Consider the following 230686-nt stretch of genomic DNA (forward strand, 5'->3'; position numbering starts at 1 on the left):
ACTGCTCGGTTAATCAACTCTTCCCAAAACCGCTGCAAGGGCTTTACATTGGTGCTTGCAGCGCGTTGAAGGGTCTGGTCAAAAAATCAGCGCTTCCCTAATCGCTGGTGATTTTTTAAACTGCTCAGTCCGCTCGCCCAACCGGGCAGCGCGCATATTGCATTCGCTCCGAGGAATACCATGGCCCGCGTAACCGTTGAAGACTGCCTAGAACACGTGGAAAACCGCTTTGAGCTGGTCATGCTCTCTACCAAGCGTGCCCGTCAACTGGCCACCGGCGGCAAAGAGCCACTGGTCCAGTGGGAAAACGACAAGCCGACCGTTGTCGCCCTGCGTGAAATCGCAGAAGGCCTGATGAGCTACGAGTTCATCGCCGAGCAGGAAATCGTCCACGAAGACCCGGTCTTCGCTGCGTTCGAGGACGAGTCCAACGAGGCCGTCTAAGCCTATGCCTGGTCGACGTAGCACGGCGCGGGAACACAGCCTACGGCAGGAGTCATCATGCCGAGCATAGACGCCCTCGCCGATCGCTTATCGACCTACCTCGGCAACGACCAGGTCAACCTGGTCCGCCGAGCGTATTTCTACGCCGAACAAGCCCATGACGGTCAGCGCCGTCGCAGCGGCGAGGCGTACGTCACGCATCCTCTTGCAGTGGCGAATATTCTTGCCGACATGCACATGGACCATCAGAGCCTGATGGCTGCGATGCTGCATGACGTGATCGAAGACACCGGTATCGCCAAAGAAGCGCTGCAAGCGCAGTTCGGTGAAACCGTGGCCGAACTGGTCGACGGGGTCAGCAAACTGACCCAGATGAACTTCGAGACCAAGGCCGAGGCCCAGGCCGAAAACTTCCAGAAGATGGCCATGGCCATGGCGCGCGACATTCGCGTGATCCTGGTCAAACTCGCCGACCGCCTGCACAACATGCGCACGCTGGAAGTGCTGTCCGGGGAAAAACGCCGCCGGATCGCCAAGGAAACCCTCGAAATCTACGCGCCCATCGCCAACCGGCTGGGCATGCACGCGATTCGTATCGAATTCGAAGACCTCGGCTTCAAGGCGATGCACCCGATGCGTTCGGCGCGGATCTACCAGGCGGTCAAGCGCGCCCGGGGCAACCGCAAGGAAATCGTCAACAAGATCGAAGAGTCCCTCGGCCATTGCCTCGCGATCGACGGCATCCAGGGCGAAGTCAGCGGTCGTCAGAAACACCTCTACGGCATCTACAAGAAAATGCGCGGCAAGCGTCGGGCCTTCAACGAGATCATGGACGTCTATGCGTTCCGGATCATCGTCGACAAGGTCGATACCTGCTACCGCGTGCTGGGTGCTGTGCATAATTTGTACAAACCGTTGCCGGGGCGCTTCAAGGATTACATCGCGATCCCCAAGGCCAACGGCTATCAGTCGCTGCACACCACGCTGTTCGGCATGCACGGCGTGCCGATCGAGATCCAGATCCGCACCCGCGAAATGGAAGAGATGGCCAATAACGGCATTGCCGCCCACTGGCTGTACAAATCCAGCGGGGACGAGCAGCCGAAAGGCACTCACGCCCGCGCCCGCCAGTGGGTCAAAGGCGTGCTGGAAATGCAGCAACGTGCCGGCAACTCGCTGGAATTCATCGAGAGCGTGAAGATCGACCTGTTCCCGGACGAGGTCTACGTGTTCACGCCCAAAGGCCGGATCATGGAGCTGCCCAAAGGCTCCACGGCGGTCGACTTCGCCTACGCGGTGCACACCGACGTCGGCAACAGCTGCATCGCCTGCCGGATCAACCGCCGACTCGCACCGCTGTCCGAACCGCTGCAAAGCGGCTCCACGGTCGAGATCGTCAGCGCCCCTGGCGCGCGGCCGAACCCGGCGTGGCTCAACTTCGTGGTCACCGGCAAGGCCCGTACGCACATCCGCCATGCACTGAAACTGCAGCGCCGCTCCGAATCCATCAGCCTTGGCGAACGCCTGCTGAACAAAGTGCTCAACGGTTTCGACAGCTCGCTGGAGAAGATCCCGGCCGAGCGCGTCAAGGCGATGCTCAGCGAATACCGGCTGGAATTGATCGAAGACCTGCTCGAAGACATTGGCCTGGGCAACCGCATGGCCTATGTCGTGGCGCGCCGTCTGCTCGGCGAAGGCGAACAGCTGCCAAGCCCGGAAGGCCCGCTGGCGATTCGTGGTACCGAAGGTCTGGTCCTGAGCTATGCCAAGTGCTGCACACCGATCCCCGGCGACCCGATTGTCGGGCACCTGTCGGCGGGCAAAGGCATGGTCGTGCACCTGGACAACTGCCGCAACATCAGCGAAATCCGGCACAACCCGGAAAAATGCATCCAGCTCTCGTGGGCCAAGGATGTCACCGGCGAATTCAACGTCGAGCTGCGCGTCGAGCTGGAGCACCAGCGCGGCCTGATCGCCCTGCTGGCCAGCAGCGTCAACGCGGCCGACGGCAATATCGAGAAAATCAGCATGGACGAGCGCGATGGCCGCATCAGCGTCGTCCAGCTGGTGGTCAGCGTCCACGACCGTGTGCACCTGGCCCGCGTGATCAAGAAACTGCGCGCCCTGACCGGGGTCATCCGCATCACCCGCATGCGTGCCTAATTCACACCTAACAAGGAGTCATACATGACCAAGACCGTTATCACCAGCGACAAGGCCCCAGCCGCCATCGGTACCTACTCTCAGGCGATCAAGGCCGGCAACACTGTCTACATGTCGGGTCAGATCCCCCTGGACCCAAAGACCATGGAACTGGTTGAAGGCTTCGAAGCCCAGACCGTCCAGGTGTTCGAGAACCTCAAAGCCGTGGCTGAAGCCGCTGGCGGTTCGTTCAAGGACATCGTCAAGCTGAACATCTTCCTCACCGACCTGAGCCACTTCGCCAAGGTCAACGAGATCATGGGCAAGTACTTCGATCAGCCGTACCCGGCTCGCGCCGCCATCGGCGTTGCTGCCCTGCCGAAAGGTTCGCAAGTCGAAATGGATGCCATCCTGGTCATCGAGTAATGCATACGGCGCAGCCTTCAAACGCTGCGCCGACTGCTCTGCGGTAAAGAAAAGGTTTTGAAAGGATTCCACCATGCGCAAAGCGTTTGCTCTCTCGCTGCTCGCCATTTTCCTCGGCGGCTGTGCCAGCGACCCCGCCGACCGTGACATCAGCGGCACCTGGATCAACCAGGTGGCGATCGACGCTGCTGCCAAGGGCGGCCCCCTGCGCGAAGCGCTTCAGGCCTATGGCCCGAACCTGGAGTGGGACGTCAACACCAAGGCCGGTCAGGCCCGCTACACCAACGGTTTCGAGAACGTCGAAGGACGGCTGCAGGGCGAACAGTCCGGCGCCTGGAAAGTCGACTTCTATGGCAGCTCCGGCAGTGAGCTGAAACGCGATGGCGGCCGGATGAAACAAGCCGCCACCGAAAACGAACCCGACCAGTTGTTCGACCGCGCGCAAATCCCAGTGCCGGAAGGCGCACCGATTGGCGCCAGCTTCGAACGCGCACTGTATTCAGCCTACCTGGGCGGCAGCTGGAAGATTGCCAGCGGCGACGGCGAAGGCAACACCGTGCAGTTCCAGGCCGATGGCCAGGTCTCCGGCCTGCCCGGCGCCGACCGCTATGCCCTGTGCCTGGCAGGCGACTGCGCCTCGATGAACAGCGACCACGACAGCATGTGGCTGCAACTCAACGGCCAGGGCAACAACTGGATCTTTGCCCGCAAAGGCAAGGCGCTGGAGATCTTCCAGGCGGTGAACAGCGCACTGGCGGATGAAATGCCGCAGTTCACCCCGGGTGAGCGCAAGTGGTTGCTTGAGAAGCAGTAACCGCGCCTGAGAACAATATGACCCTGTGGGAGCGGGCTTGCCCGCGATGAGGCCATCAGACTCGACGCTTTAGTTGACTGCCAGGCCGCCATCGCGGGCAAGCCCGCTCCCACAGTGGTTTGTGGCGTTAGAAGGTCAGCATTTGCCTTCAAGAATCGCCGCATAACCTTCGCGATAACTCGGATACTTCGGTGTCCAGCCCAGCGCCTTCGCCCGGGCATTGCTGCAGCGCTTGCTGCCGGTGCGGCGTACGCTGGCGTCTTCCGCCCAATCGGTGACACCCAGATACTCGCGCAACCAGGCGACCACCTCGGCCAACGGTGCAGGCGCGTCGTCCACACCGATATAGATATCCTGCAATGGCTCGCCGCGATGAGCCGCCTGCAGCAGAAACGCCATCAGCCCTGCTGCGTCATCAGCGTGAATGCGATTGCCGTACAGCGGCGGCTCGACCGCCACCCGATAACCGCGACGCACCTGGGTCAACAGCCATTCACGACCCGGACCGTAAATGCCGGTCAGGCGCACGATGCTCGCCGGGATACCGCTGTTCAGCGCCACTTGCTCGGCCTCAAGCATCACGCGCCCGGAGTATCCGCTGGCGACGGTCGCTGAATGCTCGTCGACCCATTCCCCTTCCTGCTGCCCGTACACGCTGCTGCTGGAAACGAAGATCAGCCGATCAGGCGTCTGCCCGTAGTCGTCCAACCAACTCAGTACATTCTGCAAACCCTGCACGTAAGCCGCACGATAACCGGCCTCATCGTGATCGGTGGCCGCCGCGCAATACACCAGGTAATCCACCGCTCCGAACGGCCAGTTTTCCGGGCAATCTTCCTTGAACAGGTCACCGGCGACGCCGATGACGCCATCCGGCAAACGCGAAACATCACGGCGCAGACCATGCACCTCCCAGCCGGCGGCCAACAATTGCGTAGCCAGACGACTGCCGACGTCACCACAACCGGCAATCAAAACAGAAGGCGCGGACATCAAAAAACTCCTGAACGAAAGGAACAGACTAGCCCTCACAAAGGACGAACGGCTAGCAATGAAGGAAAAAAAGAAACTCTATTACTTTTGTTAACAAGAATTACTTGCAATAATGCACCCCACTTTTGTTCTCGGCCTCACGAGGCCTGGAAGAGCATTACCGTTTTTCTACCTCAGGTCCGGCCAGCATGACACGTAATCAAATCCCCGCTTCGCCAACCACACGACCTCGCGCCTTCAGCGCGGTGGCGGCCCTGCTGCTCAGCCTGATGCTGGCGCCGACCGCCGCCTTCGCTGATGCCCAGGCGCCAGCCGCCCCGGCTGCCACCGAACAACACGCACCTGCCGCCGCGCCAACCATCACCGACCCGGTGCAGGCGGTCGACGCCAGCCCGGCCGACGCGCCTGAAGTGCTCGAACCCGACAACACCTTGGGCATGGCCCACGACCTGTCGCCATGGGGCATGTACCAGAACGCCGACATCATCGTGAAAATCGTGATGATCGGCCTGGCCATCGCTTCCATCATCACCTGGACCATCTGGATCGCCAAAGGCTTCGAGCTGATGGGCGCCAAGCGTCGTCTGCGTGGTGAAATCGCTGCGCTGAAAAAAGCCGCGACCCTCAAGGAGGCCAGCGCCACTGCGGCGAAGGAAGGCACCCTCGCCAACCTGCTGGTGCACGACGCGCTCGAAGAGATGCGCCTGTCGGTCAACAGCCGCGAGAAAGAAGGCATCAAGGAACGCGTCAGCTTCCGTCTTGAGCGTCTGGTCGCAGCCTGTGGCCGCAACATGAGCAGCGGCACCGGCGTCCTCGCCACCATCGGCTCCACCGCGCCGTTCGTCGGCCTGTTCGGTACCGTATGGGGCATCATGAACAGCTTCATCGGCATCGCCAAGACCCAGACCACCAACCTTGCCGTCGTGGCGCCGGGCATCGCCGAAGCCTTGCTCGCGACCGCGCTGGGCCTGGTTGCCGCAATTCCTGCGGTAGTCATCTACAACGTGTTCGCCCGCTCCATCGCCGGCTACAAAGCGCAGGTGTCCGACGCTTCGGCGCAGGTCCTGTTGCTGGTCAGCCGCGACCTCGACCACCAGCCTGAGCGCAGCTCGCAGCCGCACATGGTCAAAGTGGGGTAATCGGCCATGGGCCTGCATTTGAAAGAAGGCGCAGACGACGATCTGGCCGAGAACCACGAAATCAACGTCACGCCGTTCATCGACGTGATGCTGGTACTGCTGATCATCTTCATGGTGGCCGCGCCGCTGGCTACGGTGGACATCAAAGTCGACCTGCCGGCCTCGACCGCCAAACCGGCGCCGCGCCCGGAGAAACCGGTGTTCCTCAGCGTAAAGGCTGATCAGCGCCTGTACATCGGTGACGACGAAGTCAACGCCGATACCCTTGGTGCCGTGCTCGACGCCAAGACCCAGGGCAAGAAAGACACCACCATCTTCTTCCAGGCCGACAAGGGCGTGGACTACGGCGACCTGATGAGCGTGATGGATAAATTGCGCTCGGCCGGTTATCTGAAGGTCGGTCTGGTGGGCCTTGAGAGCGCAGCCAAGAAATGATCACGACGCGCCATAAGCTGACGCGTTACAGCGGTAGCCTGGCCGTGGTGCTGGGCGTTCACGCGCTGGCCATTGCGCTGGCGCTGAACTGGACCGCCCGCCCGCCCATCGAACTGCCGCCGCAGGCAATGATGGTCGAGCTGGCACCGGTTCCGGCCCCGCCACCGCCTGCTCCGCCGAAAGTCGTCACACCGCCGCAGCCACCGGCTCCGGTCGAAGAGCTGCCGATTCCGAAACTGGCTGAAGCACCCAAGGCCGAGATTGCCGTACCGAAGCCGAAACCCAAGCCAAAGCCGAAACCGCAGCCGCCCAAACCGGTTGAGAAAAAACCGGAACCCGTGAAGGAAAAACCTTCCGAGGAAAAACCGGCCGACACGCAACCGACCCAGGCACCGACGGAGAAATCCGCCCAGCCGGCACCGGGCCCATCGCCAGCACAAATGGCTGCCAAGGCCAGTTGGCAAGGTACCCTGCTCGCGCACCTGGCCAAGTACAAGAAGTACCCGGCCAGCGCTCAGGCACGAGGCAAGGAAGGCTTGAACCGTCTGCGCTTCGTGGTTGATGCCGAAGGCAATGTACTGTCGTTCGAACTGGTGGGCCGCTCCGGCAACGCCGATCTGGACCGGGCCACCCTGGAAATGATCCGCCGCGCGCAACCGCTGCCCAAGCCACCGGCCGACATGCTGAACAACGGTTCGATCGAAATTGTCGCGCCGTTTGTGTACTCGCTTGAACGTCGTCGCTAAGTAGCAAGATCAAAAGATCGCAGCCTTCGGCAGCTCCTACAGGTACACATTCCCCTGTAGGACCTGCCGAAGGCTGCGATCTTTTGCTTTCAGTTCATCCATACACGGCAAACCCACATTGCCCGGTGTCGCATTCCTCACTCAGTCTGATAACGTGCGTCTATCGATTGCAGCCGTTATGCTTGGCCCGCAACTTCATGGACGCTCGCTATGACCCTCACAGAATTACGCTACATCGTTACCCTCGCCCAAGAGCAGCACTTCGGCCACGCCGCCGAGCGTTGCCACGTCAGCCAGCCGACCCTGTCGGTGGGCGTGAAAAAACTTGAAGACGAACTCGGTGTGCTGATTTTCGAGCGCAGCAAAAGCGCCGTGCGCCTGACCCCGGTCGGTGAAGGCATCGTCGCCCAGGCGCAGAAAGTCCTGGAGCAGGCGCAAGGCATCCGTGAACTGGCCCAGGCCGGCAAGAACCAGCTGACCGCACCGCTGAAAGTCGGCGCGATCTACACCGTCGGGCCGTACCTGTTCCCGCACCTGATTCCGCAACTGCACCGGGTCGCCCCGCAGATGCCGTTGTACATCGAAGAAAACTTCACCCACGTGCTGCGCGACAAGCTGCGCAACGGCGAGCTCGACGCGATCATCATCGCCCTGCCGTTCAACGAAGCCGACGTGCTGACCCTGCCGCTCTACGACGAGCCGTTCTACGTGCTGATGCCGGCCCAGCACCCATGGACGCAAAAAGAATCCATCGACCCGGGCCTGCTCAACGACAAGAGCCTGCTGCTGCTCGGCGAAGGCCACTGCTTCCGCGATCAGGTGCTTGAGGCCTGCCCGACCCTGACCAAGGGCAACGACGGCGCCAAGCACACCACGGTGGAATCCAGCTCGCTGGAAACCATCCGTCACATGGTCGCGTCCGGTCTGGGTATCTCGATCCTGCCGCTGTCGGCGGTGGACAGCCATCACTACGCCCCGGGCGTGATCGAAGTACGGCCGCTGTCGGCGCCGGTCCCATTCCGCACCGTGGCGATTGCCTGGCGCGCCAGCTTCCCGCGGCCGAAAGCCATCGAGATCCTCGCCGACTCCGTTCGCCTGTGTTCGGTGGCCAAGCCCGCCGCGCCGGTTACGGCCGGTTAAGCGAGCGTCATGACTGAGCTGTCGCAAGTGTCGGTGACGGCACTCAAGGGTGTCGGCGAAGCCATGGCCGAGAAACTGGCCAAGGTCGGCCTGGAAAACCTCCAGGACGTGCTGTTTCACCTGCCGCTGCGTTATCAGGATCGCACCCGCGTGGTGCCGATCGGCCACTTGCGACCGGGCCAGGACGCGGTGGTCGAAGGCACCGTCAGCGGTGCCGACGTGGTCATGGGCCGGCGGCGCAGCCTCGTCGTGCGCATGCAGGATGGCACCGGTGGCCTGAGCCTGCGCTTCTACCATTTCAGCAATGCGCAGAAAGAAGGCCTCAAGCGCGGCACGCGGATTCGCTGCTACGGCGAAGTGCGCCCCGGCGCCTCGGGGCTGGAAATCTACCACCCGGAATACCGCGCCATCACCGGTGACGAACCGCCGCCCGTGGATGAAACCCTGACCCCGGTCTACCCGCTCACCGAAGGCCTGACCCAACAGCGCCTGCGTCAGTTGTGCATGCAGACTCTGACGCTGCTAAAGCCGAACACTCTGCCCGACTGGTTGCCGACCGAACAGGCCCGCGACTACCAACTGGCGCCGCTGGCCGATGCGATCCGCTACCTGCACAACCCGCCCGCCGATGCTGATGTCGATGAGCTGGCACTCGGTCATCACTGGGCGCAGCATCGCCTCGCGTTCGAAGAACTGCTGACCCATCAACTGTCGCAACAACGCCTGCGCGAAAGCATGCGTTCCCTGCGCGCGCCAGCGATGCCGAAAGCGACGAAGCTGCCGCCGAAGTATCTGGCCAACCTCGGCTTCAACCCGACCGGCGCCCAGCAACGCGTGGGCAACGAAATCGCCTACGACCTCAGCCAGCACGAACCGATGCTGCGCCTGATTCAGGGCGACGTTGGCGCGGGCAAAACCGTGGTCGCCGCCCTCGCGGCGCTGCAAGCGCTGGAAGCGGGTTATCAGGTCGCGCTGATGGCGCCGACCGAGATCCTCGCCGAACAGCACTTCATCACCTTCAAGCGCTGGCTCGAACCGCTGGGCATCGACGTCGCGTGGCTGGCCGGCAAGCTTAAAGGCAAAAACCGCGTCGCCGCACTGGAACAGATCGTCAGCGGCACACCGATGGTGGTCGGCACTCACGCGTTGTTCCAGGACGAAGTGCAGTTCAAGAATCTGGCACTGGTGATCATCGACGAACAACACCGCTTCGGCGTGCAGCAACGTCTGGCGCTGCGGCAGAAAGGCGTCGGCGGGCGCATGTGCCCGCACCAACTGATCATGACCGCCACGCCGATCCCGCGCACGCTGGCGATGAGCGCCTACGCCGACCTCGACACCTCGATCCTCGACGAACTGCCGCCCGGTCGAACCCCGGTCAACACCGTGCTGGTCACCGACACCCGCCGCGTCGAAGTCATCGAACGGGTGCGCAGCGCCTGCGCCGAGGGACGTCAGGCTTATTGGGTGTGCACGCTGATCGAAGAGTCGGAAGAGCTGACCTGTCAGGCCGCCGAAACCACGTTCGAAGACCTCACCGCCGCCCTCGGCGAGCTGAAAGTCGGGCTGATCCACGGGCGCATGAAGCCTGCCGAAAAAGCCGCGGTGATGGCCGAGTTCAAGGCCGGCAACCTGCAACTGCTGGTCGCCACCACCGTGATTGAAGTCGGCGTGGACGTACCCAACGCCAGCCTGATGATCATTGAAAACCCCGAGCGCCTCGGCCTCGCGCAGTTGCACCAGTTGCGCGGTCGCGTCGGCCGGGGCAGCGCGGTCAGCCATTGCGTGCTGCTCTACCATCCGCCACTGTCGCAGATCGGCCGTCAGCGCCTGGGCATCATGCGCGAGACCAACGACGGTTTCGTCATCGCCGAAAAAGACCTCGAACTGCGCGGCCCCGGCGAAATGCTCGGCACCCGTCAGACCGGCCTGCTGCAATTCAAGGTCGCCGACCTGATGCGCGACGCCGACTTGCTGCCCGCCGTGCGCGATGCCGCGCAAGCGCTGCTGGAACGCTGGCCAACCCACGTCAGCCCATTGCTCGACCGCTGGTTGCGCCATGGGCAGCAATACGGCCAAGTGTGAGCACCGTCGCAGTTTGTGCAGGATCGTTCCGACAGAGCTGGTTATACTCCTGCCATTGTTTCAAAAACGGATACAGACCATGACTGACGCAGCTCTCGCCCCCGAACTCCCGCACGCGCCGTCTGTAATTCGGCTGCTGCTCGGCAAGCTGGGGATCGCCTACGAAGAAGTGCTCGATCACCACGGCCTCAACGCTTCGCGCAAGGTACAAGCCGTGCTGCTGGACGACGCCGTGGGCGCGCTGATGGTGCTGTTTCCGCAGAGCCAGTTGCTCGACCTCAACCGCCTCGCCGAACTCACTGGCAGGCGCCTGACCGCCGTGTCCACCGAGCGTCTGGAAAAGATGCTCGGCAAACACAGCCTGAGCCTGCTGCCGGGCCTGCCGGCACTGACCAGTTCGCCGTGCCTCTACGAAGAAAGCTTGCTGCGCGAGCCGAAGCTGCTGATCAACTCCGGCGAGCCGGGCGTGCTGCTGGAGATCACCAGCGAAGCCTTCAAGACCATGCTGACCAAGGCCAGCGCCGCCAACTTCGGCGAAGCCCTGAGCAGCATCCGCCCGAACCTCGACCGCCCGGACGATGACCGCGAGGAAATCACCCAGGCCGTGCAGGCGTTCACTGCACGCCGGATCCAGCAGCGTCTGGAAGCGACCATCGAGATTCCACCCCTGGCCGAAACCGCGCAAAAAATCATCAAGCTGCGGGTCGACCCCAACGCCACCATCGATGACATCACCGGCGTGGTCGAAACCGACCCGGCGCTGGCTGCACAAGTGGTGAGCTGGGCGGCGTCGCCGTACTACGCCTCGCCGGGCAAGATCCGTTCGGTGGAAGACGCGATCGTCCGCGTGCTCGGTTTCGATCTGGTGATCAACCTCGCCCTGGGCCTGGCCCTCGGCAAGACCCTGAGCCTGCCGAAAGACCACCCGCAACACACCACGCCGTACTGGCAGCAGTCGATCTACACCGCCGCCGTCATCGAAGGCCTGACCCGCGCCATGCCGCGCGCCCAGCGCCCGGAAGCCGGCCTGACCTATCTGGCCGGTCTGCTGCACAACTTCGGCTACCTGCTGCTGGCCCACGTGTTCCCGCCGCACTTCTCGCTGATCTGCCGCCACCTGGAGGTCAACCCGCACCTGTGCCACAGCTACATCGAGCAGCACCTGCTGGGCATCAGCCGCGAACAGATCGGCTCGTGGCTGATGCGCTACTGGGACATGCCCGATGAACTGGCCACCGCCCTGCGCTTCCAGCACGACCCAAGCTACGACGGCGCCTACGCCGAATACCCGAACCTCGTCTGCCTGGCCGTACGCCTGCTGCGCAGCCGCGGCATCGGCTCCGGCCCCGACGAAGACATCCCCGACGCCCTGCTCGAACGCGTCGGCCTGACCCGCGACAAAGCCAACGACGTGGTCAGCAAAGTGCTTGAGGCTGAAGTCCTACTGCGTGAGCTGGCTTCGCAGTTCAGCCAGGCCTGAAAACTTCGCGAGCAAGCTCGCTCCCAAAAGGTTTCGGTGACCTCCTGTGGGAGCGAGCTTGCTCGCGAAGAATCCACCTCGGTTTCCTGGATGTACTGAACCCTGTGGCGAGGGAGCTTGCTCCCGCTCGACTGCGCAGCAGTCGCAAACCAGCCAGCAGGGTGTGTCAGGCAAAACTCGGCTTTCAGGTTTTGGGGCCGCTCCGCAGCCCAGCGGGAGCAAGCTCCCTCGCCACAAAAGCTCTTCTCATCAAAACTCGGCTCAAGCCTTAGGCTTCGCCTTCCTCGGCTTCAAATACTTCATCAACCCCTGAAACCACATCACCAACGCCGGATTACCCTTGAGCTGAATCGACTTGTCCTGGATCCCCTGCATAAACGCCAGCTGCTTGTTCTTCGCCTGCATCGTGGCAAAGGCATAACCCGCATCCTTGAACGCAATCGCAAACGCCGGCTCCGCCACCACGCCAGACTTGCTGGTAACGCGCTGATTCTTCACCACGAAATGCCGCGCCACTTTCCCGTCCAGCGTCTGCAGCTGAAACACCAGATCCTTGTCACCCAACTGCTGCTGGAACGCAGGATTTGTCCGGCTGGCCTTCCCCATCAACAAACCCATCATCCACAGAAGAAAACGAAATTTCATGCGCACAGCCTCAAAAGGAAAATGAACGGCCGGGACAGTGTAAGGGATTCAGACGATAACGCCACTATCGACCGCCATTGGAAGATGATGCAACCCATTTCCCGCACGATGACCGCCAAGTCACACTTCTGCACCCACCGTCCTACACCTGTTGAAACACATCCCTGTAGGAGCTGCCGAAGGCTGCGATCTTTTGATCTTCCAGCCTGCAAACCTATGGGAAATTTCCTGCAAAGTGCCGCGATACCTATGAACTAGGCAGGTTGGCAATTCGTCGTTAGCCTTCGCTTGTCGCCGCCAAATCGGTGACCGGATGTGCAAGTCCGAAATCCGGAGCAAATTTCTTTTAACTCCAAAGGATTTACCCCGATGACCAACCCGACACCCAACACTGAGGACACCTCGCCCTACGAATCTTTCGATTCAAGAAAACTCCACGAAGCCGCCGAACGCGCCCTCGACCATCACTTCAAACCGCGCACCGAATCCCAACCCAAACGCGAAACCGGCCTCTTCAGCCTCACCCCCGGCACCGACGCCGAAGCCCTGATGGCCAACGCCTCCGAAGACCTCCTGTCCATCAGCGCCATCGCCTGCGACCTCGCCGACGACCTCCACGGCTCCCGCCGCTCGGTTGCACTGGCCCTGAGCAGAATGACGGATGGGGTGCGATTGATGGTGGAAGGGACGCTCGATCACATTGAAGTGCGGAACCTGGCGGCCAAGCCGTAGCGGGATTTGCGGATGAAAAAAGGGGACATTAAGTCCCCTTTCTGAATATTTCGGGCCTGCTATGCACCAGGCTCAGCCCCGTCACACTTCAGTTCTTTGATTTGCTCGCTCTGAATCGGAATCAAACAAACGAGACGCTTCTCTCCGAGCCCACGAAGCTCCGTCAAACTGAGCGTCACGTGCAACCCATCATCGGCAAACGCATGATCCTCAAACCCGGCATCGGCATAGTCCGTCCAAAATGCCTTGCCCTCGAAACTGCAGAACCGCTTTGAGGACAGCACTCTCCAACCGCCGTTGGGCGCCAGTATCTGGACCGTCAGGCATGGGCTGCCAAAGGTGCTGACATAACGTGCCACGACATTGCCGAAGCGCTGGGAGCCGGACAGGTACACCTTGTTGAGATCGAGCACATTACCCGGCTCATCAGCGACGATTGTGTCCAGGTAAGCCGCACGCTCCAGACTCAGTCTGGCCATGCAGTTGTTGATCGTCGTGACATGCGCTGCCACCCCTGGCTCGATTTCCGTGGCTTCAAGCGGGCATGTGGTGTCGCGTAGCTTGATCCAGGCGCGCTGGGATTCTCTGGCCATGGCGACCAGCGCCTTACCCTGCTCAGGGTCACGCCGTTGTTGAGACTCAAACCGTCCCAGCAGTTTCTTGTAGCTCGCATTGAGTTGCGAGTCGGCTTCCTTGCGGGCTGCCTCCACACACCGATCGACCTGGGCGCTCACGGTGATTTCCTTGCAGTCGTCCTCGGCCATCGCAAAAGAGGCAAACAGGCATCCAAAGGACAACGCGATAAAACGCACAAACATGTTCAATTTTTCATTCCCTGAATTGCGGATCGCTCAACTACGCGTCGAGGTATTTTCTGCGCCTTGCCGTCGGCACTCATCGCGTCGCGGTACTGGATGTAATAGCGCTGCGCTTCATCTTTGCGATCAAGGCGCCAGAGCGAGTCGGCGATGTTCAACATCAGTACTGTGCGTTTACCGACGGCCTCAACGCCGCGATACAACTTCAGCGCCAGTGCATCGTTGCCGCCCTCGGCTAAATAGAAGCCAAGATCATTAAGACCCTGAACATTTCGAGCCGGCGGATGGCAAGCCATGTACGAATCCGCCCCCATGACCAAGCTCCATTCGATCTCGCTGGCTCGATATTGCGCAGATTCAATGTTCGAGAGGGTTTTCAGTAGTGCCTGTGGGGAAGGTGTCTCCATTTTAGGTTTGAGTACTTCACCCTCGTCGGTAGTCCAGCTATTGCCCACCCATTTGCCAGCGCAGAACTGATCATCACGCTGAAGCAGCACACAACCGGTCTCCATCGAAATCACATCGCAGTGACTTCGTGACTGGAAGCTGTCTTCACCACTCCCGTCTGACAACATTCCATACATCGTTTGGTTCACGAGTAAGGTCTTCTTGTCAGGGCTAAGCCATCGAGGAAGGACTTCGACCCCGATATCGGTTCCGTAGAGCGGGAATGTTTTTCCATTCGCGGTAAAGGTCGCGCTCGCCGCTTCCACTGAGTGTTCGGGCCATACTTTTGCTTTCAAATGCAATGTCAGTGTGTGCCCGTCGACTCCAGTGACTCGCACTTCTTCTGCCGTAGCCCCATTCGCCAGCAACAGACTCGCGAGCAATAGTGCGGATCTAAGGCTGCCCATACTCGATCCTTTTAGCCGCAGGGCTTGTTTGCTGTAACTGTCTTTCAGTGATGCCATAAGCCTCTATGAGCCCTTCCCAGGACCCCTTCGAACCAAACGACCGATAACTATTGCTGTAGCTGTAATGCTCCAACCTTCCAGCGGTGGAGTAATACCCGCGCCACTCCGGGCAGGATCCACACCCGCCATAACCGCCGATGAACACCAGGCTGCCCTTGCTTCCTTTTACACAATCCATCTCCACTGCCACGTTACTCAGCATCTTCGTCTTCTTACCTTCAGACGTGAGCTGTGAAACCTTGTCGATATTGCGCCGCAACACTTTGCCGCCAATGTTGATCGTCTGATCGGAGCAGACCGGTATGAGGTGGGTTTCTGCGTCATCCACCGTCACGGATCGGCAGGACGACACCATCACCACTTCAACGCCGCCACATTGCATGACATCGCGCTGGGTGTAGGCGTCCTTGGGAGCGGCGAAAGCTGGAAACGAGAGCAACAGCGAAAGGCTGCTCGCAAGAAGACGATTCATCGACTCACTCCTCATCGATCGACGGTGATTCCACGTCGGTCATGCCAAGCAGCCGGAACTCATTGTTCACGAATTCGTAGTACCGATCCCGGTTACGGTTTTCCAGGCGATTTCCCTGGGCGTCTTCTTCGCCATCGAGCGTGACGCCGGAAATGATGATCAAGCGACTATCGGGCAAATACGTCGTGTCGAAAGTGCTGCCGTCATAGGCATTCGGAAGACCGCCAACGACATCACCGGTCTGGGCGTCCAGCACTTCGCCACAAATGGCGCCGCCGCCACAGCCGAACCTGTACAGGATGTAATGGCCGGCGAAGTTGACCTTGCCTTGCAGGGCCTTCGCCCGGATGCTGTCCATGACCGGGTTGCTTTGTTCCTGCTGCACCGGTTCATGGTTGGGGCCGCTGAAAACGGGGGTGACGGCGTAATCCTTGAAGTCGGGATCGGCGGCGAATGCCATGGAAGTGGCAGCTGATAGCAAGCTGCCGAGAACAATCGAAAATCCTTTCAAGTACTAACTCCATAACAGCAGTGGAAACCGTTGGCTTACTCGGACTGACCTTCATAACGCTGTGTCTGCGGGTTGAATTGCCACAGATGTGGCCGGGTCATGCCCTCTTCGCCCTTGTAGCGAATCCGCCCTCGCTTGTCCCTAATGTAGGAGTAGATCTCGATGTCCTTGAATTCACCGCCACCTTTAGACGGACCGTCCAGAACTTTGACCCCGGCGAAGTAATCGCCACCCGAATACTTCAAGTAACCACGGCACTGGATCAGGAAGGCGAATGTGCTGTCCATCGAAGAACCAATGCCTACGCGGGAATTGAAGATGAAGTCTTCGATACCATCGCCGTTTAGGTCGCCACGGAAGACTACGTGGCCTGGCTCGATAGAGAATTCTTTTCCATCGAGACTGGAAAGTATGTCTTCCTGATCTCCGCTGCTCTCCGGCCATTGAGATAAGAAATATTTAGAGTCAGTTTCCTGATTGCAGACATCTGCCGCCATAACGGCTATCGGCAACCAGCTCATGAATAACACCAGCAGTCGTTTCACTTCACATCCTTCGAATTCATCAATTCCAATTCACCATCCCGATACAACACTTCGCACCCGATCCACGCCAGATCCACCTGCGGCATCACCGCCGAGGGCTTGCGCAGTTCCCGCAACAACGTCGAACCATGCGACAGCCGCCCACCCATCCGCGCAATCACTGCCCGCGCTGCCTGATAGTGCGCGTGACGCCCGGGATCAAGGGTGTCTTCCAGCAAGATGTCTTCGCCAAGAATGCCCCGCACCTGCCCCGGGTAAATCATGAATCCGGTGGCTTGCTCGGCACCTTCGCGGCCGTCCTGCCAGAAGCTGCCATCGCGAGTGCGCACATCCGGATGCGGCGCAAACCAGTGCTCGCGATCCGCCAGTGGCATGGCGTGGTGCAGGCGAAAGAATATGCGCATGAGGTTGTCGCGGTACCACTCGCGCACTTGCAAGTAGTAGCCGCGCAGTCCCGGCAGGCCGGTCGAATGCGCGAGGCGGATCAGCCTGGACCATTGCGGGAATGGCTGTAGCGGCAGTTCGCTCGACGCGGGTCGCGAGGTAGCCGGATCGGTTTCCCACGGCAGTCGATGAGGACTGTTTTCCAGATTGTCGTAAGCGGTCGGCGGACGGCCCAGCCAGTCGCCGCCGCTGCTGGCCAGTGCCGTGGCGATGCACAGATTGCCTTGCACCACGAACACGTAGAACCGGGAGAACCAGTCTGCTAATTGCTGGCCATCGGCAGCTTGGGCGACCAGTTCGGCAAGCTCCCGATCGAAGCGCTGCAAGCCGTTTTCAAGGTTCAGCAAATGGCCGCGAGCCTTGCGTTGCATACGCAAAAACAGCGGCAACGAACGCAGCATCTTCAGCGGTCGCCACGGCAGATGCGGCGTCGCGCCGCCGACTTCACCGGCATAGTTGCTGGCACTGATGCCCCAGTCGGCCAACCGTGCGAGAAACAGGTCGTTGTTGATGTAGGACGCGCCGCCGAACACAGCAGTGAACGGCTCGTTGTCCTGCAACACTCGCGCATCCCAGCGCGCCATGATCGCCGGGATACTCACCGCCGCGCGGCGCTGGGCGTACTCCACCAGCACGCTCGGTTGCGGTGGCAGGATCTCGGCGATGTTCGCGGCGGTCAGGTGCCGACGCCAGCCGTAGTCGCTGATCGGCCGGTATTGCAGCAGCCAGAGTTGCGAGCCGTCCCAGGCCCATTCGACGTCGCCGGGCACGTAGTGGAACACGCGCAACACGTCTTGCAGGAAGCGCCAGAGCAGGTCTTCGGTCAAGCCGTGGGACGGCGTGAACGTGCCACTGCGCCACGCATCGCCGAGTCGCGAAAGCGTTGCTTGTGAGGGGCTGACTTGACCGTCGGCCAGCGATTCGAGATGACCCTCAACCCATTCCAGTTCTACCGAGAGATGGCGCACGAATGCGATCCCGGAAACCACCGGCGTGATGAAGCGTTGCACCACCACTTCCTCGACGCCTTCGGCCGTGAGTTCGGCGATGCGTTTCGACACATTGGCGGTCGGCTCGCGCAGATAAGTCGTGCTCAAACCGGCATTCGCCGAATCGGCCTGATCCTCGCCATAACTGGAGGAGCGCACAGCCCAAGTCACGTCGGGTTGGGCAGCGAGAAATGTTGGCAGACGCGGATCATTGCAATCGTTGAGCGTCAGCGCCGCCGGCACCGCTTGCCGCGCCAGTTCAGCCAGGCGCAAACGCCCGCCCTTGGTGTGCGCAACAAACCCGCGCTCGCCCGACTCCAGCCACTGCGCAAACTGCATGGGCGCGTCGATCCATGGGTAATGGCCCCAACCGGGTTTCAGGCTGATGGTCAGGTCTGCGCGCGCAAGAATCGCCGACCATGCGGCGGCTTGTTCGATGCCGAGCACCTTGTCCTGATCGCCCCAGACCAGCTCGACCGGATCGGTGATCCACTCCAGCAGCGGCAGCGCGGTGTCGGCACGGATCAGATCCCAGTGCGGCACAAACGCACGGCAACGCGCATAACCGGCGCCCATGCGCTGGTACTGCGCGGGCGTCCAGGTCTGGTTGGAGAACTTGCGCGCGAACAGCGTGGGCTTGTTCGACAGCAGCCAGTGAATGGACTTGCGGATCGGCAGCGGTGACATCAACGCCGGCAATCGGCGCTGCCACAAAAAGGCGCCCACCGGCGCCAACAACACACTGCGAGAAAAGTGCCCGGGCCGACGTTGCAGCGCATGCAGCACCAGCAACGCGTTGACCCCGACGGCCATGATCGCGCTGCCCTTTTGCGTCATCGCCAACAAGGTCTGCGCATAAGCCGCCAGATCCTCGCAGGGCGGCTGCGGGTTGGCGCCGAAGCCCGGCAGCTCCAGCGGCACCACGTCGTAACGCTGAAAATGCGGCAGCGCGTCATCCCACCAATCGGCGGCGCTGCCGTTGCCGGCCAGCAGGTACATCAGGGGCTTGCTCATGGGCGATCCTCAGGCCAGATCGCGCAGCGCGGCGTCAAGAGTCGGATAGCGGAACGTGTAGCCCGCCTCGCTCAAACGCTGCGGCACCACACGTTGACCGTCGAAGAACAATTGCGCCATCTCCCCCGCCAGCGCACGAACTGGCGCGGCGGGAATGTGGAACCACACCGGACGCTTGAGGACCTTGCCGGCCTGCTCGGCGAACGCTGCCTGACTGACCGTTTCCGGCGCCACCATGTTGTAGGTACCGCGCAGACTGTCGTCATCGAAAGCCCTTGCGATCACCTGAAGCACATCATCGCGATGCACCCAACTCATGATCTGCCGACCATCGCCCATGCGCCCGCCGAAGCCCAAGCGGAACGGCAGCAGCAACGGCGTCAACGCGCCGCCCGGGCCGAAGACCACGCCGAAGCGTAGCACCACCTGACGCACGCCAAACTCAGTGGTCGGTTGCGCGGCGGCTTCCCAACGCGCGCAGAGTTCGGCCATGAAACCGTCACCCTTGCTGGCGTGTTCGTCGAGGCTTTCGCTGGCATCGCGTACGCCGTAGAAACCGATGGCCGAGGCCTGGATCCACAGTGCTGGTTTGTGCTTGGTGTTCTTCAACCAGGTCATCAACGCTTCGGTGGTGCCGACTCGGCTGGCGAGCAGTTGCGCCTGACGCTTGGGACTCCAGCGTGGACCGGCGACGGGCGCGCCGGCGAGATTGATCACTACGTCGAAGGCTTCGTCGTGGCTGAGTTCGCTGAGCGAATGCACACAGCGGACGCGGCCGTTGAACAAGGTGGCGGCACTCAACGGATCACGCGTTAGAACGCTAATTGAATGACCGGCGTCGAGTAACTGGTGGACTAAAGCTTCACCTATAAACCCGGTGCCGCCGGTGATCAGCACGCGCTTGAAGGCGCCGCCGGCAAACGAGTTGGACAGGCTCGTTGTCTTTACTGCAGGAGACTTCCGGCGGTCATGGCGATACAGCCAGATCAGCGGCGGCAACAGCATCAGCAGCGCAAAACCGTCAAGCCACAGGTGCGACCAGACCTGTTGTTGCGCCGAGAGCCGCATGTCCTGCGGCGCCCATAACAGGATGCCGGCGATCAACCATCCCCACACTGCTGGAGCTTTCAAGCGATTGCCCAAGTGCACCAGAGCGAGCATGTACAGCGAATAGCTTTGCAGCGTCGCGCCGAAAAGCGCGAGCCACCAGACTTGTTGTTCGTGGCCGGCGGCAGGTACCGCATCGGCGCCCCAGAATGCGAGTTCGAGGGTGTGCAGATAGCCGTCGAGTAAACCGGAGTGACCGGCCCAAGTCAGGGTGAGGCCGGCGAGAATGTGCACGATTGCGGCGGCGTATAGCCAGAGCACTAACGCGGGGCGAAGCGAGGTCGAGGGGGCTGGCATTCCGTGTCCTGAAAGCATTCCTTGGGGGTGGGGAGTTTAAAGGAAATGCGTGGGGTTTCGGGGGTTGTCAGTAGCAGTAGCTGGGTTGGATTGGTGTGGAGGAGTTTTTCTTCAAGTGTTCCAAACCGAAACGGGCGCCATCACTACCCTTCGCGAGGGCCATTTGGTAACAGGCCATGGCTCGAGATGGATCTTTGGTACCCCATTCGCCGCTAGCGAAGGTAGATCCCAACTTGCTGATCGCGTTGGCATTGCCCATTTTTACGGCGCCCATCAGTGCTTGCTCTGCAAGCGCAGGATTTTTGCAGGGACCGTCGGATGTTAGTTCGTTGCCATCGCAGTAAAACTCGGAAAGTCCCATCGCACCGTTCGGCAAAGTCGTGGCCGCTGCTTTGAATAGTGACTCCAAAGTATCCGTTGGCACCTGCGGCGCCATGCCCGAGAGGCTCAAAATAGCGGCTTTATAACTGGCAAGTGGGTCTCCGGAGTGTGCTGCACATAACAAGTTTTCCAGCGTGGCCTCATACAACTCAACGGTGCGAGGCTGGTCTTCCGGTGCACCCAATGCTTCGAACGCCTCGGCACGCTGGAAACAGAGACTTTCTTCCTTGCTCATAGTCGGCGTACTCGCCGCGAGCAGGTCTTTCTCGCGAATAGACCAGTCTTCAACGCCTTCAAGCACCCAGCACGCCTGACGGGAAAAATTGAAGACTTTGACGTTGCTCCAGCCGGCGCGTCGATCCACAACAGTTGAGTGGCTGTCGTCGTATTCCCAAATCACAACACCCGGCGTTTTGCGAGATTCAATAGATGCCATCAACGGATAGGCCAATCCGGCGCCCTTCTCGCCCGTGGTCACAGGCTCGAAACGTCCCGGCTCGGCTTTTGGCTTTAACACCATCGACTTGACGGTAAACGCGGTGAGCCGGCGCTGTGCTTCGATATCGGCAGAAAACACTGCCAGGAAGGGTAAGAAATCCTCGGATGGGCAAGCATTACTGGCGCTGACTTTTTCGGATAACTGCGCCGACTGTGCCGGCACAATCTTGTCCAGATACGCCGAGCGCTCGCGGCTCATTCTGGCGATGCACGAGTTAACAGCGAACACATGCGCAGGCATCCCCGTCTCGATCTCGAATGCTTCCAAAGGGCAGTTCGCATCGCGTAATTTCAGCCACGCACGTTGCGACTCTTTGACCTTCGCCGCGTACTCTGCACCCAACGCCGGATCTGCTCGATAGTCAGATTCAAGTCGCGCCATCAACTGCTTGTAGCTAACGTTCAACTGCGCATCGGCAGCCTTCTTCGCCGCCTCCGAGCAGGGCACCATTTCCAGGCTTGAGGCTACATGGCTGCAGTCGTCCTGCGCATAGGCCGCTGAAACCGGCAGTAGTAGTGCGACCAACAGCGTAAAAACAAAGCGGTTCACTGTGTTCATCCTTGAGTCATTCAGGCTTTGCGCTCGGCGAGCCGGGGCCAAACCACGTTCACGCATAATAAAGAGTAGCCTGCCCTATTAAACGCAAAACATTGGCAGCCATCGCTATTTAGCGCCATTTATTTTCTTGATATAAGATTTTATCAACCCTGCATTAACATAAGGAAAATGTTGCTCCTCACCTTCTTGATATCCTTCCATCCCACTCAGATTCTTATCAAATCGGACAAGCTTATTCACAACCAATTTATTGCCCGCACTTTTTTCATACCCATAAACTTGATAAAGGGTCCCGTACGTTCTAATTCCTCTGCTCGTAATTTCCCAAGAAACCAAAACAAGCACATTTTTCTTACCCTTAACTGGATAAAAGAAAATCGACTCAATTTTTGGGTCTGACCCAGCCACATCGTATTTATCGACAAGACTTCTATTTTTTTTATTGTCGCCCCCAACAACATCCAGAACCAGAGAAACAGGAAACTCCTCGCTCGTCGTCTGCAGGAATGATAATTCACCCCCATTTACGACGTCAGTTCTAAATGGTCCTTGGATTACCGTTCCCTGAAGATAGTCTACATCTTGCGCACTGCTGGAGTTTGCCAGAAGGAAAACAAAAGCAAACATAAATACACGGAGCATAGCAGAACGACCTCTTAGTTAATGTTCATAAGTGCAGCGAGTGCTTGAAACCTACTGTTCCTGTCCGCATATCCATTTTGGCCGCCATTCACCATTTGGGGAAATTGGGGACAGACCACGTTTTTCGGATACTACTAAAAGGTGGTCTGGCCCTATTTCACTCCTTCCCGCCTACCAACGACAAACAGTCCAAACGCCGCAAAGGCAGACTCTTCACCGTCGCCAATGACATCGACTCGGAAGACCTCCTGGCCAACGCCTCCGAAGACATGTTGTCCATCAGCGCCATCGCTGCCAAATTAGCCGACGATGTCGAAGGCCCCAACCGTTCCGTAGCGTTAGCCCTTAGCCGAATTGCCGATGGCGCGCAGCTTATGGTGGAGCGTGCGCTGGATCATCTGGAGGAGTTAACTGCGGCGAGGCAGGAAGTGAAGACGTAAAGATAAGAAGGGGACGGATTCAAATAAATCCGTCCTCCGTTAAGCTATTTTTCGGTCAGTTATTCAGCTTGGCAACGCACTTCTCATAAAGCTCTGAATACTTTTTGTCGTACACCAATTCAACCGGCTCATCCAGATCAGCCGAGGCATTAAACAAGGTTTTGTCTTGCGCATAATACTTGATCCAGCCGACGATACCTTCTCCCGACGTATCATAGTGCAACTGCGCGAGCACTCTTTCTCCATTGTCATCATCAATCAGCAAGTTGATGTTTTCTTTCTTTGTATAACGAAATGGAAAATTACTGCTTCTAACCAGCTCTGTCAGATACCCATAGCAACCCGCACTGTCTGAGCGCGCATCAACAGCTTCATCGTTACCTGCAAACACCAAACTGGCGAAAGCCGAAAAAACAAAACCAAAAAACAGGTTCAAGCTGATACGTTTATATTTCATGACCTTCATTTATTCACCTTTCTCCAATGCTTCTACAAAACGAGCGCGAATCGCCTCAATGTGTTTTTTGTATACTGCTTGCACATTCGTATCGGTAGAGTGCCAGCGTGCCCACTGACCATTGTGCCGCTTGATATAGGCCGCCTTATACTCCATCCCCGCTATCACCGAAGGCAATACGACAAAAACTTTCTTCTTGTCGGTGATTTGTGCGTTGCCGCCTTGCCCGCTCATCCCTTTGTTTTCAAATGCCGACCACGTACCGGTGGGGGTGTATTCAGGATTGGCCTCAAAAATAGAACTGTCCCAACCATAGTATGGAGGTTGACCAAAAGCTTCCATACCACCGGTTCCGCAATGCGCGTATTGACCGGACTCAAAGTGGCCGGTCTCATCGCGGTACATACGCTCAATAATGACCGCCATCTCTTTACCGTATTTCTCGTAAATTACTTTGATTGCGGCCTTGCCATCTGCGACTGTAAATAATCCAGCATGAGCAACAGGACCTTTGGCCTTGAAATTACCAATGAACTCTATCGGATGAAAATGATAAATCTGACTTGGTAATGGGATTTGCATGGCACCTGCCATCTCATCCCAGAACACGAGTTTATCTATTCGCTCTTGCTCATGCTTGAGTAATTCAGGCGAGTCCTTCATCAATTTTTTCAGCCGCTCCCACTTGGGCTCACTGGATTTCGCTTGCCATTCCGTAGGATGGTAAGCAATTAGCTTCGACCACTCGCTGCGGATCTCAGGATCTCGCAAAGCGCTTTGCAATTCAGCAGACGTAACTTCGTTATCCTGAGTACCTTTTGCATCAATCTTGGCATACAGCTCCTTAAAGAAAGCGGGCATGTCACCTGGATCCAGAAACCCGTCGGCTGTGGCATTGCTCTCTTTGATGACTTTGAAGCCAAGCTTTTCCCAATCATGCTGGCAGATGATTTCTTGTTTTTCTTTTTCGATAAACCCGGTTTGCGGTTTGCCGTCACTCTGAAAAGTGGCCCGAACCCATTCCTTGCCTGCACTGTCTTTAATAATGGTGGGGCGATCAACGGGCACTAATGTATCTGCTGGTAGCCCGGGTTCCTGAGGCGTGAATACCGGTGCCTCGTCGGTACCACCTTTGGTAGCTAATAGCTGACCCTTTTTCAACTTCAGATATTTTTTGCCTTCAACCAATGCCGCAGGGTTTTTCAAATACTCTTCAAGTTTTTCATCCGAGCTGAAAATCTCGATGTGAACCTGATGTTTCTTGTTGATATTTCCTTTATCGTCCGCAGGTGTTTCGTAGAGACCTAGATAACCGATCGGCTCACCCGCCTTGATTGCTGAATTACACACCACAACACTGTCAAAAACAGTAGGAATTGTGCTTTTTCTCTTGATAACAGCACCTGACCCGACATCGTCCACACTGCACCAGAACGTCGCAGGCAAAACACCCTCGCCCTTTAGGCCTGTGCCTCCCGACGGAACGAAAGTGCATTCTGCCATGGGGTACTTTTTACCATCCACTAACAGCCATTTGATCTTGTCACTGTCAAAGCGGATTGTACTTCCGGTACACAGCACTTGATCGGGAGCTACTTGTTCTCCTGCTTTATCGCCGGATGGAGCACCTCGAACTTTCAGACCACGTGGAGCTGTAATCGTAGCCTCCACCATGCCTTTCCAGTAGCCAGGAACCTTGCGCTCGGGTGGGAGCACTGTTTTCAAGCGTTCCTTGTTTTTGCTGTTCTTAATGGGCTGACCGTCTTCTTCGATAGCGAACCAGACGACATCATCTTTCTTGAGTTCACCAATTTTGCCCTTGAGGATTTTGCCCTGAGCAAAATTGTATTTACCGTCAGCCGTCGGCTGCTCTTTTAGTACTTCAAACTCGACACCCGACGGTATGTTTTCCACGACCTTACTTTGTGGATCGTCTTTATGATGTGTTCGAGCAGGCCAGCCACCGTTAACAACGGCAACCACTCTAGGGGCTTTCTCTTCTTCTGCCGTATAAAGCTCATAGGGCAACACGTGCATGTAAAGACTAAAGAAAACCAGCTTATTGGTTTTTACCCCCTCGGACTTTTCATTCGCGGGTGATTCATACTCGTGTCGAACAAGACAAAATGAAGTGGAGTACTGCAAGCCTTTGGCCGGTTCGAAATCCGACGTCAGATAGTTCTTGTTCAAGCGATAGGCGACGACTACCCCATCGGCCATACAGCGCACAGGCTCATCCCTGATGCACTGTGGTGCACTGGCGTTAGTGATGTGGATTCCACCGTGCCAGAAATGGTTGCTTCCGAGCAAATAGTGCCCGGCTGTCTCGCCTTCCAAGGCTTTGTACAGTTCCTCTGCATCCTCAAACTGGCTGCCGCCATGCTTCCTGATCGGGTATTGGAAGCTCATTTTTTGCGTCGACGCAGCGGCAGCAGGCGTTGTGGCAGGTGTTGCCGCAGGAGCGGCCGCCGTTGCGTTATCCGGATGCGTCAGATTCGAGATATCGAACCCACGAGGGTTCACCGTCGCATGACCTTGCGCCAGGTTGGGGTGACCTTTGGTGCCGTTCCTCAAAACCTCAAAATGCAAATGGGCACCGGTTCCGATACCGGTGTTGCCACACGGACCGACCGTTCCACCCTTTGCTACCGCTGCCCCCATCGCCAAGGGCGATGCTGAGCGCATATGTGCATAAAGCGTATGCACGATTTCAGCGCCATTCGCGTGCTCTAGAACGACCACATTGCCGTAGCCATTCATGACACCTTTATAAACAACCTTTCCCGCGCCGGCTGCTGGAATGGGTGTTCCAGCGGGTGCCGCCCAGTCTTCACCCCGGTGTGGTCTGACCAACCCGCTCACCGGATGCACTCGAGTAGGGTTCCATGCACTCGTATAATGAAATGGCGCGCCTGGATTAAAATATTCCATATTGATTACTCACTGTACTCATCACAGTAGAAGACCGAACTTCCTTGTTGCTTTGGGTCGGCGATCAAAATCGGAGCATTACCTTCACTCTGATTTATTTTTAAGTCTTTGAAGCGCTCACGTAAGGCGGCTTCAACAACCACTGGACTTTCATTCAAGTAGATGGCGTGAACACTGAAAGGGCCTTTATACGGAATGGCAATCTGGCTGACCGTCAAACCATAGAATTTATCGTTCACGCAATAAAACGCTGCTTCATCAACCCGACAAGGCTCAAGTTTTTTATCAATAAAATATTGGCCACTTGGCTTGTTGGTAACCGGGTCGAGAAAAATGTTATGGATGTTGCACGTTTCAATACCGGTGAACTGCTCCTCCAGCGTCATTTGGGAGCAAGCGCTTAATACCAAGAGAGCAATAAGCAGCGGAGCCCGTTTGAATCGCTGCATTGCCTGAGATGTTCTGATGTTGAGCATTCGCTTCATCCTTACTCTGAAAACACAAAAAAAGCCTTCGGCTTAACCTTCTCAGGCGGCGCATTCAACAACGCCTGATCCATCAAACTCCCCGCCTTATCCTTATCCGCCGCCCCCGGCAGCACCGGCGGTTTAATCCCGATCCCGGTGCCGCTCCCTGGCGAGCCACCCGCATTAATCTTCACCACCGGCCCAACCACGGTCACACCACCACCATCGAGCTTGATAAAGCTCCCACCCCCAAGAATGGTCAGCTCTGTCCCCGCCTCAATAACAATCTTGTCCCCAGCTTTAAGGTGAATCTCTTTGCCCACGCTGGTGAGCTGCGCCGTACCCAGCTTCACATGCTGGTTCTGCCCAACCGTGAGGTGATCATCCAGCTTCGCTTCAACCTTGCGGTCGGAAATCGTGGTGCGGTGTTCTTCGGCTTTGAGCTCGGTGTAGGTGTTCTTCACCACGGTGTCGTGGCGTTCGTTACCGACGCGGATTTTCTGGTCGTGCTCGATGTTTTCGTCCCAGTCGCGCTGGGCGTGGATGTAGATCTGCTCCGCGCCTTTTTTGTCTTCGATGCGCAGTTCGTTGTAACCGCCGCCACCCGGGGAGCTGAGGGTTTTGAAGACGCTGCGGGTTTTATTTGCCGGCAGGGCGTACGGCACCGGGTTTTCCTTGTGGTACAGGCAGCCGGTGACGAGGGGTTGGTCGGGGTCGCCTTCGAGGAAGGTGACGAGGACTTCCATGCCGATGCGCGGAATGCTGATGGCGCCGTAGCGGTCGCCGGCCCAGGAGCTGGAGACGCGTAGCCAGCAGCTGGTTTTGTCGTCGGCCAGGCCTTCGCGGTCCCAGTGGAATTGCACTTTGATGCGGCCGTATTGGTCGCAGTGGATTTCTTCGCCTTTGGGGCCGGTGACCATGGCGGTCTGGCTGCCGAGCACGCGCGGTTTCGGGTGTTCGAGGGCCGGGCGGTAGAACACGTCCCACGGGGTGGCGAGGAAGGTGTTGCGGTAGCCCTGGTGGAAGTCGTCCTTGTTGTCGGTGGTGTCGCTGGTCACGCCTTCTTCGAGGACTTGCGGCTGTTTGCCTTCGTGGAAGATTTCGGTGAGCAGCCACAGGTCGTTCCACTCGCTGCGCGGGTGGTCGGACATGGCCATGAAGTGGCCGCTGACCAGTTTGGTCTGGTCGCCACGACCTTCGGCCTGACGGTAGTCGGCGCGGTGGCGTTCGAGGGCGCGCTGGCTGAGGAACTTGCCGCGCGCACGGTCGATGAAGCGGCCCGGGTAGTCGTAGTCTTCCAGATCCGGTTCGGTGCTTTCGCCATCCGGTTTGTACGCTGCTTCCATTTGCAGGCGCGGTTTTTCGAAGTCGTAGTCGCGGCGCGTGGTGCGGCTGGTGCGGGTTTCCAGACGCAGTTTGAAGCCTTTGATCACCGGCTCTTCGGCGACCATGCCGCTGCCCTGTATGTAGGCGGTCGGCTGGCCGAGGTCGGGGAACACCGTTTGGTCGTCGCCGAACACCAGCAGGTGGGCTTTTTCGCTGTGCTGGAAGTGGTAGTGAATACCCTCCTCTTCGCACAGGCGCTGGACGAAGTGCAGGTCGGTTTCGTCGTACTGCACGCAGTAGTCGCGATCCGGGCACGGCTGGCTCAGCTGGAAGCTGTAGGCGTTGCCCTTGATCCCGTGTTCGTCGAGGATCAGCGCGATGATTTTCGGTGCCGACATCTGCTGGTAGATACGCTGGTTGGTGCGGTGATGCAGGTATTGCAGTTGCGGCACCAGCGAGACTTTGTAGCGGGTCAGGCGCTTGCCGGCATCGCCTTGGGCGACGCGGTAGATCTGGCCGTGAATGCCCGAGCCCTGTGGATCGAATGCGAGAAACGCCTGCTTGTGCAGGAGTTTTTCCAGGTCCAGATCGGGGTTTTCGCTGACCAGTTCGAGGTCGAAACGAAACGGCTGGCTGATGCCTTCGGTGCCGGTGAACGACAGCACTTGCAGGTCGCCCACGTAGTCTTCGACCTTGAGGCTGAAGTGGGTTTCGTTAGCTGGGTTGAACATAAAGCGCTCCCTGTTCGAATGTCGTCCGTTACGCCCGAAGTCGCAACCGTTGCAGCCAGGACGAAGTGGCGCCCAAGGCGTCACGCAATTGATCGGCAGTGATGGTGCGTTCTGCCGCATTGAAGCTCAGCGCGGTTCGCAGCGCTGGCCAGCCGTGTTTCGGCAGGTTCGCCGGGGCTTGCAGCTCGCGCTCCAGGTGCTCGTCGCGGGCCTGGGTCGAGGGCAAGCGGCGGAACGGGTGTTTGCCGCTCGCCAGTTCATAGATCACGCAGGCCACGCCGTACACGTCCGCGCTGGCCGACAACGGTTGGCCCTCAAGCAGTTCGGGGGCGGCGTAGCCCGGGGTCCAGGCGTTGAAACGCTCGCGGCTGAGGTGCGGCAGGCCGGGCAACACGCCCTCGTCTGCCTGGCCGAGACCGAAGTCGAACAGGCGCAGGCCGTCTTCGCTGAGCATGACGTTGCTCGGTTTCATGTCACCGTGCAGCACGCCGCGACGGTGGGCGTAGGCCAGCGTATCGAGCAGCGGCAGCGCGATGTCGCGCGTTTCTTTCCACGGCAGGCCGAGGGGCCGCTCGCAGAGCAGTTTGTCCAAGGTCAGGCCACGCATGTATTCCATGGTGATGAAGGCCCGCTGGCAGTCGGTGTCGACTTCAAAAGTGTGTGCACGCACGACGTTGTCGTGGCGCAGGCGTCGGGTCAGGGCGAACTCGCTGTAGAGCAAGGCACTGGCGTCCGGCGATTCGGCAAATTCTTCGCTGAGGATTTTCAGCGCAATGTAAGGGTCGGGATCGCCGAACTGCTCGTGCAGCAGATCTCGCGCCCGGTAAACGGCGCCCATGCCGCCCGCCCCGAGCAGACGCTCGAGGTGGTAGCGGCCGGCGAGTACGTCCGGCAATGCACCGATGCTGGCCTTGGTCGGCGCCAGCAACGGCTCGGCGTTGTTTGCCTTGGCGAAGGCGAAGTAGGTCAGGTTGCTGGCCTGCTCTTCGCTCATCAGCAAGTCATCGACTGAGGATTCGATTTCAGTCATTGGCGGATCACCACGGCAGTCAGGTTGTCCCGGGCGGCGCCACGCAGGGCGCCGTCGAACAGACGTTCCAGCGCCACATGCGGCGCGCTGAGGCTGAGGGCGTTGCCGAGGGCATCGCTGCTCAGGCCCTGATACAAACCATCGCTGCACAGCAAAAACGCATCGCCCGGATAGACCTCGAGTTCGAGGACATCCAGGGTCAGCTGTTCGGCCGCACCGACGGCTCGGGTCAACGCCTGAGCCGCCGGGTGCGCTGCCGCCTGTTCGACGCTCATCTGTTGCTCGTCGATCAGTTGCTGCTGCAGCGAATGATCCTTGGACAGCTGATACAGCCGCTGCCCGCGCCACATGTAACAACGGCTGTCGCCGGCCCAGATGCAGGCCGCGCGGTTGCCTTCCACCAGCAGCGCCACAACGGTGCTGCCCATGATGCTGTCGTGACGCCCGGCGGTGACCGTCAACTCTTGCCCCAAGCGCCGGTTCAGCCAGTGCAGGCACTGGCGGATGGCTTTGAGGCGTTCGTCGAAGTCCTCGTGTTGCGGCAGTTCAGCCAGGCTGGCGACGATCAACTGGCTGGCGATGTCGCCACCCTGATGACCGCCCATGCCGTCCGCGACCACCCACAGCCCCTGCTGCGGATTGTCGAGGAAGGCATCTTCGTTGCGCGCCCGCACCTTGCCCGGGTCGGTTCGCGCCGCGCTGCGCCAGGGACTGGCCACCAGCATCAGAGCTGCACCGGCATACGGAAGGTGCGCAGCACGCCCATGTCGAACGGGTTCGGCGTGCGCTGGCTGGTCAGCAGGTAGTTGGCGCGCAGGCCACCCACGTCGGCTTTCAGCACCAGCACGTCGCGACCGGTCAGGTACTCGGTCTGCATCAAATCGAACAGACGGAACAGCGACCATGGGCCGGAGTTCTTCTCGATGCCGATCGGACGCCCCGCCATCTTGTCCATCACCAGGCTGGTGCGACCGTCTTCAGCATCGGTCGGCCACTTGAACGTCATCGGCAGGATCGGACCGTGGCGGTATTCCATGGTCTTGTCGCCGAACTTGAACTCGGAACGGCTGACCGCCGGGTCGAGGGTGTACGGCTCCAGCTTGAACTGAACGGTCGGCTCGGCCGGATTGATCGAGAAGAAGCTCTGACGAATGGTCAGGGCTGCTGCCATCTGGTCGAGGTACATCTTCGATACCGGCAGGCTGTGACCGTCGACGCTGCGCATCCGGTAGTTGCCCGGATCACCGCTGACGAACGGACGCATGTAGCTGTCGAAGAAGCGGTCGACGGTGCCTTGAGCGCGGAAGAACTCACGGAAGTCGCTGATCGCCACGTCGCTGGTGCTGCTGGCGCTGAACGGATAGCGCTTGCTGATGGTTTTGCCATACACGCTGTACAGCTCGTTCTGATAACGGCCGTTCAGGTATTGGTAAGCGTCGTTGAGCACCAGGCGCCACGAGTCTTCAGCCAGCACGTTGAACCACACGCTCAGCGGACGCGGCAGGCGACCCGAGGCCGCACGCAGGTTGGTCAGCGCATCACGCTGGCCGCTCATGCGGGTTTTCGCCATTTCGAACGCGGCTTGTTCCGGCGTACTGGAACGGGCCAGACCGGACAGTTGCAGTTGCAGGTCGTTGAGCGCGCTGATGGCCGGGGTCAGGTCAGCGGCCGGGCCGTTGTTGTCGTCGAGCAAACGATGCAGCGGCTCGAAGCGACGTTGCAGGGATTTCTTCGCGGTGTCCGGCAGGCTCTTCGCCACGTTCAGCGCCGAAGCCTTGTCGGCGACCGCCGAGGCCAGTTTGCCGACCTTGCCCAGTTTGCCTTTCTGCCCTGCCAGTGCATCGGCAGCATCACCGGCTTCATCCACCGGATCGGCAGCAGCCGGGAAGCGCGTGTTCTCGCGCACTTCAGTGAGCAATGCCAGCACCGGCGAGTTGGCCGACGTCAAGCCCGCCAGTTGCTCGGCGCCTTCACCGGCGTCGCTGATCGGCGGCAAGGCCACCTGGCCAACGGCCTCGCTCCAGTAGTTGGCGTAGTCGCGGAAGTACAGTTGTTCCAGCTCGACCATCAGGCGACGCAAGTCCATGTCGCTGATGCCCGCGCCTTCGCCCAGCACCCAGTTGTCACGCAGGATGTCGGTGACCAGCGCCGAACCCTGCACCGAGAAATACTGCTGATAACCCTGCTGGGTGTAGAAGCCCGGGATCACGTATTCGGTGCCGATGAACAGCGAGCCCTGCGGCCCGAGGTGTTGGCTGAAACGGTATTCCGGCAGGTTGCGCGCCTGCTCACGGAGCATGCGGTAGACCACGGTGGCCAGCGATTCGGCGCGCAGCACCTGACGTGCCTGAGTCACCAGTTGATCGTTCAGTGGGTAGATGAACGGCTGCTTCAGCAGGCGCTCAAGGTGAGTGTTCAGGCCGTTCTGCACCGCGGTGTTGCCGGTGTAGCGCTGCGACCAGTCAGTGGCGACCCAGTCCTTGAGCCACACCGCGTCACGACGGTCTTTCATGTTCAGCATCAGGTACGCACGCAGGCTGTTGAGCAGCTTGTCGCGGTCCTTCATGTTGGCGCGAATCTGCCCTTCGAGCATCGTCGCGACCCGTGGCAGCAATTGCGCTTCGAGCTCATGCTCGTAGGCTTGCCTGACCACCGGATTGACGTCTTCGCCCTGATACAGACCGCCACGCTCGTGGTACGAGACGTCGCCCTTCTTCGGGAACACCTGAGTCGCGGCATAGCTGGTGTCGAGGGTTTTCAGCACGCCCATTGCATCATCACGCGGGGTCAGCGCCGAACGCTGCTGAGTCCAGTTCTGCGCCAGCGTGCGCAGGTTTTCCAGACGCTCGTAGTTGGCCGAGAACCCACCGGCCCAGAGCATGCCGAACAGCGCCAGTGCCGCCAGTGCGCCAACGTACAACGCACGCTGGCCCCAGTGGATGCGGCTGCGCTCACGCTTGTCGAGGCCGGCCAGATCCGACTCGGGGAAAATCACTCGGCTGAACAGATGATGGATGAAGCGCGAACGGCCACTGCGCAGGGTCGGCAGCACGCCGGCACTCATGCCGAGGCTGGCGCCGATGCCGGCGGTGGTCGCGTCCATTTCCTGCGTCAGGTGCGGAGCACTGGTCAGGTAGAAACCCCGCAGCAGCGACGCACGCTGATAACGGTTGCCGGTGAACGCCATGTCGACGAACAGGCACAGGCGCTCACCGATCTGCCCCAGTTGATGCGGGAAGTCGAGGATGCGGCCACGGCGCTGGGTATCGCGCTCGGAGTGCATGCGCATGATCACCTGATTGTTCAGGCGCCGCAGCAGCTCTTCGAACTCGCCGCGCAGCACAGCCACGTCGGTACCGACCTGATCCTTGCGGAAACTGGTACCCAGCACCTGATCACTTTCTTCGCGGGTCAGTTGATCGAAGAACTCGTCGAACCCGAGCAGCTTGTCCGCCTTGCTCAGTACCAGATACACCGGCACGTCGACGTGCAGTTTCTGATAGACGTCTTGCAGACGACCGCGCACCTGGCGCGCCAGGGTGTCGATGTCCTGCTCGCTGCCACCGATCAGGGATTCCACCGGAATGGTCACCAGCACCCCGTTCAACGGACGACCGCGACGACGCTTGCGCAGCAGTTCGAGCAAGGTGGTCCAGGCACTGCCGTCGACTTCCGCGTCCGGCTGCGTGGTGTAGCGCCCGGCGGTGTCGATCAGCACACCGTGGTCGGCGAAGTACCAGTCGCAATGACGGGTGCCGAGGGTGTCGCGGGTCAGCTTGCGGTCGATCTTGTTGATCGGGAATTCCAGCCCGGAGAAGTCCAGCAGACTGGTCTTGCCGGAAGCCTGCGGACCGATCAGCAGGTACCACGGCAAGTCATTGCGCCAGCGTTCGCTGCGGCCGCGATACAGGCTCGAAGTCTTCAGGGTTTTCAGCGCGTCCTTGAAGCGCGCCTTCAACTCTTTCTGCTCTTCTTCGATCAGTTCATCACGACGGATGCGATCCTGGCCATCTTCGGTTTCTTCGACGGCTTTCTTGCGGATGCCCGCGCGCCAGCTGACGAAGACCATGGTCAGGCCCCAGATCAGGAACAGCACGGCGATGGTCAGCAGACGCGAGGTCGCGCTTTCCCAGAACTTGTAGTCATCCACCGCCAACAACGGGCCGACGAACCACACCAGCAGCGCCACGAACAGCACCAGCAGCAAGGTCCAGACCCAGGTCTGGCGCAGGAAGGCGCCGACTTTCTTGAAAAACTTTTTCATCACACGTCCCTGTTACGGCTGCGACTGCGGTTGGACCGCGGCCGGATCAAGCGGCTGATAAGGTTGCAGAACGGTGTCGCGCTGCTCGCCCAGGACCCAGGCGAAGCCCGAATACATGACCACCAGGCAGACCAACGTGAACAGCACCACCATCCACGCCGGCACGATGCGCACCAGGTTGCGGCGCTGGTCGTTGAGGCCTTCCCAGTGCGGCGACAACTCGCGCGGCACGTCGCCACGCAACTGACGGATCTGCCGGTACAGGGCGTCGCGGATGCCTTCGAGTTCGAGCATGCCACGGGCCTGCACGCGGTACTTGCCCTCGAAACCGAGGGACAGGCACAGGTACATCAGCTCAAGCATCGGCAGGTGCTTGACCGGGTTCTTCGACAGCCGATCGAGCAGCTGGAAGAACTTCTCGCCACCGAAGGTCTCGTTGTGGAAGCTGCTGAGCAGGCTCATCTGCGACCACTCGCTTTCGTTGCCCCATGGCGTGGTCACCACAGCTTCGTCGACCACGGTGCAGAGCACGTAACGCGCGGCCATCACCTGACTGCTTTCGGCGCCGTTGTGCAACGCGCGCACTTCAAACAGCTTGAGCCCGGCGGTCAGGCGCTCGTTGAGCGCGTAGAGGTCTTCGCGGGTTTCACTGTGCTTGAGGCGCACCACTTCCGAGAGCAGTTCGGACGACGCCGCCACCAGCGAATTGAGGCTGATGTTGAACGCCTCCGCCGGGCGCAGGCGCGCGGCGTAGATCATCCGTTCTTCCAGTTGCTCGAAGCGCGGCGGCGCGGCGAAGTCGGTCAGCGGACTGGCTGCCGGTCCGTGGCCCTGACGATCGAGCAGGACGGTTTTGTCGTCCTGGTTGTAATCCGTTTCCTTGATCATGTCGGTCAGTTCCTGATGGCCCAGAATTTCAGTTCAAGCTCGGCGAATTCGCCGGACACGTGGAACGCGAAGCCGCCGGAGCGCTCGAGTTGCGCCAGGTCTTCGGAACTGAGTTCGAGGATGAAGTAGGTTTTGTTCGAGTGGAACGCGATCTGCCGCGGGGCCACCGGCAACGGTTTGACCTTGATCCCCGGCAAGTGCAGGTTGACCAGTTGGCGGATGCGTTCCACCGGGCCGACCTTGAGGTGCGCCGGCAAGCGGTGGCGTAGTTCTTCGGAGTCGCAGTTGGCACTCGCCGCCAGCACGAACGATGCCGAGCCGAGCAGTTTGTGGTCGTGCAACGGCGATACGATGATCCCGTACTGACGCGCCTGCAGGATCAGTTCGATGGCGTGCTGTTCGAGCACCATCGACAGCACCTGACGAATCGCTTCCATCAGTTTGCGGAAGCTCGCGCCCTGATCGGCGTGGGAATAGCGGCTGTCCAGACGCGGGCGCTTGCTGTCGCTGGAGAAGGTCGCCAGATCGCCAAGCATGGTCAGCAGCGTGCGATACAACTCTTCCGGATGCACCTGCTCCAGACCGAGGTAGTGGCGCAGCAGCAGTTCGGTACGGTTGATCAGTTGCAGCATCATGAAGTCGCCGACTTCCGCGCCGCCGACCTTGCCGTTGGAGCGAATCCGCTCGGCAATCGTGTCGCCACGGTGGTTGAGCATGCTGATGACTTCTTTCAGGCACGACAGCAGATAGCTGGACGCGTGGGCCTGAATGTAGGTCGGCACAAAGTCCGGGTCGAGGCTGATCACGCCGTCCGGCGTGGTGTCGAGCACGTCGCAGATCTTCAGCTTCACGTAGGCCTGATCGCTCTGCTGCTCGCCGAGCAACAGTTTGAAGTCCGGGCGGCCACAGCTGACCTGGCTGGCGGAATCATCGCCGGCGTTGGAGTCGGCCACTTCGGCGTCGTACGCGGTGTACCGCGCGAGCACGTCGGACTGCTCCGGGCGGCGCGCTTCGATGTGGTTACCGGTGACCAGCGGCAGCGCCAGGTAAATCGGCGTGTTGCCGGTGTTCGGCGGCACGTCCAGCGCCAGCGGCTCGGTGTTGCCGCCGAGTTCGAACAGGCTGCCGTCCGGCAGGATCCCCGAGGCGGCACTGATCACCAGTTTGCCCATGTTGAGGAACTGCAGGTCGATCTCCAGATTGAGGAAACCCCAGGTGTAGCCACCCAGCAACTGAGTGCGGGTTTTCATCTGGTGATCGTAATAGCGATCGTTGTGCTGGAAGTGCTGCGGCCGCAGCAACATGCCTTCCTGCCAAATGACTTTATGGGTATTCATGTTCAGTCATCCGCCTTGGCGAGCGCTTCATGGGTGTTGCGGATCCCGGCCTGATCCAGGGTCAGATCGGCTTCGGTCAGCTCCAGCGGGGTGACCTGAACGGTGTAGCGCCACTTGGTTTCCGGCAGATCGCGGTACGCAGCGAGGACGCCGACGTAGCGGCTGCCCTCCTCCACGCTGAGTTTCATTTCCACGGTTTCACCCGGGCGCAGTTCGAGTTCTTCGCTGGCCACCAGATCCGGGTTGAGCGATTCCTTGGCGCGCTCGTAGAGGCTGAAGAAATCAGCGTTCTCGAAGGTCACCGGGTGCTTGAGTTCGAACAGGCGCACGACGATCGGCGAAGGACGGCCGTTGAGGTCCGGGTTGAGCTGATCGCTGCCGGTCAGCTTCAGGTTGATCTTGGTCACTTTCGAGTACGGCGACAGCGACGAGCAACCGGCGAGCAGCACCAGCACGGTGAGCGCAGTCAGCGTCTTGAAAAAAGCGGTCGAGCGGCGAGACATGCGCATCATCCTTGGTGGTCGGTGTGGAGGGTGGAGATCAGGCGGATCTGTTCTTCGTAAGCCTGGGCGAAATCACGGGCCAGCAGACGCTCGCTCCAGTCATCGTCCTGACGCAGAGCCTGGTGATACCGGCCGAACGCTCTCCAGCGTCCGCCCGAGGTGGCGATCAACGGCTTGTTGTCGCGCTCGAAACGCAGGGTCAGTTGTTCCGGCGAGAAGTGCTCCAGCGTGCCGCGCACGGCGGCGCGGCTGGCGGTGAGCAAGGCTACCTGATGCGCCTGCAGATCGCGGAACGCACGGGAGATCGCTTGCTCGGCCGGCAGGTGCCCGGGCTTGTGCGGCTGCAACAGAATCTCCAGCGCTTCGCTCGGATCGACGGCGAATTTCAGCGGGTTCTTGTTGGTGCCTTGCACGGTGGTCTGGGCCAGACGCAGTTCGTTTTTCAGCTCCGAACGGGTGCGCAGGCTCTGCTGCAAACCGCCGATGCTCTGCCGCAACAGGCGTGCGGCATTGAGTGCCAAAGCTTCGCGGGCGTCGTGATCGAGGCCTTTGACGTCAACGCCCAGCGCCGCACCGAAATGCTCCCAGAAACCCTCGCTCTGCCGCTCGACGACCTTCGGGGCCGGAGCTGGCTCGGGCTCAACCGGGGCAATCAGCTCCGGCACCATCAGGCTTTCCATGTCGATGCGCGCATAGTCGGCGCGCTGACGGGAGTCTTCGGGCTTGGCGGTCGGGGCCAACAGTTCGTCGATTTCCGAATAGACGCGCTCTTGCTGTTCGATCGCGTTCAGCGGATCAAGGTCGAGGAAGGCGTCGTCCGGGATGATGCTGCCGGCGGCACGCGGCCGGCCGACTTCGCCGTCGAAGGTCGCCGGATCGCGCACCAGCCGCGCACGAATCTCGAAGTCGCCGAGCACGTAGGTGCTGCCGTGCTCGATGCGCACCGGCTCGCCCTTGTGCAGGCGTGCGCCGCTGCCGCCGTCCTGGACGCCGTTGCTGCTGGTGTCGGTGAGGAAAAACGTGCCTTCGCGGTAACTGACAATCGCGTGGTGATTGGACAGGTGGCGCTTGCGGTCAGGAATGATCCAGTCGCAGTCCTCGCCCCGCCCGATCACGCCGCCGGCCTGTTTGAAGGTCTTCTGGCACAACTCGGTGGGCACGAACTGCTTGGTGTTCAGCATTTCGAAAACCAATTCCATGTTTGATGCTCCTTGCGGTCACTTGCCGCGATTGACCGCTTGCGGATCACCCAACGGGCGATAGTCGTTGTCGTTGAATTTGTAATTGCCGCTACAGCCGCCAAGGCCGCATAGAACGACGAGGGTCAGCAGGACAGCGTGCCAGTGACGAACAGACATCAGAGGGTCTCCAGGGGTAGACAAAGCACAAAGCGCCGACCCTTGCGGGCGGCGCTGAAATTAATTCTTTGGGTGGTCTCGAAGGCTCTGCATCGGGGCCTTGAGCCAGACCACCGAGGTGAACGCACCTCCTGTGGCCAGTGCGCAATCTGTGGCGAGGGAGCTTGCTCCCGCCGGGGTGCGCAGCAGCCCCAAAACCAGACACTGCGGTGCCTCAGGGAAACCGGGTTCAGCGGGTTACGACTGCTGCGCAGTCGAGCGGGAGCAAGCTCCCTCGCCACAGGGGAATTCGCCTTCCAATAAGTGTTCACGTCAACCATCGAAATCACCCAGGTTGATATTCAGGCGCCCGAGGCGGTACAGCAGGGTGCGGCGTGGCAGGCCCAGTTCGCGGGCGGCGAGGGTCTGGTTGCCGTCGTTCTTGCGCAGGCAGTCGAGCAACAACGTGCGTTCGACTTTTTCCAGGCGTTCGCGCAGGTTCAGGCCGCTGTGGTCTTCGGGGATCGGCTCCATGCGCAGGGAGAAATGCTCGGCCAGCAATTCGCCGCCCTCGCACAACAGCACCGCGCGTTCGACCAGTGCCTTGAGTTCGCGCACGTTGCCGGGGAAGGTGTAACCGGACAGGTGTTCCAGCGCCGCGCTCGACCAGCGCACCGGATCACGCTGCAAATACGCGCAGGTCTTCTCGGCGAAGTGCTGAGCCAGCTCGAGGATGTCGCCTTCGCGCTGACGCAGGGCCGGCAGCTCGATCGGGAACTGCGCGAGGCGGTAATACAAGTCCTCGCGGAATTTGCCTTCGCTGACCAGCGTCGACAGATCGCGGTGCGTCGCGGCGATGATGCGCACGTCGATCTTGTGCGTGTCGTTGGAACCCAGCGGACGAATCTCGCCCTCCTGCAACACCCGCAGAATCTTCGCTTGCAGCGACAGCGGCATGTCGCCGATCTCGTCGAGCAACAGCGTGCCACCGTTGGCCGCATCGAACAGACCCGCGCGGTCGCGATCGGCACCGGTGAAAGCGCCTTTGCGATAGCCGAACAGCTCGCTTTCCAGCAGGTTTTCCGGGACTGCCGCGCAGTTCTGCACGATGAACGCCTGAGAGCGGCGCGGGCCGCAATCGTGAATCGCCCGGGCCACGACTTCCTTGCCGGTGCCGGTCTCGCCACGCAGCAGCACGGTGTACGGGCTGTGCAGGACTTTGCTGATCAGCGAATGGGTCTGACGCATCGCCGCGCTTTTGCCGATCAGGCCATAGCCGTTGATGCTCGGCACACTGCGCGCCACCGTGGCCGACTCGGCCGGCGGCTGGCGCAGACGCTGCAGCAAATGCAGCTGACCAAGAACGAACGAGCCGAGCTGGCCAAGGGAATCGGCAAAACCCTGCAGGTCGACGTGACGGCGACTGGCGCACAGCAGCAGGCCTTCAACCGCTTTCTGCTGATTGACCAGTGGCACGCACAGCAGCGATTGCCAGGCACCAGCGGTGGCCGGCAAAAAGCTGGTCTCGTGCAGGCTGGCACCCAGATCGTCGAGGCAGACCACGCGGTTCTGGCACAAGGCAAACTGCAGCAGCTGCTCACCGTTGTAGTCCGCCGGCAGGCTGGTGGCAGCGCGCGGTTGCAGCGCGCCGTCGAGGCATTCGGCGTTCATCCCCAGGCAGGTGTGGGTAGCGTCGAGCAGGTACAGCTGCGTCAGTTCGCAACCGCTCAGCTCGGCCAACCCGCGCACGAAGTCACCCAGCAGCGCAGCACCGTCCGCCGCGCGCGACAGGCTGGCGAACTGCGCCAGCAAGGCTTCGGCATAGACCAGTGGCTGCGGCACTTGAGTGAACATCACACCCACCTCAGGCGAACTCGCACGTCACGCTGGCGTTGCCGTCGAGCGTGGCATGCACACGCTTGAGGCTTTCACCGGTGGCCATTGCGTCGAGCAAGCGGTCGGCCACCAGCGGCAGCACGTGCTGGTCGAGCAGATGGTCGATCAGGCGCGCGCCGCTTTCGCTTTGCGTGCAGCGCTCGGACAGGTGATCGACGAGGTTCTGGCACCAGCTGAAATCCAGCTGACGACGGTTCAGACGCTCGCCCAGACGACCGAGTTTGATCTCGATCAGCTCGCGCAGCACCGGGCCGCCGACCGGGTAGTACGGCACCACTTTCATCCGCGCCAGCAGCGCCGGTTTGAAGTGTTTGCTCAGCACCGGGCGAATCGTCTCTTCCAGCAGCTCGGCGGTCGGGCGCGCGCCGTCTTCGCAGAGGTCGCTGATCTTGTCGCTACCGAGGTTCGAAGTCATCAGGATCAGGGTGTTGCGGAAGTCGATTTCGCGACCTTCGCCGTCGTTGGCCACGCCCTTGTCGAAGATTTGGTAGAACAGGTTGAGCACGTCCGGATCAGCCTTCTCGACCTCATCGAGCAGCACCACCGAGTACGGCTTCTGCCGTACCGCTTCGGTGAGCATGCCGCCCTCGCCGTAACCGACGTAGCCCGGTGGCGCACCGATCAGACGCGAGACGGTGTGCTTCTCCTGGAATTCGGACATATTGATGGTGGTGATGAAACGGTCGCCGCCGTACAGCAGGTCAGCCAGGGCCAGTGCTGTTTCGGTCTTGCCGACGCCGCTCGGGCCAACCAGCAGGAACACGCCGACCGGTGCATCAGGTTTATTCAGGCCAGCCGCCGTGGCGCGCATCGAGCGATCCAGTGCGTGCACGGCTTGTTCCTGACCCCGGATACGCGTGCGCAGATCGGTGGCGAAACTCGCGACCTTGGCGTTGTGCTCGCGGGCCAGTTGCGCCAACGGCACGCCGGTCCAGGCGCTGATCACTTCGGCCACCAGGCGCGGGCAGACTTCGAAGCTGACCAGACGTTCTTTGACTTGAGCAGCGGTGAGGGCGCTGTGGGTCTGGTGCAGTTCGGCTTCCAGCGCTTCGACGCTCTGGCCTTCCTCGACCTCGGCGGCGATGGTTTCGATCACCGTGCCTTCGGCGTCTTCTTCAACGCTGACGGTCGGCTCGACGGCAGCTGCTTCGCGGGCCTTGGCCAGTTGCTGACGCAGTTCCAGCAGGCGCTCGGCCAGTTGTTTCTGTTCGGTCCACAGACTTTCCAGCGCGACCATTTCGCTTTCGGCTTCGTCCAGCCGCGCTTCCAGCGCATCCAGCGCTTCGTGGTCGATCAGCAGACCGGCCTCGGCATCGCGGCGCAGGGCCTGACGCTGACGGCCACCTTCGGCCAGTTCGCCACGCAGGCGCTCAAGGCTTTCCGGGGCAGCGGCGAGGCTGATGCGCACGCGGGCACACGCGGTGTCGAGCACATCGACGGCTTTGTCCGGCAGCTGCCGACCTGCCAGGTAACGCGCCGACAATTCCGCCGCCGAGACCACCGCGTCATCGCGCAGGTAGATGCCGTGGCTCTTCTCGTAGACCTGCGCCAGACCACGCAGGATGGTCACCGCTTCGCTGACGGTCGGTTCGTGCAACTGCACCGGTTGGAAACGCCGGGCCAGCGCCGGGTCCTTCTCGAAGTATTTCTTGTACTCGGCCCAGGTGGTCGCGGCGATGGTGCGCAGTTCACCGCGAGCCAGCGCCGGTTTCAGCAGGTTGGCCGCGTCGGAACCGCCGGCATTGCCGCCCGCGCCGATCAGGGTGTGGGCTTCGTCGATGAACAGGATGATCGGTTTCGGCGAGGCTTTGACCTCGTCGATCACACCTTTGAGACGACGCTCGAATTCGCCTTTGACGCTGGCGCCGGCCTGCAGCAGGCCCATGTCCAGCGACAGCAGTTCAACACCCTTGAGCACCTGCGGCACTTCACCGGCAGCGATGCGCGAGGCCAGGCCTTCGACGATGGCGGTTTTACCGACGCCGGCCTCACCCACGACGATCGGGTTGTTCTTGCGGCGACGGGCAAGGATGTCGACCATCTGCCGGATCGCGCCATCGCGGCACAGCACCGGGTCGAGTTTGCCGTCGCGCGCCTGCTGGGTCAGGTTGTGGGTGAAACGCTGCAGCAGCGATTCGCCTTGAGCGGCCGGCTTGCCGTTGGCGGCCGGTTGCTCCTGTTGCGACAGGGCAAATTCCTTCAGGCGATCGATGTTCAGTTTGGCGAGCAGCGGCTGATAACGGCTGCCGGCGTAGCGCATCGGGTTGCGCAGCAGCGCAAGGATCAGCGCGGCGTCTTCGACCTGGGTCTGGCCCAGTTCGAGGTTGGCCACCAGCAGCGCGTCTTGCAGCCACTGCACCAGTTCCGGGGCGAACACCGGGTTGCGCGAGGCGCTGTGTTCAACGCGAGATTGCAGTGCGGCGCTCAGTTCACCGGCATCGACATCCGCATCCTGCAACGCACGCGACAGCAAGCCGTGCGGACGCTCCAGCAGGCCCAGCAGCAGGTCTTCGACGAGGATCTTGCTGCCGCCACGGGCCACGCAACGTTCGGCCGAACGCTCCAGATCACGACGGGTTTCGGCGTCCAGCGCCTGGATGAGTTGTTGCAGGTCTACGTTGATCATGGCTCACGTCCTTAATGAATTTTGCTGCCCAGGGTGACCACGCCGTCTGCTTTTTCGCAGCCCAGCCAGCTGGTCCACCCCAGGCGACAGTCGTTCTTCTCACCAATGCGCAGTTCGCGGATTTCTTCCGGGCGCAGCACCAGGCGAATGTCGTAATCGAGCGGGTCACGCAAGGTGAACCGCACCAGCGCGCACAGCGGCTGGTAACCGAAACCGATCGGCAGAAATTCGTGGAATCGCTCCCAGTCGAGTTCGGTGATGTGAATGCGGAATTTGCCGCTGCGGTCGCGCACCCGCTCGCCCAGCACCAAGTCTTCACCGAGCAGGCTGTTGGCGCGACCGAGGCGGTTGCGCTGCTCGTCGAGGATTTCCACGCGGCGCTCGATGCACTGCTCGATGACCAGGTCTTCGTGCTTGAAGTAGTAACGCAGTACGGCTTCGATCAGCGCCGCCGAGTGCGCGCGCAAGCTGAGCAAACCGAGATACGGCAGCAGGCGCTTCCAGTTCAGTTCCTTGGCCTTGCGGATCTCGTCGCCACCCAGACCGATCAGCGCGAACAGCTGCGACGAAAACGGGTCGATCGCGCCGCTCTGGAAGCTGGCGCGATAGCGGTACTTGCGCCAGATCGGCAGCATCAGCCGTTGCAGGCGATGGTGGAACAGGTCGAGGAAATTGCGCGTCGGGTTGCCGTCCTCGCTGTCGCCCAGTGCTTGTTCGCCGTAGAACGCCGGCAGCGGCGAACCGGAGCCGACCAGCCCGATCAGGTTGAAGCGCATGCGCGCGCGCATCTGCCCGTGCTCTTCGAAAAACTCCACGCGATCGACGTCGCTGCGCGGAAAGCCCAGGCTCGGGTTGGCCTGAAACTCCACCTGATCGTACAGATCGTCTTCGCTCAGGTACGGGTGCGCCTCGCGCAGCCGGTCGATCACCAGCAGCACGGCCTGAAACAGCGAGTACTCGCGTATTACCTTGGTCAGCCCGCTTAAAGCAGGGGCTGCAGGCCCATACGTGGTGTCCATTGGTACACCTCTCCCTGTGTGCTTTTTACCCGCAGCTCGTGGTACGAATTGAGACTGGCGTAAAGCGCGAAAAACTCGTTAAGAACCGAGGCGAAAACGAACAGGTCGCCTTCGCCGATATACCCTTCCGGGTCGATGGTCAGTTCGGTGCGCAGACCGCGTACCGGCAAGCCACGGTGCAGCCGATCGACGTGGTGGTGCTTGATGTGCTTGAGGCCGCCGAGCAGGCGTTTGCTGACCTTCTCCGCGTGCTGGTCGTAATAGCGCGGCAGGTCGTAGGTTTCGAGAATCACCTTCAACGCGTTGACGTCGGCCAGCGACAGATAGTTGAGCGACATGTTGCTGATCAGCTTCCACAGGAAGTCACGGTTCAGCGGCGGCGCAAAGCTCGACGTGGCCGGGGTGATGTTGCGGAAACTCAAGAACTCCGGGGTCTCTTCGCAGGCCATGCAGATGTCGCCAAGCTTGAGCTTGCGCGGCAGGTTCTGGTTGGTGCAGATCAGCTCGATCGACAGGGTTTCGTGGGCTTCGGTATGGCGGATGCCGAAACTCAGGTAGGTGTCGAGGCCGTCGTGCAGCAGCGACGAACGCTGGCGGATGCTGTAATGCGGACGGCTGTTGGGCACGTCGAAACTCGGGTCATGCTCGAAGGATTCGAACGGCACGTACTCCTGATAACCGAGGCCGCCGGGCTTCCAGCCGGTGACGGTTTCCACCGAAAACACGCCGCAGTTTTCCAGATCGTATTCCGCTGGCAGCAGCAGGTATTCATCCTGTTTGCCGTCGAGGCGGATCGGCAGCGCATCGTGGGCGAACAGGTTGGCAATCGGCGTGCAGAACAGCTTCACGTTATCCAGGGTCGGCCGCATGCGCATGATCCCGCTCTTGCGGATATCGAAACGCAGCTCCAGGCCGCGCATCTGCTTGAGCGTGTCTTCCGGCAGCGCCTTGAGGATGTCCAGACCGTTGACGTCGACGAACAGGAACTTGTCCTGGAAGGCGAAGTATTCCTGCAGGTAGCGATAGCCACGGAAGGTGTTCAGCGGATACGGGATCAACGCTTCTTCTTCGGCAAAGCCCACCGGCTTGACCCGGTCACCCGGAATCTTGAACGCCATCGGCTTGCCGGCCACACCGTCGATGGGCTTGCCGGCGCCGTCGAGCGGGATCAGTTCGATGCCTTCAAGGTTGCGCAGCAGGCTCAGGTAGAGCATCTGGCTGATGTAACGTTCGCCGGCAAAGTGCAGGCGCAGTTTGCTCAGTTCCAGCTCACCGAGGTGACCGTCGGCGCTCATCTCCAGACGCAGACTCAGCAGCGAGCCGTCGCCCTTCACCGAGTAGTTCAGCGCCGCCAGATCCAGCGGCAAGACTTCAGTCGGATAGCAGGTGCGGAAGCGGCAACGCACGTCTTCGATCGGTTTGCTTTCGATCGGCGTATCGCGCTCGACCACCAGCGCCGGCCCGGAACGCTTGAGCGGATCGAACTGCAGAATGCTGAACGCCGGCAACGGGCGCATGTAGTTCGGCCACAGCAGCTGCATCAGCGAATGGCTGAGCTCCGGCAGCTCGTCGTCGAGCTTCTGCCGCAGACGCCCGGTGAGGAACGCAAAACCTTCCAGCAACCGCTCCACATCCGGATCCCGCCCGGCCTGCCCCAGGAACGGCGCCAACGCCGGACTACGCTCGGCGAAACGGCGACCGAGTTGGCGCAGTGCGGTGAGTTCGCTTTGGTAGTAGTGGTTAAAGGACACGGGTTACCTGCCTGGTAGTGGATCGCATGAAAAACATTCTTTGGAGCACGATTGTCGTTGCGGACATACAGCGTCTCCTGGCGATGCGGTTCCGGGTGTTGATGGCAGAATGAGGGATCGTCTGCGCGACGCGCACGTAGAAATTCATCGCTGTGCGGCTCCTTGTTTTTGCGGAGTGATCTCGACGCCCGTATACACATAGAGCTCTTTGCCGCCGTAGCCACCAATTGCCGCAGCGCTGAGTGGATGGCTATCCCGGGTGCCATATCGAACCCAGCCTTCTGTCCACATCTCACCATTTTCGTGACGAATTTCCACGTAATAGTTGGGCGCTTCGTGCTTGGTGATCTCGACAAAAACCCCGCCATCCTCGGCGCCAATCCACAACGCGTGGGGATTAGCGAAGAGCTTCGGTTCGGTCGAGCTTTCCATTCGCAACAGCAATGCGAAGCCGACCAGAATCGTCAGCAAACCGACCGAGCAGAGGAAAGTGGCAAGGCATTGCCACGCCCTTGATTTCATTGAGCCGTGCCCGCAAAAAAACTTCATGTCATGACCCGAGCCAACAACATCTTGTCAAGCTTGCCAGCCAGCCATATCGCCAAAATAGTTAGTCCACCCGTTAAAACGCTATAAGCGGCCGCGCGAACAGGATAAAGCGGCAACAGATAAACCAATATCAATGCAACCATTAGAAAAACAATGCTAACTTTCACCATTCGCCTTGGAATTACAGCAACAACTAAATTTACAAAAACAAACAGATAAAACACCATATACATGGCAATCCCGATGGAAGCACCACGCGAGGTCAGCCCACCAAATAAAAACTTGTACAGCGAAACACCATAGTAATTAACCACGACATAAATGACGCAGGCAAAAAAATGTACTAATAAACCCGCCGCTAGCCTCACCATCATCTTTTCCACTCTCCATACTTATCTACAGAGCCTTGTGTGATGGAGGTTCTTAACTTCTGATCGGATGTGCCGAGATAAACCGTACTGGTCACCACTTTCTCGCGATAGCCCATTCGTCCGGCAAATACTCTTACCGTTTCAGTGCGTAGTTCAAAATTTTCCGAAGCCCATAAAGCCCCACGCAGCACCATATAATTATCGTACTCATTGGTCTTGTCCTCCTTTGGAAATATAGGAAGACCATCACCATACTTCATACCGGTTTCAACGGTTTTCTTAATGGCAGCTTCCAAAGATTTGGTTTCTTCCAGATATAAACGATATGTATCGGTCGCGAACGGTATTTGCCCAACCCCGTCAGCCCAATAGGGCTCACCATCAATCATGACCATTAAAAATCCGGCACCACCCTCAGAACTATTTTTCCAATCACCGGGCATTGTCGGGGCAAAGCTAATTGACATCCGGTCAATAATTGCAAATTTGATAATTTGCGCCCAACTAAACTGTTTATAGGCGTTGTAGGCGTCTGTACCGGCAGTTTTAGACTCGGGATTCACCCAAATTTTCTTCCGGTAATTATCAGCCAACGGCTCAAACCACTGAATTGCTTCCGCATACAGTTTCTCAGCTTTCATGATCCTGAACTGAACATCTGTTGCATTCGGTTTTAGAGCAAAAAGTGGCACCCCATTTCCTCTGGTTATTAACCAGACGTGAGGCAATGGAAGCTGTTTCGGTTTTTTATCTTCACTCGGCGTAGTTTCGGCTTTGATTTTCAGTTCCGTTTTTCCATCGGAAGTCTCGAAAATGTGCGCAACGCCGTCGATGACAATAGAGGTTTCCACGCGATTACTCCGACGACACGTAGATGGTAACCATCTCGGCTTGTTTTCCAGTGGAGAAACACCCTGTGCCTCCAGCCGCCGATGAACATCCTGCTTTCTCTAAGCCACTGTCAGAAAGCATTCTGTAATTGAGGTTTGCTACTGGCTGTCCGTCCGCTGTATGGAAAGAAAAAACACGGTTGAAGACTCCAGGAATGACTAACGGCTCCGGCGGCACAAACGGCGCCGGCGAATGCGAATTACCGATAATCACCGTCCCGGAGCCGGCAGTGACCTTGTTGCCATGGGCCCCGACTGAACCTACGGTGGCGGCAGGTTTGCCATTGATCAAAACCGTGGTCGCCAGATCGCCAACCAACGCACCACCACACGCCGAGGCATCGCCTTGGCGGGCGGCCGCGAGGCCGTCGAAGAACACGTCACCGGAACCGGCGGCGATCGGGTTGGTGCCGTGGCCTGGGAGTGGGCAAGCGGTGGGGTCGGATACGCGTGCTGCGGGTTTGCCAGACATCGGGAATCTCCTTAGGTGACCTTCACTTGACCGCTGCCATCCAGGCGCGCGGAAAAACTGACCTGACGCTTGAAACCCTCGACTTCCAGCAGACCTTCGATGCTGAAGGCCAGCCGTAGCTGGTCGTGGTCACGCGGCAGGGAAATGACACGCACGTTGCTCAGGCGCGGCTCGTAGGCTTCGATGAAGTTTTCGATGGCCAGACGGGCCTGACTCAGGGAGTCGTGCAGACTCAGACGCATGTCATTGAGATCGGGCAACCCGTAGTCGGCCAGCGTTTGCACGCTGCCGGCCCGGGTGCTGAGCATTTTGGCCAGATGGGCAGCCACTGACGCCATGGCACAAGCCTCAAGGCTGTTACCCTTGCGTAGTTGCGCGTCGCCGTTGAGGCGCTCGAACAGGCTGCCGTATCCGTCCATGAGTCGCTCTTACTCTTTGTCCAGCTTGCCAACCAGCGACAGGGTGAAATCGGCACCCATGTACTTGAAGTGCGGACGCACGTTCAAGCTGACGCGGTACCAGCCCGGCTCGCCTTCAACGTCGCTGACGATCACTTGCGCAGCGCGCAGCGGACGACGGCCACGCACTTCGGCGCTCGGGTTTTCCTGGTCGGCCACGTACTGGCGGATCCACTTGTTCAGTTCCAGCTCGAGGTCGGTACGCTCTTTCCACGAACCGAGTTGCTCGCGCTGCAGCACTTTCAAGTAGTGAGCCAGGCGGTTGACGATCATCATGTACGGCAGTTGGGTGCCGAGCTTGTAGTTCAGCTCTGCCGCCTTGCCTTCTGCGCTGATGCCGAAGAACTTCGGCTTCTGCACCGAGCTGGCGGAGAAGAACGCCGCGTTGTCGGAGCCTTTGCGCATGGTCAGGGAGATGAAGCCTTCTTCGGCCAGTTCGTATTCACGGCGGTCGGAGACCAGAACCTCGGTCGGGATCTTGGTTTCGATTTCGCCCATGCTTTCGAAGTGGTGCAACGGCAGATCTTCAACCGCGCCACCGCTCTGTGGACCGATGATGTTCGGGCACCAGCGGAATTTGGCGAAGCTGTCGGTCAGCTTGGTGCCGAACGCGAACGCGGTGTTGCCCCACAGGTAGTGCTCGTGGCTGTTGGCAACGGTTTCCTTGTACACGAACGACTTGACCGGGTTCTCTTCCGGGTCGTACGGGTTGCGCAGCAGGAAACGCGGCACGGTCAGGCCAACGTAACGGGAGTCTTCCGAAGTACGGAAGCTCTGCCATTTGGCGAATTGCGGGCCTTCGAAGTGGTCTTTCAGATCTTTCAGGTCCGGCAGGCCGGTGAAGCTTTCCAGACCGAAGAATTTCGGGCCGGCCGCAGCGATGAACGGCGCGTGGGACATGCACGAAACGCTGGCCACGTACTGCATCAGTTTCACGTCCGGCGAGCTTGGGGACATGAAGTAGTTGGCGATGATCGCGCCCACCGGCTGACCACCGAACTGGCCGTATTCAGCGGTGTAGATGTGCTTGTACAGGCCCGACTGCATGACTTCCGGCGAGTCTTCGAAATCGTCCAGCAGGTCTTCTTTGGAGACGTTGAGGATTTCGATCTTGATGTTTTCGCGGAAGTTGGTGCGGTCGACCAGCAACTGCAGGCCACGCCACGACGATTCCAGTGCCTGGAAGTCCGGGTGGTGCAGGATCTCGTCCATCTGACGGCTGAGCTTGGCATCGATCTCGGCGATCATGCGGTCAACCATGGCTTTCTTGACCGGCTCACCGTTGTTCTGCGGCTTGAGCAGTTCTTCGATGAACGCCGACACGCCACGCTTGGCGATGTCGTAGGCTTCGTCGTCCGGAGTCAGACGGGTTTCGGCGATGATGCTGTCGAGAATGCTGTACTCGCCGCTTTCGGCGCTCTTCTCTTGTGCTGCGCTAGTGCTCATTGTGTTGGCTTCCTTGGCTGGAGTCTCAGGCGTCCGGGGCTGCGGCGTTCAGGCCCAGCTCACCGAGTACGCGACCGCGGGATTCGTCGTCGGCGAGCACGCCTTCGATCGCTTTACGGAACGCAGGTGCGTTACCCAGCGGGCCTTTGAGGGCCACCAGCGCATCGCGCAGTTCCATCAGTTTTTTCAGCTCAGGCACTTGCTCGACCAGGCTGGCCGGGTTGAAGTCCTTCATCGAATTGACGCGCAATTGCACAGCCAGCTCGTCGGCCTCGCCATCTTCCTGCAGACGGTTCGGCACGCTCAGCGTCAGACCCAGTTCTTGCTTGGCCAACACTTCGTCGAAGGTCATCTTGTCGATGCTGATCGGCTTGCGATCTTCGATTTTGCGATCGTCCTTGCGGTGGGTGTAGTCACCGATTGCCAGCAGCTTCAGCGGCAGTTCAATCTCTTCCTGAGCACCGCCGGTGGCGGGTTTGAAGGTGACGTTGATGCGTTCCTTGGGGGCTACCGAGCCTTCTTTGGCCATGGCTTTTCTCCTTGCGGTTGTGGCCCTGGGGCCTATTCGAGTACCACTTCGAGATCGAGGTGGCACAGCCTGCGATAAATCTCTTCCTTGCGTTCACGCACTGCATGGTTCTGCGGCAACAGCTCGCAGCAACTGTGCAGCAGGTGCAGCACTTCCAATGCAAGATCGGGCTCCCAGGCGTGCAGGCCTGAGTCCTGTAATGTCTGATCGAGGGTTTCGAGCTGGTTCTTGGCCAGTTCGTACTTCTTGGCCATGAAGCACAGCCGGGCAAGGGCGAACTGCCAGAAGAACCGCTCGCGTCCGCCGTGAGCCGATTGCAGTCCTTGCTTGAGCGTCTGCACGGCAGGCTTGAGGCCTTCCTTGCGCAGCAGCGGCAGCACTTCCTGCAGGGCCTTTTCCCAGGCGGGCTGGGTTTCGACGTCGTCGGTTTCGACCTTGCGCGGCGCGCTGGCGCTTTGCAGGTGCGGCATGACATTGCCGGCGATCCACGCCCGGGTGGACGGATCGGCAAACGGCGCGCCGTCATGGAAACGACATTCGATGATGCCGGGCAGGCGCTGAACCAAAAGCGCGAAGTGGATTTCCACTTCGCGCATTGCCATCTCGGCGTTGAGGTTCTGGAGACATTCCCAGACCATCCTCTGGCCATCGAACCAGAACGGCGCCTTCGCCAGGCTCGCCTCCAGTTCCACCAGCAGGTCGGCGTATTTGCCCTGATCGAAACGGTCCTGATACTGCTTGAGTTTGTCCACCGGCAGACCGCGCAGCACGGTGATCTGCTCGGCATTGCGCTCGGGCACCGCGTCGATCGGCAGCCAGAGCAAGGTGCGGTTCAGACGCAGGGCGCGCAGGTCGGTGGCCTTCTGCTTGAGCCACCAGGCACACAACGGACGCGCGCTTTCCTGCTGCGCGCGCAGAGCCTTGTAGGCGTCTTTTTCGTTGTCGATCGGTGCGCCGGGGGTCAGCAACTGGCTCGCGGCCTGCTTGACCTGCGCCACTGCTGCGCCCACCACACCGGGGGCCGGCTGATTGTCGGCGGCACGCTGGATCATGGTTTTAAGGCGACGCGAGAGCGGCAGCAACAGCGGCGCGTCGTCACCCAGATGTTCGGTACACGCGGCATCGAGGCCGGCCAGATGCTCGGACAACTGCCGGAACATCGGCAACTGTTCCTTGATCGCAATGTTTTCGGTGAGCACCTGCTCCAGACGCGGCACCAGCCAGCCGATAGCGGCGGCACGGGTGCGTGGTTTGAGCGGGTGAACGTCGGCCCAGTGGTTTTCCGACAGATGGTGCAGCAGACCGAGGCCGGCCAGCAGCCCGGGGAAGGATTCACGCTGGTACAACGACCAGGTCAGCCAAGCGCCAACACGTAAATCCTTGGATTGGGTACGCAGCAGATTTTCGCTGTTTTCACGGATTTTCAGCCAGTCGATCTGCCCGCTTTCGTGCATCGACGAGGCTTTCGCCAGCTCGCTTTCCAGCGCCTCGAATTCGCTCGAAAAACGAACGTCTTCGCCCGCGAAATTCTCTTTGGAAACAGAGACTTTTGCGAGTTCGAGGTAATGGGCGGAAAGTTTGCTTGAGTAGGACATCCATGGCCTTTAATTAGGATTACAGTCATGCGCCTATTGGAGTAACCGCGGCGCGGGACAGTATCGAAGAGCGGTGAAGCGACTCATCCAATTGAGATGTGCTCTTTCAAGTGGGCGCATCGTAATCACTATGATGGCCACTAGCAAGCATCTGCTTAAACAACAAGACGAAGTGTTCATTGGGCTGTGTAGGAGATCGCCCTATATGTGGCAGGGGAATCCCTGATGGCGAATTATATTGCCCGCATTTGCCCTGCTGCCTCAGAACCCTTGATCCAGAGCGGCCCGATCCAGCCTTCACGAATCGCTATGAACGTACGTCCCATTACACGGCGGCCAGCATGACAACTCTCGAAAAAAATAGAAGTAGGATTCTTCCGAAAAACCGCTGGATTTTACAAACAATTCACTGGCGACAACGCCCAACAACAAAAGTGCCATCAATTTGATGGCAATTCATTTTTTTGAAACTTTATTCATCTCGTGAATGCTGTACTTCAGTGCCAACTCAATAATTATCGAAGTGCGGTCCGATCCCACTCTCGCAACACTTCCACACCGAAAATACTCTGACAGATTCCAGGGATAATTCTTACATCGATTTATTTCCCACGTTGCCAGCTTGCTTTGGTAAGTTCTTTTCGCCCGGCAATGTCAACCAGGCCGGCTGACGGTTGAGCCACAGTCGGAAGCCTGCATCTGATTCGGCTCCTGAACCCGGAGCCGCCAAGGAGCTTTACCTCATGGAATTGAAACCTCTGTTGTTCGCCGCACTGCTGTGGCTTCCCGTCACTCACGCTACTGCGGACACCCCGCCACTTGACGGTCATTACTATCTGACCGGTGCGATGGAAATGGGCGCCGAACTGCTGCTGCGCAAGGACGGCACGTTTGATGCGAGCGTGGCTTATGGCAGTGCAGACGGGTTTGCCAAGGGTACCTGGCAGGTAGAAAACGACACCGTGACGCTGAAGAGCGAAACCAAAGCCGCGTCCAACAGCGATTTGTCCGGCCTGTTCCAGGATCTGCAACTGGCGATCGAGCCGAACTGCCTGGCCGTGGATTTCGGCAACGGCAAGGCCTGCTTCCGGCGTTAACCAGCCGATTTTCAACCACAAAAAATGGGCACCCGACCGCAATCGGTGTGCCCATTTTTTATTGCAGTTCTCCCCGCTACTCAGGGAGTTCGCCGCAATTTAAGGATTGACGCTGTCTTTCAACGACTTGCCTGGCTTGAATGCCACGGTGTTGCTGGCCTTGATTTTCACCGGTTCACCGGTTTGCGGGTTCTTGCCGGTGCGGGCGCCGCGATGGCGTTGCAGGAAGGTGCCGAAGCCCACCAGCGTGACGCTGTCCTTGCGGTGCAGAGCGCCGGTGATTTCTTCGAGGACGGCGTTGAGAACGCGGTTGGCCTGTTCTTTGGTCAGATCCGCTTTTTCAGCGATTGCAGCGGCGAGTTCTGGTTTACGCATTAGTGAAGCCCCTTTGACGGTTTTTTGTTGTTATGTCCGTGCTGTTCTCGTTGGAACAGCGCCCAAGGCGCCGCAGGCTCTACTCTGCGGCAGACGGGAGTGAGAATGGCACGCGGATACCGGCGGCGCCAGTCTCCCCGCGACCTTTGTAGGGGCAAAAGCGGGGTGATTCCGACAGAACGACCGGTATTTACGCCAGCAAGGCCGGAAGCTGTTTGTTCAGGGCGAGTTTTTCCATCACTGCCGCGCCGGTCAGCGCGTAACCAAGCAACTGACCATCGGCGCTGTGACACAGGGCCTTGATGTCGGCGCCCTGCCCTTCGACGGTCCAGACGCCTTCGCTGCCCCGAGGCGGCGGCGAAACGACCAACGGGCACACCGGGGTTTTTACCGTGATCGGCATCGCGCCGTAACTCACCGCCGTCGGATTGCCCGCCAGAGTTTGTGCCAGCGCACGCGCACAGCTCATGAGGGGCATCACGTACAACAGATTCAGCCCATCGACCTCGGCGCAGTCGCCCAGGGCATAGATATTGGCGTGGGAAGTCTTCAGGTGCCGGTCGACGACCACGCCACGGTTGACTTGCACACCGGCAGCCGCCGCCAGATCGATACGCGGACGCAGGCCGATGGCCGACACCACCACATCGCAGGCAATCACCTGACCGTCAGACAGATGCGCTTCCAGACCGTCAGCGACCTTCTGCAGGCGGGTCAGCACCGGACCGAGGTGGAAACGCGCGCCCAGGCTTTCCAGCCCGGCCTGCACAGCTGCCGCAGCGGCCGGGTGCAGCAGCATCGGCATCACCTGCTCGCACGGCGCCACCAGTTGCACCTCGTAGCCGCCGAGGATCAGGTCGTTGGCGAATTCGCAGCCGATCAGGCCGGCACCGAGCAGCAATACACGGCGCTTGCCCGCAGCAGCTGCGCGAAAGCGCGCGTAGTCTTCGAGATCGTTGATCGGGAACACCAGATCCGCACCGTCACCTTCGACCGGCACACGCACGGTTTCCGCACCCCAGGCGAGGATCAGGTCGCGGTAGTACACCGCTTCTTCGCCGATCCACAGGCGCTTGTGGCCGGCGTCGATGCCGCTGATGCGGGTGTGGGTGCGCACTTCGGCCTTCAATTGCTCGGCCATCGCGCCCGGCTCGGCCATGCTCAGGCCATCAGCGTCTTTGTTCTTGCCGAAACCGGTGGAGAGCATCGGCTTGGAGTAAGAGCGCCCGTCATCGGCGGTAATCAGCAGCAGCGGGGTTTCGCCATCGAGTTTGCGAAACTCGCGGGCCAGGTTGTAACCCGCAAGCCCGGTGCCGATGATTACGACAGGTGCGTTCATGCCTTACTCCTTGGTTTTTCTCAGTTGATTTCGATCATTTCGAAGTCCATCTTGCCGACGCCGCAGTCCGGGCACAGCCAGTCTTCCGGCACGTCCTGCCACAGGGTGCCCGGCGCGATGCCGTCATCCGGCCAACCCTCAGCTTCGTTGTAAATCAGGCCGCAGACGATGCATTGCCACTTTTTCATTCAGTTACTTCCTCAGGATTCAGGCTTTGGTCGGCGCGGACGGTCGGTGGTGGTTGCGCTGCCATCCGGCTCAGGGCGTTTTGTACTGAGGGTGCCGGGCAGATGCAAGCCTGTTCGGCGCAACGGCGACCCGGATCCATCAAATTCGCAGCACGCCATGTTAAGCTCGCCGCCTCATTTGCGGCCAATAATGACTCATTGTGCAACATTCAAATGCCTGCCCGGCCCCGCTCTGGCTGACTCAAAGCCGACTGACGCCCCTTCCCGATTCGTTGACCCTGAACTGGTTGTTCGACGAAGGCTCGCTGACCCGCCGCCTGACGCGGCTGTCGAATGACGGCTTCAGCGTCACGCCGCTGTTCGAAGGCTGGGACACCCTGCGCAGCGACGAATGCGCGGCGCTGGCGCTGGCCGAAGGCAGCGAAGGCTGGGTGCGCGAGGTTTATCTGCGCGGGCATGGCGAGGCCTGGGTGTTCGCCCGCAGCGTGGCGTCGCGCGCCGCCCTGCAAGGCGACGGCCTGCACATGGATGAACTGGGCAGCCGTTCGCTGGGCGAACTGCTGTTTTGCGACCACGCCTTCCAGCGCCGCGCCATCGAGGTCTGTCACTACCCGCAGGACTGGCTGCCGCCAGCGTGCCGCGCCCCCGAGCTGTGGGGCCGGCGCTCGCGCTTCGACCGTGGCGCCTTGAGCGTGCTGGTGGCGGAGATTTTCCTGCCGACGTTGTGGAGCGCCGCCCGCGCCCATCCGGAGAACTGCTGATGTACCAGAGCCTGCTCAAGTCCCTGAACCGCTTGAACCCGCGCGCCTGGGATTTCATTCAGCTGACGCGCATGGACAAGCCGATCGGCATTTACCTGCTGCTGTGGCCGACACTGTGGGCGCTGTGGATTGCCGGCAAGGGTTCGCCATCGCTGGCCAACATCGTGATTTTCGTCCTCGGCGTGGTGCTGACCCGCGCCGGCGGCTGCGTGATCAACGACTGGGCTGACCGCAAGGTCGATGGCCACGTCAAACGCACCGCGCAACGACCGCTGGCCAGCGGCAAGATCAGCTCGAAAGAGGCGCTGGTGTTCTTCGCGCTGCTGATGGGCGTGAGTTTCCTGCTGGTGCTGTGCACCAATGCGCCGACCATCTGGTTGTCGCTCGGCGGCCTGGCACTGGCGTTCACCTATCCGTTCATGAAGCGCTACACCTATTACCCGCAAGTGGTGCTGGGCGCAGCGTTTTCATGGGGCATGCCGATGGCATTTACCGCCGAGACCGGTGAGCTGCCGGCGGCGGCATGGCTGCTGTGGATCGCCAACCTGCTGTGGACGGTGGGTTATGACACCTATTACGCGATGACTGACCGTGACGACGATCTGAAGATCGGTGTGAAATCCACGGCGATTCTGTTCGGTGATGCCGATCGGATAATCATCCTCACCCTGCAGGCGCTGTCGCTCGGTTGCCTGTTGCTGGCAGGCTCGAAGTTCGAGCTGGGCGTGTGGTTCCATCTCGGCTTGCTGGTGGCCGCTGGCTGTTACGCGTGGGAGTTCTGGTACACCCGTGATCGCGACCGGATGCGTTGCTTCAAGGCATTTCTGCACAACCACTGGGCCGGGTTGGCGATCTTTGTCGGGATCGTGCTGGATTACGCGCTGCGCTGATTGAAAAGATCGCAGCCTGCGGCAGCTCCTACAGGGTGTACACATTCCAGTGTAGGAGCTGCCGAAGGCTGCGATCTTTTGCGCTACTTGGCCTTGGCGACGTGCCAGGCGCCGTCCATTTTGCCTTCACCGGTCATGTCACCGGCCTTCTTGTCCATCACGAACGTATACAGCGGTTTGCCTTCATAGGCCCATTGCATCTTGCCGTCATCGCGCTTGATCACCGTCCAGTCGCCCATGGACTTGTCAGCCGCCGTAGCCATCAGCGGTGGCCAGTTCGCCGCGCACTTGTCGTTGCACATGGACTTGCCCGCAGAGTCTTTGGCGAAGGTATACAGGGTCATGCCCTTGTGATCGGTAAACATGCCGTCCTTCTCCATCGCTGGCTCAGCAGCAAACGCCATGGTCGGTAAAGCAACGGCAGCAGCCAGCAGCAGGGCTTTGAAAGAAGCAGTCATTTGAGTCATGGAAACCTTCTTTTGTGGTTGTCAGGATTCGGACTTAGAGCTTAGTCCAGGATCCGGACAATCGCCGGGCGACTAAAATACTGTCACACGACTGCAATAATTCCGTTATCTAATGCGGCGCAAGACAGTTAAATGACAAGAGGATTAAGGCATGGTTGGCAGGAGCATTCTGATCGTCGACGACGAAGCGCCCATTCGCGAAATGATCGCCGTTGCGTTGGAAATGGCCGGCTATGACTGCCTCGAGGCTGAGAACTCGCAGCAGGCTCACGCCATCATCGTTGACCGCAAACCGGACCTGATCCTGCTTGACTGGATGCTGCCCGGCACCTCCGGCATCGAACTGGCCCGCCGTCTCAAGCGCGACGAGCTGACCGGGGACATCCCGATCATCATGCTCACCGCCAAGGGCGAAGAGGACAACAAGATCCAGGGTCTTGAGGTCGGCGCCGACGACTACATCACCAAACCGTTTTCCCCACGCGAACTGGTGGCCCGCCTCAAAGCTGTGCTGCGTCGCGCCGGCCCGACCGATGGCGAAGCGCCGATCGAAGTCGGCGGCCTGCTGCTCGACCCGATCAGCCACCGCGTGACCATCGACGGGCGTCCGGCCGAGATGGGCCCGACCGAATACCGTCTGCTGCAATTTTTCATGACCCACCAGGAACGCGCCTACACGCGCGGGCAGTTGCTGGATCAGGTCTGGGGCGGCAACGTCTATGTTGAAGAGCGCACCGTCGACGTGCACATCCGCCGCCTGCGCAAGGCCCTCGGCGACGCCTACGAAAATCTGGTACAAACCGTGCGCGGCACCGGCTACCGGTTTTCCACCAAGGCCTGATCCGACCGCCAGACTCGCTGACAAGGACCGTATTTTCCGTGAATCAAAACTGGCATGGCACCCTGATTCGCCACATGCTGTTGCTGGTCACAGCGTGTCTGGTGATCGGCCTGATCACCGGCTACTACGGCTGGAGCCTCGCAGCAGGCCTGGGGATTTACCTGGCCTGGACGCTCAAGCAACTGCTGCGTCTGCACGAATGGCTGCGCCTGCACCAACCCGATGAAGCACCGCCCGACGGCTACGGCCTGTGGGGCGAGGTGTTCGACAGCATCTACCACCTGCAACGCCGCGACCAACGGGTACGCGGACGCCTGCAAGCGGTGATCGACCGGGTGCAGGAGTCCACCGCCGCGCTGAAAGATGCTGTGATCATGCTCGACAGCGACGGCAACCTGGAATGGTGGAACCGCGCGGCCGAAACCCTGCTCGGCCTCAAGACTCCGCAGGACAGCGGCCAACCGGTGACTAACCTGGTACGCCATCCGCGCTTCAAGGAATACTTCGAGCAGGAAAGCTACGCCGAACCGCTGGAAATCCCTTCGCCGACCAATGATCGGGTGCGCATTCAGCTGTACCTGACGCGCTACGGCAACAACGAACACCTGATGCTGGTGCGCGACGTCACGCGCATCCATCAGCTGGAACAGATGCGCAAAGACTTCATCGCCAACGTCTCCCACGAACTGCGCACGCCGCTGACGGTGATCTGCGGCTATCTGGAAACCCTGCTCGACAACGTCGAGGAAGTGAACCCGCGCTGGAGCCGCGCGCTGCAGCAGATGCAACAACAGGGCGGGCGCATGCAGACGCTGCTCAACGACCTGCTGTTGCTGGCGAAACTGGAAGCCACCGACTACCCGTCGGACAACCAGCCGGTGCAGATCGATACCCTGCTGCAATCGATCAAGAGCGACGCCCAGCAGTTGTCCGGGCAGAAAAACCAGAAAATCACCCTCGAAGCCGACGGAAAAATTCTGCTCAAGGGCAGCGAGGCGGAACTGCGCAGTGCGTTTTCCAATCTGGTATTCAACGCGGTGAAATACACCCCGGCCGAGGGCAATATCCGCATCCGCTGGTGGGGCGACGACCAGGGCGCGCACCTGAGCGTGCAGGATTCCGGGATCGGCATCGACAGCAAACACCTGCCGCGCCTGACCGAACGCTTCTATCGCGTCGACTCCAGCCGCAACTCCAACACCGGCGGCACCGGGCTCGGTCTGGCGATCGTCAAACACGTGTTGCTGCGCCACCGCGCGCGGATGGAGATCAGCAGCGTGCCCGGTCATGGCAGCACGTTCACCTGTCATTTCGCCCCGGCTCAGGTGGCTCAGGCGCGGGCGATCAGCGCCGCCGAGTGATACCGGCCAGCACGCGCCACTAGGCAATCGCCAAGTCAGCCGCTACATTGGCTGACTTGCGTCTGCCTTTCAGGCGCGATTTTTTCTCTCTTACGAATCACACGGAACCTGCAAAACTCCATCATGGACCCTTCCCCTGGCTTGTCCCTCGCTACGATATTCGCCGATTTCGGCATGATTCTTTTCGCTCTGATCCTGGTTTTGCTCAACGGCTTCTTCGTTGCGGCGGAATTCGCCATGGTCAAACTGCGCTCGACCCGGGTCGAGGCCATCGCCGACAAGAACGGCTGGCGCGGGCACATCCTGCGCACCGTACACAGTCAGCTCGATGCGTACCTCTCGGCCTGCCAGCTCGGTATCACCCTCGCCTCCCTCGGTCTGGGCTGGGTCGGTGAGCCGGCCTTCGCGCACCTTCTCGAGCCGCTGCTGAGCGCGGTCGGCGTGCAGTCGCCGGAAGTGGTCAAAGGCATTTCGTTCTTTACCGCGTTCTTCATCATTTCCTACCTGCACATCGTGGTCGGTGAGCTGGCGCCCAAGTCGTGGGCGATCCGCAAACCCGAGCTGCTGTCGCTGTGGACGGCGGTGCCGCTGTACCTGTTCTACTGGGCGATGTACCCGGCGATCTACCTGCTCAATGCCAGCGCCAACGCGATTCTGCGCATTGCCGGCCAAGGCGAACCCGGCCCGCACCACGAACACCATTACAGCCGCGAAGAACTGAAACTGATCCTGCACTCCAGCCGTGGTCAGGACCCGAGCGACCAGGGCATGCGCGTGCTGGCCTCGGCGGTGGAAATGGGCGAGCTGGAGGTGGTCGACTGGGCCAACTCCCGCGAAGACCTGATCACCCTGGAATTCAACGCGCCGCTGAAAGAAATCCTCGCGATGTTCCGCCGCCACAAGTTCAGCCGGTATCCGGTGTACGACAGCGAACGTCAGGAGTTCGTCGGCCTGTTGCACATCAAGGACCTGCTGCTGGAACTGGCGGCGCTGGACCATATTCCGGAGTCGTTCAACCTGGCTGAACTGACCCGTCCGCTGGAGCGCGTGTCGCGGCACATGCCGCTGTCGCAGCTGCTGGAGCAGTTCCGCAAGGGCGGCTCGCACTTTGCCGTGGTTGAAGAGGCCGATGGCAACATCATCGGCTACCTGACCATGGAAGACGTGCTGGAAGTGCTGGTCGGCGACATCCAGGACGAACACCGCAAGGCCGAGCGCGGGATCCTCGCGTATCAGCCGGGCAAGCTGCTGGTGCGTGGCGACACGCCGCTGTTCAAGGTTGAACGCCTGCTCGGTATCGACCTGGACCACATCGAAGCCGAAACCCTCGCCGGGCTGGTTTACGAGACCCTCAAGCGTGTGCCGGAAGAGGAAGAAGTGCTGGAAGTCGAAGGCCTGCGGATCATCATCAAGAAGATGAAAGGGCCGAAGATTGTGCTGGCGAAGGTGTTGATGCTGGATTGATCGCGATTGCAGGACAGCTTTTGTGGCGAGGGAGCTTGCTCCCGCTCGGCTGCGCAGCAGTCGCAGAGCAGTGTGCAAGGTGTATGTGATCGAACGCGATTTCAGGGTTTTGGGGCCGCTTCGCAGCCCAGCGGGAGCAAGCTCCCTCGCCACAGTTGAGCTCCACTGGTTTTACTGTTTGCCCAACGCAAAGTTGGGCAACGCTCCCAGTGGCTGGTTGAACTGATACGGAATCGACACCAGCCCCTGCCCGGTATTGCGCTGCACCACAAAGTGCAGGTGCGGGCCGCTGCTGTTGCCGGTATTGCCGGACAGCGCCAGCGGGCTGCCAACCGTCACCCGCTGCCCCTCGCGTACGTTCACCGAACCTTGCTTGAGATGCAGGTACACACCCATCGTGCCGTCGTCGTGCAGCACCCGGACGAAATTGCCGGAGGCATCATTGCCGCGCCCGCTCTGTGAATTTTCGGTTTTCACCACCACCCCGGCCCGTGCGGCAATGATCGGTGTCCCCACCGGCATGGCGATGTCCATCGCATACCGGTTCTTCGGCCCATAGTGGCTGTATTGGCCATTGGCACCCTGACTGAGACGGAACGGCCCGCCCCGCCAGGGCAGCGGGTAGCGATAGCTCTGCGCGGCGCCTGTGGGGTCACCCAGCGAATACTGGAATTGAGGTGAATACACCAGCGGCTGACCGCGGGTAATCGCTGTCAGCAGCGCCAACCGCGTGTTGCTGCGCGCCGGCAGCACTCGGCGAATCGTCTGCGCCGGAACACCACGCACATTGCTCAGGCCGGTGAACGCCAGTGCAATCTCGACCGGCGCATACAGATCGTTGCGCACGAACACCACGTCGCTGCCCTTCTGCTTCTTGATATCGAGATACACCTGACGCTCCAGGTGCTCGACCATGCGGTCCTGAAACACGAACACCTGCGAGCCTTTGCTCGGCCGGTCGCTGTACGAGACCACGCCGTTGGCATCGGTGGATTTGTAAATGGTCATGGCCACAGTCGAGGTGGAGGCCAGGAAAAGACCACAGAAAAACAGCAGGCGCGCGAGCATGGGCAAGAGTCTGTCGAAGGAAGGCCTGGAAATGAGCCTAGCAGCTGAGACAGACCAGGCTAGTCGACAGATGTTTCAAATTGGGCAGCGCACAAAGCAAAAGATCGCAGCCTGCGGCAGCTCCTACATTGGAATGCGATCCTGTAGGAGCTGCCGCAGGCTGCGATCTTTTTCGATGCGCCGCTTACGCGCCTGGAACGAAGTGCTTCTGCGCCGTACCGCGAGCGATCAGGCGGGAGATGTAGTCGAGCTTCTGCGCGTCCTGATCGACAAAGCGGAAGGTCAATTGCAGCCATTCGCTGTCCGGCTTCGGCTCGTGGGCGACCACGGCGTGCAGGTAGCCATTGAGGCGGGCGATTTCCGCGTTGTCGCCCTGCTCCAGATCGAGCACGGCACTGTCGAGGATCTGCGGCAGCGTCTCGGTGCGTTTCACCACCAACAGCGCTTCCTTGATGCTCAGGGCCTTGATCACGCATTGCTGAGTGCCACTTGGCAGGCGCAACTGACCCTGGCCACGACCACCGGCCGGCGCTTTCGAGGCGGCCGGGGCCTGAACTGGCGGGCTGTTGAGCAAACCACGGGACGGCGCAGCAGCTGCAGCAGGCTTGGCGAACGGATTGACCGCAGCAGCGGCCGCCGGCGCGGCACCAACCACGGCAGGCTTGCCGCCGGTCAATGCACTCAGGGAATCGTTGCCGAACGCCGAGTTCATCTTGGTCGGCGCGCTGTTCATCAGGGCGTCGAGCTTGCCAACCTTGTTCAGCGCCTGCTTGACCTTGGTCAGCAGTTGCTCGTTGGTGAACGGCTTGCTGACGTAGCCGGAAACACCGGCCTGAATCGCCTGCACCACGTTCTCTTTATCGCCACGGCTGGTGACCATGATGAATGGCATCGACTTGAGATTGTCTTGCTGACGGCACCAGGTCAGCAGCTCAAGACCGGACATTTCCGGCATTTCCCAATCGCACAGGACCAGGTCGAACGCTTCTTTGGCCAGCATGGCCTGGGCCTTTTTGCCGTTGATGGCATCCTCGGTGCGGATCCCCGGAAAATAGTTACGCAGGCATTTTTTCACCAGGTCGCGAATGAACGAAGCATCGTCCACGACCAACACACTGATCTTGCTCATCCAACACCCCTATAAAAATCCCGGCAAGCATACCGCTTTGCTGATGGCACATTGCCAACAATCTTCAGTCACGCCGGGACTTTTCGTTCGCGGGTGCTGCTTTTTAATTCGATTCGCTGTTCAAGCACCATAAACAAAAACGCCCGGCCAAAGGGCCGGGCGCTTTTCTCAGGCAATCTTACTTATCGTCAGCATCGCCCGGAACATTAGCGGTTTCGCCGCTTGTGCCTTGAACTTCTTCTTTCATGCGCTTGAGGCCCAGGTGGCGCACATCGGTGCCGCGCACCAGGTAAATCACCAGCTCCGAGATGTTGCGCGCATGATCGCCGATGCGCTCCAGCGAACGCAGGACCCAGATGATGCTCAGAACCCGCGAGATAGAGCGCGGGTCTTCCATCATGTAGGTGGCCAGCTCACGCAGCGCGGTCTTGTATTCGCGGTCGATGACCTTGTCGTACTGCGCCACCGACAGGGCCAGATCGGCGTCGAAGCGGGCAAACGCGTCCAGCGCATCGCGCACCATGTTGCGCACCTGGTCGCCGATGTGACGCACTTCGACGTAACCGCGCGGCGCTTCGCCTTCTTCGCACAGCTGAATGGCGCGGCGGGCGATCTTGGTCGCTTCGTCGCCGATGCGCTCCAGGTCGATCACCGACTTGGAGATGCTGATGATCAGCCGCAGGTCGGACGCCGCCGGCTGCCGACGGGCGAGAATGCGCAGGCATTCTTCGTCGATGTTGCGTTCCATCTGATTGATCTGGTCGTCGATCTCGCGCACCTGCTGGGCCAGGCCGGAGTCGGCCTCGATCAGCGCGGTGACCGCGTCGTTGACCTGCTTCTCGACCAGTCCGCCCATGGCCAGCAGGTGGCTGCGCACTTCTTCCAGTTCAGCGTTGAACTGCGCGGAAATGTGGTGGGTAAGGCCTTCTTTACTAATCATGTTGGCGTCCTTGGAGCGTCCGGTAAGGTGCGGCGGGCCGCAGTCAATTCAGTGAGCGACAACCAGCGTCTGCTAGCCGTAACGACCGGTGATGTAGTCTTCGGTCTGCTTCTTCGCCGGATTAGTAAACAGGGTGTCGGTGTCGCCGAATTCCACCAGTTTGCCCATGTACATGAACGCCGTGTAGTCGGACACCCGCGCAGCTTGTTGCATGTTGTGGGTGACGATGACGATGGTGAACTTGGACTTCAGCTCGTAGATCAGCTCTTCGACTTTCAGGGTCGAGATCGGGTCGAGGGCCGAGCACGGTTCGTCGAGCAGCAACACTTCCGGTTCAACGGCGATGGTGCGGGCAATCACCAGACGCTGCTGCTGACCACCGGACAGGCCGAGTGCCGAGTCGTGCAGACGGTCTTTGACTTCGTCCCACAGTGCCGCGCCTTTCAATGCCCACTCGACGGCTTCGTCGAGAATGCGCTTCTTGTTGATGCCCTGAATGCGCAAACCGTAGACCACGTTTTCGTAGATGGTCTTGGGGAACGGGTTGGGCTTCTGGAACACCATGCCGACGCGGCGACGCAGTTCGGCGACGTCTTCACCCTTGCGGTAGATGTTGTTGCCGTACAGGTTGATCGCACCTTCGACACGGCAACCGTCAACCAAGTCGTTCATGCGGTTGAAGGTGCGCAGCAGCGTGGACTTGCCGCAGCCGGACGGGCCGATGAACGCGGTCACGCGCTGTTTCGGGATGTTCATGCTGACGTCGAACAGCGCCTGCTTCTCGCCGTAGAACAGGCTCAGACCCGGGACTTCGATGGCCACGGTTTCCTGCTCGAGGCTCAGGCTCTGCTTGTCGCGACCCAGGGCCGACATGTTGATGCCGTGGGTATGTGTTTCGTGCTGCATGGGAGGCTCCCTGTGCTAACAAATTCGGTTCGTTGAACCGCCGGACAACGCCAGCGGGTTACTCAAATTCTGTGTCTGTCGCGACTCCTGTGGGAGCTGGCTTGCCAGCGATGGCATCACCGCGGTGTTACTGGCAGACCGAGTCGCCTGCATCGCTGGCAAGCCAGCTCCCACAGGGTCTGTATTAACTGTCCAAAGCTTTGTATTTTTCGCGCAGGTGGTTACGAATCCACACCGCCGACAGGTTCAACGTGGCGATCACCAGCACCAGCAGCAGCGCCGTGGCGTACACCAGCGGTCGTGCCGCTTCGACGTTCGGGCTCTGGAAGCCGACGTCATAGATGTGGAAGCCCAGGTGCATGATCTTCTGGTCCAGGTGCAGGTACGGGTAGTTGCCGTCCACCGGCAGCGACGGCGCCAGTTTCACCACACCCACCAGCATCAGCGGCGCCACTTCACCGGCGGCGCGGGCCACGGCGAGGATCATGCCGGTCATCATCGCCGGGCTGGCCATTGGCAGAACGATCTTCCACAGCGTTTCGGCCTTGGTCGCGCCCAGTGCCAGCGAGCCTTCACGGACGGTGCGCGGGATACGCGCCAGACCTTCCTCGGTCGCCACGATCACCACCGGCACCGCCAGCAGCGCCAGGGTCAGCGAGGCCCAGAGCAGACCCGGAGTACCGAAGGTCGGCGCCGGCAGTGCTTCGGGGAAGAACAGACGGTCGACCGAGCCACCCAGCACGTAGACGAAGAAGCCCAGACCGAACACGCCGTAGACGATCGCCGGAACGCCGGCGAGGTTGTTTACCGCGATGCGGATGATCCGGGTCAGAGCGTTCTGCTTGGCGTATTCGCGCAGGTAGACCGCCGCCAGTACGCCGAACGGGGTCACGATCATCGCCATGATCAGGGTCATCATCACGGTGCCGAAAATCGCCGGGAAGATCCCGCCTTCGGTGTTCGCTTCACGCGGGTCGTCGGACAGGAACTCCCAGACCTTGCTGAAGTAGAAACCGATCTTGGTCAGCGTGCCCATGGCATTCGGCTGATAGGCGTGAACCACTTTGCCCAGGCTGATTTCGATCTCTTTGCCGTTGGCATCGCGGGCGGTCAGCGCGTCGCGGTTAAACTGCGCATGCAGATCGCTCAGACGGGCTTCGATGTCCTGATAACGCGCGTTCAGCTCGGCACGTTCGGCGTCCATGTCCGCTTGCGCGGTGGCGTCGAGCTTGCCGTCGAGTTCCAGTTTGCGCCCGTGCAGGCGGATGCGTTCCAGCCCTGCGTTGATCGCACCGATATCAGTCTTTTCCAGCGACTTGAGTTGCGCCGCCAGACCGTTCACACGGTTGATTCGCGCTTGCAGCTCAGGCCAGGCCGCTTCGCCCTCGGCGATCACCTTGCCGTCCTGTTTGACGTTGACCAGGTAACCGTAGAAGTTGCCCCACTCGCGACGCTCGATCGCCATCAGTTCCTGCGGCGTGGTCTGGTTGGTCAGCCACTCGCCGACCACCCAGGTGAAGTCGTTGCCGTTCAGGTCACGGTTGCCGACCTTGATCAGCTCGCGGGTCATGAATTCCGGGCCTTGATCAGGCACCGGCAGGCCGGCGCTTTTCAGGCGGGCACGCGGCACTTCTTCCTTCTGTACCACTTCGCCGATGACCAGGTGATTGGCCTGGCCCGGTACGTCGTAGCTGGCGTGGATCAGGTCCGCCGGCCAGAAGTGACCGAGACCGCGCACGGCAATCACCGCCAGCAGGCCAATGGTCATGATGACCGCGATGGACACCGCGCCACCGCTGATCCAGACGCCCGGGGCGCCGCTCTTGAACCATCCATTCAGGGAGTTCTGTTTCACAGACTTCTACCTTTCTTAAAGCGACGAGTATTTCTTGCGCAGACGCTGACGAATCAGTTCTGCCAGGGTGTTCATGACGAAGGTGAACAACAGCAGCACCAGCGCCGAGAGGAACAGCACGCGGTAGTGGCTGCCGCCGACTTCCGACTCGGGCATTTCCACCGCGACGTTGGCGGCCAGGGTGCGCAGGCCTTCGAACAGGTTCATTTCCATGACCGGAGTGTTACCGGTGGCCATCAACACGATCATGGTTTCGCCGACCGCACGGCCCATGCCGATCATAAGCGCCGAGAAGATCCCCGGGCTGGCGGTGAGGATCACCACGCGAGTCATGGTCTGCCACGGCGTGGCACCGAGCGCCAGGGAACCGAGGGTCAGGCCACGCGGCACGCTGAACACGGCGTCTTCGGCAATCGAGTAGATGTTCGGGATCACCGCAAAACCCATCGCCAGGCCGACCACCAGAGCGTTGCGCTGGTCGTAGGTGATGCCCAAGTCGTGGGAGATCCACATGCGCATGTCACCGCCGAAGAACCAGTTCTCCATGTACGGGCTCATGTACAGCGACAGCCAACCGACGAACAGGATCACCGGAATCAGCAGCGCACTTTCCCAGCCGTCCGGGACTTTCAGGCGAATCGACTCAGGCAGGCGGCTGAAGGTGAAACCGGCGACCAGAATGCCGATCGGCAGCAGCATCAACAGGCTGAAGATGCCCGGCAGATGCCCTTCGACATACGGGGCGAGGAACAGACCGGCGAAGAACCCGAGGATCACCGTCGGCATCGCTTCCATCAGTTCGATCACCGGTTTGACCTTGCGGCGCATGCCCGGGGCCATGAAGTACGCGGTGTAGATTGCCGCGGCAACCGCCAGCGGTGCCGCCAGCAGCATCGCGTAGAGCGCCGCTTTCAGGGTGCCGAAGGTCAGTGGCGACAAGCTCAGTTTCGGTTCGAAATCGGTGTTGGCAGCGGTCGATTGCCAGACGTATTTAGGCTCGTCGTAGTTCTCGTACCAGACCTTGCTCCACAACGCGCTCCACGACACTTCCGGGTGCGGGTTGTCGAGCAGCAGCGGTTGCAGCTTGCCGCCGGCCTCGACGATCACCCGGTTGGCGCGCGGCGACAGACCGAACAGACCCTGGCCCTCGGCGACCGGCTCGACCAGCAGGGTGCGGTGCGCGGTGCTGTGGAAGACGCCGAGCTTGCCGCTGGCATCGAGGGCCACGAAGCCCTTGCGACGCTCTTCGGCAGTGATTTCAACGATTGGCGCGGAGCCCATCTGGAAGGTACGGATCTGCTTCAGGCGCAGCTCGCCGTCGGTATCGCGAGCCATGAACCACTGGGCCAGGCCACCCTTGGAGTCACCGATGATCAGCGAGATGCCGCCCACCAGCTGGGTGCTCGCGGTGACTTCGGCGTCAGCGTTTTCCAGCAGTTTGTAGCGACCGTTGAGGCTCTTGTCGCGCAGGCTGAACACATCGGCCTGAGCACGCCCGTTGACCACGTACAGCCATTGCTGGCGCGGGTCGACGAAGATGTTTTTCACAGGCTCGGTCATCTGCGGCAGCTCGATACGCTTCTGCTCGTTGGTGACTTCACCGGTCATCATGTTTTCTTCGCTGGTCAGCGCCAGCACATTGAGTTGCGAACCGGTCGAGCCCACCAGCATCAGGGTCGAATCGGTAGCGTTGAGGCTGACGTGCTCCAGCGCCCCGCCGCTCTCGTTCACCGCGATCGGCGTGTTGCCGTAAGGAAACTCGATGGCCGGGGTGATGGTTTTCTTGCCATCGGGGTAGCTGACTTTATAGGTGTGACGGAACACCAGCGCCTGGCCGTTGGACAGGCCCACCGCCACCAGTGGATGACCTGGCTGATCTTCACCGATGGAAGTGACCGTTGCGCCAGCAGGCACCGGCAGATCGACGCGCTTCAATTCAGCGCCACTGTCGATGTCGAAGAACAGCGCCTGGCCCTTGTCGGAAACGCGCATCGCCACCTGATTCTGCTCTTCGAGTGAAATCATCAGCGGCTTGCCGGCGTCCTGCATCCAGGCTGGGGTAATGGCGTCTTTCGCGGTCAGGCTGGCACCGTGGAACAACGGTGCAACGACGTAGGCGAGAAAGAAGAAGATCAGGGTGATGGCTGCCAGCACCGCCAGCCCGCCAACGAGGACGTACCAGCGGGTGAAGCGATCCTTGAGCGCGCGAATGCGGCGCTTGCGTTGCAGCTCAGGCGTATTGAAATCAATGCGCTTGGGAGGGGAAGTCGTAGTCATTGGGGAATTGGCCAGATCATTCATGCGCTCACCCTAGCGATCCTGTATGACAGAAAGATGACAATGCAGTGACGCACCAAATCCACCGCCAGCGGGACTGGCAGAGGATTGAAAATTTGAGGTGTGTAAAAGGCCGGTCTGCTGGCAGATCCGGCCTTTTACCTGAGTCCGGTGGGGTTCACCCCGGACTCAGTTTGTTACTTTTTTGCGACTTCAGCGCCGCCTTCCTGCAGACCCAGGTCAGCCAGTGCTTTTGCAGCAACCTTGGCCGGCAGCGGGATGTAGCCGTCTTTCACCACCACTTCCTGACCCTGTTTGGACAGAACCAGTTTCACGAACTCGGCTTCCAGCGGGGCCAGAGGCTTGTTCGGGGCCTTGTTCACGTAAACGTAGAGGAAGCGCGACAGCGGGTACTTGCCGTTCAGGGCGTTTTCTTCGGTGTCTTCGATGAAGTCAGTGCTGCCTTTCTTCGACAGAGCAACGGTCTTCACGCTGGCAGTCTTGTAGCCGATGCCCGAGTAACCGATGCCGTTCAGCGAGGAGCTGATCGACTGCACAACCGACGCCGAACCTGGCTGTTCGTTGACGTTAGGCTTGTAGTCGCCTTTGCACAGGGCTTCTTCCTTGAAGTAGCCGTAAGTGCCGGATACCGAGTTACGACCGAACAGTTGCACTGGCTTGTTGGCCAGGTCGCCGGTCACGCCCAGGTCGCCCCAGGTTTTCACGTCGGCTTTGGCGCCGCACAGACGGGTAGACGAGAAGATCGCGTCAACCTGTTCCATGGTCAGGTGCTGGATCGGGTTGTCCTTGTGCACGAACACCGCCAGGGCGTCCACGGCCACCGGGATAGCGGTTGGCTTGTAGCCGTATTTCTGTTCGAAGGCCGCCAGTTCGGTGTCCTTCATCTTGCGGCTCATCGGGCCCAGGTTGGAGGTGCCTTCAGTCAGCGCAGGTGGCGCGGTGGCGGAGCCAGCGGCCTGAATCTGGATGTTTACGTTCGGGTATTCTTTCTTGTAGTTCTCAGCCCACAGGGTCATGAGGTTGGCCAGAGTGTCGGAACCAACGCTGGACAAGTTGCCCGATACACCGGTGACCTTGGTGTAAGCCGGAATTGCCGGGTCAACGCCAGCGGCTACCGCGTGGGCAGTCGCAACGCCAGCAGCGACAAAAGTCATTGCCGCCATCAAACGCTTCAGTTTCATGCCTTACTCCTAGCAGATAGGGTGTGTTAATTCGGGGCCAAGTATCAGCAGGCCGTGTGAACACTTTATGGCTGAAATATGACAATTGGATGAAAGGCCAGCATCCGGGGTGTCACAAAAAATGAATTCCGCAGCAGGTTGACAAATCAAATCCAAAAGATAGCCTTGTCAACCACGAGAGGAACTCATGATAAACGACCGAATTCGCCGCGCCCGCCTGCAACGAGGCCTCACCCTAGAGGGTCTGGCGGCCCAGCTTGGCGATATCACCAAACAAGCGTTAAGCAAATATGAGAAAGGGTTGAGCACTCCAAACTCTTCTCGCCTGCTGCAACTGGCCAAGGCACTTCAGGTCAGCCCCGAATATTTTTTCCGCGCGGAGGTTATTCCTCTGGCACCTCTTGAGTTTCGAAAGCTGGCCAGAATGCCCAAGTATCGCCAAGCTCAAGTTGAAGAAAAAATTCGGGAACATCTCGAGCGCTACATTTCACTTGAGCAATGTTTCGATCCAGCAGATATCCAGACCCCTGCCACCCCCGCACAGATGCTCCCGGTTTCAACCCTCGAAGAGGCCGAGCTAGCAGCCGAGAAGCTTCGCCAGTTTTGGGGAATCGGTAGCGATCCCATCGCCAATCTGACTGAGCAACTGGAAGAGCACAGCATCAAGGTTGCAATGCTGAACGGCCCAGATGATTTCGATGGCGCTTGTGCTGCTACCGGTGACGGCGAACACGTACTAATTGCTTTGAATGCTGACCGTCCAGGTGAGCGAATCAGATTTACGGCTGCTCATGAGCTCGGCCATTGGGTTATGGCGTTGCCTGGAGACATGCCGGAGAGAGACAAAGAAAACTGTTGTCACCGTTTTGCCGGCGCATTTCTCTACCCCGCCAAAAGCGTAACCGGCGATTTCGGCAGCCATCCCCGGTCCAGAGTCCATCCACGAGAGCTACTGATCGCCAAACGCCAATACGGAATATCGATGCACGCTGCGTTGAGACGACTGAAGGATCTGAAGCTACTTAGCGAAAGTGGCTACAAATCCCTCACTATTCAATTCAGTGCCAACGGCTGGCGCAAAGCAGAGCCCGAACCTATGCCGTGCAAACCGCCCCAGCGCTTTGATTCGCTGGTGTTCTGGGGATTGGCGGAAGGATTGATCACCAAGTCGCGGGCTGCTGAACTCCTGCGCAAACCAGTGAGCGCACTTGACCCCAATTTCTTGGGCTCACTGGAGAGTGCATGAGTCTGATCTATATCAGTGATACAAATATCTGGATCGACTTCAGAAATGCCGGACTGCTGGAGCAGATGTTCAGTTTGCCGTTTACGCTGTGTTGCACTGACTTCGTAATGTACGAACTCGACGACTTTTCACACGACGAACTGCTCGACCGAGGATTGATTGTCGAATCGTTCGATGAGGCAGGTGTAATAAGATTGTCGGGGCTGAGGATCGAGCACAACAACAGCTCTTTAGCCGACGTCTCCTGTTACTTACTTGCGCAGGAAACGGGCCGTCCTTTACTCACCGGAGATGGCAGGTTGCGCCGTCAGGCCCAAAGAGATGGGTTACAGGTACACGGCGCGCTATGGCTGCTCGATTTAATGGTAGAGCACCAAGTCATCGACGAAACAGAAGCTGCAAATGCTTTGGCTCACATGCTCGAACACGGTGCTCGCCTGCCGATTGGCGAGTGTGAAACAAGGCTTTCGCGCTGGCGAAAGCCCTGAGTCCTGGAACTAAATCAGCGTCCCTTCTTCCACAGCCACGCGCCAACCATGATCCCCATCCCGCACAGCACAGCCACGTAGTAGGCAGGGCCCATCGCACTCTCTTTAAGCAGCAGGCTGACCACCATCGGCGTCAGGCCACCGAAGATCGCGTACGCCACGTTGTACGAGAACGACAATCCGCTGAAGCGCACCACTGGCGGGAACGCCTTGACCATCACGTACGGCACCGCACCGATGGTGCCGACCAGCAGACCGGTCAGCGCATACAGCGGGAACAGCCAGTTCGGGTGATCGGCGAGGCTGTGATAGAAGGTCCAGGAGCTGATCAACAAGCCCAGGGAACCGAAGACAAACACCCGGCCCGCGCCCAAGCGATCGGCCAGCGCACCGGAGATAATGCAGCCGATGCTCAGAAACACGATCGCCAGGCTGTTCGATTGCAGCGACTCGGTCGGCGAGAAGTGATAGACCGTCTGCAGCACGGTCGGGGTCATCAGAATCACCACGACGATGCCGGCGGACAGCAGCCAGGTCAGCAGCATCGAGATTGCGATTGCCCCGCGATGGTCACGCAACACCGCGCGCAGTGGCACTTCTTCGGCCAGTGCCTTGCGCAGTTGCAGCTCGGCGAATACCGGAGTCTCGTGCAGCCAGCGACGCAGATACACCGAGAACAGGCCGAAGACGCCACCGAGCAGGAACGGGATCCGCCAGGCGTAATCCGCGACTTCCACCGGCGTATAAATGCTGTTGATCGCGGTGGCGACCAGCGAGCCGAGCAGGATGCCCGCCGTCAGGCCGCTGGTCAGGGTGCCGCAGGCATAGCCGATGTGCTTTTGCGGCACGTGTTCGGAAACGAAGACCCACGCCCCCGGCACCTCACCACCAATCGCCGCACCCTGGATCACCCGCATCAGCAACAGCAGGATCGGCGCCCAAAGGCCAATCTGCGCGTAGGTCGGCAACAGGCCCATGATCAGGGTCGGCACGGCCATCATGAAAATGCTCAGGGTGAACATCTTCTTGCGCCCCAGCAGGTCGCCGAAGTGCGCCATGACGATACCGCCCAGCGGCCGCGCGAGGTACCCGGCGGCGAAGATGCCGAAGGTCTGCATCAGGCGCAGCCACTCGGGCATGTCGGCCGGGAAGAACAGCTTGCCGACCACGGTGGCGAAGAACACGAAGATGATGAAGTCGTAAAACTCCAGCGCACCGCCCAGGGCCGATAGCGACAGAGTCTTGTAGTCATTGCGGGTCAGGGGGCGTGCAGGTTGCTCGGGCTGCGCGAGGCTCGAAGGCGCTGTGGTCATGGCAAGGGCTTCTCTTATAGGCGGATCTACCGCCACAACAACGCTGGCTGTGGCTTGGGCAGGTTCGGCACCATAGCAAATTGTTCGAAAAAGCACATAGAGGCGCGTATTTGCCGGTCAAAATCAGAACCCGATGGTCGTCGCGGAGTCTACCGACCGATATACTCGCAACCTTGCTCCGGTTTGTAGGGGGTTGCTGTGCGAAAACGTCGTTGGCCCGGCCTTTGAACGGGATCAGCCGGTTTCGCAGAGTTTCCCCTTTAGACGCCTATGGAAAACGTGACGAACGCAGTATGTTCGGTGCTGAATCGTTTTTCCTGAAGACGGCTACCACCAGCAATACCAACGAAGAGTCACGGGTCAGAGGCACCCCCGGCATGATAGAGCTCGAACAAGAAGATCCGATCCCGCAAGGCGACCTGGCCTTGCAAATCACCGCACTCCCGCGCGAAACCAACGGCTTTGGCGATATTTTCGGCGGCTGGCTGGTGGCGCAGATGGATCTGGCAGGCACCGCGATGGCCAGCCGCGTGGCCGGTGGTCGCGTAGCCACGGTCGCCATCGACCGCATGGCCTTTCTGGTGCCGGTCGCGGTCGGCGCGCAATTGTCCTTTTATACCCAGACCCTGGAAATCGGCCGCAGCTCGATCCAGATGATGGTCGAGGTGTGGAGCGACGACCCGCTGTCCAGCGAGTGGCGTAAAGTGACCGAAGCGGTTTTCGTCTTCGTCGCCATCGACGGCAGCGGTCGTACCCGCTCGGTGCCGCCACGCGCGCGTTAAACATCGCCGCGGTTTTGCGGTCGATAGTCGTCCCAAGTGTCTGATCGAGAGTTGCCCCATGAACACGCCCAACGTTGAAGCGGTGAAACTGGATGAACTGAACTGCTGGCGCATCCGCCACGGTCAGGCCGAAGTGCTGGTGGCCCAGCAAGGCGCGCACATCCTCAGTTACCAGATCGACGGCCAGCCGCCGATCATCTGGCTCAACGACAAGGCCGTGTTCAAGACCGGCAAGAGCATCCGCGCCGGCGTGCCGGTGTGCTGGCCCTGGTTTGGCATCTTCGAGCGCAACCCGCAAAGCGTCAAAGCGATGCGCGTCAGCGATGAACCGGCACAGGCCCACGGCTTTGTCCGGGCGATGGATTGGGAGCTGGGCGGGATCGAAGCCGAGGACCATGGGGTCAAGGTTGAATTCAGGCTGCCGTATCCCGAAGGCGGATTCCCGGGCTGGCCGCATCAGGTCGACCTGACCTTGACCCTGCACCTGAATGATCAGCTGAACATCAGCCTGACCAGCCATAACCGTGGTGCCGAAACCGTCAGCCTCAGTCAGGCGCTGCATACCTATTACGCCGTCAGCGATGTGCGCAACGTGCACGTCGACGGTGTTGAAGGACTGGATTACATCGAGACCCTGGATAACTGGAACACCCACCGCCAGCAAGGCGAACTGCGCTTTGCCGGGGAAACCGACCGCATCTACCTCGACGCTCCGCCGCAACTGAGCATCGTCGATCCGACCTGGGAACGACGTATCGTATTGAGCGCCAGCGGCTCACGCACCGCGGTGATCTGGAACCCGTGGACCGACCGCGCCGCCGCGTTCAGTGACATGGACAACGATGGCTGGCAGCGCATGCTGTGCATCGAGACGGCGAATGTGATGGATGATGTGGTCACGCTGGCCTCGGGGGCGAGCCATACGATGGGTATCAGCGTCGGCAGCAAAGCGCTGTAACCAGCACCGCAATATCAATGTGGGTGAAAGCCTTTGTGGTGAGGGGATTTATCCCCGATGGCCTGCGGAGCAGGCCCCTGCCCTTGATGCAAAGCGGGGGTCGCTTCGCAACCCATCGGGGATAAATCCCCTCGCTACAATTGTTCAGATGTCAGAGGTCGGACTCCTGCACCACCCGCACCTTATCCGCGTCCAGCGCATACGCCGCATCGGCCAGGTCGTTGCTGACCTTTTCGATCTTCAGCGTGCCGGTCACCCACAACGGCGTGTAGATGTCATCCAGCTTCAAGCCCTTCGGATAACGCACCAGCACCAGTTGATTCGGCGGCGGTGGCGGCACGTGGATGCACGCGCCCGGGTATGGCACGAGGAAGAACAGCGTGCTGCGCCCCTTGGCGTCGGATTCCAGCGGCACCGGGTAGCCACCGATGCGGATGTGTTTGTCGTTCATCGACGCCACGGTCTTGGTCGAATACATCACTGCCGGCAGGCCCTTGGCCTGTTTCATCCCGCCCTTCTCGGTGAAAGTGCCGGTGGCTTCCGGAGAGTTGTGGTCGATTTCGGGCATGGCCTCAAGGGCTTTCTGGTCCGACTTGGGCATCAGTTCCAGCCAGTCGGTTTCCGGCAGTTCGCCGGCGTGGGCCAGGCCGCTGCCCAGCAAAAGGAGAGTCAACAGAAGACGGCGCATGAAGGTGCTCGGTAAAAGATGCTCGGATAAAGGAAGGACGTTGAATCGCCGAGCATTCTAGCCCTCCCTGCCGCGTTGGCAGAGAGGACTTGGTCGCTTGGATCAGTTCTTTTTGATCAGGCCGTAGATCACCAGCAGCACGATCGCGCCGACCAGCGCACCGATGAAGCCTGCGCCCTGACCGGCCTGATAGATACCCAGGGCCTGGCCGCCGTAAGTGGCCGCCAGCGAACCGCCGATACCGAGCAGGATGGTCATGATCCAGCCCATGCTGTCATCACCCGGTTTGAGGAAGCGTGCCAGCAGGCCGACGATCAAGCCGATAAAGATGGTTCCGATAATTCCCATGGCATTTCCCTCTGACTCTGAATGGTAGATATGCCAAAGCCTAGTCAGACTTTGGCATCCTGCCATGAGAGAACGGCGGCTCCCGAAGGTTCCGCCGCTGCCACATGAAACTGTTTACTCGGCAATCAGCGCTTCAACCTTGACGATCTGTGCCTGCAGCGTCGCCATGTCGGCGCAGCGCAGGTTGGCGTGACCGACCTTGCGCCCGGCCTTGAAGGCTTTGCCGTAGTGATGCAGATGGCAATCCTCGATGGCGATGACTTTCTCTACCGGCGGCACCACGCCGATGAAGTTGAGCATCGCGCTCTCGCCGACCTTGGCGGTCGAACCCAGCGGCAGGCCGGCCACGGCGCGCAGGTGGTTTTCGAACTGGCTGCACTCGGCGCCTTCGGTGGTCCAGTGCCCGGAGTTGTGCACGCGCGGGGCGATTTCGTTGGCCTTGAGGCCGCCGTCGACTTCAAAGAACTCGAACGCCATCACGCCCACATAGTCGAGCTGCTTGAGCACGCGGCTGGAATAGTCTTCGGCCAACGCCTGCAGCGGGTGATCGGTGCTGGCGACCGACAGTTTGAGAATGCCGCTGTCGTGGGTGTTGTGCACCAGCGGGTAGAACTTGGTTTCGCCATCGCGGGCACGCACGGCGATCAGCGAGACTTCGCCGGTGAACGGCACGAAGCCTTCCAGCAGGCAGGCCACGCTGCCCAGCTCGGCGAATGTACCGACCACGTCTTCCGGCTTGCGCAGGACTTTCTGGCCCTTGCCGTCGTAACCCAGGGTGCGGGTTTTCAGCACGGCCGGCAGACCGATGGCAGCCACGGCGGCGTCCAGGTCGGCTTGCGATTGAATGTCGGCGAAGGCCGGGGTCGGGATGCCCAGGTCCTTGAACATGCTCTTCTCGAACCAGCGGTCGCGAGCGATGCGCAGGGCTTCGGCGCTCGGATAGACCGGGACGAACTGCGAGAGGAACGCCACGGTTTCCGCCGGGACGCTTTCGAACTCGAAGGTCACCAGGTCGACTTCGTCAGCCAGTTGGCGCAGGTGATCCTGATCGCCGTAATCGGCCCGCAGGTGTTCGCCCAGTGCCGCGGCGCAAGCGTCCGGCGCAGGGTCGAGGAAAGCGAAGTTCATGCCCAGCGGAGTACCCGCCAGCGCCAACATGCGACCCAACTGGCCGCCACCGATTACACCGATCTTCATCTCAACAACCTCAGGCAATACGTGGGTCTGGATTGTCCAGGACGCTGTCTGTCTGCTCGGCACGGAAGGTTTTCAGTACCGCGTGGAACTGTGGATGCTTGGCGCCAAGGATGCTCGCCGAGAGCAGCGCGGCGTTGATCGCGCCCGCTTTGCCGATGGCCAGGGTGGCGACCGGGATGCCCGCCGGCATCTGCACGATCGACAGCAGCGAATCGACGCCCGAGAGCATCGACGACTGCACCGGAACGCCCAGCACCGGCAGGTGGGTCTTGGCCGCACACATGCCAGGCAGGTGAGCGGCGCCACCGGCACCGGCGATGATCACCTCGATGCCGCGGCCCTCAGCCTCTTCGGCGTACTGGAACAGCAGATCCGGGGTGCGGTGGGCAGAAACCACCTTGACCTCGTACGGGATGCCGAGCTTTTCCAGCATATCGGCGGTGTGGCTAAGGGTGGACCAATCGGACTTGGAGCCCATGATCACGCCAACCAGTGCACTCATCGTCGCGCCTCTTCTCTCTGGGCGCCCGCAGGCGCGTCAAAAACAACAAGCCACGCAGGATTGCGTGGCTTGATTGTACGAAAAATGGCCGGACGTACCGGCCGAAGGCCGCGCAGTATACCGCAAAGAAAGCAATAAACAGCCCCCGAAACGACCATCTGTCAAATCAGCGAAAGGCCCGGTTTTATTGACTTGAAGGTCAGCGCTCCAGCATCACTCGATACCTGTGGGAGCTGGCTTGCCAGCGATGGCGTCGGATCAGTAACCACAGGCGGTGACTGACCCACCGCCATCGCTGGCAAGCCAGCTCCCACAGGGTTGTTGGGTGGGTTCAGGAAGCCTGTGCAGCGCCCCCTTCAAGCTTGCGCCACAACAACCGCACGTTGGCCTTGCGCACCAGTGCGCAGCGGTACAGGCGAATTTCCAGCGGCACGTGCCATTGCGGGCCGCCGCAGACGACGAGTTCGCCACGGGCCAGTTCGGCGCGCACGCTCAGCTGTGGCACCCAGGCGATACCGAGGCCCTCCAGGGCCATGCTCTTGAGGCTGTCGGCCATGGCGGTTTCATAGATGGTGGTGAAGCGCAGCTGACGCTGACGCAACAAACCATTCACCGAGCGCCCGAGAAACGCCCCGGCGCTGTAGGCCAGTAGCGGCACGCTGGCCTCGCCTTCCAGATCGAACAGCGGTTTACCGTCGGCATCCGCCGCGCACACCGGGAGCATTTCGGTCTGGCCCAGGTGCAGCGAGGGGAAAATTTCCGGGTCCATCTGCATCGCCGCGTCCGGATCGTAGAACGCCAGCATCAGGTCGCAGCCGCCTTCGCGCAGCGCGTGCACCGCGTCGCCGACGTTGGTCGCCACCAGCCGCGTGGCGATGTTCAGCCCTTCATTGCGCAGTTGCGCGATCCAGCGCGGGAAGAAGCCCAGCGCCAGCGAGTGCGCGGCGGCGACCTGCATCACCTCGCCCTGCCCGCCTTCCAGGTGATGCAGATGCCGCAGCACTTCGCCGAGCTGTTCGACCACGGTGCGCGCGGTCACCAGAAACAGCTGCCCGGCTGCCGTCAGTTCGATCGGCGTGCGCGAGCGGTTGACCAGCGTCAGCCCAAGCGCCGCTTCCAGGCTGCGGATTCGCCGACTGAACGCCGGCTGGGTCACGAAGCGCCGTTCGGCCGCCTGCGAGAAGCTGCGGGTGGCGGCCAGGGCACTGAAGTCCTCGAGCCATTTGCTTTCCAGATTCATCACGTCCTCCCGGACACGCACCAAAACAGGTCACACGTCTGCCGCGCACGCGGCGTCACACGGGCATTATGCCGAATGTGCATAGGGCAGTGTTTAACAGCATTGGCCCAAAAAATCCCAGAAGCCTAGCATTCGCAGCGTTCCGGCACAGACCGGGTCCATATCGAGATGATTTCTATCATGTCCTCCGCTGCATCATTCCGCACAGAAAACGACCTGCTTGGCGCCCTCGAAGTACCGGCTCAAGCGTATTACGGCATCCAGACCCTGCGAGCGGTGAACAACTTCCGTCTCTCCGGCGTTCCGATTTCGCATTACCCGAAACTGGTTGTCGGTCTGGCGATGGTCAAACAGGCCGCCGCTGACGCCAACCGTGAGTTGGGTCATCTGAGCGAAGCCAAGCACGCTGCCATCAGCGAAGCCTGTGCCCGATTGATCCGCGGTGATTTCCACGAAGAGTTCGTGGTCGACATGATTCAAGGTGGCGCCGGTACGTCCACCAACATGAACGCCAACGAAGTGATCGCCAACATTGCGCTCGAAGCAATGGGTCACCAAAAAGGCGAGTACCAGTACCTGCACCCGAACGACGACGTCAACATGGCGCAGTCGACCAACGACGCTTACCCGACCGCGATCCGTCTGGGTCTGCTGCTGGGTCACGACGCGCTGCTGGCCAGCCTCGACAGCCTGATTCAGGCATTCGCCGCCAAGGGTGAAGAATTCAACCACGTCTTGAAGATGGGTCGTACCCAGCTGCAAGACGCCGTGCCGATGACCCTGGGTCAAGAGTTCCGTGCATTCGCCACCACCATGGGCGAAGACCTGGCCCGTCTGAAGACGCTGGCCCCGGAACTGCTGACCGAAGTGAACCTGGGCGGCACCGCGATCGGCACCGGCATCAACGCCGACCCGCGCTATCAAGCGCTGGCCGTTCAGCGTCTGGCGCTGATCAGCGGTCAACCGCTGGTGCCAGCCGCCGACCTGATCGAAGCCACCTCCGACATGGGCGCCTTCGTGCTGTTCTCCGGCATGCTCAAGCGTACCGCGGTCAAGTTGTCGAAGATCTGCAACGACCTGCGCCTGCTGTCCAGCGGCCCACGCACCGGCATCAACGAGATCAACCTGCCAGCGCGTCAGCCAGGCAGCTCGATCATGCCTGGCAAGGTCAACCCGGTGATTCCGGAAGCCGTCAACCAGGTGGCCTTCCAGGTCATCGGTAACGACCTGGCGCTGACCATGGCAGCCGAAGGCGGCCAACTGCAGCTGAACGTGATGGAGCCGCTGATCGCGTTCAAGATCCTCGACTCGATCCGCCTGCTGCAACGCGCCATGGACATGCTGCGCGAGCACTGCATCGTCGGCATCACCGCCAACGAAGCCCGCTGCCGCGAACTGGTCGAGCACTCGATCGGTCTGGTCACCGCGCTGAACCCGTACATCGGCTACAAAAATGCCACCCGCATCGCCCGGATCGCCCTTGAAAGCGGCCGCGGCGTGCTGGAACTGGTGCGCGAAGAAGGTCTGCTCGACGAAGCCATGCTCGCCGACATCCTGCGCCCGGAAAACATGATTGCCCCGCGTCTGGTTCCGCTCAAAGCCTGAGCCGACGCGTTACTTGTAGCACCGCTCACCAGGTCGAGGGACTAGACACCTCTCACCTTTTGAGGGCTTGGGGATTTGTCCCCAAGCCCTTTTTTTTAACTTTCTGATCCTGAGACCCGTATGTCTGGGGACTGAAGAATGTAGAGATAAGCCCTTGTGGTGAGGGGATTCATCCCCGATGGGTCGCGAAGCGGCCCCAAAACCTGCAATCGCGGTGTAACAAGTACACCGCGTGCAATGATTTGCGACTGCTTCGCAGCCGATCGGGGATGAATCCCCTCGCCACAGGGTTTGCATCTACAGAAACGCAGTTCCCGCACAAGCCCGGCGCCGGTAACGCCGGGTGTTTCAAAGCTTCGTTTCGTCGCTTGCACCACTACCGTGCAGACGGGCGCGTCACTGATCGGTATAGTGCCGCCCCTCTTCGCGTGAGCGGTCGTCGGTAACGAGGCCATAACCCATGCGAAACCCGAACTAATAACAAACCCGCGAAATGGACCGGGACGAAACCTTCGCCTCACCTGTTGTGCCGCGCGCAAACCGGTGTAACGCGATGTTTCTGAACATCCAGCATTTGCTTACACAAAAAACAGCGAGGAAAAATCCATGCTCGAAGTCATCAACGACTTCCTCTCAGGGAAAGTACTGATCGTGCTCATTGTCGGGCTCGGTAGCTACTTCACGATTCGCTCGCGTTTCGTTCAATTGCGCCACTTCTTCCACATGTTCGCGGTGTTCCGCGACAGCCTGAAAAGCAGCGGCGGGCAACTCAGCTCGTTCCAGGCCCTGATGCTCAGCCTTGCCGGCCGTGTCGGTGCAGGCAACATCGCCGGTGTCGGCATCGCCGTGACCCTCGGCGGGCCGGGTGCGGTGTTCTGGATGTGGGTGACCGCACTGGTCGGCATGTCCAGCAGCTTCTTCGAATGCACCCTGGCGCAGGTCTACAAGCGCGCCGAAGGTGACGGTCTGTACCGTGGTGGCCCGGCCTACTACATCCAGCACGGCCTGAAACTCAAAGGCATGGCGGTGGTGTTCTCGATCCTGCTGCTGGTGACCTACGGCTTCGCCTTCATCGGTCTGCAGTCCTACACCGTGACCCACTCGCTGCAAAACGCCTTTGCCTTCGACCCAAGCCACACCGGGATCGTCCTGGCGGTGCTGCTGGCCATCACCTTCATCGGCGGCATCAAGCGCATCGCCGCGGTGTCCGACCTGCTGGTACCGGTCAAGACCCTGGCCTACATCGGCGTGACCCTGTACGTGATCGGCACTCAGATCGAACACGTACCAGCGATGCTGGAAACCATCTTCAAAAGCGCCTTCGGTCTCGACCCGGCCTTCGGCGGCCTGCTCGGCAGCGCCATCGTCATGGGCGTGAAGCGTGGCGTGTTCGCCAACGAAGCGGGCCTGGGCAGTGCGCCAAACGTCGCCGCCGTGGCCTCGGTGAAACACCCGGGTGCTCAGGGCGTGGTTCAGGCCTTCAGCGTGTTCCTCGACACCTTCGTGATCTGCACCTGCACCGCGCTGCTGATCCTGTTGTCGGGCTTCTACACCCCGGGCTTCGAAGGTGACGGCATCGTCCTGACCCAGAACTCGCTGGCCGCCGTAGTCGGTGACTGGGGCCGCATCTTCGTCAGCGTCGCGCTGTCGCTGTTCGTCTTCACCTGCATCCTCTACAACTACTACCTGGGCGAGAACAGCCTGCAGTTCCTCAGCCGCAACCGCGCCGTGCTGATGATTTTCCGCGGTCTGGTTCTGGCGCTGGTGGTCTGGGGTTCGATGCAGGACCTGTCGACCGTGTTCGCCTTCGCCGATATCACCATGACTTGCCTGGCCTTCGTCAACCTGATCGCCCTGGCCATGCTGTTCAAGGTCGGCATGCGCGTGCTGCGTGACTACGACGAGCAGCGCCGCGCCGGCATCAAGCAGCCAGTGTTCGACGCCAGCAAATTTGCCGATCTGGATCTGGACCTGAAGGCCTGGCCAGTCGACGCGCCAGCCGCGGGCAAGACCGCAGCCGAGCCACAAGGCGTGCCTGCAGCGCAACGCTGACAGGTGAATGACGGGCGCATCCCCTGCGCCCGTCGGTTACAGTTCGTAAAACTGTGGGAGCGAGCTTGCTCGCGAAAGCGGTGGATCAGTTGACATTCATGTTGCATCTGACGGCCCTTTCGCGAGCAAGCTCGCTCCCACAGGAACTCATCGTTTTCGGAGAATCCCCATGAATTCGTCGACCTTCCCCGCCGCCCAACACGTCATGGTGCTCTACACCGGTGGCACCATCGGCATGCAGGCCAGCGCCAATGGGCTGGCCCCGGCGTCCGGTTTCGAAGCCCGCATGCGCGACTATCTGCACAGCCAGCCCGAACTGGTCGTGCCGCAATGGCGTTTTCGGGAAATGTCGCCGCTGATCGACAGCGCCAACATGACCCCGACCTACTGGCAGCAACTGCGCGAAGCGGTGGTCGATGCGGTGGACGTGCAAGGCTGCGACAGCGTGCTGATCCTGCACGGCACCGACACCCTGGCCTACAGCGCTGCGGCGATGAGCTTCCAGTTGCTCGGCCTGCATGCCCGTGTGTGTTTCACCGGTTCAATGCTGCCGGCCGGCGTGACTGACAGCGATGCCTGGGAAAACCTCGGTGGCGCGCTGGTTGCTCTCGGTCAGGGTCTGGCGCCGGGCGTGCACCTGTACTTCCATGGCGAGCTGCTGGCGCCGACTCACTGCGCGAAAGTGCGCAGCTTCGGTCGGCATCCGTTCAAGCGCCTGGAGCGTCAGAACGGCGGTGTGAAAGCGCCGTCGATTCCGGCTGCGCTGAACTACAACCAGCCGAAACAACTGGCCAAGGTTGCCGTGCTGCCGCTGTTCCCCGGCATCGGCGCCGAGACGGTTGATGGCCTGCTGGCCAGCGGCATCCGGGGTCTGGTGCTGGAGTGCTACGGCAGCGGCACCGGGCCGAGCGACAATCCCGAGTTCCTCGCCAGCCTCGGTCGCGCCCGGGACAACGGTGTGGTAGTGGTCGCGGTCACGCAGTGCCATGAAGGCGGGGTCGAGCTGGATGTGTATGAAGCTGGCAGCCGTCTGCGTGGCGTCGGTGTGCTGTCCGGTGGCGGCATGACCCGCGAGGCGGCGTTCGGCAAGCTGCACGGCTTGCTCGGTGCCGGCCTGGACAACACCGAAGTGCGACGTCTGATCGAACTCGACCTGTGTGGCGAATTGCGCTGAGCCTTTTCCGGCGCCGGCGATAATCCGGCGCCCTACATATCTACCACCCATGCTGCATCGTGCCTCTCTAGCATGGAGCGACCCCGAAAGCTTGACCTCGGGATCGCCTCCATCACCAGAACGCAGGGACGCACGATGAGTTCAGCAACCACAAGCTCCACCCGGCAGACGGCCGCCGGCACCAATCCCACCGAAGCCCTGATCACTCAATTGAGTGTCGGCCCCGACTTGCGCGACGTGGCCGGCGTGCTGTTGCGCGAGCATTTGCGCAAGCTGTACCCCACGCTTGATCTGGAGCCGAGCATTACCATGATCGGCAAGCCGCAATGGTCCATCGTTGACGAACAGATCGTTGCCGGAAATCCGACCTACCAGGCCTTGACCGAAATCCTCGCCAACCAGGTCGTGCAGGGCACACCGACGCTGTGTATCGAAGGTGAACACTTTCTGACGCAACAACCGATCAGCGAGCCGGCCGTCCACCTGCCGGTACGCATCGACGAAATCGCCAGCCTGCTCAACCTGCTGGCTCCGGTCATGCTCACGGCGTTTCAGGAGCAACAACTGGCGTACTGGAACAGCGCCGACGACAGCAGCGGCCCGCGCTGGCATGCGCTGTCGGACACCCTGCGCGAGGTCTGGAACGTCGATCAGGTGCAGGGCTGGAGCGAGAGTGACTGCGCAATGGCCCGCGCGCTGTATCGCAATGCGGATCTGGCCAGCAGGAAAATCGATGATCCCTACCAGAGCAGCGCCTGCCTGATCGCCATTGACCTGGTCGATGACGGAACCGTGAAGCACTTGAACGAAGTATCGATGGCGGTGCTGATCGGCACACAGCAGGGAAAAACGGTGATCCTCGCCCACTCGCTGCTCAAGGGCTACCAGAAGTTCGACGCTCTTGATGAACTGGGCCAATCCTTGCCTGAGCATGTCAGCAACCTCCAGCCATACCAGCAACTGAAATGGCGATTACTGGAACCCTCGGGCAGCATCTTCGATTATCAGGCGTGCGCACTGGTCTCAATTCAGATCGATGTGATCGGCGCGCTGGATTTTTCTCCTGCCACACCTGCGCCACTCGACAAGCCATTGTCCACGGCCACCCCGCAAGTCGACGCAGCGGCGAAAAAGCCCGGCCCGCCATTGAGCTGGTTCCAGGATGCCCTGCCTGACTGGCTCAGCGCTGCATCACTGCCGGATCTGAACAACTATTCCCGGCACTTGAAGGATCTGGCTGCGCTGCATAGCCAGAACACTGGCAAGTCCTATCTGGATGGCATCCTGCCAATCAGCGAATACGCGCTGAGCGAAATGAACATCCTGCATGCCGAGACCCTTCGCGAGCACGCCGATGCGCAGCGTGCCGACCTGGAAACAGCCCTGGAGTCGATCCAGTTGCGGGTCAAAAGTCCGGTGATCTGGGGCACCTTTACTGTTCCGGGAAAAATCGAGACTTACAATTTCAGCGTCACCGATCTGGCCTTGCAGAATCTGATTGCAGTGCCGATAGGCAACAAGACCCTGCACTCCACCCGTGGCAAGCCATTGCCGACATGGCTAACCGTAAGCTATCTGGAAGACCTGGTAACCCGCGCGGATATCGGTACGACCTACCCGGCGCTGATCAAGAGCCAGTTGGTCGACACCACGCCAGCATCCGCCGGGCGACAGGCACTGTTCACACAGCACTTGCGCATCCAGTTGCCGCTGCTGGCCCTGCAATCGAAAATTCGCGGCAAGGCCGGTATCGACGCACGCGGTTACCGCTATGTCGTCGCGGTGCTGGACCCCGACCGCAACCATCGCATGGTCGAGGACCAGACCATCGTCATGCGGCCTCTGGCTTTCGTTCCTCAACGCAGAACAGACGGCAGCCATGACGAAGTCGCCAACATGTTCGTGATCGGTCCTGAAGACCCGAGCGCCGGACCGTGTCTGCTGTATCGACCGATGCTCGACCAGCCGTTGACCCAATACCCTTCCCCCAGCAACTTGCTGTACGCCATCCAGCAATCCGCCAGCCTGCGTGACTCGGTGCTCGCCTGGCTCCCGGACCGCGTGCGCAGCGACTACGCCAACTATGTGTTTCCAGGCACGTTGCCTTCCCCCTGGGCCGTCACCGAATTTCTGGTGGATGCGGAAAAAATGAGGGTCATGAGCGGGCCGATCAGTCTCGGTAGAAAGACCGTGGAGGGCGACCTGCCAGGCGCGCTGTTCAAAGCCAATGCGTGGGCGCTGGTCGAGCTGGCCGACCGCCAGTCGGTGTCAAATGCGGAAAGTCGCTGGGCCAGTTTCAAACGGGCCGGATGGACCCTGTTCAATGCCGTCCTGCCGTTCCTCGGACGCACGGTGGGGGTCGCGACGTGGATCTGGCAGGTGATGGAGCAACTGCAAGCCCTGAAGGAAGCCCGCGAGCAGGATGACTCTTCCGCGCAATGGTCAGCGTTCACCGAGGTGCTGCTCAATCTGGGGATGGCAATCACGTTGCACATCGCAGGTCGCTCCCGACCACGACTGGCCCATGAGGCAGCGGCAAGCGAAACACCGAAAAGCCCTGAACCCATGACCACGGAAATCACCGTGCAGCAACTGGAAAAAAGCGCTCCCCATGAAACCGCGGACCTGCAGCAGACCCTGAATATCAGCGGCGCGGCGAATCGCACGCCGGCAAGTCTGGGCACCGTGCTGACGCGCTTCAAAACCCTTCGCCCGCAACATCTGGGCAGCGCCAACACCACGCCAGGGCCCTATCGCAATCTCTACAGCTACAACAGCAAATGGTACGCCCCGGTGGGCCGTGACTGGTTCGAGGTCGCGGTGGACGAAAACGGCACCGTCATGATCATCGATCCGCAGGATCCAGCCCATACCGGCCCAGCCCTGATCGGCAATCTGCGTGGCGAATGGTTCGTCGATACCCGCCTGCGTCTGCGCGGTGGCGGCTCGACCGGCCTGACCCAGCTGGCTGACGCACAACGCCGCATCGAAGCGGAAAACCTGCGCACCCGCCTGACCGCCTTTGAAAGCCGTAAAGCGGCAGCGCAAGGCGAGCTGGAACAGGTCCGCCAGGCAATGAACGCCGCCACCGCTCAGACCGCTGCGGCCCATCGCCATCTCTTTCTCCAGTCTCTGGACAGGCAACGCGTCGCTTATGCCCAGGCGTTGAGCGATCTCAAGGCGTTGCATGTATTCTCGCCAACGGCTGACTACCAACAGAGATCCCTGGGCTACCTGAAGGCGCAGCTCGAACTGATCCATGCGGGGATTCGCGAAGCGCTGACCCTGTTCACGCCGACATTGCGCAGCGTACTCAATCATCTCGAAGGCCAGGCTGAACAGCCCCAGAACCGGCATATTGCCGAGACGCAGCAGATGCTTGAACTCAATTTGGACATGATCACGCGTCTGGAGCAGATCCAGGCACAACTGGAGCAACTCAAAGAGTTCGAGAGAGACGGCTTGCGCCTGATTCAACTGACCCGCAAGGCACTCCCGGCGTACTCGATCGACGATCTCAAGGCACTGCAAGTGACACTGGCGCGCAATGTCTGCCTGCCCGAACACTCGGTAGCGACCGCCGCGGATGCCTGGCTCAGTCTCGACCAGATTGTCGATACCGCCGACATCGCCGTTCAGGCACTGCGTGACACTCTGGAGGAGCGCAGCGTTTCCCGGCTCGATGAACGCATCGACTGCCTCAACGATCTGATCGAACAATTCAACGTACTCGACGAGCGCCTGGCGGACTTCAAGTCCGCGTACGCTGAAAGTGTGCAAGAGGCGCCGCTGGCAAATCTTCGCCAACAGCTTGAGCAATTCAACCGCAGCGCCCGCCACAACCTGGTGCTGTTGCTCGAAGAGCGCGACACGTTGCGTAGCCGCCCGGCGCCTCCCGTGCAACCGCCAAGGCCGAAAAAGAAGTTCATCCGCACCCGCTACAACGGCGTGCTGATCGGCGAGCCGCGCCTGACGGCACAGGGCCTGGAAACCGACCTGGTCGATATCAAGTCACCGCTCACGGACAAGGTCATCTCGACCTTTCATCAAAAACCCCCCGGGGTGTGGGTCGAACGTGTCAACACTGCCTTGCCGACGCCGACGCCAGCGCTCGAAACCAGTCTGAACAAGGGGCAGAACCTGCTCGACGGCCTGCCGGCGTTCACCCTGCGCATGAACGAACTCATGACCCGGGACGGGCGCTCAGCGGTCGGGATCGAGTACCTGTTTCACCAGCACGCCCTGCAACTGGAACACGTCAGCGCGGCCGTTGAACAGGCCCTGACCGACAGTAACGCCACCGACAGCAGCCAGCGCTCGGCTGCGGTGCTGAACAAGGCGCTGAGCGATGCCGTCGACAGCCTGTATCAGCAAGCCAAAACCGCGATGTCGCTGATGACCAGGGCACAATCACCCACGCCATCGGCTGTCGCCTGGCTTCAGGCCAATGACAGCATCCGAATTGCGCAAACCGTCAGGCGGCGCCGCCTCAGGGGCGGCAAGGCGCTCTACCTGGACGAATACACCATCACTGATCAGACCACCCGCAAAGTGCTGTGGTACGCGCACTTTCTGTATTCGACCTCGTGGGTGCCGGACAAAGCCTATCTTTCTGCCCGGCTGAAAACCCCGCAAGAGCAGCAACTGGGATCCGAGGCCGACAGCACTCGCGGGCTGAGCCGCGCCCAACGACTGGCCTATTACCGCAGCATGATCGGCGTGGAGCAGGCCCGGCAGCTGTTTTTCAGCGCAGGTTGAGGCACCCGACGATGACCGTGCATGACGTCTCGCCAGCGTATGGGACGTCATGCGCGGCACGCTACTTGCTGGCACTTTTGCCAAAAACCAGCGGATGCCGCCCATGCTCCACTCCCACCTCACCACGCTCAACGCCGTCTCGCTGGTGCTCAACACCTTCAAGGCCGAAGGCTTGTCGAGCGACGCGCTGCTGGCCGGCAGCGGCATCAGTGCGGCGGATCTAGCCCGTGCCGATACGCGTATCACCACCAATCAGGAAATGCAGGTCTGCGCCAACGCGGTCGCGCTCAAGCATGACATTGGCCTGGAACTGGGCCGGCGGATGCACGTTTCCTGCTACGGCATCCTCGGTTACGCCCTGCTCACCAGTGCCACCTTAGGTGACGCTTTGCGCCTGGCGATTCGCTATCCGGCGCTGCTGGGAACACTTTTCGAACTGCGCCTCGAAGACGATGGCGAGCAGGTCTGGTTCGTCGCCGCCGATTACCGCGAGAGTCCGTCAATGGCGGTGTTCAACGCGGAATTCTGCCTGGTGTCGTTGAAAGTCATCTGTGACGACCTGCTCGGGCATCCGCTGCCGTTGCTGGCGACACGCTTTGAACATGCCGCGCCGGATTATCGCGACAGCTACGCCGAACACTTCGACAGCCCGCTGCACTTCGCCGCCAAGGACAACGCCTTCGCCTTCGACCGGCGCTGGCTCGATCAACCGTTGCCATTGGCCGACAGCATCACCCATCAGGCCATGGCCGACCGCTGCCGCAAACAGAACATCGAGTTCACCGGGCGGCAGGCGTGGCTGGGGCGGATTCGTCAGCTGCTCAGTGCGCAGCTCAACGCCGCGCCGGGCCTGGAGGGGCTGGCCCAGCAGATGAAATGTTCGCCGCGCACCTTGCGCCGGCACCTGAAGGACATGGGCAGTAGTTATCAGGAGCTGCTCGACGAACTGCGCTTCGAGCGGGCCAAGCAGATGCTGTGTGAAGATCAGTTGCCGATCTACCGCATCGCCGAGACCCTGGGCTTCAGCGAGACCGCGAGTTTCCGCCATGCGTTCGTGCGCTGGAGCGGCGTGGCGCCGAGCCAGTTTCGCCCGCACTGAGAACCTCCTGTAGGAGTGAGCCTGCTCGCAATTGCCATCCAGCATTCAACATTTATATTGGCTGACAGACCGCCATCGCGAGCAGGCTCACTCCTACAAGGATTGTGTATTGCCTGCCCATGGCAGGTGCAAACCTGCGCCAGCAAGGGGCGAATTGCGGTCAGTGTTTTTGGCCATATTGATCCCCTTTTGGCCTTTCCTGCCGTTCTCCGATTAGCCGCGCGCCGCAACACTGGAGGTAACCGAATCAGCCCCCTGCGGAGAACAACAAATGCTGACAATCTACTCGGACGATCACCACCTGCACCACGGCCGCTGCGAACTCATCGACGGCCAGCTCAAGCCGTGCTTCGAGATGCCGTCGCGCGCCGACCACGTGCTGCAACGGGTACAGCACCAGAATCTCGGTCCGGTGGAAGCACCGAAGGATTTCGGCCTGGAGCCGATCGCGCGTATCCACAGCCGTGACTACCTCGACTTCTTCAAGGGTGCGTGGGCGCGCTGGACCGAATTCAACACCGACGGCGACCTGCTGCCCTACACCTGGCCCGCCCGCACGCTGCGGCAGATCAAACCGACCAGCCTGCACGGCCAGCTCGGCTACTACAGCTTCGACGGCGGCGCGCCGATCACCGCCGGCACCTGGCAAGCAGCCTACAGTGCAGCGCAAGTGGCGCTGACTGCCCAGGCGGAAATCCAGCGTGGCGCACACAGTGCGTTCGCCCTGTGCCGACCACCGGGACACCACGCCGCCAGCGACTTGATGGGCGGTTATTGCTACCTCAACAACGCCGCCATCGCCGCCCAGGCATTCCTCGATGCGGGCCACAAGAAGGTCGCGATCCTCGACGTCGATTACCACCACGGCAACGGCACCCAGTCGATTTTCTATGAGCGCAGCGACGTGCTGTTCACCTCGATCCACGGCCACCCGGAAGCCGAGTTTCCGTTCTTCCTCGGCTACGAAGATGAACGTGGCGAAGGCGCCGGTGAAGGCTTCAATTTCAACTATCCGCTAGCGGCCGGCTCCGGCTGGGGTGTGTGGAGCGCGGCACTGGAACAGGCCTGCAACGAGATCGACAGCTACGGCGCCGATATCATCGTCGTGTCGCTGGGCGTCGACACCTTCAAGGACGATCCGATCTCGCAGTTCAAACTCGACAGCCCGGATTACCTGGCCATGGGCAAACGCATCGCCGCCCTCGGCAAACCGACGCTGTTCGTCATGGAGGGTGGTTACGCGGTGGAGGAAATCGGCATCAACGCGGTAAACGTGCTCGAAGGGTTCGAACAATGAACCGACTCAAGCACTGCATTGCGCCAGCCCTGTGCGCCGCGCTGCTCAGCGTCGGCACCCACGCCGAAGAACGCACCCTGCGCGTCTACAACTGGTTCGACTACATCACGCCCAAGGCGCTGGAAGACTTCAAGGCACAGAACACCCAGACCAGACTGGTCTACGACATCTTCGACACCAACGAAGCACTGGAAGCCAAGCTGCTGACCGGCAACTCCGGCTATGACGTGGTGGTGCCGTCCAACGTGTTCCTCGCCAAGCAGATCGAGGCCGGGGTGTTTCAGCCGCTGGATCGCAGCAAGTTGCCGAACTGGAATCACCTCGATCCGAAACTGATGAAGCTGATCGAGGCTAACGATCCGGGCAACAAGTTCGCCGTGCCGTACATGTACGGCACCATCCTGATCGGCTTCAACCCGGCCAAGGTCAAGGCCGCGCTGGGCGAGAATGCGCCGGTGGACAGCTGGGACCTGATCTTCAAGGAGGAGAACATCAGCAAGCTCAAGCAGTGCGGCGTCGCCCTGCTCGACTCGCCGTCGGAGATCCTGCCGCTGGCCCTGCAACACCTGGGTCTGGATCCCAACAGCAAAAACCCGGCGGACTATGCCAAGGCGGAAGCGCTGCTGATGAAGATCCGGCCGTACATCACCTACTTCCACTCCTCCAAGTACATGGCCGACATCGCCAACGGTGACATCTGCGTCGCGGTCGGTTATTCCGGCAGTTTCTCGCAGGCGGCCAACCGCGCCAAGGAAGCGAAGAACGGTGTGGTGGTCGACATGCGTCTGCCCAAGGAAGGCGCACCGATCTGGTTCGACATGCTCGCCATTCCCAAGGGCGCGAAGAACACCGAGGACGCCTACACCTTCATCAACTACCTGCTGCAACCGGCGGTGATCGCGCCGGTCAGCGACTTCGTCGGGTATCCGAACCCGAACAAGGACGCCACGCAACGGGTCGATCCGGCGATCCGCAACAACCCCAACCTGTACCCGACCGATGCGGCGATGGGCACGCTTTACACCCTGCAACCGCTGCCGCGGGATGCCGAGCGGGCACGCACCCGGGCCTGGACCAAAATCAAGTCAGGGACTTGAGCCAACGCTGACGACAAGACCCGCCGCCGTGCGGGTCTTTTTTTGTCTGCGATATCTATCTACCACCCGAGGCCAGCAACCCAGTCCTACCTTGGCTGCATCCGGCCCTGCGCCCGCAGGCCGCCAACGTCAGACAAGGATATGGTCATGCCCGAAAGTACCGCGCCCAGCGCTGTCGACATACTCACCCAACTGGTGAGTGGCCCCTCCCTCACCGAAGTCGCTTCCAATGCCTTGAAGCCCGCCCTTACGCGGCTGTACCCGCAGCAAGCGATCGACCCGGAACGGGTCGTGGTCGGTACGCCGACCTGGGTGATCAAAAAACAACGGATCGATGTCGGCCCCTGCCAGTTCGAATCGCTGACCGATATCCTGGTCAGGCTGGCCCTGTCCGGCACGACGGTCACGCTCATCGATGGCGAACACTTCCTCACCGAACAACCCGGCGTCGAGACTGCAATCCAGCTGCCGGTGAAAATGGAAACCGTGGGTGCGCTGCTCAACGAACTCGCCCCCTTGCTGTTCAAGTCTCTGCAAGAACAACAGATCGATTACTGGAACGAAACCGTCAGCCCCGCCGTACCCCGCTGGCACCAGCTGTCACGCACCTTGCAGCAGGTATGGAATGTCAGCGCTGACAACGGCTGGGATGCGGATCAACGGGCAATGGCCCGCGCCGTGTTCAACCAGCCGGAGAAAACCCTGCGCTTGCCTGCCGACACCTACCAGACCCGCGCCTGTCTGATTGATCTGGATCTGGATGAGAGCAATCAGCGCAGCCATCTGAGCATCCTCGACACCGCCGTGCTGGTCGGCACCGTCGGTCAACGCACGCTGATCCTCAGCCACTCGATCACTCAGGGTTTTCAGCGTTTCAACAGCTTCGAGGAACTGCAAAAATCACTGCAATGGCCGGTCGAGACAGGTGTCGACGGAATCGACATCAGGTGGCGATTGTTCGAGCCGCCGGGCAACTTTTTCGATCAGCAAGCCTGCGCGATGATTGCGCTGGAAGCCCAGGCAATTGGCGATATCGATTTTTTCCGGCGACCTGCCGACGCCGTGTTTCTTCCGCGCCATGGCGCGCCCGACGATTCAGACGTTGGCGCGCAGCAAGCTCCTGCGCGGTTTACGGTTACCCAGCATTCGTTGCCGCCATGGCTCGATAACGCCGCACCCGCCGACCAGACCCGTTACAGCCGTCACTTGCTGGATCTGGTCGCCATGCAACAGCAGAACGAGGGAAGCACCTTTCAAAAAGAGCTCCCCGGCATCCAGGCCTTCACTCTGGGCAAACTGAACAGCGCCATCCGCCAGACCCCGGCGCAGAACTTCAGGTTGCAAGACGTGGAAATCACCGTCACCAGCGTGGTGGTCTGGGGTACCTTCGTTCCGCCCGAACAGGAGCAGACCCTGACCCTGTCACTGGTCGAACTGGCCTTGCAGAATCTGGCCGGCCTGCCGCTGGGCAACATTGCGGTGCGCTACCGCGAGGGGGCGAGCGCAGTACCGGCCTGGATGACCCCGACCTATCTGGAAAACCTGGTGACCACGGTCGATATCGGCAAAACCTATCCGGATGAGCTCAAAAACAGGCTGCTTGATGACCCGTCCCGGTCTTTGCGCCTGCGACAACTCTACAGCCGCCAATTGCCCCTCGAGCTGCCGCTGCTGGCGTTGCAGTACAAAATCCGCGGTCAGGCCGGGCTCGATGAGCTCGGCTATCGGTATGTCCTGGCAGCCTTGGCCAGCGCGGCGGTGGACAGGCGCGTCGACGGTCAGGACATCGTGATTCGCCCGCTGGGGTTCGTCACCGGCGGGCAGACCGACGAAGTGCTCAACATGTTCGTGATCGGCCCGCGCGACATGAGCAAGGGCCCCTGCCTGCTTTACCGGCCACTGCTCGACGCACCACTGCTGCAATTCCCGTCAACCGCGAACCTGCTGTATGCCATCCGCCATTCACGCTCGCTGCGCCAGTCGGTACTCGCCTGGCTACCGGACCGCGTGCGTTTCAATTACTCGCAATATGTCTTTCCCGGTGCGCTGCCTTCGGTATGGACGATACCGCAGCTGCTGGTCGACCCGACGTCGGCACCGGAACCGACCGCCGCCCTGACGCTGGGCAACCGAGTCATCGAGCAGGATCTGCTGGCGACCCTGTACAAGGCTAATGCCGACGCGCTGATCGCGCAGGCTGATCGCAGCGCTGTGTCCAATGCTCAAGCGCGTTGGGCCACGCTCAAACGTGGCGGCTGGGCATTGTTCAATGCCGCCCTGCCGTTTCTCGGACGCGGTGTCGGCACTGCGGCGTGGATCTGGCAGATCATGGATGACCTGCAAGAAGTCAGCGACGTTCAAGAACAACAGCAGGCTCTGGACTGGACTGCACTGACCGACCTCCTGCTGTCGCTGGGCATGGCGCTCGCCCACCGCGCGGCCACGCGCAAAAAACCGCAACGCAGTGCCTCCACGATTACCCAGCCAACCCGAGAAGTCAGCAAGCCGCCCAAGCCAGACGCCCTTCGCGTCGCGCGATTACCTGATATCGTCGGGCATGAGTTGCCGGACCATCACACGCCGGCGCTGCACACCCAGGGCGCATTGTCGGCCGGCTCTCCTTCGAGCCTGGGCCTGTTGCTCGACAGCCTCAAGATCAGCCAACCCGAGGGCCTGAGCCCGGCAGCTGCCGACGGCGCGTACCGTCACCTGCGCACGGCGGGGGAAAAATGGTACGCCGAGGTCGGCGCGCGCTGGTTCGAAGTCGCGCTCAACGACAATGACGACGTGCAGATCATCGATACCCGTCAGCAACCGCCACGCCGCGGGCCGTTGTTGATCGCCAATGCGCGGGGACAGTGGTTTGTCGATCTGCGCTTGCGCCTGCGCGGCGGAGGGCTGAAAAGTCGGCGCAAAGCGTTGCAGCAACAGAACGCCGAATCGTTACGCCAGAAAAAGCAGGAAATCGCAGCATTCGACGCCGGGTTGGCAGACAAACGCAGCCAGTTGGTCACGGTACGCCGCGCCATGCTGGAAGCCACGCCGGAAACTGCAGCAAGCGCCCGGCAGCAGTTTCTCGATACGCTCGACTCACAGGTCAAGGAATATACCGTCCACATCGATAGCCTGAAGGCCCTGAACATCCTCGAAGCGGTGCCCAACTACCGCACCGCGATGCTCGACCGGATTTCCCTGCAACTGTTCCTCATGCAGGCCTGGATCGATGAAACCTACTCGGCATTTCGCCAAAGCCTGGAAGTGACCCTGGTGCTGCTCGATGCGCCGGGCAATGAAACGGATACCGCGCGTTCGGAGCCCTTCGATAAAATGTCCGACCTGACCCGAGGGATCATCGACAAGATCGAATTCGCCCACACCCGTTTTGCCGAACTGAGCCTGCTGGGCAAAGAGGCCGTAGAGGTGACTCGCCAGTACAAGGCCCGGCTGCCAACGTTCTCGCTGGAGGACCTGAAGCTGCTGCAAATCACTCTTGGCCAGGAGCTGTGCCTCAATGAACAAGCGGGTGAGTTTCGCGAAGGCGCCCGCGTCGCGCTGGAAACCCTGATTGAAGACGCATCGCTGAACATTCAGAGCGCTCTGGATCTGAGCGCCGAACAGGGCCTGGAGCAACTCGGCGAACGCGTCGAGGCGATGAATAATCTGGTGGAACAATTCGACGTCATCGACCAGCGATTTGTCGACCTCGTCGCCGAGTATCCGCAGCACCTGAATGCCGAGCGTCTTGAAAGCGTGAAGCGCCACGTTGCCGAATTCCATCAGGACGCGATGCAACATTTGTCGACCCTGCTGCGCGAGCAGCGCCTGGTGGAACCGGTCGCCGGGCCGTCCAGGTCACCGGTCACACCGGCGCGCAAAATCATCAAGACCCGTTACAAGGGCACACTGGTCGGGCAACCCCGTCGCAGTGCCGGCGGACAGGACGGTGACCTGGTGGATGTGATCGCCCCGTTGACGGGAAAAGTGATTGCCACCTTCCACGAGAAATCCCCGGGCAACTGGGTGGAACGGGTGCCGGCCAAACCTTCGGTATCACCACGTCCCGGCCCCGACCTGCCGAAAAGCACGCAGGCTGCACAGGTGTTGCTCAATGGTCTGGCAGACTTCAGAAAACGCACTCAGGCGCACATTGCCCGGGCGCAACGCAATCCGACGGAGATCGAGGAAATTTACTACATACATGCCACGCGACTGCGCGAGGCCATGGAGAAAATCGATCAGGCCTTGACCGCCGGAAATCACACCGACGGCAAAACGTCCACGGCCAGCAGCCTGCGTCAGCAACTCGACAACGAAGCCACTGCCCTTTATGCCGAAGGTCGCGCCGCCAGAATCGACATCACCAAACAGCAGCCGCCCACTGCTGCACGGGTCCAATGGCTGTTCGCCAAAGGCGAAGTGACGATCAGTAAAACCACCGAGCGCCGCCGACTCAAAGGCCCGCGCAAGGATTATCTGCTGGAATATCCGATACTCGACCGCAAGAGCGGAAAAGCCCTGTGGTACGCCCATTTTCACTACACCAACCCGGCGGATCCGTTGCCATCCTTCACTGCCGCGCATCTGAAAACCGTTGAGCAACGGCGCCTGGGCGGCGCCTTTGTAGAGCGCGAGAATCGCAGTAACCAGGAGCTGATCGCGATCCATCGCAGCAGCATCAGCCGCTCACAGGCTGAAGCGCTGTTCTTCTCCTGATCGCCGGCGCCTCAACGCAAGCCCGCCACGCGCGGGCTTGTTTCAACCTATACATATCTACCACCCGAGGGGCTGGACCGCTCGCTACTGTCGGTTGCACACGGCAATTGCCGCACTCTCCACCTGCCCAACGGTTGCGATCCCATGAGTGAAACAATCCGCACGAACATTGCTCCCCAACTCTTGAACAAAAGCCGCCTGGTCGAACAGACCAGCGGCGGACCGGTCTTGCACGACGCCGCAGCACAACTGTTGCGCAAGGCGTTGACTACGCAGTTTCCCGATCTGCAGATCGATCCCGACACCGCCTTGCTGGCGACCCCGGTCTGGCAGGTACAGGGCGAAAGTCTGGTCAGCCATAGCTGTCGTTACGAATCGCTGACTCACATGCTGGCGCGCCTGGCGTTCACCCAGACCAAGGCCAACTGCATTGAAGGTGAGCATTTCCTGACCTTGTCATCACAGACCGACGAGCCGGTGCATTTGCCGGCCGGCATGGATGCGCTGACGACGTTGCTCAACGAAAATGCCCCAGTACTGTTCACCGGCTTCGCGCAGAGCCAACTCGATTACTGGAATCAAACCATCGAGCAGAAACCGCGCTGGCAACAACTGGCTGACACCCTGCAACAGGCGCTGAACGTACAATCGGTGAATGGCTGGGATGCGCACGAGTGCCGCCTCGCCCGCCTCGTCGCACAACACCCGGACAACACATCGCGCGCTTCGACCAGCGCCGAACTGACGAACGTGCGCGCCCGCCTGATCGATCTCGACCTGGTGTTTGATCAGGCCGAGAGCATCCAGACGCAGCACTTGATGCTGGCCGGCGCGCTGGTGCTCAGCGCAACGCTGGGCGGTCGCGAGTTGCTTGCGCTGTTCACCATCGAAGAAGGCTATGAATCGTTCGGTTCCATGGCGCAATTGGGCGCCACCCTGCCCGAGCGCATCGACATCGACTTGCGCGGTCAGGGTCTGAAATGGCGGCTCTATGAACCCGACGGGAATATTTTCGATGCCATGGTTCAGGCGCTGGTGAGCTGTCAGATCGACTCGATCGATGCCCTCGATCCGGGCAGTCGCTCGCCCCTGGCCAAATTCTTTTCACACCCGCGCGAAGGCGATACCGACTCCAGGACAGATGACGACGCGCGCATCGAGCAACTGGACAGGGCGATTCCGCAATGGCTGCTGGCAGGATCGCTGGACGACATCCAGACCTACAGCGGTTATCTGAGCGACCTGGGCAGCCTGCGTGGCGAGTCCGACAGCCAGTACTTCGAATACCGCGAGGTCCCGTTGATTCTGGACTACGCCCAGCAACAGATGCGCGCCGCCATCGTTGCCGAGCGACCCGCTGCCGACACCCTGCAACTGCGCCTCGATGATGTACGGATCACCCTGACCCAAAGCTTCGAAGCCGGCGGTCTGACCCTGCCTGATCCGACCAGCGTCAGTGTCCAGACCCTCGGCGAATTCGCCTTGCATAACACCCGTCCTTACCTCGCCACGGTCGCCTACGCCGACGGCAGCGCCACGCCGGACTGGCTGACGGTAAAACTGCTGTCACGCATGGCCAGCGCGGTCAACATTGGCGAGCGTTATCCAACGCTGATCAAGCGTACCCTGATCGACGACCCGGTGCAGGCCGGGCGCCACAGGATCCGTTACAGCCGACAGTTGCCGCAGCTGCTGCCGATGCTGGCGCTGGAGTGCAAGCTCAAGCGCAAGGGTGATGTCGACGAACAGGGTTATCGTCTGGTTCGCCAATTGATCGACTGCATCGCCGCCAAATCCCCCGCCTCCGAATGGCCGGTGCAGATCCGGCCCCTGGCCTTCGTCCCGCGCTTTCGCCTGGGCAGTACGCCGGACACGGTGGCGAACATGTACATCATCGGGCCGCGCGCCGGCGCCAGTGGCCCATGCCTGCTTTACCGACCGTTGCTTGAGCAATCGCTGCGTCAGTTCCCCTCGGAACAGAACATGCTGTACGCGTTTTACCAGGCGGGTGAATTGCGCGATTCGGTGCTGGCCTGGCTGCCCACTCCGGCATTGAGTTTCGAGTACGCCCAGTATGTGTTTTCCGCCGGGCTGCCCTCGCCATGGACGATTACCGAACTGGCGTTCGAACCCTTTCTGCACCTTGACCTGACCTCCGCCGTCGACCTGGCGAATTCGCCCCTGAGCGGCGATGTGTTTTCGCAGCTGTTCGCCAGCAACAGCCAGGCCATGGCCGACCTCGCCGATCGCCAATCGACGTCCAATGCCGAGCGGCGCTGGACGCTGTTGGCTGACAGCGGCTGGGCCATCTTCGGTGTGGCCAGCAACTTTCTCGGCGGCCCGGCGGGCACGGCTGTCTGGGTCTGGCAGACCGTCAGCCAGGTCCAGCAGGCACTGGATGCCCATGAGCGTGGCAATGCTGCGGTCGAGTGGTCTTCGATCGGCGACGTGCTGCTGACACTGGGCATCCTGCTCGCGCAGAAAGCGTCAGTACGGCGCATTCGACTCTCGGGGCCGCTCAACGAAATTCCACAGACGACTCGCACACACTATGCAGAACCCGCCAAAGCGCCACTGCTTCCCGGTAACACGCCGACTATCACGCAGGACACCGCGGCGTGGGGCGCCCGCCCGCCCGAGGCGCATCGGTCCTTGCTCGCACACTCCGCGCCAGTACGGTTTGATGCACACGCAAGTTTTGTGCAACGCCTTGACCGCTTGGAAGTCCCACGGCCGGCGCTGCCGGAAAATGCACGCGTCAATGCCGCCCACCTGTATGAGGCCTCGGGGAAACTCTATGCGCGGGTCGGAACACGCTGGTTTCAAGTCAGCGCCGAGGGCGACGAACCGGTGCTGATCGTCGATCCGCACAACGCGGGGCATTCCGGTCTGTGCATTCGTTTCGATCCCGAGACCGCTCTGTGGAACTGGGATCTCAAGCTGCGCCTGCGCGGTGGCGGCCCGACCGGAAGGATCGAGGCCCTGCGGCGTGAGCGCGCCACCCGCAAGGATGAGGCATGGGCGGCATTGCACCGGTTCATCGAACAGGAAGCCCGGCGCAAGGCCAGCCTCGACGAAGCCTTGCAACCATTGGAGAACAGCGATCCGGCGGAGCCTATGTCCGAAGCTGCCGTGATCGCGTACATCGCCAAGGCCGACGAACTGGCCAGTGCCTACGGTCAGGCTCTGCAGGATCTGGAAAAGTGGCGAGAGGCCGGTGGTGCCGGGGTGTTCTACCAGTCGCAACTGATGCGCTTCTCGGTCGAACAGCATCGCTATCTCAGCGGCTGGATGCGCATGAAGTTGCGCGAATACGCGCGCATCGTCGCGCCGCAACTGAGCACCTCGGAACCACCGGAAACCCGCTCGCGGGCGACTCAGATGCAGGCCGCACGCCAAGCCATCGCCGTCAGTGACGAGATGGTCGAGCGCCTTGCGCAGTTGCACACCTCGCTGGAAAGACTCGACCAACATACCGGCGCAACCCGCAAAGTGGCGACTGAGCTGCGCAGACTGATGCCCTCGTTCACCCGTCGCGATTTGCACGCCAATGAAATCGGCATGTCCACCGAGCTGTCGCTGAGCGACGCACCGGACAGCGTCCTCGATCCACTGCGGCAACTGATCGTTCCGGTGTTCGAGGGGGCTGCCGAGGCCGGCCATCTGCTGGTGGAGCGGCGCAACAGCCGGGCACTGGATGTCGAGCAACTGAGCGCCGTGGTCGACCGTCTGGCCGATGCCCAGCGCCGCTTGCAGGAGGTGTTGGCCAGCGCCTCCGCGCAACTTGAAGTGAACCGCTTCCAGCGGGTTCAGCAATTGGTCGAAGACTTTCACCAGTTGGCCCGCAAGCGTCTGCTGATCGCTCTGCCGGAACCGGAAGAGGTTCCCACCGCAGCCATGGCCAGGCTCGATCCGGCACCGTCGACATCGCGCGGGATCGGCAAGGTGAGCAAGTCACGGCCGCGCATCATCGAAACACCACGGGCAGCGTCCCCTGACAAACCCCAGGCGACGGAAGACATGCCGGTGATCCGCTCCGTCATCAAGCGCCCCGCCGTCGTCCCGACGCTGGACGATGCGCAGATGATCGGCAATGCGATGACCCTGGTCGCGGAACTGGACGCCTTCATCAAACGCCTGCGCACCGATGCGCAGCGGCCTTCGCGCATCCCGGCCGACATGCAGGATCTGTTCGATCAACAGGCAACCCGTTTCGATCAGGCAGCGGTAAACGTTCAGGCAATACTTGTCCGAAAAAGCGCTGAATTTCCAGTCGGCAGACTGACGACCGACTTGCGAGAAGCCGCTGCCCGCCTGCGTCGTGAAGGCATCAACGTCTACGGCAGCATGCTCACCGCGCGCAAACCCCGGGAGAGCTATCTGAAATGGCTGCACGAACACCATCTGGTGCAAATCGTCAAAGACCCGCGCGGACGCATCCGCACCCGGCAGCGCAAGGACTTCTTTCAGGAGTACCGGATCCTCGACAAGACGCGCAACGACCAACCGTTGTGGGTCGCGCACTTTCATTACGACACGCTGACCGATCCGAGCGACCGCTTCACGGCTGCTCACCTAAAGGTTGCCGATGGCTTTTTGCAGGAGCTGCCAGCGAAAGTGCGCCAGGAACTGGACAGCTTCGATGCCGTGGATAACGTGCTGCGCCGGATCACTCGTCCGGCGGTGCGGGATCTGTTCCTTCACCCACGCCATGCGGGAGCCGACGAAAGCTGACGCTCAGTCGCACCAGACGCTGCGGAGCCGTGCCAGAGCGCCCTGGATATCGACCTCCGGCACGGCGGCAAATCCCAGCACCAGACCGGCGCGCTGATCCGCCGGGGTTTGGGAGTCGGGTAGCCAATAGCTGCTCAGGCCATTGACCTCGACCCCGACACTTTCGGCTTTGGCGATCAGCTCACGCTCGCGGGCAACGTTGTCCACTGCGACCGTCAGGTGCAACCCGGCAGCCACGGCGGGCAGGCCTGCGACGCCCTCGACGTTGTCCGGCCAATGCGCCAGCAGGCAGTTGCGCCGACTCAGGGCGGCGCGCCGCATGCGCCGGATATGCCGTTGAAAATGTCCGGCCGCCATGAATTCGGCCATCACTGCCTGGGTACTGACTTCCGAATGCCGCACGTCCACCGCACGGCGCCGCGCGAAGGCTTGCACCAGTCCCGTCGGCAATACCAGATAGCCCAGACGCAACGCCGGAAAAGCGACCTTGCCGAACGTCCCGACGTAGAGCACCCGGCCCTGACGATCCAGCGCTGCCAACGGAGCCAGCGGTGCGCCGCTGTAACGATACTCGCCGTCGTAATCGTCTTCGATGATCCAGCCCTGGCTGCGCTCGGCCCAGGCCAGCAGCTCAAGCCGACGGGCGAGGCTCATGACCACGCCGGTCGGGTACTGGTGGGAAGGTGTGACATAGGCCAGGCGGCAGTCGGCAATTTGCCCCAGCGCTGTGCAATCAATGCCGTCCTGATCCACAGGTACCCCGTGCAACCGGCCGCCGGCCACCGCAAAAGCATGGCCAGCCGCGCGGTAGCCCGGATTCTCGATGCCCACCGCATCGCCCGGCTCCACCAGCAGCTGTGCACAAAGGCTGATGCCCTGCTGCGCGCCACTGGTGATCACAATTTGCTCAGCGGTGCATTGCATGCCGCGTGAGCTGCGCAAATACGCAGCGATCAATCCACGCAGGCGCTGATCTCCGGCCGGATCGCCGTAACACAATTGCTGCAGATCGGGTTTGCGCCAGAAAGCCGCGTTGAGCTTGGCCCAGACCTCGAACGGGAACAGATCGAAGGCCGGAACACCGACCCGAAATGCCTTCGGCGGACCACTGGGGGGCAACGATAAATGGTTGTTTTCCAGGCGCTGCACAGCACCGCTGTGGATAACTTTACTGGATGAAATCACAGGTAAATCCAGCCAATTTGTGGATAAGGCTGTGGGTAAGCCTGTTGAAAACCCTGTGGATACTTTTGTGGACAGTTTTTTCGTGGGCAATGCGCTTTGCGGCAATTGGGCGACGTACGTGCCGTCCCCGACCCGGCCTTCGATGAAGCCTTCGGCGTACAACTGATCGTAGGCGCGCACCACGCTGTTGCGGGAAATCGCCAACGCCGCCGCCAGATCACGGCTGGCCGGCAGCCGCGTGCCACTGGCCAGACGCCCGTCCAGCACGCGCAGACGCAGCGCCTGATAGAGCTGGCGGCTCAAACCCTGACGGCGGTCGAGTTCGATACCGGCCGGATTGAATGGCATGGACAGCGTGGGCGATTCGGGCATGACAATGGACCTATGAAATTGGTCATCAATGGCTCTTACAACAGACCAATAGCCTGCCTAGGATGCAGGCATTCGCCAAGGAAAATCTCTCCATGTACACGCCCCGCGCCTTTGCCATCGACGAACTGTCGCAACTGCACGAACTGATCCTCGCCAGCCGTCTCGCGATTCTGGTGAGTAACGGTGAAAACGGTCTGCAAGCCAGCCATGTGCCGGTGCTGCTGCACCGCGAACAAGGCCCGAACGGCACGCTGTACGGGCACTTGGCCAAAGCCAATCCGCAATGGAAAGACCTGCGCGATGGCGCTGAAGCGATGCTGATATTTGCCGGCCCCGACGCCTATGTCAGCCCGGGGTTTTACCCGAGCAAGGCCGAGCACGGCAAAGTCGTGCCGACCTGGAACTACGTCGCCGTGCACGCCTACGGTCACGCCGAAACCTTCAGCGACGGCGGGCGCCTGCTCGACATCGTCAGCACGCTGACTGATCGCCATGAAGCCGGTCGCGCGCAACCGTGGAACGTCGACGACGCGCCGGCCGACTATATCGACGGCATGCTCAAGGCCATCGTCGGTTTCGCCATCCCGATCGACCGCCTCGAAGGCAAACGCAAGCTCAGCCAGAACCGCAGCGCCGAAGACATTGCCGGCGTGCGCGAAGGCCTGACTGCCAGCCCCGACATCAATGACCAGACCCTCGCCCACTTGATGCGTTAAGGAAATCAGCATGAGTCAGATCGACATCCGCCCTGTCACCGCCGGCGACCACGCCGCCTGGCTACCTTTGTGGCAAGCCTATCTGGGCTTCTACAAAGGCGAACTGCCAGACGCAGTGACCCACAGTACCTGGCAGCGCTTCCTCGACCCGAGCGAACCGACCCACGCCGCCCTCGCCTGGGCCGATGGCAAGGCAGTGGGCATGGTGCATTTCATCTACCACCGCTCGAACTGGAGCATCGAAAACTCCTGCTACCTGCAAGACTTGCTGGTCGAGGAGCACGCGCGCGGCACTGGCGTCGGTCGCCTGCTGATCGAACACGTCTACGCCACCGCCAAGGCCGATGGTTGCTGCAAGGTGCATTGGCTGACTCACGAAACCAATGCCACCGCGATCCAGCTCTACGAGCGCATCGCCGAGCGCCCGGGATTCATCCAGTTTCGCAAAGCCATTTAAGGAACCGCGTACATGACCACTTCACTTGCCGACTGGAAAGGCGTCCCCGCCCCCACCGCGACCTTGCTCGAAGGCCGTTTCATCCGTCTGGAACGACTCGATCCGGCACGCCACGGCGACGATCTGTTCAATGCCCTCGAAGGCCCCGGCGCCGACCCGAAGCTCTGGGATTACTTGCCCTATGGGCCGTTCCCCGAGCGCAGCGTTTTCAATGACTGGCTGAACAATCATGCGGCCAGCAGCGATCCATATTTCTTCAGCGTGATCGACCGCGCCACAGGCCAGGTGCAAGGCATCCTCAGCCTGATGTCGATCGTCCCGGCGCAAGGCCGCATCGAGATCGGCCACGTGACCTTCGGCGCGTCGATGCAACGCTCGCCGAAGAGCACCGAAGCCGTTTATCTACTGGCTAAACACGCTTTCGAGCTGGGCTACCGGCGCCTGGAGTGGAAGTGCAACAACGGCAACGCCCGCTCCAAATACGCCGCCGAACGCCTGGGCTTCAGCTTCGAAGGCGTGTTCCGCCAGCACATGGTGGTCAAAGGGCAGAACCGCGATACCGCGTGGTATTCGATCCTGGATTCGGAGTGGCCGGCGATTGCGGTAGGGTTCGAGCAGTGGTTGAGCGATGCCAACCAGACGCCGACCGGGCAGGTGAAAGGTTTGGTCGAGTGCCGTTCCTGAGTCTGTAAATGCAAAAGATCGCAGCCTTCGGCAGCTCCTACAGGGGTGTAACCGACCTGTATAGGAGCTGCCGCAGGCTGCGATCTTTTGATCTTCAACCAATGTCACGGCGGATTTTTACGACACCCATCTTCATCCCGAACGGACCAAATACCGCGTTCAGCGACTTCAGCGTCTGGTTACCTTCACCATGCTCGATATGCACCAGCGTGCGGACCGAGATTTTGCACATCTTCGCGAACTGGGCTTGATGCAGCCCGGTGACTTCCACCCGCAAACGGCGAACGGCTTCGCCGATCTCCAGTGTCCCTTGAGTCAGCGCCTCCTGAATGCTTTCGATGAGCATTGTGCGCTCGGCAACCGTCATGCTCATTTCAGATCCCACTCTTTCAAACGCTGCTCCAGATTTTTCAGATGAACGCCCGGATGGTTCATAGTTCTGTCAGGCAAACCGCTGGCAGTCAGAATGTCCGGCAGCGCTGCCAGGTGTCGTGCGTCTTCGCGCAGCCGTTCGAAAAGGACGGGCGCATCAGATAGCGCCGCCATTGGCTCGTCCGGTTCGACGATATCCGCCAATGCGCGGCAAACTCCCAGCCAGTCGACGTCTCCCGCCCTCTCCAGCTCCTTGGGCCATTTGGTCGTACGGGTCACACCTTCGTCGTCCATGACCATGGGGGCCAGGTCGTAAATCGGTGCGAGGCGAAATGTATTTGCCTGACGGATAATTGCGGTGTTTCGACCATGGTTATCCGAGTTGCCGAGGATCTTGTTGATCAAGTCCCTACGCAAGTAATCAGCTACAAGATCAGGTACCTGACTTGCCTGCCCCGCTTTACGCCAGAGCCCGGCCAGCATGCGGATAACCTCCATATGATTCATCGCGCTTCCCGGTATCGTCACTTGGGCCAGGGAATAGATCGACTCGACGGCAAGACGCGACACGCATCCGTCATCCACTCTGCGATCAAAGCGCTGCATCCACAAACTCGGCTTGTTCGCCTCTTCCAGTGCCAGGCCCTCGACCGCGATCGTTTCGATACCCAGTTTCTGAAGCGCCCTGTAGTAATGAAATTCGCTTCGCAGGATGTCCTGATCAGTCAGACCTCCCCAGTTTCTGGAAAACTTCACAAACCAGTGCTGTCGGACTTCTTCGTCGCCCAATACTGCATCGGGGTACAGAAGACCGGCCTTGTTCTCGGCCAACAACAGCTTCGGTGCTTCGCCACCAGCGCCCGTAGCACCGCCAATCGCCGCACCCAGTTCGTAGGCGTATTCAAGAAAACGGTTATCGCGATGAATGACATCCTCACGCTTGAATCCGATGGGCTTACGCTCATCTACGGCCTCGGCCGACTCTTTGATTCGCATGTTGCCGATAGGAGCGGGAGTGCTACGGCCAAGCAGATATAGATCGGCATTGATATCGGCCGGCTTTTCTTGCCCCAGTCGCGCAAGCAAAAACCTCTTGGCCGCGCCTGCAGGAGCGATGTCGTGCACAAAGGATGGCGTGCCGGAGCGCCGACCTTCCCAGTCCAGAGGGTACAGCGCACTGACTGCCTGCGAAAACGGCGACCCTATGGCGTCAATATTTTCGACAAGGTATGCCGCTTCGTAACCAAAACTGCAGCGACTTTCAAAACCCTTTTCGGGATCATCGAAGCTCAGCACCATGGCGTCGTGCCATTCACTGGCCGTATATATTTGCAATGTCAGCTGGTACATGCCTTTCACCTGCATTTAAATGCATTTCTACATGGCTAGCTTTGATAGTAGATGCAATATAGTGCATTCCATCAGTCGGCAGAGAAATTAAATCTGCAACAAAATGCAGATTCAGCCGCTTCCCATGCAGCCTATCCGCAAAATAATGCAGACAGGGCTCAATACATCATTCTGTAAAAACCCTTCGCTATACAGGACGGCCCGCTTATAACAAAAGGCCGTTCACTCATGACCTTCCCGCCGCAGCGCTTGTCCCTCGCCGCCGTTTTGCTGATTACCGCTGGCACCGCCCACGGCAAAACCGTGCAGATCGACAGCGCCACCACCGCTTCGCAAACCCTTGGCGGCAGCGACACGCTGACGATTTCGGCACCGGGCAGCATCACCGGCAGCGGCAAGGCTGTGAGCCTTAAAGACCAGACCAGCGGCGCCGGTGTGGTCATCGATAACGCGGGGAAAATCGTTTCGACCGGGGGACGGGCCATCGACAGCAGTGGTGACGAAACCAAGGCGCGTAATTACACCATCTACAACCGCAGCGGCGGGCAGATTCTCGGTGCCAACGACGCGCTGCGTATCGACAGCAATTTCGTCAGCGGCAGCCTGTTGATCGACAACAGCGGCGTGATTCGCTCCACCACCGGCCAGGGTCTGGACCTCGATGCCCTGCGCAGCGACGGGGTCAGGACCACCATCATCAACCGTGCGGGCGGGCTGATTCGCGGCGATGCCAGCGACGGCATGAAGACCGGCGCCAACGCGACCATCACCAACTACGGCGAAATCTCCACCGGTGACTCGCACAACGCCGACGAGAAATTCGACGGTATCGACATCGACTCGGCCAGCGGTGTCAGCGTGACCAACTACGGAGTGATTTCCGGCGGCCGCCATGGCATCACCACCGACCTGGGGGCGACGCTGGTCAACTATGGGCAAATCACCGGGCGCAACGGTTCCGGGTTCGGCTCCGACGGCGACGGCACGGTGATCAACCACGGCACCATTACCGGCGCCTACTCTGGGCTGCAAGCGAACGGTGATGGCGATGGCGTGGACATCGACAAGATCGCTCACATCGAAAACTACGGCACCATCCAGGGCGTTGGCGCCGGGGGCGTGGACAAGGGCGGGTTCGCCAACGGCAGTGAGGGCATCGCCCTCGGCGGCGGCCATATTCTCAACGCCAATGGCGCACTGATCAGCGGCGCCAACAGCGCCATTCTGGTGGACGACGGCAGCGGCGGATCGGGGCTGGCGGCGACCACTCTGGAGAACTACGGCACCATTCAAGGCCTCGACGGCTTCGGCGTGACATTCGTCGGCGAGTTCGCCGACACCGTGATCAACGGCGGCACCATCAGTGGCAGCAACGGCCTGGCGCTCGACCTGGGCGGCGGCAATGACAGCCTGACCCTGCGCAATGGCAGCCGTTTCGTCGGCGTGGTCGATGGCGGCAGCGGTTATGACCGGGTGGTGATGGACGACGTGGCGGGCGGCAGCTTCGGTGCCAGCCGCGATTTCGAGTGGCTGGAAGTCCGGCAAGGTGCGTGGACACTCACCGGCAACGGCGATTTCAGCGACGGCGGTGCGGTGCGCAATGGCGCCACCCTGATCAATCAGGGCGGCATCGCCGGCAACCTGACGGTAGACGCCGGCGGTGTGTACGCCGGTGGCGGCTCGGTGGGCAGCCTCAACGTCAACGGTACGCTGCGTACCGACACCAGCCTCGGTCGCGCAAGCATCGTGCATGATTTGAACATGGGCAGCGGATCGACCCTTGCCTACGGCGTCAACGCCGACGGCAGCAGCGCCCCGGTGCAGGTCGGCGGCATTGCCTTTCTCAACGGTGCGACCCTGGCGGTGAATCCCGGCAGCGGCACCTATCCGTGGCAGAGCCATTACACCGTGCTGCAAGCGGCCAGCGTCAACGGCACGTTCGGCAAGGTCACCAGCGATTACGCATTCCTCACGCCTACCCTGGCCTACACCCCGACGCAGGTCGATCTGACCTACACCCGCAATGACGTAGCCTTCAGCCAATTCGCGGCAACCGGCAACGGCGGCAACGCGGCCAGCAGCCTCGCTTCAATGGGCAACAACAACGCGCTGTACAACGCCTTGCTCAACACCACCCAAAGCACCGCTGGCGCGGCGATCGAGCAACTGGCCGGCGCCAGCAATGCCAACCTGACCAGCGCCACCCTCGGCGCCAGCAGTCAAGTGGGCAACAGCATGCTTGCGGCGATGCAGCAGATGGGCGGCAGCCCGGGATTGATGGTCGGCCTCGATCAGCGCGAAACACCGGTGCTGGCGGCCAATGGCATACCGACCGAGGCGCGCAATCTGAATGATCCGAATGCGCGCGGACGCCTGTGGCTGCAAGCCATCGGCGGCTACGGCAAGCTCGACGGCGAGCATGGCAACAGTGGCCTGGAGCAACGCACCAAGGGCAGCGTGCTGGGTGCCGACTGGGCGCTGAACCCGCAATGGCGCCTCGGTGTGCTCGGTGGTTATTCGAAGACTGATCTGGACGCGACCGGTGTCGATGGCAACGTCGAGAGCTGGCACGCCGGCGTCTACGCACTGCGCCAGAGCGGCCCGTTTTCTCTGCGCCTTGGCGCGGCGTACAGCGGCCATCAGGGCGAAAGCAGACGCACCGTGGCGTTCAACGGTTTCAGTGATCGGCCCAAGGGCGATTATGACGCCGACAGCCAGCAAGCCTTCGCCGAACTCGGCTACGCCATGGGCAGCGGCCGTCTCAGCGCCGAGCCGTTCGCCAGCCTCGGCTACCAGCGCTACCACCGCGACCGTTACCAGGAAAAGGGAGGTGCCGCCGCACTGGACGTCGACAGCCAGACCCAGGACAACTTCAGCAGCACCCTCGGCCTGCGCCTGGCGCACCTGAGCAGCCTCGACAACGGCATGAGCCTGACCCCGCGCCTGGCCGCAGGCTGGAAGCACACCTACGGCGATGTCAGCAGCTCGACGCGTCAGGCATTCGTGGTCGGCGGCACGGCATTCAATGTTGATGGCAGCGCGCTGGATCGCGACAGCCTGGTACTTGAAGCAGGGCTGGATGTGGGCATTTCGGCACGACACTCCCTGGGGCTGGGCTATAGCGGCGAGATCGGCAGCAACAGCCGCAACCATGGACTGATCGGGCAGTGGCAGATGAGTTTCTGATCCTTGAACAGCCGGCGGCGTCTGGATCTGGTGTAGGAAAAGGCCCCGCGGGGTTCGAGTAAAAACACCGATCGCAGGTCTTGCGACCCTTTTCTACGGTGAAGCTCCGATGTCGCCTGCAAGGCTGCGAGAAGCAGCCGACAGCGGATTTTTTGCAGCAAAAATAGAGTGGGGTCTCCTATCCAGAGAGGCCCGACTCATGCCCGGACACTACCAGCTTCGCCCCCTCCAACTCGCCGTGGCGATTGCACTGGCAATCGGATGGAGCAACGTTTCCATCGCCCAACAACCGGAGATTCCGGTCGTCGAAACTGCAGTAGAAGCCAAGCCCAAAAAGCCGCGTAAAACAAAGCCAAAGCCGCCCGTCGAGTCGGGCGGCCTCTCCACGATTGAAGAAGTTATCAGTCCAAGTCCAGCCCAAACTGCCATCGAACCATTGGCGGGCAGCTCTTCCAGCAATGGAGAACATCGCACACCCGATCAAGGGATGCCGGTTGAGCCTTTGCATGACAGGCCTCTGGAGCATCTGGCAAACAGCACGAATGCTCAGAAACTTGCAAAAAGCCTTGAAGGAAATTCCGTTCCACCACAGCAACCGCAGCAACCGCAGCAACCGCAGCAACCGCAGCAACCGCAGCAACCGCAGCAACCGCAGCAACCGCAAGAGCCTGGGACATTGCCCCAACCAGTGCAGCCCGAAACGCCTGCCGCGCAGTCAAATATCGCCATCAGCGCCCTGCTTGACGCCAGCACACCAACGGCGAGCCTGGCACTCGAACAACTTGCCGCCGGCAGCAACGCCAACCTCGCCAAAGCCACACTGAGCAGCGCCGCTCCGGTCAGCACCAGCATGCTCTCGGCGATGCATCAGCTGGACAATCGCAAAGCTGATGGTTCCGGGCGAGTCTGGCTGCAAGCTCTGGGACATGGCGGCACGGTCGATCGTGATTACGACAGTGCCCTCAAACACTCCACCCAAGGTTTGGTCCTGGGGGCCGACTGGCAATTCGACGAACAGTGGCATGTCGGCCTGATAGGGGCGAAAGCGCAAACCCGGCTTGATGCCCAACAGTTTGACGGTGATCTCGACAGCTGGCATCTCGGCGCCTACGCGCTGCGGCAGGACGGACCGTTTGCCCTGCGCCTGGGGGCCTCGTACGGCAGTCATGACGGTAGCGGCAAACGTCGCGTTGCCTTCGAGGGTTTCAGCGACAGGCTCAAAAGCCGCTATGACGCCAGCACCCAGCAGATGTTTGCCGAAGTCGGCTACAACCTCGGTCGTGGCAACGTCAGCTTCGAACCGTTCGCCAGCGTCGGTTATCAACGCTACCAGCGTGATGGTTACACCGAGAAAGGTGGCGATGCGGCGCTCAAGGTTCAGGGGCAAACCCGGGCGAACCCGAGCAGCACCATCGGCCTACGCCTGGCGAAAACCAGTCACCTGACCAACGGCATGCAGTTGACGCCGCGCCTGAGCGCGAGCATGAAACACACCTACGGCGAGCTCGATAACGCAACGCGCCAGCAACTGGTCAAGGGTGGCAAAAGCTTCGAGGTGATCGGTGCCGGGATGGATCGCAACCTCTTTACCCTGGATGCAGGTCTGGACCTGACGCTGTCCACTCGCAACACCCTGGGCGTCGGCATCAGCGGCGACGCCGGCTCTGATAGCCGCAGCTACGGCGTGACCGGCCAGTGGCGAATGGAGTTCTGATACAACGCTCGTGTAGGAGCTGCCGCAGGCTGCGATCTTTTGACTTTGCTCTTGAAGGTCAAAAGATCGCAGCCTGCGGCAGCTCCTACAGAGGACGGTCAATTGCAGGCGAAAAAAAGGGGAGCACATGCCCCCCCGAGGTTTAAAACGTTGAATCGCGGCAGTTATCTCAGCCTTCGATCTCGATCAGGATTTCACCCGGATTCACCCGGTCGCCCTTGGCCACATGAATGGCGGTGACCTTGCCGGCAATCGCTGCCTGGACTTCGGTCTCCATCTTCATCGCTTCGGTGATCAGCACGGCCTGGCCAGCCTTGACGGTGTCGCCTTCCTTGACCAGCACATCGACGATGTTGCCCGGCATGGTGGTGCTGACGTGGCCCGGTGCCGATGCTTGTTTGCGTTTGCTGCTGCCACCGCCGACGAATTCGTTGAGCGGCTCGAACACCACTTCTTCCGGCATGCCGTCGATGGACAGGTAGAAATGACGCTTGCCTTCAGCCTTCACGCCAACACCGGTGATGTCGACGCGATAGGTTTCGCCGTGGACATCGATGACAAACTCGGTTGGCACGCCTTCGCCGCCGGCCTTCGCCACACCGCCAGCTTCAGGGATCGGCAACAGCACTTCCGGAACGAGGGTGCCGGCGGCACGCTCTTCGAGGAACTTGCGGCCGATGTCAGGGAACATGGCAAAGGTCAGTACGTCTTCTTCGGACTTGGCCAGTGCGCCGATGTCGGCACGCAGCTTGGTCATTTCCGGCTTGAGCAGATCGGCCGGACGTACGTCGATCACCTCTTCGCTGCCGATGGCCTGACGACGCAGCTTCTCGTTGATCACGCCCGGCGCCTTGCCGTAGCCGCCTTGCAGGTACAGCTTCACTTCGTTGGTGATGGTCTTGTAGCGCTCGCCGGCCAGTACGTTGAAGAACGCCTGAGTGCCGACGATCTGCGAAGTCGGGGTCACCAGCGGCGGGAAGCCGAGGTCTTCACGCACCCGCGGGATTTCCGCCAGCACTTCGCCCATGCGATTCAACGCGCCCTGCTCTTTCAACTGGTTGGCGAGGTTGGAGATCATCCCGCCCGGTACCTGGTTGACTTGCACACGGGTGTCGACGGCAGTGAATTCGCTTTCGAACTGGTGGTACTTCTTGCGCACGGCGTAGAAGTACAGACCGATTTCCTGCAGCAGCTCCAGGTTAAGACCGGTGTCGTACTCGGTGCCCTTGAGCGCAGCGACCATCGACTCGGTGCCCGGATGGCTGGTGCCCGAGGCGAAGCTGGAGATGGCGGTGTCGATGTGGTCGGCGCCGTTTTCAATGGCCTTGAGCTGGCACATGGCAGCGAGGCCAGCGGTGTCGTGAGAGTGGATGAACACCGGCAGCGACTGCTCGGCTTTCAGTGCGCGAACCAGTTCGCCGGTGGCGTACGGTGTCAGCAGACCGGCCATGTCCTTGATCGCCACCGAGTCGCAACCCATGGCTTCCATCTGCTTGGCCTGCGCCACAAACGCGTCGATGGTGTGCACCGGGCTGGTGGTATAGGCGATGGTGCCCTGAGCGTGTTTGCCGGCAGCCTTCACCGCTTCGATGGCCACGCGCAGGTTACGCACGTCGTTCATTGCGTCGAAGATGCGGAACACGTCGATGCCATTGACCGCGGCCTTGGCGACGAACGCTTTGACCACGTCATCGCTGTAATGGCGGTAGCCCAGCAGGTTCTGCCCACGCAAGAGCATTTGCAGGCGGGTGTTGGGCAGCGCGGCGCGCAGTTGACGCAGGCGCTCCCATGGGTCTTCTTTCAGAAAGCGTACGCAGGCGTCGAACGTCGCGCCGCCCCAGCACTCCAGAGACCAGTAGCCGACTTTGTCGAGCTTGTCGCAGATCGGCAGCATGTCTTCGGTGCGCATGCGGGTGGCGAGCAGCGATTGGTGAGCGTCGCGCAGGATGGTATCGGTGACAAAGATCTTCTTGGACATTGTTGTATTCCTCACAGGCCTGCGTGGGCGGCGATGGCGGCGGCGATGGCCAGGGCCAGCTCTTCGGGTTTGCGCTTGATCGAGTAGTTGGTCAGTTCAGGGTGGCTTTCAACGAAGCTGGTGTTGAACTGGCCGCTACGGAATTCCGGGTTGCGCAGGATTTCCTGGTAGTACGCGGCGGTGGTTTTCACGCCTTGCAGACGCATGTCGTCCAGCGCCCGCAGACCCCGGTCCATCGCCTCTTCCCAGGTCAACGCCCAGACCACCAGTTTCAGGCACATCGAGTCATAGAACGGCGGAATGGTGTAGCCGGTGTAGATCGCCGTGTCAGTGCGCACGCCCGGGCCGCCAGGGGCGTAGTAACGAGTGATCTTGCCGAAGCTCGGCAGGAAGTTGTTCTTCGGGTCTTCGGCGTTGATGCGGAACTGCAACGCGAAACCACGGTGCTGGATGTCTTCCTGCTTCACCGATAGCGGCAAGCCTGAGGCGATGCGGATCTGCTCGCGAACGATGTCGATCCCGGTGATTTCTTCGGTGATGGTGTGTTCCACCTGCACCCGGGTGTTCATCTCCATGAAGTACACCTCGCCCTCGGCGAGCAGGAACTCCACGGTGCCGGCGTTCTCGTAACCCACAGCCTTGGCCGCACGCACCGACAGGTCGCCGATGTAGGCGCGCTGTTCCGGGGTCAGTTGCGGGCTCGGGGCGATCTCGATCAGCTTCTGGTTGCGGCGCTGAATCGAGCAGTCACGCTCGAACAGGTGCACCACGTTGCCGAAGCTGTCACCAAGGATCTGCGCTTCGATGTGCTTGGGATTGACGATGCATTTTTCCAGGAACACTTCCGCCGAACCGAAGGCCTTGGTCGCTTCGGAGATCACCCGGGGGAAATTCTGTTCGAGTTCTTCACGACTGTTGCAGCGACGGATACCGCGACCGCCGCCACCGGAGGTGGCCTTGAGCATCACCGGATAACCGATACGGTCGCCCTCGCTCAGCGCTTCCTCGATACCCGACACGTTGCCTTCCGTGCCCGGGGTGACCGGTACACCGGCCTTGATCATGCTGCGCCGGGCTTCGGTCTTGTCGCCCATGCGGCGAATGACTTCTGCCGACGGGCCGATGAATTTGATCCCGCGTTCGGCGCAGATGTCTGCCAGCTCGGCGTTTTCCGAGAGGAAGCCGTAACCGGGGTGCAGTGCATCGCAACCGGTTTCCACCGCCAGGTTCACCAGCTTGCGCGGGTTGAGGTAACCGGCCAGTGGCTCGGCACCGATGCTGTGGGCTTCGTCCGCACGCTTCACATGCAAGGCATGGCGGTCGGCGTCGGAAAAAATCGCAACCGAGCGAATGCCCATCTCGGCGCAAGCTCGCACGATTCGTACGGCAATCTCACCACGGTTGGCGATCAGGATCTTTTTTATCACTTGGAAATTCCCTTGAGCCGGTGGCACCACGACCTGCTAGACCCAGGTCGACGCGTGACCAAATGTTTCAATCTGGTCGCGACCCCACACTAGCGCCCGCAAGGGATTAACAAAAATGAATAAAAATTGGGACAGGCATAAGCAAAGACTTATAGTTAAACCATCAGCCTGCCGTCAGAGCCTATAAGAAATGCGTAAGTCCTTGATGCGTATGACATTACGCCAGTTGCAGATTTTCAACGAAGTGTGTGATCTGCGCTCCTACAGCCGCGCCGCCGATGAAATGTCGCTCACACAACCGGCCGTCAGCCTACAGATTCGTCAGCTTGAAGAGCTGATCGGCCAGCCATTATTCGATTATGTCGGCAAAAAACTCTACATGACCGAGGCTGCCGAAGCCTTGCAGCGCGCCAGTCGGGACATTTTCGGGCGCCTGGAAAACCTCGACATGCAGCTTTCTGACATGCAGGGTTCGCTGCAGGGCCAGTTGAAACTGGCAGTGGAATCCAGCGCCAAATACTTCGTGCCGCACCTGTTCGCCGCCTTCAAGCGCCAGCACCCGGAAGTGAACTTGCAACTGACGGTGGTCAACCGCGGTCAGGTGATTCGCAGGCTTTCGGACAACCGCGATGATCTGGTGATCATGTCGATGGTGCCGCAGGACATGGGCCTGGAGTTTCTGCCGTTTCTGAACAATCCGATTGTTGCCGTAGCGCGCCCGGACCATCCGTTGGCGCACATGGGGCCGCTGCGTTTGCAGGATCTTGAACCTTACACGCTGCTGATCCGCGAACCGGGTTCGGGCACACGCCTGGCGTGCGAAGAATACTTCAAGGAAAAACGCGTGCACTTCACCCAGACCCAGGAAGTGGCCTCGGCCGAAGCCCAGCGTGAATGCGTGGTGGCGGGTCTGGGCCTGGCGCTGTTGACGCGCCACGCCCTGAACCTGGAACTGGCGACCGGCGGCCTGGTCGAGCTGCCGGTCGAAGAGTTGCCGCTGTTCCGTAGCTGGTGCCTGGTGCAGGCCAAGGCCAAACGCCTGTCACCGGTGGCGCACGCCTTCCTGGCGTTTATCCGCAGCGAGCGGGTGCAGATCAGCGCGCTGGTTGAGCGCTTCGACGGGAAGCTGCCGGTGCGGCCTGCCAGTAGTTGAGTTCGATGTCCTCGGGAAAATCGCTGATTTCGCTTTGAAGCTGACGGAGTTCGAAGCGATCTTCGATCGCGCGACGGAATTCCATGCGGCGCTGGTCTTCCTGCTGACGACGGGTTTTCGCGGCGCTGTTGCGTTCTTCGTAGGGCTGAGCCATTTCGAGTCTCCCAAGGCGAGTACGGGAGTTTCACGATAGGCGGGACGGATGACGGTTTGGCTGCGCGGGGATGACAGTGCGATGAAACTTTGCCGATTGCGTTTCATTGTGGCGAGGGAGCTTGCTCCCGCTGGACTGCGAAGCAGGCCCGGCCTTTCAGGGCCGCTGCGCGCCCCATCGGGAGCAAGCTCCCTCGCCACAAAAGCAGGCTTCAGTCATCCAGGGCTTTCACGGCCTTGGGAGACAGCCGCAAGCTGCGCAGACTGCGCTTCACGCTCTTCAGGTGATTGACCAGGCTCGGCCCACGCGCCATGGCCACGCCCATTGCCAGCACGTCGATCACCACCAGGTGCGCAATGCGCGAGGTCAGCGGTGTATAGATTTCGGTGTCTTCGTGCACATCGATCGCCAGATTGACGGTCGACAGCTCAGCCAGCGGTGTCTGGCTCGGGCACAAGGTGATCAGCGAAGCGCCGCTCTCGCGAACAAGGTTGGCGGTGATCAGCAGGTCCTTGGAGCGCCCGGACTGGGAAATGCAGATCGCCACATCGGTCGGCTTCAAGGTCACCGCCGACATCGCCTGCATGTGCGGGTCGGAATACGCCGCCGCCGTCAGCAGCAAACGGAAGAACTTGTGCTGCGCATCCGCAGCCACCGCGCCCGACGCACCAAAGCCGTAAAACTCGACACGCTGCGCCTGAGACATCAGCGTCACCGCGCGCTGCAATTCCACCGGATCGAGCTTCTCGCGAACCTCCATCAGGGTGTGCAACGTGGTGTCGAAAATCTTCAGGCTGTAGTCGGCGACCGAGTCGTCTTCGTGGATCGCGAACTGGCCGAAGCTGGCACCAGCGGCCAGGCTTTGCGCCAGCTTGAGCTTGAGATCCTGAAACCCGGAGCAGCCGATGGCCCGGCAGAAACGCACAATGGTCGGCTCGCTGATACCGACACTGTGGGCCAGATCGGCCATGGAACTGTGCATCACCGCCGCAGGGTCAAGCAGCACGTGGTCGGCGACCTTGAGCTCCGACTTGCGTAACAGGTGACGTGACTGGGCGATGTGTTGCAGCAGATTCAAGGGGCTGGACTCTTCTTATGGGCAAGGATGTAGCACGCTTGTAGTTATACTACATGAATTGGCTTTTTGCCTGCTCAATGCGTAACTCCATGTCCCCGTATCAGGCACGATGGAGTGCATGTAGCCCTTAAAGCGGATTTCCCTGTTCGCGTAAAAGCCCAGCCAGACGCTCAGCCTCCACCGGGCGGCTGATCAGGTACCCCTGAACTTCGTCGCAGCGCTCGGCACGTAAAAATTCCAGCTGTTCTTGCCGCTCGACACCTTCAGCCACCACTTTCAACGACAGCCCGTGAGCCATGGCGATGATCGCCCGGGTGATCGCCGCATCCTCACTGCCCTGCCCCAATCCGCGAATGAACGCCTGATCGATCTTCACGTAATCCACCGGAATCCGTTTGAGGTAACTCAGCGACGAATAGCCGGTGCCGAAATCGTCGATCGCCAGCTTCACCCCCAGATCGCGCAGTTGCTGGAAGGTGGCGATGATGTGTTCGACGCTGTCGAGCAACTGGCTTTCGGTGAGCTCCAGTTCGAGGTAGTGCGGCGCCAGCCCGGTTTCCTCCAGCACTTGGCGCACCAGACTGACCAGTTTGCCCTGCCGCAGTTGATGCACCGACAGATTTACCGATACCCGAATCGGCTCCAGCCCTTGCCGTTGCCATTCGCACGCCTGCCAGCAAGCCTGGCGCAGCACGAATTCGCCGATCGGCCCGATCAGCCCGGTTTCCTCGGCTAGACCGATAAAGTCCCCCGGCGGCACCCGGCCCATGGTCGGATGATCCCAGCGCACCAGCGCCTCCGCCGCATTCAGGCGCCCGGTTTGCAGGCACAGCTTCGGCTGGTAGAACACCTTGAGCTGTTTGTCTTCGATGGCTTTGCGCAGCTGGTTTTCCAGTTGCAGGCGCTCAAGGGTGCTGGCCTGCAGGCTGTCGGTGTAGAACTGGAAATTGTTGCCGCCCAGATGCTTGGCGTGTTGCATCGCCATGTTCGACTGACTGACCAGCGCAGAGATTTCCCGGGCGTTGTCCGGCAGCATGCTGATGCCCATCGAGGCGCTGACCACCAGTTCATGCCCTTCGACTGTCAGCGGCAGGCGCAGCTTGCTCGACAGCCGCGTGGCGACACGCGCCAGGCTCGACAGGTTGCCGTAGGCATCGAACAGCACCGCAAACTCATCACCGGACAGTCGGGCGATGGTGTCGGCCTCCGGCAAGGCGTTGACCAGACGTCGGGCCATTTTCTGCAACAGCTGATCCGCCACCTCGTGGCCGAGGCTGTCGTTGAGCAATTTGAAGCGATCGAGATTGATGTGCAGCAGCGCCAGACTGCGGCGCCCGCCCTGACGCACGCGCTGATGCGCTTCGTGCAGGCGTTCGCGGAACAGTGAGCGATTGGCCAGCCCGGTGAGTTCATCGTAGTGCGTCAGGAAACGCATGCGCTCTTCGGATTCGCGCCGCGCAGAAAGATCGGCGAAGAAGCCGACGATATGACTGACGTTTCCCCGACTGTCGCGCACCGCGTTGAGTTGCAGCCACTGCGGATACAGGTCGCCGTTCTTGCGGGTTTCCACCAGTTCGCCCTGCCAACTGCCGTGCTGCTCCAGCGCGTGGCGGATCGAAACGTAATGTCGCCGCGCATCACGACTGCACGGCAGTTCGACGACGTTGCGCCCGAGCATGTCTTCGATGTCATAACCGGTGACCCGGCTGAACGCCTGATTGACCGCAATCAAGGCGTAGTTCGGATCAAGAATGACGATGCCTTCGCTGGCCGCTTCGAACACCGTGGCCGCCAGTCGCTGCTGTTCTTCGAGGCTTTTGCTCACGCTGATGTCGCGCCGGGTACCGACCATGCGGATCACCTGCCCGCTATCGCTGCGCTCCACCGCGCGGCCGCGGTCTTCGATCCACACCCAATGACCGTCGCCGTGACGCACGCGGTACTCGATCTGATAGTCCTCGGTGCGGCCCTTCAGGTGCTCGATCAGCGCCTGCTTCAGCGACGGCACATCCTCGGGGTGCAGGCGCGGCTTGAGGTCGCGCAGGATCGCCGTGACGTATTCCGGCGCGAGACCGAACAGTTCCTGAATCTGCGTGTGATGGACTTCGTCGGTCTGCAGATTCCAGTCCCATAGCCCAAGCTCACTGGCCTTTAACGCCAGGGCCAGCCGGGCTTCGCTTTTGCTCAGCGCCTGATTGGCCACGTCCAGTTCACGACTGCGCTGGGCCACTCGATCTTCCAGTTCGATCTGTGCTTCACGCAATTGGCCCTCGGCACAGCGCCGCTGTTCGATCTCTCTGGCCAGCGCCTGATTGAGCTGCTCGCTGCGGTTCTGCGCTTGCTGCAGGTGTTCGATCAGGTGCTGGTTCTGAAAGCGCCGCAGCAAGCCACGATCAATCAGCCGATTGACCTGCCAGGCGACCACGCTCAGCGAACCGAGCAGAATCAGCCCGAGCCAGCCCCAACCGCGCGCCTGCTCATCACCGCCCCAGAACAGGTAGCCGATCGCCGGCAACAGGCACGGCAAGGTAAAGGACAGAAACGCCGGCAGGCTGACCGCGTAGGCAACGCTGGCCGATAACGTCGCGGCACCAATCAGGCCGAACACCCAGGCTTGCTGCATGAAGTTGTCGGCGGGCACCAGGGCGATGCCGGCACCGGCCAGGGTCAGACCGGTCATGGTCGAGCCGAGCAGGAACATGCGAAACCAGATCGGCTGGGCCTGACGGTCCGGGATCGCCGAATCGAATGCGGCAACCTGTATCACCCGTAGCGCCACCAGCGACAACAACCAGACCAGCCAGATGCTGACCACGAAATAGCGCTGCGGGCTCCAGAGCAAAGCCGCGCAGACCAGGCCATTGAGTAACATGAACATCGTCGGCAACAGCGAGCCCTGATACAGCAGGCGCGTGCGTTCGACCGCCATTTCGGTGGCGTAATGCTTGCGGATGACCCGGGGTTCCACAGAGGGGCCCGACAGGTCTGAGCTGAGGGTCTTGTGCAATGTTGTTGTTCTTATAGGAGTGAGCATGGGCCCGAAACGTGGACGGAGCATACACAAGCCGATCCCGTTGCCAAACTGCTCCAGATCATAATTTGCCGGAAACTTTCCGCCGTCCGATCACCGGCAAAACCCGCAGAGTGAGGCGGGCCGAAGCCTGTAGCCAGTGACCGACCGGTCGTCATCGGCGGCACTTTCATCGGCTAATGCAAAGCTCGGTTTGCCCGGGCCTGCGGCGCACCCTAGAATGCCCCGATGCGCGATGATCTCTCCCTTCTGCTGAACTCCCTCAACGATGCCCAACGCCAGGCCGTAGCAGCCCCCGTTGGCCGTCAGTTGGTCCTGGCCGGTGCCGGTTCCGGTAAAACCCGAGTGCTGGTGCACCGTATCGCCTGGTTGATCCAGGTCGAAAACGCCTCGCCCCACTCCATTCTGTCGGTGACCTTCACCAACAAGGCCGCTGCCGAGATGCGCCATCGCATCGAGCAGTTGCTGGGCATCAACCCGGCCGGCATGTGGGTCGGCACCTTCCACGGCCTGGCGCACCGCCTGCTGCGGGCGCACTGGCAGGAAGCGGGCTTGAGCCAGACTTTCCAGATTCTCGACAGCGACGACCAGCAACGGCTGGTCAAGCGGGTGATCCGCGAGCTGGGGCTGGACGAGCAACGCTGGCCAGCCCGTCAGGCCCAGTGGTTCATCAACGGGCAGAAAGACGAAGGTCTGCGTCCGCAACACATTCAGGCCAGCGGCGACTTGTACCTGGCGACCATGCGCGGCATTTACGAAGCTTACGAGGCGGCCTGCCAGCGCGCCGGCGTCATCGACTTCTCCGAACTGCTGCTGCGCGCCCTCGATTTGTGGCGCGATCACCCGGGCCTGCTGGCGCACTATCAGAAGCGCTTCCGCCACATCCTCGTCGACGAGTTCCAGGACACCAACGCCGTGCAGTACGCCTGGTTGCGCCTGCTCGGCAAGGGCGGCGACAGCCTGATGGTGGTCGGCGACGACGACCAGTCGATCTACGGCTGGCGCGGGGCGAAAATCGAGAACATTCATCAGTACTCCTCCGACTTCCCGGATTCGGTGACCATTCGTCTGGAGCAGAACTACCGCTCCACCGCCGGCATCCTCAAGGCGGCCAACGCCTTGATCGCCAACAACACCGGACGTCTCGGCAAAGAGCTGTGGACCGACGGCGGCGACGGTGAAGCGATCAATCTGTACGCCGCGTTCAACGAACACGACGAAGCACGCTACGTTGTCGAAACCATCGAAAGCGCGCTGAAAACCGGCCTGGCCCGTAGCGATATCGCGATTCTCTACCGCTCCAACGCCCAATCGCGCGTTCTCGAAGAAGCCTTGCTGCGCGAGCGCATCCCGTACCGCATTTATGGCGGCCAACGCTTCTTCGAGCGCGCGGAAATCAAGAACGCCATGGCCTACCTGCGCTTGCTCGAAGGCCGTGGTAACGACGCGGCGCTGGAGCGAGTGATCAACGTCCCGGCCCGTGGCATTGGCGAGAAAACCGTCGAAGCGATCCGCGACCATGCACGTCACAGCGATGTGTCGATGTGGGAAGCGATGCGCCAACTGGTCGCCAATAAAGGCCTGACCGGTCGTGCTGCCGGTGCGCTGGGTGCGTTTATCGAGCTGATCGAAAATCTCGCCGCCAAGTGCATGGAAATGCCGCTGCACCTGATGACCCAGACCGTCATCGAGCAATCGGGGCTGATCGCCTATCACGAAGCGGAAAAAGGCGAGAAAGGCCAGGCCCGGGTGGAAAACCTTGAGGAACTGGTCAGCGCCGCGCGCAACTTCGAGAACACCGAAGAAGACGAAGAGCTGACACCACTGGCGGCGTTCCTCGGCCACGCATCGCTGGAGGCCGGAGACACCCAGGCCGACGAACACGAAGACAGCATTCAGCTGATGACCCTGCACAGCGCCAAAGGCCTGGAATTCCCTTACGTGTTCCTGGTGGGCATGGAAGAAGGCCTGTTCCCGCACAAGATGAGCCTGGAAGAACCGGGGCGCCTTGAGGAAGAGCGGCGTCTGGCCTACGTCGGCATCACCCGCGCCATGCAGAATCTGGTGATGACCTATGCTGAAACCCGGCGCCTGTACGGCAGCGAAACCTACAACAAGGTCTCGCGTTTCGTACGGGAAGTGCCGAAGGGTCTGATTCAGGAAGTGCGCCTGTCGAACAGCGTCAGCCGACCGTTCGGCGGCAATCAGTCGATGAGCGGCAGCAACCTGTTCAGCGGCAGCGAGATTCCGGAAACCGGCTTCAGCCTGGGTCAGGCGGTGCGTCACTCGATCTTCGGTGACGGCGTGATCCTCAACTTCGAAGGCGCCGGCGCGCAGGCGCGGGTACAGGTGAACTTCAGCGAAGGCAGCAAGTGGCTGATGCTCGGCTACGCCAAGCTGGAAGCAATTTAACGCCTTGCTCGACTGCTTTTTGTAGGAGTGAGCCTGCTCGCGATAGCGATTTATCATTCAATATATTTATTGTCTGACACGCCCTCATCGCGAGCAGGCTCACTCCTACAAGGCTTTGTGTCGGCTCATCTTTAAGGATATTGCCATGGGCTCAGGCTTCTTCTCTTCCTGGACATTCTGGGCCCTGCTCTCGGCGACGTTCGCCGCGCTGACGGCGATCTTCGCCAAAGTCGGCATCGAAAACGTCAATTCCGACTTCGCCACCCTGCTGCGCACCATCGTGGTACTGGTCAGCCTGGCCTTGATTTTGTACGCCACGGGCCAATATCAGTCCTTGGGATCGATTTCTGCCAAGAGCTATCTGTTCCTGCTGTTGTCCGGCCTGGGAACAGGCGCGTCGTGGCTGTGCTATTTCCGCGCGCTGAAAGTCGGCCCGGCTTCGCTGGTCGCGCCGGTGGACAAGCTCAGCGTGGTACTGGTGGCGGTGCTCGGCGTGATCCTGCTGGGCGAGAAACTCGACCTGCGCCAATGGGGCGGCATCGGCCTGATCACCGCTGGTGTGGTGATGTTGGCATTGCGTCGATAAGCAAGTTTCCCGCTGAACCTATCCCTTTTTCCTACAGACAAAAGTACATGGCCTTATTGCTTCGACGGAGCTGAACCTAACCTGTCAGGCAAAAGCCCGAAACACTCTCTCGCTAGCCAGTAACACTTCAGCTGTGCAACATGGCGCGCGTGTCTCCACAAACGGGAATTCCCTTTATGAAACGTTTTCTTAGCATCGCCATGGCGTTGTGCATCGGCCTGACGATGAGCCTCGACGCCAACGCCAAGCGCTTTGGTGGTGGCAAAAGCGCCGGCGCTGCGCCGACGCACCAGACCAGCCAGATGGCTCCTTCTTCCCCAGGCATGGGCGGCGCAGCAGCGACCGCTGGTGCTGCCGGCGCTGCCGGTGCCGCGGCCAAGGCTGGCGGCGCTTCGAAATGGCTCGGCCCTCTGGCCGGTATCGCCGCCGGTGGCCTGTTGGCGTCCATGTTCATGGGCGGCGGCTTCCAGGGCATGCAGATCTTCGACATCCTGATCATGGCCGTGATCGCGTTCGTGATCTTCCGCTTCATCGCCGCTCGTCGACGCAAGCAGCAGGAGCATCTGGCTCCGGCCGGCGCGCCGATGCAGCGTGAAGTGTTCGAGCAGAAGCCTGCTGCCATGGGTTCGATCTTCGGTGGTTCGGCCGCGCCGGTTGCCGCTCGTCCGGTGATCAACGCACCGGCGTGGTTCAACGAGCAGAACTTCCTTGCCGCCGCGCGCAGCCATTTCCAGTCGCTGCAGCAGCACTGGGACGCCAACGAAATGGACAAGATCGCCGAGTTCGTGACCCCGCAAATGCTCGACTTCCTCAAGCGTGAGCGTGCGGACCTGGGCGACGGCTTCCAGTCGACCTACATCGACAACCTGCAGGTACAACTGGACGGCGTGGATGATCGTGCCGACAAGACCATCGCCACCCTGACCTTCAGCGGTGTGTCGAAGACCTCGCGTTTCGACCAGGGCGAAGTATTCAGCGAAAGCTGGAACATGGAACGTCCACAGGGCGAAAACCAGCCTTGGCTGGTGGCCGGTATCCGCCAGAACGGCTGATCCCCTGCGCGTTACGCATGTGGTAATAAAAACCCCGGCCTCGGCCGGGGTTTTCTATTTCGCAGTTGCATCTATAGCGAGCTACTGTATAAACCGGCCCATATAAACCGCGCCATTCAAGCAAGAGGATCCCGGACGTGGAAGAAATCATCGAACAACTGCGCGAAGCCAACGAACCCGTACCGGTTCCCCTGGAGTTGCCCGACGAAGACCAATTGGTGGAGATCGAAGAAGAACTCTTCATCAACATCCCGTTCGTCTTCAAAGAGTTTCTGCTGACCGTCAGTGATGTGGTTTACGGCAGCCTCGAGCCGGTGACCGTCACCGACCCGCAATCACACACTTACCTGCCGGATGTCGCGGCCAACGCCTGGGACGCTGGGGTACCGCGCGACCTGATCCCGATCTGCCAGGACGGCGACAACTACTATTGCGTTGAAGAAGACGGCACCGTGGTGCTGTGGTCCGGCGAAGAAGAGCTGATCACCGAAGAGTCCTGGGAGTCGGTGTGGCACTGGGCGCGGGACGTCTGGCTGGAAAGCTGATCCGCCAGACGCCCGGGTCGGTCAGTGCCCCGACGACTCCTTGTGATTGTCGAGGGTTTCCAGCAGGGCCACCTGCATCCGCGTGTGCACGCGGATGAACCAGCGCCAGAGCAGCGCCGCCACGGCGGCCGCGACCACGGCGACCAGCACCAGCAACTTGTTGGTCGGCAGGATACTGGCCGACAAGGCTGCCAACAGCAGGAAGATCACCAGCAGCGAGAGGATCGGGATCACTTCGGAGATCACCCGACGCACTCGCTGCGTGTGACGCCCGGCCATCTCCGGCTTCACACCCATCTCCGCCAACAGCATCGACAACGCCTTGAGCTTGCGATACGCCGCAATCAGGAACGGCAGCGACAGCAGCAGCGCCCCGCCCCAGATCAACGCCTTCTGCCAGCTTGGGTCAGCGATCCAGTCCTGCATCCACACCGACAGCCGTCCGGCGAAGAACGCGCCGCTGAAGAAGATCGCAATCACCAACGCCAGATTGACCCCGACCTGCAACAGGATCCGCCGGATCATCGCCGCCAGCATCGCGCCCTCGCCTTGCGGCTGAATGCTGCGCAGCCATTCGCCATACATGCCGAACACCCGGCCCAGACGCTTGGGCACCGCCGCCGAAAGCTTGATCGACAACGGGTCAGCCGCACGGATCAGGTACGGCGTCAGCAGCGTGGTGATCACCGACACCGCCACCGCGACGGGATAAAGGAAGTTGCTGGTGACCTGCAGTGTCATCCCGAGCGCGGCGATGATGAAGGAAAATTCGCCGATCTGTGACAGCCCCATCCCGACCCGCAGTGAGGTGCGTCCGTCATTGCCGGCGATAAACGCCCCGAGGCCGCAGGACAACATCTTGCCGAGCACCACCGCTACGGTAATTACCGCAATCGGCCATGCGTATTGCAGCAGGATCATCGGATCGAGCATCAGGCCGATGGCGACGAAGAAGATTGCACTGAACAGGTCGCGAACCGGCTCGATCAGGCGCTCGATTTTCAGCAGCTGCCGCGACTCGGCCATGATCGCGCCGATCAGGAAGGCGCCGAGCACCATGCTGTATTCGAGCTTGACCACCAGCAGGCAGAAGCCGAAACACAGGCCGAGCACGGTGATCAGCAGCATCTCGTTGCTTTCGAATTTGGCGACATAAGCCAACAGACGCGGCACCAGCAGAATGCCGACCACCAGCGCGACGATCATGAACAACGACAATTTGCCGACCGTGGAGAACACTTCGCCGGAGCTGACCGTGCCGCTGACCGCGATGCTCGACAGCAAGGCGATGATGCCGATGCCAAGGATGTCTTCGACGATCAACACGCCGAAGATCAGCTGCGCAAAGCGCTCGTTCTTCATCTTCAGGTCGTTGAGCGCCTTGACGATGATGGTGGTTGAGGAGATTGCCAGAATCGCGCCGAGGAACAGCGAGTCCATGGTGTTCCAGTCGAACCAGCGGCCGATTTCGTAGCCGATCCAGATCATCAGGACGATTTCGAGGAACGCTGCGATAAACGCCGTGGCCCCGACCTTGAACAACTTGCGCAGACTGAATTCCAGGCCGAGGCAGAACATCAGGAAGATCACCCCCAGCTCGGCGAGGGTCTTGATGGTTTCTTCGTCGTGGATCAGGCCGAACGGCGGGGTGTGCGGGCCGATGATGAAACCGGCGACGATGTAGCCGAGCACCACCGGCTGCTTGAAGCGGTGAAACAGCACCGTGACCACACCTGCGACCAACATGATCACTGCCAGGTCCTGAATAAAGCTGATGGCATGCATGGTGTGGGCTCCTTGTATGACGTGACCCGCGGTCAGACTTCAGAAAGCTCTGCGCGAGTTGGGTAAAAATCCGCTTTTCGTGTAGGAATTGCCCTTGGGCAGGGCCTTTTGCAGGTTAACACCGCGACTTCCGGCTGGAAGGCGGTGCAATATAAGGAAACAGATCGATCCCGGCGTGACGACAGCCAGCCGCCTGGCGTCCCGATAACGGTGCTTTTGAAAAAGCGGCCAGGCACCCGCAGAGGTGCGTCCAGCCATCCAGCCTTGATCCGTGAGAACGTTATGGAACCCGGAAACGCCCAACTGTCGATGACGGTATTGATGACACCCGACATGGCCAACTTCTCTGGCAATGTCCACGGCGGCACCCTGCTCAAATACCTCGACGAAGTGGCTTACGCCTGCGCGAGCCGCTATGCCGGCCGCTACGTGGTGACGCTGTCGGTGGATCAGGTGATTTTCCGCGAGCCGATCCATGTCGGCGAACTGGTGACCTTCCTCGCCTCGGTCAACTACACCGGCAACACCTCGATGGAAGTCGGCATCAAAGTGGTGACCGAGAACATCCGCGAGCGTTCGGTGCGCCACACCAACAGCTGCTTCTTCACCATGGTCGCGGTGGATGACCAGCGCAAACCGGCGGCCGTACCGCCGCTGCAACCGCAGAACAGCGAAGACAAGCGTCGTTACATGCAGGCGCAGCAGCGTCGGCAGATTCGCCAGGAGCTGGAAAAGCGTTATCAGGAGATCAAGGGCGACGCCTGAGATCAAAAGCAAAAGATCGCAGTCTGCGGCAGCTCCTACAGAGGACTAATGTTCACCCTGTAGGAGCTGCCGCAGGCTGCGATCTTTTGAACGATAACGCGATTACAGACTGATCGCGGTCGCCTCGAATTTCACCCGCGGATGCGCAATCCGGTCCTGCGCCCTGACCAGTTGCAGCTCATAGCTGGCACAAGCCTGGGTCTCCAGCAGCACTTCATGCACCGCCGCTGCGGTGAATTCGAACGCCGCCACCAGACTGTCGCCCAACAGCACTCGCGCCAGGAACAGCCCGGACGTCAGGTCGCCCACGCCCACCGGCTGGCGCGGAAACGCCAGCAACGGACGGCGCAGGTGCCAGCTTTCGTCAGCCGTCACCAACAACATCTCGAAACCATCCGCCGGTTTGCCCGGATAATCCAGGTGCTTGACCAGCACCGCTTTCGGCCCACGCGCCAGCAACGCCCGAGCCATCGCCAGGCAGTCGAACAGCGACTGCGGCTTGCGCCCGGAGAAGCTGTCCAGCTCCAGTTGGTTCGGGCACATGATGTCCGCCACCGCAGCGGCCTCCTCCAAGAGGAAATCGCTGACTTCGGCCGGCACACTGCAGCCCTTCTCCGGATGACCCATCACCGGGTCGCACAGGTACAGCGCCTTCGGATTGACCGACTTGATGCGCTCGACACCCCGCAGAATCGCCCGGCCCTGTGCCGCGCTGCCCAGATAACCGGAGAGCACCGCGTCGCAATTGCCCAGCTCACCGATGGCGGCGATGCCTTCGACCAGTTCGGGGATCTGATGCGGCGCCAGCACCTCTCCGGCCCACTGCCCGTACTGGGTGTGGTTGGAAAACTGCACGGTATTGAGCGGCCAGACATTCACCCCGACCCGCTGCATCGGAAACACAGCGGCGCTGTTGCCGGCGTGGCCGAAGACCACATGGGACTGAATGGCGAGCAGATGAGGCGTACGTTTCATTCGGGTTATTCCGTAAAACGATTGAAATTCAAGCCGCGCAGTATGCGACGAAACACAGCCTGTACGACAGACCGGCGACGCAGTTAAGCTGCGCCTATCTTTTGGAGTTTCCTGTTGATGCTGACCCTCGAAAACATCTTCGTGCTGATGCTGTTCGCCGTTGCCGGCGCCTGGCTATGGCACAACCACGGCCTGCGCGAGCGGGCGCTGGAGCGGGTCAAGCAGCATTGCATCAATGTCGGCGTCGAGTTGCTGGACGGCAACGTCGCGTTGAAGAAAATCGGTTTGCTCAAGGATGCCAGCGGTCGGCGGCGTCTGGCCCGGGTCTACAATTTCGAGTTCACCGTGACCGGCGAAACCCGGCACAACGGCACCATCACCCAGTTCGGCGCGCACAGTGCGCAAATCGAACTGGCGCCCTACCCGGCACCGTTCGACGACTCGCCGTCGGTGGTCGAAGTTACCCGTCCACGGGCCGAAGTGATCGAACTGAGCCAGTGGCGTCAGGAACACAACAAGTGGAAGCCTTGAGCTAACCCGTTTGCACCCGGCATTGCGTCAGGCCTGACTGCAAATCATCGATACTTTGCGCATCGGCAAAGATCAGTTCGATGCGCGAATCCCGGCGCCACTCACTGGGCTGCCACTCCAGCTCGGCGTTATCCAGAGCATTTGCCGAAACCCAGCCCTGCTCGCTGTGGATGACCAGTTTCGCTCGCCGCCAGCCCAGCGCCTTCAACCACAAGCTCAGGCGTTGAGTATCGAATTTCTGCTCCGGGTGCCAGCGCCAGCCGATGCTCCAGCCACCCTCCTGCGCCTGACTCAGGCAGATCGGCAATGCCGGATCGCTCCATACCGCCGCAATCGCCCCCACACCCTGCGGTACGACGAGGTTATCCACACCCGCCACCGCTTGCGCAGCCGCGCCGGGCAACGCGTGCAAAGGCAGTTGCGCCTGCTGGGTCCAGATCAGTTTCACTGACGGCAAACGCTGCACGATGGTCTGCCGCACAGCCTCGTCCAGACCTTCTGCCTTGTTCAGCAATAACAGACCAGCGCTGGCCAAGGCGTCCTGCTGAGCGGTCGGCAAGGCTTTCCCGGCGGCCAGCGCCTGGGCATCCAGCACTAACACACAGGGCTGCAGCGCCAGTACACCCAACCACGGCGCCTCGCCCAACTGCTTGAGCAACTGCGCTGGATGGCCCAGCCCGGACGGCTCGATGAACAACCGATCCGGCCGCGCCTTGCGCAGCAAACGGCCAAGGCCGATCTGAAACGGCGCGCCGTTGACGCAACACAAACAGCCTCCGGCGACTTCGCCCAGTGCGATACCATCGGCGTCGCGGGTCAGTAACGCGGCATCGAGGCCGATCTGACCGAACTCGTTGATCAGCACTGCCCAGCGCTCGCCTGCCGGTCGCTGGGCCATGAGTTGGCGAATCAGGCTGGTCTTGCCGGCGCCCAGAGGGCCGGCGATGACATGGGTAGGAATGTTCTGCAACATGGCTGGGCGTTTTCTGAAGGGGTTGGACATGCGTTGGATGGGATGGTCGTTGCTGTTGATGGTGCTGTCGAGCGAAGCATGGGCCCAGGCTTGCGTGGTGCACAGCCAGGGTGAGCGGCTCGACGTCAAGGTCTGCCAGCAGAACCGCAGCATTCCCGAGAAGCTGTTCAGCGACGGCTTCTGCCAGCCGACGCTGGCCGGGCAGAAAGTCGAGGTGCAGTACGTCGATCAATGCCCGAGCGACGCGTTCGGCGTGTGCAGCAACGCGCAAGTCGCCAATATGCCCTATCGCCAGGATATCCACTATTACGGTGTCGCCTCCGACGCAGCGTATTTGCAGCCGTACTGCGAAGGCCAGAGCCAGGGCAAGTGGCTCAAGCCGTAAGCTTCAGCCTAGCCAGTCGAGGGTCAGCAGCACCCTTCGCTCACCCGGCGCCGGTTGCGGGGAGCGATGAATCAGCCCAAAACCTTCGTTGCCGTGCCACTTCTCGCCTTTCAATAGCGCCACATCACCGCACTTGAGTTGCTGGATTTGGCTCATGCCGTGCGGCTCGGCGTTGGCCTGGCCCAATTGCTCGCGATCCATCACCCCTTCCTTGAGCCATTGGCTGCCAATCCCGGCATAGGTGGTGATCAAGCGCACCGGCACATGATCGACATGGAAACGTGGACACATGGCTTTATCCAATACCCGCAGGCGTAAGCCGATACGCCGTGCGCCCAGCAGACAGGCGAAGGCACTCACCAGCCATTGCAGGTCAGCGACGAAGCCTTCGTAGCCTTGCAGATCACGGAACCCGGCGGCCAGTCCTTGCAGATCAGGATCGGCGTCTTCATTCGGCAATTCGATGCACAGCGCTTCCGCCAAAGGCTCGTTGAGCGAGAGCAGCAACTCTGCGAAATCGGCGATGTGCAGCGGCAGTTGGCGCTGCCAGACCGCGAGATTGACGTCGTCTTCGAGGATTCGCGTCAGCGTTTCGGGCGTCGGCTCCTGATGCTGATTACGGGTACGATTCTGCTGCAATTTGAGCGCGAGCATCAGGCGGCCTCATCGTGCCAAGGGCCGAACGGGTCAGGCAGCATGCGCCAACCTTCTACGCCAACAGCTATCTCTTCGTCCGTGAGCAGGCAGGCCTCAAGTTCCGACCTGAGCTTTACGAAATTCATGTTCTGGCCTATGAAAACCAGCTCCTGACGGCAATCTCCGACATTGCGCGTCCAGTTTTCCATGATCGCTGCGGTACTTTCCTGATCCTGCGGCCATTGGCTTTTCGGTACGAAACGCCACCAGCGCCCGGCAAAACCATGACGCATCAGACCGCCGGCCTGCGACCAACTGCCTGCGTCGGTGGGTTTGCTGGCGAGCCAGAAATAGCCCTTGGAGCGCAGCAGTTTGCCGTTGGTCCACGGACGATCAATGAAGTTGAAGAAGCGCTGCGGATGAAACGGGCGACGCGCGCGGTAGGCCATCGAAGCGATACCGTATTCCGTAGTTTCCGGCACGTGTTCACCGCGCAATTCCTGTAACCAGCCTGGGGCCTGAGCGGCCTTCTCGAAATCGAAACGCCCGGTGTTGAGAATCTTCTCCAGCGGCACCTCGCCCATCACCATCGGGATGATCTCCGCCTGGGCGTTGAGGCGCTTGAGGATGGCCATCAGCTCTTCGCGCTCCTGACGACTGATGAGGTCGATCTTGCTGATCAGCAGTACGTCGGCGAACTCGATTTGTTCGATCAGCAGATCGGTGATCGAGCGTTCATCTTCATCGCCCAGTGTCTCGCCGCGGGACGCGAGGCTCTCGGCAGCCTGATAATCGAGGAGGAAATTCACGCCGTCGACTACCGTGACCAGGGTGTCGAGCCGCGCGACGTCAGCAAGGCTCTGGCCCTGCTCATCGCGGAAGGTAAACGTTTCGGCTACCGGCAGTGGTTCGGAAATGCCAGTGGATTCGATGAGCAGGTAATCGAATCGTCCTTCGCGAGCAAGTTTGCCGACTTCTTCGAGCAGGTCCTCGCGTAACGTACAGCAGATACAACCGTTGCTCATCTCAACCAGTTTTTCTTCCGCACGATTCAGGCTGACATCGCGCTGGACTTCGCTGCCATCAATATTGATCTCGCTCACATCGTTAACGATGACCGCAACACGCAAGCCTTCTCTATTACGTAGTACGTAATTCAAAAGCGTACTTTTTCCGGCGCCGAGAAATCCCGATAAAACGGTCACGGGAAGCGGAGATGACATTGGATAATCCTCATCATGTGGTGGCCGATGTGCGTTTTGGCCTGTCTTGGCGTAGCGCAGCGCGTTCTATAGCTTCAAAACAGCGATATGACAGAAGCAGACGCTTGAAATCGACGAGCTCAGGCCTAATTCAATTTAATGTTATAGTATAACAATATAAATAAGCCAGACCCGCTCTTGCCGAAACTGATAAAGCGCTGAAAGCTGCACGCAATCTGCCCATCGGGAACCGCGATGAAAACTGCTTTGAAATGCTCGCTACTGAGTCTCGCGCTGCTGTCCGGGGCCAACGCATGGGGGCAAATTCCCGCGCTCGCCCACTGCACACGCAGCGCCAATCTGCTGGCCTGCATCGATGCGCAGGGCAATGCCTACAGCGTGAACACGGTGGGCACCACGATTTATCTGCGAGGATTTGAAAAGGAAGGCAAACGCTACTGGGCGCAGACCAACAGTCGCTTCGGACAACTGACGTTCTTCACCGGGATCGCCTCTGACGGCGAAGCCTGGGTCGGCTACACCCGTCGCGTCGGCTGGACGACGATCAATCGCTTTTCCAGCTCTGGCGGCAGTAGCGCCAAATTCACCTGCAGCCGAATCACCGGCTGCTAAACCTGCGCTTTTTGCTGCTCCTGCTGCCAAGCGATGTAGCTATCTGCTGGCGGATTCTTCTGGAAGTAACGCTGCAATCCTTCAAACAGACCATCAGCCACAGCTCGCTGATGTCGTGGCGTGACTAGGCGCTGGCGGTCACGGGCGTTGGAAATGAAGCCGGTTTCCACCAGAATCGATGGCACATCCGGCGACTTCAAGACGGCAAATCCTGCCTGTTCCACGCGCTTCTGATGCAGCGTGGTAATACCCGCCAGACTGCTGAGAACGGTGCTGCCGAGTTGCAGGCTCGCGGCGATGGTGGCGCTCATCGACATGTCGAGGATCACGCCCGCGAGCATCGGATCCTTGTCTTTGAGATTGAGCAGGCTGGTCGCACCAAGCAGGTCCGCGCCGTTCTCCCGTTGCGCCATGAAGCGTGCAGTCGCTGACGTCGCCCCACCTTCGGACAGGCAATATACCGACGCTCCCGACGCCGTCAGACGCGGTGCCGCATCGGCGTGTACCGAGATAAACATGTCGGCCTTGTGCTGACGTGCGATGTCCACACGCTTGCGAAGCGGCACGAAGAAGTCGTCATTGCGCACCAGTTTGACGTCGAAGCCTTTCTCCTTTTTCAGGCGTTTGGCGAGCAACTGGGCGATGGCAAGAACCACATCTTTTTCCCGCTCACCCTTGGCGCCAACCGCGCCTGGGTCTTTCCCGCCGTGCCCGGGATCAACGACAACGATGATGTCGCGCTTGGGGTGAGCCTGATTCGAGGGTGTTTCACGTGGAACCATTGCCGGACTTGATGCCTGTTTGGCGTTTACCAGATCAAGCACCAAACGGTGTCCTTGGCCATCTTGAGGCGCCAAAAGGAAGCTGTTCAATAGCACCGGATGGTTCAGATCGAGAACGATCCGTGTATTCCCCTGACCAAAATGCCCTGAGCGAATGGCGCGAATCGCGGTATCGGCCAGCGCTAATCGACCGAAATCGCCACTCAAACTCGCCCCGGGAAGGTCGATGATCAAGCGTTCTGGAGAGCTCAGCGAAAAGGTTTTGTAGCGCACCGGACCGCTAAGATCGAAGACCAATCTCAGCTTGTCATCCGAACGCCATAGGCGCGCATTGCGAATTTGCGCAGCCGAAACGGTGAAGGGAAAAGCCAAGGCCGTGCTGGCCAGAAGTAGACTGAGCAGATGACGTCTGTGCATGTGAAAGCCTGTTCATGAAAAAGGCATCGTGATTTGAATTGTTATAATGTAACATCTAATTCAATCAACACGATGGTCCCGAACATGAATTCGCTGACACTTCCGGATATTGCGACTCAAGCCGCTCGCCAGGCATTACCGCTTGATTGGGTGGGAATGTGCGGCATTGCTCTGCCTGTTTTATTGCAAGGTCAACGTCTGGGCGCAAAAGCTGATGCAGGCGTGAGTCTCGATGATGGCGAGGCGCGCGGTATTCACATGTCGCGGCTGTATCTCGCACTGGCGACACTTGAGCGGCAGGACCTATCTCCCTCCCTGTTACGCCAGGTTCTCGAGGATTTTCTGGCCAGCCATGATGGTTTATCCAACGGCGCCTACCTGAAAATCCACTGCGAAGTGCTGCTGAAAAGGCCTGCGTTAGTCAGCCCTCTAGCCGGCTGGAAGAGCTACCCAGTGAGCATTTCTGCGAGCCTGAAAAACAAAGTGTTCCACGTGGAACTGAAAATTGAGGTGCCCTACTCCTCAACTTGCCCGTGCTCAGCAGCTTTGGCGCGGCAGTTGATTCAGCAGCAATTCATCGATGACTTCGCCAACAAGCCACTGCACCATGCCGAAGTTTTGACCTGGCTTGGATCAAGCCAAGGCATTGTCGCCACCCCGCACAGCCAACGCAGCACCGCGCATCTGCACATGCATCTCGACGAGTTCATCGACGAGCTTCCCCTGAGTGTGATCATCAATGACGCCGAAGCGGCGCTCGGCACCGCCGTGCAAACCGCCGTGAAACGTGCCGACGAGCAAGCCTTCGCGTTAGCCAATGGGCAGAACCTGATGTTCTGCGAAGACGCCGCGCGACGACTCAACCTGGCCCTGCGTCGCTCCCCCGGGGTGAGTGGATTCCACCTGCGAGTGATCCACGCCGAAAGCCTGCACGCCCACGACGCGGTCGCCGAAAGCCACTGGCATCGAGAACTCGAATGATCCGTTGCCACACCCTGAGTTGGGGCGCACCCGGCCAACCACTGACTTCGCCACTGACCCTATCGCTGGAACACGGCAGCCTCGGCGCCATCATCGGCGCCAACGGCTGCGGTAAGAGCAGCCTGTTGAAAGTCATCGCCGGATTGCAGGAGCCGTTATCGGGAAAGGTCGCACTGGGTGTTTCACGTCAGGGCGGTTTGGCGTTCCTGCCGCAACAGCAACACCTCGACCGACAGTTCCCCATCAGCCTCGAAGAGCTGGTGGCCGCGGGTTTCTGGGGCCGTCGACTGTCGACGCAACTGCGCACGCAACGACTCGTCAACGCACTGGAAAATTGGCACCTTAGCGGTCTGGAACAGCGTCCGCTGATGGCCCTCTCCGGTGGCGAGTTGCAACGCGCCCTGCTCGCCCGCTTGAGTCTGACCGACGCCCCATTGCTGCTCCTTGACGAACCCCACGCCGCACTCGATGAACTGGGCCAACAATTGCTCTGGCAACACATCCACGCCTGGCACTCCGAAGGACGGACACTGCTGGTGGTCTGCCATGACCTCGCCGCTGTCCGCCAACACATCCCGCAGACCCTGCTGATCAAAAACCGCGAATGCGTGTTCGGACCCAGTACCGAACTGATCCAGCAAACACCCGATATGCAGGTGGCCTGATGCTTACCGTCGCCCACCTCTGGCAACCGTTCAGCGAGTTCGTGTTTATGCGCCGAGCGCTGCTCGGTGGACTGGTATTGGCCTGTAGCACAGCGCCGCTCGGTGTGTTCCTGATCCTGCGGCGCATGAGCCTGATCGGTGACGCCGTCGCCCACGGCATCCTTCCCGGCGCGGCATTGGGCTTCTGGTTCGCCGGTCTGAGTCTCCCCGCGTTGACCTTCGGTGGTCTGGGTGCCGGGCTGGGCATGGCCGGACTGGCCGCCTGGATTACCCGCCGCACCGGTCTGCGCGAAGACGCCAGCCTCGCTGCGATCTACCCGATCTCGCTCGCCAGTGGCGTGCTGATTCTTGGCATCGCCGGCAAGCGTCTGGATCTGCTGCACTTGCTGTTCGGCTCAGCGCTCGCCGTCGACGGCCCAACCCTCAACGGCATGTTGTGGGTGTCGGGACTGAGCCTAGCCGCCATGGCCCTGATCTACAAACCGCTGCTGCTCGACACCCTCGACCCGTTGTTCCTACAAACCGTCAGCCGGCTCGGCCCGCTCGCCCACGGTGTGTTCCTGACATTGGTGGTACTGAATCTGGTGATCGGTTTCCAGGCCATCGGCGCCTTGATGGTGGTCGGCCTGATGATGCTGCCCGCCGCCGCTTCGCGGTTCTGGAGTCGTCGCCTGCCTGCCCTGATTGCGATCTCGGCGCTCATCGGCTGCCTGTCGGTGTGGTGCGGATTGTTGATCTCGTTCTACTACTCGCTGCCCAGTGGTCCGGCCATCGTGCTGGTCGCGGGGATCGGTTATCTGCTGTCGGTCGTGTTCGGGCCGGTGCACGGTTTGCTGCGCCGCCCGCCTTTGCTCACATCCCCATGAGGTGTTTCCCGATGCGCGCTTTACTCGTATTGTTCAGCCTGCTGCTCTCGATGTCGTTGTCGGCGGCGGAAAAATTGCCCGTGGTCACCAGCTTCAGCATCCTCGCCGACATGGTTCACCAAGTGGGTGGCGAGCATATCCAGATCACCAATATGGTCGGCCCGGACGCCGACGCGCACACCTATGAACCGACACCGGACGATGCCAAAGCGCTGCTCAAAGCCAAACTGATCATCAAGAACGGCCTCGGTTTCGAACCATGGCTTGATCGTCTGGTGACCAGCACCGAGACAAAAGCCACGGTCGTCAGTGCCAGCCGTGGTGTGATTCCTCGATCGCTGGATGAGGATGGCGAGACCATTCCCGACCCGCACGCCTGGCACAACCTGGCCAACACCGAGTTGTATGTCGCCAATATCACCAAGGCACTGATCGCCGCCGATCCGGCGAACAAGGCCGACTACCAACGCAACAGTCAGACCTACCTGAAACAGATCTACGCCCTGCTCGCCGAAGCCAAGGCCAAGCTCGGTTCACTGCCGCCGGGCAATCGCAAGATTGTCACCAGCCACGATGCCTTCGGTTATCTCGGTCAGGCCTACGGCATCGACTTCATGGCGCCGCAAGGTCTGTCCACCGAGCGCGAACCTTCGGCTGCCGAAGTCGCTGCGCTGATCACCCAGATCCGTCAGGCCAAGGTCAAAGCGGTGTTCATGGAAAACATCAAGGACGCGCGCCTGCTCAAGCAGATCGCCGAAGAAAGCGGCGCGCACATTGGCGGCACGTTGTACTCCGATGCCCTCGCCGCCAGTGGCCCGGCCAGCACCTTTGCCGGCTTGTTTCGATACAACCTCAACACCCTTTACGACGCGCTGAGCCAACCATGATTCGCAAAAACCCTTCCGGCGATTTGCCGCACATTGCCGAGTCGGCCTACGTCGATAAAACCGCGATCATCTGCGGCAAGGTGGTCATCGGTGAGAACGTCTTCGTCGGCCCCTACGCGGTGATCCGTGCTGACGAAGTAGACGCTTCGGGCACGATGGAGCCGATCACCATCGGCGCCAATTCGAATATCCAGGACGGCGTGGTGATTCACTCCAAATCCGGCGCGGCAGTAACCATCGGCGAATTCACCTCGATCGCACACCGCTCGATCGTGCATGGTCCGTGCAAGGTCGGCGACCGGGTGTTCATTGGCTTCAATAGCGTGCTGTTCAATTGTGTGGTCGGTGACGGCTGTGTGGTTCGACACAACTCGGTAGTCGACGGCCGAGATTTGCCGGACGCGTTTTACGTGCCCTCCACCACCCGCATCGGCCCCAACACCGACCTCTCGCAGTTCCCGCCAGTGAGTGTCAGCGCCTCGGAGTTTTCCGAAGACGTGGCGCGCACCAACGTCGATCTGGTGCGCGGTTACAAAGCCTTGCAAAACGAGTTCTGAACCATGAGCAGTGTGCTGATTCGCAATGCCAGACTGGTCAACGAAGGACGCGAGTACGATGGCGATCTGCTGGTCAGTCATGGCCGTATCGTCAAGATTGCGCGCAGCATCGAGGGTGAAAATGCCCGCGTGGAAATCGACGCCCAAGGTCAATGGCTGTTGCCGGGGATGATTGATGACCAGGTGCATTTTCGCGAACCGGGGTCGCCGGCCAAGGGCAGTATTCATAGCGAGTCGCGCGCTGCGGTGGCGGGCGGCATCACCAGTTTCATGGACATGCCCAACACCCGACCGGCCACCCTGACCCTGGAAGCGCTGGCGGATAAAAAACGCCGGGCGGCGATTAACTCCGTGGCCAATTATGGCTTCCACTTCGGTGTCAGTCAGGACAACCTCGACACCGTCGCCGCACTCAATCCCTGCGAAGTGGCCGGGGTCAAAGTGTTCATGGGCGCGTCCACTGGCAACATGTTGGTGGATGACCCGAAAACTCTCGAGCGTCTGTTCGCCGTAGTGCCGACGATCCTGCTGGCCCATTGCGAACACACACCGAGCATCGAGGCCAATGCAGCACGTCTGCGCGAACTCCACGGCGACCACCTGCCGGCGAATATCCATGCACTGATTCGTGATGCCGAGGCTTGCTACCGCTCCTCTTCGCTGGCGGTGGAACTGGCCAGACGTCACGGCACCCGCCTGCACGTTTTGCACCTGACCACTGCTCGCGAACTCGAGTTGTTCGAGGACAAGCCGCTCGCCCAGAAACACATCACGGCTGAAGTCTGCCTGCATCATCTGCTATTCGATGACCGCGACTATCCGGCCCTCGGCAACCTGATCAAATGCAATCCTGCGATCAAGACCCAAACCGACCGCGACGCCCTGCGCGCGGCGCTGCTGAGTAACCGACTGGACGTCATCGGCAGCGATCACGCACCGCATACCTGGGCAGAAAAGCAGCGCCCGTATGCCGAAGCGCCTGCCGGCTTGCCGCTGGTGCAGCACGCCTTGCCGGCGATGCTGGAACTGGTGGCCGATGGCATGCTGCCGATCACCACGCTGGTGGCGAAGACCAGCCATCGGGTGGCGGATCTGTTTGCGATTCCGGATCGAGGTTATTTGCGGGAGGGGTATTGGGCGGATCTGGTGCTGGTTGAGCCAGCGGCTCTGGAGGTGTCGCGGCAACCGATCCTGTCGCAGTGCGGGTGGACGCCGTTTGCTGACAAGACTTTCCGCTATCGGGTGAATACAACGTTGGTGTCGGGGCAGATTGCCTGGCGGGAGCGGCGTATCAACGAAGGATGCCAGGGGCTGGCGTTGCGATTTATGCGGTGACAACCAAGACGCCTTCGCGAGCAGGCTCGCTCCCACAGGAATCACCTTGTCCCTGTGGGAGCGGGCTTGCTCGCGAAGCTTTTAAGCCCTCGGCTTCACAGTGCCGCAATCCTGACCCAACCACACCGCACGGGTTTCCAAGCTGCCCTTCTGGTTAATGCCGATGGCATTGAACGTGCCGTTGGCCACGGTGGTGAACTCACGATCACTGAGGAACGTCGCGACACCCGTGCCTTGCGCTTTCGGGCAGCTGAAGCGGAATTTCCACTGGTTGCCGGTGCGCTCGGTGATCTGCTGTTTGCAGCCCGATTGCGGATCGGCCAGCGGAATATCGTTGGTCGCCACTTGTTGCGGCGTCAGGCAGGCACGGATGCCCTTGCCGCCGATGTTGATCCCGTTCTTTTCCAGCGCCGCACGTTGTTGCGGAGTCATCTGGCCTTGCAACTGGCCAAGGATCGATTGCACATCCATGGGCTGGTCATCGACCTTGACGTTGCTCGAGGTCATTTCCCATAGCCCCGGCTGCAGCATTTGCGCCTGCGCAACCAGCGGCATTGCCAAACCCAGGCCCAGCGCCAAACCCAGCAGACGAACGTTCATCGAAAAAAACTCCTGATCAGTAGTGGCCGTTAGACGTCGGCCGGTTGCTTCGGTTCATGCACCAATTAAATAGCGACATTCGCCTCGGAACATGGTCTGTTACGCATTGAGTCTTCAGGAGCAAGGCTGCCCCATGGATTATTTCGGACCGCACATTTTCGGTTATCTGATCGCCCTGATACATAGCCTCGGCTTGATCGCCGCCATCCACGCGGTGCTGACCGTACGCACCGCCCAAGGCTCGATCGCCTGGGCATTGTCGCTTATTTTCATTCCCTACCTGACGCTCATCCCTTATCTGGTATTCGGCCGCAGCACCTTCGACGGCTACATCAAGGCACGCCGTCAGGCCAACGAACAGATGCGCCAGGCGATCTCCGAGCTGAACTGGCGCCCGTGGGTCGAAGAGGCCCTCACCGCCCGTGCATCCAACGCCTACGCCTCACTGCGCGCCATGCCCAAATTGGGTCGTATGCCGTGCCTGGCAAACAACGAAGTACAGCTGCTGGTGAATGGCCACGCGACCTTCGAGGCGATTTTCCGTGCCATCGATCAAGCGCGCGAAGCCGTACTGGTGCAGTTTTTCATCATTCATGACGACCGCCTCGGGCAGCGCCTGCGCGACCTGTTGCTGAAAAAAGCCGCCGAAGGCGTGGCGATCCATCTGCTCTACGACCGGATCGGCAGCCACGCCCTGCCCCATAGCTTCGTGCAGGCGTTGCGCGACGGCGGTGTCGAGGTCAAAGCCTTCGCCACGCGCAGCGGCTGGCTCAATCGCTTCCAGGTGAATTTCCGCAACCACCGCAAAATCGTCGTGGTCGATGGCGTGCTCGGCTTTGTCGGTGGGCACAACGTCGGCGATGAGTACATGGGCGAGAAGCCGCCGCTGGCGCCCTGGCGCGATACCCACGTGCAAGTGCGCGGGCCGGTGGTGGCCTGCATGCAGGAGTCGTTTGCCGAGGACTGGTTCTGGGCCGCACGGACTTTGCCGCCGCTGATCCTGCCAGACGTTTACCCGGAGGACGGCGTGCTCTGCCAGTTGCTGGCAAGCGGCCCCGCCGACGCTTACGAAACCTGCTCGCTGTTCTTCGTCGAAGCGATCCACGCAGCGACCGAGCGCGTGTGGATCACCAGCCCGTACTTCATTCCCGACGAAGCAGTCTTCGCCGCGTTGCGTCTGGCGGTGCTGCGCGGCGTCGACGTGCGTCTGCTGCTGCCATCGCGCCCCGATCACCGCATCGTCTACGCCGCGTCCAGCCTGTATGCCTTCGAAGCGGTGCGCGCCGGCGTGCGCGTGTTCCGCTACGAACCGGGTTTCCTGCATCAGAAAGTGGTGTTGATCGACAGCGAAATCAGCGCCATCGGTAGCGCCAATCTGGATAACCGTTCGTTCCGGCTGAATTTCGAAGTGATGTTGCTGACCGTCGACAGCGACTTCGCCGCCAGCGTGGAACAGATGCTCAACGCCGACTTCGAGCAAGCTTACGAAGTCGCCAAAGAGGAAAGCCGGGAGATCCACCGCCTGCAACAGCTCGGCATGCGGATCGCCCGGCTGATTTCCCCGATTCTCTGAACGGCGCCTCTCCCCACAGCGGGAGAGAGGCGTTCAGGCATTACGGGTGATAGATGTCGTCCCGCGTCCAAGGCAACTCATGGCTGCCATCGGCGTGCGCTTTCACTGCCAGAATCTGGTGCAGATTGATCCAGCCCCGCGCGAAGGCGTAAGCACATCCGGCCAGATACAGGCGCCAGATGCGCAGCGCCTGCTCAGGCACCATTTTCGCCGCAGCTTCGAGGTTGTCTTCCAGCCGCTCGCTCCAGTGGTCCAGCGTGCGCGCGTAATGCAGACGCAGGCTTTCGACGTCGACAATTTCCAGGCCTGCTTCACTGATCTCGGCCGAGATCATTGCCAGATGCGGCAGCTCGCCATTGGGGAATACATATTTCTCGATGAAATCCCCAGCGCCACGCCCGACCGGGCGACCATCGGTGTGTTTGGCGGTGATGCCATGGTTCATCACCAGACCGCCCTCTTTCACCGCACCAAACAGGACGTTGCAATATTCGGCGAGGTTGGCGTGGCCGACGTGTTCGAACATGCCAACGCTGACTACCTTGTCGAAGCGCCCGTCCTGCGGCAGATCGCGGTAGTCGAGCAGTTGCAGTTCGACCTGGTCTTCCAGGCCCTCGGCTTTGACGCGCTCGCGGGCCAGTGCCAGTTGTTCCTTGCTCAGGGTAATGCCGAACACTTTGGCGCCAAACTCCCGCGCCGCAAAACGCGCCAGCCCACCCCAACCGCAGCCGACATCCAGCAGGTAGTCGCCGGGCTGCAGACGCAGCTTGCGACACAGGTGCCGGAACTTGGCCTGTTGCGCTTGCTCGAGGGTTTCACTGCCGGTTTCAAAATAGGCGCAGGAATACGCCATGTCGCTGTCTAGCCAGAGCTGGTAGAACTCGTTGGACAGGTCGTAGTGATAAGAAATGGCTTTGGCGTCGGTTTCCTTGTCGTGCACCGCTCGCACAGGCTGGGCGCCTTCATCTTCGTCGAGCAAGGCACTGCTCAGTTCGTCGCAAACCCGGATGACTTCGCTGATCGAGCCCTCCAGTTCAAGCTTGCCTTCGACGAACGCCGCCCCCAGCGCGTCTAGGCTTGGATGGGTGAACTGGGTGACCATCGTCGGGTCCTTGACCACGATGGTTACGCTGGGCGCCGGGCCCAGATTGAACTCATGGCCGTCCCAGAGTCGCAGGCGAAGTGGAAGCTGCAAATTCTGCAAGGCCGGTGGAAGTTGCGCGAGCATGGAAAATCCCCCTTGTTTCAGACGTCAGATCTGAGGGTAGACCATCCTTGAAAAATAGCAGGCTATCGATTTGATAGTCCGCCCCTATAAGCCGCGATCGCCCAAGGGCGCCAGTGCGCCCCGGGCAAGAGCACCTACACAGATGACTGCTTTGCGCCTCGACAGTTCGCAAAATTGCGTGAGCTAGTCCTGAAGCTTCAACAACGGTTCCTGAAACCGCAGCAAGCGCCCGGCGTTGCCCAACACCAGTAATGTACTGAGGTTGTGCAGCAACGCTGCAATCATCGCCCCGGCAGCACCAAGCCAGCCGAAGGCGGCGAAGACGACAATCGCCAGCGTCCAGCCCAGACCGATGATCACGTTGACCTGCAAGGTCTTGCGGCACTGGCGGCTCAGGCGCACACAGGTGCCGAGGCGGCGCAGGTCACTGCCGATCAGGACGATATCCGCCGAAGCCAGGGCAATGTCGGCACCGCCTGCGCCCATCGCCACACCCACCACACCGGCCTTGAGCGCCAGCGAATCATTGATGCCGTCACCCACCACCATTGGCCGGAAACCGTTGTCGATTTCCTTGAGCACGCGGTTGAGCTTGTCCTCGGGCAGCGCTTGCGCTTCCACCTCTTGCAGGCCGACCTCGCAGGCCAGGGTCTGCGCAACACTCTGGCGGTCGCCGGTCAGCAGCAGCTGGCGACCCAGCCCCAGTTCGCGCAATTCAGCGAGGGCAAAGCGCGCTTCCGGTTTGACGCTGTCGGCCAGCAACAGCCAGGCGACAAACTCGCCGTTTAACGCCAGCCCGGCAATCGGCCCGTCGTGCTCGGGAACGTTGGTGGTGACGATGCCCAGTTGCGCGAACAGTTCGGGACGCCCCAGCGCCGCCTCACCCTGCGCGGTCATGGCCACGACACCCAGACCCTGGCGCTCGTGAATGTCCGTCAGCGGCAGGCTCTGCTCTTGACTGACTAACCCCGCCAACGCCCGGCTGACAGGATGACTGCTGGCCGCGCCGAGACTGGCGGCCAGAGCCATCACCGAGGCCTGATCCAGACGCGGGCTGCTGACCGATTGCAAACGCAAGGTCCCGTACGTCAGCGTGCCAGTCTTGTCGACCACCAGCGAGGTGAGATCGGCCAGCTCTTCAAGAAACGCCGAACTGCGGATCAGAATGCCGTGGCGCGCCGCGACCGCCACTCCGGCAATTGCCGTGGCCGGTGCCGACAGCACCAAGGCGCAAGGACATGCGGCTACCAGCACCGCGAGCATCGCCTGCGCATCATGGGTGACAAACCAGGTCACCGCCGCCAGCAACAACACCAGCACCATGTAGCTGCCGGCATAACGTTCAAGCAAACGGGTGATGGGTGGCTTCGAGCGTTCGGCGTTCTGCATCAGTGCGATGACCTTACCCAGCGTCGATTGATCGCCGGTGCGGGTCACCTCAATACGCAGCAAGCCGTCGAGGTTGATCGCGCCGCCGAATACCGTCATGCCCACCGCCGTTTCCACCGGCACCGACTCGCCGGTGATCGATGCCGTATCGAGGCTGGCCTGGCCGAACAACACCCGGCCATCCGCTGGCACCCGATCACCGGCGCGCACCTCTACCGTGTCGCCGGGTTTGAGCGTGCCGTTATCGACTTCGATGATCGAACCGTCCGCCTGAATCTTGCGCGCGTGGCTGCGGGTCAACTGGCCGAGGGCGTGGATCGCTTCCTGCGAACCGATCACGCTGCGCTCTTCCAGCACGTGGCCGAAAATCATGATGATCGGCAGCAGCGCGGCCGTCAGCAGATCCCCGGTCGCCCAGGCACCGAGCATCGCCAGCGCAATCAGTTGATCGGTGATGCCGTGCAGGCTCGGATAACGCAGGCTGTACCACGCCGAACGCATCACCGGCACCGCCACCAATAAAGAGGCGAAACCCAACAGCAACTGACTGACACCGGTTTGCTCCGGTACCAGCCAGCGCCAGATCAGGCCAAGGCCGAGCAAGCCGAGGGCAAGCATCGCCAGGGTCAATTGCCGTGCAGCGCGGCGTTGTTCGGCCGAGGACAGCAGGCTCGGTGCGGCAGTGGTCGCAGTCATTTACTGGCTCCCTGAATGATCAGGCGGGAATCGTCTTTCGGATCGACCGTGGTCACTGACCCGGCCTGGCCGAGGATCTTCGGCATGCGTTCGCGGTACAGACGCAGGAGCATCTGCGGGTCGGTGCCCTGTTGCTGCGCCTTGGCCAGGCTCATTACCGTGGCGGTGTCGGCAGAGGCTTTGGCCAAGCGTTCGCCTGCCTGTGCGTGGGCCACTTGCAGCGTGCGGTCGGCTTGCTCGTTCGCGGTCTGGGTGAGTTTTTCCGCCTCGGTGCGTGCATTGGCGACGGCTTTGTCGGCTTGCTGACTGGCGGTCAATACCGCATTGAAGGCGCTGACCGCAGGGTCCGGCAGACTCGACTGCACGTCGACCCGCGCCACCTCGATGCCGATGCCCTGCCCACCCGCCTTCAGTTCCGCCAGGCGTTTGTTGATGCCTTGCACCAGATCACCACGCAGGCGTTCGCGGCGCTCGGCTGCCTGATTGTCGGCGCCGATCAACTCGGGCCGCGCGACCAGAATAGTGTCCAGATCCCGGGCAGCAGTCAAAGCCACGGCGCTGCGGGTGACCAGCCGATCCAGTGCCGGCAGCACATGATCACCCTGCAGGACGAAGTCATAGGGATCGGTGACTTTGTAAAACACCCGCACATCCAGTTGCACCACGCCGGCGTCGCCGGTCAGCAAATAGCCGGAACCGGCCAACGCATCGCTCAGCGGAGTGGCGAAGGTTGCCACACGATCAGCCTTGATCGCCTCACTGCTGCGCAGCAGGTTTTCCACTCGACGCTCAATCACCCGATCCGCTGCCGGCAGCAAAACCACCTGCTCGAACGGCTGCGGCCAGGCCAACAACAGCCCGGCATTCTGGATGCGTTGCAGTGCGCCAAAGTGCAGAACCACGGCGCGATTTTGTGGATCGATCTGCCGCACATTGGAAAACGCCCACGCCAACGCGGCCAACACCGTGACCGCGTACAAGGCAAAAAACGCCAGGCGTCCGGCTTGAATCCACGGACTGCTCAGCGAATGTGTTCCACGTGGAACTTCATCACTCATGGCTGCGATCCAGATTTGTTTTCGACATTCGGCGGGCCGTCCACCAGTACCCGAAACGGCGCAGCGTCGGTGCGCAGAATCAGCTTGGTATCCGGCGTAACGATAGTGCCCAAGGTGTCCAGCGAGCGCAGCAGGTTGTACAACTGCGGCGACCCAGCGTAGGCACGCCCATAAATTTGCGCCGCTTCGACTCGGGATTGCGCTTCGATTTCTGCTGCTTTAACTGTCGCGTCCGCCTGAACAATTCGTGCATCGCGCTCGGCAGCAGAACGAATTTGCGCAGCTTCCCGCTTGCCGATGGCGGTGCGTTCGGTGGCGATTGTTTCACGCTCGGCGCGCATCCGGTCGACCGTGGCCGTGAGCGTCACCGAAGGCAAGGTCAGACGCTCGACACCCACCTGCACCACGCGCACACCGTAAGTGGCAAGCAGTTGCTGATCGATCTGCTGATGCAGTTGCGCTTCGAAATCGGCGATACGCACTTTGCTGGCATCGGTATTTACCAGATCCGCCAAATCAAAACTGCTGGCGGTGGTTTCCAGCGCGGAGCCGACAAAGGTGCGAATCTGCCGCGCCGCTTCGTCCGGCTGATTCTGCACCGCACGCATGAAACGTTGCACGTTGTCCGGGTCGCCCTGCACCTGCCACGCCACGTAGGCCTGAACGATGATGCGCAAACCGTCGCGAGTGCCGACATCCTGCAAACCGCTGGAAGTAGTGCGCAGGCGCAAATCCACCGGGATCGCCGCTTCGAAGGGCGCCGGCCAGCGCCAGCTCAAACCCGGCTCAAGCAACACTCGAGACGGATTACCGAAACGGGTGATGACCGTGGCCTCGCCCGAGCGCACTTGCACCAGGCTTGCTGCCGCGATGGCGAACGCCACCAGCAACAGCGCCCAGCCCATCCGCCGCCACGGGAATGGCCCCGCCTCTTCCGGCGCACCGTGGTGATGGTGATGATGCCCATGATGGTGGTGATGCCCGGCATGGCCATGATCATGGCCACTGTGGTCATGGGAATCGTGAATGTGCGACTGATTCAAGGGGCAACTCCTGGTTGAGCGGTGGTGCGCGCAGGCGTCGGATCAGCCGGCAGCGTGAACGTACGCAGGTCGATGGTCGGCGCATTGCTGCTGCCGCCTAAACGGTGGTCGAGTACCAACAATTTGGCCTTGCTCAGACCCAGGCTGAGCTGACTCAGATATTGCTCGAGCACGAATGCCTGGCCAGCGCTGGCATAAGCTTTCTGCTCAGCGCTGAACTTCAGGTCTGCCGCCTGCGCCGTCGCATTGATTTCACGGGCGCTGGCACTGGCCTGATCGCGGGCGAGACTGGCCTGCAACTGCGCCTGATTACTGGCTTCTGCCGCAGCGCCGCGCTCACGGGAGATCAACGCCTGCGCGCCGATCTGTGCTGCTTGCACGCTGTGGTAAGCATTGGCAGCACCGGCGGGCGGATGAATCGCTTCGACCACCGTGGCGAGAATCTCCACACCGCTGTTGAGCTTCTGCAGATCGCCTTGCACCGCACGACCGATTTCTTCGCCCAGCCCTACCCGGTCAGCACCGAGCAAACCGTCGAGGGTGCGCGAGGCAAAATCGTGCACCAGAATCCGACTCGCTGTGCTGCGGATCAGCGTCGGCACATCAGCGTTGTTGTAGGTCGCCGCCAAGGCGTCCTGATCCCGCAGGCCGATGCGATAGACGAAGCGCACGTCCATGTTGACGATCTGAAAGCTCTGCTGATCGCCACGACTGCTGGCGATCACCTGGGATTTGTCGTTGACGTGGCTGGCATCCCACAAGCGGTTGGCGCTCATTGGCGCCGCGCCTTCGGCGGGCTCGGCCTGGGTCGGCGCAGGCGCATCACCGACGCTGGTTGCCAATTCATGCACCACGCCGTTCTCGACGATGAGCACCCGACCCAGCGGCCATGGCAAACCGGCGTGCAATCCGGGGCCGAACACTTGCACCGGTTTGCCGAAACGTTCGTAGATACCGCGCCCTTGCAACGGGATTTCGTGGATACCGGTCAGCAACCAACCGACGGCAGCCACCAGCGCCAGCACCGGCAGAAAGGCGCGACGCATGTAGCTGAACGCCCAGATCTGGCGCAGATCAATGCCGAAGCGATTGTGCAATTCATGCTGCAAGGCGAGCAGCGGTTGGGGCGGCCAACGCAGCATGTCGGCGACAAAACTGCGCGCCAGCAGGGTCGGTTCGAGCTGCTCGCGCCGGGGGCTGAAAACCGACAGAACTGCGCGCAATAGCAACTCGATCGCGACCAATCCCGGCAAGATTCCGATCAGCACCGCAAGGCGCACTGGCCACACGGAAGCCTCGCTGGCAAATAACAGGCATAACGCGCCCACTACCAGACTGATGATCGCAACGCGCGACAGTTGCGCAAGCGATCCGGCTTCCGGCCATTGCGCCGGATTCTCCTGAGCCAATTGCCGCTCCAGCACCAGCAAGCCAAAACCCAACAGCAACATCAGTGCGGCGCCCACCGTGGCCGACAGCCCCACCGCAGCGGGCGGTAACGCCAGATTCCAGACCTGTTCGATGCCGATCATCACCAGCACCGACCACCCGCCCAGCCACAGCGTGGCCGCGCCGATCTGCCCCAGCAAATGCAAACTGCGCTGACTCAGACGCTCCAGCAGCCGCTCGTACCAGCCGTCAGCTGGCGTTGGCTCGACTTCGCTCAACGGCTCGTGGGCGAGCGGATGCATGACTCGCGCACGCCATTGCGTCACCCACCATGCCGACTGCAGGCCGGCGACCAGCACCAGCAACGCCGCACCCAGATTCACCAGCAGCGCCGGCCAGATCGATTGCGCGGCAAACAACCCGACAAACATCGCCAGCACCCACCCTGCCCCGGCCAATGCGCCGAGACCAATGGCCAGGCGGCGCAATCGTCGCCCCTGCGCGGCCGCTTGTTGAAAGCGTGGCAACCCGGTCACTTGCGTGCCATCGACATCCAGATCGACTTGCATATCACCCCAACACCTTGGATTCATCGGCTTATTCGTTACGATATAACGAAAGCCGTGAAATATTCGTACACAAATTCGCTTATCTAAAGATGCGCCACCTGTCGCTTAGCTGAAGCCTTGACCGAAATGTCCGGAAACGCACATATTACGTTCGTAATTTTATTCGCCTACTATTTTCAGCGATCGGTATTCCCAACCTGGAGCAACAGCATGAGCAACTACGACGTGGTCATTCTGGGCGGCGGCCCCGGTGGTTATAACGCGGCGATCCGCGCCGGCCAGCTGGGCCTGAAAGCCGCGTGCGTGGAAGGACGCGCCACCCTCGGCGGCACCTGCCTTAACCTCGGTTGCATGCCGTCCAAGGCCTTGCTACATGCTTCGGAGCTGTACGACGCGGCAATGGGTGCGGAATTCGCCAACCTCGGCATCGAAGTCAAACCCACGCTCAACCTCGCGCAAATGATGAAACAGAAAGACGAAAGCGTGAACGGCCTGACCAAAGGCATCGAGTTTCTGTTTCGCAAGAACAAGGTCGACTGGATCAAGGGCTGGGGCCGCATCGATGGTCCGGGCAAAGTCATGGTGACCGACGAGCAAGGCAACAAGACCGAACTGAGCGCCAAGGACATCATCATCGCCACCGGCTCCGAACCCACGCCCCTGCCCGGCGTCGAGATCGACAACCAGCGCATTCTCGACTCCACCGGCGCGCTGTCGCTGAGTGAAGTGCCCAAGCATCTGGTGGTGATCGGCGCCGGGGTGATCGGCCTGGAGCTGGGCTCAGTCTGGCGCCGCCTCGGCGCCCAGGTGACCGTGGTCGAATACCTCGACCGCATCTGCCCGGGTGTTGATGGCGAGGCCGGTAAAACCTTGCAACGCTCGCTGAGCAAGCAAGGCATCAGCTTCAAGCTAAGTTCCAAAGTTACCAGCGCCACGAGTTCGGCCAATGGCGTGCAGCTCAGCGTCGAACCCGCCGCCGGTGGCAACGCTGAATTGCTCGAAGCCGACTACGTGCTGGTCGCCATCGGCCGGCGTCCGTACACCAAAGGCCTGGGCCTGGAGAATGTCGGCCTGAGCACCGACAAGCGCGGCATGCTTGCCAACCGCCAGCACCGCACCGAGGCGCCGGGCGTGTGGGTGATCGGTGACGTAACCTCCGGCCCGATGCTCGCGCACAAGGCCGAAGACGAAGCGATGGCCTGTGTTGAACAGATTGTCGGCAAGGCCGGCGAGGTCAACTACGAGCTGATTCCCAACGTCATCTACACCCGGCCCGAGCTGGCCAGCGTCGGCAAGACCGAAGAGCAGCTCAAGGCCGAAGGCCGCGCCTACAAGGTCGGCAAATTCCCCTTCACCGCCAACAGCCGGGCGAAGATCAACCATGAAACCGAAGGCTTTGCCAAAGTCCTTGCCGATGAACGCACGGATGAAGTGCTCGGCGTGCACCTGGTCGGTCCGAGTGTCAGCGAAATGATCGGTGAATACTGCGTGGCCATGGAGTTCAGCGCCTCAGCCGAAGACATTGCGCTGACCTGCCATCCGCACCCGACCCGCTCCGAGGCGCTGCGTCAGGCGGCCATGAATGTCGAGGGGATGGCAACGCAGATGTAGATGTAGATGTAGATGTAGATGTAGATGTAGATGTAGATGTAGATGTAGATGGTCACCCAAACCCTGTGGGAGCTGGCTTGCCAGCGATGGCGTCAGTCCTGTAACCGTTGCGGTCGCTGACACATCGCTATCGCTGGCAAGCCAGCTCCCACAGTTGACCGTGTTTCTGCTGGAGGACTGCGCTCAAATGTGGGAGTGAGCCTGCTCGCGATCAAGACGACTCGGTCTACAGCGGCAAATGCCCCAACGGCAACGCCCCCGGCGTCTTCACCGTGTGAATCGCAAAGTTGCTGCGAATGTCGCTCACGCCCGGCAGCTTCAGCAGGCAGCCGCTGAGAAAGCGGTCATACGCGCGCAAATCCGGCACCACTACCTGCAACAGAAAGTCCGACTCCCCCGACACCAGGAAGGCCGAGATCACCTCCGGCAGCGCCGTGACCGCTGCGTAAAAGGCTTCGGCCTGCTCATCGTTGTGGCGCTCGACCTTGACCCCGACAAACACCGTCAGCCCCAACCCTACCTCATCGCGATCCAGGTTGGCCTGGTAACCGCGAATCACCCCGGCCTCCTCCAGCATCCGAACCCGGCGCAGGCACGGTGACGCCGACAGGCCGATCTCGTCCGCCAACTCGACGTTGCTCAAGCGTCCGTTGCGCTGCAGGGCGGCGAGAATTTTGCGATCAAAGGCGTCGAGTTTCATGGTTGGCAGATCCTGATGGTCAAGGCGCAAAAAGAAAGCAGGTTATGCCAATCACAATGCTTTTTGAAGCTGGCTTCGCAAGCACCTGTCCTGACCTTGCGTCATAGACTTGGCTCACCGAATCGATAACGAAAGGGCGGCGACATGGCAAATATCGGGTTGTTTTTTCTGGCACTGGCGGTGGTCTTCCTGTTGCCCGGGCCGGACATGATCCTGCTGCTGCAAACCGGTGCCCGTCAGGGTCGTGGCGCGGCACTGGCGACTGCCGTGGGTCTGGCGATTGCCCGGGGCTGTCATGTGGCGTTGGCGGCGTTGGGTCTGGCCGCGCTGTTCAAGGCAGCGCCGTGGACGTTTGATCTGGTGCGTCTGGCGGGCGCGGCGTACTTGCTGTGGATCGGCGTTCAATGCCTGCGCAGCACGTTGTTGCCGAACCTCACTGCAACTGCCGTGACGGACACCCAGGGACAATGGCGCGAGGCGATTCGCCGTGGCTTGCTGACCAATCTGCTCAACCCCAAGGCGCTGCTGTTCTGCTCGGTGCTGTTGCCGCAATTCATCGTCAATGACGGCGCAGCGGTGCTGACCCAATTTGCCACCCTCGGCGCGTTGCTGGTGGGCATCGGGCTGCTGTTCGACAGTGCCTATGCCCTGACCGGCGCGGCGCTGGGCCGCTGGCTGCAACACAGCCCAACCGCCCAGCGCGTTCAGCAGTGGCTGTTTGGCAGCCTGCTGATCGGCTTCGCCGTGCGCCTGACGTTTATTCAGCAGGCTTAGGGTTTGCGGGCCTTGCGCCGACGACTGAACAACACCAGCACGCCAGCGCTGATCAACAGCAGGACACCGACCACCGGCCATTTGTACGGACGCAACGAATTGCGCACCGCGTCGGTCACCTGGGTCACGTAACGCTTGTCGGCATTTTCGAAATCCGGGTACGGGCACTGATTGCCGAAGTCCACCGCCCACGGCACGTACGGGCCTTCATTGACGTAGCGTCGATACAGCGCGCTCTGCTCTTGCAGGCTGCTGTTGAAACCGGCGGCGTTACACAACACCGCAGCAAACGCCTGGCTGGTGTGCGGTAGATTATCAGCGGCCCGACTGGCCAGCGCGGTCGCGACAAAACGGTAGTGATAGCGCTCGTCCGGCTGCGCTTCACTGGCTTTCTGGCGCTTCACTTCGTCCTCGGCCACCAGCGGCCCGACTTTCAGCTCGGTGTTTTCCAGGCTGTAGTTGCCGCCAAACGTGGCGTAGTCCGGCGCCATCTCGTAGCCGAGAATATCCATGCCCCACTCGCGTGCGGTCCACGCCGCGTTGTACAAGGCACTGGCGCGTCTGGTCGGCCACCACGCAGCGTCGGCCTTCATGCGTTGCTCGCCATAGAGCCGGGCCTTGTGCTGCAGATCGGGATTGTCGAAATAGCCGACCGCTTCCTCGTAATGCCCCTCGCGCAGCAAGCGTCGTCCCAGCAGATTGCGCAGGCTGGCAGCGACCGGTAGCGGCACGTAGTTGTCGCGTTGCTGCTGAGTCAGCGCCGGTGGCGCCGGCACGTTGTCATCGACATAGCGCTTGAGTTCATCGACCGTCAGCACGCGCTCGGCCACCGTCGCTGCGTCGAACCAATAGATGCTGTTGCTGCGATACAACTGGACGAACGCTTGCAGGTATTCACCGCGTTGCAGCGCGAGAATCGCGCTCTCACCCTCGACCCGGCATTTCGGCTGAACGGTTTCAAAGTCCCAGTCCGGAGTACGCCGGTAGCCCCAATCTTCGCTCTGCGGGAAGGCCTGCGCGGCTTTGGCATAGGCGGCGGCCGCAGCATTTTTATCGCCGTCACGCACTGCCAGTTTCGCCCGCAGCCACCACGCCAGTCCGCCATCACCGGCGTTTTCAAGAAAGGCCTTGGCGCTGGCGTAATCACCCTGTTGATAGTTCATCGCCGCCAGTCGATCGGCGTTTTCCAGGCTGCCACGGGTGCTGTTCTGCAGCAGCTTGATCAGTTTTTTCTCGTTCGGCGGTTGTTCGTCGAATGACCAGCCCATGCGGCTGATCAACGAAGCGGTAACCAGTTGCTGCACGGCTTTGCGCTCAAGCAGCTTGGCCAGTTGCGGCTCAGGCAGTTCGGCCAGCTCATTCATCAGTTGTTTCAGCGAGGTGTAACCCACGGCCGAGCCGTGCAGGTTCTGCGCTTCGTACAGTTCGATGGCGCCGTTCCAGTCACCGGCGGTACGCAGCACCCGTGCCTCTTCACCGAGGCTGGCCACCCCCAGCTCCAGCGGATCGCTCAAGCCATCGATGCTCATCTGTCGGGCCTGGCGGAAGGCTTCGCGCGCGTTCTCGAGCGTTTCGATGGCATCGCTTGCTTCGGCACTCATGGCAAACCAGGTGCGGCCCAGGGAATACGCCGCCCAGGTACTGCGCAGCGGACGCTGATCGGCCGGCAGCGCCAGCACTTTGTTGAAATATTCGATCGCCAGCGGATGATCGCCGGTGGCAAACGCCACCGCGCCGGCCACGTACAAGCGGATTTCCGCTGGCAGACTGGCGCCTTGCGCCTCGACCTGACGCGCATCGGTCAGACCGCGCAATTGCTTGACCAACGCCTGTTGCTCGGCGCTCAGACCGACCTGTTCAGCTTTCTCGCGAACCGCCGCAGGTTCGTTCTCGTCGCCGTACATGTCGTCGGGATTGTGCGTCGCAGCGGTGACGTTCTTCAGCCCGGCGATGGTTTTGCCCAGGCGGCTGATCTCGAAGTTGAAGTTGCCCTCCGGCAGCTCGGCCAGGCTTTGCCCGCGATTGTCGAGCAGGCGCATCGGGAAGTCCGGGCCGCAGGCCAGCGCCGAACCCAGCGGCAGGCTGAGACTCAGGCAGAGCAGATGGCGGGGCCAGTTACGGGTCAACATGCGAACCTCCTTGATCAATAGATGCACAGCGCGCCCAACCGATGGCGCGCTGGCCACCCGCCGGCAGACGACCGTCGCGCAGGCGGGTGAAGGTAAGCAGATCCGCGCTCTGTTGCAACGAGTAACCGGCGAGCGCATCGGCGCCTTCGCAAGCGCTGGCCTTGACGGTGATGCGCGTGGGCCAGGCACTGTCGAGGTTTCCGACATTGCGCAGGGCAATGTCTTGCAGGCCATCGTGGTCGCTGAACGTCAGGCCCAGCCGGCTGCTCAACGCATCGCCACGGGCCACGGCGCTCAACGTGGCCAGGCTCCAGGCCCGACGATCATTGGCCAGCGGCAGACGAAACCAGATCAACCCGGCCAGATGCGCCGGCGGGTCCTCGCGCAGCTCTTTTGCCAGTTGGCTCAGTTGCAACGGATCGGCGAGCAGTTCCCGGCGTTGCCCATCACGCTCGACCGGTACTTCGCTCTCCACTACCGGGGCACCGCCGGCATCTGGCAGCAACGCCACGCCATAGGCCGGCAGCGCCAGATAGAAGGGTTTGCTGCTGATTTTGCCCCAGGCGCTGGCCCAGCGCCGAGCCTGCTCGGGGTCGAACAAGCCGCGTCGCGGATCGCTGACGGCATGCACCTGCAGCACGCTGCTGTCGACTGTGGTCAACAATGCCGGCAGCTGTGAACTGCCGAGCCACGCCGGCAGCGCGGTGATGCTCAGCGGCAACGATGCGGGCAACGCGGAGCGCAGATGTGTCAGGAATTCGATGTATTCCGGCAGACGCGCATTACCCGCATCATGGTCGATCTCGACGCCACCCAGGGTCAGCCCCTGCGCCTGCCAGTCGGCGACAACCTGAAAAATCCGATCCGTGACCTGTGCCTGATCCAGCCCCTTGAGCTGACCATCGAGGCGAATCACCGCAATCAGTGGCCGGCCATCGTGCTGGAGCAACGGCGCATCGATACGCGCACGATGCCAGCCGTCATTGGGGAACGCCTGCAAGGCCAGCACACGCAAGGTCGAGAAGTCGTTACGGCTGTCTTTCAGCGCGAGTTCATGGGCGGACGTCCACTGGCGTTGCCAGACGTAGAGTTGCTGATCGAGGGCGGGGGCGTCATGCCGCTCGCAAGCAGCGAGCAGCAGCGCCGCGATCAAAATCGAAAAGCCGAACCGCATCAAATGCCTATTCCCTGCCGGTACAAAAATGCAGGGTACACAAATCCCTGTAGGAGTGAGCCTGCTCGCGATGACGGAGTGTCAGGCAACATCGATATCGGATGTTACTGCGCCATCGCGAGCAGTCTCACTCCTACAGGGGAAAGCGACTCAAGGCTTGCGGGCAATGATCACCTGACTCTTCGCCACCACCGCATCCAGCGCCTGCTTGATCTGCGCACCACGGGGCGAATCGAGCACCGCTTGCCAGGTGTTGGCCCAATGCTCGAGCAACGGGTGATCCGGGTTGCTGAAATCGACCTTGGCTTCCCAGAACAGCAGCATCCACATCGACCAGTAAAAACCGTACTGACTGTGGCTGATGATCTCCAGCCCGGCGTCGCTGACCATCGCCTTGAACTGCTCTTCGCTGATGATGCGAATGTGGTTGGGCTTCCGGAAATACTCCGGCGCCGCAATGTCCTTCTGCAAATCTTCAGAGCTTGGGTGCGGCACGCTCAACAGGTACAGCGCACCGGACTGGCCGACCCGCACCAGCTCGGCAAGAAACTGCGCCGGGTCGTCGACGTGTTCGATGACTTCGGTGGAGACCACCCGGGTGGCGGTGCCGTCGGCAATCGGCAACGGATTGCAGTCGGTGACGTGGCACTCGACGCTGCGCGCCGGGGTATCGCTCAGGCGCTGGCGAGTCGCCTCGACCTTGGCGCCATCGATGTCGGCAATGATGATCTTCGCCCCGCGCATGCCGCAGAAATGCACGTTGCCGCCGTCACCACAGCCGACATCGAGCAAGGTGTCATCGGCGGTCACCGGGAAGCCCTTGAACAGCTCGCCGGTCTCCTGATTGAACCAGCCGCTGAGCTTGGCATCGTAGAGGCCGAGCATGTACGGATCGACCTTGTCCGCCGCCGGGGCGACGGGTTGCGCGGGGGCCGGTGCAGGCGTCGCCGCCGTGAGTTTTTTCAAGAGGCTCAGCATGAGGTGGCTCCAGGGGTTGAAACGGCGGTTCGGGACGTATCGAGGCGCCGCACCAGAGCAGCACCGCGATTACGCATCGGCATTTCGATGACGCGGTAGTTCAGCTCGCTGAGCAGCACGATCAGGCCGCAGGCGATCAGCAAGGTGAAAATCGGGTGCCCGGCCGGGCTCGGCAGACCGGCAGCCTGCAAGCGGAAGATCAGCTCCCGCACCAGCAGGTAGGCCGGGATATGAATCAGGTAAATGCCGTAGGAGCGACTGCCGATCCACGCCATCAGCCGTTGCAGGTGGCCTGCCGGCAGCAGGTAATCGCGGTTGTACGAGGCGATCCACACCAGCAGCGCGCCGAGCACGGCAATCGAGCCGATGCGATAAGGCGCGAAAGTGAAACGGTCGGTGGCCATGAAACTCATCAGCAGTGCCACGCCGATCAGCACTGAAACCCCGGCCCACGGTCGCCGCAGAAACGTCGGCTGCCAGCGCTGCCAAGAAGGTTGCGCACTCCACAGCGCCAGCAGCACGCCGAGCGCCAGCGCATCAGTGCGCACCACCATCAGCAACGGCGTGCGCAGGGTGAACAGTTGCACCGCGACCAGCGCCAGCAAGGCCCAGACCAGATGCTTGCGGCACAGCACAATCAGCAGCGGAAACAGCAGGTAAAACTGCTCCTCCAGCGCCAGGCTCCAGTAGACGAAACTGCTGCCGTATTCGTAATGAAAGAAGCTGTCGGCAAAACGGAAGTTGGCGTACTGCAACACCCCCGCCAGGGTCGCCTGCAGGTTGGCATGCAAGCCGCCAAAGGCCCCGGAACGGTTGAGAAACACGCACGCGAGGAGAATCAGCGCCAGCCACAACCAGGCCGACGGCAACAGGCGAAACACCCGCCGCAGCCAGAAATTGCGCGTCTGCTGCCAGCACTCCTGACGCGTCGTGCTGCCTTGCAGCGCAGGAATCAGGCTGCGCGCGATGACGAAGCCGGAGATCGCGAAAAACAGATCGACGCCCCACCACGGTTGCGCCCAGCCGTGGATGTTTTCCAGCAGCGGTACCGTGTCGGTGAACAGACTGCCCTGCAAGTGATGGAACAACACGCCGAGGACGGCGACCGCGCGCAACACCTCGATGTCCATGATCCGCCTGGCACTCATGGCTGACTCCCGGCGCCGGTTTCGCCAGCCAGTGGTTTGCGGGCGATGATCACCTGACTTTTGGGCATGAAGCGGTCGAGCATCTGCTTGATTGCCAGGCCATCGGGCTGCGCCAGCAGGTCTTGCCAGGTACGCGCCCAGCTCTCCATCAGCGGCGGGTACGGCGCCTGAATCCGGTCGCGCACCGCGCCACCGAGGTCACGGCCGGCAGCGCGCTCGCTGGCCCAGAAGAAGATCATGCCCATCACCCAGAAGAACCCGCTGGCCTGTCGATGCTCGATCACCAGCCCGGCGTTCTCCACCAGTTCGGCAAAGCGCTGCTCGGTGAAAATCTGCACATGATTGGGCGTCTGGTAATAACTGGCCGGGGCGATGCCCTGTTGCAGGTGCTCACCCACCGGTGCCGGCACACTCAGCAGGTACTGCGCGCCCGGGCGGCCCATGCGCACCAGTTCGGCCATGAACGGTTCCGGCTGATCAATGTGTTCCAGCACTTCCATGCACACCACTTTGCTCGCGCAACCGGCGGCCAGCGGCAATGGCAGGCTGTTGCTGACCAGCCCCAGATTCGGCTTGGTGCTCTGCGCCTCAACCTGCCGCGCCAGATCGCGAACTTTGTCATGTTCGCTGTCGGTGAAGATTACCGAGGCGCCCTGTCGCACCGCGAACAGCGTCGCCACGCCCTCGCCACAACCGACGTCGAGCAAGGTGTCGTCAGCGGTGATCGCGAAGCCCTTGAGCAATTCACCACTGTCGGGCAAAAACCAGCCGTCGAGGATCGCGTCATGCAACCCCACATCCCGTGGCGAAACCTGGCCGGGCGGCTCAGGTGCAACAGGCAAGGGCGCGGGACGCAGGCGTGCAAGCAGACGCCGGATCATGCGCTCGCGGCTTCCACGGACAACGCTTTGATGGCTTGCGCACGCTGGGCAAAAAACGTCCGCAGACGCTCCTCAGCGCTCGCCTGACTGCAGAATTTCTGCAGGTTGTGCACGGCATGTTCGGACATCCGCGCGTAGCGCTCGACATCGTTTTTCGCCACCGCATAACTGTCGCGATACGCCGCGCACAGTGAGTCCCAATCGGTCATGTAGCGCAAGGTGCGATAGGCCGCCCGTGGGTCATGGGGCCAAGCCGTCAGCTCCTCGGTGGAAGCGACGATGAACGCGTTGTCGCTGTCGACGTAATCGGCCATCGCCGTGTTCAGCGGCGCAATTGCCGGTTTGCCACAGGACATGAACTCCATCAGCGGCAGGCACTGGCCTTCGCCATAGGAGCTGTTGACCACATAGCTGGTGGCCTGCACCAGTGCCTCGTAATCGGCGTCCGCCAGATACCCGTGAATCAGCACGATCCGGCACTGGTAGGACTGGTTCTTGTACAGGTGATGCAGCATGTCGCTCAGGGCATTGGCGATGTCATGGTGCGTGAGCTTGAGCACCAGGGTCGCATCGGCGACCTCACGGAACGTGGTGCAGAAGGCACTAAGCATGTCCTGCCAGTTCTTGCGCCCGTCATACGGGTTGAACACCGAGGTGTAGACCACGCCGTCCAGTTGCAACTGGCAGTCCTGCGGCGGCCCGGCAAACGACAGCGGCGTGCCTTCGCACAACCCGGGCGGACCGTAGGGGCGCAGATCCACCGTGCGGCTGTCGAGCAGCAGACCGCGCAGCTTCAACTGCACCGCTTCGACCACTGGCTGCTTGCGTAACTGCGCACCGCGGGCGGCGAAGCGATCCCACACCGGCGCGGGAATCGCGCAGATCGGATAGTCCGCGCCCATCACCTCACAGACCGCGTCCACCGTGAAACTCGAATGGGTAATCGCCATGCCGCAGGCGTTCAACACCACGCGCCAGTCGTGACGCGGTTCGCCGTGCCAGCTCTCGGTGGGGATGGTGCTGAACTCCCAGGCAAATACCGGGATGGTCGGGCAGGCGTAATGAATCGGCGTGCGATGCGGCGGCGAGAACGACAGAAACACGCATGCCTCGCCACGGCTCAGGCAATCGAAGTACAGGCGATCGACCAACTCGTCCGGGTTACTCACTTCAATCACTTGCCCGAGGCGCTCCAGCACCGGGCGGAATTCCTTGAGGACAAAGTAGTAGCTGTATTCGGGCCGGCCAAGGTTCTGCTGGATGTTGCTCTTGTTGGTTTCGGAATGAATGATGATCAGCATGATGCAGCCCCCGCCTCGGCGATCAGCTCTGGGCTTGCACTCGGCGTCAGTTGAAAAAACTGCGCCAGACGCTGCTGCACTGGAGCAAAACTGCAGTACTCGCGCATGCGTTCATTGGCCGCCAAGGCCATGGCCTGATAGGCCTGTGGATCGTTCTTGGCCATGGCGTAACTGTTTTCATAGGCGGTTTTCAACGAGCCCCAGTCCGGGCGATGGCGCAGGGTGCGGTAGAGGATCCGCACATCGTCCGGCCAGATGGTCGGCTCACGGCTGGACTTGACGATGAAACCGACACGCTCGTCGATGTAGTCATGCATCGCCGTATGGTCCGGCGCAATCACCGGACGCGCGCAGGACATGAACTCCATCAGCGGCAGGCACAGCCCTTCGCAGCGCGACGCGTTGACGTAGAAACTGGCCGCTCCGTAAAGCCTAGCGAACTCTTCGTCTTCCAGATAGCCGTGCATGACCACTACCCGGCATGAGAACGGCGACAGCTGCGACAACAAGGTGATCAGGTGCACGTAATAGGTCGCCAGATCGTTCTGCGTCATCTTCAGCACCAGCGTGGCATCTTCGACGTCGCGCATGGCCCAGCAGAAAGCCGTGATCAGGTGATGCCAGTTCTTGCGTCCGTCTTCGGGATTGAACACGCTCACGTACACCACGCCGCTGACCTCGGCCTGCAGCGTGGCGCTGGTGTCCGGCAAGCAGGCCTGTGGGTGCTCGGCCACCGTCGGTGCTTCGACAGTGACCGCTGGCGGCAACGGTTCAGGGGCTGGCGTACGCAACCGGAAGAGCTGGCGGCGCAGAGCGACCGGCAGCAAATCGCGAACGGCTTCGCGATACCACTGCAGCAGGTTGTGCTTGAGCAGAAACAGCGGTCGGTGTTCGTTGGAGGCCGCTGTCGCTCGCCAGCCTTCGCGCAAGTAATGCTTGGTGATGAATGCGCGCCGGCGCAGGGTCAGTTCCGGTGGTGGTGGGACAGGTTCGGACGGCGCAGCGACGTCGACCGGCTCGCTGGCCTCCACTGCCGGCTCGTTGGGCGTGGGTGCAATCAACCCATCGGCGGACAAGCCGAGGGCTCGGCTGTCGATGATGCAGCCCTTGATCTGCAAAACCGCCCCTGGGTTCACCGCAGCAGGCGGGAACCGCCGACGCACCCCGGCGAAGCCTTCCCACAAAGGCGTCGGCAACACCAGGACCGGGAAATCTTCGCCCATGGTCCGGCGAATGGCCTCTGCGGTGTGGCTGGACAAGGTGATCGCCCGACCGTGACGGGCCAGGATCCGGCTCCAGTCATGACGGGCATCTTCTTGATGAGGGTCGACCGGGATCGAGTCGTACTCCCACGCAATCACGCAGACCACCGGACATTGCAGGTCGGTCGGGGTTTTATGCGGCGGAGCGAACGAAAGGAAGAGACAATCCTGACCGGCCAGTTGCAACTGGCGGTACAGCGGGTCGACTTCCGCCGCCGACGACACCACGTGCACTTGCCCAAGGCTTTCCAGCACAGGACGGTAGGCCTTGAGCACGAAGTAATAGCTGTATTCCGGACGCCCCAGGCTCTGGCTGATGGAGCGGTCGTTGACGTCCGAGTAAAGAATGAAATTCATGGCATCCCACGGTGCAACCACCATCCCGGCGGTTTCACGCTATGACGGCCAAGCGCTGGAGCGAGTCGGGATCACCGCTGCTCGTCCTTCGTCATGGAGCTCGTCTTCGTTCTTGTTTTAGTGGCTGGTTTCACCCTGTTGCGCAACAACCCCGGCGAACCTGGGGAGATGGCGACGATGGCCATTCTAAACACATCCGTCGCGAATCCGGGAACCGCCCGACGAGAATAAATCAGGCTACGCTGACGAGAACTGACCGGTCACGGTTTGCGCTGTTGAAATTGCTGCGCATTTGGCACAGATTGGTAACAAACAACTACAACAACGACTTCGCCTGCCGTCATGTCGGTCTTTTCATCCGGCCTGACAGACTTCTCCTCAAAGCCTGTGGGAAAGTGGCGAAAGTTAAAGACCAAGGGGTCGCTGTTTGAAAAAGCGTCTGTTCATCACGGGCCTCAGTGGATTCGTGGGACAACATCTCCAGTCGCGTCTGGCTCAGCCGGACTCGACATGGGAGCTGCTGCCTGCCGCTGCACCCTACGATCTCACGGCACCTGCCAGTCTCGTCGACCTGTGGCCACAATTGCCCGACGCGGTGATTCATCTGGCCGGCCAGACCTTCGTTCCCGAAGCCTTTCGCGATCCGGCCCGCACCCTCGAAATCAATCTGCTCGGCACCCTCAATCTGTTACAGGCGCTCAAGGCGCGCGGTTTCCAGGGGACTTTCCTGTATGTCAGCTCCGGCGACGTTTATGGTCAGGTTGCCGAAAGCGCCCTGCCCATCACCGAACTGCAACCGCCCTGCCCGCGCAATCCCTACGCCGTGAGCAAACTGTCGACGGAATTTCTCTGCCTGCAATGGGGCCTGAGCGAAGGCTGGCCGGTGCTGGTGGCGCGGCCGTTCAACCATATCGGCAGCGGGCAGAAAGACAACTTTGTCATCGCCAGTGCTGCACGCCAGATCAACCGCATCAAACAGGGCCTGCAAGCCGCGCAACTGGAAGTCGGCGACATTGACGTCACGCGCGACTTCCTCGATGTCGGCGATGTGATCTCAGCGTATTTCGCTCTGCTGGAAAAGGGCACGCCGGGGCAGGTCTACAACATTTGCTCGGGCCGCGAGCAAAGCATCCGCAGTCTGATCGAACAGCTGGGCGACCTGGCCGAGGTCGACCTGCAACTGGTGCAGGATCCGGCGCGCATGCGCCGTGCGGATCAGCGCCGCGTTTGCGGCAGTCACGCAAGGCTCGCCCAGATCACGGGATGGACGCCGAAAATTTCAACACAACAATCCCTGCGGGCGATCCTGTCCGACTGGGAGCAGCGAGTACGACAAGAATGAAAAGTGCACTGATCACAGGGATCACCGGCCAGGACGGCGCTTATCTGGCCAGACTGCTGCTCGACAAGGGCTACAAGGTTCACGGTCTGGTCGCACGGCGCAGCAGCGATTCGCGCTGGCGCCTGCGCGAGATGGGCGTCGAAGGCGACATCGTCTATCTGGACGGTGACATGGCCGATGCCTGCTCGGTGCAGCGCGCGGTGATCAAGTCGGCGCCGGACGAAGTCTACAATCTGGCTGCGCAAAGCTTCGTCGCCGCTTCCTGGAATCAGCCGGTGACCACCGGCATCGTCGATGGCCTGGGCGTGACCCACCTGCTCGAAGCGATCCGCCAGTTCAGCCCGCACACGCGTTTCTATCAGGCCTCCACCAGCGAAATGTTCGGTCTGATCCAGGCCGAGCAGCAGGACGAGAACACCCCGTTCTACCCGCGCAGCCCCTACGGTGTGGCCAAACTCTACGGCCACTGGATCACCGTCAACTATCGCGAAAGTTTCGACCTGCACGCCAGCAGCGGCATTCTGTTCAATCATGAATCGCCACTGCGCGGCATCGAATTCGTCACTCGCAAGGTCACCGACGCCGCCGCCCGCATCAAACAGGGCAAGCAGCACGAACTGGCCCTGGGCAACATCGACGCCAAGCGCGACTGGGGCTTTGCCGGCGACTACGTCGAAGCCATGTGGCTGATGCTGCAGCAGGACAAGCCTGACGATTTCGTGGTCGCCACTGGCGTCACCACTACCGTGCGCGAGATGTGCCGCATCGCTTTCGATCACGTCGGTTTGAACTACCGCGACTACGTGAAGATCGACCCGGCGTTCTTCCGCCCGGCCGAAGTCGAAGTGCTGCTCGGCAACCCGGCCAAGGCGCAGCGCGTACTGGGCTGGAAGCCAAAAACCGATCTGGACACCCTGATCCGCATGATGATGGATGCGGACATGAAACGCGTCGCCAAGGAGTAGGTCATGCTGATCCCCGTGATTCTGTCCGGCGGTGCCGGTACTCGTCTGTGGCCGGTGTCCCGCGAGGGCCATCCCAAACCGTTCATGACCTTGCCCGACGGCCAGTCGCTTCTGGGCAAGACCTACCAGCGGGCGGCGGCATTGCTTGAAGGCTGGGGTGACATTGTCACGGTGACCAACCGCGAATATTACTTCCAGAGCAAGGATCACTATTGCGCCGCCCATGTGTCGAGGCATCGCGGGCACTTCCTGCTGGAGCCGACCGGGCGCAACACCGCCCCGGCGATTGCCGCCGCCGCCCTGTCGCTGCAGGCGCTGCACGGTGACGACGCGATCATGGTGGTGATGCCCGCCGACCATTTGATCGTTAATCAGCAAGCCCTCAAGAGCGCCGTCGAACACGCGGTCAACCTGGCGAAGGACGGTTATCTGGTGACCTTCGGCGTGCTGCCGACCGCCCCGGAAACCGGCTTCGGCTACATCGAGACCGGCGCACCGCTGGACGCCAAAGGCGCAGCAAAAGTGCAGCGTTTCGTGGAAAAACCCGACCTGCAAACCGCCTCCCATTACCTGGAAAGCGGCAACTTCCTGTGGAACTCGGGCATGTTCTGCTTCACCACCGCGACCCTGATCAACGAACTGCAATTGCACGCGCCAGAGTTGCTGGAACAGACCCGCGCCTGCATGGACGCCAGTGCCGCGGTGGAAACCGTCGGCTGCCTGCAACAGGAACTGTCGCCGACACTGTTCGCTGAGATCACCGATATCTCCATCGATTACGCGTTGATGGAACGTTCAGAAAAAGTCGTGGTGGTGCCCGCTGGTTTCGACTGGAGCGACATCGGTTCGTGGGGCGCGGTGGCGGCGCTGGTGCCGGCCGATGCCGACAACAATCGCGCCAGCGGCGAAGCAGTCTTCATCGACAGCCACAACAACTTTGTGCAGAGCGAAGGCCGGCTGGTGGCAACGGTGGGTGTAGATGACCTGATCATCGTCGACACCGCCGACGCGGTGCTGGTGGCCCATGCTGATCGCGCCCAGGATGTGCGACGCGTCGCCAAACATCTCAAGGACAAATCCCACGAAGCCTATCGCCTGCATCGCACGGTCAGCCGTCCATGGGGCACCTACACCGTGCTCGAGGAAGGCCCGCGCTTCAAGATCAAGCGCATCGTGGTCAAGCCCGGCGGCAAGCTGTCACTGCAAATGCACCATCACCGCAACGAACACTGGGTGGTGGTCGAGGGCATGGCCAAAGTCACCAACAACGGCAGCGGCACGCATCTGGTGGCCAAAAACGAATCGACATTCATTGCCGCCGGACACCGGCATCGCCTGGAAAACCCCGGGGTGATCGACCTGGTAATCATCGAGGTGCAAAGCGGCGAATACCTCGGTGAAGACGACATCGTGCGCTTCGAAGACCAATACGGCAGGACGGTTTGATGCTGCTTTCCCTGTACCGCTCGCTGCGCAGCTACCGCGGATTCATCCTCGGCAGCGTCAAGCGGGAGTTTCAGGCGCGTTATCGCAATTCGCTGTTCGGCGCGCTGTGGACCGTGCTCAACCCGTTGTCGATGATCGTCGTGTACACGGTGATCTTTTCCCAGATCATGCGCGCGCGCCTGCCGGGGGTCGAAGACGGCCTGGCTTACAGCGTGTACCTGTGCGCCGGTCTGCTGACCTGGGGACTGTTCGCGGAAATCACTTCGCGCAGCCAGAGCATGTTTCTGGAAAACGCCAATCTGCTGAAGAAAATCAGCTTCCCGCGCATCTGCCTGCCGGTGATTGCGCTGCTCAACGCCGGGATCAACTTCGCGATCATTCTCGCGCTGTTCTTCGGTTTTCTGCTGATCAGTGGACGCCTGCCCGGCATGGCCCTGCTGGCGCTGATTCCGCTGTTGCTGGTGCAGGTGATCTTCGCCGCCGGGCTGGGGATGATCCTCGGCATTCTCAACGTGTTCTTCCGCGATGTCGGGCAGATGTTCGGCATCTGCCTGCAGTTCTGGTTCTGGCTGACACCGATCGTTTACCCGCTCTCGATCCTGCCGCCGGGCATCCAGCACCTGATCAGCCTCAACCCGATGACGGCACTGATGACCAGTTACCAGAACGTGTTCCTCTACAACCAGTGGCCGGACTGGTCGTCACTGCTGCCGTTGCTGATCCTCGGCCTGCTGTTCTGCGCCATGGCCCTGCGCCTGTTCCGGCAACGTGTCGGCGAAATGGTGGATGAACTCTGATGGGACATATACGCGTCAGCGGCCTGGGCAAGGCCTACAAGCAATACCCCAATCGCTGGAGCCGGTTGTTCGAGTGGCTGGTGCCGTTTTCCGGCACCCGACACCACTTGCACTGGGTTCTGCAGGACATCGATTTCGAGATTCAACCCGGTGAAGCGGTCGGCATCGTCGGGGTCAACGGCGCGGGCAAAAGTACGCTGCTGAAGATGATCACCGGCACCACGCAACCGAGTTGCGGGCAGATTCAACTGCAAGGCCGCGTCGCCGCCCTGCTGGAACTGGGCATGGGGTTTCACCCGGACTTCACCGGCCGCCAGAACGCGTTCATGGCCGGCCAGTTGTTGGGCATGCAGGTCGAAGAGATCGAAGCGCTGATGCCGCAAATCGAGAGTTTTGCCGAAATCGGCGAAGCCATCGATCACCCGGTGCGCACCTACTCCAGTGGCATGCAAATGCGCCTGGCCTTCAGCGTTGCCACCGCCCGACGTCCAGACATCCTGATCGTCGATGAAGCACTGTCGGTGGGCGACGCCTACTTCCAGCACAAAAGCTTCGAGCGCATCCGCAACTTCCGCAAGGCCGGTACCACGTTGCTGATCGTGTCCCACGACCGCTCGGCGATTCAGTCGATCTGCGACACCGCGATCCTCCTGGAGAACGGCCGCCTGGCCATGCGCGGCAAACCCGAAGAGGTCATGGACTACTACAACGCCATGCTTGCCCAGCGCGAAGGCCAGATCGTGCGCCAGGAAATGCTCGCCAACGGCCAGGTGCAGACCATTTCCGGGACGGGTGAGGCGGGGATTGTCAGTGTGCGTCTGCTCGACGCTCAAGGGCGCAGTCTGGAAGTGGCGGAAGTCGGCCAGCCGGTGGTGCTGGAAGTTCAGACCGCAGTGCGCGAGGACATCGAACGGCTGGTGCTGGGCTTTCTGATCAAGGACCGCCTCGGCCAGGCGATCTACGGCATCAATACCCATCGCCAGGACCAGGCAATCAGCGACCTGAGCGCCGGTGAGCAGGTGACGTTCCGCTTCGCCTTCGACATGCGCCTGGGCAAGGGCAGCTATTCGGTGGCGCTGAGCCTGTCGCGCCTGGATTCGCATCTGGATCGCAACTTCGAATGGCGCGATTACGGTCTGGTCTTCCACGTCATCAACAATCGTCAGGAAGACTTCGTCGGCTGCTCGTGGCTGCAAGCCCGGACCGAGATCAGCCGCTCCAGTGAAAACACCGAGCAACTACCTGACAGGGAAATCTCGCAATGACACGACTGTTGGTGGAGTGCACCTACGTTTTCGAACACCCGTCCGCCAACTCGGGCATTCAACGGGTAGTGCGCAACGTCATTCAACAGTTGCCCGACGCCGACCGCGAGCGTGAATGTATCCCGGTGGTGATGCTCGACGGCGCTCTGTATCAGGTTAAAAGCCTGGCGCCGATCAAAACCCCGAAAATCAATCTGACCAGCCTGCGGGTGAAGCTCGAACAATGGGCCAACGGCTTCTGGCTGCGCCATCGCGCTCTGGAACGACGCTGGCCTTTCAGCCGGTCACATTTCACCCGGCGAGTGTTGTACGTACTCTGCCGACTCACCGCGTTCGCCTGTTTCAGCCTGCCGATGCGCGTGCTCGGGCGCCTGCTCAAGGGCAAGCCGGTGCCCGAGCGCTGCGTGCCATTGCAACATCAGGCCGGCGATCAACTGGTATTGCTCGACTCGTCCTGGCACGCCAACTTTTTCCCCTTGGCCGAACAACTCAAACGCGACGGCGTCGGTATCGTTTCGGTGATCTACGACCTGATCCCGCTGACCCATCCACAGTTTTGCGACGCGGGTCTGGTCAAGGTGTTCAACGACTGGTTCGACTGGATCGCGCGCACGGCTGATGGCTATGTCGCGATCTCGACCACCATCCGCGATCAGGTGCGCCAGGAGATGCTGCGCCGGATCGGCACGCAACAGGTGCAGCAGCGCTGGTTCGATTATTTCCACCTCGGTTCCGAACTGGACCTGACCGACGCCGCAGCGGAGGTCGATCGCAACCTGCTGAACCTGTTCAAGACCCCTGAACCGGTATTCCTGATGGTCAGCACCATCGAGCCGCGCAAGAATCACGCCTACCTGCTCGATGCCTTCGAACAGGCCTGGGCTGCCGGCTCCAGGGCGCGCTTGTGCATTGCCGGGAAAATCGGCTGGAAGTGCGAGGCGCTGATCGAGCGAATCCGCCAGCATCCACAACTGAACCGTCGCCTGTTCATGTTCAACTCGCTCTCGGACAAAAGCCTTGAGCACGCCTATTCCCACGCCACGGCGCTGGTGTTCCCGTCGCATGTCGAAGGGTTCGGCCTGCCCCTGGTGGAAGCCATGCAGCGCGGGCTGCCGGCGATGGCCAGCGACATCCCGGTGTTTCGCGAAATCGGCGGCGATTACATGGCGTATTTCGATCTGCACAACCCGCAGAGCCTTACCGACCTGGTGCTCGGGATGGAGCGCTCGGGGCAGTTTCCGGCGCCCATGAGCCTGGATCAATGGCGCTGGCTGAGCTGGCGCGAAGCGAGCGCGCAACTGGTGCAGCGCATCGAGCGCAACCTGAACCATCCACTGCCCGCGTCCGAAGGCCAGCATGCGCATTGCTCTTAACGCGCGGATTCTTCAGGCGCCACGCACCGGCATCGGCCATTACGTCGCCGAACTGGTCCGCGCCTTGCGCGACACAACCGATGTCGAGGTGGCGTTGTTCCACGGCTGGGGCTGGAGCTCGGCCTTGCCGGAAGCGGCCATGCCCGGCTACTCGCGCCTGACGCCACTGTTGCGGCAGATCCCCGGGGCCTATCAGGCACGGCGCTGGCTGGAGCAGAAACGTTTCGATCAGGGCCGTGCGCAAGGCATCGATCTGTATCACGAGCCAAGCCTGTGGCCGCTGGCCTTCGACGGCCCGACCGTGATCACTCTGCACGACCTGACCCACCTGCACTTTCCTGACAGCCAACCGGCGGCGCGTCTCAAGGAAATCGAACGGCGCCTGGCGGCTGGCGTGCAACAGGCGCAACGGATCATCACCGACTCGCAGGCGATAGCCGACGAGGCGCAGGCTTGTTTTGGTCTGCCGGCCGAGCGTTTCGTGGTGGCGCCACTGGGGGTAGCCGAGCGTTTTCATCCACGGGAGTCGCACGCCATCGAGGCAGTGCTCAAGGCGCATGCCGTCGCCGCGCGCGAATACTTCCTGTGTGTCGGTACCCTGGAGCCGCGCAAGAATCTGAGCCTGGCGCTGCGTGCCCACGCCCTGCTACCGGACGCCGTGCGCCAGCGTTTTCCGTTGCTGATCGTCGGCATGGCCGGTTGGCAACAGGCCCAGTTCAGCGATGAACTGCGCCAGGCCCTGGCCTCAGGGCACGTTTGCCTGCTCGGCTATCTGCCGGATGAACAGGTCGCACAACTGCTGGCCGGCGCCCGTGCGCTGGTGTTTCCGTCGCTGTATGAAGGCTTCGGGTTACCGGTACTGGAAGCCATGGCCAGTGGCACCCCGGTGATCCTCACCCGTTCTTCAGCCATGCCGGAAGTCGCCGGCCCGGCAGGCAACTACATTGAATCAGACGATGCACACGGCTTGCGCGATGCGCTGAACCGCCTGATCGACGATCAAGCGCATTGGCAGGCCTGCCGAGAAGCCGGATTGCACCGGACGCGGCTATTTTCCTGGGAACGTTGCGCACAGGCCACCGCCAGTGCCTACCGCCAGGCCATGGGAGGCTGAATGCGAGTTCTTCATTTTTTCAAGACGTACCTGCCAGATTCGGTCGGCGGCATCGAACAAGTGATCTTCCAGCTCTGCGAAAGCGGCGCGCATCACGGCATCGACGGCCAGGTGCTGACCCTCAGCGCTGACCCGTCCCCGCCGGTGGTGCAACTGGGTCAACACGAAGTGCATCGCGCCAGACTCGACATCCAGTTCGCCTCCACCGGTTTTTCCTGGAGCGTGTTCAAACAGTTTCGCGAACTGGCCGCCGAAGCCGATGTGGTCAACTACCACTTCCCGTGGCCGTTCATGGACTTGGTGCATTTCGCCAGCGGCATGAACAAACCGAGCGTGGTGACCTATCACTCGGACATCATTCGCCAGAAGCATCTGCTCAAACTCTACCGGCCGCTGATGAACCGCTTCCTCTCCAGCGCCGACCGGATTGTCGCGGCCTCACCGAACTATCTGCACACCAGCGATGTGTTGCAGCAGTTCCAGGACAAGACCCGGGTGATTCCGTACGGTTTGAACAAGGCCGGTTATCCACAGGCCGACCGCGAGCGGATGAATCGCTGGCGCCAGCAGCTTGGGGATAAGTTCTTCCTGTTCGTCGGGGTCATGCGTTATTACAAGGGCCTGCATATCCTGCTCGACGCGTTGAAGGATGTGGATTATCCGGTGGTGATCGTCGGCGCCGGGCCGCTCGAGCTGGAGTTGCACGCCCAGGCTGCCGCGCTGGGTTTGCGCAATATCCACTTCCTCGGGCGCCTGGGCGATGAAGACAAGGTCGCCCTGCTGCAACTGAGCTACGCCATCGTGTTCCCGTCGCACCTGCGTTCCGAAGCGTTCGGCATTTCGCTGCTCGAAGGCGCGATGTACGGAAAACCGATGATCTCCAGCGAAATCGGCACCGGCACCAGTTACATCAATATCCACAACGAAACCGGGCTGTTGGTGCCGCCGAGCAATCCACAGGCGTTTCGCGAGGCGATGCGCGCCCTGTGGGACAACCCGGAACGTGCGGCAGCCATGGGCGTCAAGGCCGAGGCGCGTTACCGGCAGCTGTTCACCGCCGACGAAATGGGCCGCAAGTGGACCGAGTTGTACCAGGAACTGCTCGAAGAAAAGGCCCTGTCCTACGCCTGACCCGCCACAACACCGATCCCCTGTAGGAGCTGCCGCAGGCTGCGATCTTTTGATCCTGGGTTTTTTAAAATCAAAAGATCGCAGCCTGCGGCAGCTCCTACAGGGGGGCATTACAGATCCAGCACCAACGGCCGCTCACTCTGCGCCGGCACCGCGCAGCAAATCAGCACCTGCCCCGCTTCCGGCATGTCTGCCGGTGGCTGTGGATAATTCACCGCGCCACTGATCAACCGCGTCTTGCAGGTGCCGCACGAACCTCCACGGCAACTGAACTCGGGGCGCAGGCCACGGCTTTCTGCGAGCTCCAGCAGACTGCCGCCGTCCGGCTGCCAGCGCGCTTCCTTGGCAGAGCGTTCGAACATCACCGGCACTGACGTGATGGCTGCGGGTGGTTGCTCGATGACCAGCGCATCCAGGTCGGGCTGGCGCTTGAGCGTCGACGGGCCGAAGGTTTCGGCATGGATCCGCGCGTCGCGAATGTCCAGCTCACGCAGGCTGTCGTAGATACTTTGGGTAAAGGCGCCGGGACCACAGACAGCAAAATCGATCTGGTCGTAGTCCTCGACCTCCAGCAGATCGCGCAGCAATGCGCTATCAATGCGCCCATGGCGGTCGAAATCCTCGCCCTCGTGCACATCGGCTTCCGGCTGGCTGAGCAGGCGAATCACCCGTACCGAATCGCCAGCAGTTTCCAGCAAGCGATCCAGCTCTTGGCGAAACGGCTGATCGGCCAGGCTGCGTGAACTCTGCAGCAACCACGTCGGCCGAATCCGCCGGGTGCGCAGGCCTTGGTACACCACCTCGCGCAGCATCGACAGCAACGGTGTAATGCCAACCCCCGCCGCCAGCAGCACCAGCGGCCGCTGTTCCAGCGGTGCCACGGTGAAGTGCCCCTGTGGCGCCCGCGCCTCGAGGATATCGCCGACCCGGATCTGCTGGTGCAAATGGCCTGAGATCAAGCCCTCGCGTTTCACACTGATGCGCAGGAAATCATCCGATGGCGCACTCGACAGGCTGTAAGTACGGATATGCGTTTCACCGTTCAGGGTGAAGCGCAGCGGCAGGTGCTGCCCGGCCTGAAACACCGGCATCCCCGCGCCGTCGTCCGGTTGCAGATAGATCGAGCGGATGTGCTGGCTCTCCCTTTCGATGCGGGTCACCCGCAGCGGCCGCCAGCGGTCACCCAATGCCTTGGCCTGCAAGCGTGCATCGGCCTGAGCCCAGGTGCCGGTCAACAGGCTGGTGGGCGACATGCCGTCGAAGCGCCAGCGCAAAGCCAACGCCGCCGGGCGCCGCACCAGCCTCTCTACCTCGAATGTCCACAGGCGCTCGGCGCCCTGGAACGCTTCGATCTGCGGCCCTTCAAGGATGATCTCGGTCCGCCCGCTCAGTTGCAGCACATCGCCTGTGGAAAAGTCGATGAACAGCAGGCCCGCCTTGGGATTGAGCAGCAGATTGCCGAGCGTATTGAAATGCAGGTTGCCGGCAAAATCCGGGATGGTCAGACGATTACCTTCAACCCGGACAAACCCGGCCTGCCCGCCACGATGGGAAACATCCACCGCACGCTGTCCGTCCGCATCGACGTAACTGGCGACAAAGAAAGTGTCGGCGCTCTCGATCATGACTCTGGCCGCATCATCAAGACCGTCGCCGTGCTGCGTTGGCCGCGTCTGCGGATCGCTCAGCGGCACGCGCTGGAACTGACGCAGTTGAATGTATTGCGGACAGTTGCCGAAAGCCTGATCCACGCTCACCTCGAAACCCTGCACGGTCAGATTGTCGACATGACCGTTGAGGCGATTGCGGCGGCGGGTATGCAACTCAATGCCGAGCAACCCGATCGGCTCGCCATTGCGCAATTGCGCCGGATCATCAGCAGCGGGTTGGCTGGCGAAGTGCAGGTGCTCGGGATCAGGCGAATGAGCAAACCCCGGCGCGCCTTCGAGCACGCTGGCCCATGGACGCCCGTCAGCATCGACCGCGCCGTACAGCATGAACGGTAATTGCTCATAAAATGCGCGGTGCTGGTCCGGCATCCAGTCGCGAATCACTTTTCGGCCGAAGGCCTCCATGCGCTCGGCAACGCCGACATGGGCCTGCAGTTGTTGCTCTCCAGCGTGCCACGGTGAACGTTCCATCACGCATCTCCCCGCGCCGCCGGCGCATTGTGGATAACTCGATCGGATCGGGCCGAACCTTCAGGCCGTCTTCTGCAGACCGGCGACCGTGCGCGGCATGCCGACAAAACCGGGCAAGGCTTCGACACGCGCCAGCCAGGCACGCACGTTGGCGTAGTCGTCCAGCGACACATTGCCTTCCGGCGCATGGGCGATGTAGCTGTAGGCGGACACGTCAGCGATGGTGGGTTCGCTGCCGGCCAGGTACGGGGTTTTGCCCAGCTCCACCTCCATCACCTTGAGCAGGTTGTGCGCACGGGTAATCGCTTCTTCAGCATTCAACTGTGCGCCAAACACCGTCACCAATCGTGCAGCAGCAGGTCCGAAAGCAATCGGCCCGGCAGCGGCCGATAACCAGCGCTGCACCCGTGCCGCACCGACCGGATCGGTTGGCAGCCAACGGCCGTGGCCGTACTTCTGCGCCAGATACACCAGAATCGCGTTGGAGTCGGCCAGCACCACACCGTCATCGTCGATCGCCGGCACCTGACCGAAACTGTTGATCGCCAGATATGCCGGCTGCTTGTGCTCACCCTTGGCCAGATCGACCAGGATCAGCTCGGTCGGCAGTTGCAGCAGGGATAACATCAGCTCCACGCGATGGGCGTGGCCGGAACGCGGGAAGTTGTAGAGTTTGATCGCTTGCATGGTCGACTCCGCTGGAGAGGGCGCCGTTCGGGATGGCAGCGCCGATGGAGGCCATCTTCCCCTCATCCTTAGAGCAACAGAATCACCAGCAATCGCAATCGATTATTTCACTGGATGAAATAACGCAGCGTTCTGCAGCGCCGGATGCTCGCGCAAGGCCTTCACCGCATGGTCGACAAAACTGCGCACCCGCACCGGCGCCTTGCGTCCGCCCTGATACACCACATGAATCGGCAGCGGTGGCAGTTCGAAATCGGCGAGGACAATTTCCAGTTCACCGGAGGCCACCTTGCCGGCGACTTGATAGGACAACACTCGCGTCAGTCCCAACCCCAGGCAGGCCGCAGTAATCGCCGCCTGGTTGGCGGTGACCACCAGCCGAGGCTCGGGTCGCACGCTGAGCGCTTCGCCCTGATCCATAAACGGCCAGTTGCGTAACTGGCCGATGGCCGAGGTCGCCACCACCGGCGCACCGGCCAGTGCCTGCGGATGCGCGGGACGGCCGTGTCGAGCCAGATAGGCCGGCGAACCACAGATCACCCGCCGTACTTCGCCGACCCGGATCGCGTGCTGATTGCTGTCCGGCAACTCACCGATGCGCACCGCGACATCGATGCCCTCCTCGACCATGCTCACCACCCGATCGACCAACAGCGCATTGATCGAAACGTCCGGGTATTGCGTCAGATAAGCCGCCATCAGCGGTGTGACAAACAGCTCGCCGAACAATACCGGCGCAGTCACCGTCAATTGCCCGCGGGGCTGGGCGTGACTGCCCGCCGCCGAATCCTCGGCTTCCTGCACCTCGGCGAGAATTCTCCGACAATCTTCCAGATAACGCTGCCCAGCCTCACTCAGGTGCACAGTGCGCGTGGTGCGAATCAGCAACTGCGTACCGATGCGCTGCTCCAGCGCCGCCACGGCGCGGGTGACACTGGCCGCGGACAAACCAAGACGTCGCGCCGCCGCCGAGAAACCCTGTTCCTGGGCCACGGTGGCGAAGATCTGCATTTCCTGGAAGCGGTCCATGGATGTCCTCGATTCAGATACAAAAATCGCAGCCGAGGCTGCGATTTTTGCGGGTCAATGTCAGCTGTGGATAACTTATTCCACCGTCACCGACTTCGCCAGGTTGCGCGGCTGGTCGACGTCGGTGCCCTTGAGCACGGCGACGTAGTACGACAGCAGCTGGAGCGGGACGGTGTACAAGATCGGCGAAAGGATGTCGTGGATGTGCGGCATCTGCACCACGTGGGTGCCTTCGCCGTTGGTCATCCCGGCCTTCTCGTCAGCGAACACGATCAGTTCACCACCACGGGCGCGGACTTCCTGCAGGTTGGACTTGAGCTTCTCCAGCAGTTCGTTGTTTGGCGCCACGGTGACCACCGGCATGTCGTTATCCACAAGCGCCAGCGGTCCGTGCTTCAGCTCACCGGCCGGATAGGCTTCGGCGTGGATGTAGGAGATTTCCTTGAGCTTCAAGGCGCCCTCCATCGCCACCGGGAATTGCGCGCCACGGCCGAGGAACAGGGTGTGATTCTTCTCGGCGAACAGCTCGGCGATTTTTTCCACGGTGCTGTCCATCGCCAGCGCTTCGCCCAGACGGGTCGGCAGACGACGCAATTCTTCCACCAGCGTGGCTTCAACGTCTTTGCCGAGCGTGCCGCGGACCTGACCCAGAGACAGGGTCAGCAGCAACAGGCCGACCAGTTGTGTGGTGAAGGCTTTGGTCGAAGCCACACCGATTTCGCGACCGGCCTGGGTCAGCAAAGTCAGGTCGGACTCACGCACCAGCGAGCTGATGCCGACGTTGCAGATCGCCAAGCTGGCGAGGAAGCCCAGCTCTTTGGCGTTGCGCAGCGCAGCCAGGGTGTCGGCGGTTTCGCCGGACTGGGAGATGGTGACGAACAGGGTGTCCGGCTGCACCACCACCTTGCGGTAGCGGAATTCGCTGGCGACTTCGACCTGGCACGGAATACCAGCCAGTTCTTCGAGCCAGTAACGCGCAACCATGCCGGCGTGGTAACTGGTACCGCAGGCGACGATCTGCACGTTGCGCACTTTGGCGAACAGTTCGGCAGCCTGTGGACCGAAGGCCTGCACCAGTACTTGATTGTTGCTCAGGCGACCTTCGAGGGTACGCTGCACCACGACCGGCTGTTCGTGGATTTCCTTAAGCATGTAGTGACGGAATTCGCCCTTGTCGGCGGCTTCGGCACCGTCGCTGTACTGTACGGTCTGGCGCTCGACGGCGTTGCCGTTGACGTCCCAGATCTGCACGTTATCGCGGCGAATTTCAGCGATATCGCCTTCTTCCAGGTACATGAAGCGGTCAGTCACCTGGCGCAGGGCCAACTGGTCGGAGGCGAGGAAGTTCTCGCCCAGGCCCAGACCGATCACCAACGGGCTGCCACTGCGCGCGGCAACCAGGCGATCCGGCTGTTGTGCGTTGATCACGGCCAGACCGTAGGCACCGTGCAGTTCCTTGACCGTGGCTTTCAGCGCGACGGTCAGGTCAGGCTGATCCTTGAGTTTATGGCTCAGCAGGTGCGCGATGACTTCGGTGTCAGTGTCCGAAGTGAACACGTAACCCAGCGCTTTCAGTTGCTCACGCAGGGCTTCGTGGTTCTCGATGATGCCGTTGTGCACCACGGCGATATCACCGGAGAAATGCGGGTGCGCGTTGCGCTCGCAAGGTGCACCGTGGGTCGCCCAACGGGTGTGGGCGATACCGAGACGGCCAACCAGCGGCTGTGCGGCCAGCGCCGCTTCCAGCTCGCTGACCTTGCCCGGACGGCGCATGCGCTCGAGCTTTTCATCGTTGGTGAAAACTGCCACACCGGCGCTGTCATAGCCGCGGTATTCAAGGCGCTTGAGGCCTTCAAGCAGGATGGCGGTGATATTACGTTCAGCTACTGCGCCGACAATTCCACACATGCTTATTTCTCCTGACTGACAGCCGCGCAAATCACGGTGATACCGCGGGCCTGAATCTGATCGCGCGCATCTTCAGGCAGGCGATCATCGGTAATGAGGGTATGAACGCTGCTCCACGGCAGCTCCAGGTTGGGAATCTTGCGGCCGATCTTGTCGGCCTCGACCATCACGATCACTTCCCGCGCCACGTCGGCCATCACCCGGCTCAGACCGAGCAACTCGTTGAACGTGGTGGTGCCGCGCACCAGATCGATACCATCGGCGCCAATGAACAACTGGTCGAAGTCGTAAGAGCGTAGTACCTGCTCGGCGACCTGGCCCTGAAAGGACTCCGAATGTGGATCCCAGGTGCCGCCGGTCATCAGCAGCACCGGCTCGTGTTCGAGTTCGCTCAAGGCGTTGGCGACATGCAGGGAGTTGGTCATGACCACCAGACCCGGCTGCTGGCCAAGTTCGGGAATCATCGCGGCAGTGGTGCTGCCACTGTCGATGATGATGCGGGCGTGTTCGCGGATGCGTTTGACGGCAGCACGGGCAATCGCCTGTTTGTACTTCGAAACGCTTTGGCCGGGTTCTGCGACCAGTTCCTGCGGCATGGTGATCGCCCCGCCGTAACGGCGCAGCAACAGACCATGGCTTTCCAGCGCAGCCAGATCCTTGCGGATCGTAACTTCCGAGGTTTCGAAGCGCTTGGCCAGTTCATCCACACTGACTTCGCCCTGCTCATTGAGCAAGGCGAGGATGTTGTGCCGGCGTTGGGGCGTGTTGCGTTTCGACATGGCGACTTAAGTTTCGATTCGAAAGATAACGGAAGCAATCAAAACCTATTGCCTTTCAATCGTCAAGCTCAGGTCATAAAAAATCGCAGCCCCCCGGCCCTCCTGTAGGAGCTGCCGAAGGCTGCGATCTTTTGATGGTAAAGCCCGCTGTGGATAACTCAGCTCTTCTTGATCTTCTCCGGACGCTTCCAGCCGTCGATATTTTTCTGCCGCGCCCGACCAACAGCCAACTGCGCGTTATCCACATTCTGCGTAATGGTCGAGCCAGCCGCAGTGGTTGCCCCCGACGAGATATCCACAGGCGCGACCAACGAGTTGTTGGAGCCGATGAACACGTCCTCGCCCAACACGGTTTTCCACTTGTTGGCGCCATCGTAATTGCAGGTAATGGTGCCCGCGCCAATGTTGGTTCGTGCGCCAATTTCCGCGTCGCCCAGATAGGTCAGATGCCCGGCCTTGGCGCCCTCGCCCATGCGGGCATTTTTCAGTTCGACAAAGTTACCCACATGCGCACGTGCTTCGAGCACCGTGCCCGGGCGCAGACGGGCAAATGGACCGGCATCACTGCCTTCGCCAAGAATTGCGCCTTCGATGTGACTGTTGGCTTTGATCACCACGCCTTTGCGCAGGGTACTGTCCTTGATCACGCAGTTCGGACCGATCACCACATCGTCCTCGATGACAACATTACCTTCGAGAATCACGTTGACGTCGATCAGCACATCACGACCGACGGTGACTTCGCCACGCACATCGAAACGCGCCGGGTCACGCAGGGTCACGCCTTGCGCCATCAGACGGCGACCGGCGCGCAACTGGTAATGCCGCTCGAGCTCGGAGAGTTGCTTGCGATCGTTGGCGCCCTGCACTTCCATCGGGTCGTGCGGTTGTTCGGTGGCTACTACCAAACCATCGCTGACCGCCATTTCGATCACGTCGGTCAGGTAGTACTCGCCCTGTGCGTTGTTATTCGACAGGCGGCTCATCCAGTCGGCCAGGCGATTGGCCGGGACGGCGAGAATGCCGGTGTTGCCTTCAGTGATTGCGCGCTGGGCTTCGCTGGCATCTTTATGCTCGACGATGGCAGCGACCTTCCCGTCAGCGTTGCGCACGATGCGGCCGTAACCGGTCGGGTCTTCCAGCTCGACGGTCAGCAGGCCCATCTGGCCCGGTACGACGTGCTTGAGCAGGCGCTGCAGGGTTTCAACTTCGATCAACGGCACGTCGCCGTAGAGAATCAGCACGGTGTCGGCGCTGATGAACGGCACAGCCTGAGCGGTTGCATGACCAGTGCCCAATTGCTGGTCCTGCAGCACGAAATTCAGATCGTCCGCCGCCAGACGCTCACGTACCACATCGGCACCGTGGCCGATCACCACATGAATGCGTTGTGGATCGAGCTGCCGTGCGCTGTGGATAACATGCCCAAGCATGGAATTGCCGGCAACCGGGTGCAGCACTTTCGGCAACGCCGAACGCATACGGGTACCTTGACCTGCCGCGAGGATAACGATTTCGAGAGACATGACTGGCTACCAATCCTGGGTGGTCAGCAACTGCGACCGGGTTGTTAAAATCGGAAAAGAAAAAAGGGTAGCCGAGGCTACCCTTTTTTATCAATCGCACAACAAGCGGCTGACGGATTAACCGCCAAACTTCTTGCGGATCTGCTGGACGGTGCGCAGCTGAGCTGCAGCCTCGGCCAGACGTGCGGACGCAGCTCCGTAGTCGAAATCTGCGCTCTTCTCGTGCAGAGCAGCTTCGGCAGCCTTGAGAGCTGCCTGGGCTTGAGCTTCATCCAGGTCGGCGGCACGTTGCACGGTATCGGCAAGCACCTTGACCATGTTCGGCTGAACCTCGAGGAAACCACCGGAGATGTAGAACACCTCGGCTTCCCCGCCTTGCTTGATCAGGCGGATCGGACCTGGCTTCAGATTAGTGATCAGCGGCGCGTGACCCAGAGCGATACCAAGATCACCCAGTGCACCGTGCGCAATCACCATCTCGACCAGGCCGGAAAAGATTTCCCCTTCCGCGCTGACGATATCGCAATGGACTGTCATAGCCATCTGATTGCCTCAACCTAAATTAGCGCCCGTTGCCGGGCGCCGGGATTACAGTTTCTTGGCTTTCTCGATCGCTTCTTCGATGCCGCCAACCATGTAGAACGCTTGTTCTGGCAGGTGGTCGTAGTCACCGTTGAGGATGCCTTTGAAGCCAGCAATGGTGTCTTTCAGGGAAACGTATTTACCCGAAGCACCGGTGAAGACTTCAGCCACGAAGAACGGCTGCGACAAGAAGCGCTGGATCTTACGAGCACGGTTAACCAACTGTTTGTCGGCTTCCGACAGCTCGTCCATACCCAGGATCGCGATGATGTCTTTCAGCTCTTTGTAACGTTGCAGAACGTACTGAACGCCGCGAGCGGTGTCGTAGTGGTCCTGACCGATTACGTTCGGATCCAGCTGGCGCGAAGTCGAATCCAGTGGATCTACCGCTGGGTAGATACCCAGGGAAGCGATGTCACGGGACAGAACGACGGTGGCGTCCAGGTGGGCGAAGGTGGTCGCTGGCGACGGGTCGGTCAAGTCGTCCGCAGGTACGTATACCGCTTGGATCGAGGTGATCGAACCTTCTTTGGTCGAAGTGATACGTTCTTGCAGAACGCCCATCTCTTCAGCCAGAGTCGGCTGGTAACCTACTGCGGAAGGCATACGGCCCAGCAGTGCGGATACTTCAGTACCGGCCAGGGTGTAACGATAGATGTTGTCGACGAACAGCAGAACGTCGTTACCTTCGTCACGGAACTTCTCGGCCATGGTCAGGCCGGTCAGTGCTACGCGCAGACGGTTACCCGGCGGCTCGTTCATCTGACCGTAAACCAGTGCCACTTTGTCCAGAACGTTGGAATCCTTCATCTCGTGGTAGAAGTCGTTACCCTCACGAGTACGCTCACCCACACCGGCGAACACGGAATAACCGCTGTGCTCGATGGCGATGTTACGGATCAGTTCCATCATGTTTACGGTTTTGCCTACACCGGCACCACCGAACAGACCGACTTTACCGCCTTTGGCAAACGGGCAAACCAGGTCGATAACCTTGATGCCGGTTTCCAGCAGGTCGTTGCCGCCTGCCTGTTCAGCGAACGACGGCGCTGGACGGTGAATGCCCCAACGCTCTTCGGTGTCGATCGGACCGGCTTCGTCGATCGGGTTACCCAGAACGTCCATGATCCGGCCCAGGGTCGCTTTACCGACCGGTACGGAGATGGCTGCGCCGGAATCGGTAACTTCCAGACCGCGCTTCAAGCCCTCGGTGGAACCCATCGCAATGGTGCGAACCACGCCGTCGCCCAGCTGTTGCTGAACTTCCAGAGTGGTTTCGGCCGCGCTCATTACTTTCAGCGCGTTGTAGATGCTCGGTACGCTGTCGCGTGGAAATTCCACGTCGATAACGGCGCCGATGATTTGAACGATACGTCCGCTACTCATAGCTGGATCCTCTGAATATTTGAACCGTTAAACCGCGGCAGCGCCGCCGACGATTTCCGAGATCTCTTGGGTGATCGCAGCCTGACGCGCCTTGTTGTAGATCAGCTGCAAATCGCTGATCAAATCACCGGCGTTGTCGGTAGCGTTCTTCATCGCGATCATCCGCGCAGCTTGTTCAGCCGCGTTGTTCTCGACCACCGCCTGGTAGACCTGCGACTCGACGTAACGGACCATCAAGCCGTCAAGCAGCTCTTTGGCATCCGGTTCGTAGAGATAGTCCCAGTGGTGCTTGAGATCCTGATCCGGGGTGGCCACCAGTGGAATCAACTGCTCCACGGTAGGCTGTTGCGTCATGGTGTTGATGAACTTGTTGGACACCACGGACAGGCGGTCAATACGGCCATCCAGGTAGGCATCCAGCATCACCTTGACGCTGCCGATCAGATCATTGATCGACGGCTCTTCACCCAGGTGGCTGATAGCTGCAACGACGTTACCGCCGAAGTTGCGGAAAAAGGCCGCACCCTTGCTACCAACGACACACAGATCAATCTCGACGCCGTTTTCGCGGTTTACCGCCATGTCCTTGACCAGGGCCTTGAACAGGTTGGTGTTCAAGCCACCGCACAGACCACGGTCACTGCTCACGACGACATAACCGACGCGCTTTACTTCGCGGTCGATCATGAACGGGTGGCGGTATTCCGGGTTGGCGTTGGCCAGATGCCCAATTACCTGGCGGATACGCTCCGCATAAGGACGGCTGGCTGCCATGCGCATTTGTGCCTTGCGCATTTTGCTCACCGCCACTTTTTCCATGGCGCTGGTAATTTTTTGCGTGCTTTTGATGCTCGCAATCTTACTGCGAATCTCTTTTGCGCCTGCCATGTAACACCTATCAGGTTAGCAAGCGGGAGCCTCACGGCTCCCGCTGCGGCTTACCAGGTTTGGGTGGCCTTGAACTTCTCGATACCGGCTTTCATGCCAGCGTCGATTTCGTCATTGAAGTCACCTTTAACGTTGATCTTGGCCATCAAATCGGCGTGATCGCGGTTGAAGAAAGCAATCAGCGCTTGTTCGAAGCTGCCGATCTTGGCGATTTCAATGTCAGTCAGGAACCCACGCTCAGCGGCATACAGCGACAGCGCCATGTCAGCGATCGACATTGGTGCGTATTGCTTCTGCTTCATCAGCTCGGTAACGCGCTGACCATGCTCAAGTTGCTTACGGGTCGCTTCGTCCAGGTCAGAAGCGAACTGGGCGAATGCCGCCAGTTCACGGTACTGAGCCAGAGCGGTACGGATACCACCGGACAGCTTCTTGATGATCTTGGTCTGAGCGGCACCACCCACACGGGATACCGAAACACCGGCGTTCACTGCAGGGCGGATGCCCGAGTTGAACATGGCCGATTCCAGGAAGATCTGACCGTCGGTGATGGAAATCACGTTGGTCGGAACGAACGCGGAAACGTCGCCAGCCTGGGTTTCGATGATCGGCAGTGCGGTCAGGGAACCGGTTTTGCCGGTCACTGCGCCGTTGGTGAACTTCTCTACGTACTCTTCCGAAACGCGGGATGCGCGCTCCAGCAGACGGGAGTGGAGATAGAACACGTCGCCTGGGTAAGCTTCACGGCCTGGTGGACGGCGCAGCAGCAGGGAAATCTGGCGGTAAGCCACTGCTTGCTTGGACAGATCGTCATAAACGATCAGCGCGTCTTCACCGCGGTCGCGGAAGAATTCACCCATGGTGCAACCGGAGTACGGTGCCAGGAACTGCAGCGCAGGAGATTCCGAAGCACTGGCAGCCACGATGATCGTGTTGGCCAGGGCACCGTTTTCTTCCAGCTTGCGAACCACGTTGGCGATGGTCGATTGCTTCTGACCGATGGCTACGTAGACGCAGAAAATGCCGCTGTCTTTCTGGTTGATGATCGCGTCGATCGCCAGAGCGGTTTTACCGATCTGACGGTCACCGATGATCAGCTCACGCTGGCCACGGCCGACAGGGATCATGGCATCGACAGCCTTGTAGCCAGTCTGTACAGGCTGGTCTACCGACTTACGCCAGATCACGCCTGGAGCAACTTTCTCGACCGCGTCGGTCTCGGTGTTGCCCAGTGGACCTTTGCCGTCAACAGGGTTACCCAGTGCGTCGACTACGCGACCCAGCAGTTCCTTACCAACCGGAACTTCGAGGATGCGGCCGGTGCACTTGGCGCTCATGCCTTCAGCCAGAGACTGGTAGGAGCCCAATACAACGGCACCTACGGAGTCTTGCTCCAGGTTGAGGGCCATACCGTAGACGCCGCCCGGAAACTCGATCATCTCGCCGTACATGACGTCGGCCAGACCGTGAATCCGCACGATACCGTCAGATACGCTGACGACAGTGCCTTCGTTACGGGCTTGGGAGGTCACATCGAGCTTGTCGATGCGGCCCTTGATAATTTCACTTATTTCGGAAGGATTGAGTTGCTGCATTGCTCTGCTGCCCCTTCAAACTCAAGATTTCAATGCTTCGGCAAGTTTCGCGATTTTGCCGCGAATCGAGCCATCGATAACCAGGTCGCCGGCGCGGATAACGACACCACCTATAAGGGCAGCATCCTCCGCAACTTGCAGGCGCACTTCCCGGTTGAGTCGTGCACTGAGAACCTTGGCGAGTTTGTCTTGCTGTTCTTGGTTCAATGCGAAAGCACTGGTCACTTCAACGTCTACCGACTTCTCTTGTTCGGCCTTGTACAGGTCGAAAAGAGCGGCGATCTCCGGCAGAAGCGGGAGACGGTCGTTTTCGGCAACGACATTGATGAAGTTCTGTGCCTTGGCATCAAACTTGTCGCCGCACACGTCAATGAACGTGGCGGCCTTTTCTGCGCTCGTCAGTCGCGGGGCCTTGAGCACGCGCTGCATGGTGTCGTCTTGCGACACCGCTGCAGCCAGGCCGAGCATGGCTGACCAATTGGCCAGTTGCTGGTGGGCCTGAGCGTGCTCGAAGGCCGCCTTAGCGTAAGGTCGGGCCAACGTGGTCAGTTCTGCCATGATCGCCCTCGCTTAGATTTCAGCAGCCAGTTGGTTAACCAGCTCTGCGTGCGCGTTTTGATCGATTGTGGCACCCAGGATCTTCTCGGCGCCGCCGACAGCCAGCAAGCCCACTTGGGCACGCAGCTTGTCTTTGACACTGTTCAGTTCCTGTTCGATCTCGGCTTGAGCCTGAACCTTCACACGGTCAGCGTCGATACGGGCTTTTTCAACAGCCTCTTCAACGATCTGGTTACCGCGTTTCTTGGCTTGCTCGATGATTTCAGCTGCCTGAGCTTTCGCTTCGCGCAGTTGCTGACCCGCTTTCTCTTGGGCCAACTCCAGGTCGCGAGCTGCACGGCTGGCAGCGTCCAGACCATCAGCGATCTTCTTTTGACGTTCGTGCAGTGCCGCGATGACCGGAGGCCATACGAACTTCATGCAGAACAGTACAAAAATCAGGAACGCAACGGACTGGCCAATCAGGGTCGCATTAATGTTCACGCCAACACCTCGCAGTTACGTTGTCCATCACACCAAATTACTCGGAAGAATCCGGGTAATTAGCCAGCGATCTGACCAACGAACGGGTTCGCAAAGGTGAAGAACAGAGCGATACCAACACCGATCATGGTTACGGCGTCGAGCAGACCGGCAACGATGAACATTTTAACTTGCAGCATTGGAACCATTTCTGGCTGACGCGCGGCGCCTTCCAGGAACTTGCCGCCCAGCAGGCCGAAACCAATTGCGGTACCCAGTGCGCCCAGGCCGATCAACAGTGCAACAGCGATAGCGGTTAGACCAACTACAGTTTCCATCTTTCCTCCCGACTTTTACGTCGTATGGTTTAGGTTTTTTAGATTAAAGCGGTAAAACAAATCGTTTCAGAGGCCCGGTTAAGAGCCCCCTCCCGTTTGACCGGGAGGGACATCAGATCAGCCGAGGCTGCTCTTAATGGTTTTCTTCGTGCGCCATCGACAGGTAAACGATGGTCAGCATCATGAAGATGAACGCCTGCAGAGTGATGATCAGGATGTGGAACACCGCCCACGCCCACTGCAGAACAACGCCCAGGCCGCTCAGCCAGAGCAGGCCGCTGCCGAACATCACAGCGATCAGAATGAACACCAGCTCGCCGGCATACATGTTGCCAAACAGACGCAGGGCCAGAGAGATCGGCTTGGCGATCAGGGTCACGAATTCCAGCAGGAAGTTCACCGGGATCAGCAGGGCCTGAACGAAGATGTTCTTGCTGCCGAACGGGTGCAGGGTCAGTTCGCCGATGAAGCCGCCGATGCCCTTGACCTTGATGCTATAGAAAATGATCAGTGCGAAAACCGAGAACGCCATGCCCAGGGTCGCGTTCGGGTCGGTAGTCGACACGGCGCGGAACGGGATGTGGTGGTCGCCGGTGATCAGGATGGCCAGCTGAGGAATCCAGTCGACCGGTACCAGGTCGACGGCGTTCATCAGGAACACCCAGACGAAGATGGTCAGTGCCAGCGGTGCGATCACCGGGCTACGGCCATGGAAGCTGTCTTTCACGCTGCCATCGACGAATTCGACCAATACTTCAACGAAGTTCTGCAAAGCACCTGGCTGACCCGATGTCGCTTTCTTTGCCGCCATGCGGAAAAGGAAAACGAAGATCAGACCCAGCGCGACCGACCAGCCGAGGGTATCGACGTGGAAAGCCCAGAAGCCCATTTCCTTGGCTTCTGCTGCGGTATGGGCAAAGCCCCAGCCGCCGTTGGGTAACTGACCGAAGGTCAGGTTCTGCAAGTGGTGCTGGATATAGCCCGAAGCGGTTGTTTCTGCCATGGTTGCCTCAAACGCCCTAAGGTCTCGAAAGTCTTGTTCTCATCAGCAGGGGAGCGAACCAGCTGACCGACTGAGTCAGCACGAAAGCGCCGAATACTGCGATCGGCGCCAATGGCTTCACACCTGCAAACACCAGTGCAAACAGCACTGCCGTCAAAATCAGTTTGCCTGCCTCGCCGGCATAAAATGACCGGACGATGGACTGGGCTGCTCGGGCGCCGGAAAACCGAAATGCCTTGTGAGCGAAATAAACATTGGGCAGCAAGGCTATCAGGCCTCCGCAAAGTCCCGAGTATCCGGCAACGACTCCGTGCCATTGCCAGAGCGCCAAAGCGGCAATGAGCAAAATGACAAATTGAGCCATCAACACCGGAAAAACCGCCAGGCGATGGAACGGCAGGCGGTTTGGCTTGCGGGTTTCCATCACGATTGCTCTCCAATGGTCGGCTGCCGAAATTCAATAACTTGGCATAATTTGTGCCGACAAAATGCGCGCAGAGTATAGGGGCGGTTCTGCCCCTATTCAACTGTCAGGTAGTGATTTCCGACTGCGCGCTACATGAGGAAATGTTTCAGCGGATGTGTGCGAGCACACCTTGAAGCTCATCGAGGGAGTTGTAACCGATCACCAGCTGACCTTTTCCCTTCTTGCCGTGGCGAATCTGCACCGCAGAGCCTAGGCGCTCGGCCAGACGCTGTTCAAGCCGGGCGATGTCCGGGTCGGGTTTGGCCGCTTCCACAGGCTCCGGTTTGCCACTCAACCACTGACGAACCAGTGCCTCGGTTTGGCGCACAGTCAGGCCGCGTGCGACAACATGTCGCGCCCCTTCCACCTGCTGATTGTCCGGCAGACCGAGCAAAGCACGGGCATGACCCATTTCCAGGTCACCGTGGGACAGCATGGTCTTGATGACTTCCGGCAGTGCAATAAGTCGCAACAGGTTAGCCACAGTCACCCGGGACTTACCCACAGCCTCGGCCACCTGCTGTTGGGTGAGCTGGAATTCCTGCTGCAGACGCTGCAGGGCGACGGCTTCTTCGATCGGGTTCAGGTCTTCACGCTGAATGTTCTCGATCAGCGCAATGGCGATCGCAGTCTCATCCGGCACATCCCGGACCATCGCCGGGATGGTTTCCTGGCCGGCCTGCTGGCTGGCGCGCCAGCGGCGTTCACCGGCGATGATTTCGAAGCGGCCACCGCCAATCGGGCGCACCACGATCGGCTGCATCACGCCTTGCGCCTTGATCGACTGCGCCAGCTCTTCCAGCGCCTGTGGATCCATGTCGCGGCGTGGCTGGTATTTGCCACGCTGCAGCAGATCCAGCGGCAGGTGTTGCAGTTCACGGGTATCGGCCTGCGCCGCCTGTTCTTCCAGCGCGCTGACGGTCGGACCACTCAGCAGTGCATCCAGTCCACGTCCGAGACCTCGTTTCTTGACGGCCATGGGGATTCCTTAAGTTGGCTGGGCAGCGGCGATGCGTGAATTTTTGCGCTGACGGCGAACCATCTCGCCCGCCAGGGCCAGGTAGGCCAGCGCGCCGCGCGATTGCTTGTCGTAGGCCAATGCCGGCATACCGTAGCTCGGCGCTTCGGCCAGACGAATGTTGCGCGGGATCACCGTGTCGTACAGCTGTTCGCCAAAGTGCTCCTTGAGCTGCGCCGAAACATCGTTCATCAGGCTCAGCCGCGGGTCGTACATGGTGCGCAGCAGACCTTCGACCTTGAGGTTCGGGTTCAGCAGTTCGGCAATGCGCTTGATGTTATCCACAAGGTCGCTCAAGCCTTCGAGCGCAAAGTACTCGCACTGCATGGGGATAATCACCCCGTCAGCGGCAACCAGTGCGTTCAGGGTGAGCATCGACAGCGACGGCGGGCAGTCGATCAGAATGTAATCGTAATTTTCACGGATCGGCGCCAGCGCGCTGCGCAGACGGCTTTCCTTCATCTGCATTTCCAGCAGCACCACTTCGGCCGCGGTCAGGTCGCGGTTGGCCGGTAGCAATTGATAACCGCCGTGCTCGGAGTAGTGCATGGCCTGGGCCAGATCGCATTCGCCGATCAGCAGGTCGTAGACCGAGTTTTCCAGGCCATGTTTATCCACACCGCTACCCATGGTGGCGTTGCCCTGTGGATCGAGATCGATCAACAGCACCCGGCGCTTGGTCGCGACCAGGGATGCTGCGAGGTTGATGCAGGTGGTGGTCTTGCCCACACCACCCTTCTGGTTCGCTATCGCGAATACCTTAGCCATTCTTGCTTGTGTTCCCAATCATGCCGTGCGGCGCAGTATCAGCAGATGGCGTTGGCCTTGGCAACCGGGTACGGCCAGGGCGTGTTCGCTATCGAGTTTGAAGTCTGCCGGCAATGCTACCAGCTCATCGGCCGGATGAACGCCCTTCATTGCCAGCCAGCGCGTGTCGGCATCGCCGAGGTGGCGAGTCCAGTTGGTAAAGTTCTCCATGCTGCTGAAGGCCCGGGAAATGATCCCGTTGAATGGCTGGGCAGGCTGGAACGCTTCGACGCGGCTGTGGATAACTTGCAGGTTATCCAGTTTGAGTTCGAGTTTGACCTGAGTCAGGAAGCGGGTTTTCTTGCCGTTGCTGTCCAGACAGGTGACTTGCGAGTCCGGATACAGGATCGCCAACGGAATGCCGGGCATGCCGCCGCCGCTGCCAACGTCAAGCCAACGACCGTTTTCGATGAACGACATCACGCTTAAGCTATCGAGCAGATGCCGCGAAACCATTTCATCAGGATCGCGCACTGCAGTCAGGTTGTAGGCCTGGTTCCATTTGATCAACAGGGCCAGGTAGCCCAGCAACAATTCGTGCTGGGCTGCGGTGAGATTGACACCGAGCGCGCGGGCTCCTGTGGATAACTCTTCGGCGTGTTGCGAAGTGACCTTAGAACTCAAGCGCTTTGCTCCAACTGACGGCCCGCGCCGCGTTTTTTCAAATGAATCATCAACAGCGAAATCGCCGCCGGGGTCACGCCCGGGATCCGCGAAGCCTGGCCGAGCGTCTCCGGACGCGTCGCACCGAGCTTGCTCTGGATCTCCTTGGAGAGACCGGAAATGTTGGTGTAATCGATATCCACAGGCAGTTTCGTGTCTTCACTGGCGCGCAGACGGGCGATTTCGTCCTGTTGACGGTCGATGTAACCGGCGTATTTGGTCTTGATTTCAACCTGTTCGGCGACCTGTGGATCTTCGGCGCCCTGCCCGGTTACTTCGACCAGACCAGCGTAGTCGATTTCCGGACGGCTCAAGAGGTTGAGCAAGTTGTATTCGTGGGTCAGCGGCGTGCCGAATTTCCCGGCAATCGCATCGCCTTGCTGAGTGCCCGGGCGAACCCAAGTGCTTTTCAGGCGCTGCTCTTCGAGCTCAATGCTTTCGCGTTTCTTGCAGAACGCCGCCCAACGCGCGTCATCGACCAGACCCAGTTCGCGACCTTTTTCGGTCAGACGCAGGTCGGCGTTGTCCTCACGCAGGATCAGGCGGTACTCGGCACGGGAAGTGAACATGCGGTACGGCTCTTGGGTACCGAGGGTGATCAGGTCGTCGACCAGTACGCCGATGTACGCCTCGTCGCGACGCGGGCACCAGGCTTCTTTGCCCTTCGCACGCAAGGCGGCGTTGGCCCCGGCGAGCAGACCTTGGGCACCGGCTTCTTCGTAACCGGTGGTGCCGTTGATCTGACCAGCGAAGAACAGACCGCCAATCACCTTGGTTTCCAGGCTGTATTTCAAATCGCGCGGGTCGAAGTAGTCGTACTCGATCGCATAACCCGGACGCACGATGTGCGCGTTTTCCATGCCGCGGATCGATTGCACGATCTGCAATTGCACGTCGAACGGCAAACTTGTGGATATCCCGTTCGGGTACAGCTCATGAGTGGTCAGGCCTTCCGGCTCGATGAACACCTGATGGCTTTCCTTGTCGGCAAAGCGGTGAATCTTGTCTTCGATCGACGGGCAATAACGCGGACCAATGCCCTCGATTTCGCCGGCAGCGGAATACATCGGCGAACGGTCAAGGTTCGCCGCGATGATTTCGTGGGTGCGGGCGTTGGTATGGGTAATCCAGCAACTGACCTGGCGCGGATGCTGTTCCTTGTTGCCCATGAACGACATGACCGGGATCGGCGTATCGCCTGGTTGCTCAGTCATGACCGAGAAATCCACAGATTTGCCATCGATGCGCGGTGGTGTACCGGTTTTCAGGCGACCGACACGCAACGGCAGTTCACGCAGACGATGTGCCAGGGCAATCGATGGTGGATCACCGGCGCGACCACCGGAAAAATTCTGCAAACCGATGTGGATAAGTCCACCGAGGAAGGTACCAGTGGTCAACACCACGGAATCGGCGAAGAACCGCAGACCCATTTGCGTGACAACACCACGTACCTGCTCTTGCTCGACGATCAGGTCGTCAGCGGCCTGTTGAAATATCCACAGGTTCGGCTGGTTTTCCAGAATTTCGCGAACAGCTGCTTTGTAAAGAATACGGTCGGCCTGCGCACGGGTTGCCCGTACGGCTGGACCTTTGCGGCTGTTCAACACGCGAAACTGGATACCGCCCAGATCGGTAGCCATGGCCATCGCGCCGCCGAGGGCGTCGATTTCCTTGACCAGATGGCTTTTGCCAATGCCACCGATGGCCGGGTTGCAGCTCATGGCACCGAGGGTTTCCACGTTATGCGTCAGCAACAGGGTTTTTGCCCCCATACGTGCTGAGGCCAGTGCTGCCTCGGTACCGGCATGACCGCCGCCGATGACGATCACTTCAAAACGGGAAGGGAAATCCACCACGCACCTCGTGCCTGCTTAAGTAGGTATTCAGGAATAGTTTGAGATCAGGTTTCTGGACCTGGTCGACAAGTATAGGGACTTCGCCCTTCCTAAAGAACCCTTTGCACAAAATTTAACCAGCTGTGGAGAACTCGAGGTTAAAAGAATAAAAAAGAGAGAAATTTATAAAACCTTTGTTTTAATGCTTATTCTTACTGACCGACCTTTCTGTGGATAGATTGCTACAGGCCTTATTATTCAATGTGTACAGAGTTTCAAAACCCTGTTATCAGGTCCTCAGGAGGCCCTTGGATAACCGGTTTAAGCCTGTGGATGAATGGGGTGGTTATCCACAGAGGCAGTTATATCCAGTTTTCACGCCCTGTTATCAACTGACCTCAGAGGCGGTTATTCACAGGGCTTAATCCACAGAAATTCAACCAGACGGTTTTTTCAGGACGCAGTAAAACGCCACCGAGAGATCGGAGACGAGCATGAAGTCGATAGAGGGATGTGACAGGGCTATTGTGAGAGAACGTAACAGAGGCTAATAATAGCCATTATCATTAACTCGTCAGTTTCTCCCATGTCCCTACCCGCCCATCATGCTGCGATCGAGCAAATCTACGAGCAACACCATTCGTGGCTGTATGGATGGCTGAAAGGCAAACTGCACGACGCCTGCGATGCTGCCGATGTCGCGCATGACACTTTCGTGCGGATCCTCGCGGCACGTAATGCGTCGCAGATTCGCGAACCGCGGGATTATCTGGCGACCATTGCACGTGGCCTCGTCATTGATCGCTATCGAAGACAGGCCATCGAAGTTGCCTACTTGCAGACCTTGGCTGCTCGACCAGAAGCCACCGCCATCAGCGAAGAAGACAAGGCGCTGATCATCGAAACCCTGATCGCTGTGGATAAAGCCTTGGCCGGTCTGGGCGCGCGAACCCAGAAGATCTTCATGCTTTCGCAGATCGACGGTCTGACCTATCAACAGATCGCTGCGCAGTTGCAGGTTTCCCTGACCACAGTAAAGAAGCACATGATCCGCGCCCTGACGGAATGTGCCCTGATCATGGCGCAGCGTTGATGGCCACTGCACCAAACCGCAAGGTTTTCGAAGCGGCTGCCAGTTGGTACGTGCAGTTTCAGGCCGATCCGCCGACCCTCGCCGATCAAAAAGCCTGGCAGCTGTGGATAGATAGCGATCCAGCGCATCTGGCGGCCTGGAACCAGATGGAACAACTGCAGCGTCAGCTCGGCACTTTGCCGCTGGATTTGAAACGTCGCGCACTGAATACCGGCCAACAAAGGCGCCAGATCCTGAAATTGTTGCTGCTCGCGACAGGGACGGGGATCCTTGGCTGGAACGCCCAACAACATACCTCCCTCGGAAATGCCTGGGCTGATTACAAAACCGGCGTTGGCCAGCGTCGTAACATCTCATTGGCGGATGGCAGCCAGATCCAGCTCAATACCGATACGGCCATCGATGTGTCTTTCGACGCAACGCAACGGCTGATTCGTTTGCGCTCGGGTGAAATCCTCATTCAGACAGGCAAGCTCGGCGATCAGCGGCCGTTTTTGGTCGAAACCCGGGACGGTCGGATTCAAGCGTTGGGTACCCGTTTTTCTGTGCATAAGTTGTCGGGCTCAACGCGGGTCGGCGTGCTGGAAGATCGGGTCAGCGTGCAACCCGCTGATCAATCAACGAGCGCGATGATCCTGAAAGCAGGCGAAGGTGCGGATTTCGATAGTCGGCATATCGGGGTCCTTTACCCCTTTAAATCCTCGGCAGTGGCCTGGACCAACGGCCAGCTGATTGTGCTGGATGCGCGGCTGGGCGAGGTAATCGAAGAGCTGGGGCGTTATCGCAGCGGTGTTCTGCACTGCGATAGTCGTGCCCGGGATCTAAGGGTATCCGGCACCTTTCGGCTCGATTCCACTGATGCCGTGCTGGCCAATCTTCAGGCCTCGTTACCGATTAACGTCCGCTACTTCACCCGTTACTGGGTCTCGATCAGTCATAGCGTCTGATTGAAAATTTCCTGGGGAAAAAAATCAAAAGCAGGGTTATCTTTTTTTGTCCTGACCCGGCCCTACAGGTAATCGCGATAAACGCGGCTCTTCGCCACCTTCAGGGCTTATCCACACATGCGTCTTCCCACGTTCCGTCAGCGTTTTTCCCACCACTGCATTGCCTACAGCCTACTGATGACCAGTGCCGCGTCCTGCCTGGTAATGACCCATAACGCCTTCGCGGCAACGGTCGCGCAGCGCTACACCATTGCTGCCGGCCCGCTGGACAGTGCTTTGAGCCAATTCGCCTCCACTGCAAACGTGATTCTGTCGTTCTCGCCGCAGCAGACCAGCCGTTTACGCAGTACCGGACTGAACGGCAACTTCACCGTCGAACAGGGATTCGCCCAACTGCTGCAAGGCTCAGGTTTGCAAGCCGTACCGCAAGCGCCGGGTAGCTACATTCTGCAGGCGATGCCCAATGATGATTTGCTGGAGCTGGCCCCGACCAACATCAACGGGCAATTGGCCAATCCGATGGATCTGGATTACGCCGCCGACGTCGGCTACAAGGTGCAGAACAGCCGGATCGGTACGAAAACCAGCACGCCGTTGTCGGAAACGCCGCGTTCGGTATCGGTGGTGACCGCCCAGCGCATGAAAGATCAGAAATCTCAGACGCTCACCGAGGTACTCGGCTACGTTCCCGGCATCTTCGCCCCACCGTTTGCAGCGGGCGACAGCCTGGCCGGCGATCTGTTTTTCATTCGTGGTTTCAACGCCACCGATTACGGCTACGGCCTGTTGCGCGATGGACTGCGTGTACAGGGCAACCGTTATGACACCAGCACCGAGCCTTACGGTTTGGAGCGCGTGGAAATTTTTCGTGGACCATCGTCCTTGCTCTATGGGGAAAACGCCCCGGGCGGCCTGGTGAATCTGGTGAGTAAACGGCCGACCGCAGTTCCTCGTGGCGAAGTGCAACTGGGTTATGGCTCAAATAATCGCCGGCAGATCGGCGTCGATGTGTCCGGGCCACTCAACGACAGCGGCAATGTGCTGGGGCGAGTGGTGATGCTCGGGCGCAAGTCGGACACCCAGACTGATCACGTACCGGATGACCGCATTTACATCGCCCCGTCGCTGACCCTGAATTTCGACGACTTCAACACCCTGACCCTGTTGGCCAACTACCAGAAAGATCACACCAATATGGAACTGGGTCTGCCGGCGGCCGGCACCTTGCTGAGCAATCACAACGGCAAGCTATCCAAAGGCACCATGCTCGGCGATCCGGACTGGAACACTTTCGAACGGGAAACCTGGAGCACCGGTTATGAGTTCAGCCATTCCTTCAACGATGACTGGCAGTTCCGGCAGAACTCGCGCTACATGCAGTCGCGCATCACCCGCCATGAAACCTGGCCGGGCAACCTCAATAACGCAGGCTTCGGCACGCGCCTGAACATGACCGCGTACGATCGCTTCAACAAATCCATGGTGTATTCGCTGGATAACCAACTGGAAGGCAAATTCCAGGTCGGCGAGCTGGAAAACACCATGCTGTTCGGCGCCAGCTACGACCGCACTTCGTTCAATCAGGACTGGAATGCCGGCATCGTCGGGCCGATCGATATCTACAACCCGGTTTACTTGCGCGATCCGACTACACCGATTGCGGTGCAGAACACCTTGCTTGAGCAGCAGATGAAAGGTGTTTATGCACAGCTCCAGAGCAAGTATGACCACTGGCTGTTCCTGCTTGGCGGTCGTCAGGACTGGGTCGACAGTGACTTCCGCGACAAGGTGGCCAAGGGCAGTGACATCAGTTCCGAGGACAAGAAGTTCACCTACCAGAGCGGCGTGATGTACCAGTTCGACAACGGCATGACGCCGTATGTCAGCTATTCCACCTCATTCGTACCGGTGCAGCAGATATCCAATGCCGGCGCGCCGCTCGATCCGATCACCAGCAGCCAATACGAAGTGGGCCTCAAGTACGAACCGATCGGCTGGGATACCGCGTTCACCGCGTCGGTATATGACCTGCGCAAAAAGGACGACACCTACTTCGACTCGACCACGTCGACCTATCGCCAGGTCGGCGAAAGCCGTTCCAAAGGTGTGGAGCTGGAACTCAACAGCAATCTGACCCAGAACCTCAATGTGACAGCGGCGTACACCTACACCGACGCGCGGATTACCAAGGACGCGGCGACCTCGTTGGTCAAAGGCCACCAGATGACCGGCGTGCCTCGTAATCAGGCGTCGGTCTGGGCCAAGTACCGTTTCCTCGATGGCGATTTGAAAGGTTTGTACGTGGGTGGTGGCGTGCGTTACTTCGACAGTGCCTTCGCCTACACCTCGCCTTCGCTGTACGGGAAGCTGGATGCCGGCGACGTCACGCTGGTAGATGCGGCGATCGGCTTTCAAATCGATTCGCACTGGAGTGTCGACCTGAATGCCAAGAACCTGTTCGACAAGGAATATGTGTCGGGATGCAACGATGCTGGGCGTTGCTACTGGGGCGAAGATCGCACTTTGCTCGGTACGGTGTCTTACAATTGGTGAAACGAAAAGGGGCTGTGGATAAATGTCCACAGCCCCTCTAGTCATTTACCGATGCAGAAGCTGGAGAAGATCCGGCCAAGCAGGTCATCGGAACTGAATGCTCCGGTGATTTCCCCAAGAGAGTGCTGCGCCTGACGCAAATCCTCAGCCAGCAGCTCTCCTGCGCCGGCCAACGTCAGCTGTGCGCGACCATGTTCCAGCGCTGCACTGGCGTGGCGCAGAGCCTCCAGATGACGCCGACGGGCACTAAAGCTGCTTTCCGAGGTTTGCTCATAGCCCATGCAGGCCTTGAGGTGTTCGCGCAGCAACTCCAGACCATCGCCGGCGGATTTGGCGCTAAGGCTGATGGTCACGTGGCCATCGTCGCTGACTTCCAGGGCAATTGCCTCACCTGTCAGGTCAGCCTTGTTGCGGATCAAGGTGACTTTCGCCGGATCCGGACGGGTTTCGAGGAATTCCGGCCACAGAGCAAACGGATCTGCAGCTTCCGGCGCGGTGGCATCGACTACCAGCAGCACCCGATCCGCTTCAGTAATCGCTTTCAACGCCCGCTCGACGCCGATCTTTTCCACATGATCGTCGGTGTCGCGCAGACCGGCGGTGTCCACCACGTGCAACGGCATGCCGTCGATGTGGATATGTTCGCGCAGGATATCCCGGGTGGTGCCGGCAATCTCGGTGACGATCGCGGCTTCGCGGCCGGCCAGGGCATTCAACAGACTGGACTTGCCGGCATTCGGACGACCGGCAATCACCACCGTCATGCCATCACGTAACAAGGCACCCTGCCCGGCTTCACGCAGCACGGTGGATAACTCTTCACGCACCTTGTCGAGCATGCTCAGCACGTGACCGTCGGCCAGGAAATCGATTTCCTCTTCCGGGAAGTCGATGGCGGCTTCGACGTAGATGCGCAGGCTGATCAGTTGTTCGGTGAGGTTATGCACACGCTGAGAAAACGCCCCCTGCAGGGAGCGCAAGGCATTGCGTGCAGCCTGTGCAGAACTGGCTTCGATCAGGTCGGCGATCGCCTCGGCCTGAGCCAGGTCGAGTTTATCATTGAGGAACGCGCGCTCGCTGAATTCACCCGGGCGAGCCAGACGGCAACCCAGTTCCAGGCAACGCTTGAGCAGCATGTCGAGAACGATCGGGCCACCGTGCCCCTGCAACTCCAGCACGTCTTCGCCGGTGAACGAGTTCGGTCCCGGGAAATACAGGGCCAGACCTTCGTCCAGCACCTGCTGATCAGCACTGAAAAACGGACCGTAATGCGCGTAACGCGGTTTCAGTTCGCGGCCGCTGATTGTTTTGGCCGCAACGCTGGCCAATGGCCCGGAAATACGGACGATGCCGACACCACCGCGACCTTGAGCGGTGGCGACAGCGGCGATGGTTTCACGAGGTGCGCTCATAAACCGGAATCCAGACAAAAGTGGCAGATAGCAAAACGCCCCACTAGGGGGCGTTTTGAGTGGTGTTATCCACAGAGTAAGTTACGCCTCGGCTTTTTTCGTCGCCGCTTCGATCTTACGCGTGATGTACCACTGTTGGGCAATCGACAGGCAGTTGTTCACAACCCAGTACAGCACCAGACCTGCAGGGAACCAGAGGAAGAAGAAGGTGAAGATGATTGGCATCATTTTCATGACCTTCGCCTGCATCGGATCCGGTGGAGTCGGGTTCAGACGCTGCTGGATGAACATGGTCGCGCCCATGATGATCGGCAGGATGAAGAACGGATCTTTGATCGACAGGTCAGTGATCCACAGCATGAATGGCGCTTGGCGCATTTCCACGCTTTCCAGCAGAACCCAGTACAGCGAAAGGAAAACCGGCATCTGCACGAGGATCGGCAAGCAGCCGCCCAGCGGGTTGATCTTCTCTTTCTTGTACAGCTCCATCATGGCTTGCGACATTTTCTGCCGGTCATCGCCATGTTGCTCTTTCAGTGCAGCCAGTTTCGGCGCAACGGCACGCATGCGCGCCATGGATTTGTAGCTGGCAGCCGACAGCGGGAAGAAGATCCCTTTGATCAGCATGGTCAGGAAGATGATCGACCAGCCCCAGTTACCCACAATCGCGTGGATGTGTTGCAGCAACCAGAAGATTGGCTGGGCGATGAACCACAGAATGCCGTAGTCGACGGTCAGTTCCAGACCTGGGGACAACTGTTTCAGTACAGCCTGGCTTTTCGGACCGGCGTACAGAATGGCGCTGGTTTCAACTTTCGCGCCCGGTGCAGCGGTCAATGAAGGACCGGTGTAACCGATGATGTAGTTGCCCTTGCTGTCCTTACGCGTCTGAACGATGTTGTTTTCGCCCTTCGGCGCAACCCATGCAGTCACGAAGTAGTGTTGCAGCCAGGCTACCCAGCCACCGGTGACGGTTTCCTTGAGCTGACCTTTGTCCATGTCTTTCATGGACACTTTCTTGTACGGCTCGGAACTTGTCCACAGGGCTGCGCCCAGGTAAGTCGCGGTGCCGGTGGCAGTGGTCGACGAAGGGTCGGCACTTGCATCGCGCTTCAGTTGGGCGAACATCGAACCCGACCAAGGCTGCGCGCTCTGGTTATCCACAAGGTAGGTCACGGTCACGTCATACAGGCCGCGTTTCAGGGTGAAACGCTTGATGTAGTTGACGCCGTCCTTGCTGAACTTCAGGTCGACGACCAGTTGGTCCTGACCGTCAGCCAGTTGATAACTTTTCTTCTCCGAGGCGTAAACCGGACGACCGGCCGGGCTAGCGTCCGGACCGTTGGTGCCGATCAGGCCGCTTTGTGCCAGATAAGTACGCTCGCCGCCGTTGTCGAACAGCTGAAACGGCACATCAGGACGATCCTGACGACGTGGATACAGTGGCAAAGTCAGTTGAGCAACGTCACCGCCCTGTGGATCGATCGCCAGATCGAGCACGTCGGTTTTGACCTGGATCAGATCCTTGCTGGCAGCGACCGGAGTTTCCACAGGTGCGCTGGTATCGCTGGCGGCACGCGGAATATCGTCACTGGCGGAAGCGTTATTGCCAGGAACGGTGTCCGGCAAACCGGATGCAGTCGTACTGGAAGCAACATTCTGAGTCGGCAGGGCAGCCTGGCCATAGTCCTGGTTCCATTTAAGAACCATAACGTAGGACACGATTGCCAGGGCGACGATCAGGATCGTGCGTTTGATATCCATGATTACTCGGCCATCGAAGAAGAACGGGAGGTAGGGATAGGTGGAACCGGGTCATAACCACCGGGATTCCACGGATGACAGCGACCTAAACGACGAAAGGTCAGCCAGCCACCGCGCAGAAGGCCATGATTTTCGATGGCTTCATACGCGTAGCAAGAACAACTGGGGTAGAAACGACAGTGACTGGCCATCAAAGGACTAATGGCGTAGCGATAAAACTGGATCGGAACGAGTGCCAGTTTACGCATCTGGACTGTCTACCCCTACAGTTTCGGTTTTGACCGCTGGAACTGGCTTGTTACGGGCCAGACGCTTCCAGAGTTTGCCGAAATGCTGAATCAATTCGGGGTTTTCTACGTCGCCCAAACCTTTGCGCGCGACGATAACGATATCCCAGCCGACCAGAGCATCCTGGTGCAGACGGAACGATTCGCGCATCAGACGTTTGAGGCGATTGCGCTCGACGGAGAGCTTTACGCTCTTTTTCCCGATAACCAGCCCGAGACGGGGGTGATCAAGATCGTTGTTGCGCGCAAGGAGCAGGAGATTTTTCCCCGGAACCTTGCCGGTAGGGGAGTCAAAGACTGCCTTGAAATGCCGGGGGGTAAGCAGACGCTTTTCCCGACTGAAGTCCTGACTCACCTCCAGTACCGGATTATCAAACTGCCAGACGCGCACGACCTTTGGCGCGACGACGCGACAGGACAGCGCGACCGTTCTTGGTAGCCATGCGAGCACGGAAACCGTGGGTACGAGCGCGTTTGATAGTGCTTGGTTGGAAAGTACGTTTCATGTCGTGTTACCTGGTTCGTCCACAACGGGCCGGAATGGCCCCCGTTTTAAGAGACCGGGGATTCTAGAGAAAGCAAGCCTTCAGGTCAATTTCCAACCAGCGTTTCCTTATAAATAGATCTCTGGAGCTTCCGGAACCGAAAACCTGTTTGCCAGACATAAAAATAAAGAAGGGAATTATTTAAAGCTTTTCTGTAAAGCTTGTAAAAGCTAGGGCAGCCATCTTCTGTGGATAACCATCTTCAGCCCTTGTAGAGCGTGATGTACAGAGAATGACAACTACAGTGGAAAACCGTGTTCAGCCTGTGCTGCGCTGTCGGATAACCTGTGTGTGGAATGGCCTGTTATCCACAGGCTGGTTATCCACCGAGTTCCACCCCCAGTTGTCCAGTGCCCTCAGAGGCGGTTATCCACAGAGCTTATGCACACGCCGTTGGTCGCCTTTTTACCGGTTAACGCATTGATTAATCATGGTCACCACACAACCTGCATGTGGATAAGTGGACAGCTCGCCGCTACAATGGCCGCTTGTTTTTGCCTCACCGGCTTTCAACTTAGGGGATATCCGTGTCAGTGGAACTTTGGCAGCAGTGCGTGGAGCTTTTGCGCGAGGAGCTGCCTGCCCAACAATTCAACACCTGGATCCGTCCACTACAGGTCGAAGCCGAAGGCGACGAGTTGCGCGTCTACGCACCGAACCGTTTTGTGCTGGACTGGGTCAACGAAAAGTACCTCGGTCGCGTCCTTGAACTGCTGGATGAGCACGGCAACGGCATGGCGCCAGCTCTTTCCTTATTAATAGGCAGCAAACGCAGTTCGGCACCGCGTGCCGCGCCGAATGCGCCGTTGGCCGCTGCGCAGGTGTCCCAGGCTCAGGCCAATACCGCGCCGGCCAGTACGCCAGCGCCCGCTCCAAGTGCGGCCCCGGCCAAGCGCTCGACGCAGAAAACCGAGGAAGTCAGTGAAGAGCCGTCCCGCGACAGCTTTGACCCGATGGCCGGTGCGGCCTCGCAACAGGCCCCGGTTCGCGCCGAACAGCGCACCGTTCAGGTCGAAGGCGCGCTCAAGCACACCAGTTACCTGAACCGTACCTTCACCTTCGAGAATTTCGTCGAAGGCAAGTCCAACCAGCTCGCCCGCGCGGCGGCCTGGCAGGTGGCGGACAATCCCAAGCACGGCTACAACCCGCTGTTCCTTTATGGCGGCGTCGGCTTGGGTAAAACCCACTTGATGCACGCAGTGGGTAATCATCTATTAAAGAAGAACCCGAATGCCAAGGTCGTGTACCTGCATTCCGAGCGCTTCGTGGCCGACATGGTCAAGGCGTTGCAGCTGAACGCGATCAACGAGTTCAAGCGTTTCTACCGTTCGGTGGACGCTCTGCTGATCGACGATATTCAGTTCTTCGCCCGTAAAGAGCGTTCCCAGGAAGAGTTTTTCCACACCTTCAACGCCCTGCTTGAAGGGGGCCAGCAGGTCATTCTCACCAGTGACCGCTACCCTAAAGAAATCGAAGGCCTTGAAGAGCGCCTCAAATCCCGCTTCGGCTGGGGCCTGACGGTTGCCGTCGAGCCGCCGGAGCTGGAAACCCGCGTGGCGATCTTGATGAAGAAGGCCGACCAGGCCAAAGTCGAGTTGCCTCACGACGCGGCGTTCTTCATTGCCCAGCGAATTCGTTCCAACGTCCGTGAGCTGGAAGGCGCGCTGAAACGCGTGATCGCCCACTCGCACTTCATGGGCCGCGACATCACCATCGAGTTGATCCGCGAATCCCTGAAAGACTTGTTGGCACTGCAGGACAAACTGGTCTCTGTGGATAACATTCAGCGCACCGTCGCCGAGTACTACAAGATCAAGATTTCCGACCTGCTGTCCAAGCGCCGTTCGCGCTCGGTGGCTCGTCCGCGTCAGGTGGCCATGGCGCTGTCCAAGGAGCTGACCAACCATAGCCTGCCGGAAATCGGCGATGTGTTTGGTGGTCGTGACCACACGACGGTGTTGCACGCCTGCCGCAAGATCAACGAACTTAAGGAATCCGACGCGGACATCCGCGAGGACTACAAGAACCTGCTGCGTACACTGACCACTTGATGAACACCAGCGCAGCTTATTAAGGCAAGGGACTAGACCATGCATTTCACCATTCAACGCGAAGCCCTGTTGAAACCCCTGCAACTGGTCGCAGGCGTCGTCGAGCGCCGACAGACCTTGCCGGTACTGTCCAACGTGCTGCTGGTCGTCGATGGCCAGCAACTGTCGCTGACCGGTACCGACCTGGAAGTCGAACTGGTCGGTCGCGTGCAACTCGAAGAGCCGGCCGAAACCGGTTCCATTACCGTGCCTGCGCGCAAGCTGATGGACATCTGCAAGAGCCTGCCCAACGACGCGCTGATCGACATCAAGGTCGACGAGCAGAAGCTGGTCGTGAAGGCCGGTCGCAGCCGTTTCACCCTGTCGACCCTGCCGGCCAACGATTTCCCGACGGTTGAAGAAGGCCCGGGTTCCCTGACCTGCAGCCTGGAGCAAAGCAAACTGCGTCGTCTGATCGAACGCACCAGCTTCGCCATGGCCCAGCAGGACGTGCGCTACTACCTCAACGGCATGCTCCTGGAAGTCTCGGCCGGTGTGATCCGCGCCGTGGCTACCGACGGTCACCGTCTGGCCATGTGCTCGATGCAGGCCGATATCGGTCAGCCGGATCGTCACCAGGTGATCGTGCCGCGCAAAGGCATTCTGGAACTGGCGCGGCTGCTCACCGAGCCGGATGGCAACGTCAGCATCGTTCTGGGTCAGCACCACATCCGCGCCACCACCGGCGAATTCACCTTCACCTCGAAGCTGGTCGACGGCAAGTTCCCGGACTATGAGCGCGTTCTGCCGAAGGGTGGCGACAAGCTGGTACTGGGCGATCGTCAGGCCCTGCGTGAAGCGTTCAGCCGTACTGCGATCCTGTCCAACGAGAAATACCGCGGCATCCGTCTGCAACTGGCCAACGGTCAGTTGAAGATCCAGGCCAACAACCCGGAGCAGGAAGAAGCGGAAGAAGAAGTGGGCGTTGAATACAACGGCGGTTCGCTGGAAATCGGCTTCAACGTGAGCTACCTGCTCGACGTGCTGGGCGTGATGACCACCGAACAGGTTCGCCTGATCCTGTCCGACTCCAACAGCAGTGCGCTGGTGCAAGAGTCCGACAATGACGACTCGGCTTATGTTGTCATGCCGATGCGTCTGTAATCAGCTGATTCTGGATGTCCTTAAGTCGTGTTTCGGTCACCGCGGTGCGCAATCTGCACCCGGTGACCTTCTCCCCCTCCCCCCGCATCAACATTCTTTACGGCGCCAACGGCAGCGGCAAAACCAGTGTTCTGGAAGCCATTCATCTGCTGGGGCTTGCCCGTTCGTTTCGTAGCACGCGGCTGTTGCCGGTCATCCAGTACGAGCAACTCGCCTGTACCGTATTCGGACAGGTCGAATTGGCCGAGGGTGGTCACAGTGCACTGGGGATATCTCGCGACCGTCAGGGCGAGTTCCAGATCCGCATCGACGGGCAGAACGCCCGCAGCGCTGCGCAACTGGCCGAGATCCTGCCGTTGCAACTGATCAACCCCGACAGCTTCCGCCTGCTCGAAGGTGCGCCGAAGATTCGCCGGCAGTTTCTCGATTGGGGTGTGTTCCACGTCGAACCGCGTTTCATGGCGACTTGGCAGCGTTTGCAGAAGGCCTTGCGCCAGAGAAACTCCTGGCTGCGGCATGGTACACTTGACGCCGTTTCGCAAGCGGTTTGGGACAGGGAACTGTGCCAGGCCAGCGCTGAAATCGATGAATACCGCCGCGCTTACATCAAAGCCTTGAAACCAGTCTTTGAACAAACCTTGAGCGAACTGGTTGAGCTTGAAGGTTTGACGCTCAGCTATTACCGAGGCTGGGACAAGGACCGCGAATTGAGTGCCGTATTGGCTGGGTCCGTGCAACGGGACCAGCAAATGGGTCATACCCAGGCCGGACCGCAACGCGCTGACTTGCGCCTTAGATTGGGCGCGCACAACGCCGCGGACATCTTGTCCCGGGGTCAGCAGAAGTTGGTGGTCTGTGCCTTGCGAATTGCCCAAGGGCATCTGGTGAGCCAGGCCCGACGCGGCCAGTGTATTTATCTGGTGGATGACTTGCCGTCCGAGCTGGACGAGAGCCACCGTCGCGCGCTGTGCCGCTTGCTGGAAGACTTACGCTGCCAGGTTTTCATCACCTGTGTAGATCACGAATTATTGAGGGAAGGCTGGCAGACGGAAACGCCAGTCGCTCTGTTCCACGTGGAACAGGGCCGTATCACCCAGACCCACGACCATCGGGAGTGAAGGCATTGAGCGAAGAAAATACGTACGACTCAACGAGCATTAAAGTGCTGAAAGGCCTGGATGCCGTACGCAAACGTCCCGGTATGTACATTGGTGACACCGACGATGGCAGCGGTCTGCACCACATGGTGTTCGAGGTGGTCGACAACTCGATCGACGAAGCCCTCGCCGGCCATTGCGACGACATCAGCATCATCATCCACCCGGATGAGTCCATCACCGTTAAAGACAACGGCCGTGGCATCCCGGTAGACGTGCACAAAGAGGAAGGCGTTTCCGCCGCCGAGGTCATCATGACCGTCCTCCACGCTGGCGGTAAGTTCGACGACAACTCCTACAAGGTATCCGGCGGTCTGCACGGTGTAGGTGTGTCGGTAGTGAACGCACTGTCCGAAGAGCTGGTACTGACCGTACGCCGCAGCGGCAAGATCTGGGAACAGACCTACGTCCACGGTGTACCTCAGGCACCGATGGCCATCGTCGGCGACAGCGAAACCACCGGTACCCAGATCCACTTCAAGGCTTCCAGCGAAACCTTCAAGAACATTCACTTCAGCTGGGACATCCTGGCCAAGCGCATTCGTGAACTGTCCTTCCTCAACTCCGGTGTCGGCATCGTCCTCAAGGATGAGCGCAGCGGCAAGGAGGAGCTGTTCAAGTACGAAGGCGGCCTGCGTGCGTTCGTTGAATACCTGAACACCAACAAGACTGCGGTCAACCAGGTGTTCCACTTCAACATCCAGCGTGAAGACGGCATCGGCGTGGAAATCGCCCTGCAGTGGAACGACAGCTTCAACGAGAACCTGTTGTGCTTCACCAACAACATTCCACAGCGCGACGGCGGTACTCACCTGGTGGGTTTCCGTTCCGCACTGACGCGTAACCTGAACAACTATATCGAGCAGGAAGGTCTGGCGAAGAAGCACAAAGTCGCGACTACCGGTGACGATGCCCGCGAAGGTCTGACCGCGATCATCTCGGTGAAAGTGCCGGATCCGAAGTTCAGCTCGCAGACCAAAGACAAGCTGGTGTCTTCCGAAGTGAAGACCGCGGTCGAGCAGGAGATGGGCAAGTACTTCTCCGACTTCCTTTTGGAAAACCCGAACGAAGCCAAGCTGGTCGTCGGCAAGATGATCGACGCGGCCCGTGCCCGTGAAGCGGCGCGCAAGGCCCGTGAGATGACCCGCCGCAAAGGCGCGCTGGACATCGCCGGCCTGCCGGGCAAGCTCGCTGACTGCCAGGAAAAAGATCCTGCGCTGTCCGAACTGTACCTTGTGGAAGGTGACTCCGCGGGCGGCTCTGCCAAGCAGGGACGTAACCGCAAGACCCAGGCGATCCTGCCGTTGAAGGGCAAGATCCTCAACGTCGAGAAAGCCCGTTTCGACAAGATGATCTCGTCCCAGGAAGTGGGCACGCTGATCACCGCGCTGGGCTGCGGTATCGGTCGCGAAGAGTACAACATCGACAAGCTGCGCTATCACAACATCATCATCATGACCGATGCTGACGTCGACGGTTCGCACATCCGTACCCTGCTGCTGACCTTCTTCTTCCGTCAGTTGCCGGAGCTGATCGAACGCGGCTATATCTACATCGCCCAGCCGCCGCTGTACAAGGTCAAGAAAGGCAAGCAAGAGCAATACATCAAAGACGACGACGCCATGGAAGAGTACATGACGCAGTCGGCCCTGGAAGATGCGAGCCTGCACCTGAACGAAGAGGCCCCGGGCATTTCCGGTGAAGCGCTGGAGCGTCTGGTGAACGACTTCCGCATGGTGATGAAGACCCTCAAGCGTCTGTCGCGCCTGTACCCGCAGGAGTTGACCGAACACTTCATCTACCTGCCGGCCGTGAGCCTGGAAATGCTCGGCGACCACGCCAAGATGCAGGACTGGCTGGCCCAGTACGAAGTGCGTCTGCGCACCGTCGAGAAGTCGGGCCTGGTCTACAAGGCCAGCCTGCGTGAAGACCGTGAACGTGGCGTGTGGCTGCCAGAGGTCGAGCTGATCTCTCACGGCCTGTCGAACTACGTCACCTTCAACCGCGACTTCTTCGGCAGCAACGACTACAAGACCGTCGTCACCCTCGGCGCTCAACTGAGCACCCTGCTCGACGAAGGCGCGTACATCCAGCGTGGCGAGCGCAAGAAAGCGGTCACCGAGTTCAAGGAAGCCCTCGACTGGCTGATGGCCGAAAGCACCAAACGCCACACCATCCAGCGCTACAAAGGTCTGGGCGAAATGAACCCGGATCAATTGTGGGAAACCACCATGGACCCAAGCGTGCGTCGCATGCTGAAAGTCACCATCGAAGACGCCATTGGCGCGGACCAGATCTTCAACACCCTGATGGGTGATGCGGTCGAACCTCGCCGTGACTTCATCGAAAGCAACGCTCTGGCGGTTTCGAATCTGGATTTCTGATCCATCGTCCCATCGCTAACGCACGAAAAAAAAGCCAGCGCTATGCGCTGGCTTTTTTTTGGTTCTTTCTTGTTGGATTAAATCCTGCAAATTTTAAGACTATCCCTTCGTAGAGGAGAGACTCTTCCTACATATATCTGGATCGGTTCTATTTATCTTACAGCCGCTTCGCTAACTGCCCTACGGCACAGGTGAAGCATTGTCAGTGTCTAGAATCAAACAGGGAACTTAGTTATGCCAACACCTGCGTATTTGACGATCAATGGTAATCGACAAGGTTTAATCAGTGCTGGAGCTTTTACAGCAGATTCAGTGGGTAATACCTACCAGGAAGGGCACGAAGATCAGATTTTGGTACAAGCTTTCAGCCATCAAATCATCATTCCACGTGACCCTCAATCCGGCCAACCCACCGGTCAGCGGGTGCATAAGCCGCTCATGGTTACCAAGGTTTTCGACAAGGCATCCCCGTTGATATTCAGCGCCTTGACCAGTGGCGAAGTCTTGGACAATTGTCATATTGCCTGGTATCGAACTTCCGCTTCAGGTAAACAAGAACATTTTTTCAGTATTGAATTGGTAGACGCCGTTATTGTGGAAGTGAATTCCAGAATGCCGAATTGCCAAGATATGAATATGGCGCACTTCACACAGTTGGAAGACGTACATTTCACGTATCGTAAAATCATCTGGACGCATGAAATTTGCGGCACGACGGGTTCAGATGACTGGCGTGCACCTTTGGTCAACTGACACTCTCGGGCTGCCAAATATCGACCAGTTTGACTGGTCGATTCACCTTACGACTGCATCATGCTGTCAGCAGCTGTCGCAGATACACTCTCCAACCGATACCCATACCCATAAATCGTCAGCAACTGCCAACCCCGATCCGCCGTCAGCCCCAGTTTGTTGCGCAGGCGGTAGATGTGCGTATCCAGCGGCCGCGACGAAGCGACTTCTTCGTGGGGCCAGAAGCGTTCGTATAAGTACTCTCGCGACAACGGCCGACCCAGGTTACTGAACAGGCAGCGCGCCAGGCGGTATTCACGCTCCGTCATGACCACGGCCTTGCCCTCGCGGGTGACGCTCAGTTCGGCGTCGTCGAAGGTCAGGTCATTGAAGCTCAGGACTTCGGCAGCGCTATTGCGTTGCTGGCTGTGCCGGCGCAGTACAGCGGCGACTCGGGCTTTCAGCTCGTTGGGGCGGAACGGTTTGCTGACGTAATCGTCGGCACCGGCGTTCAGCGCCTGGACGATATCGCTTTCGCCGTCGCGGCTGGTCAGCATGATAGCGGCGGGCGGCGACTCCATGTGTTCGCGGGTCCAGCGCAGCAGCGCCAGGCCGGTCAGGTCGGGCAGTTGCCAGTCGAGGATCAGCAGGTCGAAAGTGTCCCGGCGCAATTGGCGCAGCAGGTCCTCGCCCCGTTCAAAGCTGTGCAACGACCAAGGTTGATCTCCCTCCGCAGCCATTTGCTGCAGGGTTTGCTCGACCCGCCGCAGTTCGGCAGGTTCATCGTCCAGTATCGCAACGCGCATACGCGTGGGTTCCTTGTTGCTTGGGCAGTGGCCGGCAACCATAACGGTCTGGCCTGTGCGGTAAAAGTAAGCCGTCCATCATCGGTCGACGTCCGCTATGATTCTTCGGATCTACGTCCTCAGACCTGTGGTCCATGAAACCATTCACTGCCCACCTCCCTGTTTGCCATGAATAGCCCGCGTCGACGCGAAAGCCGCGAGCCGAGTCAGGTCCAGCGCCTGTTTCGACGGCTGGTGCGTGAGTGGGTGTGGATAAGTCTAGTGCTGTTGCCGCTGACTGCCTTGTTGTCGTATCGCGCGCAGATCAATCTGCACGACGTGGTACCGATTTGGAGTGCGTTGCTTTCGGTAGGGCTGGTAGCCTGCGTACTCGGATTGCTGCTGTGGCGCCCGCGCTGGGCGATCTGGGTAACATCGTGCGGTGTGGCTTGTGTGCTGCTGACCAGCGCCGGGCTGGCGGAAGTCAGGCACTGGTGGTCACCGACTCCAGCAGCGCTCGGCATGTTGTTCGGTTACCTGATCTGGAACTGGCGGCGCCTGAGCGTGGTGCTGACGTACTTTGGCTGGGAGCTGGCGCGACTGGACCGCGAGCCGAAAGTATTTCCGGAGCGCCGTCGTGCGCAATTCACCAGCGCTGATCAGCTGCAGGGCCAGATCATGGCACTGGAGCAAGCCATGAGCCGCACGCGCGATACTCGACGCTTCATTGCCGACGGTCTGGAATACCTGCCGGTGGCGACGCTGATCAGCGATCCCAAGGGGCAGATTCTGCTGGGAAACCGCAAGGCCCGCGTATTGTTCGATCATCCTCTGGTTGGCGACGACGTTCTCAAGCAACTGGCCCGCCTTGGTTACCCGGAGTTGTCCAAAGAACCACGCCCGGCGCTGTCGGACCTGACGCTGCTGGAGTTTCGCGATCACAAGGAACGCAGCTTGCGTCTGGAGCGCGCGGCATTGCTGCCGGTGGATGGCGATACTCCCATCGGCTGGCTGCTGAGCCTCACCGATCTGAGCGCCGAACGCGCCGCAGAAGAACAGCGCGGGGTCTTGCTGCGTTTTCTATCTCACGATCTGCGCGCCCCGCATTCGGCGATTTTGGCCCTGCTCGATGTGCATCGCCATCAAGCCGGAGCGGACTCACCGCTGTTCGAGCAGATCGAGCGCCAGGTACGCCGGGCGCTCGATCTGACTGACGGTTTCGTTCTGTTGGCGCGGGCCGAGTCTGAGGCTTACCAGTTCCAGCCCAGTCTGTTCGCGATGCTGGTACTGGACGTGCTGGATCAGGCGTTGCCCATCGCCCAGCAGAAAAGCATCAAGTTGCTTCATCAAATGGATGAACAATCCCAGGAGCGTCTGATCAACGCTGACCAAGGCCTGCTGACCCGCGCCTTGTTCAACCTGTTGGAAAACGCGGTCAAGTACAGCCCGCCTGATACAACGATCAAGTTGAACGTCAGTTGCCAGGGCGAGTGGCTGTGCTGTGAATTGACCGATCAGGGCAAAGGCATTGCCGCCGATGAGCTGCCGGATCTGTTCACCCAGTACCGGCGCTTTTCGTCGGCGCAGGGGATTGATGGCGTCGGGTTGGGGCTGTCGATGGTCAAGGCAGTGGTCGATCATCATGGCGGAATCATTGAGTGCCACAGCATCGTCGATCAAGGCACCACGTTCCGGCTGCAGCTACCGCTGATCGCCGAGTGAACAGGCACAAAAAAACCGGCTATATCAGCCGGTTTTTTTACTTCCGAAAAAAACTTATGCACCTTTTACGATGTTTTATGAGCTTGAGAAATATATAAGTAAATCAATCGGTTACTTTCGATATTCAGGCTTTTTCAACAAAACCGTACACAGGTTATCCACAAAATTTCAGACAGCTACATGATCGTTCGCGGCAGGTGCCTGCGGTGCCGGCGGCAGCGAACCCATTTCGCGCTGGGTCTGTTCGTTCCAGGCCTGTACCCGGTCGTTCAGTTCGGCAATGGCGCGCGGGCCAGTGCCTTCGGCATACATCGGCTTGCCGATGACCACGGTGATCACACCCGGCGTCTTGCCCCAGCCGATTTTTGGCCAGAATTTGCCGGCATTGTGTGCAATCGGCAGCACCGGAAGCGCCGCATTGACTGCCAACGCGCTGCCACTGCGCGAGAACTTGCCAATAGTGCCGTGGGGAACGCGGGTGCCTTCCGGGAAGATCAATACCCAGACATTGTCCTTAAGCAGCTCATCGCCTTTGGCCGCGACTTGCTTGAGCGCGGCTTTCGGGTTGTCGCGGTCAATCGCGATCGGCCGCAGCATGGCCATGGCCCAACCGAAGAACGGTACGTAGAGCAATTCACGCTTGAGCACTTGGCTCAAGGGCGAGAAATAAGCGGAGAGAAAGAACGTCTCCCAGGTGCTCTGGTGGTTCGACTGAATCACGCAGGGCCGATCCGGCACGTTTTCCGCGCCTTTGACTTCGTAACGAATGCCGAGAAACACCTTGGTCAACCACAAGGCACAACGGCACCAGTACACATTGATGAAACGATAACGCGCCTTGAACGGCAAAAAGGGCGCGATAAAAAAGCTCAGGCTGCACCACAGCAAGGCAGTAGTGCCCAGCAGCAGGTAAAAGAGAAAAATTCTGATGGCCTGCAGTATCGACATGGCGACGTTTACCGTTACGGGCAATGCCCGACTGTTCAAGCGCACTCCCGATCAATCCCTGGTCAGGAACTTCAGAAGTACTCTAGTTGTGGATAAGTTCTGCGGCAATCGCCGCCAGATCGTCAAAAATCAGGGTGCCGACCGGAAGGGTCTTGCCCAGAGTCTTTTCGCCTTTCCCGGTCTTTACCAAAACGGGCTGTGAATCGACGGCTTTGGCGGCCTCCAGGTCACCAAGGCTGTCGCCGACGAACCAGACATTCGTCAGCGCCACGTTGTAATGCGCCGCGATGGTTTGCAACATCCCCGGCTTCGGCTTGCGGCAATCGCAACCCTCGTCAGGCCCATGCGGGCAATACACGATCAGCCCGACTTCACCGCCCTGCTCTGCCACAAGCGTGCGCAAGCGCGCGTGCATGGCGTCGAGGGTGGCGAGGTCGTAATAGCCGCGAGCAATGCCCGACTGGTTGGTGGCGACCGCCACCGTCCAGCCGGCCTTGTTCAACTGCGCAATCGCTTCGATCGAGCCGGGCAGCGGAATCCACTCCTCCACCGACTTGATGTAAGCGTCGGAGTCGTAATTGATCACTCCGTCCCGATCGAGAATCAGCAGTTTCAACAGCAGTCCCTCAACCCAGCAACGAAATGTCGGCAACCCCGAGGAACAGGCCACGCAGACGCGCCAGCAGCGCGTAACGGTTGGCCCGCACATTGGCGTCTTCGGCATTGACCATCACCGCGTCGAAGAACGCGTCGACCGGCTCACGCAATGCTGCCAGACGCGCCAGCGATTCGTTGTACTGACGCGCTGCGGCCATTGGCTGCACCGCCTGATCCGCTTGCTGGATCGCCGAGTACAGCGAGAACTCGTTGGCGTTGTCGAAATACTTGGCCTGGACGTCGGTCGGCACCGAGCCTTCCACCTTGCTCAGCAGGTTCGACACACGCTTGTTGACTGCCGCCAGCGCTGCCGCTTCCGGCAATTTGCGGAAAGCCTGCACCGCTTGCACACGCTGGTCGAAGTCCAGCGCCGAACCCGGCTTCAGGGCACGTACCGACAGGTAGGTGGCGACATCCACGCCTTCGTCTTCGTAGCGTGCACGCAGACGGTCGAAGATGAATTCCAGCACCGCGTCGTTCAGACCGGCAGCCTTGACCTTGGCGCCGAACGCACTCACGGCGAACGCCACGGCGTCGTTCAGGTCCAGATCCAGTTGTTTCTCGATCAGGATCCGCAGCACGCCGAGGGCCGCACGGCGCAGGGCATACGGGTCCTTGCTGCCGGTTGGCAGCATGCCGATACCGAAGATGCCGACCAGGGTGTCGAGCTTGTCGGCGATTGCAACGGCTGCACCGGTCAGGGTCGCCGGCAGTTCAGCACCGGCACCGCGTGGCATGTATTGCTCGTTCAGCGCCAGCGCGACGTCTTCCGGCTCGCCGTCATTGAGGGCGTAGTAGTAACCGGCGACACCTTGCATCTCCGGGAACTCGCCGACCATTTCGGTGGCCAGGTCGCACTTCGACAGCAGGCCGGCACGGGCCGCCCACGAAGCGTTGCCGCCGATCCGCGCGGCAATGTAGGCCGCGAGTTTCGAAACGCGCTCGGCCTTGTCGTAGACGCTGCCGAGTTTTTCCTGGAACACCACGTTCTGCAGACGCAGGTTGAAGTCTTCGAGTTTCTGCTTCTTGTCTTGCTTGAAGAAGAACTCGGCGTCGGTCAGGCGTGGGCGAACCACTTTCTCGTTACCGGCGATGATCTGCTGCGGGTCTTTGGATTCGATGTTGGCGACGGTGATGAAACGCGGCAGCAACTTGCCGTCGGCATCCAGCAGGCAGAAGTACTTCTGGTTGTCCTGCATGGTGGTGATCAGCGCTTCCTGCGGCACGTCGAGGAAGCGTTCCTCGAACGAGCACACCAGCGGCACCGGCCATTCGACCAGCGCGGTCACTTCATCGAGTAGCGCCGGCGGCACGATCGCGGTGCCTTCCTGACGGGTCGCCAGTTCCTCGGTGCGTTTGCTGATGATCTCGCGACGCTCGTTGGCATCGGCCAGAACATAGGCAGCACGCAGGTCGGCCAGGTAGCTCGACGGCGAACCGATGCGCACGCTTTCCGGGTGATGGAAGCGGTGACCACGGGAGTCGCGGCCAGCCTTCTGCGCGAGGATGGTGCAGTCGATGACCTGGTCACCGAGCAGCATCACCAGCCATTGGGTCGGACGCACGAACTCTTCCTTGCGCGCACCCCAACGCATGCGTTTCGGGATCGGCAGGTCGTTCAGCGAATCTTCGACGATGGTCGGCAGCAGGCTGGCGGTCGGCTTGCCGGCGATGTTCTGGCTGTAACGCAGTTTTGGACCACTCTGGTCGATTTCGCTCAGCTCGACGCCGCACTTCTTGGCAAAGCCCAGGGCTGCCTGAGTCGGGTTGCCTTCGGCATCGAAGGCAGCCTGACGTGGCGGGCCGTCGAGGTTGATGCTGCGATCCGGCTGCTGGGTGGCCAGTGCAGTGATCAGTACGGCCAGACGCCGCGGTGCGGCGTAGACGGTTTTGCTTTCGTAGTTCAGGCCGGCAGCTTGCAGGCCCTTGTCGATACCGGCGAGGAACGCTTCAGCCAGGGTGTTCAGGGCTTTTGGCGGCAGTTCTTCGGTGCCCAGTTCAACCAGAAAATCTTGAGCACTCATTGTGCAGCCTCCAGCTTGGCCAGTACTTCGTCACGCAGGTCCGGGGTTGCCATCGGGAAGCCCAGCTTGGCGCGGGCCAGCAGGTAGGCTTGCGCAACGGAACGCGCCAAGGTGCGTACGCGCAGGATGTATTGCTGACGCGCGGTCACCGAGATCGCCCGGCGCGCATCCAGCAGGTTGAAGGTGTGCGAGGCCTTCAGGACCATTTCGTAGCTCGGCAACGGCAGCGGCTGGTCGAGTTCGATCAGGCGCTTGGCTTCGCTTTCGTAGAAGTCGAACAGTTCGAACAGTTTGTCGACGTTGGCGTGTTCGAAGTTGTAGGTGGACTGCTCCACCTCGTTCTGGTGGAACACGTCGCCGTAGGTCACCTTGCCGAACGGGCCGTCAGCCCAGACCAGGTCGTAGACCGAGTCCACGCCCTGCAGGTACATGGCCAGACGCTCGAGACCGTAAGTGATCTCGCCGGTCACCGGGTAGCACTCGATGCCGCCGGCCTGCTGGAAGTAGGTGAACTGAGTCACTTCCATGCCGTTCAGCCAGACTTCCCAGCCCAGACCCCAGGCGCCGAGGGTCGGCGATTCCCAGTTGTCTTCGACGAAGCGGATGTCGTGGACCAGCGGGTCCAGACCGACATGCTTGAGCGAGCCCAGGTACAGTTCCTGGAAGTTGTCCGGGTTCGGCTTCAGCACGACCTGGAACTGATAGTAGTGCTGCAGACGGTTCGGGTTTTCGCCGTAACGGCCGTCAGTCGGACGGCGGCTTGGCTGCACGTACGCGGCGTTCCAGGTTTCCGGGCCGATGGCGCGCAGGAAGGTCGCGGTGTGGAAAGTGCCGGCGCCTACTTCCATATCGTAGGGCTGAAGTACCACACAACCTTGCTCGGCCCAGTATTGCTGGAGCGCGAGGATCAAGTCTTGGAAGGTACGCACGGCTGGCGTAGGCTGGCTCACGAAATTCACCTGTTTCTTGGGCTGCGATTTAAAGAGCGGGAGTATACCCGATTCGTTGCTGCGCACGCCCCCTGGAGCCTTATGCCACGCTGCTTTTGGTGTACCGAAGATCCGCTGTACATGGCTTATCACGATCAGGAGTGGGGCACGCCGCTACGCGATGCGCAGGGTTTGTTCGAGTTGCTTTTGCTCGAAGGGTTCCAGGCCGGGCTGTCGTGGATCACCGTGCTGCGCAAACGCGAGCGCTACCGCGAGGTGTTGTACGGCTTCGACGTGCAGCGCGTGGCGCAGATGAGCGACGCCGAGATCGATGAACTGATGCTCGATCCGGGGATCATCCGCAACCGCCTCAAACTCAATGCCGCCCGACGCAATGCCCAGGCCTGGCTGGCGCTGGAGGACCCGGTAGCGTTCCTCTGGTCGTTCGTCGGCGGCCGACCAATCATCAATCATTTCAAGGATCGCAGCGAAGTCCCGGCGATCACCCCCGAAGCGCTGGCGATGAGCAAAGCCCTGAAAAAGGCCGGCTTCACGTTCGTCGGCCCGACCATTTGCTACGCACTGATGCAGGCTTCGGGCATGGTCATGGATCACACTCAGGACTGTGACCGCTACGCGCAGCTGGTCAACGGCGGTTAGAATGGCCGCCTCGCGCACAGCACAAAATCAGGAGTGACCTGTGGAAAAGTTTAAAGGCGCCTTGCTGGTAGGCGCTCTGCGGCTGTTTGCCCTGCTGCCATGGCGGGCCGTGCAGGCCGTGGGTTCGGCGATCGGCTGGATCATGTGGAAAACCCCCAACCGCTCCCGCGATGTGGTGCGGATCAACCTCGCCAAATGTTTTCCACAGATGGACCCGGCCGAGCGCGAGCGCCTGGTTGGCCAGAGCCTGAAAGACATCGGCAAATCCCTGACCGAAAGCGCCTGCGCGTGGATCTGGCCGGCGCAGCGCTCGATCGATCTGGTGCGCGAAGTCGAAGGCCTGGACATCCTCAAGGAGGCGCTGGCCTCGGGCAAAGGCGTGGTCGGCATCACCAGTCACCTGGGCAACTGGGAAGTGCTCAACCACTTCTATTGCAGCCAGTGCAAACCGATCATTTTCTACCGCCCGCCGAAGCTCAAGGCGGTGGATGAATTGCTGCGCAAGCAGCGCGTGCAACTGGGCAACAAGGTCGCCGCTTCCACCAAGGAAGGCATTCTCAGCGTCATCAAGGAAGTGCGCAAAGGTGGTGCAGTCGGCATTCCCGCTGACCCGGAACCGGCCGAATCCGCGGGGATCTTCGTGCCGTTCTTCGCCACTCAGGCACTGACCAGCAAATTCGTGCCGAACATGCTTGCCGGCGGCAAAGCGGTCGGGGTGTTCCTGCATGCCCTGCGCCTGCCGGACGGTTCCGGCTACAAAGTGATCCTCGAAGCAGCGCCAGAAGCCATGTACAGCACCGACACTGAGGAATCCTGCGCGGCCATGAGCAAAGTGGTCGAACGCTACGTTGCCGCCTATCCAAGCCAATACATGTGGAGCATGAAGCGCTTCAAGAAACGCCCACCGGGCGAAGCGCGCTGGTACTGAGCAAGTTGGCACACTCTGTGGATAACCCGTAGGAGCTGCCGCAGGCTGCGATCTTTTGATCTTGCTCCTGCGGCTTATCCACAACCCCGTTCATTCAAGGGCGCATAAAGATGTCCGAACAACGCAAATCCTTCCGCATCAAGATCACCCACGACAGCTTCGGCGAATGCCTGGGTCAGACGCGCAATCTGTCGGCCACCGGGGTGTATGTCCAGCATCCAGGCCTGGCTTCACTGCCCAAAGGCGCGGTGGTTTATGGCCAGGTCCAGGATTTACCCACCGGCGCGCCACGGGTGCGGATGGAAGTGGTGACGGTAGATGCCGAGGGCATCGGCCTGCGTTATCTCTAGCTTATTGCGCCTGACGGTCGAGCTTCTTCAGAAACACCGTCATTTCCTTTTCAGCCTGCTTGTCGCCATGGGCGCGGGCGGCTTCCAGACCTTGCTCCCACGCCTGCCGTGCGGCGGCGTGATCGCCGAGTGCGAGTTGCGCTTTGCCCAATAGCTTCCACGCCGCTGAGTACTTCGGATCGAAGTCGACGCAGCGCTGTAAATGCTCGGCGGCCTTGGCGTTCTCTCCCAAATCCAGATAACCCTTGCCCAGGCCAAAGCGCAGCAATGAGTTATCCACACCCTTGGCGAGCATTTTTTCCAGGGATTCGAGCATTGGTGGAGTCCTTTTCTAGTGCGTCAGAAAGATCTGCGGTGCCGCCATCGCTGGCAAGCCAGCTCCCACAAGGATCTCGGGTGCACATCACATTTGTGAACAACCGAAAAACCTGTGGGAGCTGGCTTGCCAGCGATGGGGCCAATGAAGGCACCGCTCATTCAGGATCAGAAAAAGCTGAGACCCACATGAAACAGCTTCTCCACATCGCGAATATGCTTTTTATCCACAAGGAACAGAATCACGTGGTCGCCGGTTTCGATCACCGTATCGTCGTGGGCGATGATCACTTCTTCGTTACGGATGATCGCGCCAATCGTGCTGCCCGGTGGCAGGCCGATTTTCTCGATCGGCCGGCCGATGACCTTGCTCGACTTTGCATCACCGTGGGCAATCGCCTCGATGGCCTCTGCCGCACCCCGGCGCAGTGAGTGTACGCTGACGATATCGCCACGCCGCACGTGAGCGAGCAAGGTGCCGATGGTCGCCAGTTGCGGGCTGATGGCGATGTCGATGTCGCCACCCTGGATCAGGTCGACGTAAGCCGGGTTGTTGATGATCGTCATTACCTTCTTCGCGCCCAGGCGCTTGGCCAGCAGGGACGACATGATGTTGGCTTCGTCATCGTTGGTCAGCGCAAGGAAGATGTCGGCGTCGGCGATGTTTTCCTCCAGCAGCAGATCACGGTCCGACGCACTGCCCTGCAGCACCACGGTGCTGTCGAGGGTGTCGGAGAGATAGCGGCAGCGCGCCGGGCTCATCTCGATGATCTTCACCTGGTAGCGGCTTTCGATGGCCTCGGCCAGACGCTCACCGATCTGTCCGCCACCGGCAATCACGATACGTTTGTAGGTTTCGTCGAGACGGCGCATTTCGCTCATCACTGCGCGAATATTCTCACGGGCGGCGATGAAGAAGACTTCGTCGTCAGCCTCGATCACCGTATCGCCCTGGGGCAGGATCGGCCGGTCGCGGCGGAAAATCGCGGCCACGCGGGTTTCGACATTCGGCATGTGTTCGCGCAACTGGCGCAGCTGCTGACCCACCAGCGGCCCGCCGTAATACGCGCGCACCGCGACAAGCTGCGCCTGTCCTTCGGCGAAGTCGATCACTTGCAGTGCGCCCGGATGCTGGATCAAACGCTTGATGTAGTTGGTCACCACCTGCTCGGGGCTGATCAGCACGTCGACCGGAATCGCTTCGTTCTGGAACAGCTGTTCTTCGCGATTGAGGTAGGACGCTTCGCGCACCCGGGCGATCTTGGTCGGGGTGTGGAACAAGGTGTGCGCGACCTGACAGGCGACCATGTTGGTCTCGTCGCTGTTGGTCACCGCCACCAGCATGTCGGCATCGTCGGCGCCGGCCTGACGCAGCACTGACGGCAGCGAACCCCGGCCCTGGATGGTGCGGATGTCGAGACGGTCGCCGAGGTCGCGCAGGCGGTCGCCGTCGGTGTCGACCACGGTGATGTCGTTGGCTTCGCTCGCCAAATGTTCGGCCAGCGAACCGCCGACCTGCCCCGCACCGAGGATGATGATTTTCATCCAGTCACTCCATTGAATCCGTTTAGCCGCGCGCGGCAGCGATCTTGATCAGCTTGGCGTAGTAGAACCCGTCATGCCCGCCCTGCTGGGCCAGCAATTGGCGACCATGGGGCTGTTTGATCCCGGCCGTTGTTGCCAGATCCAGTTCGCGGGCACCGGGCGTGCGCTCGAGAAACGCGGCAATGACTTCGGTGTTCTCGGTCGGCAGCGTCGAGCAGGTGGCGTAGAGCAGGATGCCGCCGACTTCAAGGGTTTTCCACAGGGCGTCAAGCAGTTCGCCTTGCAGTTGCGCGAGGGCGGCGATGTCGTCGGCCTGACGGGTCAGCTTGATGTCCGGGTGGCGGCGGATCACCCCGGTGGCCGAACATGGCGCGTCGAGCAGGATGCGCTGGAAAGGCTTGCCGTCCCACCACGCGGCGGTATCGCGGCCGTCGGCGGCGATCAGTTCGGCGCTCAGGCCCAGCCGCGCAAGGTTCTCCTTTACCCGCACCAGACGCTTGGCTTCCAGATCCACCGCCACCACGCCGGCCAGCGCCGGTTCGGCTTCAAGGATGTGGCAGGTCTTGCCGCCAGGGGCGCAGCAGGCGTCGAGCACTCGCTGACCCGGAGCCAGATCGAGCAGGTCGGCGGCCAGTTGCGCCGCTTCGTCCTGCACGCTGATCCAGCCTTCGGCAAAACCCGGCAGGCTGCGCACGTCGGTGGCGGCTTCGAGGACGATGCCGTCGCGGCTGTAAACACACGGCGTGGCAGCGATGCCGGCGTTGCTAAGCAAACCGAGGTAGGCGTCGCGGCTGTGATGACGGCGGTTGACCCGCAGGATCATCGGCGGATGGGCGTTATTCGCGGCGCAGATCGCTTCCCATTGTTCCGGCCAGAAAGCTTTCAGGGATTTTTGCAGCCAGCGCGGGTGGGCGGTGCGCACCACCGGATCGCGCTCCAGCTCAGCGAAAATCGTCTCGCTTTCACGCTGGGCGTTGCGCAGCACGGCGTTGAGCAAACCTTTGGCCCAGGGCTTTTTCAGCTTATCGGCGCAACCGACGGTTTCGCCGATGGCCGCGTGCGGCGGTACGCGGGTGTAGAGCAGTTGATAGAGACCGACCAGCAGCAGCGCCTCGACATCGGCGTCGGCAGCCTTGAACGGTTTCTGCAACAGCTTTTCCGCCAATGCCGACAGCCGTGGCTGCCAGCGCGCGGTGCCGAACGCCAGATCCTGGGTGAAGCCGCGATCGCGGTCTTCGACCTTGTCCAGTTGCGTCGGCAGGGAACTGTTGAGCGACGCCTTGCCGCTGAGCACGGCGGCGAGTGCCTTGGCGGCGGCCAGACGCGGGTTCATTGCGCGTCCACCGCTGCACCCAACACCGTGCCGACGGCGAATTTTTCGCGGCGGCTGTTGAACAGGTCGCTGAAGTTCAGCGCCTTGCCGCCGGGCAGTTGCATACGGGTCAGGCACAGTGCCTGCTCACCGCAGGCGACGATCAGACCGTCCTTGCTGGCGCTGAGGATTTCACCCGGTGCGCCTTTGCCGTCAGCCAGCGTTGCGGCCAGCACTTTCAGCGCTTCACCATTGAGGGTGCTGTGGGTGATCGGCCATGGGTTGAACGCACGGACCAGACGCTCCAGCTCAACCGCCGGACGGCGCCAGTCGAGGCGTGCTTCATCCTTGTTGAGTTTGTGGGCGTAGGTGGCGAGCTCGTCGTTCTGCACTTCGCCTTCGAGGGTTCCGGCGGCCAGGCCGGCAATTGCCTGAACCACGGCGGGCGGGCCCATTTCGGCGAGGCGGTCGTGCAGCGTGCCACCGGTGTCGTCGGCACTGATCGGGGTCACCACCTTGAGCAGCATCGGCCCGGTATCGAGGCCGGCTTCCATGCGCATCACGGTCACGCCGCTTTCGGCGTCACCGTGTTCCACGGCGCGCTGGATCGGCGCCGCACCGCGCCAGCGTGGCAGCAAGGAGGCGTGACTGTTGATGCAGCCCAGACGCGGAATATCCAGCACCGCTTGCGGCAGAATCAGGCCGTAGGCGACCACCACCATCAAATCCGGCTTCAATGCGGCGAGTTCAGCCTGAGCATCAGCGTTGCGCAGGGTCGGCGGCTGCAACACCTGGATATTATTTTCCAGGGCCAACTGTTTGACCGGGCTCGGCATCAGTTTTTGCCCGCGACCGGCCGGACGATCCGGTTGGGTGTAGACCGCAACGATCTCGTAAGGGCTGTTCAGCAGGGCCTTGAGGTGTTCGGCGGCGAACTCGGGGGTGCCGGCAAAAACGATGCGCAGTGGCTCAGTCATGAAGGGAATCTCATAAAAAGAAAAAGGCTTGCCGCAGCAAGCCTTTGAAGAGGGGCATCAAGCGTTCTGGCGGTGGAGCTTTTCCAGTTTCTTCTTGATCCGGTCGCGTTTGAGCGTGGACAGGTAATCGACGAACAACTTGCCGTTGAGGTGATCGCATTCGTGCTGGATGCACACCGCGAGCAGGCCTTCGGCGATCAGTTCGTAAGGCTGGCCATCGCGGTCCAGCGCCTTGATCTTGACCTTCTGCGGGCGGTCGACGTTTTCGTAGAAACCCGGCACTGAAAGGCAGCCTTCCTGGTACTGATCCATCTCGTCGGTAAGCGATTCGAACTCGGGGTTGATGAACACCCGGGGTTCGGTGCGGTCTTCGGAAAGGTCCATCACGACGATACGTTTGTGCACGTTGACCTGGGTCGCGGCAAGGCCGATGCCCGGCGCTTCATACATTGTTTCAAACATGTCATCGACCAACTGACGCACTTCGTCGTCCACTACAGCCACAGGCTTGGCGATAGTACGCAGACGCGGGTCCGGGAATTCGAGGATGTTTAAAATGGCCATAGGCTGATTGCTGCACGTATTGAGTAAAGTCGGGTCGATGGCCTGGCAGGTCCGAAGATGCAGGCTACCGTTGTGAAGCGTAGCCAATGCAATTTGCACCAGCGAGCCACGGGGGCTCTGACGGTTCACGCGAACGCACATGATAAAGGGATTCGCTGCATGAGGAAAACACTACTCGCCCTGCTGCTTCTGGCTTCGGCCACGGCTGCGCAAGGGCAAGTGCAACTCAGGGATGGTTTTCCACAGCAATACACGGTGGTTTCAGGGGACACACTCTGGGACATTTCCGGCAAATACCTGCGCGAGCCCTGGCAATGGCCACAGCTGTGGCGGGCCAATCCGCAAATTGAAAACCCCAACCTGATCTACCCCGGTGACACGCTGACGCTCAGTTACGTCAACGGCCAGCCGCAACTGACCCTCAATCGCGGCGAGTCACGGGGCACCATCAAGCTGTCGCCACGCATCCGTACCAGCCCCGTGGCCGAGGCGATTCCGAGCATTCCGCTGAAGTCGATCAACAGTTTCCTGCTGAGCAATCGCATCGTCGACAAGGTCGAGGACTTCGACAAGGCGCCGTACATCGTCGCCGGCGATGCCGAGCGTGTGCTCAGCGGCACCGGCGACCGGATCTTCGCTCGCGGCCACTTCGACCCGAATCAACCGGTGTACGGCATCTTCCGCCAGGGCAAGGTCTACACCGACCCGCAGACCAAGGAATTCCTGGGGATCAACGCCGACGACATCGGCGGCGGTGAAATCGTCGCCACCGAAGGCGACGTCGCCACCCTCGCCCTGCAACGCACCACCCAGGAAGTACGCCTCGGCGATCGTTTGTTCAGCGGCGAAGAGCGTTCGATCAACTCGACCTTCATGCCCAGCGCCCCGGCCAGCACCATCAACGGCCTGATCATCGACGTGCCGCGCGGCGTCACGCAGATCGGCGTAATGGACGTGGTCACCCTGAACAAAGGCAAGCGCGACGGCCTCGCTGAAGGCAACGTGCTGGTGGTGATGAAGACCGGGGAAACCGTGCGCGACCGGATCACCGGGCAGCCGCTGAAAATTCCTGACGAACGGGCCGGGTTGCTGATGGTGTTCCGCACTTACGACAAACTCAGTTACGGCCTCGTCCTCAACGCATCGCGCTCGCTGGCGGTGCTCGACAAGGTGCGAAATCCTTAGCAGGCTTAACAAGTTACCAACAGAGTTATCCACAGCTTGTTCCGAATGGTTCGGGACTTATAACGATCAAGGATGATCCACCATGCTGTCTGCCCATACGCCGGTTTCCCCTGCGGAACTGGAAGCGCGGTTGCGCCTGCACCGCTTGCCGGAAATCGGCCCGAAACGTTTTGCCAAATTGCTTGAAGCCTTCGGCTCGGCGTCAAAAGCCATCAGTGCGCCGGCCAGTGCCTGGCGTGCGCTGGGTTTACCGGCGGCGTCGGCCGAGGCGCGGCGCAGCCCCGAAGTACGCGACGGCGCCAGCCATGCGATGCGCTGGCTAGAGCACCCGCAGCAGCATTTGCTGATGTGGGATCAAGCGGATTACCCCGCGCTGCTGGCGCAGATTCCCGACCCGCCACCGCTGTTGTTCGTGGCCGGCGACCCGATGATTCTGGAAAAACCACAGTTGGCGATGGTCGGCAGTCGCCGTGCTTCGCGTCCGGGAATGGACACCGCCGCAGCGTTTTCCCGCAGCCTCGCCGGGGCCGGTTTTGTCATCACCAGTGGCTTGGCGCTAGGCATCGATGCGGCGGCCCATCAAGCAGCGCTGGACGTCGGCGGGCAAACCGTTGGCGTACTCGGCACTGGCCTGGAAAATTTTTATCCACAGCGCAATCGGCGCTTGGCCGATGCCATGATCGCCTCCGGCAGTGCGGTGCTTTCGGAGTTTCCACTGGACGCCGGGCCGACGGCCAGCAACTTCCCGCGACGCAACCGGATCATCAGCGGTTTGTCCCTTGGCGTGCTGGTGGTCGAGGCGAGTGTCGCCAGCGGTTCACTGATCACCGCCCGGCTGGCGGCGGAACAGGGTCGCGAGGTGTATGCGATTCCCGGTTCGATCCATCACCCCGGAGCACGTGGCTGCCATCAGTTGATCCGCGACGGTGCGGTGCTGGTGGAAACCATCGAACACATTCTCGAAGCCTTGCGCGGCTGGCAGCATTTACCGTTAGCCACAGACCCGCCGGATGCCGCGCATCCCTTGCTTGATCTGCTGCACGCCGCACCGCACACCAGCGAAGCCTTGGTCGACAGCAGCGGCTGGGCGTTGCCAAAAGTGCTGGCCGCGCTCACCGAACTGGAAATGGACGGCCGCGCAGTGTGCGAAAACGGTCGCTGGCTGGCGAGGACACGCTAGGTTTTACAGGGAAGATCGGTAAACTGCGCAAAACCTGTTTTCGGAGAGTTTTTTCATGGTCAACAGTTGGCGTGTGCAACAAGCCGCACGAGAGATTCGCGCCGGGGCGGTGATTGCCTATCCAACCGAAGCCGTCTGGGGGCTGGGTTGCGACCCGTGGAACGAAGAGGCAGTGGATCGGCTGCTGGCGATCAAGAACCGTTCGGTGGACAAGGGCCTGATCCTGGTCGCCGACAACATCCGCCAGTTCGACTTCCTGTTCGAAGACTTCCCGCAAGAGTGGATCGACCGCATGGCCAGCACCTGGCCGGGACCGAACACCTGGCTGGTGCCGCATCAGAACCTGTTGCCGGAATGGGTGACGGGCGTGCATGACACGGTGGCGCTACGGGTCAGCGATCACCCGCAGGTGCGGGATCTGTGCTCGATGGTCGGGCCGCTGATTTCCACCTCGGCCAACCCGCAGGGGCGGCCGGCGGCGCGCACGCGGTTGCGCGTCGAGCAGTATTTCCGTGGGCAGATCGACCTGATCCTTGGCGGGCAACTGGGCGGGCGCAAGAACCCCAGCGTGATTCGCGATCTGGCAACCGGCAAGGTCATTCGTCCCGACTGATCCTGCGTCGAAAACCTTTACCGTGAGTCTTCCTCGCCTTGATGGTGAGGAGGACTACGCGCGCCTGCGATTTATCCTGCAATGACGGCAGTTTCCCTGTCGGAAAAGTCGCCAAGTCCCTGGATTTATTGGCTTTTCCCACTTGATTATCAGACTTTCTGGCGTGGCGGAATCGGCAAAAGCAACCATCCTTTCCCTGCACTCGAAACACTTCGATAAGTTAAGGTCTGCGGAGAAAGAATGGACACTACCAATTTGCAACTCACGGATTACCTGCAGGCGCTTCAGGTGACGTTGAAGAGTCACCATGAGGGTTGTCGCATCGTGATGCTTGAGGCAGGGGCGGATACTCAGGAGTTCGACCGGTTTATCGATCGGCAATTTCGGCTTCGGTTGCAGCATTACATGCTGACTTCACGGGCGCGGATGCTCGAAACCAGACTGGCGATAAAGTCGCGCAGTACCCATTTCCTGCTGTATCGGCACGACCAACTGTTGGCGGTATTGAGGGCGACTCCGGCGCCGTTCGAGTGGGTATCGCTGGCGCAGCAACATGTTTCTCCGACGGCGGCGCTGTCGCGCCATGTCGAATTCAGCCGCTTGATTTCGTACACGACCAATCAACTGCCTATCGCGGTCAACGGTCTGCTGGCGGCCGCTACCGAGTGGGCGATAAAACGCGGCTATCGGGGGGTGACCGCGTTGTGCAGATCGCAACAACTGCGCTTTTATCAGCGCTTCGGCCTGATGCCGATCGCTTCCAATGCCCTGCATATCGACCAGCGCGCACGTGGCGATTACTGGGTGTTGTCAGCCGAGTGGCGACAAATCCTCGCGGCGGTCCAGCAGCCTGATCCGGCGGTTGGCCACGTGGTGCAAAAACCGTTGGAGTGTCATCTGCCGAGGTGCTGAACGCGTTCGAACTGACTTGCCAGCCGTGGGTTTGCAACCCTGACTGGCAAGACGTCGAAGGTTTGTCAGGGCAAAAGAATGGTCGAGCCGGTGGTACGCCGGGCCGACAATTCGGTCTGCGCCTTCGCCGCATCAGCCAGTGGATAGCGCTGGCTGATGTCTACCTTGAGCTTGCCGCTGATGATCATCTCGAACAGCTCGTCAGCCATGCGCTGCAGGTTCTCGGCGTTGTTGGCGTAGGTCGCCAGGGTTGGTCGAGTTACGTACAGCGAGCCCTTGGCTGAGAGAATTCCCAGATTCACCCCGTCCACCGCACCGGAGGCGTTGCCGAAACTCACCACCAGCCCACGCGGCGAAACGCTATCGAGCGAGGTCAGCCAGGTGTCCTTGCCGACGCCGTCATACACCACCGGGACTTTCTTGCCGTCGGTCAGCTCCAGCACCCGCTCTGCCACGTTTTCGTGGCTGTAATCGATGGTTGCCCAGGCGCCGTTGGCCTTGGCCAGTTCGGCTTTCTCCTTCGAACTGACCGTGCCGATCAGCTTGACGTCCAGCGCCTTGGCCCATTGGCAGGCCAGCGAACCGACACCCCCTGCAGCGGCGTGGAACAGAATGGTTTCGCCACCCTTGAGTTCATAAGTCTGGCGCAGCAGGTACTGCACAGTGAGGCCCTTGAGCATGACCCCGGCTGCGGTCTCGAAACTGATCTCGTCCGGCAGTTTTACCAGATTGGCTTCGGGCAGCACGTGCAACTGGCTGTAGGCACCCAGCGGGCCGCTGCCATATGCCACGCGATCACCAACCTTGAACCGGGTAACGTCGCTGCCCACCGCATCGACGATACCGGCGCCTTCCGCGCCGAGGCCGGACGGCAAGGCTGGCGGGGCATACAGACCGCTGCGGAAATAGGTGTCGATGAAGTTCAGGCCGATCGCCTTGTTCGCCACCCGCACCTGATTCGGGCCGGGCGCGGCGGGTTCGTAGTCAACAAACTCGAGTACTTCGGGACCGCCGTGGGCGCGGAACTGGATACGCTTTGCCATCTGCCTGCTCTCCTTGGGTCGTTTGTAAGCCCCCTATCCAACTCCCCTGCTTGATCTTCGTCAACTGCGGCGCGCAGGTTTGCGGTGTTATGCTACGCGCCCATTTGCGCCGCCCCCTGCCTGCGGGGCGCCCGCGTAGTTATGCCCGATTCAAGGTGAAGCCATGACGACCCGCACCGATGCCGTAAAGGCCTATCTGCTCGACTTGCAAGACCGCATCTGCGCCGCGCTGGAAACCGAGGATGGCGGCACGCGCTTCGTCGAAGACGCCTGGAGCCGGCCTGCCGGTGGTGGCGGTCGTACCCGCGTAATCGAGAACGGTACGGTGATCGAAAAGGGCGGCGTCAACTTTTCCCACGTATTCGGCAGTGGTCTGCCGCCGTCGGCCAGTGCCCACCGTCCGGAACTGGCCGGTCGTGGCTTTGAAGCCCTCGGCGTGTCGCTGGTGATTCATCCGCACAACCCGCATGTGCCGACGTCCCACGCCAACGTGCGCTTTTTCATCGCCGAAAAGGAAGGTGAAGAGCCGGTCTGGTGGTTCGGCGGCGGCTTCGACCTGACCCCGTATTACGGCAACGAAGAAGACTGCATCCACTGGCACCGCGTCGCCGAGCAGGCCTGCGCGCCATTCGGTGCGGACGTCTACCCGCGTTACAAGGCCTGGTGCGACACCTACTTCCACATCAAGCATCGCCACGAACCGCGCGGCATCGGCGGGCTATTTTTCGATGATCTGAACGAGTGGGACTTCGACACCAGTTTCGCCTTCATGCGTGCCATCGGTGATGCCTACATCGACGCTTACCTACCCATCGTGCAGCGCCGCAAGCACGAGGCGTTCACCGCCAAACAGCGTGAATTCCAGGAATTCCGCCGTGGCCGCTACGTCGAGTTCAACCTGGTTTACGACCGAGGCACGCTGTTCGGCCTGCAATCGGGCGGGCGTACCGAGTCGATCCTCATGTCGTTGCCGCCGCAAGTGCGCTGGGCCTACGACTTCAAGGCCGAACCGGGCAGCGAAGAAGCGCGCCTGACCGACTACTTCCTGCAAGACCGCGACTGGCTGGCTCAGGCCTGAGGACCGTTGATGGATCGTTATGTCGTTTTCGGTAACCCGATCGGCCACAGCAAGTCGCCGATGATTCACAAGCTGTTCGCCGAACAGACCGGCCAGCGCCTCGACTACAGCACCCTGCTGGCGCCGCTTGACGATTTTACTGGCTACGCCACGGCGTTCTTCCAGGACGGTCGCGGCGCCAATGTCACGGTGCCGTTCAAGGAAGAGGCCTATCGCCTGGCGAACAGCCTGACCGCCCGTGCACAGCGGGCCGGTGCGGTGAACACCTTGAGCAAACTGGCCGACGGCTCATTGCTCGGCGACAACACCGACGGCGCCGGGCTGGTGCGTGACCTGACGGTGAATGCCGGGTTCAGCCTGACTGGCAAACGCATTTTGTTGCTCGGCGCCGGCGGCGCGGTGCGTGGCGCACTGGAGCCGTTGCTCGCGGAAAAACCGGCGTCGGTGATCATCGCCAACCGCACGGTGGACAAGGCCGAGCTGCTGGCCGAGCTGTTCTGTGATCTGGGGCCGGTGTCGGCCAGCGGTTTCGACTGGTTGCAGGAGCCGGTGGACGTGATCATCAACGCCACCTCCGCCAGCCTCACCGGCGACGTGCCGCCGATTGCAGTGAGCTTGATCGAGCCGGGCCAGACCCTGTGCTACGACATGATGTACGGCAAGGAACCGACTGCGTTCTGTCGTTGGGCCAGTGAGCATGGCGCGGCGGTGTCGATGGATGGTCTGGGGATGCTGGCCGAGCAGGCGGCCGAGGCGTTTTTCCTGTGGCGCGGGGTGCGTCCGGATACGGCGCCGGTGCTGGCCGAACTGCGCCGCCAACTGGCGCAATAAAAGAGCCTTTGTGGCGAGGGAGCTTGCTCCCGCTCGGGTGCGAAGCGCCCGCAGTTGGGTTTGGGCTGCTGCGCCGCCAGCGGGAGCAAGCTCCCTCGCCACAGAAGTCTGGAATGGCCAGCAGGTCAGTCCTCAAACCGGATCGGGCATTTCTCCGCGCCTTCCAGCTTCCTCAATTCCTCCACCACCTGCGGTCGCGCCCGGCGCAGGGTCAGGCTGCGATCCTGACGCAGCAGGCGCCGCGCCTCCTGATGCAGCATCTCCACTCCCGAGTAGTCGATGAAATTGATCTGCTGCGCCTCGATCACCACGCGCGCGCCGTGCAGCCGTTGCAGGCGCACTTGCAGGTAATGGCTGGCGCCGAAGAAGATCGAGCCGCCGACCCGCAGCACGTCCTCCTCGCCGTCGCGCCAATGCTGCACTCGCGGTTGCGAGGTGCGCTTGAGGTAGAAGAACAGCGACGCCAGCACCCCGGCGTAAATCGCCGTCTGCAATTCCAGCAGCAGCGTGGCGAGGCAGGTCAATGCCATGACCACGAACTCGGCGTGGCTGACCCGCAGCAGCGCGCGAATGCCGCGATGATCGACCAGGCCCCAAGCGATCAGCAGAATGCTCCCGGCCATGGCCGGAATCGGAATGTGCGAAATCAGCCCGGCGCCGAAAATCGCGAACAACGCGACCCAGATCGCCGAAAACACTCCGGCCAGCGGCGAACAGGCGCCCGCCTCGTAACTCAGGCCGGAACGGGTGAACGAGCCGGCGGATAGCGAACCGGAAAAGAACGCCCCGACGATATTGGATAAACCCTGCGCGCGGACTTCCTGATTGGCATCGAGCAACTGCTGCGAGCGCGCCGAAATCGAGCGCGCGATCGACAGACTCGTCACCAGCCCGAGCATGCCCACCGCCACCGCGCTCGGCAGCAAGCGCAGCACCAGATCGAGATCCAGCGGCAGCGCACTGAACGGTGGCAGGCGTCCGACAAAGGCGCTGACCAGATGCACGTGGCCGAACATCGCCGGCCATAACCACACCACTGCGCTGCCCAGCACCAGCGTTATCAACAGAGTCGGCCAGCGCGGCAGCAGTTGTCTGAGGACAAAACCGACCAGCACCGTGGCCACACCCAACACCAGTGATGGTTTATCCACAGCCCGCAGGTGTTGCAGCAGGTCCATCAGACTGGCCAACGCCGTGGCTTTCGCCGGCAGATCCAGCCCCAGCAGATTGGGCAACTGGCCGATGGCAATCACCACTGCCGCGCCGAGGGTGAAACCGAGCACCACCGAATGCGAGACGAAATTCACCAGCGCGCCGAAGCGCAGCAGGCCGAGCAGCCACTGGAAAATCCCCGCCAGAAAGCTCAGCAACAGGATCAGCGTGATGTAGTCCTGTGACGCCGGCACAGCCAAGGGGCTGACGCTGGCATACAGCACAATCGAAATCGCTGCAGTCGGGCCGCAGATCAGATGCCACGACGACCCCCACAGGCAGGCGATCAGCACCGGGATGATCGCGGCGTAGAGGCCGTATTCCGGCGGCAGGCCGGCGATCAGCGCGTAAGCGATCGACTGCGGTAGCGCGAGAATGGCGCCGCTGAGGCCAACGACCAGATCCCGGCCGACGCTGGCGCGGGTTTGCCGCGGTAGCCAGGTCAGGAAGGGGAAAAGTGAGTGGCGACTGGGCAGGGCCATGGGTCCTCGCGGGCGGGTTTTGTTCAAGGTTATCAGGGTGCCAGGGTAAAGGCCCTCACCCTAACCCTCTCCCGGAGGGAGAGGGGACTGATCGAGGTGAAAGAGGGAAGTACGCCGACCTGAGATATCCAGTCGAACTCAGGTTCTGAACAACATAAAGATCGGCTCCCTTCCCCCTCACCCCCTCTGGGGGAGAGGGCTGGGGTGAGGGGGCAAAAATCTCAAGCCGAGCAAAATTCAAAGCCACCCCACTGTCAAAGCTTTGCCTTTACAGCCGCCAAACCATCCTTGCCATCCACGGTCTTCACCCCCTCCAGCCATTTATCCAGCACCGCCGGATTGGCTTTGATCCATGCCTTCACCGCATCGGCATTGCTGACTTTCTTGTTCACCACCTCAGCCATGATGCTGTTCTCCATGTCCTGGGTGAACGCCAGGTTGGTCAGCAACTTGACCACATTCGGGCAGGCCTCGGCGTAGCCTTTACGGGTCAGGGTGTAGACGCTGCCGGTGTCGCCGAAGTATTTCTCGCCGCCCTTGAGGTAATGCATCTTCAGCTGCACGTTCATCGGGTGCGGGGTCCAGCCGAGGAAGGTGACGAATTTCTGCTTTTTCACCGCCCGCGACACTTCGGCGAGCATCGCTTGTTCGCTGGATTCGATCAGCTTCCACTGGCCGAGGTCGAAGTCGTTCTTCTTGATGATTTCCTGCAGCGAAATGTTCGCGGGTGCACCGGAACCGATGCCGTAAATCTTTTTCTCGAATTTGTCGGCGTATTTGTTCAGGTCGGCAAAGTCATGCACGCCCGCGTCCCACACGTAATCCGGCACGGCCAGGGTGAATTCGGTGCCGTCGAGGTTCTTCGCCAGTTGCGTGACGTCACCGGTGGCGACGAACTTGTCGTAGAAGCCCTGCTGCGCCGGCATCCAGTTGCCGAGGAACACATCCACCTGACCGTCCTTCAAACCGCCGAAGGTGATCGGCACCGCGAGGGTGTCGACCTTGGCCTTGTAGCCCATGCCGTCCAGCAAAAAACCGGTGATGGCGTTGGTCGCGGCAATGTCGCTCCAGCCAGGATCAGCCATTCTCACCGTTTCGCAGCTTTGCTCGGCAAATGCCGAGGCGCTGCTCAGGGCCAGCAGGCCAATCGTCAGTGCTGTGGATAACTTGCGCATGGACTTCCCCTTACATTATTGGTTTTGGCAGGGTTGTGGATAACGGGCCTGGCGCTCCAGATCGTCGAGGTCGATGTGGTTGCGCATGTACTGCTGACTGGCGTCCACCAGCGGCTGGTGATCCCAGCTCTTCAGCTTGCCGATGGTCAGGGCATCGGCAACAAAACGGCGGCGGCGCTGGCTGGCGAGCACCTCGCGGTGAATCGCCGGGATATCCCACTTAGCCCGCGCTTCGGCGAGAAAATCGTCGAACAGCTGGCGATGTTGCGATGACTGGCTGAGTTCTTCGAGCTCACGCGGGTCGTTATGCACATCGAAGAGTAGGCACGGGTCGCTTTCACTGTAGATAAATTTGTAGGCGCCACGGCGGATCATCATCAGCGGGCTGACCGTGCCTTCGGCCATGTATTCGCCGAACACTTCATCATGCCCGCCCTGCCCTTGCAGATGCGCCAGCAGCGAGCGGCCGTCCAGCGGCAAGCCCGGTTCCAGCACGCCTCCAGCCAGCTCGACGAAGGTCGGCAACAGATCGGCAGTGGACACCGCGGCGCTGACCCGGCCGGCAGCGAACTGCCCCGGCGCACTGATCAACAGCGGCACCCGCGCAGCCATCTCGAACCAGTGCATTTTGTACCAGAGGCCTTTCTCGCCGAGCATGTCGCCATGGTCGCCGGAGAAGACGATGATGGTGTCATCGATCAGCCCGGTATCTTCGAGAGTTTGCAGGAGTTTGCCGACGTTGGCGTCGATATAGCTGCACGCGCCGAAGTAGGCACGCCGTGCATCGCGAATCTTATCCACAGGCAATGGCTTGTCCCACAGGTCATAGACCTTGAGCAGGCGCTGCGAGTGTGGATCGAGGGAATGTTGCTCCGGGGTGGTCGGCAGCGGGATGTTACCGTCGTCGTACAAATCCCAGAACGCCTTGGGGATGGTGTACGGATCGTGTGGGTGGGTCATCGACACGGTCAGGCAGAACGGTTGGTCGCCGTCCTCGCGAATGTGATCGAACAGGTATTGCCGGGCCTTGAACACCACCTCTTCATCGAAGTCGAGCTGGTTGGTACGCACGCACGGACCCGCCTGCAGCACCGAGGACATGTTGTGATACCAGCTCGGGCGTACGTCCGGCTCGTCCCAGTTCACCGCCCAGCCGTAGTCGGCCGGGTAGATGTCGCTGGTCAGGCGTTCTTCATAACCGTGCAACTGATCCGGGCCGCA

At 60.5% G+C, this 230686-nt stretch carries 199 protein-coding genes (2 of these 199 cut by a window edge); 81 read left to right on the forward strand and 118 right to left on the reverse strand.

What is annotated here, in order from left to right; all coding sequences use genetic code 11:
* The 5 genes from gmk to ABV589_RS14050 all read left to right on the forward strand — a co-directional run.
* Nucleotides 1–13 carry the 3' portion of a guanylate kinase gene (gene gmk, locus ABV589_RS14030; RefSeq protein WP_003229498.1) on the forward strand. Its footprint begins 608 nt before the window's first position, so the window shows 13 of its 621 coding nt (coding positions 609–621); its start codon lies off the left edge, out of view; its stop codon occupies nucleotides 11–13.
* Nucleotides 14–180: 167 nt separating this feature from the next.
* On the forward strand, nucleotides 181–444 hold the full coding sequence (rpoZ, locus tag ABV589_RS14035; RefSeq protein WP_003229503.1) for a DNA-directed RNA polymerase subunit omega: 264 nt from the start codon (nucleotides 181–183) through the stop codon (nucleotides 442–444).
* 57 nt (nucleotides 445–501) lie between these two features.
* On the forward strand, nucleotides 502–2607 hold the full coding sequence (gene spoT, locus ABV589_RS14040) for a bifunctional GTP diphosphokinase/guanosine-3',5'-bis pyrophosphate 3'-pyrophosphohydrolase (protein WP_025112705.1): 2106 nt from the start codon (nucleotides 502–504) through the stop codon (nucleotides 2605–2607).
* Nucleotides 2608–2631: 24 nt separating this feature from the next.
* A complete protein-coding gene (locus ABV589_RS14045) occupies nucleotides 2632–3012 on the forward strand; it encodes a RidA family protein (RefSeq protein WP_003229509.1) in 381 nt (126 codons plus the stop codon).
* Nucleotides 3013–3085: 73 nt separating this feature from the next.
* The gene (locus tag ABV589_RS14050; protein ID WP_367082063.1) at nucleotides 3086–3826 is read left to right on the forward strand and encodes a hypothetical protein; all 741 of its coding nucleotides are present in this window, start codon (nucleotides 3086–3088) and stop codon (nucleotides 3824–3826) included.
* A gap of 135 nt (nucleotides 3827–3961) precedes the next feature.
* On the opposite strand, the gene ABV589_RS14055 is transcribed toward ABV589_RS14050, so the two are convergent.
* Nucleotides 3962–4819: an SDR family oxidoreductase gene (locus ABV589_RS14055; protein ID WP_367082065.1), complete on the reverse strand. Its 858-nt coding sequence runs from the start codon at nucleotides 4817–4819 to the stop codon at nucleotides 3962–3964.
* Between the two features lie 188 nt (nucleotides 4820–5007).
* Here ABV589_RS14055 and exbB point away from each other — a divergent pair, with 188 nt between their 5' ends.
* From exbB to ABV589_RS14085, 6 genes are all read left to right on the forward strand, one after another.
* Complete coding sequence (exbB, locus tag ABV589_RS14060; protein WP_367082067.1) at nucleotides 5008–5958, forward strand: tonB-system energizer ExbB; 951 nt, start codon at nucleotides 5008–5010, stop codon at nucleotides 5956–5958.
* Between the two features lie 6 nt (nucleotides 5959–5964).
* Nucleotides 5965–6393, forward strand: coding sequence for a TonB system transport protein ExbD (gene exbD, locus ABV589_RS14065; RefSeq protein ID WP_007962355.1), 429 nt, complete (start codon nucleotides 5965–5967; stop codon nucleotides 6391–6393).
* Nucleotides 6390–7139, forward strand: coding sequence for an energy transducer TonB (locus ABV589_RS14070; RefSeq protein ID WP_367082069.1), 750 nt, complete (start codon nucleotides 6390–6392; stop codon nucleotides 7137–7139). Before exbD ends, ABV589_RS14070 begins: the two co-directional genes overlap by 4 nt.
* A 210-nt stretch (nucleotides 7140–7349) precedes the next feature.
* The gene (locus ABV589_RS14075) at nucleotides 7350–8279 is read left to right on the forward strand and encodes a hydrogen peroxide-inducible genes activator (protein ID WP_007962352.1); all 930 of its coding nucleotides are present in this window, start codon (nucleotides 7350–7352) and stop codon (nucleotides 8277–8279) included.
* A 9-nt stretch (nucleotides 8280–8288) separates the two neighbouring features.
* Entirely contained in the window at nucleotides 8289–10364 is a 2076-nt protein-coding gene (gene recG, locus ABV589_RS14080; RefSeq protein ID WP_367082070.1) for an ATP-dependent DNA helicase RecG, read from the forward strand.
* A gap of 79 nt (nucleotides 10365–10443) precedes the next feature.
* The gene (locus ABV589_RS14085) at nucleotides 10444–11844 is read left to right on the forward strand and encodes an aminoacyl-tRNA deacylase and HDOD domain-containing protein (RefSeq protein WP_007962347.1); all 1401 of its coding nucleotides are present in this window, start codon (nucleotides 10444–10446) and stop codon (nucleotides 11842–11844) included.
* 261 nt (nucleotides 11845–12105) lie between these two features.
* On the opposite strand, the gene ABV589_RS14090 is transcribed toward ABV589_RS14085, so the two are convergent.
* The gene (locus tag ABV589_RS14090) at nucleotides 12106–12489 is read right to left on the reverse strand and encodes a helicase (protein WP_003229522.1); all 384 of its coding nucleotides are present in this window, start codon (nucleotides 12487–12489) and stop codon (nucleotides 12106–12108) included.
* Between the two features lie 369 nt (nucleotides 12490–12858).
* Between ABV589_RS14090 and ABV589_RS14095 the strand changes: the two genes are divergently transcribed.
* A complete protein-coding gene (locus ABV589_RS14095; protein ID WP_367082072.1) occupies nucleotides 12859–13221 on the forward strand; it encodes a DUF6124 family protein in 363 nt (120 codons plus the stop codon).
* Nucleotides 13222–13280: 59 nt separating this feature from the next.
* Here the strand turns inward: ABV589_RS14095 and ABV589_RS14100 are convergent, their stop codons facing one another.
* The 9 genes from ABV589_RS14100 to ABV589_RS14140 form a co-directional block, all read right to left on the reverse strand.
* A complete protein-coding gene (locus ABV589_RS14100) occupies nucleotides 13281–14039 on the reverse strand; it encodes a lysozyme inhibitor LprI family protein (protein ID WP_367082073.1) in 759 nt (252 codons plus the stop codon).
* A gap of 2 nt (nucleotides 14040–14041) precedes the next feature.
* The gene (locus tag ABV589_RS14105; protein ID WP_367082074.1) at nucleotides 14042–14950 is read right to left on the reverse strand and encodes a tetratricopeptide repeat protein; all 909 of its coding nucleotides are present in this window, start codon (nucleotides 14948–14950) and stop codon (nucleotides 14042–14044) included.
* The gene (locus ABV589_RS14110; protein ID WP_367082075.1) at nucleotides 14880–15425 is read right to left on the reverse strand and encodes a hypothetical protein; all 546 of its coding nucleotides are present in this window, start codon (nucleotides 15423–15425) and stop codon (nucleotides 14880–14882) included. Before ABV589_RS14110 ends, ABV589_RS14105 begins: the two co-directional genes overlap by 71 nt.
* Before the next feature lie 4 nt (nucleotides 15426–15429).
* On the reverse strand, nucleotides 15430–15885 hold the full coding sequence (locus ABV589_RS14115; RefSeq protein ID WP_367086199.1) for a hypothetical protein: 456 nt from the start codon (nucleotides 15883–15885) through the stop codon (nucleotides 15430–15432).
* Nucleotides 15886–15971: 86 nt separating this feature from the next.
* Nucleotides 15972–16481, reverse strand: coding sequence for a hypothetical protein (locus ABV589_RS14120; protein ID WP_367082077.1), 510 nt, complete (start codon nucleotides 16479–16481; stop codon nucleotides 15972–15974).
* The gene (locus tag ABV589_RS14125) at nucleotides 16478–18928 is read right to left on the reverse strand and encodes an alpha/beta hydrolase (protein ID WP_367082078.1); all 2451 of its coding nucleotides are present in this window, start codon (nucleotides 18926–18928) and stop codon (nucleotides 16478–16480) included. The genes ABV589_RS14120 and ABV589_RS14125 overlap by 4 nt, the downstream gene beginning before the upstream one ends.
* A 9-nt stretch (nucleotides 18929–18937) precedes the next feature.
* Nucleotides 18938–20332: a TIGR01777 family oxidoreductase gene (locus ABV589_RS14130; protein ID WP_367082080.1), complete on the reverse strand. Its 1395-nt coding sequence runs from the start codon at nucleotides 20330–20332 to the stop codon at nucleotides 18938–18940.
* 67 nt (nucleotides 20333–20399) lie between these two features.
* A complete protein-coding gene (locus ABV589_RS14135; protein WP_367082082.1) occupies nucleotides 20400–21770 on the reverse strand; it encodes a lysozyme inhibitor LprI family protein in 1371 nt (456 codons plus the stop codon).
* Between the two features lie 105 nt (nucleotides 21771–21875).
* A complete protein-coding gene (locus tag ABV589_RS14140) occupies nucleotides 21876–22412 on the reverse strand; it encodes a hypothetical protein (RefSeq protein ID WP_367082084.1) in 537 nt (178 codons plus the stop codon).
* A gap of 104 nt (nucleotides 22413–22516) precedes the next feature.
* Here ABV589_RS14140 and ABV589_RS14145 point away from each other — a divergent pair, with 104 nt between their 5' ends.
* The gene (locus ABV589_RS14145; protein ID WP_367086200.1) at nucleotides 22517–22852 is read left to right on the forward strand and encodes a DUF6124 family protein; all 336 of its coding nucleotides are present in this window, start codon (nucleotides 22517–22519) and stop codon (nucleotides 22850–22852) included.
* 55 nt (nucleotides 22853–22907) lie between these two features.
* Here ABV589_RS14145 and ABV589_RS14150 read toward each other — a convergent pair whose 3' ends face one another.
* The 24 genes from ABV589_RS14150 to tssA form a co-directional block, all read right to left on the reverse strand.
* Complete coding sequence (locus ABV589_RS14150) at nucleotides 22908–23318, reverse strand: hypothetical protein (RefSeq protein WP_367082086.1); 411 nt, start codon at nucleotides 23316–23318, stop codon at nucleotides 22908–22910.
* Nucleotides 23319–26240, reverse strand: a complete 2922-nt coding sequence (locus ABV589_RS14155; protein WP_367082087.1) for a M23 family metallopeptidase — start codon at nucleotides 26238–26240, stop codon at nucleotides 23319–23321.
* Between the two features lie 5 nt (nucleotides 26241–26245).
* Nucleotides 26246–26716, reverse strand: a complete 471-nt coding sequence (locus ABV589_RS14160; protein ID WP_367082088.1) for a hypothetical protein — start codon at nucleotides 26714–26716, stop codon at nucleotides 26246–26248.
* Between the two features lie 11 nt (nucleotides 26717–26727).
* Nucleotides 26728–28764: a type VI secretion system tip protein VgrG gene (locus ABV589_RS14165; protein WP_367082090.1), complete on the reverse strand. Its 2037-nt coding sequence runs from the start codon at nucleotides 28762–28764 to the stop codon at nucleotides 26728–26730.
* 28 nt (nucleotides 28765–28792) lie between these two features.
* On the reverse strand, nucleotides 28793–29794 hold the full coding sequence (locus ABV589_RS14170; protein WP_027610390.1) for a serine/threonine-protein kinase: 1002 nt from the start codon (nucleotides 29792–29794) through the stop codon (nucleotides 28793–28795).
* On the reverse strand, nucleotides 29791–30519 hold the full coding sequence (locus ABV589_RS14175; RefSeq protein ID WP_003229555.1) for a PP2C family serine/threonine-protein phosphatase: 729 nt from the start codon (nucleotides 30517–30519) through the stop codon (nucleotides 29791–29793). The genes ABV589_RS14170 and ABV589_RS14175 overlap by 4 nt, the downstream gene beginning before the upstream one ends.
* A complete protein-coding gene (gene tssM, locus ABV589_RS14180) occupies nucleotides 30519–34058 on the reverse strand; it encodes a type VI secretion system membrane subunit TssM (RefSeq protein WP_367082091.1) in 3540 nt (1179 codons plus the stop codon). Before tssM ends, ABV589_RS14175 begins: the two co-directional genes overlap by 1 nt.
* Before the next feature lie 12 nt (nucleotides 34059–34070).
* Nucleotides 34071–34946, reverse strand: a complete 876-nt coding sequence (gene icmH, locus ABV589_RS14185; RefSeq protein WP_003229559.1) for a type IVB secretion system protein IcmH/DotU — start codon at nucleotides 34944–34946, stop codon at nucleotides 34071–34073.
* Nucleotides 34947–34951: 5 nt separating this feature from the next.
* Nucleotides 34952–36283, reverse strand: a complete 1332-nt coding sequence (gene tssK / locus ABV589_RS14190) for a type VI secretion system baseplate subunit TssK (protein ID WP_007962327.1) — start codon at nucleotides 36281–36283, stop codon at nucleotides 34952–34954.
* Nucleotides 36284–36285: 2 nt separating this feature from the next.
* Entirely contained in the window at nucleotides 36286–36786 is a 501-nt protein-coding gene (gene tssJ, locus ABV589_RS14195) for a type VI secretion system lipoprotein TssJ (protein ID WP_007962325.1), read from the reverse strand.
* A 5-nt stretch (nucleotides 36787–36791) separates the two neighbouring features.
* Nucleotides 36792–37985 carry a type VI secretion system-associated FHA domain protein TagH gene (gene tagH / locus ABV589_RS14200; RefSeq protein WP_096795407.1) on the reverse strand — a complete coding sequence of 398 codons (1194 nt, stop codon included), beginning with the start codon at nucleotides 37983–37985 and terminating at the stop codon, nucleotides 36792–36794.
* Nucleotides 37986–38003: 18 nt separating this feature from the next.
* The gene (locus ABV589_RS14205) at nucleotides 38004–38144 is read right to left on the reverse strand and encodes a hypothetical protein (protein WP_003229566.1); all 141 of its coding nucleotides are present in this window, start codon (nucleotides 38142–38144) and stop codon (nucleotides 38004–38006) included.
* A 312-nt stretch (nucleotides 38145–38456) separates the two neighbouring features.
* On the reverse strand, nucleotides 38457–39977 hold the full coding sequence (locus ABV589_RS14210; protein WP_367082093.1) for a sigma 54-interacting transcriptional regulator: 1521 nt from the start codon (nucleotides 39975–39977) through the stop codon (nucleotides 38457–38459).
* A 10-nt stretch (nucleotides 39978–39987) separates the two neighbouring features.
* A complete protein-coding gene (tssH, locus tag ABV589_RS14215) occupies nucleotides 39988–42645 on the reverse strand; it encodes a type VI secretion system ATPase TssH (protein ID WP_367082095.1) in 2658 nt (885 codons plus the stop codon).
* A gap of 11 nt (nucleotides 42646–42656) precedes the next feature.
* On the reverse strand, nucleotides 42657–43664 hold the full coding sequence (gene tssG / locus ABV589_RS14220) for a type VI secretion system baseplate subunit TssG (RefSeq protein ID WP_041071592.1): 1008 nt from the start codon (nucleotides 43662–43664) through the stop codon (nucleotides 42657–42659).
* The gene (gene tssF, locus ABV589_RS14225; protein WP_007962320.1) at nucleotides 43628–45415 is read right to left on the reverse strand and encodes a type VI secretion system baseplate subunit TssF; all 1788 of its coding nucleotides are present in this window, start codon (nucleotides 45413–45415) and stop codon (nucleotides 43628–43630) included. Before tssF ends, tssG begins: the two co-directional genes overlap by 37 nt.
* Nucleotides 45416–45559: 144 nt before the next feature.
* Complete coding sequence (locus ABV589_RS14230; protein ID WP_007962318.1) at nucleotides 45560–45964, reverse strand: hypothetical protein; 405 nt, start codon at nucleotides 45962–45964, stop codon at nucleotides 45560–45562.
* Complete coding sequence (locus tag ABV589_RS14235) at nucleotides 45961–46338, reverse strand: hypothetical protein (protein ID WP_367086201.1); 378 nt, start codon at nucleotides 46336–46338, stop codon at nucleotides 45961–45963. Before ABV589_RS14235 ends, ABV589_RS14230 begins: the two co-directional genes overlap by 4 nt.
* A complete protein-coding gene (locus ABV589_RS14240; protein ID WP_367082097.1) occupies nucleotides 46335–47186 on the reverse strand; it encodes a hypothetical protein in 852 nt (283 codons plus the stop codon). Before ABV589_RS14240 ends, ABV589_RS14235 begins: the two co-directional genes overlap by 4 nt.
* Nucleotides 47187–47190: 4 nt before the next feature.
* On the reverse strand, nucleotides 47191–47697 hold the full coding sequence (locus tag ABV589_RS14245; RefSeq protein WP_367082098.1) for a PAAR domain-containing protein: 507 nt from the start codon (nucleotides 47695–47697) through the stop codon (nucleotides 47191–47193).
* An 11-nt stretch (nucleotides 47698–47708) separates the two neighbouring features.
* Nucleotides 47709–48116, reverse strand: coding sequence for a type VI secretion system baseplate subunit TssE (gene tssE / locus ABV589_RS14250; protein ID WP_007920274.1), 408 nt, complete (start codon nucleotides 48114–48116; stop codon nucleotides 47709–47711).
* Nucleotides 48117–48125: 9 nt separating this feature from the next.
* Nucleotides 48126–49601 (reverse strand): type VI secretion system contractile sheath large subunit, encoded by a 1476-nt coding sequence (gene tssC / locus ABV589_RS14255; RefSeq protein ID WP_003229584.1) that lies wholly within the window; start codon nucleotides 49599–49601, stop codon nucleotides 48126–48128.
* 25 nt (nucleotides 49602–49626) lie between these two features.
* Entirely contained in the window at nucleotides 49627–50130 is a 504-nt protein-coding gene (gene tssB, locus ABV589_RS14260) for a type VI secretion system contractile sheath small subunit (protein ID WP_003229587.1), read from the reverse strand.
* Between the two features lie 32 nt (nucleotides 50131–50162).
* The gene (tssA, locus tag ABV589_RS14265; protein WP_007962314.1) at nucleotides 50163–51725 is read right to left on the reverse strand and encodes a type VI secretion system protein TssA; all 1563 of its coding nucleotides are present in this window, start codon (nucleotides 51723–51725) and stop codon (nucleotides 50163–50165) included.
* A 743-nt stretch (nucleotides 51726–52468) separates the two neighbouring features.
* Here tssA and ABV589_RS14270 point away from each other — a divergent pair.
* Nucleotides 52469–52822, forward strand: coding sequence for a hypothetical protein (locus ABV589_RS14270; protein WP_367082100.1), 354 nt, complete (start codon nucleotides 52469–52471; stop codon nucleotides 52820–52822).
* A gap of 99 nt (nucleotides 52823–52921) precedes the next feature.
* On the opposite strand, the gene ABV589_RS14275 is transcribed toward ABV589_RS14270, so the two are convergent.
* The 3 genes from ABV589_RS14275 to ABV589_RS14285 form a co-directional block, all read right to left on the reverse strand.
* The gene (locus tag ABV589_RS14275) at nucleotides 52922–53197 is read right to left on the reverse strand and encodes an HU family DNA-binding protein (protein ID WP_003213368.1); all 276 of its coding nucleotides are present in this window, start codon (nucleotides 53195–53197) and stop codon (nucleotides 52922–52924) included.
* 190 nt (nucleotides 53198–53387) lie between these two features.
* Complete coding sequence (locus ABV589_RS14280) at nucleotides 53388–54536, reverse strand: FAD-dependent oxidoreductase (RefSeq protein WP_367082102.1); 1149 nt, start codon at nucleotides 54534–54536, stop codon at nucleotides 53388–53390.
* Nucleotides 54537–54556: 20 nt separating this feature from the next.
* Nucleotides 54557–54724, reverse strand: coding sequence for a rubredoxin (locus tag ABV589_RS14285; RefSeq protein WP_329696937.1), 168 nt, complete (start codon nucleotides 54722–54724; stop codon nucleotides 54557–54559).
* Between the two features lie 200 nt (nucleotides 54725–54924).
* Between ABV589_RS14285 and ABV589_RS14290 the strand changes: the two genes are divergently transcribed.
* Together ABV589_RS14290 and ubiA are read left to right on the forward strand one after the other, a co-directional pair.
* Nucleotides 54925–55485, forward strand: coding sequence for a chorismate lyase (locus ABV589_RS14290; protein WP_367082104.1), 561 nt, complete (start codon nucleotides 54925–54927; stop codon nucleotides 55483–55485).
* Complete coding sequence (gene ubiA / locus ABV589_RS14295) at nucleotides 55485–56375, forward strand: 4-hydroxybenzoate octaprenyltransferase (protein ID WP_007962302.1); 891 nt, start codon at nucleotides 55485–55487, stop codon at nucleotides 56373–56375. Before ABV589_RS14290 ends, ubiA begins: the two co-directional genes overlap by 1 nt.
* 83 nt (nucleotides 56376–56458) lie before the next feature.
* Here the strand turns inward: ubiA and ABV589_RS14300 are convergent, their stop codons facing one another.
* Nucleotides 56459–56842, reverse strand: coding sequence for a hypothetical protein (locus ABV589_RS14300; protein WP_007962301.1), 384 nt, complete (start codon nucleotides 56840–56842; stop codon nucleotides 56459–56461).
* Between the two features lie 151 nt (nucleotides 56843–56993).
* Between ABV589_RS14300 and phoB the strand changes: the two genes are divergently transcribed.
* From phoB to ABV589_RS14315, 3 genes are all read left to right on the forward strand, one after another.
* The gene (phoB, locus tag ABV589_RS14305) at nucleotides 56994–57683 is read left to right on the forward strand and encodes a phosphate regulon transcriptional regulator PhoB (RefSeq protein WP_003229608.1); all 690 of its coding nucleotides are present in this window, start codon (nucleotides 56994–56996) and stop codon (nucleotides 57681–57683) included.
* Nucleotides 57684–57757: 74 nt separating this feature from the next.
* Nucleotides 57758–59044 (forward strand): phosphate regulon sensor histidine kinase PhoR, encoded by a 1287-nt coding sequence (phoR, locus tag ABV589_RS14310; protein ID WP_262415505.1) that lies wholly within the window; start codon nucleotides 57758–57760, stop codon nucleotides 59042–59044.
* Between the two features lie 123 nt (nucleotides 59045–59167).
* Complete coding sequence (locus tag ABV589_RS14315; protein ID WP_007962298.1) at nucleotides 59168–60508, forward strand: hemolysin family protein; 1341 nt, start codon at nucleotides 59168–59170, stop codon at nucleotides 60506–60508.
* A gap of 171 nt (nucleotides 60509–60679) precedes the next feature.
* On the opposite strand, the gene ABV589_RS14320 is transcribed toward ABV589_RS14315, so the two are convergent.
* The 7 genes from ABV589_RS14320 to ABV589_RS14350 form a co-directional block, all read right to left on the reverse strand.
* On the reverse strand, nucleotides 60680–61576 hold the full coding sequence (locus ABV589_RS14320) for a M23 family metallopeptidase (RefSeq protein ID WP_367082106.1): 897 nt from the start codon (nucleotides 61574–61576) through the stop codon (nucleotides 60680–60682).
* 184 nt (nucleotides 61577–61760) lie between these two features.
* Nucleotides 61761–62705 (reverse strand): response regulator, encoded by a 945-nt coding sequence (locus ABV589_RS14325; protein ID WP_367082108.1) that lies wholly within the window; start codon nucleotides 62703–62705, stop codon nucleotides 61761–61763.
* A gap of 178 nt (nucleotides 62706–62883) precedes the next feature.
* A complete protein-coding gene (gene phoU, locus ABV589_RS14330) occupies nucleotides 62884–63645 on the reverse strand; it encodes a phosphate signaling complex protein PhoU (RefSeq protein WP_007962290.1) in 762 nt (253 codons plus the stop codon).
* 72 nt (nucleotides 63646–63717) lie between these two features.
* On the reverse strand, nucleotides 63718–64551 hold the full coding sequence (gene pstB / locus ABV589_RS14335; protein WP_007962289.1) for a phosphate ABC transporter ATP-binding protein PstB: 834 nt from the start codon (nucleotides 64549–64551) through the stop codon (nucleotides 63718–63720).
* Nucleotides 64552–64735: 184 nt separating this feature from the next.
* A complete protein-coding gene (gene pstA, locus ABV589_RS14340; RefSeq protein ID WP_367082110.1) occupies nucleotides 64736–66406 on the reverse strand; it encodes a phosphate ABC transporter permease PstA in 1671 nt (556 codons plus the stop codon).
* A gap of 15 nt (nucleotides 66407–66421) precedes the next feature.
* Nucleotides 66422–68455 (reverse strand): ABC transporter permease subunit, encoded by a 2034-nt coding sequence (locus ABV589_RS14345; protein WP_367086202.1) that lies wholly within the window; start codon nucleotides 68453–68455, stop codon nucleotides 66422–66424.
* A gap of 425 nt (nucleotides 68456–68880) precedes the next feature.
* The gene (locus ABV589_RS14350) at nucleotides 68881–69885 is read right to left on the reverse strand and encodes a phosphate ABC transporter substrate-binding protein PstS (protein WP_086792482.1); all 1005 of its coding nucleotides are present in this window, start codon (nucleotides 69883–69885) and stop codon (nucleotides 68881–68883) included.
* A 187-nt stretch (nucleotides 69886–70072) separates the two neighbouring features.
* On the opposite strand from ABV589_RS14350, the gene ABV589_RS14355 reads away from it, so the two are divergent.
* Together ABV589_RS14355 and ABV589_RS14360 are read left to right on the forward strand one after the other, a co-directional pair.
* Nucleotides 70073–71131, forward strand: a complete 1059-nt coding sequence (locus tag ABV589_RS14355) for a helix-turn-helix domain-containing protein (protein WP_039765108.1) — start codon at nucleotides 70073–70075, stop codon at nucleotides 71129–71131.
* Nucleotides 71128–71619 (forward strand): nucleotide-binding protein, encoded by a 492-nt coding sequence (locus ABV589_RS14360; protein WP_039765106.1) that lies wholly within the window; start codon nucleotides 71128–71130, stop codon nucleotides 71617–71619. The genes ABV589_RS14355 and ABV589_RS14360 overlap by 4 nt, the downstream gene beginning before the upstream one ends.
* A 14-nt stretch (nucleotides 71620–71633) precedes the next feature.
* Here ABV589_RS14360 and ABV589_RS14365 read toward each other — a convergent pair whose 3' ends face one another.
* Entirely contained in the window at nucleotides 71634–72932 is a 1299-nt protein-coding gene (locus ABV589_RS14365) for an MFS transporter (RefSeq protein ID WP_367082111.1), read from the reverse strand.
* A gap of 377 nt (nucleotides 72933–73309) precedes the next feature.
* Here ABV589_RS14365 and ABV589_RS14370 point away from each other — a divergent pair, with 377 nt between their 5' ends.
* Both ABV589_RS14370 and ABV589_RS14375 read left to right on the forward strand, forming a co-directional pair.
* Entirely contained in the window at nucleotides 73310–73714 is a 405-nt protein-coding gene (locus ABV589_RS14370) for an acyl-CoA thioesterase (RefSeq protein ID WP_003229628.1), read from the forward strand.
* A 58-nt stretch (nucleotides 73715–73772) separates the two neighbouring features.
* Nucleotides 73773–74672, forward strand: coding sequence for a D-hexose-6-phosphate mutarotase (locus ABV589_RS14375; protein WP_367082112.1), 900 nt, complete (start codon nucleotides 73773–73775; stop codon nucleotides 74670–74672).
* A gap of 151 nt (nucleotides 74673–74823) precedes the next feature.
* Here ABV589_RS14375 and ABV589_RS14380 read toward each other — a convergent pair whose 3' ends face one another.
* The 5 genes from ABV589_RS14380 to ABV589_RS14400 all read right to left on the reverse strand — a co-directional run bounded on the left by ABV589_RS14380 (nucleotide 74824) and on the right by ABV589_RS14400 (nucleotide 78647).
* Entirely contained in the window at nucleotides 74824–75360 is a 537-nt protein-coding gene (locus ABV589_RS14380) for a DUF3299 domain-containing protein (protein WP_007962278.1), read from the reverse strand.
* 102 nt (nucleotides 75361–75462) lie between these two features.
* On the reverse strand, nucleotides 75463–75708 hold the full coding sequence (locus ABV589_RS14385) for a GlsB/YeaQ/YmgE family stress response membrane protein (RefSeq protein ID WP_003229635.1): 246 nt from the start codon (nucleotides 75706–75708) through the stop codon (nucleotides 75463–75465).
* Between the two features lie 114 nt (nucleotides 75709–75822).
* The gene (locus ABV589_RS14390) at nucleotides 75823–76905 is read right to left on the reverse strand and encodes a 5-(carboxyamino)imidazole ribonucleotide synthase (RefSeq protein ID WP_201236259.1); all 1083 of its coding nucleotides are present in this window, start codon (nucleotides 76903–76905) and stop codon (nucleotides 75823–75825) included.
* Between the two features lie 10 nt (nucleotides 76906–76915).
* A complete protein-coding gene (gene purE, locus ABV589_RS14395; protein WP_003229641.1) occupies nucleotides 76916–77407 on the reverse strand; it encodes a 5-(carboxyamino)imidazole ribonucleotide mutase in 492 nt (163 codons plus the stop codon).
* 331 nt (nucleotides 77408–77738) lie between these two features.
* A complete protein-coding gene (locus tag ABV589_RS14400) occupies nucleotides 77739–78647 on the reverse strand; it encodes a LysR substrate-binding domain-containing protein (protein ID WP_007962273.1) in 909 nt (302 codons plus the stop codon).
* A gap of 180 nt (nucleotides 78648–78827) precedes the next feature.
* On the opposite strand from ABV589_RS14400, the gene aspA reads away from it, so the two are divergent.
* The 9 genes from aspA (at nucleotide 78828) to ABV589_RS14445 (ending at nucleotide 101176) form a co-directional block, all read left to right on the forward strand.
* The gene (gene aspA, locus ABV589_RS14405; protein ID WP_003229645.1) at nucleotides 78828–80252 is read left to right on the forward strand and encodes an aspartate ammonia-lyase; all 1425 of its coding nucleotides are present in this window, start codon (nucleotides 78828–78830) and stop codon (nucleotides 80250–80252) included.
* 606 nt (nucleotides 80253–80858) lie between these two features.
* A complete protein-coding gene (locus ABV589_RS14410; RefSeq protein WP_007962272.1) occupies nucleotides 80859–82304 on the forward strand; it encodes a sodium:alanine symporter family protein in 1446 nt (481 codons plus the stop codon).
* A gap of 169 nt (nucleotides 82305–82473) precedes the next feature.
* Nucleotides 82474–83478 carry an asparaginase gene (locus ABV589_RS14415; RefSeq protein ID WP_367082115.1) on the forward strand — a complete coding sequence of 335 codons (1005 nt, stop codon included), beginning with the start codon at nucleotides 82474–82476 and terminating at the stop codon, nucleotides 83476–83478.
* Nucleotides 83479–83613: 135 nt separating this feature from the next.
* The gene (locus tag ABV589_RS14420) at nucleotides 83614–88236 is read left to right on the forward strand and encodes a hypothetical protein (RefSeq protein ID WP_367082116.1); all 4623 of its coding nucleotides are present in this window, start codon (nucleotides 83614–83616) and stop codon (nucleotides 88234–88236) included.
* A gap of 103 nt (nucleotides 88237–88339) precedes the next feature.
* The gene (locus tag ABV589_RS14425) at nucleotides 88340–89335 is read left to right on the forward strand and encodes an AraC family transcriptional regulator (RefSeq protein WP_367082118.1); all 996 of its coding nucleotides are present in this window, start codon (nucleotides 88340–88342) and stop codon (nucleotides 89333–89335) included.
* Between the two features lie 271 nt (nucleotides 89336–89606).
* Nucleotides 89607–90632, forward strand: a complete 1026-nt coding sequence (locus ABV589_RS14430) for a histone deacetylase family protein (protein WP_367082119.1) — start codon at nucleotides 89607–89609, stop codon at nucleotides 90630–90632.
* Complete coding sequence (locus ABV589_RS14435; protein WP_367082120.1) at nucleotides 90629–91729, forward strand: polyamine ABC transporter substrate-binding protein; 1101 nt, start codon at nucleotides 90629–90631, stop codon at nucleotides 91727–91729. The genes ABV589_RS14430 and ABV589_RS14435 overlap by 4 nt, the downstream gene beginning before the upstream one ends.
* A gap of 147 nt (nucleotides 91730–91876) precedes the next feature.
* Nucleotides 91877–96442: a DUF6543 domain-containing protein gene (locus ABV589_RS14440; RefSeq protein WP_367082121.1), complete on the forward strand. Its 4566-nt coding sequence runs from the start codon at nucleotides 91877–91879 to the stop codon at nucleotides 96440–96442.
* 144 nt (nucleotides 96443–96586) lie between these two features.
* Complete coding sequence (locus tag ABV589_RS14445; RefSeq protein WP_367082122.1) at nucleotides 96587–101176, forward strand: hypothetical protein; 4590 nt, start codon at nucleotides 96587–96589, stop codon at nucleotides 101174–101176.
* 3 nt (nucleotides 101177–101179) lie between these two features.
* On the opposite strand, the gene ABV589_RS14450 is transcribed toward ABV589_RS14445, so the two are convergent.
* A complete protein-coding gene (locus ABV589_RS14450; protein WP_367082123.1) occupies nucleotides 101180–102733 on the reverse strand; it encodes a PLP-dependent aminotransferase family protein in 1554 nt (517 codons plus the stop codon).
* A 92-nt stretch (nucleotides 102734–102825) separates the two neighbouring features.
* On the opposite strand from ABV589_RS14450, the gene ABV589_RS14455 reads away from it, so the two are divergent.
* From ABV589_RS14455 to ABV589_RS14465, 3 genes are read left to right on the forward strand one after another with little or no spacing between them, the layout of a single operon-like run.
* The gene (locus ABV589_RS14455; RefSeq protein ID WP_367082124.1) at nucleotides 102826–103449 is read left to right on the forward strand and encodes an FMN-binding negative transcriptional regulator; all 624 of its coding nucleotides are present in this window, start codon (nucleotides 102826–102828) and stop codon (nucleotides 103447–103449) included.
* Nucleotides 103450–103459: 10 nt separating this feature from the next.
* Nucleotides 103460–103906, forward strand: a complete 447-nt coding sequence (locus tag ABV589_RS14460; protein ID WP_367082125.1) for a GNAT family N-acetyltransferase — start codon at nucleotides 103460–103462, stop codon at nucleotides 103904–103906.
* Between the two features lie 12 nt (nucleotides 103907–103918).
* Nucleotides 103919–104590, forward strand: coding sequence for a GNAT family protein (locus tag ABV589_RS14465; protein WP_367082126.1), 672 nt, complete (start codon nucleotides 103919–103921; stop codon nucleotides 104588–104590).
* A 94-nt stretch (nucleotides 104591–104684) separates the two neighbouring features.
* Here ABV589_RS14465 and ABV589_RS14470 read toward each other — a convergent pair whose 3' ends face one another.
* Complete coding sequence (locus tag ABV589_RS14470) at nucleotides 104685–104963, reverse strand: helix-turn-helix transcriptional regulator (protein WP_007962249.1); 279 nt, start codon at nucleotides 104961–104963, stop codon at nucleotides 104685–104687.
* A complete protein-coding gene (locus tag ABV589_RS14475; RefSeq protein WP_367082127.1) occupies nucleotides 104960–106312 on the reverse strand; it encodes a HipA domain-containing protein in 1353 nt (450 codons plus the stop codon). The genes ABV589_RS14470 and ABV589_RS14475 overlap by 4 nt, the downstream gene beginning before the upstream one ends.
* A 228-nt stretch (nucleotides 106313–106540) precedes the next feature.
* On the opposite strand from ABV589_RS14475, the gene ABV589_RS14480 reads away from it, so the two are divergent.
* Both ABV589_RS14480 and ABV589_RS14485 read left to right on the forward strand, forming a co-directional pair.
* Nucleotides 106541–109498, forward strand: a complete 2958-nt coding sequence (locus tag ABV589_RS14480) for an autotransporter domain-containing protein (protein WP_367082128.1) — start codon at nucleotides 106541–106543, stop codon at nucleotides 109496–109498.
* Between the two features lie 199 nt (nucleotides 109499–109697).
* Nucleotides 109698–111212: an autotransporter outer membrane beta-barrel domain-containing protein gene (locus ABV589_RS14485; RefSeq protein ID WP_367086203.1), complete on the forward strand. Its 1515-nt coding sequence runs from the start codon at nucleotides 109698–109700 to the stop codon at nucleotides 111210–111212.
* A gap of 169 nt (nucleotides 111213–111381) precedes the next feature.
* Here the strand turns inward: ABV589_RS14485 and oadA are convergent, their stop codons facing one another.
* Both oadA and ABV589_RS14495 read right to left on the reverse strand, forming a co-directional pair.
* On the reverse strand, nucleotides 111382–113190 hold the full coding sequence (gene oadA, locus ABV589_RS14490; RefSeq protein ID WP_367082129.1) for a sodium-extruding oxaloacetate decarboxylase subunit alpha: 1809 nt from the start codon (nucleotides 113188–113190) through the stop codon (nucleotides 111382–111384).
* 11 nt (nucleotides 113191–113201) lie between these two features.
* On the reverse strand, nucleotides 113202–114617 hold the full coding sequence (locus ABV589_RS14495) for an acetyl-CoA carboxylase biotin carboxylase subunit (protein WP_007962243.1): 1416 nt from the start codon (nucleotides 114615–114617) through the stop codon (nucleotides 113202–113204).
* 190 nt (nucleotides 114618–114807) lie between these two features.
* On the opposite strand from ABV589_RS14495, the gene ABV589_RS14500 reads away from it, so the two are divergent.
* Nucleotides 114808–115770 carry a LysR family transcriptional regulator gene (locus ABV589_RS14500; RefSeq protein ID WP_041073865.1) on the forward strand — a complete coding sequence of 321 codons (963 nt, stop codon included), beginning with the start codon at nucleotides 114808–114810 and terminating at the stop codon, nucleotides 115768–115770.
* Here the strand turns inward: ABV589_RS14500 and ABV589_RS14505 are convergent.
* From ABV589_RS14505 to ABV589_RS14515, 3 genes are all read right to left on the reverse strand, one after another.
* Entirely contained in the window at nucleotides 115712–115924 is a 213-nt protein-coding gene (locus ABV589_RS14505) for a PA3496 family putative envelope integrity protein (RefSeq protein WP_007962241.1), read from the reverse strand. The genes ABV589_RS14500 and ABV589_RS14505 overlap by 59 nt on opposite strands.
* Nucleotides 115925–116135: 211 nt before the next feature.
* Nucleotides 116136–117002, reverse strand: coding sequence for a transcriptional regulator HexR (gene hexR / locus ABV589_RS14510; RefSeq protein WP_007962240.1), 867 nt, complete (start codon nucleotides 117000–117002; stop codon nucleotides 116136–116138).
* A gap of 127 nt (nucleotides 117003–117129) precedes the next feature.
* Complete coding sequence (locus tag ABV589_RS14515) at nucleotides 117130–120060, reverse strand: EAL domain-containing protein (protein ID WP_367082131.1); 2931 nt, start codon at nucleotides 120058–120060, stop codon at nucleotides 117130–117132.
* 201 nt (nucleotides 120061–120261) lie between these two features.
* Here ABV589_RS14515 and uvrD point away from each other — a divergent pair, with 201 nt between their 5' ends.
* From uvrD to ABV589_RS14535, 4 genes are all read left to right on the forward strand, one after another.
* Nucleotides 120262–122445, forward strand: coding sequence for a DNA helicase II (uvrD, locus tag ABV589_RS14520; RefSeq protein ID WP_003229685.1), 2184 nt, complete (start codon nucleotides 120262–120264; stop codon nucleotides 122443–122445).
* Between the two features lie 145 nt (nucleotides 122446–122590).
* Nucleotides 122591–123031 (forward strand): EamA family transporter, encoded by a 441-nt coding sequence (locus tag ABV589_RS14525; protein WP_367082133.1) that lies wholly within the window; start codon nucleotides 122591–122593, stop codon nucleotides 123029–123031.
* Nucleotides 123032–123207: 176 nt separating this feature from the next.
* Entirely contained in the window at nucleotides 123208–124083 is an 876-nt protein-coding gene (locus ABV589_RS14530) for a Tim44 domain-containing protein (RefSeq protein ID WP_007962237.1), read from the forward strand.
* Between the two features lie 137 nt (nucleotides 124084–124220).
* Nucleotides 124221–124628, forward strand: a complete 408-nt coding sequence (locus ABV589_RS14535) for an SMI1/KNR4 family protein (RefSeq protein ID WP_024164487.1) — start codon at nucleotides 124221–124223, stop codon at nucleotides 124626–124628.
* Between the two features lie 21 nt (nucleotides 124629–124649).
* Here ABV589_RS14535 and ABV589_RS14540 read toward each other — a convergent pair whose 3' ends face one another.
* The gene (locus tag ABV589_RS14540; protein WP_007960872.1) at nucleotides 124650–126413 is read right to left on the reverse strand and encodes a cation:proton antiporter; all 1764 of its coding nucleotides are present in this window, start codon (nucleotides 126411–126413) and stop codon (nucleotides 124650–124652) included.
* A 282-nt stretch (nucleotides 126414–126695) separates the two neighbouring features.
* Between ABV589_RS14540 and ABV589_RS14545 the strand changes: the two genes are divergently transcribed.
* The gene (locus ABV589_RS14545; RefSeq protein ID WP_003229693.1) at nucleotides 126696–127178 is read left to right on the forward strand and encodes an acyl-CoA thioesterase; all 483 of its coding nucleotides are present in this window, start codon (nucleotides 126696–126698) and stop codon (nucleotides 127176–127178) included.
* Between the two features lie 102 nt (nucleotides 127179–127280).
* Here ABV589_RS14545 and pdxY read toward each other — a convergent pair whose 3' ends face one another.
* A complete protein-coding gene (gene pdxY / locus ABV589_RS14550; RefSeq protein ID WP_108589116.1) occupies nucleotides 127281–128153 on the reverse strand; it encodes a pyridoxal kinase PdxY in 873 nt (290 codons plus the stop codon).
* A gap of 117 nt (nucleotides 128154–128270) precedes the next feature.
* Between pdxY and ABV589_RS14555 the strand changes: the two genes are divergently transcribed.
* Complete coding sequence (locus ABV589_RS14555) at nucleotides 128271–128684, forward strand: DUF3301 domain-containing protein (RefSeq protein WP_367082136.1); 414 nt, start codon at nucleotides 128271–128273, stop codon at nucleotides 128682–128684.
* 1 nt (nucleotide 128685) lies between these two features.
* Here ABV589_RS14555 and ABV589_RS14560 read toward each other — a convergent pair whose 3' ends face one another.
* A complete protein-coding gene (locus tag ABV589_RS14560; RefSeq protein ID WP_367082138.1) occupies nucleotides 128686–129657 on the reverse strand; it encodes a CobW-like GTP-binding protein in 972 nt (323 codons plus the stop codon).
* Nucleotides 129658–129685: 28 nt separating this feature from the next.
* Between ABV589_RS14560 and ABV589_RS14565 the strand changes: the two genes are divergently transcribed.
* Nucleotides 129686–130042, forward strand: a complete 357-nt coding sequence (locus tag ABV589_RS14565) for an NADH:ubiquinone oxidoreductase (RefSeq protein ID WP_367082140.1) — start codon at nucleotides 129686–129688, stop codon at nucleotides 130040–130042.
* Between the two features lie 3 nt (nucleotides 130043–130045).
* Here ABV589_RS14565 and ABV589_RS14570 read toward each other — a convergent pair whose 3' ends face one another.
* Both ABV589_RS14570 and zigA read right to left on the reverse strand, forming a co-directional pair.
* On the reverse strand, nucleotides 130046–130696 hold the full coding sequence (locus tag ABV589_RS14570; protein ID WP_367082142.1) for a DUF1826 domain-containing protein: 651 nt from the start codon (nucleotides 130694–130696) through the stop codon (nucleotides 130046–130048).
* The gene (zigA, locus tag ABV589_RS14575; protein ID WP_367082144.1) at nucleotides 130696–131901 is read right to left on the reverse strand and encodes a zinc metallochaperone GTPase ZigA; all 1206 of its coding nucleotides are present in this window, start codon (nucleotides 131899–131901) and stop codon (nucleotides 130696–130698) included. The genes ABV589_RS14570 and zigA overlap by 1 nt, the downstream gene beginning before the upstream one ends.
* A gap of 234 nt (nucleotides 131902–132135) precedes the next feature.
* On the opposite strand from zigA, the gene ABV589_RS14580 reads away from it, so the two are divergent.
* The gene (locus ABV589_RS14580; protein ID WP_367082146.1) at nucleotides 132136–132513 is read left to right on the forward strand and encodes a glutamine synthetase; all 378 of its coding nucleotides are present in this window, start codon (nucleotides 132136–132138) and stop codon (nucleotides 132511–132513) included.
* Here the strand turns inward: ABV589_RS14580 and ABV589_RS14585 are convergent.
* Nucleotides 132510–133712: an N-acetylmuramoyl-L-alanine amidase gene (locus ABV589_RS14585; RefSeq protein ID WP_367082147.1), complete on the reverse strand. Its 1203-nt coding sequence runs from the start codon at nucleotides 133710–133712 to the stop codon at nucleotides 132510–132512. The genes ABV589_RS14580 and ABV589_RS14585 overlap by 4 nt on opposite strands.
* 84 nt (nucleotides 133713–133796) lie before the next feature.
* Here ABV589_RS14585 and folE2 point away from each other — a divergent pair, with 84 nt between their 5' ends.
* The 6 genes from folE2 to ABV589_RS14615 are packed head-to-tail and all read left to right on the forward strand — an operon-like array spanning nucleotide 133797 to nucleotide 139003.
* A complete protein-coding gene (gene folE2, locus ABV589_RS14590; RefSeq protein WP_367082149.1) occupies nucleotides 133797–134693 on the forward strand; it encodes a GTP cyclohydrolase FolE2 in 897 nt (298 codons plus the stop codon).
* Nucleotides 134690–135358: an ATP-binding cassette domain-containing protein gene (locus ABV589_RS14595; RefSeq protein WP_367082151.1), complete on the forward strand. Its 669-nt coding sequence runs from the start codon at nucleotides 134690–134692 to the stop codon at nucleotides 135356–135358. The genes folE2 and ABV589_RS14595 overlap by 4 nt, the downstream gene beginning before the upstream one ends.
* A complete protein-coding gene (locus ABV589_RS14600; protein WP_367082153.1) occupies nucleotides 135358–136224 on the forward strand; it encodes a metal ABC transporter permease in 867 nt (288 codons plus the stop codon). The genes ABV589_RS14595 and ABV589_RS14600 overlap by 1 nt, the downstream gene beginning before the upstream one ends.
* An 11-nt stretch (nucleotides 136225–136235) precedes the next feature.
* On the forward strand, nucleotides 136236–137111 hold the full coding sequence (locus ABV589_RS14605; protein WP_367082155.1) for a metal ABC transporter substrate-binding protein: 876 nt from the start codon (nucleotides 136236–136238) through the stop codon (nucleotides 137109–137111).
* Nucleotides 137108–137668, forward strand: a complete 561-nt coding sequence (locus ABV589_RS14610; RefSeq protein WP_367082157.1) for a DapH/DapD/GlmU-related protein — start codon at nucleotides 137108–137110, stop codon at nucleotides 137666–137668. Before ABV589_RS14605 ends, ABV589_RS14610 begins: the two co-directional genes overlap by 4 nt.
* 3 nt (nucleotides 137669–137671) lie before the next feature.
* Nucleotides 137672–139003, forward strand: coding sequence for a dihydroorotase (locus ABV589_RS14615; protein ID WP_367082159.1), 1332 nt, complete (start codon nucleotides 137672–137674; stop codon nucleotides 139001–139003).
* Nucleotides 139004–139084: 81 nt separating this feature from the next.
* On the opposite strand, the gene ABV589_RS14620 is transcribed toward ABV589_RS14615, so the two are convergent.
* On the reverse strand, nucleotides 139085–139603 hold the full coding sequence (locus ABV589_RS14620; protein WP_007960849.1) for a DUF3617 domain-containing protein: 519 nt from the start codon (nucleotides 139601–139603) through the stop codon (nucleotides 139085–139087).
* Between the two features lie 133 nt (nucleotides 139604–139736).
* On the opposite strand from ABV589_RS14620, the gene cls reads away from it, so the two are divergent.
* Nucleotides 139737–141176: a cardiolipin synthase gene (gene cls, locus ABV589_RS14625; protein ID WP_367082161.1), complete on the forward strand. Its 1440-nt coding sequence runs from the start codon at nucleotides 139737–139739 to the stop codon at nucleotides 141174–141176.
* 40 nt (nucleotides 141177–141216) lie between these two features.
* Here cls and cfaB read toward each other — a convergent pair whose 3' ends face one another.
* The 5 genes from cfaB to ABV589_RS14650 all read right to left on the reverse strand — a co-directional run bounded on the left by cfaB (nucleotide 141217) and on the right by ABV589_RS14650 (nucleotide 148548).
* Nucleotides 141217–142404: a C17 cyclopropane fatty acid synthase CfaB gene (cfaB, locus tag ABV589_RS14630; RefSeq protein WP_367082163.1), complete on the reverse strand. Its 1188-nt coding sequence runs from the start codon at nucleotides 142402–142404 to the stop codon at nucleotides 141217–141219.
* A gap of 183 nt (nucleotides 142405–142587) precedes the next feature.
* Nucleotides 142588–144489, reverse strand: coding sequence for a heavy metal translocating P-type ATPase (locus tag ABV589_RS14635; RefSeq protein ID WP_367082165.1), 1902 nt, complete (start codon nucleotides 144487–144489; stop codon nucleotides 142588–142590).
* Nucleotides 144486–145547 carry a protease modulator HflK gene (locus ABV589_RS14640; protein WP_367082167.1) on the reverse strand — a complete coding sequence of 354 codons (1062 nt, stop codon included), beginning with the start codon at nucleotides 145545–145547 and terminating at the stop codon, nucleotides 144486–144488. Before ABV589_RS14640 ends, ABV589_RS14635 begins: the two co-directional genes overlap by 4 nt.
* Nucleotides 145544–146590: a protease modulator HflC gene (locus tag ABV589_RS14645; RefSeq protein WP_367082169.1), complete on the reverse strand. Its 1047-nt coding sequence runs from the start codon at nucleotides 146588–146590 to the stop codon at nucleotides 145544–145546. Before ABV589_RS14645 ends, ABV589_RS14640 begins: the two co-directional genes overlap by 4 nt.
* A complete protein-coding gene (locus ABV589_RS14650) occupies nucleotides 146587–148548 on the reverse strand; it encodes a protease modulator HflK (protein ID WP_367082170.1) in 1962 nt (653 codons plus the stop codon). Before ABV589_RS14650 ends, ABV589_RS14645 begins: the two co-directional genes overlap by 4 nt.
* Nucleotides 148549–148758: 210 nt before the next feature.
* Between ABV589_RS14650 and lpdA the strand changes: the two genes are divergently transcribed.
* On the forward strand, nucleotides 148759–150159 hold the full coding sequence (gene lpdA / locus ABV589_RS14655; protein WP_367082172.1) for a dihydrolipoyl dehydrogenase: 1401 nt from the start codon (nucleotides 148759–148761) through the stop codon (nucleotides 150157–150159).
* Nucleotides 150160–150385: 226 nt separating this feature from the next.
* Here lpdA and ABV589_RS14660 read toward each other — a convergent pair whose 3' ends face one another.
* Nucleotides 150386–150859 carry an Lrp/AsnC family transcriptional regulator gene (locus ABV589_RS14660; RefSeq protein WP_007960832.1) on the reverse strand — a complete coding sequence of 158 codons (474 nt, stop codon included), beginning with the start codon at nucleotides 150857–150859 and terminating at the stop codon, nucleotides 150386–150388.
* Nucleotides 150860–151003: 144 nt separating this feature from the next.
* Between ABV589_RS14660 and ABV589_RS14665 the strand changes: the two genes are divergently transcribed.
* Entirely contained in the window at nucleotides 151004–151633 is a 630-nt protein-coding gene (locus ABV589_RS14665) for a LysE family translocator (RefSeq protein ID WP_007960831.1), read from the forward strand.
* Here ABV589_RS14665 and ABV589_RS14670 read toward each other — a convergent pair.
* The 7 genes from ABV589_RS14670 to ABV589_RS14700 all read right to left on the reverse strand — a co-directional run bounded on the left by ABV589_RS14670 (nucleotide 151630) and on the right by ABV589_RS14700 (nucleotide 160863).
* Entirely contained in the window at nucleotides 151630–153762 is a 2133-nt protein-coding gene (locus ABV589_RS14670; protein WP_367082173.1) for a hypothetical protein, read from the reverse strand. The two genes, ABV589_RS14665 and ABV589_RS14670, sit on opposite strands and share 4 nt — an antisense overlap.
* Nucleotides 153749–154936, reverse strand: a complete 1188-nt coding sequence (locus ABV589_RS14675) for a DUF3142 domain-containing protein (protein ID WP_367082175.1) — start codon at nucleotides 154934–154936, stop codon at nucleotides 153749–153751. Before ABV589_RS14675 ends, ABV589_RS14670 begins: the two co-directional genes overlap by 14 nt.
* A 150-nt stretch (nucleotides 154937–155086) precedes the next feature.
* Nucleotides 155087–155914, reverse strand: coding sequence for a class I SAM-dependent methyltransferase (locus ABV589_RS14680; RefSeq protein WP_367082177.1), 828 nt, complete (start codon nucleotides 155912–155914; stop codon nucleotides 155087–155089).
* Nucleotides 155908–157062 (reverse strand): acyltransferase, encoded by a 1155-nt coding sequence (locus tag ABV589_RS14685; protein WP_367082178.1) that lies wholly within the window; start codon nucleotides 157060–157062, stop codon nucleotides 155908–155910. The genes ABV589_RS14680 and ABV589_RS14685 overlap by 7 nt, the downstream gene beginning before the upstream one ends.
* Nucleotides 157059–157943 carry a class I SAM-dependent methyltransferase gene (locus ABV589_RS14690; RefSeq protein ID WP_367082179.1) on the reverse strand — a complete coding sequence of 295 codons (885 nt, stop codon included), beginning with the start codon at nucleotides 157941–157943 and terminating at the stop codon, nucleotides 157059–157061. The genes ABV589_RS14685 and ABV589_RS14690 overlap by 4 nt, the downstream gene beginning before the upstream one ends.
* Nucleotides 157940–159244 carry a glycosyltransferase gene (locus ABV589_RS14695; RefSeq protein ID WP_007960812.1) on the reverse strand — a complete coding sequence of 435 codons (1305 nt, stop codon included), beginning with the start codon at nucleotides 159242–159244 and terminating at the stop codon, nucleotides 157940–157942. Before ABV589_RS14695 ends, ABV589_RS14690 begins: the two co-directional genes overlap by 4 nt.
* Nucleotides 159238–160863: a glycosyltransferase gene (locus ABV589_RS14700; RefSeq protein WP_367082181.1), complete on the reverse strand. Its 1626-nt coding sequence runs from the start codon at nucleotides 160861–160863 to the stop codon at nucleotides 159238–159240. The genes ABV589_RS14695 and ABV589_RS14700 overlap by 7 nt, the downstream gene beginning before the upstream one ends.
* A 427-nt stretch (nucleotides 160864–161290) precedes the next feature.
* On the opposite strand from ABV589_RS14700, the gene ABV589_RS14705 reads away from it, so the two are divergent.
* Genes ABV589_RS14705 through ABV589_RS14740 form a run of 8 tightly spaced genes read left to right on the forward strand, consistent with a single transcriptional unit; the run spans nucleotide 161291 to nucleotide 170296 of the window.
* On the forward strand, nucleotides 161291–162205 hold the full coding sequence (locus ABV589_RS14705) for a GDP-mannose 4,6-dehydratase (protein WP_367082183.1): 915 nt from the start codon (nucleotides 161291–161293) through the stop codon (nucleotides 162203–162205).
* Nucleotides 162202–163170 (forward strand): GDP-mannose 4,6-dehydratase, encoded by a 969-nt coding sequence (gene gmd / locus ABV589_RS14710; RefSeq protein WP_367082185.1) that lies wholly within the window; start codon nucleotides 162202–162204, stop codon nucleotides 163168–163170. Before ABV589_RS14705 ends, gmd begins: the two co-directional genes overlap by 4 nt.
* Before the next feature lie 3 nt (nucleotides 163171–163173).
* Nucleotides 163174–164616 carry a mannose-1-phosphate guanylyltransferase/mannose-6-phosphate isomerase gene (locus ABV589_RS14715; RefSeq protein WP_367082187.1) on the forward strand — a complete coding sequence of 481 codons (1443 nt, stop codon included), beginning with the start codon at nucleotides 163174–163176 and terminating at the stop codon, nucleotides 164614–164616.
* Nucleotides 164616–165413 carry an ABC transporter permease gene (locus ABV589_RS14720; protein ID WP_007960802.1) on the forward strand — a complete coding sequence of 266 codons (798 nt, stop codon included), beginning with the start codon at nucleotides 164616–164618 and terminating at the stop codon, nucleotides 165411–165413. Before ABV589_RS14715 ends, ABV589_RS14720 begins: the two co-directional genes overlap by 1 nt.
* Nucleotides 165413–166678 (forward strand): ABC transporter ATP-binding protein, encoded by a 1266-nt coding sequence (locus ABV589_RS14725; RefSeq protein WP_367082189.1) that lies wholly within the window; start codon nucleotides 165413–165415, stop codon nucleotides 166676–166678. The genes ABV589_RS14720 and ABV589_RS14725 overlap by 1 nt, the downstream gene beginning before the upstream one ends.
* Nucleotides 166675–168051, forward strand: coding sequence for a glycosyltransferase family 1 protein (locus ABV589_RS14730; protein ID WP_007960799.1), 1377 nt, complete (start codon nucleotides 166675–166677; stop codon nucleotides 168049–168051). Before ABV589_RS14725 ends, ABV589_RS14730 begins: the two co-directional genes overlap by 4 nt.
* A complete protein-coding gene (locus ABV589_RS14735; protein WP_367082191.1) occupies nucleotides 168035–169165 on the forward strand; it encodes a glycosyltransferase family 1 protein in 1131 nt (376 codons plus the stop codon). The genes ABV589_RS14730 and ABV589_RS14735 overlap by 17 nt, the downstream gene beginning before the upstream one ends.
* Nucleotides 169166–170296, forward strand: coding sequence for a glycosyltransferase family 4 protein (locus ABV589_RS14740; RefSeq protein ID WP_367082193.1), 1131 nt, complete (start codon nucleotides 169166–169168; stop codon nucleotides 170294–170296).
* Between the two features lie 110 nt (nucleotides 170297–170406).
* On the opposite strand, the gene ABV589_RS14745 is transcribed toward ABV589_RS14740, so the two are convergent.
* The 19 genes from ABV589_RS14745 to mnmG form a co-directional block, all read right to left on the reverse strand.
* The gene (locus ABV589_RS14745) at nucleotides 170407–172437 is read right to left on the reverse strand and encodes a pyridoxamine 5'-phosphate oxidase family protein (protein WP_367082194.1); all 2031 of its coding nucleotides are present in this window, start codon (nucleotides 172435–172437) and stop codon (nucleotides 170407–170409) included.
* Nucleotides 172438–172497: 60 nt separating this feature from the next.
* The gene (locus tag ABV589_RS14750) at nucleotides 172498–173124 is read right to left on the reverse strand and encodes a glutathione S-transferase (protein ID WP_367082196.1); all 627 of its coding nucleotides are present in this window, start codon (nucleotides 173122–173124) and stop codon (nucleotides 172498–172500) included.
* A 102-nt stretch (nucleotides 173125–173226) separates the two neighbouring features.
* Nucleotides 173227–174153: a LysR family transcriptional regulator gene (locus ABV589_RS14755; protein WP_367082197.1), complete on the reverse strand. Its 927-nt coding sequence runs from the start codon at nucleotides 174151–174153 to the stop codon at nucleotides 173227–173229.
* 75 nt (nucleotides 174154–174228) lie between these two features.
* Nucleotides 174229–176061, reverse strand: a complete 1833-nt coding sequence (gene glmS, locus ABV589_RS14760; RefSeq protein ID WP_007960788.1) for a glutamine--fructose-6-phosphate transaminase (isomerizing) — start codon at nucleotides 176059–176061, stop codon at nucleotides 174229–174231.
* 2 nt (nucleotides 176062–176063) lie between these two features.
* Nucleotides 176064–176840 carry a DeoR/GlpR family DNA-binding transcription regulator gene (locus tag ABV589_RS14765; protein ID WP_047596967.1) on the reverse strand — a complete coding sequence of 259 codons (777 nt, stop codon included), beginning with the start codon at nucleotides 176838–176840 and terminating at the stop codon, nucleotides 176064–176066.
* Nucleotides 176841–176998: 158 nt separating this feature from the next.
* A complete protein-coding gene (glmU, locus tag ABV589_RS14770) occupies nucleotides 176999–178366 on the reverse strand; it encodes a bifunctional UDP-N-acetylglucosamine diphosphorylase/glucosamine-1-phosphate N-acetyltransferase GlmU (protein ID WP_367082198.1) in 1368 nt (455 codons plus the stop codon).
* Between the two features lie 117 nt (nucleotides 178367–178483).
* Nucleotides 178484–178909: a F0F1 ATP synthase subunit epsilon gene (locus ABV589_RS14775; protein WP_007954164.1), complete on the reverse strand. Its 426-nt coding sequence runs from the start codon at nucleotides 178907–178909 to the stop codon at nucleotides 178484–178486.
* A 45-nt stretch (nucleotides 178910–178954) separates the two neighbouring features.
* Nucleotides 178955–180334, reverse strand: coding sequence for a F0F1 ATP synthase subunit beta (gene atpD, locus ABV589_RS14780; RefSeq protein WP_034152182.1), 1380 nt, complete (start codon nucleotides 180332–180334; stop codon nucleotides 178955–178957).
* Nucleotides 180335–180361: 27 nt separating this feature from the next.
* Nucleotides 180362–181222, reverse strand: a complete 861-nt coding sequence (gene atpG / locus ABV589_RS14785) for a F0F1 ATP synthase subunit gamma (RefSeq protein ID WP_007960781.1) — start codon at nucleotides 181220–181222, stop codon at nucleotides 180362–180364.
* Between the two features lie 50 nt (nucleotides 181223–181272).
* Nucleotides 181273–182817, reverse strand: coding sequence for a F0F1 ATP synthase subunit alpha (atpA, locus tag ABV589_RS14790; protein ID WP_103302851.1), 1545 nt, complete (start codon nucleotides 182815–182817; stop codon nucleotides 181273–181275).
* A gap of 21 nt (nucleotides 182818–182838) precedes the next feature.
* Nucleotides 182839–183375: a F0F1 ATP synthase subunit delta gene (locus ABV589_RS14795; protein ID WP_007911956.1), complete on the reverse strand. Its 537-nt coding sequence runs from the start codon at nucleotides 183373–183375 to the stop codon at nucleotides 182839–182841.
* Nucleotides 183376–183387: 12 nt separating this feature from the next.
* A complete protein-coding gene (locus ABV589_RS14800; protein WP_011336718.1) occupies nucleotides 183388–183858 on the reverse strand; it encodes a F0F1 ATP synthase subunit B in 471 nt (156 codons plus the stop codon).
* A gap of 59 nt (nucleotides 183859–183917) precedes the next feature.
* Complete coding sequence (atpE, locus tag ABV589_RS14805) at nucleotides 183918–184175, reverse strand: F0F1 ATP synthase subunit C (protein WP_003097235.1); 258 nt, start codon at nucleotides 184173–184175, stop codon at nucleotides 183918–183920.
* A 133-nt stretch (nucleotides 184176–184308) separates the two neighbouring features.
* Nucleotides 184309–185178 (reverse strand): F0F1 ATP synthase subunit A, encoded by an 870-nt coding sequence (atpB, locus tag ABV589_RS14810; RefSeq protein ID WP_007960779.1) that lies wholly within the window; start codon nucleotides 185176–185178, stop codon nucleotides 184309–184311.
* A 16-nt stretch (nucleotides 185179–185194) separates the two neighbouring features.
* Nucleotides 185195–185602, reverse strand: a complete 408-nt coding sequence (locus ABV589_RS14815; protein WP_003229783.1) for a F0F1 ATP synthase subunit I — start codon at nucleotides 185600–185602, stop codon at nucleotides 185195–185197.
* A gap of 148 nt (nucleotides 185603–185750) precedes the next feature.
* Entirely contained in the window at nucleotides 185751–186623 is an 873-nt protein-coding gene (locus ABV589_RS14820; RefSeq protein WP_007960777.1) for a ParB/RepB/Spo0J family partition protein, read from the reverse strand.
* A gap of 9 nt (nucleotides 186624–186632) precedes the next feature.
* A complete protein-coding gene (locus tag ABV589_RS14825; protein ID WP_003229787.1) occupies nucleotides 186633–187430 on the reverse strand; it encodes a ParA family protein in 798 nt (265 codons plus the stop codon).
* An 18-nt stretch (nucleotides 187431–187448) separates the two neighbouring features.
* A complete protein-coding gene (gene rsmG / locus ABV589_RS14830) occupies nucleotides 187449–188093 on the reverse strand; it encodes a 16S rRNA (guanine(527)-N(7))-methyltransferase RsmG (RefSeq protein WP_367082201.1) in 645 nt (214 codons plus the stop codon).
* Nucleotides 188090–189988 carry a tRNA uridine-5-carboxymethylaminomethyl(34) synthesis enzyme MnmG gene (mnmG, locus tag ABV589_RS14835; RefSeq protein WP_367082203.1) on the reverse strand — a complete coding sequence of 633 codons (1899 nt, stop codon included), beginning with the start codon at nucleotides 189986–189988 and terminating at the stop codon, nucleotides 188090–188092. Before mnmG ends, rsmG begins: the two co-directional genes overlap by 4 nt.
* A gap of 568 nt (nucleotides 189989–190556) precedes the next feature.
* Here mnmG and ABV589_RS14840 point away from each other — a divergent pair.
* The 3 genes from ABV589_RS14840 (at nucleotide 190557) to ABV589_RS14850 (ending at nucleotide 194563) form a co-directional block, all read left to right on the forward strand.
* Nucleotides 190557–191063: a sigma-70 family RNA polymerase sigma factor gene (locus ABV589_RS14840; protein ID WP_097090232.1), complete on the forward strand. Its 507-nt coding sequence runs from the start codon at nucleotides 190557–190559 to the stop codon at nucleotides 191061–191063.
* The gene (locus tag ABV589_RS14845) at nucleotides 191063–192010 is read left to right on the forward strand and encodes a FecR domain-containing protein (protein ID WP_367082205.1); all 948 of its coding nucleotides are present in this window, start codon (nucleotides 191063–191065) and stop codon (nucleotides 192008–192010) included. Before ABV589_RS14840 ends, ABV589_RS14845 begins: the two co-directional genes overlap by 1 nt.
* A gap of 117 nt (nucleotides 192011–192127) precedes the next feature.
* A complete protein-coding gene (locus ABV589_RS14850) occupies nucleotides 192128–194563 on the forward strand; it encodes a TonB-dependent siderophore receptor (RefSeq protein ID WP_367082206.1) in 2436 nt (811 codons plus the stop codon).
* A 41-nt stretch (nucleotides 194564–194604) separates the two neighbouring features.
* On the opposite strand, the gene mnmE is transcribed toward ABV589_RS14850, so the two are convergent.
* From mnmE to rpmH, 5 genes are all read right to left on the reverse strand, one after another.
* Nucleotides 194605–195975 (reverse strand): tRNA uridine-5-carboxymethylaminomethyl(34) synthesis GTPase MnmE, encoded by a 1371-nt coding sequence (gene mnmE, locus ABV589_RS14855; protein WP_367082208.1) that lies wholly within the window; start codon nucleotides 195973–195975, stop codon nucleotides 194605–194607.
* A gap of 81 nt (nucleotides 195976–196056) precedes the next feature.
* A complete protein-coding gene (yidC, locus tag ABV589_RS14860) occupies nucleotides 196057–197739 on the reverse strand; it encodes a membrane protein insertase YidC (RefSeq protein WP_027610285.1) in 1683 nt (560 codons plus the stop codon).
* Between the two features lie 2 nt (nucleotides 197740–197741).
* A complete protein-coding gene (gene yidD, locus ABV589_RS14865) occupies nucleotides 197742–197987 on the reverse strand; it encodes a membrane protein insertion efficiency factor YidD (protein WP_010465488.1) in 246 nt (81 codons plus the stop codon).
* Nucleotides 197980–198381, reverse strand: a complete 402-nt coding sequence (gene rnpA / locus ABV589_RS14870) for a ribonuclease P protein component (protein WP_202962695.1) — start codon at nucleotides 198379–198381, stop codon at nucleotides 197980–197982. Before rnpA ends, yidD begins: the two co-directional genes overlap by 8 nt.
* Before the next feature lie 16 nt (nucleotides 198382–198397).
* On the reverse strand, nucleotides 198398–198532 hold the full coding sequence (gene rpmH / locus ABV589_RS14875) for a 50S ribosomal protein L34 (protein ID WP_003213577.1): 135 nt from the start codon (nucleotides 198530–198532) through the stop codon (nucleotides 198398–198400).
* Between the two features lie 566 nt (nucleotides 198533–199098).
* Between rpmH and dnaA the strand changes: the two genes are divergently transcribed.
* From dnaA to ABV589_RS14900, 5 genes are all read left to right on the forward strand, one after another.
* Complete coding sequence (dnaA, locus tag ABV589_RS14880; RefSeq protein ID WP_367082210.1) at nucleotides 199099–200622, forward strand: chromosomal replication initiator protein DnaA; 1524 nt, start codon at nucleotides 199099–199101, stop codon at nucleotides 200620–200622.
* A gap of 39 nt (nucleotides 200623–200661) precedes the next feature.
* Nucleotides 200662–201765, forward strand: a complete 1104-nt coding sequence (gene dnaN, locus ABV589_RS14885) for a DNA polymerase III subunit beta (RefSeq protein ID WP_003220202.1) — start codon at nucleotides 200662–200664, stop codon at nucleotides 201763–201765.
* A 14-nt stretch (nucleotides 201766–201779) separates the two neighbouring features.
* Complete coding sequence (gene recF, locus ABV589_RS14890) at nucleotides 201780–202883, forward strand: DNA replication/repair protein RecF (RefSeq protein ID WP_003220208.1); 1104 nt, start codon at nucleotides 201780–201782, stop codon at nucleotides 202881–202883.
* Between the two features lie 5 nt (nucleotides 202884–202888).
* Nucleotides 202889–205306: a DNA topoisomerase (ATP-hydrolyzing) subunit B gene (gyrB, locus tag ABV589_RS14895; protein WP_007960764.1), complete on the forward strand. Its 2418-nt coding sequence runs from the start codon at nucleotides 202889–202891 to the stop codon at nucleotides 205304–205306.
* A 234-nt stretch (nucleotides 205307–205540) separates the two neighbouring features.
* A complete protein-coding gene (locus ABV589_RS14900) occupies nucleotides 205541–206059 on the forward strand; it encodes an Hcp family type VI secretion system effector (RefSeq protein ID WP_007960762.1) in 519 nt (172 codons plus the stop codon).
* Between the two features lie 47 nt (nucleotides 206060–206106).
* Here the strand turns inward: ABV589_RS14900 and ABV589_RS14905 are convergent, their stop codons facing one another.
* Complete coding sequence (locus ABV589_RS14905; protein WP_367082213.1) at nucleotides 206107–206844, reverse strand: response regulator transcription factor; 738 nt, start codon at nucleotides 206842–206844, stop codon at nucleotides 206107–206109.
* A 168-nt stretch (nucleotides 206845–207012) separates the two neighbouring features.
* Here ABV589_RS14905 and ABV589_RS14910 point away from each other — a divergent pair, with 168 nt between their 5' ends.
* Nucleotides 207013–208545, forward strand: a complete 1533-nt coding sequence (locus ABV589_RS14910) for an ATP-binding protein (RefSeq protein ID WP_367082215.1) — start codon at nucleotides 207013–207015, stop codon at nucleotides 208543–208545.
* A 168-nt stretch (nucleotides 208546–208713) separates the two neighbouring features.
* Here ABV589_RS14910 and ABV589_RS14915 read toward each other — a convergent pair whose 3' ends face one another.
* The 4 genes from ABV589_RS14915 to glyQ form a co-directional block, all read right to left on the reverse strand.
* Nucleotides 208714–209493, reverse strand: coding sequence for a lysophospholipid acyltransferase family protein (locus tag ABV589_RS14915; RefSeq protein ID WP_367082216.1), 780 nt, complete (start codon nucleotides 209491–209493; stop codon nucleotides 208714–208716).
* A gap of 82 nt (nucleotides 209494–209575) precedes the next feature.
* Nucleotides 209576–210115, reverse strand: coding sequence for a D-glycero-beta-D-manno-heptose 1,7-bisphosphate 7-phosphatase (gmhB, locus tag ABV589_RS14920; RefSeq protein WP_367086204.1), 540 nt, complete (start codon nucleotides 210113–210115; stop codon nucleotides 209576–209578).
* Nucleotides 210116–210119: 4 nt separating this feature from the next.
* On the reverse strand, nucleotides 210120–212174 hold the full coding sequence (glyS, locus tag ABV589_RS14925) for a glycine--tRNA ligase subunit beta (RefSeq protein WP_367082217.1): 2055 nt from the start codon (nucleotides 212172–212174) through the stop codon (nucleotides 210120–210122).
* Nucleotides 212171–213124, reverse strand: coding sequence for a glycine--tRNA ligase subunit alpha (gene glyQ / locus ABV589_RS14930; protein ID WP_003187265.1), 954 nt, complete (start codon nucleotides 213122–213124; stop codon nucleotides 212171–212173). The genes glyS and glyQ overlap by 4 nt, the downstream gene beginning before the upstream one ends.
* A gap of 81 nt (nucleotides 213125–213205) precedes the next feature.
* Here glyQ and ABV589_RS14935 point away from each other — a divergent pair, with 81 nt between their 5' ends.
* From ABV589_RS14935 to ABV589_RS14945, 3 genes are all read left to right on the forward strand, one after another.
* Nucleotides 213206–213763: a DNA-3-methyladenine glycosylase I gene (locus tag ABV589_RS14935; RefSeq protein ID WP_098966431.1), complete on the forward strand. Its 558-nt coding sequence runs from the start codon at nucleotides 213206–213208 to the stop codon at nucleotides 213761–213763.
* Nucleotides 213764–213803: 40 nt separating this feature from the next.
* Nucleotides 213804–214691, forward strand: a complete 888-nt coding sequence (locus ABV589_RS14940) for a lysophospholipid acyltransferase (protein WP_003220227.1) — start codon at nucleotides 213804–213806, stop codon at nucleotides 214689–214691.
* Between the two features lie 110 nt (nucleotides 214692–214801).
* Nucleotides 214802–215041, forward strand: coding sequence for a PilZ domain-containing protein (locus tag ABV589_RS14945; protein WP_367082219.1), 240 nt, complete (start codon nucleotides 214802–214804; stop codon nucleotides 215039–215041).
* Between the two features lies 1 nt (nucleotide 215042).
* On the opposite strand, the gene ABV589_RS14950 is transcribed toward ABV589_RS14945, so the two are convergent.
* From ABV589_RS14950 to def, 5 genes are all read right to left on the reverse strand, one after another.
* Nucleotides 215043–215357: a tetratricopeptide repeat protein gene (locus tag ABV589_RS14950; protein WP_367082221.1), complete on the reverse strand. Its 315-nt coding sequence runs from the start codon at nucleotides 215355–215357 to the stop codon at nucleotides 215043–215045.
* A 167-nt stretch (nucleotides 215358–215524) separates the two neighbouring features.
* Nucleotides 215525–216901, reverse strand: a complete 1377-nt coding sequence (gene trkA, locus ABV589_RS14955) for a Trk system potassium transporter TrkA (RefSeq protein ID WP_367082223.1) — start codon at nucleotides 216899–216901, stop codon at nucleotides 215525–215527.
* Nucleotides 216902–216923: 22 nt separating this feature from the next.
* Nucleotides 216924–218234, reverse strand: a complete 1311-nt coding sequence (gene rsmB / locus ABV589_RS14960) for a 16S rRNA (cytosine(967)-C(5))-methyltransferase RsmB (RefSeq protein WP_367082224.1) — start codon at nucleotides 218232–218234, stop codon at nucleotides 216924–216926.
* Nucleotides 218231–219190 carry a methionyl-tRNA formyltransferase gene (fmt, locus tag ABV589_RS14965; RefSeq protein ID WP_367082226.1) on the reverse strand — a complete coding sequence of 320 codons (960 nt, stop codon included), beginning with the start codon at nucleotides 219188–219190 and terminating at the stop codon, nucleotides 218231–218233. Before fmt ends, rsmB begins: the two co-directional genes overlap by 4 nt.
* A 57-nt stretch (nucleotides 219191–219247) precedes the next feature.
* Nucleotides 219248–219754, reverse strand: coding sequence for a peptide deformylase (gene def, locus ABV589_RS14970; protein ID WP_027610272.1), 507 nt, complete (start codon nucleotides 219752–219754; stop codon nucleotides 219248–219250).
* A gap of 159 nt (nucleotides 219755–219913) precedes the next feature.
* On the opposite strand from def, the gene ABV589_RS14975 reads away from it, so the two are divergent.
* The 4 genes from ABV589_RS14975 to ABV589_RS14990 all read left to right on the forward strand — a co-directional run bounded on the left by ABV589_RS14975 (nucleotide 219914) and on the right by ABV589_RS14990 (nucleotide 223644).
* On the forward strand, nucleotides 219914–220939 hold the full coding sequence (locus tag ABV589_RS14975) for a LysM domain-containing protein (RefSeq protein WP_329696861.1): 1026 nt from the start codon (nucleotides 219914–219916) through the stop codon (nucleotides 220937–220939).
* An 82-nt stretch (nucleotides 220940–221021) separates the two neighbouring features.
* The gene (gene dprA, locus ABV589_RS14980; protein WP_367082228.1) at nucleotides 221022–222119 is read left to right on the forward strand and encodes a DNA-processing protein DprA; all 1098 of its coding nucleotides are present in this window, start codon (nucleotides 221022–221024) and stop codon (nucleotides 222117–222119) included.
* Nucleotides 222120–222174: 55 nt separating this feature from the next.
* The gene (locus tag ABV589_RS14985) at nucleotides 222175–222732 is read left to right on the forward strand and encodes an L-threonylcarbamoyladenylate synthase (RefSeq protein ID WP_007962683.1); all 558 of its coding nucleotides are present in this window, start codon (nucleotides 222175–222177) and stop codon (nucleotides 222730–222732) included.
* A gap of 240 nt (nucleotides 222733–222972) precedes the next feature.
* Entirely contained in the window at nucleotides 222973–223644 is a 672-nt protein-coding gene (locus tag ABV589_RS14990; protein WP_367082230.1) for a hypothetical protein, read from the forward strand.
* 65 nt (nucleotides 223645–223709) lie between these two features.
* On the opposite strand, the gene ABV589_RS14995 is transcribed toward ABV589_RS14990, so the two are convergent.
* A complete protein-coding gene (locus ABV589_RS14995; RefSeq protein WP_367082232.1) occupies nucleotides 223710–224687 on the reverse strand; it encodes a quinone oxidoreductase in 978 nt (325 codons plus the stop codon).
* Between the two features lie 163 nt (nucleotides 224688–224850).
* Between ABV589_RS14995 and hemF the strand changes: the two genes are divergently transcribed.
* Together hemF and aroE are read left to right on the forward strand one after the other, a co-directional pair.
* On the forward strand, nucleotides 224851–225765 hold the full coding sequence (gene hemF, locus ABV589_RS15000) for an oxygen-dependent coproporphyrinogen oxidase (RefSeq protein ID WP_367082233.1): 915 nt from the start codon (nucleotides 224851–224853) through the stop codon (nucleotides 225763–225765).
* Nucleotides 225766–225774: 9 nt separating this feature from the next.
* A complete protein-coding gene (gene aroE, locus ABV589_RS15005; RefSeq protein WP_367082234.1) occupies nucleotides 225775–226596 on the forward strand; it encodes a shikimate dehydrogenase in 822 nt (273 codons plus the stop codon).
* Nucleotides 226597–226721: 125 nt separating this feature from the next.
* Here the strand turns inward: aroE and ABV589_RS15010 are convergent, their stop codons facing one another.
* The 3 genes from ABV589_RS15010 to betC all read right to left on the reverse strand — a co-directional run.
* Nucleotides 226722–228290 carry a SulP family inorganic anion transporter gene (locus tag ABV589_RS15010; protein ID WP_367082236.1) on the reverse strand — a complete coding sequence of 523 codons (1569 nt, stop codon included), beginning with the start codon at nucleotides 228288–228290 and terminating at the stop codon, nucleotides 226722–226724.
* A 254-nt stretch (nucleotides 228291–228544) separates the two neighbouring features.
* Nucleotides 228545–229465, reverse strand: coding sequence for a choline ABC transporter substrate-binding protein (gene choX, locus ABV589_RS15015; protein ID WP_367082238.1), 921 nt, complete (start codon nucleotides 229463–229465; stop codon nucleotides 228545–228547).
* A 15-nt stretch (nucleotides 229466–229480) separates the two neighbouring features.
* Nucleotides 229481–230686, reverse strand: partial view of a choline-sulfatase gene (gene betC / locus ABV589_RS15020; RefSeq protein WP_367082239.1) — the 3' portion only. Its footprint extends 309 nt past the window's final position; 1206 of the gene's 1515 nt are visible here — the last part of the coding sequence; the start codon falls outside the window, past its right edge — the gene reads right to left on this strand; its stop codon occupies nucleotides 229481–229483.

The organism is Pseudomonas sp. HOU2 (assembly GCF_040729435.1).
Taxonomy (GTDB): domain Bacteria; phylum Pseudomonadota; class Gammaproteobacteria; order Pseudomonadales; family Pseudomonadaceae; genus Aquipseudomonas.

What these genes read in the sequence shown, in the direction of transcription:
- rpoZ (WP_003229503.1), top strand. Translation starts at nt 181, where the DNA reads ATGGCCCGCGTAACCGTTGAAGACTGCCTAGAACACGTGGAAAACCGC.
- spoT (WP_025112705.1), top strand. Translation starts at nt 502, where the DNA reads ATGCCGAGCATAGACGCCCTCGCCGATCGCTTATCGACCTACCTCGGC.
- ABV589_RS14045 (WP_003229509.1), top strand. Translation starts at nt 2,632, where the DNA reads ATGACCAAGACCGTTATCACCAGCGACAAGGCCCCAGCCGCCATCGGT.
- ABV589_RS14050 (WP_367082063.1), top strand. Translation starts at nt 3,086, where the DNA reads ATGCGCAAAGCGTTTGCTCTCTCGCTGCTCGCCATTTTCCTCGGCGGC.
- ABV589_RS14055 (WP_367082065.1), bottom strand. Translation starts at nt 4,819, where the DNA reads ATGTCCGCGCCTTCTGTTTTGATTGCCGGTTGTGGTGACGTCGGCAGT.
- exbB (WP_367082067.1), top strand. Translation starts at nt 5,008, where the DNA reads ATGACACGTAATCAAATCCCCGCTTCGCCAACCACACGACCTCGCGCC.
- exbD (WP_007962355.1), top strand. Translation starts at nt 5,965, where the DNA reads ATGGGCCTGCATTTGAAAGAAGGCGCAGACGACGATCTGGCCGAGAAC.
- ABV589_RS14070 (WP_367082069.1), top strand. Translation starts at nt 6,390, where the DNA reads ATGATCACGACGCGCCATAAGCTGACGCGTTACAGCGGTAGCCTGGCC.
- ABV589_RS14075 (WP_007962352.1), top strand. Translation starts at nt 7,350, where the DNA reads ATGACCCTCACAGAATTACGCTACATCGTTACCCTCGCCCAAGAGCAG.
- recG (WP_367082070.1), top strand. Translation starts at nt 8,289, where the DNA reads ATGACTGAGCTGTCGCAAGTGTCGGTGACGGCACTCAAGGGTGTCGGC.
- ABV589_RS14085 (WP_007962347.1), top strand. Translation starts at nt 10,444, where the DNA reads ATGACTGACGCAGCTCTCGCCCCCGAACTCCCGCACGCGCCGTCTGTA.
- ABV589_RS14090 (WP_003229522.1), bottom strand. Translation starts at nt 12,489, where the DNA reads ATGAAATTTCGTTTTCTTCTGTGGATGATGGGTTTGTTGATGGGGAAG.
- ABV589_RS14095 (WP_367082072.1), top strand. Translation starts at nt 12,859, where the DNA reads ATGACCAACCCGACACCCAACACTGAGGACACCTCGCCCTACGAATCT.
- ABV589_RS14100 (WP_367082073.1), bottom strand. Translation starts at nt 14,039, where the DNA reads ATGTTTGTGCGTTTTATCGCGTTGTCCTTTGGATGCCTGTTTGCCTCT.
- ABV589_RS14105 (WP_367082074.1), bottom strand. Translation starts at nt 14,950, where the DNA reads ATGGCATCACTGAAAGACAGTTACAGCAAACAAGCCCTGCGGCTAAAA.
- ABV589_RS14110 (WP_367082075.1), bottom strand. Translation starts at nt 15,425, where the DNA reads ATGAATCGTCTTCTTGCGAGCAGCCTTTCGCTGTTGCTCTCGTTTCCA.
- ABV589_RS14115 (WP_367086199.1), bottom strand. Translation starts at nt 15,885, where the DNA reads ATGGCATTCGCCGCCGATCCCGACTTCAAGGATTACGCCGTCACCCCC.
- ABV589_RS14125 (WP_367082078.1), bottom strand. Translation starts at nt 18,928, where the DNA reads ATGAGCAAGCCCCTGATGTACCTGCTGGCCGGCAACGGCAGCGCCGCC.
- ABV589_RS14130 (WP_367082080.1), bottom strand. Translation starts at nt 20,332, where the DNA reads ATGCCAGCCCCCTCGACCTCGCTTCGCCCCGCGTTAGTGCTCTGGCTA.
- ABV589_RS14135 (WP_367082082.1), bottom strand. Translation starts at nt 21,770, where the DNA reads ATGAACACAGTGAACCGCTTTGTTTTTACGCTGTTGGTCGCACTACTA.
- ABV589_RS14140 (WP_367082084.1), bottom strand. Translation starts at nt 22,412, where the DNA reads ATGCTCCGTGTATTTATGTTTGCTTTTGTTTTCCTTCTGGCAAACTCC.
- ABV589_RS14150 (WP_367082086.1), bottom strand. Translation starts at nt 23,318, where the DNA reads ATGAAGGTCATGAAATATAAACGTATCAGCTTGAACCTGTTTTTTGGT.
- ABV589_RS14155 (WP_367082087.1), bottom strand. Translation starts at nt 26,240, where the DNA reads ATGGAATATTTTAATCCAGGCGCGCCATTTCATTATACGAGTGCATGG.
- ABV589_RS14160 (WP_367082088.1), bottom strand. Translation starts at nt 26,716, where the DNA reads ATGCTCAACATCAGAACATCTCAGGCAATGCAGCGATTCAAACGGGCT.
- ABV589_RS14165 (WP_367082090.1), bottom strand. Translation starts at nt 28,764, where the DNA reads ATGTTCAACCCAGCTAACGAAACCCACTTCAGCCTCAAGGTCGAAGAC.
- ABV589_RS14170 (WP_027610390.1), bottom strand. Translation starts at nt 29,794, where the DNA reads ATGACTGAAATCGAATCCTCAGTCGATGACTTGCTGATGAGCGAAGAG.
- ABV589_RS14175 (WP_003229555.1), bottom strand. Translation starts at nt 30,519, where the DNA reads ATGCTGGTGGCCAGTCCCTGGCGCAGCGCGGCGCGAACCGACCCGGGC.
- tssM (WP_367082091.1), bottom strand. Translation starts at nt 34,058, where the DNA reads ATGAAAAAGTTTTTCAAGAAAGTCGGCGCCTTCCTGCGCCAGACCTGG.
- icmH (WP_003229559.1), bottom strand. Translation starts at nt 34,946, where the DNA reads ATGATCAAGGAAACGGATTACAACCAGGACGACAAAACCGTCCTGCTC.
- tssK (WP_007962327.1), bottom strand. Translation starts at nt 36,283, where the DNA reads ATGAATACCCATAAAGTCATTTGGCAGGAAGGCATGTTGCTGCGGCCG.
- tssJ (WP_007962325.1), bottom strand. Translation starts at nt 36,786, where the DNA reads ATGTCTCGCCGCTCGACCGCTTTTTTCAAGACGCTGACTGCGCTCACC.
- tagH (WP_096795407.1), bottom strand. Translation starts at nt 37,985, where the DNA reads ATGGAATTGGTTTTCGAAATGCTGAACACCAAGCAGTTCGTGCCCACC.
- ABV589_RS14205 (WP_003229566.1), bottom strand. Translation starts at nt 38,144, where the DNA reads ATGTCTGTTCGTCACTGGCACGCTGTCCTGCTGACCCTCGTCGTTCTA.
- ABV589_RS14210 (WP_367082093.1), bottom strand. Translation starts at nt 39,977, where the DNA reads ATGTTCACTCAAGTGCCGCAGCCACTGGTCTATGCCGAAGCCTTGCTG.
- tssH (WP_367082095.1), bottom strand. Translation starts at nt 42,645, where the DNA reads ATGATCAACGTAGACCTGCAACAACTCATCCAGGCGCTGGACGCCGAA.
- tssG (WP_041071592.1), bottom strand. Translation starts at nt 43,664, where the DNA reads ATGGACACCACGTATGGGCCTGCAGCCCCTGCTTTAAGCGGGCTGACC.
- ABV589_RS14230 (WP_007962318.1), bottom strand. Translation starts at nt 45,964, where the DNA reads ATGAAGTTTTTTTGCGGGCACGGCTCAATGAAATCAAGGGCGTGGCAA.
- ABV589_RS14235 (WP_367086201.1), bottom strand. Translation starts at nt 46,338, where the DNA reads ATGATGGTGAGGCTAGCGGCGGGTTTATTAGTACATTTTTTTGCCTGC.
- ABV589_RS14245 (WP_367082098.1), bottom strand. Translation starts at nt 47,697, where the DNA reads ATGTCTGGCAAACCCGCAGCACGCGTATCCGACCCCACCGCTTGCCCA.
- tssE (WP_007920274.1), bottom strand. Translation starts at nt 48,116, where the DNA reads ATGGACGGATACGGCAGCCTGTTCGAGCGCCTCAACGGCGACGCGCAA.
- tssC (WP_003229584.1), bottom strand. Translation starts at nt 49,601, where the DNA reads ATGAGCACTAGCGCAGCACAAGAGAAGAGCGCCGAAAGCGGCGAGTAC.
- tssB (WP_003229587.1), bottom strand. Translation starts at nt 50,130, where the DNA reads ATGGCCAAAGAAGGCTCGGTAGCCCCCAAGGAACGCATCAACGTCACC.
- tssA (WP_007962314.1), bottom strand. Translation starts at nt 51,725, where the DNA reads ATGTCCTACTCAAGCAAACTTTCCGCCCATTACCTCGAACTCGCAAAA.
- ABV589_RS14270 (WP_367082100.1), top strand. Translation starts at nt 52,469, where the DNA reads ATGGAATTGAAACCTCTGTTGTTCGCCGCACTGCTGTGGCTTCCCGTC.
- ABV589_RS14275 (WP_003213368.1), bottom strand. Translation starts at nt 53,197, where the DNA reads ATGCGTAAACCAGAACTCGCCGCTGCAATCGCTGAAAAAGCGGATCTG.
- ABV589_RS14280 (WP_367082102.1), bottom strand. Translation starts at nt 54,536, where the DNA reads ATGAACGCACCTGTCGTAATCATCGGCACCGGGCTTGCGGGTTACAAC.
- ABV589_RS14285 (WP_329696937.1), bottom strand. Translation starts at nt 54,724, where the DNA reads ATGAAAAAGTGGCAATGCATCGTCTGCGGCCTGATTTACAACGAAGCT.
- ubiA (WP_007962302.1), top strand. Translation starts at nt 55,485, where the DNA reads ATGTACCAGAGCCTGCTCAAGTCCCTGAACCGCTTGAACCCGCGCGCC.
- ABV589_RS14300 (WP_007962301.1), bottom strand. Translation starts at nt 56,842, where the DNA reads ATGACTCAAATGACTGCTTCTTTCAAAGCCCTGCTGCTGGCTGCTGCC.
- phoB (WP_003229608.1), top strand. Translation starts at nt 56,994, where the DNA reads ATGGTTGGCAGGAGCATTCTGATCGTCGACGACGAAGCGCCCATTCGC.
- phoR (WP_262415505.1), top strand. Translation starts at nt 57,758, where the DNA reads ATGCTGTTGCTGGTCACAGCGTGTCTGGTGATCGGCCTGATCACCGGC.
- ABV589_RS14315 (WP_007962298.1), top strand. Translation starts at nt 59,168, where the DNA reads ATGGACCCTTCCCCTGGCTTGTCCCTCGCTACGATATTCGCCGATTTC.
- ABV589_RS14320 (WP_367082106.1), bottom strand. Translation starts at nt 61,576, where the DNA reads ATGCTCGCGCGCCTGCTGTTTTTCTGTGGTCTTTTCCTGGCCTCCACC.
- ABV589_RS14325 (WP_367082108.1), bottom strand. Translation starts at nt 62,705, where the DNA reads ATGAGCAAGATCAGTGTGTTGGTCGTGGACGATGCTTCGTTCATTCGC.
- phoU (WP_007962290.1), bottom strand. Translation starts at nt 63,645, where the DNA reads ATGATTAGTAAAGAAGGCCTTACCCACCACATTTCCGCGCAGTTCAAC.
- pstB (WP_007962289.1), bottom strand. Translation starts at nt 64,551, where the DNA reads ATGCAGCACGAAACACATACCCACGGCATCAACATGTCGGCCCTGGGT.
- ABV589_RS14345 (WP_367086202.1), bottom strand. Translation starts at nt 68,455, where the DNA reads ATGCAGGACGCCGGCAAGCCGCTGATGATTTCACTCGAAGAGCAGAAT.
- ABV589_RS14350 (WP_086792482.1), bottom strand. Translation starts at nt 69,885, where the DNA reads ATGAAACTGAAGCGTTTGATGGCGGCAATGACTTTTGTCGCTGCTGGC.
- ABV589_RS14355 (WP_039765108.1), top strand. Translation starts at nt 70,073, where the DNA reads ATGATAAACGACCGAATTCGCCGCGCCCGCCTGCAACGAGGCCTCACC.
- ABV589_RS14360 (WP_039765106.1), top strand. Translation starts at nt 71,128, where the DNA reads ATGAGTCTGATCTATATCAGTGATACAAATATCTGGATCGACTTCAGA.
- ABV589_RS14365 (WP_367082111.1), bottom strand. Translation starts at nt 72,932, where the DNA reads ATGACCACAGCGCCTTCGAGCCTCGCGCAGCCCGAGCAACCTGCACGC.
- ABV589_RS14370 (WP_003229628.1), top strand. Translation starts at nt 73,310, where the DNA reads ATGATAGAGCTCGAACAAGAAGATCCGATCCCGCAAGGCGACCTGGCC.
- ABV589_RS14375 (WP_367082112.1), top strand. Translation starts at nt 73,773, where the DNA reads ATGAACACGCCCAACGTTGAAGCGGTGAAACTGGATGAACTGAACTGC.
- ABV589_RS14380 (WP_007962278.1), bottom strand. Translation starts at nt 75,360, where the DNA reads ATGCGCCGTCTTCTGTTGACTCTCCTTTTGCTGGGCAGCGGCCTGGCC.
- ABV589_RS14385 (WP_003229635.1), bottom strand. Translation starts at nt 75,708, where the DNA reads ATGGGAATTATCGGAACCATCTTTATCGGCTTGATCGTCGGCCTGCTG.
- ABV589_RS14390 (WP_201236259.1), bottom strand. Translation starts at nt 76,905, where the DNA reads ATGAAGATCGGTGTAATCGGTGGCGGCCAGTTGGGTCGCATGTTGGCG.
- purE (WP_003229641.1), bottom strand. Translation starts at nt 77,407, where the DNA reads ATGAGTGCACTGGTTGGCGTGATCATGGGCTCCAAGTCCGATTGGTCC.
- ABV589_RS14400 (WP_007962273.1), bottom strand. Translation starts at nt 78,647, where the DNA reads ATGAATCTGGAAAGCAAATGGCTCGAGGACTTCAGTGCCCTGGCCGCC.
- aspA (WP_003229645.1), top strand. Translation starts at nt 78,828, where the DNA reads ATGTCCTCCGCTGCATCATTCCGCACAGAAAACGACCTGCTTGGCGCC.
- ABV589_RS14410 (WP_007962272.1), top strand. Translation starts at nt 80,859, where the DNA reads ATGCTCGAAGTCATCAACGACTTCCTCTCAGGGAAAGTACTGATCGTG.
- ABV589_RS14415 (WP_367082115.1), top strand. Translation starts at nt 82,474, where the DNA reads ATGAATTCGTCGACCTTCCCCGCCGCCCAACACGTCATGGTGCTCTAC.
- ABV589_RS14420 (WP_367082116.1), top strand. Translation starts at nt 83,614, where the DNA reads ATGAGTTCAGCAACCACAAGCTCCACCCGGCAGACGGCCGCCGGCACC.
- ABV589_RS14425 (WP_367082118.1), top strand. Translation starts at nt 88,340, where the DNA reads ATGCTCCACTCCCACCTCACCACGCTCAACGCCGTCTCGCTGGTGCTC.
- ABV589_RS14430 (WP_367082119.1), top strand. Translation starts at nt 89,607, where the DNA reads ATGCTGACAATCTACTCGGACGATCACCACCTGCACCACGGCCGCTGC.
- ABV589_RS14435 (WP_367082120.1), top strand. Translation starts at nt 90,629, where the DNA reads ATGAACCGACTCAAGCACTGCATTGCGCCAGCCCTGTGCGCCGCGCTG.
- ABV589_RS14440 (WP_367082121.1), top strand. Translation starts at nt 91,877, where the DNA reads ATGCCCGAAAGTACCGCGCCCAGCGCTGTCGACATACTCACCCAACTG.
- ABV589_RS14445 (WP_367082122.1), top strand. Translation starts at nt 96,587, where the DNA reads ATGAGTGAAACAATCCGCACGAACATTGCTCCCCAACTCTTGAACAAA.
- ABV589_RS14450 (WP_367082123.1), bottom strand. Translation starts at nt 102,733, where the DNA reads ATGCCCGAATCGCCCACGCTGTCCATGCCATTCAATCCGGCCGGTATC.
- ABV589_RS14455 (WP_367082124.1), top strand. Translation starts at nt 102,826, where the DNA reads ATGTACACGCCCCGCGCCTTTGCCATCGACGAACTGTCGCAACTGCAC.
- ABV589_RS14460 (WP_367082125.1), top strand. Translation starts at nt 103,460, where the DNA reads ATGAGTCAGATCGACATCCGCCCTGTCACCGCCGGCGACCACGCCGCC.
- ABV589_RS14465 (WP_367082126.1), top strand. Translation starts at nt 103,919, where the DNA reads ATGACCACTTCACTTGCCGACTGGAAAGGCGTCCCCGCCCCCACCGCG.
- ABV589_RS14470 (WP_007962249.1), bottom strand. Translation starts at nt 104,963, where the DNA reads ATGAGCATGACGGTTGCCGAGCGCACAATGCTCATCGAAAGCATTCAG.
- ABV589_RS14475 (WP_367082127.1), bottom strand. Translation starts at nt 106,312, where the DNA reads ATGTACCAGCTGACATTGCAAATATATACGGCCAGTGAATGGCACGAC.
- ABV589_RS14480 (WP_367082128.1), top strand. Translation starts at nt 106,541, where the DNA reads ATGACCTTCCCGCCGCAGCGCTTGTCCCTCGCCGCCGTTTTGCTGATT.
- ABV589_RS14485 (WP_367086203.1), top strand. Translation starts at nt 109,698, where the DNA reads ATGCCCGGACACTACCAGCTTCGCCCCCTCCAACTCGCCGTGGCGATT.
- oadA (WP_367082129.1), bottom strand. Translation starts at nt 113,190, where the DNA reads ATGTCCAAGAAGATCTTTGTCACCGATACCATCCTGCGCGACGCTCAC.
- ABV589_RS14500 (WP_041073865.1), top strand. Translation starts at nt 114,808, where the DNA reads ATGCGTAAGTCCTTGATGCGTATGACATTACGCCAGTTGCAGATTTTC.
- ABV589_RS14505 (WP_007962241.1), bottom strand. Translation starts at nt 115,924, where the DNA reads ATGGCTCAGCCCTACGAAGAACGCAACAGCGCCGCGAAAACCCGTCGT.
- ABV589_RS14515 (WP_367082131.1), bottom strand. Translation starts at nt 120,060, where the DNA reads ATGCTCCGTCCACGTTTCGGGCCCATGCTCACTCCTATAAGAACAACA.
- uvrD (WP_003229685.1), top strand. Translation starts at nt 120,262, where the DNA reads ATGCGCGATGATCTCTCCCTTCTGCTGAACTCCCTCAACGATGCCCAA.
- ABV589_RS14525 (WP_367082133.1), top strand. Translation starts at nt 122,591, where the DNA reads ATGGGCTCAGGCTTCTTCTCTTCCTGGACATTCTGGGCCCTGCTCTCG.
- ABV589_RS14530 (WP_007962237.1), top strand. Translation starts at nt 123,208, where the DNA reads ATGAAACGTTTTCTTAGCATCGCCATGGCGTTGTGCATCGGCCTGACG.
- ABV589_RS14540 (WP_007960872.1), bottom strand. Translation starts at nt 126,413, where the DNA reads ATGCATGCCATCAGCTTTATTCAGGACCTGGCAGTGATCATGTTGGTC.
- ABV589_RS14545 (WP_003229693.1), top strand. Translation starts at nt 126,696, where the DNA reads ATGGAACCCGGAAACGCCCAACTGTCGATGACGGTATTGATGACACCC.
- pdxY (WP_108589116.1), bottom strand. Translation starts at nt 128,153, where the DNA reads ATGAAACGTACGCCTCATCTGCTCGCCATTCAGTCCCATGTGGTCTTC.
- ABV589_RS14555 (WP_367082136.1), top strand. Translation starts at nt 128,271, where the DNA reads ATGCTGACCCTCGAAAACATCTTCGTGCTGATGCTGTTCGCCGTTGCC.
- ABV589_RS14560 (WP_367082138.1), bottom strand. Translation starts at nt 129,657, where the DNA reads ATGTTGCAGAACATTCCTACCCATGTCATCGCCGGCCCTCTGGGCGCC.
- ABV589_RS14565 (WP_367082140.1), top strand. Translation starts at nt 129,686, where the DNA reads ATGCGTTGGATGGGATGGTCGTTGCTGTTGATGGTGCTGTCGAGCGAA.
- ABV589_RS14570 (WP_367082142.1), bottom strand. Translation starts at nt 130,696, where the DNA reads ATGCTCGCGCTCAAATTGCAGCAGAATCGTACCCGTAATCAGCATCAG.
- zigA (WP_367082144.1), bottom strand. Translation starts at nt 131,901, where the DNA reads ATGTCATCTCCGCTTCCCGTGACCGTTTTATCGGGATTTCTCGGCGCC.
- ABV589_RS14580 (WP_367082146.1), top strand. Translation starts at nt 132,136, where the DNA reads ATGAAAACTGCTTTGAAATGCTCGCTACTGAGTCTCGCGCTGCTGTCC.
- ABV589_RS14585 (WP_367082147.1), bottom strand. Translation starts at nt 133,712, where the DNA reads ATGCACAGACGTCATCTGCTCAGTCTACTTCTGGCCAGCACGGCCTTG.
- folE2 (WP_367082149.1), top strand. Translation starts at nt 133,797, where the DNA reads ATGAATTCGCTGACACTTCCGGATATTGCGACTCAAGCCGCTCGCCAG.
- ABV589_RS14595 (WP_367082151.1), top strand. Translation starts at nt 134,690, where the DNA reads ATGATCCGTTGCCACACCCTGAGTTGGGGCGCACCCGGCCAACCACTG.
- ABV589_RS14600 (WP_367082153.1), top strand. Translation starts at nt 135,358, where the DNA reads ATGCTTACCGTCGCCCACCTCTGGCAACCGTTCAGCGAGTTCGTGTTT.
- ABV589_RS14605 (WP_367082155.1), top strand. Translation starts at nt 136,236, where the DNA reads ATGCGCGCTTTACTCGTATTGTTCAGCCTGCTGCTCTCGATGTCGTTG.
- ABV589_RS14610 (WP_367082157.1), top strand. Translation starts at nt 137,108, where the DNA reads ATGATTCGCAAAAACCCTTCCGGCGATTTGCCGCACATTGCCGAGTCG.
- ABV589_RS14615 (WP_367082159.1), top strand. Translation starts at nt 137,672, where the DNA reads ATGAGCAGTGTGCTGATTCGCAATGCCAGACTGGTCAACGAAGGACGC.
- ABV589_RS14620 (WP_007960849.1), bottom strand. Translation starts at nt 139,603, where the DNA reads ATGAACGTTCGTCTGCTGGGTTTGGCGCTGGGCCTGGGTTTGGCAATG.
- cls (WP_367082161.1), top strand. Translation starts at nt 139,737, where the DNA reads ATGGATTATTTCGGACCGCACATTTTCGGTTATCTGATCGCCCTGATA.
- cfaB (WP_367082163.1), bottom strand. Translation starts at nt 142,404, where the DNA reads ATGCTCGCGCAACTTCCACCGGCCTTGCAGAATTTGCAGCTTCCACTT.
- ABV589_RS14635 (WP_367082165.1), bottom strand. Translation starts at nt 144,489, where the DNA reads ATGACTGCGACCACTGCCGCACCGAGCCTGCTGTCCTCGGCCGAACAA.
- ABV589_RS14640 (WP_367082167.1), bottom strand. Translation starts at nt 145,547, where the DNA reads ATGAGTGATGAAGTTCCACGTGGAACACATTCGCTGAGCAGTCCGTGG.
- ABV589_RS14650 (WP_367082170.1), bottom strand. Translation starts at nt 148,548, where the DNA reads ATGCAAGTCGATCTGGATGTCGATGGCACGCAAGTGACCGGGTTGCCA.
- lpdA (WP_367082172.1), top strand. Translation starts at nt 148,759, where the DNA reads ATGAGCAACTACGACGTGGTCATTCTGGGCGGCGGCCCCGGTGGTTAT.
- ABV589_RS14660 (WP_007960832.1), bottom strand. Translation starts at nt 150,859, where the DNA reads ATGAAACTCGACGCCTTTGATCGCAAAATTCTCGCCGCCCTGCAGCGC.
- ABV589_RS14665 (WP_007960831.1), top strand. Translation starts at nt 151,004, where the DNA reads ATGGCAAATATCGGGTTGTTTTTTCTGGCACTGGCGGTGGTCTTCCTG.
- ABV589_RS14670 (WP_367082173.1), bottom strand. Translation starts at nt 153,762, where the DNA reads ATGTTGACCCGTAACTGGCCCCGCCATCTGCTCTGCCTGAGTCTCAGC.
- ABV589_RS14675 (WP_367082175.1), bottom strand. Translation starts at nt 154,936, where the DNA reads ATGCGGTTCGGCTTTTCGATTTTGATCGCGGCGCTGCTGCTCGCTGCT.
- ABV589_RS14680 (WP_367082177.1), bottom strand. Translation starts at nt 155,914, where the DNA reads ATGCTGAGCCTCTTGAAAAAACTCACGGCGGCGACGCCTGCACCGGCC.
- ABV589_RS14685 (WP_367082178.1), bottom strand. Translation starts at nt 157,062, where the DNA reads ATGAGTGCCAGGCGGATCATGGACATCGAGGTGTTGCGCGCGGTCGCC.
- ABV589_RS14690 (WP_367082179.1), bottom strand. Translation starts at nt 157,943, where the DNA reads ATGATCCGGCGTCTGCTTGCACGCCTGCGTCCCGCGCCCTTGCCTGTT.
- ABV589_RS14695 (WP_007960812.1), bottom strand. Translation starts at nt 159,244, where the DNA reads ATGCTGATCATCATTCATTCCGAAACCAACAAGAGCAACATCCAGCAG.
- ABV589_RS14700 (WP_367082181.1), bottom strand. Translation starts at nt 160,863, where the DNA reads ATGAATTTCATTCTTTACTCGGACGTCAACGACCGCTCCATCAGCCAG.
- gmd (WP_367082185.1), top strand. Translation starts at nt 162,202, where the DNA reads ATGAAAAGTGCACTGATCACAGGGATCACCGGCCAGGACGGCGCTTAT.
- ABV589_RS14715 (WP_367082187.1), top strand. Translation starts at nt 163,174, where the DNA reads ATGCTGATCCCCGTGATTCTGTCCGGCGGTGCCGGTACTCGTCTGTGG.
- ABV589_RS14720 (WP_007960802.1), top strand. Translation starts at nt 164,616, where the DNA reads ATGCTGCTTTCCCTGTACCGCTCGCTGCGCAGCTACCGCGGATTCATC.
- ABV589_RS14725 (WP_367082189.1), top strand. Translation starts at nt 165,413, where the DNA reads ATGGGACATATACGCGTCAGCGGCCTGGGCAAGGCCTACAAGCAATAC.
- ABV589_RS14730 (WP_007960799.1), top strand. Translation starts at nt 166,675, where the DNA reads ATGACACGACTGTTGGTGGAGTGCACCTACGTTTTCGAACACCCGTCC.
- ABV589_RS14735 (WP_367082191.1), top strand. Translation starts at nt 168,035, where the DNA reads ATGCGCATTGCTCTTAACGCGCGGATTCTTCAGGCGCCACGCACCGGC.
- ABV589_RS14740 (WP_367082193.1), top strand. Translation starts at nt 169,166, where the DNA reads ATGCGAGTTCTTCATTTTTTCAAGACGTACCTGCCAGATTCGGTCGGC.
- ABV589_RS14745 (WP_367082194.1), bottom strand. Translation starts at nt 172,437, where the DNA reads ATGGAACGTTCACCGTGGCACGCTGGAGAGCAACAACTGCAGGCCCAT.
- ABV589_RS14750 (WP_367082196.1), bottom strand. Translation starts at nt 173,124, where the DNA reads ATGCAAGCGATCAAACTCTACAACTTCCCGCGTTCCGGCCACGCCCAT.
- ABV589_RS14755 (WP_367082197.1), bottom strand. Translation starts at nt 174,153, where the DNA reads ATGGACCGCTTCCAGGAAATGCAGATCTTCGCCACCGTGGCCCAGGAA.
- glmS (WP_007960788.1), bottom strand. Translation starts at nt 176,061, where the DNA reads ATGTGTGGAATTGTCGGCGCAGTAGCTGAACGTAATATCACCGCCATC.
- ABV589_RS14765 (WP_047596967.1), bottom strand. Translation starts at nt 176,840, where the DNA reads ATGTCGAAACGCAACACGCCCCAACGCCGGCACAACATCCTCGCCTTG.
- glmU (WP_367082198.1), bottom strand. Translation starts at nt 178,366, where the DNA reads ATGTCTCTCGAAATCGTTATCCTCGCGGCAGGTCAAGGTACCCGTATG.
- ABV589_RS14775 (WP_007954164.1), bottom strand. Translation starts at nt 178,909, where the DNA reads ATGGCTATGACAGTCCATTGCGATATCGTCAGCGCGGAAGGGGAAATC.
- atpD (WP_034152182.1), bottom strand. Translation starts at nt 180,334, where the DNA reads ATGAGTAGCGGACGTATCGTTCAAATCATCGGCGCCGTTATCGACGTG.
- atpG (WP_007960781.1), bottom strand. Translation starts at nt 181,222, where the DNA reads ATGGCAGGCGCAAAAGAGATTCGCAGTAAGATTGCGAGCATCAAAAGC.
- atpA (WP_103302851.1), bottom strand. Translation starts at nt 182,817, where the DNA reads ATGCAGCAACTCAATCCTTCCGAAATAAGTGAAATTATCAAGGGCCGC.
- ABV589_RS14795 (WP_007911956.1), bottom strand. Translation starts at nt 183,375, where the DNA reads ATGGCAGAACTGACCACGTTGGCCCGACCTTACGCTAAGGCGGCCTTC.
- atpE (WP_003097235.1), bottom strand. Translation starts at nt 184,175, where the DNA reads ATGGAAACTGTAGTTGGTCTAACCGCTATCGCTGTTGCACTGTTGATC.
- atpB (WP_007960779.1), bottom strand. Translation starts at nt 185,178, where the DNA reads ATGGCAGAAACAACCGCTTCGGGCTATATCCAGCACCACTTGCAGAAC.
- ABV589_RS14815 (WP_003229783.1), bottom strand. Translation starts at nt 185,602, where the DNA reads ATGGAAACCCGCAAGCCAAACCGCCTGCCGTTCCATCGCCTGGCGGTT.
- ABV589_RS14820 (WP_007960777.1), bottom strand. Translation starts at nt 186,623, where the DNA reads ATGGCCGTCAAGAAACGAGGTCTCGGACGTGGACTGGATGCACTGCTG.
- ABV589_RS14825 (WP_003229787.1), bottom strand. Translation starts at nt 187,430, where the DNA reads ATGGCTAAGGTATTCGCGATAGCGAACCAGAAGGGTGGTGTGGGCAAG.
- ABV589_RS14840 (WP_097090232.1), top strand. Translation starts at nt 190,557, where the DNA reads ATGTCCCTACCCGCCCATCATGCTGCGATCGAGCAAATCTACGAGCAA.
- ABV589_RS14845 (WP_367082205.1), top strand. Translation starts at nt 191,063, where the DNA reads ATGGCCACTGCACCAAACCGCAAGGTTTTCGAAGCGGCTGCCAGTTGG.
- ABV589_RS14850 (WP_367082206.1), top strand. Translation starts at nt 192,128, where the DNA reads ATGCGTCTTCCCACGTTCCGTCAGCGTTTTTCCCACCACTGCATTGCC.
- mnmE (WP_367082208.1), bottom strand. Translation starts at nt 195,975, where the DNA reads ATGAGCGCACCTCGTGAAACCATCGCCGCTGTCGCCACCGCTCAAGGT.
- yidC (WP_027610285.1), bottom strand. Translation starts at nt 197,739, where the DNA reads ATGGATATCAAACGCACGATCCTGATCGTCGCCCTGGCAATCGTGTCC.
- yidD (WP_010465488.1), bottom strand. Translation starts at nt 197,987, where the DNA reads ATGCGTAAACTGGCACTCGTTCCGATCCAGTTTTATCGCTACGCCATT.
- rpmH (WP_003213577.1), bottom strand. Translation starts at nt 198,532, where the DNA reads ATGAAACGTACTTTCCAACCAAGCACTATCAAACGCGCTCGTACCCAC.
- dnaN (WP_003220202.1), top strand. Translation starts at nt 200,662, where the DNA reads ATGCATTTCACCATTCAACGCGAAGCCCTGTTGAAACCCCTGCAACTG.
- recF (WP_003220208.1), top strand. Translation starts at nt 201,780, where the DNA reads ATGTCCTTAAGTCGTGTTTCGGTCACCGCGGTGCGCAATCTGCACCCG.
- ABV589_RS14900 (WP_007960762.1), top strand. Translation starts at nt 205,541, where the DNA reads ATGCCAACACCTGCGTATTTGACGATCAATGGTAATCGACAAGGTTTA.
- ABV589_RS14905 (WP_367082213.1), bottom strand. Translation starts at nt 206,844, where the DNA reads ATGCGCGTTGCGATACTGGACGATGAACCTGCCGAACTGCGGCGGGTC.
- ABV589_RS14910 (WP_367082215.1), top strand. Translation starts at nt 207,013, where the DNA reads ATGAATAGCCCGCGTCGACGCGAAAGCCGCGAGCCGAGTCAGGTCCAG.
- ABV589_RS14915 (WP_367082216.1), bottom strand. Translation starts at nt 209,493, where the DNA reads ATGTCGATACTGCAGGCCATCAGAATTTTTCTCTTTTACCTGCTGCTG.
- glyS (WP_367082217.1), bottom strand. Translation starts at nt 212,174, where the DNA reads ATGAGTGCTCAAGATTTTCTGGTTGAACTGGGCACCGAAGAACTGCCG.
- ABV589_RS14935 (WP_098966431.1), top strand. Translation starts at nt 213,206, where the DNA reads ATGCCACGCTGCTTTTGGTGTACCGAAGATCCGCTGTACATGGCTTAT.
- ABV589_RS14945 (WP_367082219.1), top strand. Translation starts at nt 214,802, where the DNA reads ATGTCCGAACAACGCAAATCCTTCCGCATCAAGATCACCCACGACAGC.
- ABV589_RS14950 (WP_367082221.1), bottom strand. Translation starts at nt 215,357, where the DNA reads ATGCTCGAATCCCTGGAAAAAATGCTCGCCAAGGGTGTGGATAACTCA.
- trkA (WP_367082223.1), bottom strand. Translation starts at nt 216,901, where the DNA reads ATGAAAATCATCATCCTCGGTGCGGGGCAGGTCGGCGGTTCGCTGGCC.
- rsmB (WP_367082224.1), bottom strand. Translation starts at nt 218,234, where the DNA reads ATGAACCCGCGTCTGGCCGCCGCCAAGGCACTCGCCGCCGTGCTCAGC.
- fmt (WP_367082226.1), bottom strand. Translation starts at nt 219,190, where the DNA reads ATGACTGAGCCACTGCGCATCGTTTTTGCCGGCACCCCCGAGTTCGCC.
- def (WP_027610272.1), bottom strand. Translation starts at nt 219,754, where the DNA reads ATGGCCATTTTAAACATCCTCGAATTCCCGGACCCGCGTCTGCGTACT.
- ABV589_RS14975 (WP_329696861.1), top strand. Translation starts at nt 219,914, where the DNA reads ATGAGGAAAACACTACTCGCCCTGCTGCTTCTGGCTTCGGCCACGGCT.
- dprA (WP_367082228.1), top strand. Translation starts at nt 221,022, where the DNA reads ATGCTGTCTGCCCATACGCCGGTTTCCCCTGCGGAACTGGAAGCGCGG.
- ABV589_RS14985 (WP_007962683.1), top strand. Translation starts at nt 222,175, where the DNA reads ATGGTCAACAGTTGGCGTGTGCAACAAGCCGCACGAGAGATTCGCGCC.
- ABV589_RS14990 (WP_367082230.1), top strand. Translation starts at nt 222,973, where the DNA reads ATGGACACTACCAATTTGCAACTCACGGATTACCTGCAGGCGCTTCAG.
- ABV589_RS14995 (WP_367082232.1), bottom strand. Translation starts at nt 224,687, where the DNA reads ATGGCAAAGCGTATCCAGTTCCGCGCCCACGGCGGTCCCGAAGTACTC.
- hemF (WP_367082233.1), top strand. Translation starts at nt 224,851, where the DNA reads ATGACGACCCGCACCGATGCCGTAAAGGCCTATCTGCTCGACTTGCAA.
- aroE (WP_367082234.1), top strand. Translation starts at nt 225,775, where the DNA reads ATGGATCGTTATGTCGTTTTCGGTAACCCGATCGGCCACAGCAAGTCG.
- ABV589_RS15010 (WP_367082236.1), bottom strand. Translation starts at nt 228,290, where the DNA reads ATGGCCCTGCCCAGTCGCCACTCACTTTTCCCCTTCCTGACCTGGCTA.
- choX (WP_367082238.1), bottom strand. Translation starts at nt 229,465, where the DNA reads ATGCGCAAGTTATCCACAGCACTGACGATTGGCCTGCTGGCCCTGAGC.